Below are 171,553 nucleotides of genomic sequence, written 5' to 3'. Positions count from 1 at the left end.
CCACCGCGGGTCTCGATACGCCGCTGAGCGGCTACTCGACCAGCATGCGGCGGGCGGCCGACGGAAGGGCGACGCAGCCTCCGGCTGCTCCCCCCTCATGCTGATCGAGTAGCCCGCGCAGCGGGCGTATCGAGATCCACGTGCACGAACATGAAGGGAACGCCGCCACACCCCTCACGCCAGCCCCGCGCCGCCGATCGCCAGCGACACGATCACCGCGAGCACCGTCGTCCACAGCGCGATCGCGATGCCCTGCCAGAGCAGGACGCGGCCCTTCGCGACGCCGGCGCCGGAGAGCATCACCGCGGTGAAGTGGGTGGGCAGCAGCAGCGGGCCGAGCAGGCTCACCCCGGGGACGCCGTAGCGGGTGAACGCGCGCTGGAACTTCGCGCGGCGGGCGGTGGCGCGCTTCCGCGGCTTCCCGCCGGTGATCGCCGAGCGGACGCCCGCGCCGAGCAGCACCAGCAGCGCCACGCAGAGGAAGTTGCCCGCGGCGGCCGACACGGCGGCGACCACCGGGTGGATCCCGCCGATGATGCCGATCGTCGCGGCGCCCTCGCCCTCGATGAACGGCACGGCTCCGGCGAGCGCCACCACGAGCGGCTGGACGAGGTCGGGGACGTCCTGGATGAGGCCCTGGAATCCGAGGATCGCGTCGCTGACGATGGTCGACATGGCGGTGTCTCCTTCTGGCTGAGCGGCTGAACCGCTGCCCCGTCGATCGGGACATGTCCATCCCAGCCCGCCGCAGGGGGTGCCCGGCAGTGCCCTCCCGTCACCGCCGGCCGGGAGGAACGGCCGCCCGGGTGGTGACAACTGTCATGGTCGTACCCTGGCCGCATGCCGACCGCACTGCTCCCTCCCGCCGAGACGACCGCCGCTCCGCCCTCGGGCAAGGGCGTCGCCGCGACCTGGTGGTACACGCTGCTCTCGGCCGGCTCGTTCGTGCTCGCGGTGCTGTTCGTCTGGCTGGTGCCGCTGCTGGTCGGCGACGCGTCGCCGTGGCGGGTGGTCGGCTACCTCCTCGGCGCCGCGGTCTGGGCCGCGGTCTTCACCGTCTCCGCGCAGCGCTACCGCCGGGCCGACCGGGACGCCCCGGCGCGCCTCGGCCCCGCCACCATCGGGCTCCAGGCACTCGGCCTCGTCGGCGCCGCGGCGACCGGACTGGCGGCGGGCAGCCCCACCCTCCCGCTCTCGCTCGCGTTCGTGCTCGTCGTGCTGCTGCCCTGGCCGCGCGGGATCCGCTGGCGGGTCACCACGTTCCTCACCGTGCTGCTCGCCGTCAGCGCCTGGCTCGAGCACGATCAGGCGATCGGCACCACACCGCTCTCGCTCGCACCGGGTGCCGCGCCGGTCCTGTTCGCGTTCGCGGCGGCGCTGCCCCTCGCGATCGTCAGCATGCTCTGGTGGTGGGACATCGTCCGCGAGCTCGACCGCGCGCGGGTGGCGGAGGGGCGCCTCGCGGCCGCGCAGGAGCGGCTGATCCTCGCCGGCGACGTGCACGACCTCCAGGGGCACCACCTGCAGGTGATCGCCCTGCAGCTCGAGCTCGCCGAGCGGCTGCTCCGCGACGATCCGGACGGCGCCCTGGAGCAGCTCCGCGCCGCGCAGCGCTCCGTCGACGGCGCGCGCACCGGCACCCGGGAGCTGGCGACCCGCTTCCGCAGCGTCTCGCTGGCCGACGAGCTCGCCAACGCCGCCGACCTGCTCCGCTCGGCGGGTCTGCGGGTCGAGCTGGCCGTCGATCCCGACGCGGACCGCGCCCCCGCCGACGTGCTCGGGCCGGTGGTCCGCGAGAGCACGACCAACATCCTCAAGCACGGCGGTGGCGAGTCGGCCCGGCTGCGGCTGGCGCGGGAGGCGGAGTCGTGGCGGTTCCAGGCGGTGAACGACCTGCCGGAGGGGGCCGAGGCGGGCGGCGGCTCCGGCGTCCACGGCTCCGGAGTCCAGGGCATGACCGAGCGGATCGAGCGGGCCGGCGGCACGCTGAGCACCCGCACCGCGCGCCGCTCCTTCGAGCTCGACGCGCGCCTGCCCGGCGGTGCCGCGTGATCCGGGTGCTCCTCGCCGACGACGAGGACATGATCCGCACCGCCCTCGCCGCGCTGCTCCGGCTGGAGCCGGACCTCGAGATCGTCGGCGAGTGCCGCGACGGCGCGGAGGCGGTCGCCGAGGCTGTGCGCCTCGAGCCCGACGTCTGCCTCTTCGACGTCGAGATGCCCGGCATGGACGGCATCGAGGCGGCGGAGCGACTGCGCCGCGTCTCGGCGACCCGGGTCGTCGTGGTCACCCGGCACGCGCGGCCCGGCGTGCTGCGCCGCGCGCTGGCCGTCGGCGTCAGCGGCTTCCTGCCCAAGTCGCGGCGGGTGGAGGACGTGGCGGAGGTGATCCGTCAGGTCGCCGCCGGCCGCCGCTACGTGGATCCCGAGATCGCCGCCGACGCCCTCGCGACCACGCGCAGCCCGCTCACCGACCGCGAGCTGGACGTGCTGAGCGCCGGCTCCCGCGGCGAGACCACCGGCGAGATCGGCAAGGCCCTGCACCTGTCCGCGGGCACGGTGCGCAACCACGTCTCGTCGATCCTGCGCAAGCTCGACGTCGACACCCGCCAGCGCGCCGTGATCGAGGCCCGCGAGAACGGCTGGATCTAGTGGGGAGTCCCTGGTGATCGAGCAGCCCGCGAAGCGGCCGGACTGAGACCCACCGGCGTCCAGAGCTGAATCGTCGGACCCGCCCTGCTGGTGACGGCGGTTCTCCGAGGACACCTGACCCTGCGACTGCGGGGAGTCAATGGTGATCGAGTAGCCCTCGCAGAGGGCGTATCGAGATCCCCCAGCGTCAGCAGAGCGAGTCTGCAGACCCGCCCCTCTGGTGGCACCGGGTCTCGATACGCCCCCGCGGGGCTACTCGACCAGCATGAAGGGGCGCGGCGCTACCTCACCCACTCCTCACGAGTTGTCGTACTCGAGCCCCCGCTACGACAACTCCTGCGCACTCGAGGCCGCTCAGAGCGCGACGACCACGCTCTTCAGCTCGCAGAACGAGCGCAGTGCCTCCTCGCCCAGGTCGCGCCCCATCCCGGACTCCCCCACGCCGCCGAACGACAGCGCCGGGTCGAACAGGTTGTACGTGTTGACCCACACCGTCCCCGCGCGCAGCCGCCGCCCCATCCGGTGCGCCCGCGCCAGGTCGTTCGTCCACACGCCCGCAGCCAGCCCGTAGGTCTGGTCGTTGGCGAGGGCCACCGCCTCGTCCTCGTCCTCGAACGGGATGATGCCGACGACCGGCCCGAAGATCTCCTCGCGCGCGATGGTCATCGTGTTCGTGACGCCGGTGAACAGCGTCGGTTCGACGTAGTAGCCCGGCCGGTCCGGCACGCCGCCGCCCACCGCGACGACCGCGCCCTCCGCCTCGCCCTGCGCGATGTAGCCGAGCACCTGCTGCCGCTGCTCCTCGGACACCAGCGGCCCCACGGTCACGCCGCCGGCCAGCCCGTCACCGAGCGCGACCCTCCGCACCGCCGCGGTCAGCCGCTCCGTCGTCTCCTCGAGGATCGAGCGCTGCACCAGCAGCCGGCTGCCCGCCGTGCACATCTGGCCGGAGTGGCCGAACGACGCGCGCATCGCGGTCAGCACCGCGGCGTCCAGGTCAGCGTCCTCGAACACGATGTTCGGGCTCTTGCCGCCGAGCTCCAGAGTCAAGCGGGTGAAGTCCTCGCTCGCGGCGCGCATCACCTTCCGGCCGACCTCGGTGCTGCCGGTGAAGGAGACCTTGCTGACCAGCGGGTGCTCGGTGAGCGCCGCGCCGACCCGGCCGTCGCCGGTGAGCACGTTGACGACTCCCGCGGGGACGCCCGCCTCCTCGCAGATCGCCGCGAGGCGCAGCATCGTCAGCGGAGTCTGCTCCGCCGGCTTCACGACCACGGTGCAGCCCGCGGCGAGCGCCGGCGCCAGCTTGAAGCTCGCCGTCATGATCGGGAAGTTCCACGGCAGGATCAGCGCCGCGACTCCGATCGGCTCGAGCGTCGTGTAGACGTGGTGCTGTGCGTCGACGGGCACGACAGTGCCGGTCAGCCGCGAGGGGGCACCGGCGTAGTAGCGGAAGACGCGGGCCGAGGTCGCCGTGTCGGCGCGGGAGCGCTCGATCGGCTTGCCGTTGTCGCGGGTCTCGAGCACCGCGAGCTCCTCGAGGCGGTCCTCGATCAGGTCGGCGACGCGGTTCAGGATGCGGCTGCGGTCGTGCGGGCTCATCCCGCTCCAGCGCGCGTCGTCGTGCGCGCGGCGGGCGGCGGTGACGGCCGCCTCGATCTCGGCGGGGCCGGCCTGCGGGACGCGGGTGAGCAGCTCCTCCGTGGCGGGATCGACGATGTCGAGCAGCTCCGCGCCCTCGGGCGCGAGCCACGCGCCGTCGACGAGGTAGGGCTCGATCGGCGCGAGCGGGGCGAGGGTGTCTCTCATGGGGTCTGCGTCTCTCTCATCGGGGGGCCGGGTCGGGGCCGGAGTCGTCGGGGCCGAGGGGGCGGGATGGTCGGTCAGAGCCGGTCGGTCAGGGCCGGTCGAGCAGCCGCGCCGGCTCCTCGACGCTCATCCGCCGCAGCACGTCGTCGGCGACGCCGAGCGCGCGGAGCCCCGGCAGGACGCGCGCGCCGAGGTGGTCGAAGCCGTGCCCGCCGAAGCGGCGCAGCTGGCCCTTCGTCCAGGTGCTGTGGCCGAGCACCCAGCGGATGCCGGGGTCGGTGCCGAGCAGCTCCAGCAGCGCGTCCAGGCGCTGCGGGTCGCTCGCGTTGCGGATGCGGCCGACGTGCGCACCCTCGTTGCCGAAGCAGAGCTCCAGCACGGCGCCGGCCCGCCCGAGGTCGCGGAGGTAGGGCAGGTCGAGGAACTCGTCGACCGTGCTGAACACGACGCGGGAGGGATCCACTCCCTCGGCGACGACGTGCGCGAGCACCTCGAGCCCGTTGCGGGCGTCGGCGGCGAGCCGGACGGTGATCGCGGAGCCGGTGGCGGCGGCCGAGCGGGCCGCGGCGGTGAGGCTGATCCGCTCCTGCTCCCCCTCGGGAGTCGCGAAGGCGCCGGTCGTGCCCATCAGGCCGAGCAGTCCCGCGCGGTAGGTCGTGCCGGGGATCGCCGCCGTCAGCGCGCGGGTGAAGAGCGCGGTACGGCCGTCGACGTCGAGGGCGAGGTACCACTCGGGCAGCAGGCGCGGGAGGTAGGCGCCGTAGCCGGCGACGATCGCGACGCCCGATCGCTCGGACAGCTCGGCCATGCAGGTCCGGTCGGGCCCGAAGCCGAGCGAGCTGAGGTCGACGGCGACGGTGAGCCCCGCGGAGGCTCCCACGCGCAGCTCGTCCGCGAGCAGCTCGACGTCGTCGAGGCGGAGGTTGTCGGCGAGCGCGAGCTGGCTCCAGCGCAGGGCGGCCGCGAGCTCGGCGGTGACCGGGGCGTCCGGATCGAGCGCCTCGACGCCGGGCCGCTGCAGCGCGCTCGCGTCGGTCAGCAGGTGCTCGTGCATCGACACCACGCCGAGCTCCGCCGCCTCGATCGGACCGAGGACCGTCTGGATGGCCATGCGCCGCCTCTCGCGCGGCACGCTGCCGCTGGATCCAATATAGAGCCGGATGGATCCAGAAGCGACGTGTCGGTACTCTCCCAGCCTCCGGCACTCGAACCCTGAGTAGAATCGCAGACAGCAAGGGGAGTACTCCCGACTGCGGTGAGCCCGTCACTACGGATGCGAATGAGCATCCCGGGCCATCGGCTCCGCCACCGCCTCCGAGAGGTCGCGGCCGGAGTGGAGGAGACCTTGGTCCCTCATCGACCGACCCTCTTGGAGCACCCCCGTGCAGATCACTCCCGTCATCTGGCTGATCACCATCGCCGTGACGATCGCCTTCTTCGTCTACGAGTTCTTCGCGCACGTGCGGAAGCCGCACGAGCCGACCATCGGCGAGTCCGCTCGCTGGTCGGCCTTCTACATCGGCCTCGCGCTGCTGTTCGGCGTCGGCATCGGCTTCGTCGCCGACTGGCGCTACGGCGGCGAGTACTTCGCCGGCTATCTCACCGAGAAGGCGCTGTCGCTCGACAACCTCTTCCTCTTCCTGATCATCATGACCGGGTTCGCGGTGCCGAAGATGTACCAGCAGAAGGTGCTGATGATCGGCATCGTCATCGCGCTGATCATGCGCGGCGGCTTCATCGCGGTCGGCGCGGCCCTGATCGAGAACTTCTCCTGGGTCTTCTACCTCTTCGGCGCCCTGCTCTTCGTGCTGGCCTACCAGCAGATCAAGGGCGACCACGGCGACCCCTCGAACAACGCCTTCATGCGCCTGGTGCGCCGCGTCCTCCCCGTCACCGACGAGTACCACGGCGACAAGCTGACGGTGAAGAAGGACGGCCGCCGCTTCGTCACCCCGATGCTGCTGACCATCGTCGCCATCGGCTTCATCGACCTCGTGTTCGCGCTCGACTCGATCCCCGCCATCTACGGACTGACCAACGAGGCCTACATCGTCTTCACCGCGAACGCCTTCGCGCTGATGGGCCTGCGCCAGCTGTTCTTCCTGATCGGCGGTCTGCTCGAGCGCCTCGTCTACCTCAGCCAGGGCCTGGCCGTCATCCTCGGCTTCATCGCCGTGAAGCTCGTCTTCCACGCCCTGCACGTCAACGAGGTCCCCTTCATCAACGGCGGCGAGCCGCTGCTCTGGGTCCCCGAGATCCCGATCTGGTTCTCGCTCACCTTCATCGGCGCCACGATCGCCGTCGCCACGATCGCCAGCCTCCTGAAGACCCGCGGCGACCGCTCCAAGTCCGACCGCGCCACCGTCCAGGACGCCCCCCTGGAAACCCCGGCCGACGTCCCCTCCCGCCGCGAGCACTGACCCCCTCCGCGAGATGCCACTTGTGCACACGACACGCCGCAAAAAGCGCGCACAAGTGGCATCTCGCAGCAGCGCGCCGCGCCGACCGAGCCGCCCGAGCAAGGACCTCCTTTGCTGATCGAGTAGCCCGCGGAGTAGGTCCTCTTTGCTGATCGAGCAGCCCGCAGAGCGGGCCCTCTTTGTTGATCGAGTAGCCCGCGCAGCGGGCGTATCGAGATCCCCCGCCGTCAGCAGACAGGCCTGCAGACCCGCCCTGCCGGGGACGCCGGGTCTCGATACGCCCCTCCGGGGCTACTCGACCAGCATGAATGCCCCTCTGGGGCCACTCGACCAGCATGGGTGTCCACGGACGACGTGAGTGCTCCGCGAGATGCCACTTGTGCACGCGACACGCCGTGAAAGGCGTGCACAAGTGGCATCTCGCGGCGGGCGCGTCAGAGGGTGGGCGTCCAGATCCGCATCGTGGAGGGGCCGCGGTTCGCCCAGCGGTAGTAGGGGTGGAACTCCGCGGTGAAGCGCTCGCCGAGCTCGGCCGGCACGGAGTAGGGCCACGGGGACGTCGGGGTGTCGCGGCGCACGAGCGCCACCCGGGCGCCGTCGCCGACAGCGACCGGCGAGACCTCAGCGTCCACCGCCACGTGCTCCGTGTCGAGGCCGTCCGGCAGCTCGAGCGACTCCAGCGCCAGCACGAACGGCCCGCGCTCCACCGCGACCTGGCCGCGCACCGCGTCGATCCGCGGGTGCGGCGTCACGAAGCGCGCCGGCATCGGCAGCGACAGCCGCACCACGTCGCCGGCCGCGAACGCCCGCCGCACCGTCACCGTCGAGAGACCCGCGTCCACCGCCTGCCCGTCGAGCAGCGCCGTCCCACGCGCGAACGGCGGGATCCGCAGCGTCAGCGCGAACTCCGCGTCCGCCAGGATCCGCACCGCGATCTCGCCGTCCTCCGGATACGCGGTCTCCACCTCGAGCGACACGTCGCCCGTCGTCACCCGGTACGCCCCGTACTGGTGCAGCTGCACCCCGTCGTCCGTCGCCGTCGCGAAGCTCAGCTCGACGCTCGCGAGGGTCCGCGCCGTGTTCGTCGGACAGCAGGACACCCAGAACCACGGCGCCCGCAGGCTCGACTGCGCCCGGTCGGTCTCGACGCTCTCGTCCGGCGCCACCCCGTCCACCCGCTGCTGCAGCGTGTTCGTGTAGAAGAAGGCGCGCCCGTCCTCGCGGGTCGCGGGCAGCACGGCGTTCAGCAGCGTCCGCTCCATCAGATCCGCGTAGGCCGCGTCGTCCGAGCGCAGCAGCAGCCGCCACGACAGCATGTTCGACGCGATCGCCGCGCAGGTCTCGGCGTAGGCGCGGTCCGGCGGCAGCTCGAAGTCGGCGCCGAACGCCTCGTCCTGGTGGTGCGAGCCCATCCCGCCGGTCAGATAGGTCCGGCGCGCGACCGTCGCCGCCCACTGCCGCCCCACCGCGGCTTCGAGCTCCGCGTCGCCCGTCTCCACGGCGACGTCGAGCGCCCCCGCCGAGAGGTACAGCGCCCGCACCGCGTGCCCGCGCAGCACCTCGGCCGAGCGCACCGGCACGTCGTCCTGGAAGTACTCGGGCCCGAAGGCGATCGCCCCGAGCGTCCCCGTGCCCCGCCGCTCGACGAACAGCCGCGCCTGCTCCAGGTAGCGCCCGTCGCCGGTGGCCCGCGCGAGCTCGGCGAGCGCCGGCTCGATCTCGGGGTGCCCGCAGACCGCGACGCGCCCCTCCGCCCCGAACACCTCGATCACGTGATCGGCGAGACGCCGCGCCACGGCCGGCAGCAGGTCGTCGTGCCCGGTCCGCAGCCGCGCCACGGCCGCCTGGATCAGGTGCCCGAAGCAGTACAGCTCGTGCCCCCACTCCAGATCGGAGTAGCGCGCCCGCTGCCCCGGCCGGCCGAAGCTCGTGTGCAGGTAGCCGTCCTCGTCCTGGGCCCCCGCGACCCGCAGCACCAGCGCCTCGTACTGCGCGGCGAGCTCCGGATCGTCGGAGCGGCCCAGCTCCCACGCCATCGCCTCGAGCAGCTTGTAGACCTCCGAGTCGACGAACTCGATGCCCGCGTGGAGGTCGCCGCCGGCCGCCGAGGAGATCGTGCCGTTCGCCGCGCGGTCGAAGTTGCCGGCCCAGCCGACCCGCTCGATCCAGCTCAGGCAGTGGCCGATCACGGCGTCCGCGCCGAGCCGCTGGTAGTGCTGCCAGAAGCCGCCGGTCAGCCGGATCTCGTCCTGGCGCAGCGGCCGGAGCGCGCCCGCGGTCGGGGCGACGGGGCCGCCGAGGGCGACGGTGGTGGTCAGGGTCACGAGGATCTCCTAGGAGGAAGAGGGTCAGTCCTTGACGGCACCGGCGGTGACACCCGCCGAGACGTACCGCTGGGCGACGACGAGGAGGAGGGCGGCCGGGAGCGAGGCGACCACGGCGGTCGCCATGATCGAGTTCCACTCCTGGTTGTTGTTGCCGATGTACTTGTAGATGCCGAGCGTGATCGGCTGGAGCTTCCCGCCGCTGTCGAGGGTCGACGCGAAGATGAAGTCCGACCAGGCCCAGAGGAACGCGAAGAGCGACACCGTGACGACGGAGTTGCGGCTGATCGGCATGATCACCGAGGTGAAGGTGCGCCAGGCGCTCGCGCCGTCCATCCGCGCGGCCTGGGTCAGCTCGTCGGGGATGCCGGACATGAACGCGGTGAAGATCAGCACGCCGAACGGCACCGCGATGGTCGAGTCGGCCACGATCAGCCCGGGGATCGAGTTCAAGAGACCCAGGTTGAGGTAGATGGCGTAGAAGCCCATCGCCATGATGATCGCGGGGATCATCTGCGCGATCAGGAGGACGAACGAGAGCCCCTGCCCGCCGCGCGGCCGCAGCTTCGCGAGCGAGTACGCGGCCGGAGCGGCGATCGCCACGGTCAGCAGCACCGTGCCGAGGCCGACGATCAGGCTGGTGCCGAGGTACGGCAGCTGCTCGCTCAGCACGGCCTGGTAGCCCGAGAAGGTGGGCGCGAACGGGAACCAGTCCGGCGGATCCTTCCGCATCGACCCGGTCTGCGTGAGCGAGACGTTGATCATCCAGTAGACCGGGAACAGCATGACCGCGGTGAGCAGGACGCCCACGAGGGTCAGCCACCAGGGGCGCCGGGCGCTCATGCGTCGGCCTGCTTCCGCTGGACGCGGATGTAGATCAGGCCGAAGACCAGCGCCAGGATGATCAGCAGGTTGCCGACCGCCGCAGCGGGGCCGAAGTCGGGCAGCATCGAGCCGAAGCCGAGCTGGTAGGTCCAGGTCGCCAGGGTCGTCGACGAGTCGGCCGGACCACCCTTGGTCATGATCCAGATGATGTCGAACACCTTCAGCGTGTAGACGAGGCCGAGCAGGATCGTGATCGCCGACACCGGGCGCAGCAGCGGCAGCGTGATCCGCCAGAACTGCTGGGCACCGGTCGCGCCGTCGAGCGAGGCCGCCTCGTAGAGGTCCTGCGAGATGTTCTGCAGCCCGGAGTAGAGGATCACCAGGTTGAACGGGATCCCGATCCAGATGTTGGCGATCAGCACCGCGATCAGCGAGGTGGACGGCGAGGTCAGCCAGTTGATCTGCCCGATCCCGAACGACTCGAGGAACGCGTTGACGATCCCGGAGTCGCTGTTCAGCATCCACGACCAGGTCGACGCCGAGACGATCAGCGGCAGCAGCCACGGCACCAGGAACAGCGCCCGGAGCGTGCTCGCGAGCGGGAAGCGCCGGTAGAAGAAGACCGCGAGCGCCAGCCCCAGCGTGAACTGGAAGATCAGCGAGACTCCCGTGAACACCGCGGTGTGCAGCAGCGCCGGGCCGAAGGTCGGGTCGCGGAAGACCTGCACGTAGTTGTCGAACCAGACGAACGGGGCGTTGCCCTGGACGAAGGAGCGGACCGTGTAGTCCTTCAGGCTCAGCTCGAGGTTGCGGTAGAGCGGGAAGGCGTAGAAGACGAGCAGGTAGACGACGAGCGGGGCGAGGAACGCCCACGCCGCCAGTTGCCCGCCCGGCCGCCGCCGCCGCCTCGGCGCCGCGGCCGCGGCAGGCGCGACCCCCGGCTCGGCCTCGCGGCGCAGCAGCCGCCCCGTCTCAGTGGCCGTCGTCATCGTTCCTCCCACATGCTGGTCGAGTAGCCCCGCAGCGTCGCGTCCCCGCGAGGGGCGCCCCACATGCTGGTCGAGTAGCCCCGCAGGGGCGTATCGAGACCCACCACCGCAAGAACCTCCGGCCCGCAGACCACCCCTCCGACGCCGGCAGATCCCGAGACGCCCGCCGAGCGGACTGCTCGATCAGCAACGGGCTCCACACCGCTCATCACTGCGTCGCGGACTCGGCCGCCGACTGCGCCGCCTTCAGCGCGTCGGCCGGCGACTGCGAGCCGCTCAGCGCGGTCTGCACCGCGGACCAGAGCTGCTCGGAGATCTTCGGGTACTTCGTCCCGAGGTCGTCCGAGGTGCGGCCCTTCGCGGCCTGGACGGCCTCGACCCAGGGCTCGAGGTCGGCGTTCCCGGCGACCTGCGCCTCCTGCGCCGCGGCCGTCGGGGCGATGTACGACAGCGTGTCGTCCGTCGTCACCAGGTTGTCCGTCGAGGTGAGGCACTCGGCGATCGCGGTCGACGTCTCGTAGCGCGCCTCGTCCTTCTGCACGGGCAGGGTGAGGAACTCGCCGCCGGTCGGCGCGGGGGCCGAGCCGCCGTCCTTCGCGGGGATGGTGAGGATGCCGTAGTCGATGCCGGAGGCCTTGGCGTTCGCGAGCTGCCAGGTGCCGTTCTCGCCGAAGGCGTACTCGCCGGTCTCGAACTCCTGCCAGCTGGTGGTCTGGGTGTTGCCGATCACGGAGTTGGGCGCGTAGCCCTTCTCCAGCCAGTCGGTCCAGAGCGAGACCGCGTCCACGGCGGCGTCCGAGTCGAGCTCGGTCAGCTCGGCGCCGGAGCCCCAGAACCAGGGCAGGAACTGGAAGGTGCCCTCCTCGGTGCCGATGCCCGAGAACGTGATGCCCTTGCCGCCCGAGGCGGTGACCTTCTCGAGCGCCGCGGTGAGGCTCGCCCAGTCGGTGATCGAGGAGACGTCGACGCCGGCCGTGGCCAGCACGGTCTTGTTGTAGTAGAGCGCCAGCGTGTTCGCGCCGATCGGGACGCCGAAGGTGTCGCCGCCGACCTCGCCCGCGGCCAGGATGTTGGCGTCGATGTCGCCGGTCTCGAGGCCGTTCTCGGTGGTGGTGGTCAGGATGCCCGACTCGGCGAGCGTGGAGACGACCGGGTTGTCGACGAGCAGGATGTCGGGCGAGCTGCCCTGCTGCCCGGCGAGGAGCGCCTTGTTGGTCAGGTCGGTGGTGTCGTAGCCGGTGCGCTCGACGGTGACGCCGGCCTCGGTGCCGCAGGAGTCGATGAGCTTCGCCCAGTCGGACGACTCGTCGAACTGGGGGTACGGGTCCCAGAACGTGTAGGTGCCGCCGGCGGCGGAGGAGTCGCCTCCCGAGCCTCCCGCGCAGCCGGTCAGTGCTGCGGCTGCGGTCCCGAGCAGGACGGCGGCGGCGAGGCCCCGAGTGTGCTTCCTCTTCATCGCGGATGTTCCCTTCGTCGTTGACGGGTGGTGCTGGCCGGTCTCGGCGAGCGCCGGACCGAAACTACTTTCTGCGGGTTCAAAGTAGACACGGCGGGAAGGTCGAGTCAAGAGTTGTCGCGTTTTCGGTGTTTTCGGTGCGCGGGATCCTGTGCGAGGATCGTCCAGGGCGCACCGGCGTCCCGTGGAAGGAGGACGTCATCGCGCCGCGCAAGCCCACGGGCACCATCACGCTGACCGACGTCGCCCGCGAGGCCGGCGTCTCGATCGCCACCGCCTCGAAGGCGCTGAACGGCCGCGACCAGGTCCGCGCCGAGACCCGCCAGAAGGTGCTCGACGCCGCCGCCGCGCTGTCCTTCACGCCGAACCCGTTCGCGCAGGCCCTCAACTCGCGCCGCACCGGCACCATCGGGATGCTCACCAACGACCTGGACAACCGCTTCGTGCTGCCCGTGCTGCTGGGCGCCGAGGACGCGTTCGGCGCCGGCTCCACCTCGGTGTTCCTCTGCGACGCCCGCGGCGACTCGATCCGCGAGCAGCACCACATCAAGAACCTGCTGGCCAAGCGCGTCGACGGGATCGTCGTGCTCGGCCGGACGACCAACCCGCGGCCGTCGATCACCGCGACGATCCCCGTCCCGGTCGTCTACGCCTACGCGCCCTCCGAGGACGAGCGCGACTCCTCCTTCACCCCCGACAACACGCTCGCCGGCGTGCTCGCCGCCCGCCACCTGATCGAGCGCGGGCGCACCCGGATCGCGCTGATCAACGGCGAGCCCAGCTACACCGCCGCGCACGACCGCGCCCGCGGCGTCGAGCGCGCGCTGACGGAGGCGGGCCTCCCGCTGGTCGGCGGCGACGTCCTCTACGGCCAGTGGTCGGAGAGCTGGGGCCGCCAGTGCGCCGAGTCGCTTCTCGCCGCGCACCCGGACCTCGACGCGATCATCTGCGCGAGCGACCAGATCGCCCGCGGCGCCCTCGACCACCTGCGCGAGAGCGGCCACCCGGTGCCGCGCGACGTCGCCGTCGTCGGCTTCGACAACTGGGACCTCCTCGTCGAGGCCGCCCGCCCCCCGCTCACCAGCATCGACATGCAGCTCGAGGCCCTCGGCCGCGCCGCCGCCGAGGAGCTCTCCCACGCCATCCACGGCCGCGCGACCGCAGGCGTCCGCTCCATGCCCGTGCGCCTCGTCCCCCGCGAGTCCTCCGGCTGACCGCGTGCGGGTCCGGCGGGGGAGCCCGGCGGGCGGGGTCTCGATACGCCGCGTCCCGCGGCTACTCGACCAGCATGCAGCAGCGCCCATCCGGTCCGGCAGGCCCGGTCCTGCAGATCGAGCGGGCCTGATCATGCTGGTCGAGCAGCCCCACAGGGGCGTATCGAGACCCACCCACCCCGACCGATCAGCAGCTAGGCAGGCAGTCAGAAACATGCTGGTCGAGTAGCCCCGAAGGGGCGTATCGAGACCCGCCGTCGTCAGCACGACAGGTCTGCAGACTCAGTTCTGAAGCCGGTGGATCTCGATACGCCCGCTTCGCGGGCTACTCGATCAGCACGGACGCCCCACCGCCGGCGACGCAGCCGTCACCCGGAGCCCGTCAGCGCTGCGACACCGGCGAGATCACGAGCTCGTCGATGCGGACGTGGGCCGGCGAGTCGAGGACGAACTCGACCGCGCGGGCCACGTCGACCGGCGAGAGCATCGCCGCGCGCGCGACGTCGTCCGGGACCTGCGGCCGGTGTCGGAGGAAGTCCGTCGCGACGTCGCCGGGGCAGAGGTGGCAGGCGCGGATTCCCGAGGTGGCCTCCTGTGCGTTCAGCGTGCGGGCGATCTCGGCCAGCGCCTTCTTGCTCGCGCTGTAGCCGACTCCCGCGATCGGGGCGAACGCCCAGGCCGAGTACGAGGAGACGAGCACGACCGCGCCGGCGTGCTCCCTCAGCTCGGGCAGCGCCGCGTCGATCACGCCCACCGGCCCGAGCAGGTTGGTGCGCACGATCTCCTCGAGTTCGCTCAGCCGCTGGTCCCCCCAGGTCCGCCGCGGGGAGTTGAGCCCGGCCGACAGGACCAGCGCGTCGATGCGGCCGGCCGCGGCCAGCACCGCGTCCCGGGCGGCGGGCAGCGCCTCCCGGTCGCTCACGTCGAGGGGCACGACGAGGGCGTCCCCGCCGGCACTGCCGATCCGCTCGGCGACGGCGTCGAGGCGCTCGCGGGACCTGCCGCTGAGCGCCACCGTCCAGCCCGACACCGCCAGGCGCTCGGCCGACGCGGCCCCGATCCCGGAGCCGGCTCCCGTGATCCAGGCGACTCTGCGAGCGACTTCGGTGTCCATGGGGCGTCCCTTCGATGCTACGGTGACGATCGATTAATCATACTAATAGGAGGCTGCCGTGCTCATCGATCTCACCGGTCTGGTCGTCGTGGTCACCGGCGGCGGGCGCGGCATCGGCCGCGCGATCGTCGACCGCTTCCTGGCCGAGGGCGCCCGGGTCACCGCCCTCGACCTGGCCTTCCCCTCCCCCTCGGACGACGCGCAGCAGCTGGTCTGCGACGTCACCGATCCGGCGTCGGTGCGGGCAGCGATCGACGCGGTGCTCGAGCGGTTCGGCCACGTCGACGTCCTGGTCAACAACGCCGGCATCAACGTCGAGGGCACGGTCGAGACCCTCGATCCGTCGCGCTGGGACGCCGCGTTCGACGTGAACGTCCGCGGCACCTTCCTCGTGTCGCAGGCCGTCGTCCCGGTGATGAAGGCGCGCGGTGGCGGCCGCATCATCAACGCCGCCTCGTTCGCGGCGATCGTCCCGAGCATCGGCGCCGCCGCCTACGGAGCCTCGAAGGCGGCCGTCGTGCAGCTCACCCGGGTCCTCGCCGGCGAGCTCGGACCGTGGGGCATCACCGTCAACGCCTACGCACCGGGGATGATCCCCACGGCGATGAACGGCTTCGCGGACATGCCGGAGGCGGCGAAGGCGCGGCTCCTCGACACGCTGACCCTGCGCCGCTGGGGCACGCCCGACGACATCGCCGACCTGCTCTGCTTCCTGTCCAGCGACGCCGCGAGCTACATCACCGGCACGCTCGTCGACGTCAGCGGCGGCAAGCTCGCCACGCAGATCCCCAGCCGCGCGTACGAGGGCCTCGCAGCCGCGGAGTGATCGACGCCGGACGATGGCGTCGCCGATCGTTCCGCCTCAGATCGATCCTCCGCTGACCGACGTCGCCCGGATCTCCGCAGCGGTGTCGCGGACGAGCGTGCGCGCCGCGCTCTCCGCGAGATCGGCGTCCCCCGCGGCGATCGCCGCCGCGAGCCGCCGATGCTGGTCGACCGCTCGATCGGTGGCGGCGGTGAAGGTCGGAACGCCGCTGCCGTACCTGCTGTCCAGCGCCGCGGCGATGGTGCCGAGCAGCTGAGCGAGCACCGCGTTGCCCGACCCCTCGACCAGGATCCGGTGGAAGCTCTGATCCGCGCTCGTGAACCGGGGCAGCGATCGCGCCTCGGCCGCGAGGGCGAGCTCCGCCGCCGCGGCCGACAGCTCCTCCCGCTGAGCCGTCCCGCCCCGCGTCGCGAAGAGCCGGGCCGCGGCCGGCTCGACCGCCTCGCGCAGCAGGAGGAGCTCCTGCAGCTGCGCCTCCCCGGCCGGTCCGGCCGCCCGCCACTGGATCACGTCGGGATCGAGGAGGTTCCACGAGCTCTCCGGCTGGACCTGCGTCCCCGCGCGCGGCCTGGCGCGGATCATCCCCCGCGCCTCCAGAGCACGGAAGGCCTCGCGCACCACGGTCCGCGACACGTCGTACCGGCGGCCGATCTCCTCGGGCACGATCTGCGAGTCCGCCGGTCGGACCCCCGAGGCGATCTCCCGCCCGAGCCCCTCGGCGACCCGGCGCTGCAGGCGGATCCCGGAGCCGGCGGCCTCGAGCGCGGAGTCGACGGGCATGATGTGGCTCACGATACCGGCGGCACGAGTCCTCGCGACGGCGGATCCACTGCGAGGAGCTCCACAGACCGGACCGGTCCCGCTATGAGCAGGTGATGACCGGCATCGTGACGCGGATGTCGTCGTCCGCCAGCCTTTCCGTGAGTCGTTTTCCGGGCACCGTGAAGTGCCAGCGGACGTTCACCGCTCCCGTGGTCGTCGCCACCCACTTGAAGGAGTAGTCGCCCCAGGAGAAGTCCTTGCTCAGCTGCACGCCGCCGACCTGGCTCGTATCGGTGCTGTACACGGGTGAGACGACAGCCCCCTCGATCTCGAACCGAACGTACTGCGCCCCGCGAACCAGGTTGGGGACGCCCCTCGCTTTGTTTCCACTGGCCCGGAACGCGAAGGTGTAGGTGGTACCCGTGGTGACCGGCATGTAGCCCCCCAGCGTGACGTCCAGGTCCCTGCCCAAGAACCACTTCTCATTGTCCAACCCCTGGCGGAAGAAGACGACGCCGTCCTCCTCCTCGAAGCCGGACGGCCCCTGATAGCCGTTGCCGTTGTCCAGGCGTCCCCACTGGTAGGCCTCGGCGATGCTCGGGCACACCGCAGGAGAAGGAGATGCCGCTGCGCCCGGAGCCGCCGTCGCCATGGCGACGACGGGCAGCGTCCAGACCCCGGTGGCGACGAGCGAGCGCCGTCTGACCGCGCGGTCGTCCGCCGAGGTCGTTGCGGGGGTTTCGTCGTGCGTCATGAAGGTGTCTCCCGAGGGTCGAGGTGCGTCCGCCGTCGCGGCTCATATCGGCGCCCGACCGGGTCGAGATCGGATCCGCATCGGCACGCCTCTCGACGAGCGTGGGGCCCTCGCGCCGCACCAGGCGAATTCCTGGCGGCCGAAGCACACCAATGGCGCATTCACGTCACTGTCCGTCCCGATGACCACCGATCGCGGCTTCGCTTCTGACAGCACCTCGCCTGCACCGGATCCGCCGCCCGCCTGCGGGAAGCCGAACGCGATCCGGTCGGACCGGCGCTCCTACGAGCAGGCGATCAGCGGCGACCATGCTGGTCGAGTAGCCCCGCCGCGGCGTATCGAGCGGCGAAGCCGCTTCGCGTCTCGGTGGTGAGGGAAAGGACGCGTCGGCGCCGCGTCCTGGTGGTCGAGTGGCCCTGCAGGGGCGTATCGAGACCCGTCATCACCAGCAGGGCGGGTCTGCAGACTCGCGTTCCGACGGTGGTGGATCTCGATACGCCCGCTCCGCGGGCTACTCGATCAGCATGCAGAGGCGCCCCACGGGCTGCTCGGCGTCCCTACGACGAGCAGGCGATCAACGGCAGCGTGATGCGGATATCGTCGTTCGCGTCGGTTCTCACTCCTTTTCGTCCGGGAACGATGAAGTGCCACATGAGCTGAACCGATCCCGTGGTGTTCGCCGTCCACCGGGTGGAGTAGTCGACGAACGAGAAGTCCTTCGTCAGCTGCACGTCGCCGTACTGACTCGTGTCGGTGCTGTAGTTCGGCGAGATGGGCACGTCGTCGATCTCGAGCCGAGCGTATTGCGGACCGCGAGTCCTGTCGTCGCCGGTCTGTGCGTACGAGCCGCCGGCCCGGTAGAGGAAGGTGTAGGTGGTCCCCGCTACGACCGGCAGCCTGGCCCCCCACCAGACCTCCAGGTTGAACCCCTCGGCGGAGCCCGAATCGTCCGCCTGCTGAAGGAAGAAGACGGCACCGTTCTTCTCCTCGATGCCGGACGCCCCGTGATAGCCGTAGCCGTTGTCGTAGCGCCGCCACTGGGCAGGATCGGTGACCGACGGACAGGGGGCAGGAGACGCCGATGCGGCCGGAGCCGCCACCGCCAGGGCGACGACGGGCACCGTCCAGACCCCTCCGGCGACGAGTGTCCGCCGTTCCACTGCGCTTCGACCGCCGGAGGTCCTTGCGCGATCGTCGTCGGCGTGCGCCATGAGTCCGTCTCCCGTGGTGTCGAGGTATGACCGCCGCCGCAGTCGGCATCGGCGTACCTGCACACCAGGGTGGGGCCCTCACACCGCACCAGGGAAATTCCGGGCCCTTCGAGCACAACGATGACGCGTTGACGTCACTGCTGACGGGATCCGTGCCCGTCGACGTCCCGAGCAGTCCACCCGCCGCAGCGCACGCCCCTGCTGGTCGAGCAGCCCCGCGGGCCCCCCTCCATGCTGGTCGAGCAGCCCCGCAAGGCCCCCTCCATGCTGGTCGAGCAGCCCCGCAACGCCCCCTTCATGCTGGTCGAGCAGCCCCGCAGGGGCCTCCTCCATGCTGGTCGAGTAGCCCCGCAGGGGCGTATCGAGACCCGACGTCCTCAGCAGGGCGGGTCTGCGGACCCGCCGTCTGACGCGGGTGGATCTCGATACGCCCGCTTCGCGGCCTACTCGATGAACATGCGACGGACCCGTCCACCCCGATCGAGCGGCCAGCGCAGCGGTCCGCTCCATGCTGGTCGAGTAGCCGCCTCCGGCGGCGTCTCGAGACCCGCCCGCTCCCTACTCCGGCATCGAGAAGTCCGCGAAGTCGAAGCCCGGCGACACCAGGCAGCTCACCACCGCGTCCTCCGCCGACGGCAGCGTCCGCTGCCAGACGTCGGCCGGCACCAGCGCCTGCACCGGCAGCCCCTCGAACGCCGAGCCGAGGACCACGGTCTCGCCGTCCTCCGGCTCCTCGCCGAGCCCGCCGTACTGCAGCGACACCTGCCCGGGCCCGTTCCAGATCCAGGTCTCGGCCGACGACACCCGATGCCAGGCCGACGCCTCACCCGCCGGCAGCAGGAAGACGATCAGCGTCGCCGCCGGCCGCTCCCGCACCGAGCCGTCCGCGCCGACGAGCGTCAGCCGCTCCGGCGACTCCCACGTCCGCCGGTACCAGCCGCCCTCGGGATGCGGCTCGAGCCCCATCGTCTCGGCGAGCGCCGGCCGCCGCACCCGCTCGAGCACCCGTCCGTCGACGCTCAGCCGGTCGACGAACCCGCTCACCTCCGCGCCTGCCATCGGACCTCCCCGGAGATGATCGTGGCGAGGGCGGTCCCCTCGCCGGCCTCGACGACGGCGGCGAGCACGTCGTCGGAAGAAGAGCCCGACACGCCCAGCACCGCGAGGTCGGCGAGCGCCCCCGGCACCAGCGTGCCGAACGACTCCGCCGCCCCCATCGCCACCGCGCCGCCGAGCGTCGCCGCCGCGAGCAGCCGCGCGTGCAGATCCCGCCCCGCGTACCCCTGCGCCCGCGCGATCCGGCACAGCTCGGCCACGTCTCCGAGCAGGTCGAGCGACGGCGTCGACGACAGCGAGTCCGTCCCGACCGCGATCGCGTTCCCCTCGCGCAGGTAGGCCGCGACCGGCGCCTCGTCGAGCCCGATCACCGCGTTCGAGCGCGGACACAGCGCGACGGAGGTGCCGGTGCGCCGCAGCGTCGCGCGATCGTCCGCGTCCACGTAGATCCCGTGCGCGATGTGCACGTCGTCGCCGAGCGCGCCGATCGTCTCCGCGTACGCCACCGGCCGCAGCGCGCTGCCGCCGTTGCGCAGCAGGTGGAAGCCGTCGTAGCCCCAGCGACGCCACTGCTCCGCCAGGTCGCCGCGGCCGTGCATCGTGTACTCCGCCTCCCAGGCCGACTCGGCCAGGTGCAGGTGCCGGCGCACGCCGAGCTCCTGCGAGAGCCCGGTCAGGTCGCTCAGCACCGGGGTGTCCAGGGAGTACGGGGCGTGCGGCGAGAGCCCGATGCGCGTGACCCCGGAGGTGCGCACCAGCTCCGCGGTGATCGCCCGCCCGCTGCCGCGCCAGTCGTCCTCGAGGAGGCTCATCAGCTCCCAGTAGGCGATGCCGTGCACGCGGCCGTCCTCGAGCACGCGCAGTGCGTCGAGGTCGGTGACGATGTCGGCGATCGCCGTCGTCCCGGTCGAGACCGCGATCTCCAGCCCGGCGGCCGCCGAGGCGCCCCAGTCGTGCGGCTGCTCGTAGACCTCCTGGAAGGCGCGCGACCAGTCCTCGAAGCCGGCGTACCGGCCCCGGCCGACCGCGGACATGCAGGTGTACTGCAGGTGCGAGTGCGCGTTGACGAGCCCCGGGACGATCGCGCCCGGCCACTCCCGCACCGCGGGCGACTCGTCGCGGAGCCCCTCCAGCACCTCGTCCCGCGTCCCGACGGCGACGATCCGCTCGCCGCGCACGGCGACCGCCCCATCGCGCACCGGCTCGCCCGCCACCGGCAGCACCCACGGCGCGCTGTGCACGGTGAGGATCGACGTCGAGCTCCCGGCGCTCTCGCGCCCGAGCGACACCGCGCCGCTCACGGGATCCACGCCGACGGCATCAGTCCGCTGAGACTCGCCGTGCTCGCCGCGACCGCCAGCAGCACAGCGCCGCCCGTCACCGCCCAGTCGACCGGCGTGTACCGGATCTCCCGCAGCCAGGTGCGCTTGCGCGTCCCGAAGCCGCGCAGATCGAGGGCGTCCACCGTGTCCTCCGCGTCCACGAACGACGTGATGGTGACCGGCACCATCAGCGGTGCGACCTCGCGCAGGCGCCGGATCGGATTGCGGGTCTGCGTCCGCTCGTAGCCGCGCAGCCGCTGGGCCGCGGCCGTCTCCTGCAGGTTCGAGGCCGCGCTGGGCAGGAACTTGAAGGTCAGGTCGATCCCGTAGGCGAAGCGCGCCGGCACCCCCAGCCGCGCGAACGCGACCGCGAGGTCTCCCGGGCGGATCGCGAACGCGAGCGGGAAGCCGACCGCGACCAGCGTGAGGAAGCGCAGCAGCAGGTTGACCGCGTACGACACCGCCCCCTCCGTGATCGCCAGCCCGACGACCGGCACCGTGAACAGCGTCGCGCCGGCCTCCGGCTCGCCGCTGCCGGTCGCGCCGACGATGAGCCCGTTGATCCCCGCGAAGACCAGCACGAACACGGCCACGACGGCCCAGTTCGAGCGCACCTCGCGGAACGGGATCCGCGCGCTGAGGTAGTACGCGAAGGCGACCACGGCGAGCGCCGCCATCCAGCGCAGATCGCGCACCTGGCTGGCCGTGACGACGAACATCACCGGCACCAGGATCAGCACGCGCGGATCCCGGCGGCCGAGGAAGGAGTCACCGCCGAGGTATCGAGGCGAGACCTCCATCCCGGGCGCCCGTCAGCGTCCGGCGAGGTTCTGCAGCGGCTTCCAGACCCGGTCGAGCACGGGCACCAGGATCACCGCGGTGATGCCGGTGGCGAGGATCGCCAGGAGGTAGGAGCCGAAGAACCAGTACTGGAAGGTCTGGCCGAGGAACAGGAAGTCGGTGGCGGTGAAGAGCAGTCCGACGACGACCGCGGCGACGGCGATCGCGGCGGCCCAGACGAGCTGGCGGCCGGTGGTGCGCGGCTCCTTCGCGTAGTAGCCGATCAGGCCGGCGAGCAGGCCGACGAGGCCGTTCGCAATGCTCCAGTTCCAGTAGGTGAGGAAGCCGTAGCCCATGATCTGGTCGACGATCGCGTTGCCGACGGCGCCGGTGAAGAAGCCGGCGACCGGTCCGAAGCGTAGGCCGACGAAGGGGATGATCGCGATCGCGGGGCGGATCGAGATCATCGTCCCGGGGATCACGAAGCTCAGGGCGCCGAGTGCGCCGTAGAGGGCGGCGCCGACGGCACCGAAGACGATCGTGCGGGAGGAGACGGCCCAGGGGCCGGTCTTCGCGGCGGTGGAGGTGGTGGCGGTCACGGGTGTGTCCTTTCGAGGGAGGGAGAGGAGCTGCGGGGATCGGCGGTGCGTCCGGCGTCGGGGGTGCTGCCGGGGCCTTGCTGCGCACGGCGGAGGCGCCGGGCGAGGTCGAGCGGGCGCGGGAGGCGGCCGCTCGCGGGTCCGTGGCGCCGGGCGGCGCGCACGAAGTCGGTCTCGCGCAGCACCGCGCGGGAGTGGCCGGGGTCGACGCCCGGCCCGTGCCAGAGCGCCGTGTCGTGCACGACCTCGGCGGGGCTGGCGTCGGCGACGATCCCGCCGCCGTCGACGACGACCACGCGGTCGGCGCGGGCGAGCGCCATGTCGACGTCGTGGGTGATGAAGTACACGCTGTCGATCCCGTCGATCGCCCAGACCGCGTCGAGGAAGTGGCGGGAGGAGCGCTCGTCCTGCCCCGCCGTCGGCTCGTCGAGGATCAGCGTCCGCGGCCGCAGCGTGAGGGCGAGCGCGACGGCGAGCCGGCGCTGCTGCCCGAAGGAGAGCGTCCGCGGCGGCCGCTGCAGGATCCCCGGCACGTCGTCGAGCGACACGGCGCGCAGCGCGGCGTCGGCGATCGCGGGGATCTCCTCCGCCGGCACGCCGAGGTTCCGCGGACCGAAGGCCAGCTCGGCCTCGACCGTCTCGCTGAAGAGCGCCTGGCCGGGGTTCTGGAAGAGGTAGCCGCAGGTCGAGACGAGCTCGGCCGCGGTCAGCTCGTGCACCGGCCGCTCGTCCAGCAGCACGCGGCCGCGGGTCGGCGCGACCAGCCCGACCGCCGCGCGCATCAGCGTCGACTTGCCGGCGCCGTTCCGGCCGAGGATCGCCACCCGCTCGCCCGCGTGGAAGCGGCGGTCCACGGCGGCCACGATCGTCCGCGCGCCGTAGCCGAGCTCGGCACCGTCGAAGTGCAGGCGAGCGGCACCGGCCGGAGCCGGCCGCGCCTCCTCCTCGGGCGACTCCTCCCCCGCGGCGCCGGCGAGCAGCGCCTCGAACGGCAGCTTCACCGACTCCGGCGACGCGACCTCGAGGAACCCGGCGACACCGCCCGAGTAGACGACCCGCCCCTCCTCCAGGTACACGACGCGATCCGGCTCGAGCGCGAGCACCTCGTCGACGCGGTGCTCCACGATCACGGCCGCCCCGCCGCCGTCGACGTAGGCGCGCACCGCCCGCAGCAGCACGTCGGCCGCGTCGGGGTCGAGGTTGGCCAGCGGCTCGTCGATGACGATGACCCGCGGATCGAGCACGAGGATCCCCGCGAAGGCGACGAGCTGCAGCTGCCCGCCGGAGAGCTCGTGCGGCGGCGTCGAGAGCAGCGCGGTCAGCCCGAGCCGCTCGGCGACCCGGTGCGCGCGCTCGCGGATCTCGGCGGGCGGCGTCCCGCGGTTCTCCAGCCCGAAGGCGATCTCGGCGAGCACGCTGTGCCCGACGACCTGCTTGCCCGGATCCTGCAGCAGCGTGCCGACGACCTCCGAGATGTCGCGCAGGGCGAGCGGAGTCGCGTCCCGCCCCTCGACCTCGATCCGCCCGGTCACCTCGGCGCGGTAGGAGCGCGGCACGAGGCCGTTCAGCACCCGCAGCAGCGTGCTCTTGCCGCAGCCGGACGGGCCCGCGACCAGCACGACCTCCCCGCTCGACACCGAGAAGCTCGCGTCCACCAGCGACGGCTGCTCCGCATTGCGGTAGGTCACTCCCACGCCCTCCAGGCGCAGCAGCTCGGTCACGAGCGCGCTCCGTCCCGCTGCGGCGCGGCCCGGCGGCCGGTCGAGGTCCAGCTGCCGAGGAAGTCGCGCTGGGCGCTGCTCGGCGCGTCGATCCGCAGCCCGAGCGCGTCGAGCTTGGCGCGCGCGACCCGGTCGTCGACCTCGGGCGGGAGCAGGTGCACGGCCGGCGCGAGGCTCCCCGCCTCCCGCGCGAGCAGGTCGACGGCGGCCACCTGGACGCCGAAGGACAGGTCCATGATCTCGATCGGGTTCCCCTCACCGGCGGTGCAGTTGATGCAGCCGCCGTCGTCGAGCACGACGATCGAGCGGCCGTTGGGCAGCGTGAAGGTCTCCAGCGCGTGGCCGATGCTCTGCCGGGTCGCGCCCGCGGCGAGCGCCGCGTCGATCGCGATCTCCTGCGCGACACCGCCCGAGACGGCCACGGCCGCCCCCTCCGGCAGGGCGAGCAGGTGCTCCACATCGATGGTGTGCGCGATGCCCGTCGCCGAGATCAGCAGGTCGGCGCTGCCGGCCGCCGACTCCAGCGCGTCGACGTCGTAGCCGGCGAAGACCGCCTCGAGTGCGCGGACCGGGTCGACCTCCGCGATCGTCACGCGGGCGCCGAGCGCGCGGGCGTGCTGGGCGACCCCGCGGCCGACCGGTCCGAAGCCCGCGACGACGACGTGAGCGCGGTCGAGCGGAGTCGCGAGCAGGTCGAGCATGGTCAGCAGCGTCGACTGCCCGGTGCCGTGCCGGTTGTCGAAGAGCGTCTTGCAGCGCGCGTCGTTGACGGCGAGCACCGGGATCCGCAGCGCGCCCTCGCGCTCCATCACCCGGAGCGGGCGCAGGCCGCTGGTGGTCTCCTCCGTCGCGCCGCGCAGGGTCTCGAAGACCGCGGGCCGGTCGGTGTGCGCGAGCCGCGTCACCGACGAGCCGTCGTCGACCAGGATGTCCGGGCGCCGGTCGAGCAGTCCGAGCGCGAACGCCCGGTCGTCGGCGGCGCTCGCGTCGGAGCGGGCGAAGACCGCGATCCCCGCGTGCTGCAGGGCGGCCGCGGTGTCGTCGTGGGTGTTGGAGGCGCCGCACATCACGCTGACGTCGGCGCCGGCCGCCGCCAGCTCGAGCGCCAGGGTCGCCGTCTTGGGCTCGAGCACGAGCACCAGCCCGATCCGCAGGCCCCGCACGGTGCCGCTCTCGCGCAGCTGCGCCGCGACTCCGCGGGTCACCGGCATGAAGCGCGCGGCCCAGTCGATCTTGTCCTGCCCCTGCCGCCAGAGCGAGGGATCCCGGATCGGCGCGGTCATCGGAGCAGCTCCAGCGCGAGGGCGCGGTCGGCGCGGTCGTGCAGATCGTCGGGGGACGGGTCCTGCTCCCGGGCGGCCTCGACCGCGGCCGCGAACCGCGCGGACAGCTGCTCGCGCGTGCGGCGGACCGAGCCGTCGGCGACGTCGCGCGCCACCAGGAGGAAGAGCTCGCGCTCGGCGTCCGCGATCCGGTCGATCCCGGGGCGGCCGGAGGAGGGGTCGGTGGCCGCGGTCACGGCCGGCCGCTCCTCCCCCGCGTCGACCAGGAGCAGCGGACCGCCGGTGCCGAGCAGCGCCGCGGTGACCGGCGACCGGAGCTCGCCCGTTGCGAACGCGATCGTCGCATCCCGCAGGTCCGCCGGGTCCGCTGTCTGCACCGTCAGCCCGCGCTGGGCGATCTCGACCAGCGCGACCGGGTCGTCGCCGACGACGATCACGCGAGCGCCCGTCGCGGCGGTCCCGGTCGCCAGCTCGACGGCGAGCGGCCCGGTCCCGAGCACGGCGACGCGGGTGTGCGCGAACGAGAGGTTGGACGCCGCGGCGACCGCGCGCAGCACGGCCTGCGCCCACGCGGTGCGGGTCAGCGCTCGGACGACCCGGGAGTCACCGGACGCGTCGGCCGCCGTCGCGGGCAGCGCGGCGCGGCGCAACGGGGTGAGGGTGGCGTGCATGACGCTCCAGGGGAGTCGGCGGTTCTAAGCGGTTAGCGTGACCATAGTCGCGCCCTGTTTCCCCCACCCGCCCGTTTATTACGCCCATGTGAAACATTCCGCGCCGCCCGCGCCCATCCGCCATCGAGCACCCGCGCCGCGGGCGCCCCCCCTCACCGATCGAGCACCCGCGCAGCGGGCGCCCCCCTCACCGATCGAGCACCCGCGCAGCGGGCGCCCTTACCCTCGCCGACCAAGCACCGACCAGCGGGCGCCCCTCCCCTGCCGATCCCGCTACCCGCCCAGCGGCCCCCTTCATGCTGATCGAGTAGCCCGCGCAGCGGGCGTATCGAGATCCCCCTGCTGCAGACCCCGGGTCTCGATACGCGCTCCGCGCTACTCGACCACCAAGGACGCTCCGCCCCGTCATCCCGACCGAGCAGCCCGCCCCGTCATCCGACCGAGCATCCCGCGCACATCATGCTCGAGCAGCCCGCCCAGTCGTCCCGACCGAGCATCACGCGCACATCATGCTGATCGAGTAGCCCGCGCAGCGGGCGTATCGAGATCCCCGTCCGCACCCCCCTCCCATAAGCTGACCGGATGTCAGCCCGCCCCCGGCGCCCCACCCTCGCCGATGTGGCCCGCTCGGCCGGCACCTCCGCCACCGTCGTCAGCTACGTCGTCAACAACGGCCCGCGCCCCGTCTCCCCCGAGCTCCGCGCCCGCGTCGAGACCGCCATCACCGAGCTCGGCTTCCGCCGCAACACCCTCGCCGAGGCGCTCAGCGTCGGCCGCTCCAACCTCGTCGGCCTGCTCGTGCCCGACTCCTCCAACGCCTTCTTCGGCGAGCTGGCGCGCGAGATCGAGCACGAGGCCCGCCGCCGCTCGCTGCTGACCCTCCTCGGCAACACCGAGTACGACCCGGAGGTGGAGCGCGGCTACGAGCGCACCTTCGCCGACCTCCGCACCGCCGGCATCCTCCTGATCACCATCGACCCCGCCAGCACCGCCGACACCGCCCCGCGCGTCTTCCTGCACTCCGCGGCCCCCACCGACACCGAGCCGAGCGTCGTCTTCGACGACGAGCAGGGCGTGCGAGCCGCGGTCGAGCACCTGCTCTCGCACGGCCACGAAGACGTGCACTGCGTCACCGGCCCCGACGACTTCGGCCCCTCGGGCCTCCGCGCCCGCTTCTGGGCGGAGGCCATGGGAGGCGCCGCCGGCCGGCTGCACCGCGTGCCGATGGACCGCGTCTCGGCCGAGGCCGCCCTCCGCACCATCCTGCGCACCGAGCGCCCGCGCGCCGTCTTCGCCACCACCGACGAGCACGCCCTCGCCCTCCTCCGCGCCGCCTCCCAGGAGGGGATCCGCGTCCCGGCCGAGCTCGCGATCGTCGGCTTCGACGGCATCCGCGAGGCACTGCTCGGCGGCGTCCGCGTCACCACCGTCGCCGTTCCCGTCCGCGAGATGGCCCGCATCGCCTTCGAGCTCCTCGACGAGTCCCTGGCCGACGCCCCCGTCCGCCACGTCCGCCTGCCGACCACCCTCGTCCTCGGCGAGACCTGCGGCTGCACCCCCACCCCCTGACGCCGTATCCACTGGGAGGAGTCGCCCGCAGAGCTGCTGGTCGAGTGGCCGCGCAGCGGCCCCCTCATGCTGGTCGAGCAGCCCTGCAGCGGCCCCTCCATGCTGGTCGAGTAGCCGCGCAGCGGCGTATCGAGACCCACCGTCCGATGAAGGCCAGGTCTGCAGACTCGTCCTTCGGGTGCTGGTGGATCTCGATACGCCCGCGTCGCGGGCTACTCGATCAGCAGGGGGCGCGCTCGACAGTTCGGATCTGCAGACGTGGCATCCGATCCGGACGCAGAACATCAGCCGGGAATCACTCTCAGCGCCCTTCGGCGACGACACACGTCCTCAGCTGACGTTCTGCCGCCACCGACGCGCACAACATCAGCTGAGACAGGGGTCCCTCCGCTGACAGCGGAGGCCGGGTGCTCTCAGCTGATGTTGTGCACGCAGCTCCCCTTCCGTGCCGGTCGACCGACCGCGCAGCTCCCCCTCCCTGCCGGTCGACCAATGCGCGCAGCGCCCCCTCCCTGCTGGTCGAGTAGCCGCGCCAGCGGCGTATCGAGACCCACCGCGCCCTCAGCCGATCGCCGCCAGCCGCCCCACGACGCCCTCGCCCAGCCGCGCCACGTACGCCTCCGGGTCCGGCCCCTGCGGCGCGAGCTCGACCAGCGAGATTCCCAGCGCCGCGTACTCCTCCATCGCCCGCACGAACCCGTCCGGGTCGCCGACCGGGTCGCCGCCGCCGATGATCGTCTTCGTGATCGCGTCGTAGTCGCGCCCCAGCTCGTCGCAGTGCCGGCGCAGCACGTCGAGCTTGTGGGCGATCCCCTCCGCCCCGATCGCGAACAGGTTGCAGGCGTCGCCGTACTCCGCGACCAGACGCAGCGTCTTCTTCTCGCCGCTGCCCCCGATCAGGATCGGCGGACCCGGCCGCTGGATCGGCTCCGGGTGGTTCAGCGTCTCGGCCAGCTGGAAGTGCTTCCCCGTGTACGGCCCGTCGTTCTCGCTCCACATCTGCTTGCAGATCTGCAGCGTCTCCGCGAGCCGCTCGAAGCGCTCCTTCAGCGCCGGGTACGGCACGCCGAGCCCGAGGTGCTCCCGCTCGTACCAGGCCGCACCGATGCCGAGCATCGCCCGCCCGCCCGACAGCACGTCGAGCGTCGTCACGATCTTCGCCAGCAGCCCCGGGTGCCGGTAGGTCACCCCGGTCACCAGCAGCCCCAGCCGCAGCCGCTCCGTCCGCCCCGCGACGAAGCCGAGCGAGGTGTACCCCTCGAGCATCGGATCCTCGCTCGTCGCGAACTGCTCCATCTGGAAGTAGTGGTCCATCAGCGTGAACCACTCGCAGCCGACGTCCTCCGCCGTCCGCGCGGTGGCCCCCAGGATCGGCGCGATCCCGGCACTGCCCCCCGGCAGCGTGAAGTTCATGAAGTGAATGCCGACCTGCATGCGCGCGCTCCTGACGTCAGTGTCCTCCGAGCCTGTCACGCAGCGCGGACCCGGTCACGCGCCCTGAGCGCTTTCGCTGCTCACTGCGCTGCGTGCCTCAGGATGAGGCGCGGACGCTCATGAGCTGAGGGCCTGGTGATGACGGAGGACTGCGGTTCGCGCAGTCCTTTCCGGAAGGGCCGGTGCGGGACGTCGAAGCAGTGGCAGGCCACAGCAATGGACCCGTCACCGCGGCGCGTACCGCGTCAGCACCGCGCCCTCCGGCAGCGGCTCGCTGCCGAGGAAGCGCAGCTCCGGTCGGAACCCGGCGGCGAAGTACGGCGTCCCGCCGCCGAGGACGAACGGCTGCGTGTGGAGCCGGTACTCGTCGATCAGCCCGGCCGCGCCGAGCGAGGCGGCCAGCGTCGGCCCGCTCACCTCGATCGCGCCGTCGGTCTCGGCCTTGATCCGGCGGAACGCGTCGACCGCATCGGAGGCGATCAGCGTCACGCCCTCGGGCACCTCGGTCATCGTCGACGAGAAGACGACCTTCGGAGTCGCGACCCACGCCTGCGCGAAGTCCTCGGCGACCTCGTCCCACTCCGGATCGGGCCGGCCCCAGTACGCCATCATCCGCCACATCCGGCTGCCGTAGACCGACAGTGCGGCGGCCCGCTGCCCCTCGTTGAAGACCCGGTGCAGCGCGGGCCCGGGCGCGGGGAACCCGGAGATGTCCCCGTCCGCCGCTGCGACGAACCCGTCGATCGACACGAGCATCCCGTAGCTGACGAACCCCATCGGAGCCTCCTGCCCGGCGCGACCCCGGCGTCGCACGCCCCGATGCTAGCCACGCACTCGCGGGCCGGGAAGAGGAGACGCCCGGAAGAGGAGACCTCTGAACGAGTCCTACGCCCCGACGCGGAACCGGCGCCCGCCGAACTCGACGACGTCGCCGACCCCCAGCTGCCGCCCGCGCCGCCGGTCCACCTCGCCGTTCACGCTGACGAAGCCGTCCGCGACGGCCTCCTTCACCTCGCCGCCGGAGTCGAGCATCCCCGCGAACTTCAGGAACTGCCCGAGCCGGATGCTCTCCCCGTCGAGCGCGACCTCCTCGACCGGATCCTGTGCAGCCACGAGCGTCAGACCGCCGGGATGTCCGCGAAGCGGGAGAAGTGGCCGTGGAAGCCCACGGTCACCGTGCGGGTCGGGCCGTTGCGGTGCTTGGCGACGATGAGGTCGGCCTCGCCGGCGCGCGGGTTGTCCTTCTCGTAGGCGCTCTCGCGGTGGAGCAGGATCACCATGTCGGCGTCCTGCTCGATCGAGCCGGACTCGCGGAGGTCGGAGATCGCGGGCAGCTTGTCGGCGCGCTGCTCCGGTCCACGGTTCAGCTGCGACAGCGCGATGACCGGCACCTGCAGCTCCTTCGCGAGCAGCTTCAGCGCACGGGAGAATTCGGAGACCTCCTGCTGGCGGCTCTCGACCTTCTTGCCCGAGGTCATCAGCTGGAGGTAGTCGATGACGACCATCTTCAGGCCGATGCGCTGCTTGAGCCGGCGGCACTTCGCGCGGATCTCGACGAGCGTGAGGTTCGGCGAGTCGTCGATGTAGAGCGGGGCGTCGTTGATGCGGCCGCGGGTGGACGCGATGGTCGTCCAGTCGCGCTGGTCGACCGTGCCCTTGCGCATGTGCTGAAGCGGCACTGACGCCTCGGCCGAGAGCAGGCGCATCGCGATCTCGCTGCGCCCCATCTCGAGCGAGAAGAAGATCGTCGCCATGTTGTGCTTGATCGCGGCGGCGCGGGCGAAGTCGAGCGCGAGCGTCGACTTTCCGAGCGCCGGTCGCGCCGCGACGATGATCATCTGGCCGGGGTGGAAGCCGTTGGTGAGATCGTCCAGGTCCGCGAAGCCGGTCGGCACACCGGTGAAGGCGCCGTCCTTGTGCGCGGCCGCCTCGATCTCGTCGATGGCGACGGTCACCGCGTCGGTCAGCGGGACGTAGTCCTCCGCCGTCTCGGACCCGGTGACGTTGTAGATCTCGGCCTGCGCCGTGTTGACGAGGTCGAGCACCTCGCCCTCGCCCTGGTAACCCATCTGCGCGATGCGCGTGCCCGCCTCGACCAGGCGGCGCAGCAGGGCTCGCTCGGCCACGATCGACGCGTAGTAGCCCGCGTTCGCCGCGGTCGGCACCATCGCGGTGAGCGAGTGCAGGTAGTCGGCGCCACCGGCGCGCTGCAGCTCGCCCTGCTTGGTCAGCTCGTCGGTGACGGCGATGACGTCGGTCGGCTCGCCGTGCGAGTAGAGCGCCAGGATCGCCTCGAAGACGATCTCGTGCTTGGGGATGTAGAAGTCGGTCGCCTTGACGCTCTCGACGACGTCCGCGACGGCGTCCTTCGAGAGCAGCATGCCGCCGAGTGCCGACTGCTCCGCGAGCAGGTCGTGCGGGGGCGTGCGCTCGTTGCTGCGCGGGGAGTCCCCTCGGGAGTCCCGCCCGTCTCGTCCGTCCGAGCCGGGAACCGCCAGGTGCGCGATCGTCATGCCTTCGCCTCCTCCTGTCGGGTGCCTCGCGGAACGGGTGGCGACACGGTCGAGCCGTCTGTCGCGAGTGCCGGACACAGGTCTACGCCCGACCTCCGACAGTGGACGCTCGGCGCCCGCCCCGCTCCCCTCGCGGGGCGCTGCGCCACACTACGGACCGCCCGCCGCCGGGGTCAAACCACCCTGTGGAGAGAACTGTGGAGAACGAGCGGGAAACGCCGCACCCGCTGTGGGCAACATGTGGACAACCCTGTGGGAACTCGACTGTCGGACAAGTTTTTTCAACCGCCTGACCAGGCCTTTCCCGCATTCCACAGGTGTGTGGGGAAAAGAGTCTCCAGACCACATTGAAGGTTGCCCTCCCGGGAAGGTGTATGTGGATGGAGCTGTGGACAACCGCAACGACGAAGGGCGGTGCGAGGGGACCGTGAAGTCCCGTCGCACCGCCCTCCGCGGCGTTCTCGCGGCCTTACTTGGCCGCGACCACCTGCAGCTTCACAGTGGCCTGGATGTCGTCGCGCAGACGCACCACGGCCTCGTGCTCGCCGACGTTCTTGATCGCGTTCGAGATCACGATCTTGCGCTTGTCGAGCTCGCCGTAGCCGGCCGCCGCCACCGCGGTCGCGATGTCGGAGGTCTTGACGGAGCCGAAGAGGCGCCCGTCCTTGCCGGCCTTGACGGTCAGCTTCACGCGGTTGGCCTCGAGGACCTGCTTCGTGTGCTGAGCCTCCTCGATGGTCTTGTGCTCACGAGCGGCTCGCGCCGACTTGATCTGCTCGACCTGCTTCTCGCCACCGCGGGTCCACGCGACGCCGAAGCCCTGCGGGATGAGGTAGTTGCGGGCGAACCCGTTCTTCACGTCGACGACGTCGCCGGCGGAGCCGAGCCCGTCGACCTCGTGGGTCAGGATGACCTTGGACATCTTCTACCTACCTTCCGCTGCCGGCGTAGGGCAGGAGCGCCATCTCGCGGGCGTTCTTGACGGCGCGGGCGATGAGGCGCTGCTCCTGGACGGAGACGCCGGTGATGCGACGGGCGCGGATCTTGCCGCGCTCGGAGATGAACTTGCGAAGGGTCGGGACGTCCTTGTAGTCGACGACGCCCACGCGGACCGACTTCGCGGGGGCCGCGTTCTTCGCGCCCTTGCCGCGGATCGGCTTGCGGCGGTCGCCGCTGCTCTTTCCAGCCATAGTGGTTTCCTTAGATTCTGGTTCGCGTCCGTCGGCACCCCTCTCGGGGCGGGGACGCGTGATTCAGGTGAGGGCGCGCTCGAGCCGAGGGCTCAGAACGGCGTCTCGTCGTTGTAGCTGCCCGGCGTGCTCCACACGTCGCCACCGGCCGGAGCGCTGGGCGCCCACGGCTCCTCGGCCTGGCCGCCACCGCGGTTGCCGCCGCCGTTTCCGCCGGAGCCCCCCTGGTTGCCGCCGTTGCCGCCGCCGAAGCCGCCCTGGCTCGCGCCCTGGTTGCCACCGCCGCCGCCGCCGACCTGACCGCGTCCACCGCCGCCACCGGCCGCGCGCGTGACCTGAGCGGTCGCGTAGCGCAGCGAGGGGCCGATCTCGTCGATCTCGAGCTCGATGCTGGTGCGCTTCTCGCCTTCCTTCGTCTCGTACGAGCGCTGCTTCAGGCGGCCGGTCGCGACGACACGGCTTCCCTTGGTCAGCGTCCCCGCGACGTTCTCGGCGAACTCGCGCCAGACGGAGGCCCGGAGGAACAGCGCTTCGCCGTCCTTCCAGTCGTTCGCCTGACGGTCGAAGGTGCGCGGCGTGGAGGCGATGGTGAAGTTCGCGACCGCGAGCCCGCCCTGCGTGTAGCGCAGCTCGGGGTCGGCGGTGAGGTTCCCCACCACGGTGATGATCGTCTCGCCGGCCATCAGCGTTACGCCTTGGGAGCGGCCGGAGCCTTGGCAGCCTTGCGGGCGGCCTTCTCGTCGGCGAGCTTCTTGGCGGCGGCGACCTGGGCGATGCCCTCTTCGGCGCGGAGCACCTTGGTGCGCATGACGGCCTCCGACAGCTTCAGCTGACGGTCGAGCTCGTTCGCGGCGGCCGAGGTCGACGTGAAGTCGACGATGGCGTAGATGCCCTCGGACTTCTTGTTGATCTCGTACGCCAGACGACGGCGGCCCCAGACGTCGACCTTGTCGATGGATCCACCATCGGTGCGGATGACGTTGAGGAACTTGTCGAGACTCGGAGCGACGGTGCGCTCATCGATCTCGGGATCCAGGATGACCATGAGTTCGTACTGATGCGTCACTAACCCACCTCCTTCGGACTGAACGGCCACGGTATTTCCGTGACAGGAGGGTATGTAGCATCTGCCCACTCCCGCGGACGCGAGTGCGTCTGGTCATGGACAACCTGACGACCCTACCATCCGCGGGGCTCCGAGCCCAGGGCCGATCCGGCGGGATCCGCGGTCGCCCGCCGGATCCCGCCGTCACCGGGACGCGCTACCGCTGGATGAACGCCAGCAGGTCCGGGTTGATCACGTCCGCGTGGGTCGTCAGCATGCCGTGCGGGTAGCCCTCGTAGATCTTCAGCGTCGAGTCCTGCAGCAGCTCGTGCTGCTTCAGCGCCGCGTCCTGGTACGGCACGACCTGGTCGTCGTCGCCCTGCAGCACGAGCACCGGGACGGTGATCGCCTTCAGGTCCTCCGTCTGGTCCGTCTCCGAGAACGCCTTGATGCCCTCGTAGTGCGCAAGCGCACTGCCCGTCATCCCCTGGCGCCACCAGTTGTCGATCACCGGCTGCGAGACCTCCCCGCCGTCGCGGTCGAAGCCGTAGAACGGACCCGACGCGACGGCCTGGAAGAACTCGGCGCGGTTCGCGGCGAGCGCCTCGCGGAACCCGTCGAAGACGCTCATCGGCGTGCCCTCGGGGTTCGCCTCCGTCTGCACCATCAGCGGCGGCACGGAGGAGACGAGGACCGCCTTCGCCACGCGGCCCTGCGGCTGGCCGTACTGCGCGACGTAGCGCGCGACCTGGCCGCCGCCGGTGGAGTGGCCGATGTGGACCGCGTCGTGCAGGTCGAGGTGCCGCACCACGGCGTCGACGTCGCTGGCGTAGTGGTCCATGTCGTGCCCGGTGCCGACCTGCTCCGACCGTCCGTGACCGCGGCGGTCGGTCGCGATCACGCGGTAGCCGTGCGCGTGGAAGAAGAGGAGCTGGGCGTCCCAGTCGTCCGAGGACAGCGGCCAGCCGTGGTGGAACACGATCGGCTGCGCGTCCGCGGGTCCCCAGTCCTTGTAGTAGATCTCGACGTCGTCGTCCGTGGTCGCATACGGCATTCTCGAACCTCCGTGCTCGGGTCGGCCCGGGGCCGGCCCGAGTCGACGTCAGGATGCGCTCTCCCGCGGAAGAAGGGGAGGAGCGGCTCCACGCTAGGCGCGACAGGTCGCGGTGCGGAGGGATCGCTCCGATGTTCCGACGATCGTCCAGACCTTCCCCCGCGCCGCTTGTCCGGGCCCGTGATCGCCCGTACAGTCCTCGCGATCGCACCGTCCGGCGCGTCGCGGCAGGGGGCCGCGCGGGGACCGGATCGCGGCGGCGACGGCGCGGATCGGCGGTGACGATGACGGCTTCGGACGGCGAGGAGCCGGACGTCTCCCCCGCGGACGAGCGAGCACGGGAGTCGCTGCTGCCGTGGGCCGGGCAGCCCGCCGTCCTGCTGGACCGGCACCTCCGCGTGCTGGCCGCGACCCGGCTCGCCCGCGCCCTCTCGCCCGGCTTCCGCCCCGGGGTGAACCTCGTCCGCTTCACCTTCCTCGACGCGGCCGGCCGGCAGGACTCGCCCTCCTGGCGGGCCGCGGCCGACCACATCGCCGCTCTGCTGCGGGAGTCGCTCGATCGGCACGAGGGGGATCGCGGCTTCCCGGCCGTGGTGGGCGAGCTGTCCGCCACGAGCGCCGCGTTCGCTCGCTCCTGGGCGGGCGGTGCACCGTCGGCCTCGAGCGGCTCCGTCGACCTCCCGGACACGGCCGTCGGCCGGCTCTCCCTGGGCTACCGCCTCACCCGGCTCCCGGACGACGACAGCACGCTGGTCCTGTTCGAGCCCCTCGACGCGACGGCGCGCGAGGCCCTCCGCCGGCTGGCCGTCAGAGCTCGGAGACCACCTGCGTCCGATCGTCCCGGTCGGCCGGGTGCGGACCCCGCGGGGCGGGACGGAGCGACGTGAAGTGCTCGATCGCGGCGGCGGCCGGCGACCCCTCCTCCGCGAGGTACGTCACCACGTAGTGGCCCGGCGCCGTCGACAGCTCGAGCGTCTGCATGTCGAAGTCGAGCCAGCCGAAGGGAGCGACGGCGAGCCGGAGCGAGCGCCGCGTGAACGGCCGCACCTCGTACTCGGCCCAGATCGCGCGGAACGGGCGGTGCCGCACCGAGCACTCCCCGACGATCTCCTGCAGGCGCGGGTCGTCCGGATCGCCATAGAACCGCAGCGCCGCGATCATCTCCCGGTAGACCGCGTCCCACGCCCGCAGCACCTCCGGGGCCTCCCCCTCCTCGAAGACGCGGGCGTGACCCTCCGCCGCGGAGAGCAGCATGTTCGTCCCGGGCAGGCCCTTCTCCGGAGCGAGGCGGAGCATCAGGTCGTTCGCGGCCAGGACGTCGAGGTTGCGGTCGAAGGCGAACGCCGGGGTCATCGGCCAGTGGTTCAGCAGCGACGCCACCTGCGGTCGGTCCGCCGGCGACGCCGAATCGTGCGGCCGGGGGATCGGCCGGGCCAGCCGGAAGAGGTGCGCGCGCTCGAACGGCCCGAGGTCCAGCGCCGCGGCGAGGGCGCTCAGCACCTGGTCCGAGGGCCGGATGTCGCGGCCCTGCTCGACGCGGAGGTAGTAGTCCCGGCTGATCCTGGCGCGGTCGGCGACCTCCTCGCGCCGCAGGCCCGGCACCCTGCGCCGGCCGCCGACCGGAGTCAGCCCGACCTGCTCGGGTTGCAGCGCCGCCCGTCGCGCTCGGAGGAAGTCCGCGAGAGGACTGGGTGCGCTCATGGTCGGCTCCAGAGCAGGGTCTGCCGGGTCGAGCGGCAGGCGGGGGGAGGTGATCCGGTGCAGTCGGGACGGCCCGACGAGCACGAGGCTATCGTCCGGACCACGGACCTGTCGTGCGCGGATGCGCGCGGATCCGGCGGCATCCGCTCTGGTGCCCGGCGGTCCCGAGGGACAGGCTGGGCGCATGACGACGCAGCAGAGGATCGACCCCTCCGTCCCGCCCAGCGGCCCCGGCTGCGTCGAGTGCGAGCGGACCGCCTCCTGGTGGCTGCATCTGCGCCGCTGCGCGCTCTGCGGGCACATCGGCTGCTGCGACGACTCGCTGAACCGGCACGCGACGGCCCACTTCCACGAGACGGGCCATTCCGTCATCCAGAGCTTCGAGCCCGGCGAGGACTGGTTCTGGGACTACCGCTCCGACGACTACGCCGACGGCCCGCGCCTGGCCGATCCGCAGAGCCACCCCGAGGACCAGTCCACGCCCGGTCCGGCGGATCGGGTGCCGCGCGACTGGCAGGCCGTCCTCACCGAGCGGAGCTGATCCCACCGCGGTGCCGCCCGAGCCGCGGGCTGCGGAGCCCGGCCGCCGCCCTCAGTCCGGCGAGACTCCGTCCAGCGCCTCCGCCTCCGCGATGCGCAGCCGCATCTGCCGGTAGCGGTGCATCTGGTAGACCCCGTGCAGCACGGCGAGCACGATCGCGGCGAGGATCCCCGCGGGGATCGCCGCGATCTCGTCGGCGCCGCCCTGTATGAGCACCAGAGCGACCCCCGCGCCGGCGACGAGCGAGTTCACCACGGCGATCGCCGACGACATCGTGAAGAAGATCCCCCGCCAGCTGCGTCGACGGCCGATCTCGAGCAGCTCGTTGGGGGCGTGGCTGCCGCGCGGCATCGTGAAGTAGGCGCCCGCGCCGGGGAGCAGCGTGCCGTAGTAGCGGCGGATGCGCTGGATCGCGGTCAGGGCGGCGATGTCCTCCATCGAGGTCTGCACCAGCCGCTCGTAGGTCGAGACGCCCAGCAGGACGATGACGGGGATGATCACCGCCAGGAACCCCATCGCGTACTTCGTCGGCGCGAGGAAGCCGAAGGCGACGAGCGAGCTCGAGAGCATCGTCAGGTAGAGGGACGCCCGGCTGCTCGACTCCGTCACGGTGATGCCCCGCGCCGACTCCAGGACGAAGTGCTCGGTGAGCAGGGCGCTGAGGAACGCCGCCGGCCGGTCGGGCAGCGACACGGCCGACACCGCGGCGTCCGGCAGTGCGGGCGAGTCGGCCGGCCGCTCCTCGTCGTCCCCCGGCACGCTCACGACGTCTCCTGCAGGTGGCGGTGGGCGAAGGTGACGGCCATCGCGCCCTCGCCGACCGCGGAGGCGACCCGCTTCACCGAGCCGCGCCGCACGTCGCCCGCCGCGAAGGAGCCGGGGACGCTGGTCTCGAGGTGGCACGGGGCGCGCCGCAGCGGCCAGTCGGGCGCCGCGTGCTCGCCGACGAGATCGGGGCCGGTGACGAGGTAGTCCGCGGAGTCGCGGACGATCGCCGTGCCGGCCGCCCACGACGTGTCCGGCTCGCCGCCGATGCAGACGAAGAGGTGCGAGGTCTCCAGCGCTCCGCGCACGCCGGTCGCCGCGCTCTCGACCTCGATCGACTCGAGGGCGTCGGCGCCGTGCAGAGCGGTCACGCGGGAGTCGAGCAGGACCGTCACGTTCGCCTGCCGCAGCACGCGGTCCGCGAGGAAGGAGGAGAGGGTGTCGGACAGCGCGGGTCCGCGCACGAGCATGGTCACCCGCCGCGCCTTCGCCGCCAGGTTCATCACCGCCTGCCCGGCCGAGTTCCCGCCCCCGACGACGACGACGTCCCGGCCCTCGCACAGCGGAGCCTCGCTCGTGCCGGCACCGTAGTAGACGCCGGCGCCGAGCAGGTCGTCCTCCCGCGCGAGGCCGAGCCGGCGCCACTGGATGCCGGTCGCGCAGATGTTGGTCCGCGCGACGACCGTCGTGCCGTCGGCGAGCAGCGCGTGGAGGCGGCCGTCGGCGAAGCGGCCGCGGATCCCCTCCCGCATCCTCAGCAGCTCGGCGCCGAAGGCCACGGCCTGCTGCCGGGCGCGCTCGGCGAGGTCGGCCCCGGCGATGCCGTGCGGGAAGCCGAGGTAGTTCTCGATCAGGCTGCTGGAGCCGGCCTGCCCGCCGATCGCCGAGCGCTCGAGGACGACCACCCGCAGGCCCTCCGACGCGGCGTAGACCGCGGCGGACAGCCCCGCCGGCCCCGCGCCGTAGATCGAGAGGTCGTACTCGGCGAACCGGGGTGCGGCGACCCAGCCGAGCCGGGCGGCGACCTCGGCGACCGTCGGATCGAACGCGCGGCTGCCGTCCGGGAAGACGACGAGGGGCAGCCGCGCGGCGCTGAGCGGCCGCCCGGCGACCGCCACGCACTGCTCGTCGGTGTCCAGCGCGGTCCAGGAGAAGGCGACGACGCTGCGCGAGAGGAAGTCGCGCAGCTCCCAGGCGTCGCGGCTCTCGCGCCGTCCGTACAGCCGCACCAGCGGGGTGCCGCCCTCCCCCGGCGAGCGCTCCTCGCCTGCGGATCCGGTCACGACGCCCGCCGCCCCTCGAGTCCGCCGCGGAAGCGGACCAGCTTCAGGCAGAGGTGCAGGGTGCTGCGGGCGAGCCCGTCGTCCAGCGCGTCCCGGACCGCCTCGGGGAGGTTCTCGAGCCGATAGTAGAGCGTGGTGCGGTGGATGTGCAGGATCTCGCAGGCCTCCCGCACGCTGCCGCGCACGTCGAGGTAGGCCTCCACGGTCCGCCACTGCACCTCGTCGCCCCGCTCGAGCAGCGTCGCCGCCGCGGGTGACAGCGTGCCGAGCTGCGAGGTGTCCGCGCCGACCGAGGCCAGGAGCACCCACGTGCCGAGGTCCGCGATGTCGCCGCCGCCGGCGCCGTCCGGCAGCGAGTGCACGATGCTCGCGGCGAGCACGGCGCGCCGGGCGGTCGGCAGGAGGTCGTCGTCGCGGCGGTCGTGCCGCGCCGTGCCGACGGCCTGCACGCTCAGGCCGCGGCTCCGGGCCTCGGTGCGCAGCAGCGCGTCCGTCTCGGCGCCGAGCGACGACCCCGGCGCCTCGGTGCTCGCGAAGAGCAGCGCGCCCTCCCGATCGCCGAGGAACACCAGCCCGGAGCGGGGGCTCACGTCGAGCCCGCGAGCGAGCGCCCGGTGCCGGAGGGATTCCGCGGCGGGGTCGAGCCGCACCGCGCGGACGACGGTGTGCGGGTCGCGGCGCAGCCAGCCGTGCGCGACCGCCGCGGCGAGCGCTGCGCGGCGCCTCGGGGCGTCCTCCGCCAGCAGCCCCGCGAGGACGTCCGCGCGCCGCACGGCGACGTCCTCGACGACGTCCGGCGCGGTCATCGGCGGGTGCTCGGGTCGGAGGCCATGCCGCGATCCTCGTGCAGCGGTGCCCTCCTCAGCGTGACCCTCGCAGGCCCCCCTTCCGCCGCCGGTCCCGGGAACCCGAGGACCCGCGGCGCCGGCCGCCCGTCAGCGCGCCGCCCACCACTCCTTCAGCCGCCGGGCGGCCTCCTCCTCGCCGAGCGGTCCCTCCTCGAGTCGCAGCTCGAGCAGGAACTTGTAGGCCAGCCCGACCTCGCGCCCCGGCGGGAGATCCAGGATCGCCATGATCTGCGTGCCGTCGAGGTCGGGCCGCTTCGAGGCGAGCTCCTCCTTCTCGGCGAGCTCCGCGATCCGCTGCTCCAGGTCGTCGTAGGCGTGCGCCAGCCGGTCGGCCTTGCGGGTGTTGCGGGTGGTCACGTCGGCGCGGGTGAGGATGTGCAGCCGCTCGAGCAGCGGGCCCGCGTCGGTGACGTAGCGGCGGACGGCCGAGTCGGTCCAGGCGCCCTCGGTGTAGCCGAAGAAGCGCAGGTGCAGCTCGATCAGCCGTGCGACGTCCGCGATGGTCTGCTTGTCGAACTTCAGCGAGCGCAGCCGCTTGATCGCCAGCTTCGATCCGACGAGGTCGTGGTGGTAGAAGCTGACCGCTCCGCCCGGCTCCAGCCGCCGCGTCGCCGGCTTGCCGATGTCGTGCAGCAGCGCCGCGATGCGGAGGGTGACGTCCGGCGCCGCCCCGGGGTTCCGCTGTCCCTCCAGCGCGATCGCCTGCTCCAGCACCGTGAGGCTGTGCACGTAGACGTCCTTGTGGTGGTGGTGCTCGTCCTGCTCCAGGCGGAGGGCCGGCAGCTCGGGGAGGAAGTAACCGGCCAGACCGGTGTCGACGAGCAGCTCGAGTCCGGCCCGCGGCGAGGCGGTCGCGAGGAGCTTCCGCAGCTCCTCCTGGATCCGCTCCGCGGAGACGTCGTCGATGCGCGGGGCCAGCTCGGCCATCGCCCACTCGACCTCGTCGGTCGTCCGGAAGCCGAGCTGCGAGGTGAACCGCGCACCGCGCAGCATCCGCAGCGGGTCGTCGCCGAAGGAGAGGTCGGCGGCGGCCGGCGTGCGCAGCCGGCCGGCGAGCAGGTCCTCCACTCCCCCGGCCGGGTCGACGAGCACGATCTCGGGCAGCCGCAGCGCCATCGCGTTGACAGTGAAGTCGCGGCGCACGAGGTCGCCCTCGAGGCTGTCGCCGAACTCGACCTCGGGCTTGCGGCTCACCCCGTCGTAGCTGTCGCTGCGGTACGTGGTGATCTCCACGGTCTCGCCCGCGACCCGCGCGCCGATCGTGCCGAACGCGCGGCCGATGTCCCAGTGCGCCTCGGCGATCGGAGCGACGATCCGCACGATGTCGTCCGGCCGCGCCGAGGTGGTGAAGTCGAGGTCGTGCACGCCGTGGCCGAGGAAGGCGTCGCGGACGGGGCCGCCGACCAGCGCGAGCTCGTGGCCCTGCGCGGCGAACGCCTCCGCGAGCCGGGCCACCGTCGGCGTCGCCGCGAGAGCTCGGAGGGTCTCGAGGGCGGTCTGGACGCTGTGCATCCGGCAGATCCTACCGGGGAGGCATGACCGGGCCGCAGTGCGCGCGGGCCCGCAACCGGCTCGACCGGTTACGGCTGCTGAGCGACTCCGCAGCGCATCCCGCGATCGATCAGCCGACCGCCGGGGGGCCTGCCCGTAGAATCACCCGCATGGAGGCCGAGTGAGTTCGATGCGTCGGCACGACCTCACCCCCTCCGATCGTCCCCGCCCCCGGCGAGCGGTCCCGCAGCTGCTCCGCTCCGCCGGTGCCGCTGCGCTGTCGATCGCGCTCCTCGGCGGCGCCCTCCCCGCGGCGGCCGCCGCCGCTGAGCGCACGGCCCTCGAGTCCGGGCAGGCCACCGTCACCGCGACGGTCGGCGCCGCGAACGACGGCGTCCTCCTCCCCGGCCAGGACCTCCAGCTCGCGATCTCGGTGCGCAACGGCACCACCGAGTCGATCGACGGCGCGCGGGTCGAGGTCGCGATCGACGAGGACACCCTCGACTCCCGAACCGAGCTGGCGGAGTGGCTCGACGGCGAGGCGGAGGACGAGGGGACGAGCACCGGCGACGGGGCCGACGTGCGACTGCTCCCCTCCAGCTCGGCACAGGTCGGCGTCACCGTGCCGGCCGCCTCGCTCCCCTTCTCCATGGACTTCGGCCGCGACCCCGAGGCCTTCGGCAGCCACGCGATCTCGGTGACCGTCACCAGCCCCGGCGGCACCGTCGCGACCGCCCGAGGCGTCGTCGAGCTGACGACCGGCTTCCCGAGCGAGCAGGAGACCGGCGTCAGCGTCCTCGTGCCGCTCACGGTGCCCGACACCGCCGACGGCCTGCTCTCGGCCGAGACGCTGCAGGACTACACCCAGACCACCGGCACGCTCTCCCGCCAGCTCGACAGCGTCGACGGCCGTGCCGTCACCCTCGGCGTCGACCCGCGCATCCTGGCGTCGATCCGCGTCCTCGGCGACACGGCACCCGAGTCGGCGACCGCCTGGCTGGAGCGGCTCCAGTCGGTGCCGAACGAGGTCTTCGCCCTGCCCTACGCCGATGCGGACGTCGCCGCCCAGGCCCAGGCCGGCCTCTCCACGCTCCTCGCGCCGACCTCGTTCGAGTACGCGCTCGATCCCGCGCTCTTCGCGCCGACGAGCACGGGCACGCCGACCCCCACGGCCGTGCCCGACGACTCGACCACGCAGGACCTCCCCGACCGCCCGACGACGGAGTCGCTCCTCGCCTTCGACTGGTCGCCCACGGTCGGCAGCATCGCCTGGCCGGACGACGGCACGGTCCGTGCGGCGGATCTGGGCGTGTATGCCACGGGCGGCATGACCCGCACGGTCGTCTCCTCCGCAGGCCTCGTCCTGCCCGACGGCGTCTCGACCAGCACCCGCGCCACGGTCGACGACCACGACGTGATCGTCGCCGACAGCGCCCTCTCCTCCGCCTTCGACGCCGCCGTCAGCGCGAGCACCGACTCGGAGTGGCGCGCGAGCATGGCCGACCTGACCGCCGACCTCGCGCAGGTGCAGCGGGAGGACGAGTCGCCCGACGTGGTCCTCGCACTCGATCGCGGCGCGGCGATCGACGGCGTCCGCCTCGCCCAGACCCTCGACGCCGTCGACGCCCTGCCCTGGGCCGAGGGCTCGTCCCTCGCCGCCGCCCTCACCTCGCCGGCCACGGAGGACGCGACGGTCGTCGACTCCCCCGAGTCGGAGCAGCGCCTCGAGGGCGTCTCGGACCTGCTGACCGCGGCCGCCCGCGTGGAGTCGTTCTCGGCCGTGCTCACCGAGCCGCAGCTGCTCAGCGGCAAGCGCCGCAACGACCTCCTGGCCCTGCTCGCCGTGACCTGGCGCGAGGACGCGACCGGCTGGCAGGAGGCGGTGACCGCGAGCCGCGAGCAGGCCGACACGACGCTCTCCTCGGTCGCCATCGAGAGCTCCGACAGCGTCACCCAGCTCTCGCGCGACTCGAGCATCCCCGTCTACGTCCGCAACGACCTGCCCTGGCCCGTGACGGTCCGCATCCAGGCCTCGACCTCGAACGCGGTCCTCGACATCGACGAGTCCTCGGTCGAGCCGACCGCGATCGACGCCCGCTCCCAGGGCCGCGTCCTCATCCCGGTGAAGGCCCGCGTCGGCAACGGCGAGACCGAGCTGCGCATGCAGCTCACCGCGCAGGACGGCACGCCCATCGGCACGCCCACCGGCATCGTGACCAACGTCCGCGCCGACTGGGAGACCGTCGGCACCCTGGGCATCGGCATCCTCCTCGTCCTCGTCTTCGGCGCGGGCATCCTCCGCAACATCCGCCGGCGCCGCCGCGGCGACACCCCCGGGGAGGACGAGGAGGACCCGAACGCCCCCCTCGCCGTCCAGCCGGGCCTCGACGACGATCGAACGGATCCCCGTGGCTAGCTTCTCCCTCGGTCGCGCGAGCGCCGTCCTCGCCTCCGGCACGATGGTCTCGCGGGTCCTCGGCTTCGTGATGTCGCTGGTCTTCACCCAGACCATCGGCCTCGTCGGCCAGGGCGCCGACGCCTTCACCGTCGCCAACGGCCTCCCGAACACGATCTACGCGATCATCGCGGGCGGTGCGCTCAACGCGGTCCTCGTGCCGCAGATCGTGCGCGCCGGTCTCCAGGCCGACGGCGGTCAGCGCTACATCAACAAGCTGCTGACCCTCGCGCTCCTCGTCCTCCTCGGTGCCGCCGTGATCGCGACGCTCGCCGCACCCCTGCTGATCCAGCTGAACGCCTCGCAGTACGGACCGGAGCAGACCCGCCTCGCCGTCACCTTCGCCTACTGGTGCCTGCCGCAGGTCTTCTTCTACGGGCTGTACACGATCCTCGGCGAGGTGCTCAACGCGCGCGGTTCCTTCGGTCCGTTCACCTGGACCCCGGTCGTGAACAACGTCGTCGCCATCGGCGGGCTCCTGGCCTTCCAGCAGCTCTTCGGCTCCGACGGCAAGGGTCTCCGCACGGCGACGGAGTGGTCGCCCGAGATGATCGCTGTGCTGGCGGGCTCGGCGACCCTCGGAGTGGCGCTGCAGGCGATGCTGCTCGTCTTCTTCTGGAAGCGGGTCGGTCTGCGCTACCGACCCGATTTCAGCGTCCGCGGGGTCGGCCTCGGCCGCGCCGGGAGGATCGCCGTCTGGACCTTCGCGACCCTGCTGCTGACGGTCGCTGCAGGCTTCATCGAGAACAACACGGTGAGCGCCTCCTCGGGCGAGGACGCCTCCGCCACGGCGCTGCAGAAGGCCTGGCTCGTCTTCATGCTCCCGCACTCGGTGATCGCCGTCTCGATCGCCACCGCGTACTACACGAAGATGAGCGGCCACGCCTCGCGCAACGAGATGAAGGACTTCCGGAGCGACATCTCCACCTCGATCCGGGTGGTCGGGCTCTTCCTGTTCTTCGCCACCGCGGCCCTCGTGGTCTGCGCCCGCTCCTTCGCGACGATCTTCGCGCCGACCGATCCCGTCGCCGCCGGGCAGATGGCCATGATCATCACCGCCTACGTCATCGTGCTGCCGCTGTTCTCGACGCTCGCGATCGTGCAGCGCGGGTTCTACGCCCTCAACGACGGCCGCTCGCCGTTCCTCTACACGCTGGTGCAGACCGCGATCATCGTCGTCGGCTGCGGGATCGCCTTCCTCCTCCCCGACGACTCGACCGCGTTCTTCGTCGCGCTCTCGATCTCGGCGGGCGTCGCCGTCCAGGCGCTGATGGCGTGCCTGATGCTCCGGAGGAAGCTCGGCGGCTGGGGAGGGACGCGCATCGTGTTCCGCTTCGCCACCTACGCCGCCGCGACCCTCCCCTCGATCGGCGCCGGCGTCCTGGTGATGTTCGTCCTCGCCCAGGCGGACGACTACCCGGCCGCCGGCTGGCCGCAGGCCCTCATCTCGATGGTGCTCACCGGCGTCGTCATGGCCCTCGTCTACTTCGGCCTGCTCTGGGTCCTCCGCGTCCCGGAGCTGCGCGCGATGGCAGCGCCGCTGCTCCGCCGCCTCGGCCGCTGACGCGGCACGGGGCGCCCGAGCGTTCCTGAGAGCCCCCGTCGCGACACTGGGACGTCGCCGGACCGGTGGTGCGCCCCCGGGCGCGACGTGGAAGGGTGGGGGCGTCCTCCGGCAGAGCCGCCTCCCCCTCCCCACTCCCGCCGATCCGGAAGGCGCGATGCGCTCCACCTTCGTCCTCCTCCGCGTGCTCGTCGCGGCCGCCGTCCTCACCGCGACCACGGTGAGCTTCCTCGACTCGCACGCCTTCTGGGTCGAGGCCCGCTTCCGCGACCGCGCGACGCTCGCCGCCAACTTCTTCAGCTACATCACCGTCGAGGTCTGCCTGCTCGCGGTGGTCGTCCTGCTGATCGGCGCCGTCGTCATCGCCCGCGGCGCGCTCCCGGAACCGCGCTGGTTCGCCTGGCTGCGGGCCGGAGTCGTCACCTACATGGTCGTGATCGGAGTGGTCTACAACCTGCTCCTGCGCGGCACGGTGGTCACCGGCGCCGGGGCCGGCCAGGACTGGACCAACGAGGTCATGCACGTCGTGGCGCCGCTCGCCCTGATCCTCGACTGGCTCTTCGCGCCCGGCCGGCGCCGCCTCTCCTGGGCCGTCGTCCCCGCGCTGCTCGCCTTCCCGGTCGCCTGGTTCGTCTACACGATCATCCGGGCGCCCCTCGTCTACGACCAGATGAAGCACGAGCAGGTCTGGTACCCGTACCCGTTCCTCGATCCGCGCCTGGCCGATCCGCCGATCGTCCCCGGCGGCATGATCGCGGTGGTGTTCTACGTCGTCGCGATGACGGCGGTCTTCGCCTCGGCCGGCTGGCTGACGGTCCTGATCTCGCGGCGGTCGATCGGGCAGCGCGGCACTCCCGCGGGCTCGGCGGAGAAAGAGCCGGTCAACGCTGCTTTCTGAGCCGTCTCGCGGAGAGCCGTCCGGCGACCCTGACCGCGGGCCGAGTGCCCCGGACGCCACGGAATAGCCCCCGCCTAGGATGTGTTGTAGCCCCTGGAGCCCGGGAACGACAGAGCGAGCGGGACCGGCTCCACGGATCCGCTCCCAGCACCGGATCCGGGCAGACCACCCCCTCCGGCGGACCGCCGGTACAGCCCCGCTCAGCACAGACCTCGAGGAGTTGCCGTGCGCGACATCGTCATCATCGGATCCGGCCCCGCAGGCTGGACGGCCGCCATCTACGCGGCGCGCGCCGATCTGCACCCGGTGGTCGTCGCCTCGTCCGTCGAGATCGGCGGCGACCTGATGAACACCACCGACGTCGAGAACTTCCCCGGCTTCCCGGACGGCGTCCTCGGCCCGGAGCTGATGACGGCCATGCAGAAGCAGGCCGAGAAGTTCGGCGCGGACACCTTCTACGACGACGTCGTCTCCCTCGACCTCGAGGGCGAGACCAAGACGATCCACCTCGGCTCCGGCGAGAGCATCGAGGCGAAGACCGTCGTCGTCGCCACCGGCTCCGCCTACCGCAAGCTCGGCCTGCACGATGAGGACCGCCTGTCGGGACACGGTGTCTCATGGTGCGCCACGTGCGACGGCTTCTTCTTCAAGGGCAAGACCATCGCCGTCGTCGGCGGCGGCGACTCCGCGATGGAGGAGGCGACCTTCCTCACCAAGTTCGCCGAGAAGGTCTACGTCATCCACCGCAAGGACTCGCTCCGTGCCTCCAAGGTCATGCAGAAGCGCGCCCGCGACAACGAGAAGATCGAGTTCGTCTGGAACACCGAGGTCACCGGCATCACCGGTGAGAACCACGTGAACGGCGTCAAGCTGCGTGACACGGTCGACGGCACCGAGTCGAAGCTCGAGCTCGACGGCCTCTTCATTGCGATCGGCAACGACCCGCGCACCCACATCGTCCACGGCAAGCTCGACCTGACGACCGACGGCACCATCGCCGTCACCGGCCGCTCGTCGCAGACCTCCGTGGCGGGCGTCTTCGCCGCCGGCGACGTGATCGACCCGACCTACCGTCAGGCCGTCACCGCCGCCGCGTCGGGCACCGTCGCCGCCCTCGACGCCGAGCACTACCTCGCCGCCCTCACCGATGGCATCGCCAGCACCGAGGGAACCCCGGCCGCCGAGCTCCTCACCCTCTAGTCCTCCCACCACCCCAGCACTCGAGTCGGCGCCGCCGACTCACGAAGGAGAAAATCGTCATGTCCACCGCGAAGAGCGTCACCGACGCATCGTTCCAGGCCGATGTCCTCGACTCCGAGAAGACCGTCCTGGTCGACTTCTGGGCCGAGTGGTGCGGTCCCTGCCGCATGGTCGCCCCGATCCTCGACCAGATCTCGGCCGAGCACGGCGACAAGATCGAGATCGTCAAGCTGAACGTCGACGAGAACCCGCAGATCGCCGCGAAGTACCAGATCACCTCGATCCCGGCGATGAAGGTCTACCAGAAGGGCGAGGTCGTCAAGACCGTCATCGGCGCCAAGCCGAAGCCCGCTCTCGAGGCCGACCTCGCCGCGTTCCTCTGAGTTCGACTCCCGACGGTTCGACCGTCCGACGAAGCCCCTGCGCCCCTCTGGCGCGGGGGCTTCGTCGTTGCCGACCGCTCCTCATGTTTCACGTGAAACGGCCGCAGAAGGCAGGCCACGGGCCGCGCAGTGGCGTCCCGCTCCCTCGGTCCGCCCGGACCCCGCCGAGTAGTCTGGATCGATCCGGCTGACGGTCGGAGACCCTGTCCATCGAGCGGAGCGACAACACCGTGATCAACGCCGGCACCAACCTCGACCCCTGGTACGACTCCTACGCGGAGCGCACGGCCGGCCTCGCGGCCAGCGAGGTCCGAGCACTGTTCGCCGTCGCCTCCCGCCCCGAGGTGGTCTCGCTCGCCGGCGGCATGCCGTTCGTCTCCGCCCTCCCCCAGGACCTCGTCACCGATGCCATGGCGACCGTCATGCGCGAGCAGGGACCCGTCGCGCTGCAGTACGGCTCCGGTCAGGGCGTCCCGGTGCTGCGCGAGCAGATCCTCGAGGTGATGGCGCTCGAGGGCATCTCGGCGAGCGCGGACGACGTCGTGGTGACCACCGGCTCGCAGCACGCTCTCGAGCTCGTCTCGAAGCTGTTCCTCGATCCGGGCGACGTCGTCCTCTCCGAGGGCCCGAGCTACGTCACCGCGATGGTGATCTTCCGCTCCTACCAGGCCGAGATCGAGCACGTGGCGATGGACGAGCACGGCCTGATCCCCGAGGCGCTGCGCGAGCACATCGCCCGCGTGCGCGCCGCGGGCAAGCGGATCAAGTTCCTGTACACGATCCCGACCTTCCACAACCCCGCGGGCGTCACGCTGAGCTGGGACCGGCGCGTCGAGATCCTCGAGATCTGCAAGAGCGAGGGCATCCTCGTGCTCGAGGACAACCCGTACGGCCTGCTCTACTTCGAGGACGTGCCGCCGAAGGCGATGCGCTCCCTCGAGGAGGACGGCGTGATCTACCTCGGCACCTTCTCGAAGACCCTGGCGCCCGGCTTCCGCATCGGCTGGGCGCTGGCACCGCACGCCATCCGTGAACGGCTGATCCTCGCGAACGAGGCGGCGGTGCTCAGCCCCTCGTCCTTCAGCCAGCTCGTGATCTCGCAGTACCTCTCGACGGCGGACTGGCGCGCGCAGATCGACACCTTCCGCGGGGTCTACCGCGAGCGCAAGGAGGCGATGATCCGCGGGCTCGAGACGCACCTCCCCGGGCTCTCCTGGACGAATCCGAACGGCGGCTTCTACGTCTGGGTCACCCTCCCCGAGGAGCTCGACTCCAAGGCGATGCTGCCGCGCGCGGTGAAGGAGCTGGTCGCCTACACGCCCGGCACGGCCTTCTTCGGCAACGGCGACGGCCGGCAGAACATCCGGCTGTCCTTCTGCTACCCGACCCCTGAGCGCATCGGCGACGGCATCCGCCGCCTCGCGACGGTGATCAACGGCGAGCTCGACCTTCTGTCCACCTTCGCCGACGCCCGCGTGCGGAGAAGCGCCGACGTCGATCAACGCGACGCCGTCCTCCCGCCCCAGATCTCCTGACTCCGTGATCCGCGAACGACAGAAGGCCCGGTCATGACCGATTTCTCCACCCTGGACCGCACCCTCGACATCGTCGTGATCAGCGGCGGCATCAGCCACGAGCGCGATGTCTCGCTGCGCTCCGGCCGCCGGGTCGCCGACCGGCTCTCCGCGATGGGGCACCGCATCACCCACCGCGAGCCCGACGCCGGTCTGCTGGCCGCGCTGCTCGACCAGCGTCCCGACGTGATCTGGCCCGCGGTCCACGGAGCGAGCGGCGAGGACGGTGCGCTGCTCGGCCTGCTCGAGGCGGCCGGCTTCCCCTACGTGGGCTCTCGTACGGACCCCGCCCGCCTCGCCTGGTTCAAGCCGACCGCGAAGACGCTCGTCGCGCGGGCCGGCATCGCCACTCCTCGCTCGATCACCCTCCCCCGCGAGACGTTCCGCGAGCTCGGCGCCGCAGGCATCCTCGACCGGGTCCGCGCCCACCTCCCCGGCCCGCTCGTCGTCAAGCCGGCGCAGGGCGGCTCCGCCCAGGGCGTGAGCATCGTGACGGAGACCGACGAGCTTCCGCGTGCGATGGTCGACGCCTACACCTACGGCGAGGTCGCGCTCATCGAGCAGCAGGTCATCGGCACGGAGGTCTCCGTCGGTGTCCTCGACCTCGGCGACGGCCCCTTCGCCCTCCCCCCGGTCGAGATCGCCCCGGTGGCGGGCCGGTACACCTTCGAGGCCCGCTACAACGCGGGCGAGACCCGCTTCTACACCCCGGCCCGCCTCTCGGACGAGGTCCTCGCCGAGGTCTCCCGCGTCGCGGTCGCCGTCCACGAGCTGCTCGGCCTCCGCCACCTCTCCCGCATCGACTTCATCGTCGACCCCGACGGCCTCCCCTGGTTCTTCGACGCCAACGTCCTCCCCGGCATGACCGAGACCTCCCTCGTCCCCCAGGCCATCGAGGCCTCCGGCCGCTACCTCGGCGACGTCTACTCCACCCTGGCCCGCCTGGCCCTCACCCCCTGATCTCCGTTTCACGTGAAACACTCGGGCCCGCCGCCGCGGTCGTCCGGAGCGTCAGCCATACCGCCGTTTCACGTGAAACGCTCCCCGCACATGCTGGTCGAGTAGCCGCCTGTGGCGGCGTATCGAGACCCACCCGCCTCCCTCCAGAACGCCAGCAGTAGGGGGGCCCGGTCTCGATACGGCGCTCTGCGCCTACTCGACCAGCATGCTGCCGCCTGCGGAGTACCGCACGAGTCCAGGCTCTTCCTCAGACCTCGGTCCTGCTGAACATGCTGGTCGAGTAGCCGCCCACGGCGGCGTATCGAGACCAACCTCCTGACAACAGTGGCCACCAGCGTCAGCGGACCGGTCTCGATACGGCGCTACACACCTACTCGACCAACATGTCGCTGACCGCAGTGAGCCGCCGACTGACAGGCTCCTGCCCGGACTTCCGCCGACCGAACGTCCTGATCACCGAGCAGTGGCGGCAACAACATACTGGTCGAGTAGCCCCCACCGGCGGGGTATCGAGCGGAGGGGGCGCCTTCGGCGCCAGCGCAGGGCGGGGAAGAGACCGACGTCCTTGGGGCGGGAGGGTCTCGATACGCCCCTGCGGGGCTACTCGACCAGCATGCCTGCGGGTGTCTCTTCCAAGTAGACCCGCCCGCCGCGCTGCAGCATCCGCTGCAACTGATAGCTCGGTCTCGATACGTCGCTACGCGCCTACTCGACCAGCATGTGCATGCTCTCGGGCCGCCAACCGGGGGAGACATCAGCCCTCCTCGCACGTGCGCCCCACCACCATGCTGGTCGAGTAGCCGCGCCAGCGGCGTATCGAGACCCGACCGCGCACTCACACCGTTTCACGTGAAACGGCCACGCACCCTATGGCGCCAGCGACACCTCGGTCGGCTCGCCGATCTCCGCCAGGATGCGGTTCAGATCGTGGATCGTGGCGAAGTCGATGACCACCTGCCCCTTGCGGGCTCCCAGCGTCACCTTGACCCGCGTGTTCAACCGATCGCCGAGGTGGTCCGCCACCGTGCTGAGGTGCCCGGCGTGACCGCCCTGCTCCTCCTCCGGCTCGCGCGCGCTGGCCTTCGGAGCCTTCAGCTGCGCAGCAGCAGCCTCGGCGGCACGCACCGACAGGTCCTCGTTGACGATCTTGTCCGCGAGCCGGCGCATGAGCTCCGGCGTCTCCACGGACAGCACCGCACGCGCATGTCCCGCGCTGAGCACGCCGGCCGCCACCCGAGCCTGCACATCGGCGGGGAGCCGCAGCAGTCGCAGCGTGTTCGAGATCTGCGGCCGCGATCGCCCGAGGCGCGTCGCCAGCGCCTCCTGCGTGATGCCGAAGTCGCTCAGCAGCTGCTGGTAGGCCGACGCCTCCTCCAGCGGGTTGAGCTCGGCCCGGTGCAGGTTCTCCAAAAGCGCGTCCCGGAGCATGTTCTCATCGGCGGTGTCCTTGACCACCGCAGGGATCGTCTTGAGCCCGGCCGCCTTCGAGGCGCGGAACCGCCGCTCCCCCATCACGAGCTCGTACTTCGCGCCCTTGCGCCCGGTGACCGGCCGCACGACGATCGGCTGCAGCACCCCGAACTCGCGGATGCTGTGCACCAGCTCCGCCAGCTCGTCCTGATCGAAGACCGACCGGGGCTGCGCCGCGTTCGGAACGATCTCCGACAGCGACAGCTGCGCGAGTCGCGCGCCGGGAACCTGCAGCAGCTCGTCCTCGGCGTTCGCCGCACCGACCTGATCAGGGAAGAAGACGTCGACAGGCCGCGAACGGGTGTCGTCGCTGACCGGGATCAGGGCGCCGATGCCCCGGCCGAGTCCTGTGCGCTTGGTCGCCATCAGCGATCCTCTCCATCGTTCGTCGCCGCCGGGGTCTTCGGTACGCCGCGGCGCGCGATCTCCGCCGCCGCCTCGAGATACGCGAGCGAGCCCGACGACTGCGGGTCGTAGCTGATCACGCTCTGCCCGTAGGACGGCGCCTCCGAGATCCGCACGTTCCGAGGGATCACGGCGCGCAGCACCTCCTTCGGGAAGTGCTCGCGCACATCCGCCGCGACCTGGTTGGACAGGTTCGTCCGCCCGTCGAACATCGTCAGCAGGATCGTCGAGACCGCCAGGTTCGGATTGAGGTGCCGCTCGATCAGGTCGATGTTCTTCAGCAGCTGGCTGAGACCCTCGAGCGCGTAGTACTCGCACTGGATCGGGATCAGCACCTCGCGCGCCGCGACGAAGGCATTGATCGTCAGCAGCCCGAGCGACGGCGGGCAGTCGATGAAGACGTAGTCGAACGGCTCGTCCATCCCCTTGAGCATCCGGTCCAGCGCCCGGCGGAGCCGCTGCTCGCGCGCGACGAGGGAGACCAGCTCGATCTCGGCGCCGGCCAGGTGGATCGTCGCCGGAACTCCGTAGAGCGAGGCGAACTCCGGGCTCTTCTGCACGACGTCGGCCAGGGGCGTGTCGTTCACGATCACGTCGTAGACGCTCGCCGTCTCGGCCCGGTGCTCGATCCCGAGCGCCGTCGATGCATTGCCCTGCGGGTCCAGGTCGATGACCAGGACCTTCGCGTCGCCTCGAGCGAGCCCCGCGGCCAGATTGACGGTGGTCGTGGTCTTGCCGACGCCGCCCTTCTGGTTGGAGATCGTGATGACGCGGGTCGTCTCCGGCTTCGGCAGCGGCTGCGCGTTGAGCAGCGCGCGCCGACGCGTCATGTCCGCGATCTCGCGAGCGAGCGGAGTCGAGGCGTCGAAACCTCCGGTCAGTCCGGCGGGGTCGGATCGTTTCACGTGAAACCTTCGCTCAGCGGGTGGAAGTGGGGCAGCACCGAGGAACCGACAGTCGAGGATTCAGGGGATCGCGTGCGACGTCGTGGCGATCATCCCACTGTAGCTCGGACGACCCTCGTCACCTCGGAGAGCACGCCGTCGCCGAGCACCACGACCTCGGGCGGGGAGAGCCTGAAGCGGCGGATCTGCTTCGCCGCGGCCTCGATCTCCTTCTCGGCGTTGATGCCCTTCAGCAGGACGAGCTCGCCGCCCGGCCGCAGCAGCGGCGCCGTCAGCGGAATCAGCTTCGAGAGAGCGCTGACCGCTCGCGCCGTGACCTGATCCAGCGGCTCCGCCAGCCGGACCTCCTCGGCGCGGGCCCGCAGAACCGAGACATTCTCGAGTTCGAGCGCGTCGACCTGCTCCTGCAGCCACAGCACCCGGCGCTCCATCGGCTCGATCAGCACGAACCGGACGTCCGGCCGCACGATGCCCAGCACGACGCCGGGAAGGCCGGCACCACTCCCGACATCACCCACGAGCCCCGGACGCAGGAGAGGGGCCACCAGGGCGCTGTTGAGCACGTGCCGCGTCCACAGGCGCGGGAGCTCCAGCGGTCCGATGAGGCCGCGCTCCTCCCCCTCGCGGGCGAGCGCCTCCGTGAAGCGCCGCAGGACGGGCAGTCGCTCACCGGCGATCGCGGCGGCGGCAGCGGGCTCCGGCTCGAGGGTCGGCTCCACGGCGCTCAGCCGCGGGTGATGACGGTGTGGCGCTCGCGGGCCTCGCCGCGCGACTCCGACACGAAACCGCGCTCGCCGACCATGTCGTGGACCAGCTTGCGCTCGTAGGACGACATCGGGGGCAACGACGCCGACGTCGCGCCCTCCTCGATGCGCTCGATCGCGCGGTCGACCAGCTGGGCCAGCTCGGCCTCACGAGCGTCACGCGAGCCGCCGATGTCGAGGATGAGCCGCGAGAAGCCGCCCGTCTTCGTCTGCACCGCGAGGCGCGTGAGCTCCTGCAGCGCCTGGACCGCATCCGGGCGGGAGAGCACGCGCAGGTTGGTGTCGCCGGAGGCCGTGACCGACAGGTAGGCCCGGCCGTTGCGGACCTCGATGTCGATGTCGCCGTCGAGGTCGCAGATGTCGAGGAACTCCTCGATGTAGTCCGCGGCGACATCGCCCTCCTCCTCGAGCTGCGACAGCGTCGGAGCGGCACCGCCGTCGGCGGAGGAGGCCCGCGGAGCGAGCTCCTCGTCGGCCGGAGCCTGCGCGTCCGGGGCCGCCGGAGCACCGGTGAACATCTGCGTCGAATCGGTCATTCTGGGGGCCTACTTCTTTCCGGCTTGCTTCTTGGAGCGGTTCTTGCTGACGGGCTGCGCGCGCTGCACGACCTTCTTCTCGACGAGCGTGACGGTGCCGGCGTCGGTCGTCTCCTCGACGAGCTTGCCCTTGCGGCGCAGGCGCTCCTCGCGGGCCTTCGCGGCCTCGCTGCCGGGGGTCGGCATGTTCCGGATGACGATGAACTGCTGGACCATCGTCCAGATGTTCGAGGTCAGCCAGTAGAACATGACGCCGAGGGGGAAGGCGAAGCCCGAGAAGGCGAAGACGAGCGGGAGGATGTAGAGCAGGATCCGCTGCTGCTTGAACGTCGGCGAGGCCTTGGCCTCGGGCGACATGTTCTTCGAGACGATCTGCAGCTGGGTGATGAACTGCGAGGCGGTCATCAGGACCACCATGACGACGGCGATGACGACGACGAGCTCCTGGCCGCCCTCCGCGAGCGCACCCTGGATCGACTGGTGCAGCGGGGCGATGCCGAAGAGGTTGGCCTCACCGAACTGGCGGGCGAGGACGTCGTCCAGCGGGCCGACGCCGCGCTGGCTGTGCTGCGCCGAGTTCAGCACCGAGAACAGGCTGAAGAAGATCGGCATCTGGATCAGCAGCGGGAGGCACGAGGCGAGCGGGTTGGTGCCCGTCTTCTTGTAGAGCTCCATCGTCTCGCGGGACATCGCCTCGCGGGACAGCTGGTCGCGCTTGCCCTTGTACTTGTCCTGGATCTTCTTGAGCTGCGGCGCCACCTCCATCATGCGGCGCTGGCTCTTGATCTGCTTGACGAAGATCGGGATGAGCGCGGCGCGGATGACGAGGACCAGCCCCACGATCGACAGCACCCAGGTGATGCCGGCCGCCGCATCGAGGCCGGTGAAGGTCAGCAGCTGGTGGAAGGCGACGAGGAGCAGCTCGACCACCCACTTGAGGGGCCAGAGAATCGTGCCGAGGAGGTCCATGGGAGGGGGTCAGTCCTTTCGAGGGCCCGCGACGAACCCGAATCGCGTCACGGCGAAGCGGGTCCGGCCGGGAGCCGGTCGGTGCAGGGGGATAGAGGTCGGCACGTCGTCGACCCCGCCGGCCGCCCACGGGTGGCAGCGGAGGAGTCGGCGGGCACCGAGGACGGACCCGAGGACGAGCCCGTGGAGCTGGACCGCCTGGAGTGCGTAGGAGGAGCACGACGGGTAGTAGCGGCAGACGTCGCCGTACAGCGGCGAGATCACCGCCCGGTACACGACGAGCAGCAGGATGCCGATGTTGCGCGGCAGCAGGAGGAGGAACCAGCCCAGACGGGCGGTCCAGGAGGCCGCGGGCGACGATCCCGGAGCGGTGACGACCGGCGCGGTCGTCGACGGAGCGGCCGTCACCGGAGCGCCTCGCCCGTGCGGACGGCGCGCGCACGGGTGACGGCGGCGACCACGTCCTGCCGCAGCGCGGACCACGGAGCGTCGGCGCTGCCGGGCAGTGCCCGGACGACCACGTCGGTCCCGGACTCCAGCTGCGGCACGAGCTCGAAGGCGACGGCCTTGAGCCGGCGCCGCACGGTGTTCCGCTTCACGGCCGTCCCGACCGTCTTGGCCACGATGAAGCCGAACCGCACCGGTGCGTCGCCGGAGGACCTCCGGACATACGTGACGGTGTGCGGTCCCGTGGACCGCACACCGCGACGGACGACTGCCCGGTACTCGCCACCGAGGACGATGCGATGGGCTCTGGCCAGCACCGCTGGACGGAATCGCTAGGCGCTACGCCGAGAGCTCGGTGCGGCCCTTGGCGCGGCGAGCGCTCAGGATGCCACGACCGGCACGCGTGCGCATGCGCAGACGGAAGCCGTGCACCTTGGCGCGACGACGGTTGTTCGGCTGGAAGGTTCGCTTGCTCATAGTCAGATCTCCACGTACGGGTTCCGCGGTGCGAGCGGGGCTCCACGCCGATGGCGGGGGCTCCGGTTCGTCCGGGAAGAGGGGGTGCCCGGGTGCCGATCGGCCCGATCCGCGAGGACCGTGCTCCCGACGCCGGGCAGGCGTCAACTGACTTAAACTACGTCCTCCGCCGCCACCGGTCAAATGTGCGCCGGGCGAAACCTCGATTCTGCACACGGGACGCGGTGTTCCGCGCATTGACACGCGGGTGTCGCTGTGGTGGATTTGTCTCCCGTCGGCTCCGTTGGTTACGGTGTTGAGCCGCAGTTATCCACAGGCGCGAACCGCCCCCCTCCCGCGTGATCGCGGGGATCCGGCGAGGCCTGTGGAAGCGCCTGTGCAGGGATCGGGCCCCGGATCTCCGCTGGAACCGAGGGCCCGCCGTGACGGACGACAGCCCGAGGCGGCGGCCAGGATTTCGAGAGCGACCGAGGACCGGAGACAGATGCCTGACGACACGTCGATGATCGACGCGTGGAACGTGATCCGCGGCGAGCTGTCGCGGGACGAGCGCATCACCGCGCCGATGTACGGCTTCGTCTCGCTGGTGGAGCCCAAGGGCATCATGGCGGGCACCTTCTACCTCGAGGTCCCGAACGAGTTCACCCGCGGGATGCTCGAGCACCGGGTCCGCGTGCCGCTGCTCAGCGCGATCGGCGCCCTCGACGACTCCTTCGGCGTCTCGACCTTCGCCTTCGTGGTGAACCCCGACATCGAGCACGAGCCGATGAGCTCCCCGTCGTCCGACTCGCTGAACCCCTTCGAGCCGGTGACCGGCTCCTCCGCCACGGTCGCCCCGCCGGTGCGCGTCGTCGAGGAGCTGCGCACCGTGCCGGCGACCGACACCCGGCTGAACCCGAAGTACAGCTTCGACAACTTCGTCATCGGCGGCTCCAACCGCTTCGCGCACGCCGCCGCGGTCGCCGTGGCCGAGGCGCCGGCCAAGGCGTACAACCCGCTCTTCGTCTACGGCGACTCGGGCCTCGGCAAGACCCACCTCCTGCACGCCATCGGCCACTACGCGATGAGCCTCTACCCGGGCATCCGCGTGCGGTACGTGTCGAGCGAGGAGTTCACCAACGACTTCATCAACTCGATCGCGAACAACCGCGGCAACGCGTTCCACGGCCGGTACCGCAACGTCGACATCCTCCTGATCGACGACATCCAGTTCCTGCAGGGGAAGGCGGAGACGCAGGAGGCGTTCTTCCACACCTTCAACCAGCTGCACGACCACAACAAGCAGGTCGTGATCACGTCCGACCTGCCGCCGAAGGCGCTGACCGGCTTCGAGGACCGCATGCGCTCGCGGTTCGAGTGGGGCCTGATCACCGACGTGCAGGCGCCCGACCTCGAGACCCGCATCGCGATCCTCCGCAAGAAGGCCGTCAGCGAGAAGCTGCTCGTCCCGGACGACATCCTCGAGTTCATGGCGTCGAAGGTGTCCAGCAACATCCGCGAGCTGGAGGGGACGCTGATCCGCGTCACCGCGTTCGCGAGCCTCAACCGCACCCCGGTGGACATGGCGCTGGTGCAGACGGTGCTGAAGGACCTGATCACGCTCGACGAGGACAACGTCATCTCGCCGGTCGACATCATCAATCACACCGCGGACTACTTCAAGCTCACGGTCGACGACCTCTACGGCTCGTCGCGCTCCCAGGCCGTCGCCACCGCCCGTCAGATCGCGATGTACCTCTGCCGCGAGCTGACCAACCTCTCGCTGCCCAAGATCGGCCAGCTGTTCGGCAACCGCGACCACACCACCGTCATGTACGCGAACAAGAAGATCTCGGAGCTCATGAAGGAGCGCCGCAGCATCTACAACCAGGTCACCGAGCTGACCACCCGCATCAAGACCAACCGCTGACGGCCCGCCGCCGGCTGCTCCCTCTCTCTCTCTGGTCGAGCAGCCGCGCAGCGGCCCCCACACGGCGGCGGAGCAGCCGCACACATGCTGGTCGAGTAGCCGCACAGCGGCGTATCGAGACCCACCCTCCCGGTGACGCCGGATCTCGATACGCGACCTCCGGCCGCTACTCGATCAGCATGAGGCGCCCACCGCTCCCCTCTCTCCGCCGCCCTTGCATGCTGGTCGAGTAGCCGCGCAGCGGCGTATCGAGACCCACCCCTCCCGGTGACGCCGTCTCCCACTACGCCCCCTCACCACCCCGCCACGCCCGCCCTCGTTCGCCACATCGAACGATTCCGGTCGATTTCCACACGTGTGAGCAACCTGTGGATAACTGTGGACAACCGCCCTCGATCTGTGTGCTCCGAGCACCCGCCTGTGCACTCCGGACGACTCGGTCGAATCCCTCCACAGCCCGTCCACGACCGCGCTCACACTCCGTCCACAGCTCGACCCCCTCCGCATCGCAGTCGTGAGTAGGGCTCCCGGACGTTTTCCACAGTTTCCACACGTGTTAACACTGTTAACGCAGTTCTCTCTTTAATCAGGGGCGGACCGGCAACCTCTCCACAGGGCTCGGCTGCGCCGGGAGGGCGCCGTGCTTCCGGGCACGTCGAAGCTGACGAGTACGATGGGCGTCGGTCTTCGTCCACGACTCGTCAGGGGTGTTCTCGTGAGGTTCCAAGCCAACCGCGATGTCTTCAGCGAGGCGGTGTCGTTCGCGGTCAAGCTGCTGCCGCAGCGCACGACCCTGCCGATCCTCTCGGGCATCCTCATCGAGGCGACCGCCGAGGGCCTCACGCTCTCCTCGTTCGACTACGAGGTCTCCGCGCAGACGCAGATCGCCGCCGACGTCGAGGAGACCGGCACGGTCCTCGTCTCCGGCCGGCTGCTCGCCGACATCGCCAACCGCCTCCCCAACGCCCCGGTGCGCGTCGCGACGGAGGAGTCGCGCGTCTCGGTCTCGGCCGGCTCCGCGCACTTCACGCTCCTGCAGATGCCCGTGGAGGAGTACCCGAGCATCCCCGAGATCGACGCCTCCACCGGCCTCGTCCCCGCGGACGCCTTCTCCGCCGCGATCTCGCAGGTCGCCGTCGCCGCCTCCCGCGACGACGTCACCCCCGTGATCACCGGCGTGCAGCTCGAGATCACCGAGAACACCATCGGCCTCGTCGCGACCGACCGCTACCGCGTCGCCGTCCGCGAGATCGACTGGGACAACGGCGACAACGCCGCTCCCAGCCAGCCGCTGACCGCGCTGGTCCCCGCGCGCACCCTGCAGGAGGTCGGCAAGACCTTCAGCCACTCCGGCACCGTCTCGGTCGCGATCACCCAGCGCGACGAGCGCGAGCTGATCGCCTTCACCGCCGATCGCAAGACCGTCACGTCGCTCCTGATCAAGGGCAACTTCCCGCCCGTGAAGCGCCTCTTCCCCGCCTCCGTCGAGAACTACGCCGTGATGGCGACGAGCGACCTCATCGAGGCCACCCGCCGCGTCTCGCTCGTCCTCGAGCGCGAGGCCGCCCTTCGCTTCAGCTTCAGCAGCGACGGGCTCACCCTCGAGGCCATCGGCTCCGAGCAGGCGCAGGCGTCCGAGAGCATCGACGCCATCGTCACCGGCGTCGACGTCGTCGTGTCGCTGAAGCCGCAGTTCCTGCTCGACGGCCTCGCCGCCGTGCACTCGGAGTTCGTGCGCATCGCGTTCACGAAGACCGAGAACCCCAACAAGCCCGGACCGGTCCTGATCACGGCGCAGACCTCGCGCGAGCAGCCCGGGAGCGACAGCTACCGCTACCTGCTCCAGCCGAACCTGCTCCTGCGCTGACCGCTCCTCCCCGATCGCAGCGCCGCGACCGCCCTGCTCCCGACGAGCACCCGCCCGCCGGACATCGAATCCCAGGAAGGTTCACCATGCACATCGGACTCGTCGGACTCGGCAAGATGGGCGACAACATGCGCTCCCGCCTGCGGGAGAAGGGCGTCGAGGTCACCGGCTACGACCGCAACCCGGACGTCTCGGACGCCGCCTCGCTCGACGAGATGATCGCCGCCCTCCCCGCGCCGCGCGTCGTCTGGGTCATGGTCCCGGCCGGCGCCATCACGGACGCCGTCGTCACCGACCTGTCCGAGAAGCTCAGCGAGGGCGACCTGGTCATCGACGGCGGCAACTCCCGCTTCACCGAGGACTTCAAGCACGACGCGCTGCTCAAGCCCAAGGGCATCCACTACATCGACGCCGGCGTCTCCGGCGGGGTCTGGGGCCTCGAGAACGGCTACGGCCTGATGGTCGGCGGCCCGAAGGAGCTCGTCGAGTACGCGATGCCCGTCTTCGACGCGCTGCGCCCCGAGGGCCCCCGCGAGGAGGGCTTCGTCCACGTCGGCGAGGTCGGCGCCGGCCACTACGCGAAGATGGTGCACAACGGCATCGAGTACGCGCTGATGCAGGCGTTCGCCGAGGGCTACGAGCTCCTCGACACCCGCAAGGACATCATCAAGGACGTCACCGGCACCTTCAAGGCGTGGCAGCGCGGCACGGTCGTCCGCTCCTGGCTCCTCGAGCTGCTCGTCCGAGCGCTCGAGCAGGACCCGGAGTTCGAGCACATCGAGGGCTACGTCCAGGACTCCGGTGAGGGCCGCTGGACGATCGAGGAGGCCATCAACAACGCCGTCCCCGTCCCCACGATCAGCGCCTCGATCTTCGCGCGGTTCGTCTCCCGCCAGGAGGACTCCCCCGCCATGAAGGCGGTCGCGGCGCTCCGCAACCAGTTCGGCGGGCACTCCGTCAAGGCGGTCGACTGAGTCGACCGGTTGAGGACCGCCGAGGCGGTCCTCAACGGCGGTCGGCTTCTCGAAGCCGTGGCGTCATGCAGAGCCGGTCGCGGACGGCGACCTGCGGCCCGCCGCGACCATGACGCAGGGATGCTGTCATGGCCGCGGCGGGCCTCCGGCCGCCTTCACCTTGCGCGGGGAGCGCTCCATGCTGGTCGAGTAGCCGCGGAGCCGCGTATCGAGACCCGCTGTCGTCAGCACGGCCGGCTCATGCTGGTCGAGTAGCCGCGCAGGGGCGTATCGAGACCACCGTCGTCAGCACGGTGGGTCTGCAGACTCGTCGTCCGACGCGGGTGGATCTCGATACGCCCGCTCCACGGGCTACTCGATCAGCAAGGCTCCGTCGCGGTGCACGGCCGCCGCATGCTGGTCGAGTAGCCGCGGAGCGGCGTATCGAGACCCCGCGTCGGCAGGTGCCGCATCGGGCAGAGTGGACACGGAGGAGGTGAGCGCGTGCAGGTGACGCAGCTGGCGTTGAGCGACTTCCGCAACTACGCCTCCGTGGACGTCGCGCTCGCACCCGGCCCCAACCTCTTCGTGGGGCGCAACGGCCAGGGCAAGACGAACCTGGTCGAGTCGCTCGGCTACCTCTCCACCCTCGGTTCGCACCGGGTGTCGACCGATCAGGCGCTGATCCGCGCGGGGCGGGACAGCGCGGTGATCCGCGCACGCCTCCGCAACGGCGACCGCGACCTGCTCGCCGAGGTGCAGATCAACCGCTCCTCGGCCAACCGCGCGCAGATCAACCGCGGCGGCATCAAGCCGCGCGAGCTGCCCCGCTTCTTCTCGAGCGTCCTCTTCGCGCCGGAGGACCTCCTCCTCATCCGCGGCGACCCGTCCGCGCGGCGCCGCTTCCTCGATCAGCTGGTCGTCCTCCGCTCCCCGCGCATGAGCGCCGTGCAGGCGGACTACGAGCGGGTGCTCCGCCAGCGCAACTCCCTCCTCAAGTCCGCGCGGGCGAGCGGCGTCCGCGATCCCGCGAAGCTCGGGACGCTCGACATCTGGGACGAGCGCCTCGTCGCCCTCGGCACCGAGATCATCCAGTCGCGGCTGACCCTGGTCGACGAGCTGAGCGGCCCGGTCCGAGCCGCGTACGAGGCGGTCGCCGGAGCGGACCAGCGCCCGGTGCTCCGCTCGCGCCTGAGCATCGAGGGAGCGGTCGACGACGACGACGAGCCCGTCGCGACGGCCGAGGCGTCCGCGGCGCCGGCGGAGCTGGCCGCGACCTTCTCCGCGGCCCTGCTCTCCGTGCGCCGCCGCGAGCTCGACCGCGGGATCTCGCTGGTCGGGCCGCACCGCGACGACGTCCAGTTCGAGCTCAACGACCTCCCGGCGAAGGGCTACGCCAGCCACGGCGAGAGCTGGTCGTTCGCTCTGGCGCTCAAGCTCGGCGCGGCCGAGCTGCTCCGGCGCGACTCCCCCATGGGCGACCCCGTGCTGATGCTCGACGACGTCTTCGCCGAGCTCGACGCCCGCCGGCGCGAGCGGCTCGCCGCCGTGGTCGCCGACTACGAGCAGGTGCTGATCACGGCCGCCGTCTTCGACGACGTGCCCGCGGCGCTGGCGGCGCACACGGTCCGGATCGAGGCGGGCCGCATCGTCGAGTCCGACGCGGTCGTGGTCCCGGAGACGCCCCTGACGGCTCCGGCCGAGACCGCGTCCGCTCCGGCGGAGCCCGTCGACACGGACGCGTCCCCCGCGCCGGACGACAGCGCGGACGACGCCCCGGAGCCCGACCGTGGCTGACTCCCCCCGCCGCGGCGCTCCCTCCCCCGCTCCCGACTCCGAGGCGGCGCGCGTCTACCAGCACCTCAAGGAGGTCTTCGGCGGTGACGCCCCCCGCCGGGTGCGCAAGACCGTCGACCGCGCCGAGCCCAAGGGCGACGCGGCCCCGTTCGGCGGGGGCCGCGATCCGCACGACCTCGGCGACGTGCTCTCCTCCCTCACGGTGAAGCTCGGCTGGACCGCTCCCCTCGCCCAGGGCGATCTGATGTCGTCCTGGACGGCCATCGCCGGCGAGGAGACGGCGAAGCACTCCACTCCGGTCGGCGTGGTGGACGGCGTGCTCACGGTGGCGTGCGAGTCGACGGCCTGGTCGACGCAGCTGCGTCTGATGCGGATCGAGATCATGAACCACATCGCGGTGAACCACCCGGACGCGGGGATCACCGCGATCCGTTTCCAGGGGCCCGACGTCCCGAACTGGAAAAAGGGCCCCAGGTCGATTCCAGGGCGTGGTCCGCGCGATACCTACGGCTGAGGACGCATTTTCGGTCGACCCCGGAGAAATCGTTCGTCAGATCGCCACTGAGCGCCGCGCGACCGGCCGCCGCGCGGTAGAATGGAGGGCCGCCGAACCGCAGCGTCGACCCCGTGCGCGAGATCTCCAGATCCGCCTGCGCGCCGCGACGGACCGTCAGAGGAGAACTCCACAGCTATGACACCCGAGCCGACCGACTCCACGTCAGCCCCCGCAGCGAACGACCTGGACGCGAACGGCTCCACCGGCCCCTCCGCTGCTCCCGAGACCGCCGGGACGGAGGCGTCGCACTCCTCGGGGATGTCGACGAAGTCCTCCGGCGACTACGGCGCGAACCAGATCCAGGTCCTCGAGGGCCTCGAGGCGGTCCGCAAGCGCCCCGGCATGTACATCGGCTCGACGGGCCCGCGCGGTCTGCACCACCTGGTCTACGAGATCGTCGACAACGCCGTCGACGAGGCGCTCGCGGGCTACTGCGACAACATCGAGGTCGTCGTGCGCGCCGACGGCGGCCTGACCGTCGTCGACAACGGCCGCGGCATCCCGGTCGACATGCACCCCACCGAGGGCATCTCCACCGTCGAGCTCGTCCTCACCGTGCTGCACGCCGGCGGCAAGTTCGGCGGCGGCGGCTACGCCGTCTCCGGTGGTCTGCACGGCGTCGGCTCGTCCGTCGTCAACGCGCTCTCCACCCGCCTCGAGGTCGAGGTGAAGCGTCAGGGCGCCTCCTACAGCATGACCTTCGCGGACGGAGTCCCGGAGGCGCCGCTCGCGAAGGGCGAGCCCAGCGACGAGACCGGCACCACCATCACCTTCTGGCCGAACGCCGAGATCTTCGAGACCGTCGAGTTCGACTACGAGACCCTCCGCGCCCGGTTCCAGCAGATGGCGTTCCTCAACAAGGGGCTCCGGATCGCGCTGACCGACGAGAAGGAGATCGAGTTCGATGGCGAGGGCGAGAACGAGACCTCCGGTGCCCGCAGCGACGTCTTCCTTTACGAGAAGGGCCTCGTCGACTACGTCGAGTACATCAACTCGCTGAAGAAGTCCGATCTCGTGCACTCCGAGATCATCGACTTCGAGTCCGAGGACACCGAGCGCCGCATCTCGCTCGAGGTCGCGATGCAGTGGACGACGGCGTACACCGAGAGCGTGCACACCTACGCGAACACGATCAACACCCACGAGGGCGGCACGCACGAGGAGGGGTTCCGCGCGGCGCTGACGACGCTCGTCAACAAGTACGCGCGCGCGAACAACCTGCTCAAGGACAAGGACGAGAACCTCTCGGGGGACGACATCCGCGAGGGCCTCACCGCCGTCGTGTCGATCAAGCTCGGCGAGCCGCAGTTCGAGGGCCAGACCAAGACCAAGCTCGGCAACACCGAGGCCAAGGCGTTCGTGCAGCGAGTCGCCGGCGAGCAGCTCGCCGACTGGTTCGACCGCAACCCCAACCAGGCCAAGGACATCATCCGGAAGGCGATCCAGGCGGCCTCCGCGCGGATGGCCGCCCGCAAGGCCCGCGAGACCGCCCGCCGCAAGGGCCTGCTCGAGGGCGGCGGCATGCCGGGCAAGCTCAAGGACTGCCAGTCGAAGGACCCGTCGATCTCCGAGATCTTCATCGTCGAGGGCGACTCGGCAGGCGGCTCCGCCGTCCAGGGCCGGAACCCCGAGACCCAGGCGATCCTCCCCCTCCGCGGCAAGATCCTCAACGTCGAGAAGGCGCGCCTCGACCGCGCCCTCGGCAACAACGAGGTCCAGGCGATGATCACGGCCTTCGGAGCCGGCATCGGCGAGGACTTCAACCCCGACAAGGCGCGGTACCACAAGATCATCCTGATGGCCGACGCCGACGTCGACGGCCAGCACATCACGACGCTGCTGCTGACGCTGCTGTTCCGCTACATGCGCCCGCTGATCGACCTCGGCTACGTCTACCTCGCGCAGCCGCCGCTCTACCGCCTCAAGTGGTCGAACTCGCCGCACGAGTACGTCTACAGCGACCGCGAGCGCGACGCGCTGCTCGCGCACGGCGCCGCGTCGAACAAGCGCATGCCCAAGGAGAACGGGATCCAGCGCTACAAGGGTCTCGGCGAGATGGACTACAAGGAGCTGTGGGAGACCACGATGGACCCCGCCACGCGGACCCTCCTCCAGGTCACCCTCGACGACGCGGCCGCCGCCGACGAGATCTTCTCGACCCTGATGGGCGAGGACGTCGAGTCCCGCCGCTCCTTCATTCAAAAAAACGCCAAGGACGTGCGTTTTCTCGACATCTGATCGGTTATCGCGCCGCGATAACCGACAGATGTCGAGGTCGAGTAGGCCGCAGGCCGTATCGAGACCCGCGCGCCACCAAGCGCTACCTCGCACCACCTCGCACCACCGCATCATAAGAACTGAACTGACACCCAGCGCGACCCGCCCCCGTCACGACCCGGCGCCCGGACCCACCTGAGAAGACAGAGATCATGGCAGACGAATCAGACACCCCCACCGGACCGGACGACGGCGAGGACATCGTCACCGAGACCGGTGTCGTGATCCACGGGCACGACAAGATCGAGCCGGTCGACCTGCAGCTCGAGATGCAGCGCTCCTATCTCGACTACGCGATGAGCGTCATCGTCGGCCGCGCGCTGCCCGAGGTGCGCGACGGCCTGAAGCCCGTGCACCGCCGCGTGATCTACGCGATGTACGACGGCGGCTACCGCCCTGACAAGGCGTTCTCGAAGTGCTCCCGCGTCGTCGGCGACGTGATGGGCCAGTTCCACCCGCACGGCGACTCCGCCATCTACGACGCCCTCGTGCGCCTCGTCCAGCCGTGGAGCCTCCGCTACCCGCTGGCGCTCGGCCAGGGCAACTTCGGCTCCCCCGGCAACGACGGCGCCGCGGCCCCCCGCTACACCGAGACCAAGATGGCCCCGCTGGCCCTCGAGATGGTCCGCGACATCGACAAGAACACCGTCGACTTCCAGGACAACTACGACGGCCGCACCCGCGAGCCGGCGATCCTGCCCGCGCGCTTCCCCAACCTGCTGGTCAACGGCTCGGTCGGCATCGCGGTGGGCATGGCCACCAACATCCCGCCGCACAACCTCCGCGAGGTCGCCGCCGGCGCGAAGTGGGCGCTGGAGAACCCGGAGGCGTCGCGCGAGGAGCTGCTCGAGGCGCTGCTGCAGCGCATCAAGGGCCCTGACTTCCCCACCGGGGCGCAGATCCTCGGCGTCCGCGGCATCCAGGACGCGTACCGCACGGGCCGCGGCTCGATCACGATGCGCGCCGTCGTCTCCATCGAGGAGATCCAGGGCCGCACCTGCCTCGTCGTCACCGAGCTGCCGTACCAGGTGAACCCGGACAACCTCGCGATCAAGATCGCCGAGCTGGTCAAGGACGGTCGCGTCTCCGGCATCGCCGACATCCGCGACGAGACCTCGGGCCGCACCGGTCAGCGCCTCGTCGTCGTGCTCAAGCGCGACGCGGTCGCGAAGGTCGTGCTGAACAACCTCTACAAGCACACCCCGCTGCAGGAGAACTTCGGCGCGAACATGCTCGCGATCGTCGACGGCATCCCGCGCACGCTCTCGCTCGACGGCTTCATCCGCGCGTGGGTCGACCACCAGGTCGAGGTCGTCGTCCGCCGCACCCAGTACCTGCTCGACGAGGCCGAGGCGCGGATCCACATCCTGCGCGGCTACCTCAAGGCGCTCGACGCGCTCGACGAGGTCATCGCCCTGATCCGCCGCTCCCCCACCGTGGAGGAGGCCCGCGACGGCCTGATGGAGCTCCTCGACATCGACGAGGTGCAGTCGCGCGCCATCCTCGACATGCAGCTGCGCCGGCTCGCCGCCCTCGAGCGCCAGAAGATCATCGACGAGCACGACCGGATCCAGGCCGAGATCGAGGACTACAAGTCGATCCTCGCGAGCCCGGAGCGCCAGCGGACGATCATCTCGGACGAGCTCGACGAGATCGTCGACCGCTTCGGTGACGACCGCCGCACCGAGATCCTCTTCGGCTTCGACGGCGACATGAGCGTCGAGGACCTGATCCCCGAGGAGGAGATGGTCGTCACCGTCACCCGCGGCGGCTACCTCAAGCGCACCCGGAGCGACTCGTACCGCGCCCAGCACCGCGGTGGCCGCGGCGTGCGCGGCGCCCAGCTCAAGGCCGACGACATCGTCGAGCACTTCTTCGTCACCACGACGCACCACTGGCTGCTGTTCTTCACGAACACCGGCCGCGTGTACCGCGCCAAGACGTACGAGCTGCAGGAGGTGAGCCGCGACGCGAAGGGCCAGCACATCGCGAACCTCCTCGCGCTGGAGCCCGGCGAGCAGATCGCGCAGATCCTCGACATCCGCGACTACGAGGCGGCCCGCTACCTCGTCCTCGCCACCCGCGACGGCCTCGTCAAGAAGACGGCGCTGATGGAGTACGACACCAACCGCTCCGGCGGGATCATCGCGATCAAGCTCCGCGAGGGCGACGAGCTCGTCTCCGCGCTCCTGGTGGACGAGGACAGCGACGTGCTGCTCGTCTCCCGCAAGGGCATGTCGATCCGCTTCACCGCCTCGGACCAGGCGCTGCGCCCGATGGGCCGCTCCACCTCCGGAGTGATGGGCATGTCGTTCCGCGGCGACGACCGACTGCTGGACGCCAACGTCGTCAGCGACGAGGGCTACGTCTTCGTCGTGACCGAGGGCGGCTACGCGAAGCGCACCGCGGTCGACCAGTACCGGCTCCAGGGCCGCGGCGGTCTGGGCATCAAGGTGGCCAAGCTCGAGGAGAAGCGCGGCGACCTGGTGGGCGCCATCATCACCGGGGAGGACGACGAGGTGCTCGTCGTCCTCGCCAGTGGCAAGGTGGTACGCTCTGCCGTGGCCGAGGTACCGGCCAAGGGTCGCGACACCATGGGAGTCGTCTTCGCACGATTCGCAGACGATGACCGCATCATCGCACTCGCCAAGAACACCGAACGCAATCTCGACGCCCAGGACGAGGATCCCGACGCCGCGGCGTCGGCCGAGTCCGAAGCGGTGTCGGAGGAGGATGAGTCCGTCGATGAGTAGCACGGTCGCCGAGAAGCTCGCCAAGAAGTCCGCGAAGAGCCCGGCGGCGAAGCAGGTCAGACTCAAGCTGGTGTACGTCGACTTCTGGTCGGCCGTCAAGCTGTCGTTCCTGCTCGGTCTGACGCTGGCGATCATCACGATCGTCGTCGTCTACCTCGTCTACACGGTGCTCGCGCAGACCGGCGTCTTCGACGAGGTCAACGGCCTCGTCCAGGACATCGCCGGAGCGGAGGCGTTCGACCTCAACACGATCATCTCGCTGCCCCAGATCATGGGCTTCGCGGTCGTCGTCGCGGTGCTGAACACCATCGTCACCACCGCCCTCGGGGCGATCGTGGCGCTGCTGTACAACCTCAGCGTCAAGATCACCGGCGGTCTGCTGGTCGGCTTCACCAACCAGTAGGGTCCGCGGGCGGAGCGGCCGATTGGGATTCTGACCCGGCGTCGGGTAGAGTCTCATCTGGCCAATTCGGGGGTATAGCTCAGGCGGTTAGAGCGCTTCACTGATAATGAAGAGGTCCCAGGTTCAAGTCCTGGTACCCCCACGTGCCGAACGGCCCGACATCGCGAGGTGTCGGGCCGTTCCACTCTCGCCGGCGTTCCGCCGCCGGTCCGGGGCCTTAGCTCAGTTGGTAGAGCGCCTGCTTTGCAAGCAGGATGTCAGGAGTTCGAATCTCCTAGGCTCCACACTCGAACCGGTCCACCGGTCCTCCTCACCCGCTGTGCGTGCCGTACCGCGGTCGGCGTGCTCTGGCGGCGAAGTCGTCGAGGGCCGCCAGGACCTCCACGGCCTCGAACGATCGGTTCCTGCGTCCCGCTCGCGACTGGGTGAGGACTCCGGCGTCGACGAGCTTCTGCACGGAGAGCGCGCCGACCTGACCATCGGGTCGCCTCAGCTCCAGGCACGCGTGCTCGCTGGCAGCGAGACGTCGAGGGTCGGCGGTCAGCGGGCGATGACGCGATCAAGGGATACCGGGTAGCCCTTGATAAGGGCTCTCCGGACTGCGAGCACCTCGTCCTCTGGCGGGCGACGGCGGGGTCAGCGGGGCTGGCAGGCCAGGCCGAGGAAGTTCTCGACGGAGAGGGTCTCGGAGGTGCCGTCGCGGATGTCGCCGACGATGATCTCGCCGACGGACAGGGTGTCGAACTGCTCGGCGGTGAAGACCACGGGGCGGCCGATGACTGGCCCGCCGACCGCGTAGGCGCCGAGGGTGAGGTCGACGCCCAGGGGGAAGCGCTCGATCTCCCGGTCGGCGGGCCAGACGGTGCGGCCGGCGAGGTCGGTCGCGCCGATGTCGTCGACGGGCTCCGGGGCGACCCAGCGGGTGATCCGCCGCGCGCGATCGCCGATCAGCAGGGGAGCGGTGTCCTCGATGGCGAGGTCGAGGCCGTCGACGGCTCCGGAGCAGACGACGACGACGCCCAGCACCTCGGCGCGCTGTCCGCCGCGGCCGATGCCGACGGTCGCCTCGGAGACGGGCTCCGTCGCGCAGCCGGACAGCGCCAGGGAGGCCGTGGCCGCCAGCACGACGGCGACGCTGGCGACTCGACGACGATGCGGCACGAGGTCACCCTACGGCGAGGGCGAGCGCGGAGAGCGCCTGGGGGAGCGACGGCGCCCCCTCCGCACGGAACACCGCGCGGCCGTCGGCGTCGCGGACCACGACCGTGGGGGTGGAGCGGATGTCCGCGGCTTCCGCTGCCTCGGGCGCGAAGGCGACGTCGAACTCGCGGATCTCCGCAGCGGGGACCAGCTCCGCCGCGCGCTCGAGCACGCTGCGGGCCGCGTTGCAGGCGCCGCAGAACGCGGACGTGTAGAGCTCGACGATCACAGGAACGACAACGCCGGGCGGCACCGCACGATTCCCGGGATGGATCTCGATACGCCCGCTGCGCGGGCTACTCGATCAGCATGGAGGTCGATCCACATCGGATGTGACGCCGTGAGGCGCTCTGCGTGCTGGTCGAGTAGCCGCCGGAGGCGGCGTATCGAGACCCGCCGGGGTCAGCGCAGCGTCCAGGCCTCGTTCATCGTGAGGGCGACGTCGATCAGCTCGACCCGCTCGAGTCCCTCGACCTCGGCCAGCGGGAACCAGGCGGCGGCGTCGGTCGAGCCGTCGACCTCGTGGGTCAGCTCGCCGCCGGTCACGCGGGCGCGGTAGACGACGCGGATCGCGTGCAACGGGCCGGCGTCGGGGTCGCTGCGGCGATGCGCGGGGATCACGTGTGAGTCGACGCCGATCAGCCCCTCGAGCTCGGCGTGGTAGCCGGTCTCCTCGAAGATCTCCCTGACGGCAGCGTCCGCGGGCGACTCGCCCTCGTCGATGCCACCGCCGGGAAGCGTCCACGCCTCCCAGGGCCCCTGGCTCCAGTGCGCGAGGAGCATGCGCTCGCCGTCGATGATCACGCCGTACGCGGCGACCCGGATGTCCACCTCAGCAGCCTAACCGCGGACCGCGCACCACCGGACACGCGTGAGGCCCGGACCCGCAGTGCGGTGTCCGGGCCTCACGCGGCGACTCAGGAAGCGGTCGACGCCGGCGACTGCGCGGCGCTGGCCGGCTCGTCCTCGGCGACCCACAGCTCGTCGTCGGCGCGGAACGTCTGCCAGACGGCGTAGCCGATGCCGCCGACGGCGACGAGGGCGGCGCCGATCGCGAAGACCGTGCCGACCTTGTTCTTCTTCTTCGGGGGAGTGGTGAGCTCCTCCCAGCGCGCCTTCGAGATCTCGGCGAGCTTCGCGCGGTTCTTCGAGTCCTTGGCGGCCTCCAACGCGGCCGCGGCGGTGCCGCCGACAGCGGCGAAGGTCGGGAGGACCTTGTGCTTGTAGGCGTCGCGTGCGGAGGAGTACGTGCCCTCGACGGCGGAGACCCCGTTGTCGTAGACGGGCTTCACCCGGCTCGAGTAGGCGTCCTTGACGGCCGGCACGACCTCCTTCTTCGCGTACGTGGTCGCGTGGCGGCGGCTCTTCTCGAGAACGGAGGCGGCGTGCGCCAGCACCTCCTGCTGCTCACTCCAGACCGCCTCGGCGTTCTTGCGGAGGCGCTTGAGATCCTTCTTGTGCTTACGTGACAGACCCACTTGGTCCTCCATCGGCTACGAGCGGCGAACAACGGCTCAATACTGCCACTCATCCCGCGGCCCGCGCATCGCGCACCCAGCGCATTGACACCCGGCGTTGCGGAGCCCTACAGAGCCGCTGTGCGAGAATCCACCCATGCCTTTGCACACCGCAGTCGCGACGTTCCACACGACCAAGGGCGACATCGTCGTCAACCTCTACGGCAACCACGCGCCGAAGACGGTCCGCAACTTCGTCGGTCTCGCGACCGGCGACATCGAATGGACCCACCCGGCGACGGGCGCGAAGACGAAGGAGCCGCTCTACAACGGCACCGTCTTCCACCGCATCATCCCCGACTTCATGCTCCAGGGCGGCGACCCGCTCGGCCAGGGCATCGGCGGCCCGGGCTACCAGTTCGACGACGAGATCAACTCGGAGCTCGACTTCACCCAGCCCTACATCCTCGCGATGGCGAACGCCGGCAAGCAGGCGGGGCGCGGCACCAACGGCTCGCAGTTCTTCATCACCGTCGCGCCGACCACCTGGCTCCAGGGCAAGCACACCATCTTCGGCGCCGTCGCCGACGACGAGTCCAAGAAGGTCGTCGACGCACTGTCGGCCGTGGCGACCGACGGTCGCGACAAGCCCCTCGAGGACGTCGTCATCGAGAGCGTCGAGATCACCGAGGTCTGACCGCCTCTCCACCACTCATCGAGGGTCGGGTCCGTCTGGGCCCGGCCCTCGTTCTCTCTCCCGGAGGAACGTCCGTGACCCAGGTCCCGCCGAGCAGCAGCACCTACACCTGCTACCGCCACCCCGATCGCCAGAGCTTCGTGCGCTGCCAGCGGTGCGGTCGCACGATCTGCGGCGAGTGCCAGACCCCGGCCCCGGTCGGCGTCATCTGCCCGGACGACATGGCGCAGCAGCGCAGCGAGGCCCCGCGCGTCCGCGGACCGCTCGTGTCGCGGGTCCGGGCGATGACACGGGCGGACCAGCCGACCGTCACCTACGCGATCATCGCGCTCTGCGTCCTGGTCTGGATCCTCGAGGTGCTCCCCTTCATCGGGAACACCGTGCTCAACGCGATCGCCTACTTCCCGGCGTACACGCTGCCCGGCTTCGGCGCGGGCTTCGAGCCGTGGCGGATGATCACGTCGATCTTCGCGCACAGCACGTCCCTCTTCTTCGTGGTGCCCTTCCACCTGCTGCTGAACATGTACACGCTGTGGGTCTTCGGCATGGCCCTCGAGCGGATGCTCGGCCGCGGGCGCTACCTGACGCTGTTCCTCCTCAGCGGCTTCGCCGGCTCGGTCGGCGTCCTGCTCCTCTCCAGCCCGCTCACGCCGGTGATCGGCGCCTCGGGCGCCATCTTCGGGCTGATGGGCGCGTACCTCGTGATCCTGCGCCACCTCGGCGGGCAGGCCTCGCAGCTGCTGGTGCTGGTCGGGCTGAACCTCGTGATCGGCTTCCTGCCGGGGATGAACGTCGCCTGGCAGGCGCACGTCGGCGGCCTGGTGGCCGGTGCTCTCATCGGGCTGGTCTTCACGCGGACGCGGCAGCGCTCGCAGCGACGCACCCAGAACCTTCTCGTCGGGCTGATCGGCGTCGGCCTCGTGGCGATCACCGTCGGGGCGTACGTCCTGGCCTGAGGCCCCGTGGCACGTTCAGGGAGCCCGTCCACAGGGCGTTCTCCACTGTCCACAGCAGCTGTCCACAGCTGGGGACGAAGTTATCCACAGAGTTGTTAACACTGGGGAGAACTACGCCGTTGTCATTCGGAGCAGCCGGCGGGACGGCGTCCTGATCGGCGATCCCGCCCCGTCCCGCCGCCGATGCGCGTCCGATCACGCTGCGCATCCGCGAGCTGCCGCGGGGTCCGGAGTTCTCCACAGGAGTTTCAACACCTGGGGATAATTACACGCGTGTAGTTCGCCGTCGAGGGGCGGAGACGACCGTGGCGTCGAGGTCGTCGTCGAGGAGGATCGACGGATCGAATCCCGCGCCCGCGAAGAGCGCCGCCGTCCGCTCCGCCTGCTCCCGGCTGGTCTCGATCGCGACCGCGCCGTCCTCACTCAGCCAGGGCAGGACCTCCGCCGCGATCCGGCGGTGCAGCGCGAGGCCGTCGCCCCCGCCGTCGAGGGTGGACGCCGGCTCGTGCAGGCGCGCCTCCGGCGGCATCAGGGCGATCGCGGCGGTCGGCACGTAGGGCGCATTGACCACGACGAGGTCGATCCGGCCTCGGAGATCCTTTGGAAGGGCGGCGAACAGGTCGCCGCGGTGGACCGTCGCGAGTCCCGCCAGGGTCCGCCGGGCGCAGGCGACCGCGGCGGGGGAGAGGTCGGCCGCGTGGAGGGTGAGGCCGTCGCGCTCCTCGAGAAGGGCCCGCCCGATCGCTCCGACACCGCAGCAGAGGTCGAGGACGGTCGCCGGCCCGCGCCCGTCCAGCAGCGCGAGCGCCGCGTCGACGACGACCTCGGTGCGCCGCCGGGGGACGAAGACGCCGGGGGAGACCGGGACGCGCAGCCCGCGGAAGGCGACCCAGCCGAGGATCTGCTCGAGCGGCTCCCCGGCCTCACGGCGCCGCAGGAGCGCGTCGAGGCGGTCGGAGCCGGCCGCCGCCTCGTGCAGGAGCTCCGCCTCCTCCTCCGCGAAGACGCAGCCCGCCGCACGCAGGCGCGCGACCGACGATGCGAGGACCGGCGGGAGACCCGACCCCGGGGACGACGAACGCCCCGTCGGCGGACCGGACGGGGCGTCGTTCATGCTGGCGTGATCAGCGCCAGCGCGTCGTCATGAGGAAGCCGATGAAGGCGATTCCGAAGCCGATGAGGATGTTGGCGTTGCCGAGATCCGGCACGGGGAGCGTGCCCTGGCTCACGTAGAAGACGATGATCCACGCGAGGCCCAGCAGCATGAACCCGAACATGACGGGCTTGAACCACACCGGATTGGGTGCGTCCTCACCGGTCCGGGCCTCGTCGCGCTCGGGCTTCGGGCTCTTCGTCGCTCGTGCCATGCCTTCCACTGTACCGGGAGACGGCCGCCGACCGGGAGCGCGAGGCCGGGGGGATGCCGTGCAGGCGCGCAGGAGCGGCTGTGCGGAACGCGCCAGGGGCCGCGGAGCCCGTCGGACGGGCGCGCCCCGCGCCTAGACTCGTCGCATGAGTGCCCCGTCGCCCGCCGCCGCCCCGCTGCGACCGCGCGACCGACGAGAGCGCACACGGCGACCGCGCCGCCGCCTGACGTTCTTCGGCGTCCTCGGCGAGCTGCTCATGACGGCCGGAGCGCTCGTCCTGCTCTATCTGGGCTGGCAGCTCTGGTGGAACGACGCGGTGATCGCCGGCCAGCAGACCTCCGAGGCCGCGGAGCTCCGGCAGAGCTGGGGCGACGCCGCCCCCGCGCCGGAGCCCTCGACGGCGCCGAGCGAGACCCCCGCCGGCTTCGGCGATCCGGTGATCGCTCCCGTGGCGGCACTCGACACCTCCTTCGGCAACCTCTACATCCCGCGCTACGGCGAGGGCTGGGTCCGCACCATCGCGGAGGGCGTGGACGCCGAGAACGTCCTCGACGAGGGCAGCATCGGTCACTACCCCGGCACGCAGATGCCGGGCGAGGCGGGGAACTTCGCCCTCGCGGCGCACCGGAGCGCCTACGGCGGCGGCATGCACCTGATCGACCAGCTCCAGCTCGGCGATGCGATCTACATCGAGACGGCGGACGGCTGGTACACCTATCGGTTCCGGAACCTCGAGTACGTGCAGCCCTCGGAGATCCAGGTCATCGACCCCGTCCCATGGACGACGGGCGCTGTCGCGACCGACCGGCTGATCACCCTGACGAGCTGCAACCCGCTCTACTCCACCGCTGAGCGGATCATCGCCTACGGCGTCTTCGAGTCCTGGCAGCCGCGCTCCGCGGGTGCGCCGGCTGAGATCGCCGCGTCTCTCGCGCAGGAGGGCTGACCGTGTACGCGGCACTCTGGCGGGTCCTGCCCGGACCCTGGTGGCTCCGGCTGCTCCTCGTGATCGTCCTGGTGGTGGCGGTGCTCGCCGCACTCGCCGAGTGGGTCTTCCCCTGGGTGCAGTCGCTCGTGCTCGATCAGAACGTCACCGTCGGGACGTGAGCCGGCCCCCGAGGCGGTCGCCGCGATGACGCGGGTCCTGGTCGTCGACAACTACGACAGCTTCGTCTTCACGCTCGTCGCCTACCTGCGCGAGGCGGGGGCGGAGGTCGACGTCGTCGAGGGAGCGGAGCTGTCTCCGCGCGACGCGATCGAGCGCGCGGCGGGGAGCGACGGGATCGTGCTGTCGCCCGGGCCGGGCCGACCGGAGGACGTCCCCACGTCGGTGGCGCTCGCGCGGCACGCCCTGGCCGAGGCGCAGCCGCTCCTCGGGGTCTGCCTCGGGCACCAGGTGCTCGCGCACGCCCTCGGTGCGCGGGTCCGCGAGGCTCCGGAGCTGATGCACGGCCGGACCTCGGCGGTCGTGCACGACGGCGATCCGCTGTTCTCCGGGATCCCGTCGGGGTTCACGGCGATGCGCTACCACTCGCTCGCCGTCCAGCGCTCGACACTGCCTGCGGAGCTCGCCGTCATCGCGGGGACCGCCGAGGGGGTCGTGATGGCGCTGCGCCATCGGACCGCCCCCGCGGTCGGCGTCCAGTTCCACCCCGAGTCCGTTCTCACCGAGGGCGGTCGTCGGCTGATCTCGAACTGGCTCGTCGAGACGGATCTGCCCTGTCCGACCCGATAGGCGCGGAGCGGAATGCGGAGCCCGGTCGTCGCGAGCGCTCGGAGCACCGCTTATCGGACCGGCTGAGCAGGCCCATTCACCGCTTATCGACGCCCCATTCACCTCTCCCGGTCCGAGAGATCACCCTTGCGTGTCACCCCCTGATGGGGGGCCGAGGTGAGCGTCAGAAGGGGTGCGATCCGCGCCATCGACGCGCTATGAGAGCGCGCACTCTTTTCGAGATCGGCGCCACGACAGGGAAGTGCCGCTCGTGGCTCTTCGCGATCCCCCCGAGCGGGTGGCGTGATTTGACGGAGTACTGGCGGATGATGCGAGGGGCTCGACGGGCATAATCGGAGGGCGCCGGTTAGGGGACCGGTGCCGTCGAGAAGAGAATTCCGAGGCATCACATGGTGGAATCGATTTCTTGGGCTTATTCCGGAATTCGCGAACTCGAGACACTGGGCCCACGCATCGTCGTCAAGCCGGGCACTGTTCCGCGCATGGCGGGCTCCGGTTTCACCGCGGCCGGCATCAGCGTCGTGCTCCTGACGACCTCGCCTCTGCGGGTCCTCCGCGGGACCTGGGGCGCCGACGACACGTCGTTCCTGAGCTTCAGCTTCCTGATCGAGGGCGCGGTCCGGCTCGTCGGGCCGGACCGGACGGTGCTCCTGCGGCCCGGCTCGATCGCCTATCAGCCGGGGACGACCACCTTCACCACCGAGTCGACGATGCCCGTCACCTCCCTCCAGATCACGATCCGCGCGGACGAGATGCGCCGCTACGGCTTCGATCTCGGCTCGAACGTGTACGCGCTCGATCCGGACGCCCGGTCCACCCGTGCGGCCTTCGCCTTCACGACGGCGTTCGCGCTCGCGGCGGAGTCGGGCACGGGACTCCCGTCCGACCACGAGGTCGACGGCTTCGGGCACGTGGTCAAGCAGCTGCTTGTGAGCGCCTTCCTCGCCTCGGCCGGTTCTCAGCCCGGGACGACGAGTGTGCGCGCGGCGACCCTCGGCCGAGCGCGGACCGTGATCGACCGGACCCATCGGACCCCGCGGTGCACCCCGGAGGCGGTCGCGGACGCGGTCAACGTGTCCACGCGCTCGCTGCAGCGGCTCTTCGAGGACGCGGGGACGACGGTGGCGAGCGAGATCGAGCGCGCCCGGGTCGCCAGCGCCGTCGAGCTGCTCCGGCGCCGCCCGCGGGAGGTGCCGCTCGAGGCCATCGCTGCGGCGTCGGGCTTCTCGTCCGCCGATCACCTCCGCCGGGCCCTGAAGCGCCGCGAGGGTCTCACCCCGAGCGACATCCGCGGGCGGGTGGGGACGTCGATGGACGCCGGCTCGCCGGACGACGGTGTGCTGCGGCTCGCGCCGCCGCTCGCGGACGCCGCCCGGCGCGCGTAGGGCGTCCGAGTCCGGCGGCCGCCCCCCGGGCCGCCCATGCTGATCGAGTAGCCCGCGGAGCGGGCGTATCGAGATCCACCAGCGCCAAGAGGACGAGTCTGCAGACCCCTTCTACTGACGACGACGGGTCTCGATACGCCCCTGCGGGGCTACTCGACCAGCATGATTGCGGGCATCTCTTCCACGGTGGGTCTCCCGCGGAAGATCACCTTGTCGGCGCGGGGATCCTCATGCTGATCGAGTAGCCCTCGCAGAGGGCGTATCGAGATCCGCCAGCGCCAGGAGGACGAGTCTGCAGGCCCGTTCTGCTGGCGACGGCGGGTCTCGATACGCCCCTGCGGGGCTACTCGACCAACATGAAGACGAGCGTCTCTTCCACGATGGCTCTCCCGCGAGAGATCACCTTGTCGGCGCGGGGATCCTCATGCTGGTCGAGTAGCCCGCGCAGCGGGCGTATCGAGATCCGCCAGCGCCAGGAGGACGAGTCAGCAGACCTGTCCTGCCGGCGGCGGAGCGTCTCGATGAGCGCCTCCGGGAGCGAGGGTCAGCCGGCGCAGAAGCCGAGCTCGACGGTGGAGCCCTGGGGGACGTCGCCCGGGGCGATCGACTGGGTGGTGATCGGCGGGTTGGCCCGGACGGACTCGCAGGTCTCGTCGGGAGCCTCCTCGCCGATCAGCTGGAGCTGCTCGGACGCCAGGGTGGCGAGGGCGGTGCTCAGCGTCTGGCCGACGAGGTCGGGCAGGGTCACCTGGCCCGAGGAGACGACGAGGTCGACCGGCGTCCCCGGGGCGAGCTGCTGGCCGCCGGCAGGAGTGCTGGAGAGCACCACGTCGCCCGGCACGGTGGGCGAGTTCTGGCGGGTCTGCGATCCCTCCGAGAAGCCGGCCCCGGTGAGGGCGGCGATCGCCTCCTCGAGGGTCGACCCCGCCGTCTCGGGGACGGCCACCGGCTGGGCGCCCTGAGAGACGTAGACCCGGATGACCGTCTCGGGCGCGACGATCGTGCCGGAGCCGGGATCGGTGCGGATCACCTCGCCGGCCGGGACCGTGTCGCTGAACTCGGCGAGCTGACTCGCCACCAGGTCGAGCTCGGTGAGCGTCGACTGCGCGCTGTCGTAGCTGGTGCCCGTCAGCACGGGGACCTCGCGCGACTGCGAGGGCAGGGTGGTCGTCGGCTGGAGCGTGAGCACCCAGATCACCAGCGCCGCCACGATGACGGCGAGCACGACGATCGACGACCAGATCCAGAGCACCGGCGGGCGGCGCTGGGTGCGGACGATCGAGTTGTCCTCCGCGAGCTGGCGCAGCGCGAGCTCGGAGTCGTTCATGCCGCCGCCGCTGCGTGCGGCGAAGAGAGACGTGGTCAGCTCGTCGATCGGGCGGTGGTCGGGGAGACGGCCGGCCGCGGCGTCGCGCAGGTCGTCCCGGAACTCGGCCGCTCCCTGGAAGCGCTCGTAGCGGTCCTTCGACAGCGCTCGGGCGACGACGCCGTCGAGGGCGGGCGAGACGGCGGGATTGATCGAGCTGGGCGCCGGGGGCGTCTCGCTGACGTGCTGGTAGGCGACGGCCACCGGGGTGTCCCCGCGGAAGGGAGCGCGGCCGGTGAGCAGCTCGAAGAGGACGATGCCGGCGGAGTAGAGGTCGCTGCGGGCGTCGACCTGCTCGCCCTTCGCCTGCTCCGGCGAGAAGTAGGCGGCGGTGCCGAGAATGGCGGTGGTCTGCGCCACGGTCGCGGCGGAGTCGGAGACGGCGCGGGCGATCCCGAAGTCCATCACCTTCACCTGGCCGGAGGGGGTCAGCATGATGTTGCCGGGCTTGATGTCGCGGTGGACGACCCCCGCGCGGTGCGAGTACTCGAGCGCGGTGAGGATGCCCTCGGTGATGCGGACGGCCTCGTCGACCTCGACCGGTCCCTCCGCGATGACGTCCTTCAGCAGGCGCCCCTCGATGTGCTCCATCACGATGAACGGACGGCGCGACTCCGCGCCGGTGTCGTCGAGCGAGACCTCCTCGCCGGCGTCGAAGACGCGGACGATGGTCGGGTGCGACATGCGGGACGCGGACTGCGCCTCCTGCCGGAAGCGCAGGCGGAACGCGGAGTCGGAGGACAGCGAGAGCTTGAGCTCCTTGATCGCGACCGTGCGCCCCAGGCGGGTGTCGGTGCCGAGGTAGACCTCGGACATCCCACCGCGACCGAGCCGGGGCCCGACCTGGTACCGTCCTGCGATCAGGCGTCCCTCATCCGTCACGCGCACGCTCCCGCCCTGTACTTCCGTGTGGCACGGCCCCCGGGGAGCCACGGCAAGTGTACCCGGGCGCCTCCCGGCAGCCCGGCGCGCGGCGCCGGGCACTCATCGCGCCGCCGGGTGAGGCCCGCGCGGATCCTTCGGAGACCGACGTCGTGCGACACCGCCCCGCGCCACATCCGCTATTCCGTTGACGAGGAGTCGCGGGTATCGGATGGTGATTTCACCTCATTATGCGACGGGCTCATCGAGCGGCTCGTCGTTCGCAAGACCGACATCGATCGAAGGAGTCCCGTGTCCTCGTCCTCTCGTATCTCCGCGGATCGCCTCGCGGGCGTCGTGCTACTGCTCGTGGTCCTCACCGTCGCAGTGGTGCTCGCCGTAGGAACGGAGCTGCCCGCTCCGGCGCGGATCAGCATCGCTGCTGTCTCGGGGGTGATCGCTGCCGTGGTCACTCGGTCCCTGATTCGCCGTCAGGACAGTCGCGGCCGCTGAAAGCGAGGAGCCCGCCCTCCGGTGCCGCGGTCGCGGTCGGAGGGCGGGCTCGTTCGAGCGGGGAGGGTCAGCGCTCGTCGGGGGCGTTCGAGGCCGGCGCCGACGAGGTCGGGGTGGCCGTCGCCGTCGGGGTCTGCGTCGGGGCAGGAGCCACGACGGGGACCGAGAGGGTCGGCGAGGCGGGGGACTCGGGCTCGCCGCAGAGCACCGTGTAGGTGATGTCGATCGTGCCTGCGGACTCGCCGGCCTGGATCGTCGCGGTGGTCGACGTCGACGGGTTGGTGCTCGTCACGGTCGCGCCCTCGCCGGCGACGGTCACCCGGTAACCGGTCACGGAGGTTCCGCTCGGGCACTGGTTGTAGTTGCTCCACGTCACGTTGAACGTCTCGCCCGGCTCGACGCTCGACGCGGCGGGGGTGACCGTCGGGACGGCGGTCGGAGCACCGGGGACGGCGACCTCGGTGTAGGTCGTGACGACGATCGTGGTGCCCTTGATCACGTTGGCGGTCGGGTTGACCTCCTCGACGGTGCCGACCTGGTCGGAGCTCGGGGCGCTGGAGCCCTCCTCGCGCTGGACGCCCATCCCGAGCTCGGTGAGCTCGGCCTCGACCTCGTCGAAGGGGCGGCCGACGTAGTCGGAGGAGTTGATCACCACGATGTTCGAGCTCGGCGTCGCCGACGGCGTCTGCGAGGGGGACGGCGCCTGCGACGGGGTCTGGCTCACCGTCGGGCTCGGCGTCGGCTCGGCCTCGGTGCCGCCGTTGCTGGTCAGCGCGAAGATCGTGCCGCCGATCACCACGGCGAGGATCACGATCAGGGCCACGAGCGGCCAGGTCCAGGGGCTGCGCTTGCGCGGCTCCTCCGCCTCGATCGGCTCGTCCAGAGCGCCCGTCGGCGGGTTCGCCGCGAAGGCCGTGGTCGCTCCTGCGCCCAGGATCGTCGTCGCCTGGGTCGCGTTGCCCGCTGCGGAGGGCAGGACGGTCGTGGCCTGCGTGTTGGGCAGGTCGGCGGCGACCGCGGGCACCGCGAGGGCGGCGCCGCGGACGTCGCCCGAGCGCAGGGCCTGCGCGGCGCGGGCGAGGTGCGCGGCGGTCGCCGGCCGGTCGACCGGCTTCTTCGCGATGCAGGAGTAGACCAGGTTGCGCACGGGCTCGGCGACCGTGACCGGCAGCTCCGGCGGGGTGTCGTTGATCTGGGCCATCGCGATGGCGACCTGCGACTCGCCGGTGAACGGCCGGCGGCCCGCCAGGCACTCGTACGCGACGATGCCCAGCGAGTAGATGTCCGTCGCGGGGGAGGCGGGCTGGCCGCTCGCCTGCTCCGGGGAGAGGTACTGAACGGTGCCCATGACCTGGCCGGTCGCGGTGAGCGGGACCTGGTCGGCGATGCGGGCGATGCCGAAGTCGGTGATCTTCACGCGGCCGTCGGGCGTGATCAGGAGATTCCCGGGCTTCACGTCGCGGTGCACCAGGCCCGCGGCGTGCGCTGCGTGCAGGGCCAGCGCGGTCTGCGCCACGATGTCGAGGACCTTGTCGGTCGACAGCACGCGCTCGCGCTCGAGGACCGTGGAGAGCGCCTCGCCGGGCACCAGCTCCATCACGAGGTAGGCGGAGCCGTCCTCCTCGCCGTAGTCGTAGACGTTGGCGATGCCCTCGTGGTTGACGAGCGCGGCGTGCCGGGCCTCGGCGCGGAAGCGCTCGAGGAACCCGGGGTCGCCGAGGTACTCGTCCTTGAGGATCTTGATCGCGATCGTGCGGCCGATGACGAGATCCGTCGCCTGCCACACCTCTCCCATGCCGCCGATGGCGATCCGGGACTGCAGTTCGTAGCGTCCCCCGAAGGTGAGGCCTGATGTGGGTCTCATTTGTTCAGCACCGCCTCTAGTACCTGTTGTGCGATGGGTGCGGCGATCAGGTTGCCGTACCCGGTCTGGCCGAGCCCCCCGCCGTCCTCCACGAGGACGGTGATGGCGTACTGCGGATCATCCGCAGGAGCGAATCCGGTGAACCAGAGGGTGTACGGGTCGTCCCCGCCGTTCTCAGCGGTGCCGGTCTTACCGGCCACCGTGACGCCACCTATTGTTGCATTCGTCGCCGCGCCGCCCTGGACGCTGGCGACCATCATGGCCTTCACGGCGTCCGCCGTCTCGGTGCTCACGGCCCGCCCGAGCGACTTCTCCTCGAAGCGCTGCAGCACGCTGAGGTCCTGCGAGCGGATGACGTCGACCAGGTTCGGCTGCATCACCTCGCCGCCGTTCGCGATCGCCGCGGAGACCATCGCGATCTGCAGCGGGGTCGCCCGCACCTCGAACTGGCCGAAGGCGGTCAGCGCCGTCTGCGCGTCGTCCGTGGTCTGCGGGTAGGTGCTCGCCTCGACCGACATCGGGATCTCGAGCTCGGTGTCGAAGCCGAACTTCTCCGCCTGGGCGCGGATCGCGGCGGCACCCAGCTCGACCCCCATCTCGGCCATCGGCACGTTGCAGGAGAGCGAGACCGCGGTCGCGAGGGTCACCGTGTCTCCCGAGCCGCAGAGGCCGCCGCCGGAGTTGGTGACCTGCGAGCTCGAGCCCGGCAGGGTGTACGCCTGGACGTTCGGGAAGCTGGAGTCGGGCGTGAAGCGGCCCGATTCGAGGGCGGCCGAGGCGACGACGAGCTTGAAGACCGAGCCGGGCGGGTTGAGCGAGCCGCCGATGGCGCGATTGATGAGCGGGTCGGTCGGGTCGTCGTTCAGCGCGCGGTACGCCGCGAGGACGTCGTCCGTGTCGTGCGACGCCAGGGCGGTCGGATCGAAGGTCGGCTTGGAGACCATCGCGAGGATGCGGCCGGTGGCCGGCTCGGTGACCACGACCGCTCCGGTGTAGTCGCCGAGGGCGTCGAACGCGGCCTGCTGCGCGACCGGGTCGATCGAGAGCTCGACCGAGGCGCCCTTGGGGTCCTGGCCGGTGACCAGGTTGTTGATCTCGTCGAAGAACTGCGAGTTCGAGGTGCCGGAGAGGTAGTCGTTCAGCGAGCGCTCGATGCCGGTGGTGCCCTGGTTCAGGGTGAAGTAGCCGGTCACCGCCGAGTAGAGCGGTCCGTTCGCGTACTGGCGCTGGAACTTGTAGATGTCGTCCGACGGCGTCGAGGAGGCGATGGGCTCCCCGCCGGCGAGGATGACGCCGCGCTCCGTCGAGAAGCTCTCGTACAGCGTCCGGGTGTTCCGGGAGTCCTCGGACAGGGTGTCGGCCTGGAGGACCTGGATGGTGGAGGTGGACACGAAGAGGGCCACGAACATCGCCAGGACGACGAAGCTCACGCGCTTGAGTTCTCGGTTCATCGGGGAGTCACACCACCAGACGCGGCTGATTGCGCACTGTGTCGGACAGGCGGAGCAGGACGGCGACGATCATCCAGTTCGCGACGAGCGACGAGCCGCCGGCGGCGAGGAAGGGCGTCGTGAGGCCGGTGAGCGGGATGACGCGGGTGACGCCGCCGATGACGATGAAGCACTGCAGGGCGATCACGAACGAGAGCCCGACGCCGAGGAGCCGACCGAAGTCGTCCTGGCCGGCGAAGCCGATCCGGAAGCCGCGCGAGACCAGCAGCAGGTAGAGGCCGAAGATCGCGAAGAGTCCGGCGAGGCCGAGCTCCTCGCCCAGGCTCGCGATGATGTAGTCCGACTGCGGGACCGGGGTGATGTCGGGCATGCCCTGGCCGAGGCCGGTGCCGAGCAGGCCGCCGTGTGCGAGGCCGAACAGTCCCTGCACGAGCTGGTAGCTGCCGCCGGGATCGGCGCCGTAGCGGTCGGAGCTGAAGGCGTCGAGCCAGTTCGCGAAGCGATTGCCGACGTAGCCGAGGGTCTGGCTGGCGAGGATCGCGCCGCCGAGGAAGAGCCCGACGCCGATGAGCACCCAGCTGGTGCGGCCGGTCGCCACGTAGAGCATCACGAGGAAGAGGCCGAAGTAGAGCAGCGCGGTGCCGAGGTCGCGCTGAAAGACGATGACGCCCATCGTCACCGCCCAGACCACGAGGATCGGGCCGAGGTCGCGCAGCCGCGGGAAGCGCATCCTCAGGAAGGTCTTCCCGACCATCGAGAGCGAGTCGCGGTTGCGGACGAGGTAGCCGGCGAAGAAGACCGCGAGCGCGATCTTGGCGATCTCGCCGGGCTGGAAGCTGAAGAAGTCGCCGATGCCGATCCAGACGCGGGCGCCGCTGACCTCCTTGCCGATGAACGGCAGGAGGGGGAGCAGGAGCAGCACGATCGCCGCGAATCCGGCCACGTAGGTGTAGCGGAAGAGGACGCGGTGGTTGCGGATCACCAGCAGGACGACGATCGCGGCGACGATCGCCAGGCCGCTCCAGATGATCTGCCGGACGGCGACCGACTCCCAGCCCGTCGCGCCGTCGGCGATGTCGATCCGGTAGATCTCGGCGACGCCGAGCCCGTTGAGGACGGTGGCGATCGGCAGGAGGAAGGGATCGGCCTCGGGCGCCGCGAAGCGCAGCACGACGTGGACGACCAGCACGAGACCGGAGAGGCCGGCGCCGAGCGAGACGAGGGTGGTGTCGACCGCGCCGAGGGCGCCGAGCTGGACCAGGACGATCGCCGACGCGTCGATCAAGCACGCGCCGATCAGCAGCAGCAGCTCGAGATTGCGCAGGCGCTGGCGGAGGAAGCGCGGGCGCTCCCGGGTGGCGGGGGGAGTGGCGGTGGCGGTCACGGTGCTCCGTTCGCGTCCGTCAGGCGCTCGACGATGTCGACGGCGCCGGCGTAGGAGTCGGCGCTGATCGTCTGCTCGAGCTGCTCGACGTCGTAGTCGCGGAGGGAGTCGAGGGGGATCCCCGTGTCCTCCTTCACTCCGGAGAGCGAGAGCGGCCCGACCGACTGCTGGATGCCCTGGTAGATGATGACGTTCTGGCCGTCGGTGCCGACGTAGAAGCGCGACTGCGTCCAGTCGTAGGCGAGCAGGACGCCGAGGAAGCCGGCGATCAGCACGAGCGAGAGGCCGACGAGCCAGGTGATCCGGCGGCGCAGGTGCCGGCGGCGGTCCTCCTCGATCAGCTCGTCGAGGTAGTCCTCGGACGCGGGCTCGAAGTGGGTCGGGCCCTGGGCGGCCGGGGCGCGGGTGTGCAGGCGGAGGCCGGGGATGCGGATCCGGTTCTGCGAGTCGTCGGTGCTGAGCGGCGTCGGCGCGGCGGCGGAGCCGACGATCACGGGCTCGGCCGTCGGCGCGAGGATCTGCGCGGTGTCGCCGGCGCCCGGGACGTCGAGGATGACGACCGTCACGTTGTCCGGTGCGCCGTGCGAGAGGCTGTCGCGGATCAGGCGGTCGGCGACCTGCTGCGCCGTCTCGTCCCGGGAGAGCTCCTTCTGGATCTCGTCGTGCGGGACGACGCCGGAGAGGCCGTCGGAGCAGATCAGCCAGCGGTCGTTCGGCTCGGTCTCGAGGGTGAGGGTGTCGATCTCGGGATTCGTGTGCACGTCGCCGAGGACCCGCATCAGGACGGAGCGGCGCGGGTGCGTCATCGCCTCCTCCTCGGTGATGCGGCCGGAGTCGACGAGGCGCTGGACGAAGGTGTGGTCGGTGGTGACCTGCTCGAGCTTGCCGTCGCGGAGCACGTAGATCCGGGAGTCGCCGATGTGCGCGATGGCGACCGACTCGCCCACGCGGACGATGGCGCTGACGGTGGTGCCCATGCCGGTGAGCTCGGGGTGGTCGACGACGGCGTCGGCCAGCATCGTGTTCGCGGCGAGCAGCGTGCGCTTGAGCTCGTCCTCGGCCTCGTAGGTGGAGGCGTACGTGCGGTCGGCCTGCGCGATGCGCTTGATCGCGATGGAGGAGGCGACGTCGCCGCCCGCGTGCCCGCCCATGCCGTCGGCCACGACGAAGAGCTGCCGGCCCGCGTAGCCGGAGTCCTGGTTGTTGGAGCGGATGCGGCCGACGTGCGAGACGGCGGCGCTCTCGCGCGTGACGCCCGTCTCCGCGGCGCTGTCGGGTGTGGCTGCCACGCGCTACGACCGCCGCAGCTCGAAGGTCGTCGTGCCGACCTTGACCGGGGTGTTCAGCGGCACCTTGGTGGGGGCGCCGACGCGACGGCCGTCGAGGAACGTGCCGTTGGTGGAGTCGAGGTCCTGGATCATCCACTCGTCGTTCCAGATCAGCAGGCGCGCGTGGTGCGTCGAGGTGTAGTCGTCGCGGATCACCAGCGCCGACTCCGAGGAGCGGCCGATCGTGAGCGGCTCGCCGTTGAGCTCGAGCTCGGTGCCGCGCTTGGGGCCCGAGGTGATGACGAGGCGCTGCGCGGTGTGCACGGTGGCGACGCCACCGGAGTCGGTGCGCTCCTCGCGGGGGCGCCGCGCGGAGGGGGCCGACGGCTGAGGCGCGGGGGCGGGGGCCGCCGCGGCGGCCACGACGGGCTGCGCGGCGGTGACGAACGGAGCGGCGTCCTGCCCGGCGGCCGGCTGCTGGCCGGCGGGCAGCTTGCGCACCCGCTGGCCGAACAGGTCGGAGCGCAGCGCGTAGACGATGCCGAACACGAAGAACCACAGCAGCGCGAGGAACGCGATGCGCAGGAGGAAGAGAGTGAGCTCGCTCATAGCCGGTCGTCCCAGAATCCCTCGGAGGAGCGCCCGGACGGACCGGACGGCGAGCGGTCGGCGCGCGCGGGTGCGGCGCCCTGGACGACGCGGAAGACGATCCGCGTGCGTCCGATCGAGATGGTCTGCCCGGGCGAGAGCGGCGCCTGGGTGACGGGCTTGCCGTCGAGCTTGGATCCGTTGGTGGAGCCGAGGTCGTGGACCTGGGCGCGGACGCCGTCCCAGAGGATCTCGACGTGCTTGCGGGAGGTGCCGGAGTCGTCGACCGTGATGTCGGCGTCGCTGCCGCGCCCGATGACCGTCCTGGACTTCGTGATCGGGTAGCGCTTGCCGTCGATCTCGAGCGCGGGCGTGGAGGCGACGACGCCCTTGACGCTGCGGGAGTCGACCTCGACCATCCCGGCGCTGAGCGACTCGTCGGCCGCGAGCGAGATGTCGATCGGGCCGGAGAACCGGAAGCCCTGCTTCTTGGCGTGCTCGGTGGCGACCGTGGTGAGCTCGTCGATGAGCGTCGGGCCCATCCGCTCCATCCGGTCGAGGTCGGCGGCGGACATGCGCAGGGTCAGCTGATTGGGCACGAGGATGCGGTCGCGGGTGACCACGGCCGCCGTGGTGTCGAGCTCGCGGCGGAGAGCGGAGGCGAGCTCGACCGGCTGCAGACCCGACTTGAAGGTCCGAGCGAAAGCGCCGTTGACGACGCGCTCGAGTCCCTTCTCGAAGTTGTCCAGAATGCCCACAGTCTTCCGATCTTCCGTTTCTTCGCCTCTCGGCGGTCGCGTTGGGATCGAGGTGTCTGCGCGCCCGGTCCGCTTCCGATCTCGTGTCTGCGCCGCGCACGGCTACGGGCATGTTACTGGGATGCTCTGGATACGGCCTCCCCGAGCGGGATTCGGGGTGCGGACCGCGCCCGTCCGGACGCGGGGCTCCGGCTCGCGGGACGTCGTCCGGCACGCTCGAATGCGCCGATCTCGCGAGCCGAGGACCGTTCCGCGAGCCCGAGGCGGCAGGCGACGCCCGTGCTCGCGCGGCCCGGTTTCCGGTGTCGGCCGCGGGGATGCTAGTCTTTCTCGTCGGTGCTTCGGTGCCGTTGGTGAGCGCGAGTGGCGGAATAGGCAGACGCGCACGGTTCAGGTCCGTGTGCCCGAAAGGGCGTGGGGGTTCAACTCCCCCCTCGCGCACCAGAGACACAGCCCCCGATCGGAATCCGGTCGGGGGCTTCGTCGTTCCAACGCGCTGCGTCGTTCCGGAGCCCGGTTCTCTCCGGCCTGCTGAAGCTCACTCGATCGGGAACTGCAGCTGTTCGCCGGGGCCCGGATCCTGCGGCGCTCGGTGGTGGCGTGTCTTGACAGGGAACGCCGGTCCCGGCCCGTACGACACCGCCGGTCCGCGCTCGGGTCCTGGAGACTTCGCGAGCAGATCGCGTTTGATGAGGTCTGCGATGAGGCGCGATGTCGATTGGGAGTCGAGGTCGAGGAGAACGCGCACCATCCGTGCGTTGACGACCCCGGTCTCTCGGAGCAGATCGATGATCTTGCGGTCCAGCTGATCGGTCGTTCGCCGACGGTAGGTGACGGCAGCTCCCAGGGCGGCTAGGGGGCCCTCCCGAAGGCGATACCGCGGCAGGGTCTTCCTCGAGGTCTCCCGGGTCGGTTCGAGCAGCGGCACGCGCTCCGAGTCCAGTCGCTCCAGAACCGACTGCGCTTCCGAGACCCCTGACTTCTGCAGTACGGGCACGAGCTGCTCAGCGGTGACCGTGCGCTGAGTGAGGAGCGTGAGCAGGATCGTCATGGTGTCAGCGTCCTCGGTCTCCTCAGGCGGAAGTGTCGCCACGAAACGAGTGAGAGCGGAGTTCGGGGCACCTCCGATCAGAGTCACGCGCACGTGATCGCCTTCGGAGAGGAACGACGGTGGCTGGTGCCCGAGTCGTGCCATCTCGGCGTACATCTTGTCGACACCCGATCCAGCCGTCTCGGCGTAGCCGAGTGTCCGGAGCGCGCCGGCAAGTTGGCCGTTCCTCGGACGCGATGACGTCGTCAGGACGTTGTCCGCCCGCACTCCGCTGACGAAGGCGCCTGGAGAGGTGACGACGAGCTGTGTCTGCGTGTGCTCGACCGTGACTCGACCACGACCCCGATAGTCGCGGTGCATCGCCGCATTGACCACCACTTCGCGGATGGCGGCTTCGGGCAGGTCGGCGACGTGAAGCTGCTGACCTTTTCCGATCGACAGAGGCGTCGTATCGATCCGGGCACTGATCAGCTGGAAGAGCTGCTCGAGCAGGAGCACGAGGGGGCCGGAGAGCTGCTCGTTCGCCGTCAGGGTTCCGGCGGGAGTCCTTCGGTGGACATAGGAGAAGGTCGCCGCCAGGGCGTACTCGTCCGTGACGAGCAGCGCGCCGGCGTTGGTGAGCCGACCGTCATCGGTCACCACGCCGAGGCCGCGGAGGACGTCGATCTCGTGCGACTGCTGTGCCAGCCTCCGGCTCGTCGGTGACGCCGCCCGCTCCAGCAGTCGTCGCACAGCCGCCATCGCGAGCGGATCAGAGGCGGACGCCTTCGTCCCGGACGCGTCCGCCGACCAGTCCTGACCGCGTCGCTCGGCGATGACGGAAGCGATGCGATCCGTGGACATCGGAGTGCACGCATCTCCGATGCGCTCGGTGGGGATGCGGCTCTTCACACTGTGCACTGTGACGCTCGCCGGCACGTCGACCACGACGACCGGAGCACCGTCGAACATCCGAGTGGACACGTCGACGAGCAGGCTCGGCTCCGTCAGTTCGAAGATGCGGGATCGAGTCCGCTCGGGATCGAGGCGAGACCCCACGACGGCGTCCGGTCCTGCGACGCGGTCCTGCACGCCGACGATGACCAGGCCCCCCGACGCGTTCGCGAAACACGCCGCTGCCTCAGTGATGTTGAGGACGTCGTCGTCGGCGGATCGGCCGTCGGCTTTGAAGTCGAGGTTCTGGTTCTCGAGTGAGTGCGCGGTCGACCCCGCGATCAGCCGCCGCATCGCCTCCTCGAAGACCACGATCGAAGTTTCTCGCAAGTTTTCACTGATCCTGACTGTGTAGGGCTTGATAAAACTACTGCGAAAGCCGGTCGGGAAGAGCTGTAGGCGCGAGAGCCGTGATCGCGGTGGCGAGCAGGGTCCGCGTGACACCCTGGAGAGGGCACTCGACCTGAGTCGGAGCGACCCGGATGCACGCAGCGCCCTCTTCATGACGGGCAGAGTGGACACCGGGGGAGGGGCGCGTGTTCACCGGGCGGACGTCGCGGGCGGGCACTGTCGGCGCATGATCGCTCTCCGCGCCGACGTCGGCGGCCTCGACTCGCGGGCGCTGCCCGAGCTGCTCCGCCGACTCCGCAGGCACCGGCACGTGCAGGTGGGCGGGCGTCAGTGGATCGCGGTGCTGCCCGAGGTCGGCTCGGTGCTCCTCACGGACGGCGCCGAGCTCGTGCTCGACGTGCTGGTGGAGCGGCGCGCGCTGCTGCCGATCGTCATCGACACCCTCGAGGTGGAGCTGCGGCGCGACGGCTTCCGCGAGCGGCTCGCCCTCCGCTGGTCGACCCCCGACGCGGTCCCCGTCCCCTTCCGCTGACGCCCGGCGCCTCCCGCGAGATGCCACTTGTGCACGCCTTTCACGGCGTGTCGCGTGCACAAGTGGCATCTCGCGAGGGGGGGGAAGGACGGGGTCAGCGGCGGGTGAGTTCGACGACGGGGATGGTGCGGGTGGTCTTGGCCTCGTAGCCCTTGAAGCCGTCGGAGGCGTCGGTGAAGCGCTTCCAGCCCGCGTCGCGCTCGGCGCCCTCGAGGGTGCGGGCGCGGACGGGGACGGTGCCGTCGTCGGGGGTCTCGATCACGGTGTCGGGGTTCGCCTCCAGGTTGTGGAACCAGGCGGGGTGCTTCGGGGCGCCGGCGGCGGAGGCGGCGATCAGCCAGACGTCGTCGGAGGGGTGCAGGCCCATCAGCGGGGCGATGCGCTCCTCGCCGGATCGCGCGCCGGCGTGGTGCACGAGGACGAGGCTGCGGCCGAAGCCCGCGGTCGTCACCGTCCCGCCGTTCGCGCGGAACTCCGCGATGATCTGCTCGTTGAAGTCGGCCATGCTCGTGCTCCTCGACGTCGGTGTCAGGCGCGGGCGCCGAGGGCGTCCGTCCGCGAGCCGGGGCCGGACGCGGGAGGCGGCTCCGAGCCGCCGACCGCCGCCGCGGGATCCGCGAGCGCGCGACGCCAGGGTAGCTCCGCGGCCCCCACCAGCTCCAGCCTCGAGCGCAGGGCCGCGCGCTCGATCCGGACGCCGCGGGCGAGGTCGCTGAGGGCGCGCGCCGAGACGCGGGCCGCCAGGCGCTCGCGGTCGACGGTGAGCAGCGAGCCGAGGAAGCCGCCCAGGACGACCGCGGTCGGGTTGAAGAGGTTGATGTAGGTCGAGAGGCCCTCGGCGAGCAGGTCGACCTGGCGGGCCACCTCGCCGAGGACGGCGGGGTCGCGGGAGGTGCCGAGCGCGATGTCGAGCTCGTCCTGGTCGAGCACTCGCGCGCCGAGCACGTCGAGGAGGGAGCGCATCCGGACCTCGGCCTCGAGGCAGCCGTGCCGACCGCAGCCGCAGAGGCGGCCGTTCGCGGCGACGAGGGTGTGGCCGAGCTCGGCGGCGAACCCCGAGGAGCCCTGCAGCGGGACTCCGCCGATGATCACGCCGCCGCCGATGCCGCTGGCGCCGCCGGTCACGTAGACGACGTCGGCGACGCCCCGTGCGGCTCCGAACAGCGACTCGCCGATCGCGCCGAGCGTGGCGTCGTTGCCGACCGAGACGGGGAGGTCGAGCGCGCGGCTGAGCTGCGACGCGAGGTCGACGTCGCGCCAGCCCAGGTGCGGCGCGCGGTGCACGAAGCCCGAGTCGGCCTGCACGAGGCCCGGCACGGCGACGCCGGCGCCGAGGAGGACGCGATGGGTCTCCCGCTCGGCGCGGAAGCCGGCCACGATGCCGCTGACCACGCGGACGACGGTCGACGGGCTCGCCGGCTTCGGGGTGTCGAAGCGGACGCGGCGGAGGAGGTCCCCGTGCAGGCCGACCAGGCCGACGATGATCGCGTCGGTGTCGAGGTGGACGCCGACCATCGCGAAGGTGAGGCCGGGGACGACGGTCGCGCTCGGGCGGCCGATGCGGCCGTCGGAGGCGGTGGTCTCCTCCTCCACCCAGCCGAGCTCGCTCAGCTCGCCGACGAGGTTGGCGACCGCCGAGCGGTTCAGGCCGGTCAGGCGGCCCAGCTCGGCGCGGCTGATCGGTCCGGAGCGGTGCACCAGGGTCGCGATGGCGGCGAGGTTGTGCCGACGGAGCAGAGCGTTGCTCGATGCTCCGACTGCTCCTGCCATGCTGCTCAGCCTCTCGTCGGTGCGATGGGGCACCGGTCCGGGGATGCGCTCGGGCGCGGGCCCTCCGTGGAGAGAGCACGCGCCCGAGCACGGTGCAGGGAGGAGAGAAGGCTAGCGCCCGCCCGCCCTCCTCTTGTTGAAGATGTCGAACGCGACGGCCAGCAGGAGCACGAAGCCCTTGATCGCCATCTGCCACGCGGCGTCGACGGAGAGGATCGACAGGCCCATGTTGAGCACGCCCATCACCAGACCGCCGATGACCGCGCCGACCACCGTGCCGACGCCGCCCTGGACGGCCGCGCCGCCGATGAAGACCGCGGCGATCGCGTCGAGCTCGTAGTTCTGACCGGCGGAGGCGACGGCGCCGCCCGCGCGGGCCGTGCTGACGATGCCGGCGACACCGGCCAGCGCGCCCATGTTCACGAAGATGAAGAAGTTGACCCACTTCGTCTTCACGCCCGACATCATCGCGGCGAACAGGTTGCCGCCCATCGCGTAGATGTGGCGGCCGAAGACCGTCCGCCCGAGCACGAAGCTGTAGGCGAGGATCAGCACGGCGAGCACGATCAGGATGATCGGCGTGCCGCTGTACCCCGCGAGCAGCCAGGCGAGGGCCATGATGGCGACGACCGCGACGACCGCCTTCACATAGAAGGACGCGATCGGCTCACGCGGGAGCTCGAGACGGCGCAGCGTGGCGCGGGTGCGCACCTGCTGCACGACGAGGGCGACGCAGACGAGCAGCCCCAGCACCAGGGTGAGCGCGTCGCGGCCGGCGATGCCGCCGAGCACGCCCGGCAGCCAGCCCGCGCCGATCGCGGTGAACTCGGTCGGCAGGCCGTTGATCGTGCCGCCGGTGAGCAGGACCAGGGTGAAGCCGCGGAAGATCAGCATGCCCGCGAGGGTCACGATGAACGCCGGTATGCCGACGAAGGCGACCCAGAAGCCCTGCCAGGCGCCGACGGCGGCACCGGTGACCAGGGCGACGATCACGGCGGCCCACCAGGGCAGGCCCCAGTTGTTCATCGCGATCGCGGAGATGGCGCCGACCATCGCGACGACCGAGCCGACCGAGAGGTCGATGTGGCCGGCGATGATCACCATCACCATGCCGATCGCGAGGATCAGCACGTAGGCGTTCTGCTGGATCAGGTTGTTGACGTTGCCCGGCAGCAGCAGCCGGCCGTTCGTCAGGACCTGGAAGAGCAGGATGATGATCGCGAGGGCGGCGAGGATGCCGTACTGGCGGAGGTTGATGTTCAGACGGCGCGCCCGCTTGGGCGGCGTCGACGGCGTACTCGCCGGCGTTCCGCTCGGGGCTGTCGTGGTCGTGGCGCTCATCGGGCCTGTTCCTTTCCGGCGGTCATGTAGTGCATGAGGTGCTCCTGGGTGGCGTCGGCACGGTCGATCTCGCCCGTGATGCGCCCCTCGGAGATGGTGTAGATCCGGTCGGCCAGCCCGATCAGCTCGGGCAGCTCGGACGAGATGACGACGACCGCCTTGCCCTGGGCCGCGAGCTCGTTGATGATGCCGTAGATCTCGTACTTGGCTCCCACGTCGATGCCGCGGGTGGGCTCGTCGAGGATCAGCACGTCCGGGCCCGAGAAGATCCACTTCGAGAGGACGACCTTCTGCTGGTTGCCGCCCGAGAGCTTGCCGGTGACGGCGGAGACGCTCGGGGCCTTGATGTTCATCTTCGAGCGGTACGAGTCGGCGACCTTGTACTCGCGGTGCTTGTCGATCACGCCGAGGCGGGCGAGCCGCGAGAGCGCGGCGGCCGACACGTTGACGGTGATGTCGCCGATGAGGTTGAGGCCGTAGCGCTTGCGGTCCTCGGTCGCGTAGGCGAGGCCGTTGCGGATCGCCTCCTCGACGGTGCGCGTCTGGATCTCCTTGCCGTCCTTGAAGACGCGGCCGGAGATGCCGGTGCCGTAGCTGCGGCCGAAGATGCTCATCGCGAGCTCGGTGCGCCCGGCGCCCATCAGCCCCGCGAAGCCGACGATCTCGCCGGCCCGCACGGTGAAGGAGGCGTCCTCGACGACGACGCGGTTGATGTCGACCGGGTGGTGCACGGTCCAGTTCTCGACGCGCAGCTTCTCCTCGCCGATCTGCGGATCGCGCGGCGGGAACATGCTGTTGAGGTCGCGGCCGACCATCGCGCGGATGATCCGGCTCTCCGAGGCGTCCTCGCCGGCCATCGCGAAGCTCTCGATGGTGCGGCCGTCGCGGATGATCGTCACCGTGTCCGCGATGGCGCGGATCTCCTTCAGCTTGTGGCTGATGATGATGCAGGTGATGCCCTGGCGGCGCAGCTGGTCGATCAGGCCGAGCAGGTGGTCGCTGTCCTCGTCGTTGAGCGCGGCGGTGGGCTCATCGAGGATGAGGAGCTTCACCTCCTTCGCGAGCGCCTTGGCGATCTCGACGAGCTGCTGCTTGCCGACGCCCAGCTCGAGGATCTTCGTCGCCGGGCTCTCGGCGAGGCCCACGCGGGCGAGCAGCTTGGCCGCCTCCGCGTTGGTGGCGTTCCAATTGATGACGCCGCGGGTGGACTTCTCGTTGCCGAGGAAGATGTTCTCGGCGATCGAGAGGTAGGGGCTCAGAGCGAGCTCCTGGTGGATGATGACGACGCCGTCGGCCTCGCTGTCGTTGATCGAGCGGTACTGCGCCTGGCGGCCCTCGAACTCGATCGAGCCCTCGAAGCTGCCGACGGGATAGACGCCCGAGAGGACCTTCATGAGCGTCGACTTGCCGGCGCCGTTCTCGCCGCAGATGGCGTGGACCTCGCCCGGCTGGACCGAGAGCGAGACGCCGTCGAGGGCGCGGACGCCGCCGCCGAACTCCTTGACGATGTCGCGCATGATGAGGATGGGACTGGCCAACAGGGCCTCACTTCGTTGTGCAGAGGATGGGCTTCGAGGGAAAGAACTGGGAGAAGGGCGGGGTGGGGGAGGATCACTCCTCCCCTGCCCCGCCCGACCGATCAGAGTCCGACGTCGCCGGCCTTGAGGAAGCCGGAGTCGACGAGGACCGACTGCACGTCGTCCTTGACGACGACCTGCGGCTCGAGGAGGAAGGACGGGACGACCTTCTCGCCGTTGTCGTAGGTCTTCGTGTCGTTCACCTCGGGCTCGTCGCCCGCGACGATCGACTGCACCATCTGGAAGACGCGGTCGCCGAGGGTGCGGGTGTCCTTCCAGACCGTCATCGACTGCTCGTCGGCCAGGATCGCCTTGACGTTGGCCTTGTCGGCGTCCTGCCCGGTGATGATCGGGTAGTCGGCGCCGGGCGCGTAGCCGGCCGACTTCAGCGAGGCCTCGATGCCGATCGCCAGGCTGTCGTTGGGGGAGAGCACCACGTCGACCTTCTGGTCACCGGTGTAGAAGGAGGAGAGGCGGTTGTCCATCTCGGACTGCGCCTTGTCCGAGGCCCAGCCCTGGATGCCGATCGAGGCCCAGTCGTCGTCCGAGGCGGGCGACTTGCCGGACGGCACGACGAGCTTGCCGCTCTCGATGTAGGGCTGCAGGACGTCCCACGCGCCGGAGAAGAAGAACTTGGCGTTGTTATCGTCGGGGCTGCCGGCGAAGGGCTCGAGGGTGAAGGGACCCGCGGCGTTGGCGAGGTCGAGGGTCGACTCGATGTACTGGCCCTGGAGCTGGCCGACCTTGTAGTTGTCGAACGTCGCGTAGTAGTCGACGTCGGCGGTGCCGTTGATCAGGCGGTCGTAGGCGATGACGGTCGCGTTCTGCTTCTTCGCCTCGGCGAGCACGGGGGCGAGCGCCTCGCCGTCGATGGCCGCGACGACGAGGATCTTCGAGCCGCCGGCGATCTGGTTCTGGATCTGCGAGATCTGCTGGTCGGTCTTGTTGTCGGCGTACTGCAGGTCGACGGTGCAGCCGTCGCCCTCGAGCTGGGACTGGAGGCCCTCGCCGTCGTTGATCCAGCGCTCGAGGCTGCGGGTGGGCATCGAGATGCCGACGGTGCAGTCGCCTTCGGCACCCGCGCCGGCAGCGGCGCCGCCCGAGTTGGCGGGGCTGGCGGAACAGGCGGCGAGGCCGAGGGAGATGATGCCGGCGGCGGCCAGCGTGGTGATGCTGCGGGAGAACTTCATGGAGTGCATTCCTCTCTGAAAGCAGTGTCCGAGGATGAGGACGGCGCGAGAGCGTGCAGGTGGGAGCACGTCGTCGTGTCGTCGCCCGGGAGGGGCGGGGAGCCCCGAGGGGCTTTGTCCACGGAGACAACATATTGCGCGTGCACCGGTCTGTAAAGCGCGACGGGAGATCGATCCGTGGCGTTGCCCAACCGTGACCTTCCCCCGGTGCCTCCGCGCCAGTGCTGGGTGAGACCGCTCTCAGGAGGAGACATGAAAGAGGGGACCCCGGGCACGAGCCGAGCTCGTTCCGGGGTCCCCGTGTTCTGCAGCGCCGTCGTCAGAGCCAGCGGCGCAGGCCCGGCCGCTCCAGGACGCCGGCCAGGGTGCGGTTCCGGGTCCGCATGATGCGGACGAGGAGACCGGTCGCGGAGATCCGCGAGCAGGTCGCCGCGAAGGCGAGGACGAGGCCCGAGAGCAGCGCCATCACCGGGTACTCGTCGATGAGCTGATCGGCCGACCAGTACATCAGCAGCGTCGCGAGCGAGGCGAGCGCGGCCGGCGCGGTGAGGATCCCCGCGATCAGCGCGACGCCCAGCCCGATCTCGACGAGCGGCGTGACGAAGCCGAAGAGACCGGCCTGATCGTGCAGGATCGTCGACGCGAAGAGCTGGAAGTAGTCGGGCACCCGCCCGTTCTCCGCGGCGCCGTCGGCGACGAGGAGGATGTCGGAGGCCCCGAATCCGGATCGCAGCTTGATCGCGCCCTCGTTGATCCAGAGCAGGCCCAGAGCGACGCGGACGGCGGTGCCCAGGGCCGCGGCCGCCCAGCGCCACCCGGGCCGCGTCACGAGAGCTTCGCCGCGCCGAAGACGGCCTTCGCCTTGTCGCAGTGCACGACGACGTAGGTGTAGTCGGCGGCGTCGCCCACATCGAAGCTCTGGGTCTTCGTGTCGTAGGAGACCGGGCCCAGCTCGACACCGGCGCTCACGGCCTTCTCGTCGGTCCCGTTCGTCAGGTAGAGGTGCAGGTCCGGGCCCTCGTCGGAGGAGAAGCCGCTGAGGTCGACCGTCTTTCCCGACACGGTCGCGGTGCCGGCGACCTTCTTGCCGTTGAGGCCCTCGAACGCGCCTTCGCGGCTCTCGCCGGCCGGCGCGACCGTCGACGGCGCCGTGGTCTTCGCGGCGGCGGAGCTGGAGCTCGTGGACGACTGCGAGGCGGTTCCGGTGGCCGGTGCGCAGCCGGTCAGGACGCCGGCGACGAGGACGACTCCGGCGATCGCCTTGGGGAGCAGGTGACGGGACATGGGGGTGTTCCTCTCATTCGTGGTCCTCCGGGTCGAGACGACGCGGAGGACGGGAAGGCGACCGGAAGGGGTCCGGTCGCGACCTCGGGCGGGCCGCAGCGGAGTGTGGGAACGGCGCGGCCCGCCCGAGGAGTGCGGGAAGGGTCAGTTGACCTTCGAGATGGCGCAGGACTTGAAGCCCGAGTTCGCGTTGACCTGCACGTTGTAGGAGTGCCCGGCCTCGAACGTGTAGCCCGATCCGACCGGGCAGGCGTACTGCTCACCCGGTGAGGCGACGTCGCTCTGCGCGGAGTAGCCGTTGATCAGCACCTGCGAGGTGGTGAAGGACTTCTTCCCGCCGCTGAAGATCGAGTCGAGGCTGCTGCTGTTGATCACGTACGGGGTCGCGGGGTTCTTGGCGGACGCCGAGGTGCCGAACGACTCGTTGGTGCCCGGGCTCAGTGCCGAGCCCCACTTGTTGCCGAAGATCCAGTACTGACCGTCGACGACGAGCGTGGCCGAGGCGTAGGCGCCCGAGTCGGGGCTGTCCGGGCCGGTGTTGCTCACCTGGAGGATGAAGTACGGAGCCGGTGCCGGCGGGGTCGCCCCGAAGAGCGCGACGCTGAAGGCGCCGGGGACGGCCGAGGTGTCGCCCCAGGCCCCGGGCGCGTAGTCGTTGTTGAGCGACCACTGCATGACGCCGGTCACGTGACCGTAGAGCTCGGGCTTCGCCTTCATCGCCTTCCACTGCGCGGCGAGGTCGGCGAGCACCGCGGCCTGGTCGTAGGCGGCGGCGCCGGATCCGCCGAAGACGTTGTTCGCGGTGCCGCTGGCGCCGGCGTTGCTGACCTGGCCGATCACGATCCTCGTGCCCTCGCCGATGCACAGCGAGGTGGCGGCGGAGCAGTCGGACCGCACCGCGCTGTTCAGCGCGCGGGCGATCGTGCTGAAGAAGCCGGGGTCCTTCTCGGCGGCGCCGCCGACCGTCCAGCCGCCGGTGTTGTAGGTCTGGGCGAGCAGGTAGTCGACCGTGCCGCTCTTCAGGAGCGGACCGAACTGGTCGTTCGCGCCGTCGTGGACACCGGAGGTGAGGGTCAGGTTCGTGGGCGCGGCCGGGTCCACCTCGGTCCCGCTGCTCAGGTAGACCTGCGGCGCGACGGCGAGGGAGAGGCCCGCGCCCTTCACGGTCGCGCCGAGGGCGCTGATCGTCGGGGCGTCGATGCCGTTCTCGAGGTCGAGGTCGACGCCCGTGATGCTCCCGCCGGAGAGCTTCGCGTTGTAGTCCTCGATCTGCGCGAGCAGCCGGGAGCCGACGGCGCTCGCCGTGCCGGTGTTCACGGTGTCCCGGGTGACGGTCTGCCCGCCGAGGCTGAGCAGGTTCACCGTGCCCTTCGCCTCCTGGTCGATGACCTTCTGCATCGCCGCGAGGGTCGCGGGATCGGCCGTGCTGCTCGCCGGGTCGGCGAAGGCGAACACGATCACGTTCGAGGCGGCGATGCCGGCCGGATCGATCTGCGCCAGCGAGCCGGTCGCTCCGAGCTGGAGGTAGGAGACGCGGAGGTCGGGGACGGCGCTCGCGGTGTCGGCGACGGCGGCCGGTGCGGCACCGCCCACGGCGACGGCGCTCGGAACGGCGACCGCGGCGGCGAGGGCGGCGGCGGCCAGGAGGCGGCGGCGGAGTCGTGGTCTCATTCTCGGGTGTCCCTTTCGTGGGTGGGGAGGGCGAGCGATGGTCGCGGCGGACGACGATCTGAACCGGCCTCGTGGGCGGCAGAGCGGTTTTCGCGGGGTCGACATCGATGGTGAGCCGATCGCGCGGCGTCCCGAAATCTCTGGCACGGATCATCGGAGATGGCGGGAACGGCTGATGAGGCTCAGTGATCCATGTCCGGAACCTGAAAGTGCTCTTCGTTCATGAGGACGTATATAAAGGTCGATGCTTGCGTATAGAAAGACATCCATCCGCGGAAAGACGGGGAATCGAAGATGGCGGAGATCAGCTGATTCGGCGGGGAATCACTCAATTGGCGCCGGACTTGAATTCGGCGCCCTTTCTCCTGTTACACTCACCGCTCGGTCACCCCGCAGCAGTCCCCGTTCACCGTGCGGATGAGCAGGTGGTGGCTTTGAGAATTCACATGTCCTGCCGTCGCGGACGTGTGGCGAGCGGATCCCGTTCCGGGGCGCTCGTAGCCGATCCTCGAGATGGAACAGCAGTGATGAAAGAGACCCTCCCGTCCACGGACTCCCCCCTCAGGCCGAGCTCGCCCTGCCGCATCGATCGGCAGCGCTTCAGCGGTCCGGGCGCCGAGAAGGCGATCAGCGAGTGGATGGGAGTCGGTGAATTCCATCCGCGCAGTCGAGAGGCGTTCGAGGCGGAGTCGGAGCGCGTGATCATCGATCAGGTGAGTGCTCAGCGGCTGACTGCCCGCGCCAATTACTTCACCTCTCCGGATTCGAGCTCCCTCGGATTCCCGAGAAGCAATCGCATCGAGATCGTGGCCCTCATCGAGGGCGAGTGCTTCATCTCCGTCGGCACTCAGCGCTATCGCCTCACCAGGGGCTCCATCGCCATCGCGGGCGGCGGCGAGCCGGTGTCCTCGGAGACCTACGACGTGACCGAGTGCGTCTTCATCAGCATTCCGGTCGATCAGCTGAGCGAGCGCTTCCGGGCCTCGGTCCCGCTCTACGGAGTGGAGGTGATCTCGCCGCCGCGACTGATGCGCCTGTTCCAGACGCTCTCGCACGAGCTCGCCTCGCAGGACTCGATCTCGCCGGACGCGTTCCGCACGCAGCTCGCGCAGCTGACCGGGCTGATCGAGGCGTCGCTGGCGAACCGGTCGCACCTCGCCGTCGGCGACCTCGATCGCATCAAGCTCTCCCGGGAGCACGTCGAGGGCTACGTGCGCGACCACCTCGCCCAGCGCGATCTCACCGTCGGCACCCTGGCCGAGGTCTTCCACACCAGTCCTCGCACGATCCACCGGCTCTTCGCGAGCGACGGACCGACCCTCTCCGAGTACATCCGGACCAGTCGACTGACGGCACTCGCCGCGGAGATCAGCGCGGCCGACAACCCCGACGGCTTCGAGGTGCTCGCCGCCCGGTGCGGACTGCACGAGTACGTGACCGCCGCCCGGCTGTTCCGCAAGGAGTACGGCCTGACCATGCGCCAGTTCTGGAAGGCGTACCGCCTGCGCTGAGGCTCGCGGCGCACCTCGGGCTCGTAGAATCACCCTCGGCTCGCCGGAACGCCGCGATCACGCGAGCCGGAGCCGATCTCGCGAGCCGAGGGTGGGGGCCGGAGCATGACGAAGGGCCGCCTGCGCGTGCTGCTGGGAGCGGCGCCCGGCGTCGGCACGACGTCCACGATGCTCGAGGAGGGCGGCCGGCTCGCCGCCGAGGGCCGCGACGTCGTGATCGCGGTCGTCGAGACGCACGGCCGCGCCGAGACCGCCGCGAGGATCGCGGGCCTCGAGGTCGTCCCGCGGCGCACGGTGCTGCACCGCGGTGCGCGACTCGAGGAGATGGACCCGGCGGCGGTGCTCGCCCGCCGACCCGACATCGCGCTGGTCGACGAGCTCGCGCACACCAACGCTCCCGGCACGCGGCACCGGAAGCGCTGGGAGGACGTGGCGGAGCTCCTCGACGCCGGCATCACCGTGCTCACGACCGTCGACATCCAGCACATCGCCTCGCTGAGCGACGTCGTCGAGGCGATCACCGGGGCGCGGCCGCACGAGACGATCCCCGACGCCGTGCTCCGCGCCGCCGACCGGATCGAGCTCGTCGACCTCGCTCCGCAGGCGCTGCGCGACCGGCTCGCCGCGGGCCGCGTCTTCCCGCCCGAGCGGATCGACGCCGAGCTCTCGCACCGCTTCCGCCTCGGCACGCTCACCGCGCTGCGCGAGCTGGCACTGCTCTGGCTCGCGGACGAGGTCGACAGCGCGCTCCGCGACTACCGCGGCGAGCACGGCATCGACAGCACCTGGGCCGCCCGCGAGCGCGTGGTCGTGACGCTGACCGGCGGCTCGGAGGGCGAGACTCTGCTGCGGCGCGGTGCGCGGATCGCGGCGCGCGCCTCCGGCGGCGACCTGCTCGCCGTGCACGTGCTGACGCCGGACGGACTGCGGACGCCGCGGCCCGAGGTGCTCGCGGCGCAGCGCGCGCTCGTCGAGTCGCTCGGCGGCAGCTACCACCAGGTGGTCGGCGAGGACGTGCCGCGCACGCTCGTCGCGTTCGCCCGCTCGGTGGACGCCACGCAGCTGGTGCTCGGTGTGAGCCGGCGCAGCCGCCTCGCCGCGGCGCTCACTCCGGGGATCGGCGCGACCGTGATCCGCGAGTCGGGCGACATCGACGTCCACATCGTCAGCCATTCGGCCGCCGGTCGCGCGGCGGTGCTGCCGCGCCTCGGCGGAGCGCTGACGCTGCGGCGCCGGCTCCTCGGCACGGCCCTCGCGCTGGTCGGCGGGCCGCTGGTCACCTGGCTGATGGCGAGCCTGCGGAGCGACGAGTCGATCACCAGCGACGTGCTCTCGTACCAGCTGCTCGTCGTGCTCGTCGCGCTGGTCGGCGGGCTCTGGCCCGCGCTGTTCGCGGCCGTCCTCTCGGGGCTGACCCTCGACTACTTCTTCGTCGATCCGCTCTACACGGTCTCCGTCGACGAGCCGCTCCACGAGCTCGCGCTCGCGCTCTACGTCCTGAACGCGGTGCTGGTCAGCGCCGTGGTGGACAGGGCGGCCCGGCGCTCGCGCGCGGCGAAGCGGTCCGGCGCCGAGGCGGAGCTGCTCGCGACGATCGCGGGCGGGGTGATCCGCGGCCAGGGTGCGCTGCAGGCGATCCTCGAGCGCGCGCGCGAGGCGTTCGGCCTCACCGGCGTCCGGCTGGTGCGGGACGGCACGGTGGTCGCCGCGGACGGCGAGCCGACGGCCGCGGGCGAGCCCGCGCGGATCCCGGTGGGCGCGCAGGCGGAGCTCGAGCTGCACGGCCGCGAGCTGGAGGGCAGCGAGCGGCGGCTGCTGCAGGTGGTCGCCGCGCAGCTCGACTCCGCGCTCGAGCGGGAGGCGCTGAGCGAGACGGCGAGCTCGCTGGCTCCGCTGGCCGAGACCGATCGGATGCGCAGCGCCCTGCTCTCCGCGGTCAGCCACGACCTGCGCCGGCCGCTGGCGGCCGCCACCGCCGCCGTCTCGGGACTGCGCTCCCGCGACGTGGAGTGGAGCGAGGGCGACCGGGCGGAGCTGCTCGCGACCGCGGACGAGAGCCTCACCACCCTGGGCGCGCTGGTCACCGATCTGCTCGACGTGACCCGGCTCGAGGCGGGAGTGCTCGCGGTGTCGCTCGCGCCGCTGGACGCGGCCGATGTCGTGCTGCCCGCTCTCGACGAGCTGGGGCTCGGCCCGGGGGAGGTCGACCTCGACCTGGATCCGGACGGGCCGGAGCTGCTCGCCGACGGCGTCCTGCTGCAGCGGGTCGTGGTGAACCTCCTGGCGAACGCGGTGCGCTACGCGCCGGAGGGGACCCGGGTGCGCGTGTCGACCAGTGTCTTCGGCGGCACGGCGCAGATCCGGATCGTCGACCACGGCCCCGGGATCGCGCCCGAGCGCCGGGAGGAGGTCTTCGTGCCGTTCCAGCGCCTGGGCGACGACGACAACACGACCGGGCTGGGTCTGGGGCTCGCGCTGTCGAAGGGGTTCACCGAGGGGATGGGCGGGACGCTCGAGGCCGAGGACACCCCGGGCGGCGGGCTGACGATGGTGGTGACGCTGCCGGTGGTGGCGGACGACGCGGCCGCCCGGACCGATGCCGCCGAGACCGATGCCGCCCAGACCGATGCCGCCGAGCCGCGGGCCGCGGGAGCCGATGCTTCGGGAGGAGCCGCATGAAGATCCTGATCGCCGACGACGACCCGCAGATCCTGCGCGCGCTGCGGATCACCCTGACCGCCCGCGGCTACGACGTGGTCACCGCGGGCGACGGGACCGAGGCGATCAATCGCGCCATCGACGAGCGGCCGGACCTCTACATGATCGACCTCGGCATGCCGCGGCTCGACGGGGTCGAGGTGATCCAGGCGCTGCGCGGCTGGACGAGCGCGCCGGTGCTGGTGGTCTCGGGGCGCACCGGGTCGGCCGACAAGGTCGGCGCCCTCGACGCGGGGGCCGACGACTACGTGACCAAGCCGTTCTCGATGGACGAGGTGCTCGCGCGCATCCGGGCCCTGTCGCGGCGCGTGCAGCCGGCCGAGGGCGAGCCGACGGTGCGGATCGGCGACGTGACCGTCGACCTCGCGGCGAAGAGCGCGATGCGCGACGGCGCCGCGGTGCGGCTCACGCCGACGGAGTGGCAGGTGCTGGAGATCCTCGTGCGGAACGCGGGCAAGCTGGTCACCCGGCGCTCGCTGCTCGACGAGATCTGGGGGCCGACCCACGTGACCGACACCGGCTACCTCCGGCTGTACCTCGCGCAACTGCGCAAGAAGCTCGAGCCCGATCCCGCGCACCCGCGGTTCCTGCTGACGGAGGCGGGGATGGGCTACCGCTTCGTGCCGGGCGAGGACGCGGCGGCGCGGTAGCGGTGTCGGCGACGCCGGATCAGGACGCCTCGACGTAGGCGGCGGCGGCCTCGCGGAGGATCTGCGACTTGCTGACGCCGCGGCTCTTCGCGAGCCGGCTCACCTTCTGGTCCAGCCCTCTGGTCGAGCGGACCTTCCACACCGGGCCGGCGGGCTCCGCCGCGTCGAGCCGCGGACGACCGCGGGCGATGGTCACGGCGTCCTCGAGCGTTGCGGCCCCGGTCGCCGCGAGCAGCGCCGCGCGAGCGCCGTCCGCTGCGTCCGACCCCGTCAGGCGTGTGCCGGGGATCGCGGCGAGGTCGCCGTGCTCGGCCCGCTCGGCGAGTCCGTCGTAGTCGGTCATGTCCTTCTCCTCCGTCGATCAGGTGTCGGTGCAGGTCACTGAGCGGCATCACGTGGAAGATCGTCAGGGTGCGGGGTGGGCGTTACCGGATAATACGGGCCACAGAATGTCTGACGCGGTCGATGGCGCGGCGCGCAGCACCCATCGCGACTCCCTGGTCGGGTACTCCGGTCCGCTGATCGACCGCGTCCGTGCTCGACCCGGCGCGTCCGCCGTCGGTCTCGGGGGGGTGAGGCGGCGGGGAGTGGAACGGGGGACGCCGACGAGACAGACTCCTCAACAGGGCCCGGAACCAGAATCTCTCCTCCGATCGGCGTCCCGGAATCGTCCTCGCCCGAAGAACGGCGGCACGCTTGCGGGAGTCCACTTCGCGGAAGGAGCCGCCCATGGTCGTCCCCGACAGCGCCATCGGCGTGGCGATCCTGCTCGCGCTGGTCGTGCCGGGCGTGCCCTACGCAGCGGTGCGGCTCTGGCTCAGGGGCTTCAGGTGGACTGACCAGAACGTGAGCACTCGCGTCTTCGATGCGGTCCTCGTGAGCGTCGTCCTCGATGCGGTGTACCTCGTCGTCCTCGGCGACGATCTGGTGGCCTTCGCGAGCGACCCACGCGCCTCCTTCGAGCGGGAGCCCCGGCTCGTCGGCGGCTACCTGCTGTGGCTCGGGGTGCTGATCCCGTCCGCGGCGGCGTTCGTCCTGCACTTCAGGCCGCGGTGGTGGCGCCCCGACTGGCGATGGCTCGCGCGCCCGCAGTTCCGCTGGATCCGCTTGCCGGTCGGACGGGCTACGGCGTACGAGAGCATCCCGACGGCATGGGACAAGGTCGCGCAGACCATGGTCGATACCTGGGTGAAGGTGCAGCTTCCCGACGGTCGCCGAGTCGGCGGATGGATGTCGGTGAAGAGCTTCGTCTCGACCTATCCGCAGTCTCGCGACATCTTCGTCGAAGTGCAGTTCGAGGTCCTGGCCGACGGGACCTTCGGTGGAAGGATCGAAGGGAGTCGCGGCGTCTGGGTATCGGTCCCGGAGGGGGCCGTCGTCGAATGGCTCGACGCCGCTCGTCCTCAGCAGAAGGAGGGATCGCATGTCGGATCGGACCACGACCACTGAAGGGGCGCTCGCCAGGGGTCAAGCACCTGTGCAGGGCCACCCCGCACCCGCGGTGGCACCGAAGACGCCGTCGGGGATCTACACGCCGCCGGCGCTGCTCGGCATCCCTTCGCCGCCGATGGCGACAGGCGCTTCCTCACCTCGATAGCAGTGGATCGGCGCGCGGGCTGCTGTCGGAGGCGCGGGGGACAATGGAGGGACCCCAGGAGAAGGAGACCACCGTGGATCAGCCGCGCATGAACGTCGAGTCGTTCAACCTCGATCACCGCACCGTCGCCGCGCCCTACGTGCGCCTGGCCGACGCGAAGACGCTTCCGGCCGGGGACCACCTCGTCAAGTACGACGTGCGCTTCACCCAGCCCAACCACGGCCACCTCGAGATGCCGACCGTGCACTCGCTCGAGCACCTGTTCGCGGAGAAGTCGCGCAACCACTCCGACCGCGTCGTCGACTTCTCGCCGATGGGCTGCCAGACCGGCTTCTACCTGATCCTGCAGGGCGAGCCCGAGCTCGCCGAGGTGCTGGACCTGGTCGAGTCGACCCTCCGCGACATCACCGAGGCCACCGAGGTCCCCGCCGCCAACGAGACGCAGTGCGGCTGGGGCGCGAACCACTCGCTCGAGGGCGCCCAGGACGCGGCGCGCACGTTCCTCGCGCAGCGCGACCAGTGGGAGCAGGTCACCGCGTGAGCGCGGTCGAGGCGATCGTCCTCGTCGCGATGGACGAGGAGGCCGAGCCGTTCCTCGCGGCGGCGGGCGGCGCCCCGGAGCCCGTCGCCGTGGGCAACGCCCTGCAGTGGTCGATCGAGGTCGGCGGCCACCCGGTGCTGCTCGTGCGCACCGGCGTGGGGCTCGTGAACGCGGCCGGCGGGCTGACGGCGGCGGTCCTCCGGGTGGGGGGCGCGCCGCTGGTGATCAGCGCCGGGTCGGCGGGCGGGCTCGGTGCCGAGGTTCGCGTCGGCGACGTGGTCGTCGGCGACGAGTACGTGCAGACCGATGCGGACGCGCAGGCGTTCGGCTACGCGATGGGGCAGGTGCCGGGGATGCCGGCGCGCTACTCCGGGCACGCGCCGGCGCTCGCCGCGGACCTCGACGCGACGATGCCGGACGGTGCAGCGATCACGGTGCGGCGCGGGCTGATCGTCTCGGGCGACGTCTTCGTCTCGGGCGACCACGTCGCGCGGGTGCGCGGACTGTACGACGGGGCGCTGGCGACGGACATGGAGTCCGTGTCGCTCGCGCAGACCGCCTTCGTGCACGGGCTGCCGTTCGTGTCGGTGCGCGGCATCTCGGACCTCTGCGAGCCCGGGTCGTTCGAGGCGCACGTGGACGACGCGGCGGACCGCTCGGCCGCCGTGGTGCGGGTGCTGCTGGACGCTGTGGGCTGATCCGCGGCGCGGGGCGGGGCGGTATGCGGAGCCGGGGTGCCGGGTCTCGATACGCCCCTTCGGGGCTACTCGACCAGCATGTCTTCGATCCGTCGAGCTGCTCGACCGGCATGTCTTCGGTCCGTCGGGCTGCTCGACCGGCATGAACGGGATGCCGCCCGTCTTCTCCCTCATCGATGAGAGGCCGACCGGCATGATCTCGGCGGTTCATGCTGATCGAGTAGCCCGCGGAGCGGGCGTATCGAGATCCACCTGCGTCAGAGGACGGGTCTGCTGACCCGCCCTGCTGGTGAGGGCGGGTCTCGATACGCCCCATCGGGGCTACTCGACCAGCATGCTGCCGGCACGTCGGACCATCCGACCGAGAAGTTTCGGCGGGGGTGTCGATATCGGCGGGCGCCGTTCGACGGGATAGTAGGAGGGCGCAGAGGGCGCCCGCGAATCCCGAGGAGACCACCGTGAAGTACATGCTGATCATGCGCGCGACCGATGCCGCCAAGGCCGCCTACGAGGCGATCCCGTTCGACGAGATCATCACCCGGATGGGGCAGTACAACGAGGCGATGATCACCGCCGGCGTCCTGCTCGCGGGCGAGGGGCTCGCCGACGACGTCGCGACCTCCGGGTTCGTCGTCGACTTCTCCTCCGAGCCCGCCGCGATCACCGACGGCCCCTACGGCGAGACGCACGAGCTGTTCAACGGCTTCTGGATCATCCAGGTCTCCTCGAAGGAGGAGGCGAAGGAGTGGGCGCTGCGCTGCCCGCTCGTCCCCGGCAACAAGCTGGAGGTGCGCCGCGTCACCGACGAGAGCGACTTCGCGGACTTCGCCGACAACGAGTACCTCCAGAAGGAGGCCGGCTGGCGCGAGGACGAGAAGGCCCGCGCCGAGAACGGCTGACATGACGCCGGCGCCGCCCGGGGAGGAGATCCGGGCGCGGGTCGACGCCGTCTGGCGGATCGAGAGCGCGCGCATCGTCGGGACGCTCGCGCGGGTGACGGGCGACGTCGGCCTGGCCGAGGATCTGGCGCAGGAGGCGCTCGTCGAGGCGCTCGAGCAGTGGCCCACGACCGGCGTCCCACGCAACGCCGGGGCCTGGCTGACGGCCGTGGCGAAGCGCCGGGCGATCGACGGCTGGCGGCGGCGGACGGCGCTCGACGAGCGCTACCGACTCCTCGCCCGCACCCTCGAGGAGAGCGTCGACGACGAGTGGCGGCCGATCGAGGACGACGTTCTCCGGCTGGTCTTCACCGCCTGCCACCCCGTCCTCTCTCGGGAGGCGAGCATCGCGCTCACGCTGCGGCTCGTCGGCGGGCTCGGCACGGAGGCGATCGCCCGGCTCTTCCTGGTGCCGGTCGCGACCGTCCAGCAGCGCATCGTCCGGGCGAAGAAGTCGCTCGCGGCGTCGGGCGTGCCGTTCGAGGTGCCGGACCCGGCGGAGTGGCGGGCGCGGCTCGACGCGGTGCTCGGGGTCGTCTACCTGATCTTCACGGAGGGCTACGCCGCGACCTCGGGCGATCGCTGGCTCCGCACGGAGGTGGCGGGGGAGGCGCTGCGGCTCGGGCGCGTGCTCGCCGCGCTGCTCCCGCGCGAGCCCGAGGTGCTGGGGCTGCTCGCCCTGATGGAGCTGCAGGCCTCGCGGTTCGCGGCGTGGACGGCGCCCGACGGCTCGCCGGTGCTGCTCGAGGACCAGGACCGCACCCGCTGGGACCGCGGGCAGATCGAGCGCGGCCGGGAGGCGCTGCGCCGCGCCGACCGCGTGGGCAGGGGCCGCGGGTCCTACGGGCTGCAGGCGGCGATCGCCGAGTGCCACGCGATCGCGCCGAGCGTCGCCGCGACCGACTGGGAGCGCATCGTGCTGCTGTACGAGATCCTCGGGCGGGTGTCGCCGAGCCCGGTCGTCGAGCTCAACCGCGCCGTCGCGGTGTCGATGGCGACCGGTCCCGCCTCCGCGCTGCTGATCGTCGACCGGCTCGCGTCCGACGGGGTCCTCCGCGGGTCGCACCTGCTGCCGAGCGTGCGGGGCGAGCTGCTCGCGCGCCTGGGGCGGCGGGAGGAGGCGCGCGCCGAGCTCGCCGTCGCCGCCGCGCTGGCCGGCAACGAGCGCACCCGCGCCCTGCTGCTGGCCCGCGCGGCGTCGCTCTGACTCCGGCGCCCCGACTCCTCAGAAGTTGTCGTAGCGGGTGGTCGAGTACGACGACTTCTGGAGAGTGGAGGGAGTGAGGGAGCGGAGGGGCGTCCCGCGGCGCGCGGGTCAGCGCTCGGTGACGACGCCCGCCTCGACGTGCCAGTGGCGGGTCAGCTGCACGGTCTCGAGCATGCGGCGGTCGTGGGTGACCAGCAGCAGCGTGCCCTCGTAGGCCTCGAGCGCCTGCTCCAGCTGCTCGATCGCGGCGAGGTCGAGGTGGTTGGTCGGCTCGTCCAGCACGAGGAGGTTCGTGCCGCGCGCCTGCAGCAGCGCCAGGGCGGCGCGGGTGCGCTCGCCGGGCGAGAGCTCGCCGACGCGGCGCGAGACGTGGTCGGCTTTGAGGCCGAACTTCGCCAGCAGGGTGCGCACCTCGGCGGTCGGCCACTCCGGCACCAGCGCCTCGAAGGCGTCGGCGAGCGGGACGTCGGCGGCGAGCATCCCGCGCGCCTGGTCGATCTCGCCGATGGCGACGCTCGCTCCGAGTGAGGCGCCGCCCTCCTCGGGAGCGGAGCGGCCCAGCAGCAGTGACAGGAGCGTCGACTTGCCGGCGCCGTTGGGGCCGGTGATGCCGATGCGGTCGCCCGCGTCGACCTGCAGCGAGACCGGGCCGAGGGTGAAGGTGCCGCGGCGGGCGACGGCGCCGTTCAGCGTCGAGACGACCGAGCTCGAGCGCGGGGCGCTGCCGATGGTGAAGGCGAGCAGCCACTCCTTGCGCGGCTCCTCCACCTCCTCGAGCCGGGCGATGCGGCTCTCCATCTGCCGGACCTTCTGGGCCTGCTTCTCGCTCGACTCGGCCGAGGCCTTGCGGCGGATCTTGTCGTTGTCGGGCGCCTTCTTCATCGCGTTGCGGACGCCCTGGCTCGACCACTCCCGCTGGGTGCGGGCGCGCGAGACGAGGTCCTCCTTCTTGTCCGCGAAGTCCTCGTACTTCTCGCGGCGCTGGCGGCGGGCGGTCTCGCGCTCCTCCAGGAAGGCGTCGTAGCCGCCGCCGTAGACGGTGGTGGTGCCCTGGGCGAGGTCGAGCTCGAGCACGCGGGTGACGCTGCGGGCGAGGAACTCGCGGTCGTGGCTGACGAGCACCACTCCGCCGCGCAGACCGCGGACGAAGGCCTCGAGCCGCTCGAGGCCGTCGAGGTCGAGGTCGTTGGTGGGCTCGTCGAGCAGCACGACGTCGAAGCGGGAGAGCAGGAGGGCGGCGAGGCCGACGCGGGCGGCCTGGCCGCCGGAGAGCGAGGTCATCAGGGAGTCGGCGGCCACACCGCTCGTGCGCCCGGTCGCGTCGAGCGCGAGGCCGAGGTCGGCGAGGACGACGGGGGTCCGCTCGTCGAGGTCGGCGGCACCGCTCGCCAGCCAGCGGTCGAGGGCGAGCGCGTAGCGGTCGGCGATGCGGCCGTCGGGGTCGGGCTCCGCCAGCGCGGAGGCGGCCTCGTCGAGCTCGGCCGAGGCCTCCGCGGCGCCGGTGCGGCGGGCGATGTAGGCGGCGACGGTCTCGCCCTCGCGGCGCTCGTGCTCCTGGGGCAGCCAGCCGACGAAGGCGTCGCCGGGCGCGAGCACGACGCCGCCCTCGAGCGGCGCGGTCTCGCCGGCGAGGATGCGGAGGAGGGTGGACTTGCCCGCTCCGTTCGCGCCGACGACGCCGACCACGTCGCCCGGGGCGACCGTGAGGTCGAGGCGGTCGAACAGGGTGCGGTGCGCGTAGCCTCCGGAGAGGCCCTTGGCGACGAGGGTGGCGGTCACCGGTCCAGCGTAGGCGGGCGGGCCGCCGGCACCGGTCCCCGGTCGCTAGACGGTCTGATTGCACGCGAGTCTAGGATGGCCGGATGAGCGAGACGACGGTCCGGGGCGGCGCCGGCTACTGGTACCCGGACGAGTCCTCGACGCGACGTGCCGTCGAGGTGCTCAGCGCGATGCGCGGGTACCGGGTCTCCGAGGTGGCGATGCGCCGCCGCACCCGCGAGAAGATGGCGATGGGCGAGACCGACCTGATCGCGATCCAGTTCCTGCTGCGGCGCCAGCGGGAGGGCGACCTCGTCAGCGCCAAGGACCTCGCCGCGCACCTCTCGATCTCCTCCGCGTCGACCACCGTGCTGATCGACCGGCTCGTCCGCAGCGGGCACCTGGTGCGGAAGCCGCACCCGAGCGACCGCCGCGGCATCGTCGTCGAGGCGACGGTCGACAGTGATCAGGAGGTCCGCGAGACGCTGCAGGAGATGCACCGCCGGATGCTCGAGATCGCGGAGGACCTCGACGCCGGCGAGGCCGAGGTCGTCGTCAACTTCCTCCGCCGGATGGGTGCCGCGGTCGACGAGATCGACGCCGACGCCGCTGATCACGGCGAACCCGAGAAGTAGCTAGACCTTCTAGTAAAGAGGCGGACTAGGGATAGGCTGGCGGCATGGGTCAATTCCTCTACGGCACACCGCCGGCTGTGATCGAGATCGAGGACCGGACCCTCGCGCACCTGCAGATCGTCGTCTACGCGAAGTTCCGGCGCGACGAGCGCTTCAGCCTCACCCTCGACTCCATGCCCGAGGGGGCTCGCGGCCGCCACTCGTTCTGGATGAACCCGAACATCGCGCTGCAGTTCCACTTCGCCGGCAGCCGCCAGCCCACGATCAACCCGTCCTGGGTCGAGGTGCTGATGGACGCGGCGAACGGCGGCGGCGGGCTGCGCCTGCTGCCCGAGCCGCACGCCTGATCCGCGCCGCGGATCCGCTCCCGGCGGAGTCCGGCGACCTCCCGCCCCGCGCGTCTCCTAGGGTGGATCCGTGCGCCCGGGGGTGGGCGCGACGAGGGGGAGCACATGCGCGCACGAGTTCTGGGAGGCGCACTGCTCGCGCTGGTGGCCGCGGGGGTGCTCACCGGCTGCTCCGCGCCGGCTCCGGCGCCCACGGTGACGGTCTTCGCCACGGCGACGCCGACACCCGATCCGACCGTCACGGCCGCGCTCCCGCAGTCGACCGCCACGGTCTTCGTGCCGGTGCCGGAGGCGACCGTCACCTTCACTCCGAACGACGTCCCGGTGATCCCGGAGACGGCCTTCGCCGTCGACAACGGCGCGGTCCCCGGAGCGACCGGCGAGCCGGCCACGAACGGCGCAGGGGAGATCATCACCTACACCGTGGTCGCGGGCGACTCGTTCTTCGACATCGCCCAGCGCTTCGGGATCCCCGTGCAGCAGCTGCTGCGGATGAACCCGGGGGTCGCCGGCGCGGGCGAGGCGGTCTACATCGGCAACGTCATCAACCTCGACGCGAACTCCCTGGGCTGACCGCCGGCGCCGGACCGGTCGTCGGCCGGTCGCCCGGGGCCGCTCCGGCTGCCGGCGAGGCGCCGGGCGCTACTCCGACTTCGGCAGCAGGTGGAAGGCGAGCGCGAGCGACGCCGAGATCATCAGGATCCCGCCGAAGAAGAGGAACCCGGCCAGGTCGGGCAGCAGGAACGAGTTGCCGAGCACCAGGATCCCGCCGAGGAAGAGCACGAAAGAGAGGACGACGCCCAGACCAGTCATGCCCTCATCGTACGGGGCGCAGGACGGGAAGGGCGCCCGGCCTCAGGGCAGCAGGAGCGCTCGCAGCTCGTCCGCGCCCGAGGCCACCGCGATGGTGCCGACCGCCTCGAGCGGGGAGCCGTAGCCCCACTCGACCATGATCGTCGGCACCCCGTGCGCGGCGGCGCCGTGCACGTCGTGCTCGCGATCGCCGACCATGACCGGCGTGGAGAGGTCGACGCCGATCTCGCGGAGGCGGCGCAGCGCCTCCTCGACGACGTCCGCCTTCGCGCTGCGGACCTCGTCCTCGGAGGCTCCGCAGATGATCGTGAAGTGCTGCGCGAGGCCGTAGTGCTCGAGGACCCGGCGCGCGGCGGACTCCGGCTTCGAGGTGGCGAGCGAGAGCGGGATGCCGGCGGCGGCGATGCCCGCCAGCAGCCCCGGCAGACCGGGGTAGACGCTGGAGTCGAAGAGGCCGCCGGCGTTGTAGCGGCGGCGGTAGACGACGAGGGCGGCCTGCGCCTCGTCGACGCTCATCCCGCCGAGCTCGCGGAAGGCGTCGAGCAGCGGCGGCCCGACGTAGGCGAGCAGCTCGACGGGGGTGGGCACCGGGCGGCCGAGCTCGACGAAGGTGTCGACGAGGGTGCCGGTGATGCCGGGCGCCGAGTCGGTGATCGTGCCGTCGAGGTCGAAGAGGATGCAGCTCCAGGTCGCCTCGATGCCGGGCTGCGCGTCGGGCGCGAGAGTGGTGTCGGACATGGCGGGCTCCTGCCCTCGGAGGGACGTCGTGATCCCGGCGGTGTGCCCCGTCGGGGGGAACACTCTACGGTGCCGGGGCGTCGAGGGACTGCTCTCCGGAGTGCGCGCCGTCAGCGGACGGGGACCGGGAGCCAGTGCGAACGCCAGTAGCCGGCAGCCTGCTCGCCGACGTGGACACTCCCGGAGCCGCCCTCGGTGTGCAGATACCGCCCGGTCAGCCTGTTCCGGAAGCGGAGGTAGTGCACATCCGCCTTCTCCTCGATCCACTGGCTGCTCGCAGCCGTGACCGCCGCCGTGGTGTGCGCGAGGCCGTTTTCTCCAGCGTCATCGAGGTATTCGTTCGTCCATCTATTGCGATAGCGAACGTGTCCGTCGGGGGTGGGCTCGCTCCACCAGTGCGCGCTCCAGTAGGTGCTCGGCGCGCTGCCGACCTGCACGGTCTCGTTCCGGTTCGCCACGTGCATGACCTGCGAGGGGTCGTCGCGGTTCTCGAACCGCTTGTAGGTGTCGTAGCCCCGGTCGTCCTTCCACACCCGGAGGTGCTCGATCTGCCACTGCTTCGGCCAGACGTCGTTCGGCTCGCCCGAGCCGGCCCCTACGTAGATACTGAGAATGATCCCCATCCGCGAGTTCGGGGCGTCGTTCACGGTGTGCTTCAGCTCTCCGTCGAAGTAGAACTTGAGCTGTGTCGGCGTCCACTCCATGCCGTAGTCGTGGAACTCGCTGGAGACCGTGCTCGCAGGCAGGTGGGACGAGAAGGCTGCCGCCGCGCTGAAGTCGGGGGCGTCCCAGCGCAGGGCGCCGAGATACCACTCGTCCGTGTGGCTGAAGAAGGTCTCGAGCATGTCGATCTCGGCGTTGTTCGACGACTCCGCAGTGTCCTCCACGCCGACGAGCCACAGCGCCTGATGTCCTCCGCCTCCGGTCGAGTTCAGCTTTGCGCGGAGCTCGACGTAGCCGTACTTGAACGTGTAGCCGTGGAACGTCGGCTCCGGGCGGAGCACCACGTTCGAGTTGAAGCGATGCCAGTTGTTCGCGTTGTAAGTCTGGATCGAGGAGCAGACCGTGCGCGACTGCTGGCGGTCGCCTCCCCACTTCGGCTGGTCCCAGTCGATCCGCTGGGTGAGGACGCCGTTCGCCATGCCGTAGCGGCACTTGGCGTGCTCGCGGACGGGTGCCCAGTGCGGGAGGTAGTAGTCCAGCCACACCGCGGGGTCGAGGGTCGTCCCGTCGAACTCCTCGGCGAAGTCGAGCGTGTAGCCAGGTCTGACCGGCCGCGGTGCGGGCGGGGTGTCGGACGCGGCTGCCGGGGGCGCCGTCACGGCGACGGCGGCTGCCACGAGGCCTCCGACGAGAACGGTTCTGCGTTCCATTGTCATCCTTGCTTCAGGGTGCGGTCCGAGCGACCCGCGTGGCCGGCCGGCGCTCGACGGAGGTGATGAGCCACATGCCGTCCGAACGGGAGAGGGTGAGGCGGCGGGGCTCGACGAGACCGTCGCCGAGATGGAGACCGGAGGACCCGCGGAACGGCGGAGCGGCGGCGACCAGGGTCGTGCGGCCCGGGAGGGAGACCACGGCCGTCGCGCGGTCGCCGGTGAGAGCGGAGGTACACCAGACGGGAAGCTGGGGCTGCGTGTCGATCCGGTTCCGGACGTCGTAGTCCCGGACCGCAGCGCGGTAGGCGTCACCCGGCGACTCGCCGAACGCCGCCGAGCAGTGGGTCCACTCGCGGTCGAGGCCGAACGGCCCGTCAGCAGCGGGACCGACTGCGCGGTCGAAGTCGGAACTCCGGAAGCACTGCGCATGTCGCTGCGACTCCCCTGGTCAGCGGAGCTCGTTCGTCCGTCCTCGTGATGGTCGGGACGGACGGTTCCCCCGGGTGCTCGCAGCGAGGCTCTGGTACCGCACGCCGCAGCGGACATCCTGCCGGTCGTACGCCGATCGACCCCTGCCGAGGACGGGAGTGGCGCGGGGCGTCGGGTGCTCGCGGACCTCGGTGGTGACTCGGAGGGGTTCTAGGGCGCGGGGGCGTCGAGGGACTGCTCGATGAACGACCGGGCGACGACCTGGGCGATCGAGCCGGCGTCGAGCTGGACGGCGACGAAGTCGGCGGTGCGGATCAGCGCGAACGCCTCGCGGCCGGGCAGGACCAGCATCTGCACGCGCGGGTGCTGCTGCCGGGGGACGGCGGCGCGCAGCTCGTCGGTCGAGGTGAACAGCGGGAGGACCTGCTCGCCGGTGGTCGTCGCGACCACGCGCACGTGCGGCACGCCACCGGGCTGCGAGCCGGTCACGTCGACGACGAGCGAGCCCTCGAGGCAGGCGGCGAGGAGGCGCTCGACCCCCTCCGCGGTCGCGTCGGCGACCAGTGCCTCGAGCGCTTCGCGAGCCGCCGTGTTGCGGTACGGGCCGGGTCGCGACGGGCGGGCAGGGGGTCCGTTCCTCCGTGGCATGTCTTCACGGTATCCGGGTTCGCGCCATCTCTCGAATCTGTCGCGACAATCGCGCGCATTCGATGTCCGAGTGCGCTATACGACGGATGCCGGAGAGATGAGCCGATTCTCAGGCGGATTGCGACGCTTATCCTGAGTATCGGCGCAGATGACGACGGAGAATCGGGCGAATGGCGCCGATAAGTGCTCGGCCGCCGACAAGAAGGGGTAATGTCTCCTCCTGTCAGTGACATCCAGGAGGAAAAGTGGCCCAGAAGATCACGCTTGTCGACGATATCGACGGAACCCCTATCGACTCCGGGGACGGCGGCACCGTCCGCTTCAGCATCGACGGAGCCAACTACGAGATCGACCTCGGTCCGGACAACATCGCCGAGCTGCACTCCGTGCTCGAGAAGTTCGTCTCGAACGGCCGTCGCGTCGGCTCGCGCCCCGCTGCCGCCACGTCGGTCGCCTCGGCGTCGAAGAGCGACCCCAAGCAGCTGAAGGCCGTCCGCGAGTGGGCGAACGCCAACGGACACCAGGTGTCCGACCGCGGTCGCATCCCCGCTGAGGTCCAGGCGGCCTACGCCGCCGCTCACAAGTAGAGCCGCGCCGGGCGCACCGAGAGGTCGCGCCGCCCCGTCGAAAGGCCCCGTCGATCCGTCGACGGGGCCTTTCGCGTGCTGATCTCCGCGACCGCTCGTGGATTCTCGCAGAGCCCCTGGAAAGGGGGACGCGAGCGCTAGAAGAGGCGCGTGTGCGAATCGTCGACGCCGCGCATCGACTCGTAATCGAGCACGACGCAGCGGATTCCGCGGTCCTGCGCGAGGGTCCTCGCCTGCGGCTTGATCTCCTGCGCCGCGAAGACTCCGGTGACCGGAGAGAGGTGCGGATCGCGATTCATCAGCTCGAGATAGCGGGTCAGCTGCTCGACGCCGTCGATCTCTCCGCGGCGCTTGATCTCGACCGCCACGGAGGCGCCGCTCGAATCACGGGCGAGGATGTCGACCGGTCCGATCGCCGTCATGTACTCGCGCCGGACGAGGGTGTGGCCCTCGCCGAGCAGATCGATCTGCTCGGCGAGGAGGCGCTGCAGGTGCGCCTCGACGCCGTCCTTGATCAGGCCGGGATCGACGCCGAGCTCGTGCACGGAATCGTGCAGGACCTCGTGGATCGAGACGACCAGGGCGTCGCCGGTCTTGCGGTGGGTGACCGTCCACTGCTCGTGGACGCCGGCCGCGCGGGCGTCCTCGTCGGGCTCGCCGATGCTGAGGACGCACGGGGGGCTCATCCAGTTCAGCGGCTTGTAGGAGCCGCCGTCCGAGTGCACGAGGACGCTGCCGTCGGCTTTGACCAGCAGCAGTCGGGTGGCGAGGGGGAGGTGGGCGCTGAGACGGCCGGTGTAGTCGACGGAGCAGCGCGCGATGACGAGACGCACCCGTCGAGGATAGACGGGGGCGGTCGGACGGGTGGGTCTCGATACGCCCCTTCGGGGCTCCTCGACCAGCATGAAGGGGGGGGCGGCGGACTCCCCATGACGGGTGAGGCCGCGGCCTTTGCTGATCGAGTAGCCCTCGCAGAGGGCGTATCGAGATCCGGCGGCGTCAGCAGGGCGGATTGCAGACTCGTCGTGCTGGGAAAGGTGGGTCTCGATACGCCCCTGCGGGGCTACTCGACCAGCATGCAGTGGGCCCTGCGGGGCTGCTCGACCAGCATGCAGTGGGCCCTGCGGGGCTGTTCGACCAGCATGCAGTGGGCCCCTGCGGGGTCGGCGCGCGTCAGGCCATGCGGAGGACGTTGCCGGTGACGCGGCGACCGGCGGGGGAGACGAGGTAGGAGACGAGGTCGGCGACCTCGTCGGGGCGGGCGACGTCGAAGAAGGCGTCGTTCGCGGCGACGGCGGCGTGGACGTCGTCGGTGACCCAGCCGGTGTCGGTGACGGGCGGGTGGACCGCGTTGGCGGTGACGCCGAGCGGGCTGAGCTCGAGCGAGGCGGAGATCGTGTAGTTCACCAGGGCGGCCTTGGCGGCGCCGTAGGAGACCTCGCCGGGGAAGCCGCGCTCGCCGCCCGAGGTGAGCGTGACGATCCGGCCGCCGTGGCCGCCGCGGCGCTCCAGCCGCTCGGCGAGCTCGGCGATGAGCAGTGCGCCGGCGCGGGCGTCGATGTCGAGCACCCGGTCGATGCTCGCGGCGTCGACCCGGCGCTGGGGGCGGCCCATCCAGTCGTTCGGGCGGGTGCGGAAGGTGTCGATGACCGAGCCGGTGGCGTTGTGCACGAGGACGTCGACCGGGCCGAGCGACTCCTCAGCGGCGTCGAGGAGCAGGGCGGCGGAGGCGGCGTCGCGCAGGTCGGCGGAGACGGCGCGGGCGCGGCCACCCGCGGCGCGGATCCGCTCGGCGACCTGCTCGCCGTCGGTGCGGTGGGCGAGACGCTGGCGCTCCGGCTCGTACTCCGGCAGCTCCTCGGCGAGGAAGGCGACCAGCACGGCCAGACCGTCGGCGGCGAGGCGCTCGGCGATCGCGGCGCCGATGCCGTGGTTCGCCCCCGTGACGACGGCGACGCGGCAGGGCTCGAGGCCGGGGGTGCTCATGCTCGCGCGCCGTCCTGCACGCGCTCCGCGGGCTCCTTCTGCGGGCGGGCGGCGGGTGAGGCGAGACCGGCGAGGACGACGAGGGCGAGCACCAGGAACAGTGCGTTGAGGAGGCCGAAGTGCTCGCCGAGGAAGCCGATCGCGGGCGGGCCGACGAGGAAGGCGACGTAGCCGAGCATCGCCACGGCGCTGACCCGGGCCGCCGAGTGCGGGCCCTCGGCCGCGGCGGACATGCCGACCGGGAAGCCGAGTGAGCAGCCCAGGCCCCAGGCGACCGCGCCGGCGATCACGAGGCCGTCGACCGGCGCGAGGATGAAGAGCAGGATGCCGATGATGGCCAGCCCGGCGGACGCGCGGAGCACCGGCACGCGGCCGAAGCGGTCGAGCACGGGGCCGCCGAGCACCCGGCCGACGGTCATCGCCGCGACGAAGACGCCGAAGACGACGGCGGCGGTGGTCTTGTCGGTGCCGTGGCCGTCCACCATGGCGAGGGTCAGCCAGTCGTTGGCCGATCCCTCCGCGAAGGCCATTCCCAGCATGATCAGGCCGATCAGCACCAGGCGGCGGTCGCGCCAGACGCCGAGCGAGGCGGCGACGCGCTCGCGGACCGGCGCCTTCGCGACGACGGTGACCCCGGAGGTGTCGAGCTCGTCGCGGACGGGGACGAAGCGGATCGCGACGGAGACGGTGATCACCACGACGACGGCGACGCCCGAGAGGTGCGCGGCCACCGGCACGGCGAGCGCGGAGGCGGCGGCGCCGAGGATCGCGCCGAGGACGGTGCCGAGGCTGAAGAAGGCGTGGAAGAGCGGGAGCAGGGTCTTGCCGAACGCCTTCTCGTTCGCGGAGCCCTCGACGTTCATCATCACGTCGACCGCGCCGTTGCCGAAGCCCAGCAGGACCATGCCCGCGAAGGCGAGGGGGAGCGCGCCGAACGCGTCCGCCGCGAGGCCCAGGAGCGCGAGACCGGAGGAGCAGACGACCAGCCCTGCGACCATGCCGCGGCGGGCGCCGAGGGCCGACATGATCGCGGTGGAGAGGCTGAGGCCGACGATCGCGCCGATCGACATCGACAGGATCAGGAGGCCCACGCCGGAGGTGGGGAGCTGCAGCTCGTCGCGGATGGCGGGAGTGCGCGAGACCCAGGTCGCGATCGAGAGGCCGCTCAGCACGAAGATCGTGAAGACGGCGTTGCGCCACGCGACGAGCTGAGGGCGGCTGAGGGCGGTGGTCGAGGGCATGCGGGGTCCTGGCTGATCGCGGGGCGGTCGTGGGGCCTGATCGAAGGGAATCGAATCGATTCGATGCGGGCCGGTCTAAGCTATCCGGAACGCCGAGACCGGTCAAGGACGGGTCGCCGGGCGCCGGCCCTCCGGGTCGGGGACGAGGAGCACCGTGGAGTCGAGCAAGGCCGTGGAGTCGAAGAGCGGCGGAGCGCCGACGTCGCGCCCGACCCTGGCGCGGGTCGCGAGCCGGGCCGGGGTGTCGCCGTCGACGGCGTCGCTCGTGTTCAGCGGCTCCGGACCGGTCGCGGCGTCGACCCGCGAGCGGGTGCTGCAGGCCGCCGCGGAGCTCGACTACGCGGGACCGGATCCGCGGGCGCAGTCGCTCCGGCGCGGGCGCTCGGGGATCGTCGGGGTCGTCGTCGACGAGCGCGTGCTGCACGCCTTCCGCGACCCGATCAAGATCGCGATGCTCGACGGCATCGCGGACGTGCTCGGCGGGGCCGACGCGGGCATCCTGCTGCTCACCGAGACCGAGGGCGGCTCGGGGCTGCTGGCGACGGCGCCGGTGGACGCGATGATCCTGGTCGGCTGCAGTCCCTCCGTCGACGACTCCGTGGCGGTGCTGCGGCGCCGCGGCGTGCCGGTCGTGGTGGTCGAGGGTGTCTCTGATCTGGGGACCGCCGTCGTCTCGCTCGACAACCGCGAGGCGACGCGCACGCTGGCCGAGCATCTGCGGGAGCTCGGGCACGAGCGCGTCGCCGTCGTCTCGCTGCCGTTCGCGAAGGACCGCCGGCGCGGGCCGATCCCGGCCGACTGGCGCGCGAGCCCGAGCATCACGGCGGTCGAGCGGCTGCTGGGGGCGCAGGACGTGTTCGGCGACCTGGCGGTCGTCGCAGCGGGGGCGAGCACGGTCGACGAGGGCGTCGCGGCCGGGCAGGCGCTGCTCGATGCCGCCCGGCCGCCGACGGCCGTGATCGCGCAGAGCGACCTGCTGGCGGCCGGGGTGATCCTCGCGGCCGAGCGGCTCGGGCTGCGCGTGCCGGCCGACGTGTCGGTGGTCGGCTTCGACGGGGTGCAGGTGCCGGGGCTCGCGGCCGAGTACGACCTGACGACGATGGCGCAGCCCGCGGTGGAGAAGGGACGGGCCGCGGCGCGCGCCGTGCTCGCGCTGATCGCCGGCGACGAGGCCGAGCCGGTGCGCTTCACCTCCGTCTTCCACCGCGGCACCACGAGCGCGCCCCCCGCTGACTCGCCCCGTCGCGAGCGCTGATCCCCGCCGCGAGATGCCACTTGTGACCGCGTTTCACGGCGTGTCGCGTACGCAAGTGGCATCTCGCGGGAGGGGGCGGACGCGGCGGTCGCCCGGAGTTGTGCACAGGGTTGTCCACAGGGTGTTCGAAACTTCGTTCGAGGGTCAGCGGAGCCAGACGTCGCCGCGGAAGCGGAGGCCGAGGGTGAGCGCGCGGGCGCCGAGGAAGCCCGCGGCGTAGGCGATCCAGAGGGCCAGGAGGCGCCAGTCCTCGGGCGCGAGGGGTGCGAGGAGGGCAAGCGGGGCGAGGACGGCGAGGTTCACGAGGCCGCTCAGGGCGAGGTAGCGGCCGTCGCCGGCGCCGATCAGCACGCCGTCCAGGACGAACACGAAGCCGCCGAGCGGGGCCGTGAGGCCGACCACGACGAGGGCCGCGGGGAGCAGGCGGAGCACCGCGGGGTCGCTCGAGAAGACGAACGGGAGCACTCCGCTGGTCGCGACGATCACCGCTCCGAGGGCGACTCCGGCGCCGATTCCCCAGGTCACACAGCGTTTCGCCACCGCTCTGGCGCGCGCCGGGTCGCCCTCGCCGAGGAGGCGGCCGAGCAGCGCCTGCGCCGCGATCGCGACGGCGTCGAGGGCGAAGGCGACCGTGGAGAACAGCGTCATCGCGACCTGGAACGCGCCGAGCTCCTCGGCGCCGAGTGAGCCGGCGACCGCGACCGCGAGCAGGATGGCGGCGCGCAGCGAGGCGGTGCGCAGCAGCAGCCAGCCGCCCGAGCCGGCGGAGGCGCGCAGCCCGGCCGGGTGCGGGCGCAGCGCCGCTCCGACGCGGCGGGCGAGCCGCAGGGCGATCACCGCGTAGGCGCCGAACATGCCCCACTGGGCGATGACCGTCCCCAGGGCGGACCCGGTTATCCCCAGGCCGGCGGGGTAGATCAGCACGGCGTTCAGGGCCGCGTTCACCGCGAATCCGCCGCCCGCGATGATCAGCGGAGTGCGGGTGTCCTGGAAGCCGCGGAGCAGGCCGGTGAGGGCGAAGACGCCGAGCATCGCGGGGATGCCGGCCATGCTCACCGAGAGGTAGCGGACGCCCGCGTCGGCGACCGCGGGCTCGGCGCCGAAGAGCCCGATGAGGGCGGGGGCGGCGACGGCGCCGGCGACCGCGATGACCGCGCCGAGGGCGAGCGCGAGCCAGCCGCCGTCGATGCCGGCCGCGACCGCGCGGCGCTCGTCGCCCTCGCCGAGCGCGCGGCCGACCCGGGGGGTGGTGCTGTAGGCGAGGAAGACCATCAGGCCGACGATCGTCTGCAGCACCGCTCCGCCGAGGGCGAGGCCGGCGAGCGGCACGGCGCCGAGGTGGCCGACGAGGGCGGAGTCGGTGAGCAGGAACAGCGGCTCGGCGATCAGCGCCCCGAGCGCGGGCACGGCGAGCCGCAGGATGCTGCGGTCGAGGGTGCGGCGGTCGGTGGTGGTCACCGCTCGACGGTAGCGGGGCGGGCGGGGTGCGCGGGCGGTGGCTACGGTGGAGGCACCCCCGGACGGAACGAGCACCATGGCATCCCGCACTCCCCGCCTCGGCCTCGGCCTGGCCGCCGTCGGGCGACCGGCCTACATCACCGCCGGGCGCGACGGCGATCTCGGGCCGCCGGAGGGGCGCAGCGTCGACGCCCTCCGCGCACGGTCGCACGAGCTGCTCGACACCGCGTGGGACCTCGGCGTCCGCTTCTTCGACGTGGCCCGCTCGTACGGGCGCGCGGAGGAGTTCCTCGGCGGGTGGCTGGCGGAGCATCCGGAGCGGCGCGGCGAGCTGACGGTCGAGTCGAAGTGGGGCTACGAGTACGTCGGCGACTGGGCGATGGACGCTGAGGTGCACGAGCGCAAGGAGCACTCGGTCGCGATGCTCGAGCGCCAGTGGTCGGCGACCCTCGCGGCGCTGGGGAGCGCGCCCGACCGCTACCTCGTGCACTCGATCACGCCGGAGAGCCCGGCGCTCGTGGACCGGGCGCTGCTCGACCGGCTGCGCGGGCTCGCCGGGTCGGGAGTCGCGGTCGGGCTGTCGACGAGCGGACCGGAGCAGGCGCGGACGATCCGGCTCGCCCTGGCGATCCCGGACTCGCCGTTCAGCACGGTGCAGACGACGTGGAACCTGCTCGAGCGCTCGGCCGGCGCGGCGCTCGCCGAGGCGCGCGACGCGGGGTGGACCGTGGTGGTCAAGGAGGCGCTCGCGAACGGGCGGCTGGTCGGCGACCGGGCGCCGGAGGTGCTGCAGGGGCTGCCGGGGGTTCCCGAGGAGCTCGCGCTCGGTGCGGCGCTCGGGCAGCCGTGGGCGGACGTCGTGCTGAGCGGGGCGGCGACTCCGGCGCAGCTGAGGGAGAACGTGCGCGCGCGGGCCGGCCGGGTGCCGGAGGGGCTGCCGGCGCAGGACCCGGGGGAGTACTGGGCCGAGCGGTCGGGGCTGGCCTGGCGCTGACGCGCGGGGCGGGTGCGCGGCTCGGGAGGACCTCGGGCTCGCGGGATCGGGTTCGGCTCGTGGGATCGGGGGGGTCCGGCGTGCCGGAGGTGGTTCCGCGTGCCGGAGGTCGGGCGGCGTCGGTTCGGCTCGCGGAGTGGGGTTCGGCTCGCGGAATCGTGCTGATCTGGCGTGCCGGAGGTGGATTCGCGTGCCGGAGGTCGACCGGGGGTCGGGTTCGGCTCGTGGAACGGGGTCGGGCTCGTGGGATCGGGCGGTTCCGGCGTGCCGGAGGTGGTTCTGCGTGCCGGAGGTCGGGTGAGGGGCGAGCGGGTCAGTGCGGGGCGACGGCCGCCAGCCACTGTGCGACGAGGGGGGTGAGCCAGGACGGGTCCTCGCCGGGAGCGAGTGCCAGGACGGCGCGGTCGGGGGCGCGCCAGTCGAGGCGGTGGCCGGGGTCGGAGACGGCGTCGGTGAGGGGCGGGCCGGCGAGGGGCGCGGCGCCGCGGTGCAGGATCAGCTCGACGCGGTCGCCGGGGCGGAGGCGGAGGGTCACCAGGTGGGCGCCGATCGCGTAGCTCGGGGCGTTCCACTTCACCGACTCGACCAGGCGCTCGTCGGCGGCGAGGACCGCCTCGCGGGTGCGCTCGATCTGCTCGCGGCGCGGGTGGTGCATGGCGTCGACGTGCGCGGTGGTGGAGGCGTCGAGTCGGGGCATGGGGACACGGTGGCACGGGTCGGGGGTGGGTGGGTCTCGATACGCCCCTTCGGGGCTACTCGACCAGCATGAAAGGGGGCCGCTCGACCAGCACGGGGGCGGGGCGCTTCATGCTGATCGAGTAGGCCGCGGAGCGGGCGTATCGAGATCCGGCGTTGTGGGGACGGGGGTCTCGATACGCCCCTGCGGGGCTGCTCGACCAGCATGTGCTCGATACGCCCCTGCGGGGCTACTCGACCAGCATGTGCTCGATACGCCCCTGCGGGGCTACTCGACCGGCATGCAATGGAGCCGCTCGATCGGCGGCTACGTGGTCTTCACTGCGTTGTCGCCGTGGTTGCCGATGACCTCGTAGGCGGTGCTGCCGACGGCGCGGACGGGCTTGGCGTTGACGTGGCCGGTCGCCCACTGGTTGCCGAGGACGGAGACGGCGCGGGCGTTGAGGGCCTCGACGCAGTGGGTCCAGCCGGAGCCGGCGTCCTCGCAGGCGAAGATGTTGCCGGTGATGCTGAAGCCGACGGTGCGGGCGGTCGGCGAGACGCCGAGGATCGCGATGGCGGGGTAGGTGTTCGCGGCGGCCTTGCCCCCGTTGCTGATCGCGTTGCCGACGATCTGGATCTGCGCGAGGTCCTCGGTCAGCCACGGCGGCATCGTGTAGACGAGGGACTGCCGGCGCGCCCCCTCCATGATGTTGTTCGCGATGGTGATGCGGCGGTTGCCGCGGAGCTCGATGTTGATCTGCGGCGAGCCGTCGAGATGGTTGCCGAGGATCCGGATCGGGCCGCCCTCGATCGAGAGGTCGGCGTAGCTCGCGCCGATGTTGTTCTCCACGATCCAGGAGTCGATCATCCGGTAGCCGGTCCAGATGCCGGTGCCGGTGCACTGGTCGATGCTGCAGCGCTGGATGCGGTTGAGCAGGCCGAGGTCGCCGAAGGTGCCGTCGTTCAGGCGCATGCCGTAGTCGGTCCAGCCGTAGAGCTGCAGCGAGTCGAGCACCGTCTTGTCCAGGTGCGCGGAGACGCAGGGCGAGCCGAGGCCGTTGGCGTCGAGGATCAGGTTGTCGAAGCGGCAGGCGGAGAAGGCGCCGGTGACGACGGGGGCGTTCGTCAGCGAGCGGATCCGGGTGGACAGCTCGCCCGCGCCGCGGAAGGCGATGCTCGCCAGGCCCTCGGCGCGGCCGATCGATCCGGCGATGCGGTAGATGCCGCGCGGGAAGTAGACCGTTCCGCCGTAGCTGGCGACGGCCGCGTCGATCGCCGCGTCGATGGCGGGCAGGTCGTCGGTGCTGCCGTCGCCGGTCGCGCCGTAGTCCTGGACGTTGTAGACGAGCTCGCCCTTCGCGACGGGGCGCTCGCCGGAGACGGTGCGCACCGCCTCGGGCAGCTGGGCGACCGGGACGGTGGCGGTGGAGTCGAGGCCGGCGACTCCGCCCGGGGAGGCGATCTCGGAGTGCAGGACGGGGTCGGAGGGGGCGGTGCCGGCCGCGGCGGCGCCCAGGGGGGAGGCGAGGAGACTGCGACGGGTGAGGTCGGCGGTCAGTGCGGTGAGAGGGGGCATCCGCTCACAGTCGACGGGTCGAGGAGGCGGCGCCGACCTCCGAAGTGGGGCGTTGGGGCCGCAGGGATCGTCGACAGTCCGGCGGAGGCGGCGCGGAACGACCCACGGCCTAGCATGCCACCATGCCCCGTACGCGCGAGCTGAGCCTCCTCGATCTGGCGATCGCGGGCGTGCTGAGCCTCTTCGCGCTCGTGCTCATCGCCCGCGCGACGGCCCTGCTGATCATCACGCCGCCGGTCAGCTGGGCGTTCGTCGCCGCGTTCGGCGTGGCCGTCGCCCTCACCGCGGCGTTCCGGATCGCCCTCGGCCGCCGCTCGGGCATGCCGGTCGCCGGCCTGACGGTCACGCTCCTCGTGATCATGCAGCCGGAGGCCGACCCGTTCCGCCTGCTCGGCGTCTGGACGGCGGCGAGCCTGGTCACCCAGCTGCTGCAGACCCGGAACCTCGCGGTCGCGGGCTACGTCACGGGACTGGGGTCCCTCGCCGCGCTCCTCTACGTCACCGTCTTCCAGGCGGGGAGGGCCGTGCTGACGCCGCCGATCGCGCTGCTCGCGGCGAGCGCGCTCTTCCTCGCCGTCATCCTGCTCGTCGACCTCCTCCGCCAGCGCGGCCGCTGGGGGATGCAGTGGGAGCGGGGCTTCGGCGCCCTGTCGCCCAAGCGGGTCGGCTTCTACCTCCTCCTGGTCTGGCTGCTGAGCACGGCCGTCTGGTTCCTCGACGCCGTGGTCGTGCCGGCGATGGCCGGGGACCCCGCCATCGAGCAGAGCCCGATGGTCGTCCTGGTGGTCGGCGCGCTGGTCTTCGGCGTGGCGAAGCGGATCGAGGTGCGCGGCGTGCGGCGCCGGCTGGCCGGCGTTCTCGACGCGGCACTCGCGCTGCCCTGGGGGACCGTGGAGCAGGCGGAGCGGAAGATCGTCCGCCACGCGCTGACCTCGATCGAGGCGGACGCGATCGAGGTGCGCGACGAGCCCGCCTCCGGGCGGGAGATCGCCTCCGCCATGCTCCTGCCCGACGGCCGGACCCGGTACGTCGTCGCGTCGAAGCGGGTGAGCGCGATCCCCTTCAACGACGACGACGAGCAGATCCTCGACGCCCTCGCGCACATGGGCGCGGACACGCTGAGCACCCGCTACGACGTCGAGTCGCTGCGGCGCTCCGTGGACCACGACGCGCTGACCGGGCTGCCGAACCAGCGGGTGTTCCAGTCCGCGCTCGCCGCCGCCAACCGCGACCGGCGGCCGTTCGAGGGCATCGCGGTGCTCTTCCTCGACCTGGACGACTTCAAGGACCTCAACGACGGCCGCGGGCACCACGTCGGCGACAAGATGCTGCGCCTGGTCGGGGAGCGGCTCGCGGAGGTGGCCGACGAGGGCGGAGTCGCCGCGCGGGTCGGCGGCGACGAGTTCGCGCTGGTCCTGCGCGGGCTCGACTCGGCCGAGGACGCGCGGCGGCGGGTGCAGGCCCTGGTCGAGCGGGTGAGCGAGCCGGCGACCGTCGACGGCGACACCCTCGCCCCGGTGGTGACCGTCGGCGTCGCGTTCTCGGCGCACGAGGAGACGGACCCGACGACCATCGTGATCGAGGCCGACCGCAGCATGCTCGCGCTCAAGCGCGGGCGGGGCCGCAGCGGCCGGGGGCGCTCGAGCAGCCTCGACGTCACCTCGGTGCTGACCGACCCGGTGCGCGAGGTCGCGTCGCGCGCCCTCCGCGACCGCACCCTCGACCTCGCCTTCCAGCCCGTCGTCGATCTCGGCACCGACCGGATCTGGGCCTACGAGGCGCTCGTGCGGCTGGAGGACCCGGTGCTCGGGCGGATCGACCCGTCCCTGCTGATCCGGACGGTGCGGCACGCCGGCCTGCTCGACGAGCTGACCGTGCAGGTGGTGGAGAAGGCGATGTCCGCCGCCGCCTGCTTCCGCGACTCCGGCGCCGGGGTGGAGTGCATGAGCGTCAACGCGGACCTGGAGCAGCTCGCCGCCGAGCGGCTCGGCCCGTACTTCGCCGCCGTGCCCGAGCGGTTCCCGGGCCTGCGGTTCTGCCTCGAGCTCAGCGAGGGGTCGCTCGCGGCGGCGACGGACGAGCTGCGCGCGCAGGCCCAGCTCCTGCGCGACGCGGGCGTGCTGCTGGCGCTGGACGACTTCGGGACGGAGGGCTCCTCGGCGCTCGCCGTGGCGACGTTCCCTCTCGACGTCGTGAAGCTCGACCGCGCCCTGATCGCCGATCTGACGACCGAGCTGCGCCAGCGCGAGATCGTCCGGGCGATGCAGTCGTTCGCGGTCGCCGTCGGGGTGCGGATGATCGTCGAGGGGGCGGAGGACGAGGAGACGGTCGCGGTGCTGCGCGAGCTCGGAGTGACCGATGTGCAGGGGTTCGTCTACGGCCGGCCTGACACTCGGACGGGGGCGGAGCAGCGGTTGCTCACCACCGGATCGGCTGTCGGCGACTGCCTAGACTGACGCCAGAACGGGGCGTCCTCTCCCGCACTTCCGCGGTCTCCCGCCGCTCCTCGTGCACGACCGTTCCACTCTCCATCCTCGAGCGCCGGACCTCCCGGGCTCCCGTATGCCGATCGGAACCCCGCCCCATGGCTCCTTCGCTCCTGCCTCGACGCGCCCTCGTCCCGGTCCTCGTCCCGGTCCTCTGCCTCGGTCTCGTCCTCGGCGCCGCGACCTCCGCGTCCGCCGCCGACCTCGTCGATCCGGCCACCGGCGGCGTCGTCCAGGGGCTCGAGAGCGACGCCGTCGTCTCGGTCGCGGCCGGCTCCGAGCCGCAGTTCGTCACCGTCCCGGTCGCCGACGGGGTCGTGCCGACCCGCGTGATCGCGTCGCTCGCTCCGCTCGAGCCGCTCACCGGCACGCTCTCGGTCGTCGTGTCGGGCCGGGTCGTGCAGACGCTCGACGCCGCCAGCGCGACCGCGATCGACGCGCCGGTCCAGGCCTCCGACGTCGTGGACGGCGTGCTCGCCGTCGGCTTCCAGCTCGGGGGCTCCGGCGACTCGGCCGGTGCGCTCTGCGAGGTCGGGAGCGAGGTGCTGAGCGTCTCCGGCCTGGGCGTCGTCGTCGACGGCACCCCGACCGCGCCGACCACCGTCGGCGACTTCTTCCCGGACGCGGTCACCGGCGTCTCGATCGTCGTGCCCGACGGCGCCGACGACGCCCTGCGCGCCGCGGGCCTCTCGGCCGCTGCCTCGCTGGCCTCGCGCTACTCCTCCGGCACCGCGATCACCGTGTCGGAGGAGAGCGCGACCGAGGGCCGTCCGGCGCTGGACGCCGCGCAGGGCCGCATCGTCCGCTTCGCGGCGGGGGACGGCGACGTCGTCAGCGCGATCGGCGACGCCGGCGGCGTGCCCGAGCTGACCCTCACCGGCGCGGAGGCGGACCTCGCCGCGGCCGGTGCGGCGCTCGGCAGCGAGTACGCCGGCCTCGCCTCGAGCGCGACCACCACCGGTCTCGCGCAGAAGGTCGTCCCCTCGAGCTCGCTCGAGCACACGCTGGCCGACTTCGGCACCGAGCGCATCGCCCTCGGCAGCACCGGGGCGTCGACGAGCTACACGACCATCACGCAGTCCGCGTTCGGCGGGCCGGTCTCGAGCGTCGAGGTGGACCTCGTCGGCACCCACTCCGCCGTCCCCGAGGGGATCACCGCGACCGCGAACGTCTACTGGAACGACTTCCTGATCGGCTCGACGGTGCTGGGCCAGGACACCGACGTCGCGATGACGCTGCCGGTGCCGACCGGGCAGCTCAGCGCGTCCAACGGCCTGTCGGTGACGCTCTCGGCCGTGCGCGAGAGCGACGGCGCCTGCATCGGCTCGGCCGACTCCGTGCCGATCGAGTTCTTCGTCGACGGCGCGGGCTCGAGTGTCACCGGCGTCCGGGGCGAGTCCGCGGCCCCCGGCTTCGGCCGCTTCCCGCAGGCGTTCGGCGGTGAGCTCGCCGTCGCGTTCGGCGGCTCCGCGAGCGGCGCCGACGCGCTGCGCAGCGCCGGCGACCTGGTCACCGCGCTGCAGCGGGTCGACGCCGACCCCCTCGCCGTCTCTGTCGTCGGCGTCGACGACTTCCTCGAGTCGGACCGCTCCGGGGTCGTCGTCGGCGCGGGGACCGACGAGGCCGAGGCGCTGAGGACGCCGCTGCGCCTCGCCTCCTTCACCGCGATCGACGCCTCGCGCCTCAGCTACGGCGTCGGCACCGAGGCGCCCTATGCGGCCCTCGAGGCCTTCACGACGGACGGCCGCGAGATCGTGCTGCTGGGCGGCTGGAGCGCCGACGGCGACGCGACGGCGTCCTCCGGACTGCAGTCGTCGATCGCCGGCTGGGCCGCGGAGGAGGGCTGGACCTCGCTGTCCGGGAACCTCGCGGTCTCCGGCTCGGCCGAGGCCGATCCGGTCCTGATCGACAGCAACGAGATCACCCCGCAGGACGAGGTGAAGGACGACTACTCCTCCTACGCGATCTGGTTCGTGATCGCGGTCGTGGTGATCGGCCTGCTGATCCTCCTCGGCTGGCTGGCGCGCCGCCGCCGGTCGCGGAAGGTCGCCGCCTACGTCGACGCGCAGGAGCGCGCGGCCGGCGAGCCCGCGGCCGTCGACCCCGACTCCGCCGTCGACTCCGCACCCGCACCTGCCTCCGCGTCGGCCGTGGAGGGCGACCACCCCGCCGCGCGCCACTCCTCGACCGACTGACGAGCGGATGACCAGCACGATCGCCGCCCCGCCGCCGGTGGCCGGCGCGCCCGCCCGCCTCCCCTGGTGGCGCGAGGCGTGGGAGCGCCTCGGCCGGCCGGTCACCGGGCGGCAGGTGCCCGGCACGGTCGTGATCCTGGTGGTCTCGCTGCTGGTCGGCTTCGCGGCCTGCCTGGTGACCACCTCCTCCGGGATCAACCTCGCCTACGCGGACACCCAGAGCCACCTCTCGATCTCGCGGCGCATCTTCGACTCGAAGGCGCCCGGCTTCACCCAGCTCGGCACGGTCTGGCTGCCGGTGCCGAGCCTGATCCTGATCCCGTTCGTGCAGTCGCTCTGGCTCTGGCACACGGGCTGGGCCGCCGGGCTGCTCGGGATGATCTGCCTGGCCGGCACGGCCTGCGGCGTCTACCGGATCTCGGCGCGGGTGGGCCACCTGCGCGCCGGCCGGCTCACCGCGGTGCTGCTGGTGCTGGCCAACCCCGGCGTGCTCTACGCCTTCTCGACGGCGATGACGGAGCCGGTGCTGATCGTCACGATGGTCGGCTGCTTCTCCGGGCTGGCGCACTGGGTCACCAGCCGGCGCAACCTCAGCGCCGGCGAGATGATGGTCTTCTCCGGCCTGCCCGCCGCGGCCGCGACGCTCTCGCGCTACGAGGGCTGGGTGCTCGTGTTCGGCGGCACCTTCGTGGTGCTGATCGTCGCCTGGCGGAAGAAGCGCTCCTTCTTCTACGCGATCAAGATGGCGAGCGCGTTCGGGATCCTGCCGCTGATCGCGATCGTCTGGTGGCTGGTCTACAACTTCGCGGTCTACAGCAACCCGCTCGAGTTCATGAACGGCCAGTACTCGGCCGCGAACCTGCAGAAGGCGGTCGCCGACGCGGGGCTGCTCGCCTACCAGGGCAACGCGGGACTCGCGCTCTGGTCGTACAACTGGGCGGTCCTCGAGACCTCGGGTCTGCTGACGGTCGCGCTCGGCCTGGCCGGTGCGCTGGTGCTGGCCTGGCGGCGCGGGATCTCGGACGACGCCCTCGTGATCTGGCTGATGATCGTCTCCTACGCCTTCTCGCTGCTGAGCCTCTACCTCGGCCAGACGCACATGAACAACGACCAGACCCTGCCGACGAACTGGTGGAACAACCGCTACGCGCTGTCGGTGCTGCCGTTCCTCGCGGTGCTCGGTGCCGTGCTGGTCGACGCGCTGCGGCGGGTGCCCCGGATCGGCGCGGGCGCGCTCGGCCTCGTGCTGGTGCTGCTCGGCGCGCAGACGGCCTGGTGGGTGCAGGACCTGGACCGCAACGCGGTCATCGCGGAGGCGACCGGCTACGTCTCGATCAAGGAGGCGTCCGGTGCGACCGCGGCGGCCCGGTTCCTGAGCGAGAACTACGACGGCGGCGGCATCCTGATCGACGAGAGCGCGGCCGGCAACGCGCTGCTGCCCGAGATCGGCGTGCCGCTCGCCGAGTACTACAACCGCTCGGCCGGCGAGCTGTTCGACGAGGCGCTCGCCGCCCCGTACACGCACGCGAAGTGGGTCTTCGTGACCACTGCGGACGCCCCCGAGCTGAGCGAGACCGGCGTCGCCGACCTCGTCTACGACGCGATCACCCGCGACTCCTCCTTCGACACCCGCTACCGGCCGGTGTTCGCGCAGGGGATCTACGTCATCTACGAGCGGCTCGGAGGCTGACCATGGCGACGACGACGCCCCGGGTGGGCGAGATCCTGCTCTCGCGCGGACTGATCACGGCCGAGCAGCTCGACGAGGCGCTGCGCCGTCAGGAGCGCGAGGGCGGCCTGCTCGGCCGGCACCTCGTCATCGACGGCGCCGTGACCCGGCGCGAGATGTACGGCGCGCTCGCCGAGCAGTGGGACGCGCCGATGCTCGACCTGGTCGAGGAGCCGCCGGGAGCCGCGCTGCTGGCCCGCATCGGCGCCTCCACCCTGGTCGGCGCGGGCTGGGTGCCCTGGCGGGTGCTGCCCGACGGGACCGGCGTGATCGCGACCTCCGTGCCGCCGACCGAGGCGATGCTCGCCGAGGCGCGGGAGATGCTCGAGGTCGACGTGGTCACCGTGCGCACCACGACCGACTGGGACATCTTCCAGGCCGTCGAGAGCGCCTGCCGTGCCGCGCTGCTCTTCGGCGCGGCCGACTCGCTCGCGGTGCAGAGCGGCGACGAGTCGGCCAAGTCGGGGCTGCGCCGCTGGCAGGTGATCACTCCGCTCGTCGTCGCTGCGATCGTGATCGTCGGCGCGGTGCTGGCGCCGAGCCTCACCTTCGTGATCGTGCTCGCCTCGGCGAACCTGCTCTTCCTGATGAACATCGCCTTCAAGGCGCTGGCCGGCCTGCGCGCGCCGCTCAACCAGAGCTCGGTGCGCGCGTGGGAGGAGGAGGTGGCGCTCGAGCGCGGCCGCCGCGGGCTGGACGTCTCGCCGCCGCGGATGACGGACGACGAGCTGCCGATCTACACGATCCTCATCCCCGCCTACAAAGAGGCCAACATCATCAGCAAGCTGCTGGTGAACATCGGCGCCCTCGACTACCCGAAGGCCAAGCTCGAGGTGCTCGTGCTGCTCGAGGCCGACGACGACGAGACGATCTCGGCGGTGCGCCGGATGAGCCCGCCGGAGTACGTGCGGATGGTGATCGTGCCCCCGGGCGGCCCGCAGACCAAGCCGCGCGCCTGCAACTACGGGCTCAGCTTCGCCCGGGGCGAGTTCGTGGTGATCTACGACGCCGAGGACCGGCCCGACCCCGACCAGCTGCGCAAGTGCGTGCGGCTGTTCCGCGAGGACGCGTTCGAGCGCGAGCACGTGGATCCGGAGCAGAAGCAGCTCGTCTGCCTGCAGGGGGCGCTGAGCTACTTCAACGCCGACTACAACGTGCTCACCCGGATGTTCGCGGTCGAGTACGCGCACTGGTTCGGCGCGATGCTGCCGGGCCTGGACCAGTCGCACCTGCCGATCCCGCTCGGCGGCACCTCGAACCACTTCGAGACGCGCGTGCTGCGCGAGCTCGGCGCCTGGGACCCGTACAACGTGACGGAGGACGCGGACCTCGGCCTGCGCGTGGCCGCGCACGGCTACCGGGTGGGCGTCGTCGACTCCAACACCTGGGAGGAGGCGTGCGCCGAGGTCCCCGCGTGGATCAAGCAGCGCACCCGCTGGATCAAGGGCTACATGATGACCGCGGGCGTGAACACTCGGCACCCGATCCGCTGGTTCAAGGTGAACGGGGTGCTGGGCTCGCTGAGCCTGGTGGCGCTGATCATGGGGACGCCGGTCGCGTTCCTGCTCTACCCGCTGGTGCTCGGCTTCACCGTGATCACCTACATCGGCGTGCAGTTCCTGGGGCTGGATCTGCCGGAGTGGCTGATCGTCGCGGGGACGACGAACATGCTCTTCTCGAACACGCTGATGATCGTCGTCTCGGGGATCGCGGCCTGGAAGCGCTACAACTGGCGGGTCGCGGCGTTCGCGATCCTGAACCCCGTCTACTGGGTGCTGCACTCCATCTCGGCCTGGCGCGCGGCCTGGCAGATCGTCTTCAGCCCGCACAAGTGGGAGAAGACGCCCCACGGCCTCACGGAGGACTACGAGGACTCGACGATCGGCGCGCCGGCGTAGGGGCGCTCGCCGAGGCGTCCCGTTCCGGTCGAGGCGTCCCGTTCCACCTGGACGTCTCGACCGTTCGAGGACGCCTCGGCGGCGTCAGAGCGGCGGGGCCGACAGCAGCACGGCGCCGGCGGCGGCGCTGAGGGCGGCGACGAGGCACCAGCGGTCGGCGCGGACACGGCAGCCGCCCGCCCGCGCGAGCGCGGCGAGGCCGGCGGCGAGCACCGCGGCGCCGATCTGCACCGTCGCCGAGGTCCGCATCAGCGACCACGCCTCGAACGGAGGCACGCGGCCCCCACCGGGCAGGAACGGCAGCCCCGCGACGCTCGCCGACGCCAGCAGCAGCAGCGCCGACCCGACCGCCAGGGCGACCACGACGTGCCCGAGCACCTCGGCCGCGGCCCGCTGTCGAGCGCGAGGCGCGGCGATCTGCGGAAGGACGGCGGGGGCACTCGCAGCACTGCGGAGGGGCATGCGCCGAGCGTAGAACGCGGCCGTCTGCGGCGGACCCCCTTGCAGATCCCCCTTCCGGAGGTGATTCCGCGGGGAGACGCCGCTCCGGCTCCCGTTGCGCGCTCGATGTTACACATCGGGCCGATGTATAACGTTGCGGCGGCTTCTCGGTCGACCGGACTGCTGACGCTGGTGGATCTCGATACGCCCGCTCCGCGGGCTACTCGATCAGCATGAAGGAGGCATGCCCGGGAATGCATGGACGGCGCGGGTCGGCATGCCCGGCGCTGCATGCTGGTCGAGTAGCCCCGAAGGGGCGTATCGAGACCCCGCGTCAGATGTTCAGGCGGTTGAAGATCGGGGACGGCAGCAGGCGGATCACCGTCATGATGACGCGCCACTTGGCCGGGGCGTAGGCGACGGCGCGGCCGGAGGCCATGGCGGCGGCGACGTCCTTCGCGACGGAGTCGACCGGGGCCAGCGAGGCTCCGCTCTGCTTGAGCGAGGCGGTCATCGGGGTGTCGGTCGGGCCGGGCTTGATCAGCACGACGGACAGGCGCGAGCCGGCCAGGCGGTGCTGCAGGCCCTGGGCGAAGCGCTCGACGAGGCCCTTGGCGGAGCCGTAGACGTAGTTGGTCTTGCGGCCCCGGTCACCGGCGACGGAGCCGATCACACCGATGCTGCCGGAGGTCAGCGCGTTGGCGTACGCCTCCATCCAGAGGACCACCGAGACCCCGGTGACGACGAGCACGTCGCGGGCGACGGCGAGGTCGGCGGACGCCTCGTCCTGGGTCGTCATCGCGCCGTGGGCGATCAGCACGGTGTCGGGGGCGCCGCCCTCGAGCGAGGTCGCGACGACGGAGGAGATCGCGGCGGGGTCGGTCAGGTCGACAGCGGCCACCGACAGCGCGGCCGCGGGGAAGCGCACGCGCAGGTCCGTCGCCAGCGCCTCCAGCCGGCCGGCGTCGCGGCCGACCAGCAGAGCCGAGCGCGCGCCCGTGCCCAGCCACAGCCGCAGCGTGTGCTCGGCGATGGCGGAGGTCGCTCCGACCACGACGATCTTGGAGGGGGTACCAGTGCTCACGTCAGCTCCCGAGGACTCGGCGCGAGAAGCCGGAGGAGATCCCCGGGTCGCGCTGGAGGGCGAATTCGGCGAGGCGCGGGAAGCCGGCCTCGAACATCTCGCGCGACATGCGCGCGTCCTTCGCCGGGTACAGCCGGCCGCCCGTGGCGAGCACCAGCGCGTCGAGGCGCTCGAACAGCGGCAGCGCGACGGGCGTGTTCGGGAAGTCGAGCGCGAAGCAGACCCCGGGCGCCGGGAAGCTCAGCAGGCCCGGCGACTCCAGCGCCCCGAAGGTCTTCAGCACGCCGAGGAAGGAGCCGGTGCCCGAGGCCGCGATCAGCGCGAGCATCTCGCGGGTCGTCTCGAGCGCCCCCTCCCACGGCACGGTGCTCTGGTACTGGTAGAAGCCGCGCGGGCCGTACATCGTGTTCCAGCCCTCGATCGCGTCGAGCGGGTAGCTGAACTGCTCGTAGTGCTGCACCGAGCGGCGGGCGCGGGTCGCCTTCAGGCGGTAGTAGGCGCGGTTGAGCAGCGGCAGCGTGGCGCGGTTGACGACCGACAGCGGGAAGGCGAACGGCACCTTCAGCGAGCCCGGCCGGGTCTCCGGCAGCTCCGGGGCGGCCGTGCTGTCCGCGCGCGAGTAGACCCCGCGTCGCCCACCGCCCGTGGTCACGTCGATCCAGGCGACGGTGTGCTCGAAGACGTCCATCGACTCGTGCACGAGATCGAGGTACCCCTCGAGGGTCTGGAAGGGCACGTCCTCGCTGACGAGCCACGGCCCGGGGACGCGCGCGAGCCCGAGCTCGACCTCGACGATCAGCCCGGTCAGCCCGAGGCCGCCGATCGTCGCCTGGAACAGCTCGACGTTCTCGGTGGGCGTGCAGCGCGAGGACGACCCGTCGCTGCGCAGGAGTGTGAAGGAGCGCACGTGCCGGCCGATCGTGCCGGCGGAGGCGTGGTTCTTGCCGTGCACGTCGTTCGCGATCGCGCCGGCGAGGGTGACGTTCTTGGTGCCGGGGGTGACCGGCAGCATCCAGCCGCGCGGCGCGAAGACGGCCTGCACGTCGCGCAGCAGCACGCCCGGCTCTGCCCGCAGCACGCCGGTCTCGTCGTCGAAGGCCAGCAGGCGGTCGAAGCCGCTGAAGTCCCAGATCCGGCCGCCGCCGTTGAGCGCGACGTCGCCGTAGCTGCGGCCGAGCCCGTAGGCGATGCCGCTGTCGCCCGCGGCCAGCGCGGCCTGCGCCTGCTCGACGCTCGTGATCCGGGTGACGCGGTGCTCGTCGCGCGAGAGCAGGCCCCAGGAGGAGACGGGTGTGGTCATGCGGGCTCCTCTCGCGGGCCGGAGAACGTGACGTTCTTGTCGAGGTGGTACTTGGCGACGTAGCCGATGGCCAGGCCGATGACGGCGCCGGTGTAGCGGGCGAAGTCGGTGCCGAAGAGGTAGTCGAAGCCGAACTCGAAGCCCCAGAAGATCAGGGTCGTCACGCCGCTCATCACGCCGTAGAGGAGGAACGTCCTCAGCCCGTGCGCCGCATTCATCGTCTCGTGCTTGAAGATGAAGCGCTTGTCGAGCACGTACTTGGCGATCACCCCCGTCAGGGTGCCCGCGAGCACGGCGGCGATCGTGGCCCACTCCGCGTCGACGGCGAGCTCGACGAGCATCTGAGTGCCCAGATTCACCGCCGTTGCAAGGATCGCGAAGACGACGTACAGCGCGGCCGTCCGCATGCGCTTCCCTCCGTGGTGCTCCGGTCGTGAGCGCTGCGGATCCGGGCGGATGGGAGCGCGTTCACCCCCGATTGTAGGTTGGGCCCGCGTCACCCCGATCCCGCCCGATCCGGCCGTTCCTGGCCCCGTTCCCCCGAGAGGGAGACGTCGTGAACACCGCCCGCGCACTCGTCGCCGCCATGCGTCCGCGCCAATGGCTGAAGAACGTCCTGGTGCTGGCCGCTCCGGTCGCCGCCGCGCGCATCCTCGAGCCCGAGATCCTCGTCGCGACCGTCATCGGCGTGATCGCGTTCAGCCTCGCCTCCTCCGGCGGCTACCTGCTCAACGACCTCCTCGACGTCGAGTCGGACCGCGTGCACCCGAAGAAGCGCTTCCGCGCGATCGCGTCCGGCGCGCTGCCGCTGAAGGTCGCCTGGCCGGCCGCGTTCGTGCTGATGATCGTGCCGGTGCTGGTCACCTTCCTGCTCGGCTTCACCTGGTTCGCGGCGACGCTCGCCGCCTACCTGGTGATGCAGATCTCGTACTGCCTCTGGCTCAAGCACGAGCCCGTCATCGACATCCTGATCGTGGCGGGCGGCTTCGTGCTCCGCGCGATCTCGGGCGCGGCCATCGCGGACATCCCGCTGACGCAGTGGTTCCTGCTCGCGGTGTCCTCGGGCTCGCTGTTCATGGTCGCGGGCAAGCGCTACTCCGAGAAGCTGCAGAGCGAGGGCAAGGAGGAGAGCCACACCCGCTCGACCCTCAAGGTCTACACGCCGGGCTACCTGCGCTTCATCTGGTCGGTCGCCGCGTCGCTGACGATGATCTCCTACGCGCTGTGGGCGCTGTTCATCAACGGCGAGAACTCGCTCTGGTCGATGGCGTCGGTGGTGCCGTTCGGTGCGGCGCTGTTCCTCTACGCCCTCGACATCGAGCGCGGGCGGGCGTCGGCGCCGGAGGACATCGTGCTGGGCAACCTGCGGCTGCTCGTCTGCGGCGCGCTCTGGGCGGGGCTGTTCGTCGTCGCGATCATGACGCGGACGACCACGGGCTGAGGTCGCGACCCGGGCGTCGGGCCGGGTCCGCCGCGGGATCGACGTCGTCGACGCCCTCGACCACCTCGCCGGGCTTCTCGAGGACCGCGAGCGCCTGCTCGGTGATCTCGTCGAGCAGGCCCGCGAGCTCGCGCTGGTCCTCCGGCACGTCGACCCCGCGGATCCCGGTGGCGCGGATGAGCAGCGGCAGGGTGCTGCCCTGGATCAGCAGCGTCCCAGCGATCTTCTCGCCTCGTTGAACGTCCGCGACTGCTGTGTCGTGTCCTCGGTGGGACCACCTCGGCCCCCGCACTACAGGAGGCATCATGCTCAAGCGAATCGCGACCACTGTGACGACTGCGGCGTTCGCCGCCGTCCTTCTCGCCGGATGTTCGACGGCCGCCGGCTCGGCCGCCTCGTCGGAAGCGCCGGCCGACAGCCCCTCCGCCACCGCGACGGCCTCCGCCACCGCGACCGCCTCCGCTGAGACGGCGGCTCTCACGACGGCGTCCTCGCCGCTGGGCGAGATCATCACGGACGAGGCCGGCTCCACCGTCTACACGTTCACGAAGGACACGCAGAACTCGGGCAGCAGCAGCTGCTACGACGAGTGCGCCACGACCTGGCCGGCCGTGTCGGCGTCCAGCACGACCGCCGCGGACGGGATCACCGGAGAGGTCGGCTCGATCACGCGCACCGACGGGACGACCCAGCTGACCGTCGACGGATGGCCGGTCTACCGGTTCGCGAAGGACACCGCACCGGGCCAGGTCAACGGGCAGGGTGTGAAGGACGCCTGGTACGTCCTCCTCCCCGACGGCACGATGAACAAGGAAGCCGCGGCCATGAGCACCGCCACCCCGGCGTCCTGATGCGACGGCGACCCGTCCCCGCGCGCAGCGATGCGCATCGCCCGGACGGGTCGCCGGTTCTCGACTGGCAAGGACGGAAAGGGATGACCGGCAGTGATCGCAGCGACCGAGATGAGGGAGCGCGCCGTGGCGCTTCGAGGCGGTGAGCACTGTGCCCCGCCCCGTCGATGAGCTCCTGGCCGCGCTGTACGAGAGTCACGGCCCGGCGTTGCGACGCTTCGTGCAGAACCTCACTCGGAACGCGGCGCTGACGGAGGACGTCGTACAGGAGACGATGGTCCGGGCCTGGCAGCGCCCGCAGGTCCTCGAACGCGACGCCGACGCCGCGCGCGCGTGGCTGTTCACCGTCGCCCGCAACCTCGTCATCGACGACGCCCGCTCCGCTCGGAGCCGACGCGAAGTGCCGGCGAAGGACGAGGACGGCGGCGGCGCCGTCCCCGATCGCACCGACGCGGTCCTGGACAGCATCCTCGTCGCCGACGCTCTCGCCTCGCTGTCGGTGGAGCATCGTCGGATCGTGGTGGACGCGTACTTCCTCGGACACACCGTCCCCGAGATCGCCCGCCGGCACTCCATCCCCGAGGGAACAGCGAAATCCCGATTGCACTACGGACTGCGCGGACTGCGACTGGCTCTGCAGGAAAGGGGCGTCACCCGATGAACGACCACCACGGAAGCTCTGCGACGGAGGACGAGTACCGCGACTGGGACGCGTCCTACGTCCTCGGCGCTCTCCCCGCGGATCAGCGACTCGAGTACGAGCAGCACCTCAGCGGCTGCGCGGCCTGCCGCGCGGCCGTGGCAGAGCTGGCAGGACTGCCCGGCATCGTCGGTCGCCTCTCCGTCGAGGACGCTCTCGCCATCAGCGCATCGGACGACGGCGAGGAGGCGCCGCCGTCGATGGTGACGCTGCCCGCCATCGCCCACCGTGTCCGGACGCGCCGACGTCGGCGCCGGCTGGTGACGTCCCTCGCCGTCGCGGCCGCCGTCACCGCCTCTGTCTTCGGAGGGGTCGCTCTGGGCACCGGCATCGCGGGCGCTCCCGTGGCGAGCGAGGCGACCCTCGAACCGATGGACCCGATAGCGGCCGATCCCGCTCTCGCTGCGGACATCCAGGTCGAGGGGAAGCCGTGGGGCACCCGGCTGGAGTGGAGCTGCACCTACAGTGGTGATGCGCCCGCCGACGCGGAGTACGAACTCGTGATCACCCGCACGGACGGCAGCACGATCACCGTCGCCACCTGGACGGCGGCCGGGCAGCGCGCCGTCGACCTGGCGGCGTCCACGGGCATCGCCCGGTCGGAGATCACCGGTGTCGACATCAGGGTCCGCGGTACGAACACCCCTCTCGTCCGCACCGACACCTGAGACACCATCCACCCGCAGGAGACACCGACACTGCCCGCGGTGCCGCGGACACCGGACAGGAGCAGACCATGAGCACCGAGACCACGCCGCTGCACATCACCCGCGAGGGCCCGAGAAGCTTCATCGGCCGCAACGCGCGAGGAGCCGAGGTCCGCATCGGCGGGTCGGACGCCGACGGCGTGTTCTCGCCCGGCGAGCTGCTGCACCTCGCCCTCGCCGCCTGCGGCATGCTCTCCTCGGACCACCTCCTCGCCAGCCGGCTCGGAGCCGACTTCGAAGCGACCACCGACATCACCGCGACCAAGCCCGAGAACGAGGACCGCTACGACTCGATCACCGCCGTGATCCGCGCCGACCTGTCGGCGCTCGATCCCGAGCGGATCGCCTCACTGTCCGAGCGCACCCGCCGGGCGGTCGACCGTCAGTGCACCGTCGGCCACACGCTCGAGCACGGCGCGGCGTACACCGTCGACATCGTGGACGACCAGGCCGGTCCCGTCAGCGGTCCGCGGACCGGGACCGTCTGAGATCAGCGCCTCATCGGTCACGACGACCGGTGCCGACCGAGCCGCGGACGTCTGCCTTCAATGCCGTCAGTCTGCGACTCGCCGACCGGATCCCAGACGATTCGCGAGGCGGAGCGCGTTCACGGAGCGGAGGTGCTGGTCGGCGCGGTGACGTCCGTTGGCCGGTGAGGGGTGCGGTGCCGCGAGGACGGGGACGACACGGGGATCATCGTGCAGGGTCAGGTAGCGCATGACCCCGTCGAGCGCCACGGTCCCGTAGGTGACGACGGCGTCGAGCGCGGGCAGCAGCTCCAGCAGCTCACCGAGCGCGAGCCGGCCCTGCTCGATGTCCGCGGGGCCGACGCGGCCAGGGATCTCCCACGGGATGAGGTTCCATCGGAGGTAGTGGTCGCGGGGGAGTCCGGACTCGATGCGGGCCGCCCGGAACGCGGCGGCGGTGGGCCCGAGGTTGTCTTCGCTGCAGACGGCAGCGGATCCCGCGGCGATCGTCCGAGGGCCGGGTGACTGCATCAGCACCAGGACGCGACTGGCGGTGCCGCCGGAGCGGGGATCGAAGCCCGGAACGAAGCGTCCGGTCCCGTCCGCGGTACTCCGCCAGGTCTCGGCGAGGGCGTTCAGGGTTCCGACATCCACGATGGTCCTCGATCCCGGTCAGGCCGGTCGCGGGGGTGCGAGCAGGGTGCCGCGGATCACGGAACCGTGGAAGGTGCGGGCGGCGACGAAGATCCACGCGGCGACCAGGCCGACGTAGTAGAGCACGGCGAGGCCGGCGACGACCGTGAGACCGGAGTGCAGGGCGAGGCCGTTCAGTCCGGTGACGCAGGTGCCGACGGGGAACGTGAACGACCACCACGTCAGACTGAACGGCAGGTGCTCCTTCGCGGTGCGGAGAGTGATCGCGAGAGCGATGACGGTCCAGAGCAGTGCGAAGCCGAGCATCGCGAAGCCGTACACCAGAGCCACGACCAGCAGCGCACGCGCCGTGCCGGCGTCGACGACGGTGGGCGCGTTCGAGGCGAGCAGATTCACAGCGGTGATCGACTGTCCGACCGGACCGAGGACGATCCACAGCGTCGGCACCATCCCCGCTGCTCCGACCTTGTGCTGCGCGAGCCGGTTCCAGATCAGGGTGATCACCACCAGCGACGCGACCAGGCTGAGGCCGAAGAAGCCGTAGCAGGACCACAGGAGCGTCTCCCGCGCCTGCCCGGCGGGCGCGTACGGCAGCAGCAGTGCGCCGGTGGAAGCGGACACCATCGGCGGAACGATCGGCATCAGCCAGCCGCCGAACGCCGAATCGGGCTTGTTCTCGTGCCGGGTGAACGCGAGGTAGGGCACCAGGACCGCCGTCACCAGCCCGCCGAGAGTCCCCGCACCCCAGAGCACCCAGTCGATGGTGACAGCGGCGGGCAGGCCGATCCAGTCCTTGCCGAGGAGGAGGGTTCCCGCGCCGACGGTGAGGAACGCCATGGGCGGCGCGCCGTAGAAGTGCGAGAGGACCGGATTCAGGTGGTGCCTCATCGCTGTACCGCGGTAGCGGACCCAGTGCAGCCCGGTCGCGACCGTCAGCGCGACGAGCAGCAGTGCGGCGATCGCCCAGACGACGGTGGCTGCGGTACGCAGTCCGGGGAACTGGAGTGGCAGGGACGCGGCGGCGACCGCGACGATGCCGGTGCCCATGATCGACGCGAACCAGTTCGGCGTCAGGTTCGACACGATCAGTCCCGGATGCTCCAGCTCCCGGAACAAGCGCCTCGACCGCGGAGGATGCCCGATCGAGGAAGATGCGCGGGCGGGGGCGAGAGTTGTCATGACTCCAGCCTGAGCATCGCCGTCCCCAGCCGATACAGCGATCGTGTTGGCGGGGCACAATGAGTGCTTGTGGCGACGCGGCGACTGACGGACCGGATCCTGGATCTCGACACGCTGGAGGTGCTCGAACGCATCGCCGAGGCGGGCTCGCTCTCCCGCGCCGCCGAAGACCTCGGCGTCACCCAGCAGGCCGTCTCGGCGCGTCTGCGGGTCGCGGAGCGCGCCATCGGGCAGCCGCTCGTGCGCCGCTCTCCGACCGGGTCCCTGATGACCGACGCGGGTCGGCTCGTGCTCGAGCTGGCCGGCCCGGTCCTCGAGGCGTCCCGCCGCCTCGAGGCGGGCGCGGCGGCACTGCGACAACCGACCGGCTCACTGGTCCTCGCGGCGTCGCAGACGATCGCCGAACTGCTGCTCCCACGCTGGCTCCTCGAATTCCGACAGCGCACACCCGAGGTGAGTGTGCAGCTGATCGCCGGCAATTCAGCCACGGTCACCGAGCTCGTGCGATCCGGTGCGGCGCAGCTCGGATTCGTCGAGACACCGGCGTCCACGGCCACGCTCTCCTCTCACGTGGTCACGGAGGACGAACTCGCTGTCGTCGTCGCACCGGACCACCCCTGGGCACGCGCGGCGAGTATCGGCGCCGAGGATGTGGCCGGGACTGCACTGCTGACACGAGAGGAAGGCTCCGGCACCCGGACGACCCTCGAAGCATGGCTCCACGACGCCGGGCTCGCACCCACGACTCCCGCCGCGATCCTGGAGACGACGGCGATCATCCGAGCGAACGCCCGCGCCGGCATCGCGCCCGCAGTCATGAGCATCCTCACCGTCGAAGCAGATCTCGCCGCGCGCTCACTGATACGAGTGCCCCTCCGCGGACCAGCACTCGTGCGACCCCTCCGCGCCATCTGGTCCGATCGCATCGGGTCGTCCGCGGCGGCGTTCCTGGAGATCGCGCACGAGATGCGCTGACCGGTGCACGGCCGGGCCGGGCCGAACCGGAGTGGTCGCCTCTGCACACGGCGGCACGGACGTCACTTCGCGGTGATGGCGAAGAGCCCGGCGATGCCGACGGTGTAGAGCGCGAGCACGATCAACGAGTCGACTCCCATGCCGGCGATGCGCCGGGTGGGTCGGAAGATCAGTCCGACGACGTAGACGAGGGTGAGCAGGGCGGCGAGAGCGGTGAGGTAGATGTCGGACGAGTTCGCCTGCGGGAGGACTGCGGTGCCGGAGAGGACGGTGGCGACGAGGAACAGCACGGGGAGGAAGGCGTTGCCGCCGAAGATGTCGCTGATGGCGAGGTTGTCGTCGCCCTGCTTGACGGCTTGCAGCCCGGTCGAGATCTCGGGGAGGGAGGTGGCGAGAGCGAGCACGGTGGCTCCGAACAGCACCCCTGAGAGACCGAGCTGCGAGGATGCCGCGTCACCGGCGCGCTCGAGCACGACACCGGCGAGGAGGGTCGCCGCGGCGGAGATCGTGAACACGATGGTCGCCTTGCGTGTGCTCATCGGGTGCGTCTTCTTCTTCGCGGGGGATGCTGTCGCGTCGGGGGCCCGCCCGTCCTCGTGCCAGGGGAGGTGCTTGCCGGAGCGCTGCACGAGCAGCAGCCCCACGACCCAGAGGCCGGCGATGAGGACGACGTCCGGGGTCAGGCGCAGCACTTCCAGCCCGGAGGGCAGCTGACTGCCGGCGATGACGACGGCGAGCACCGCGACGACCACGAGCCCCTCGAGCACGAGTGTGAGGGACGCGGCACGGTAGGTGAGCGGCTTCGCACCTTTCCCGCGCTTGCCGAACAGGTCGAGGACGACGAGGACCACGGTCTGCAGTGCGATGCCGCCGAGGATGTTGCCGACCGCGACGTCCAGGTTCCCGGAGAGCGCGGCGGACACGGTGATCGCGATCTCCGGCAGGTTCGTCGCGACGGCGAGGACGATCAGACCGCCCAGCGCACTCCCCAGGTGCAGACGCGCGTCCAGAACGTCCGTCGCCTTCGACAACTGGATGCCGGCGATCCACACCACTGCGGCGGCGGCGAGGAAGACGACGACGAGAACAACGAGAGGCAGACCATCCATGCACTGAGTGAACCGCGCCGACGACGATTCCAGACCCCCTTGCGCCGGGGCTGCTTCTCACCGTCAGCACCGGCCGGTCCTCATGATCCCCCTCTCCCCGGTCGATGATTCGGAGCCGCTGCCCTGGTCCTGACCGAGGTGCGGGCGTAAGCTGACGGCAGTGGCGATGGATCCCGCCCGGGCGTGAGCCCGAACTGCCGCCGAGGCTGATGGTTCCTACCTTCTCGATCAGAGACCAGGTAGGTGACCCGTGCCCGCGCATCCCCCGCTCGTCCTCGTGCGCCACGGTGAGAGCACCGGCAACGCCGACGGTCTCTTCTGCGGCGTCCTCGACGTCCCCCTCACCGACCTCGGACGTGACGAAGCGCGACAGGCCGCGACGCTGCTGAGGGACGCATCGATCGACCCCGATCTGATCCTCACGTCGACCCTGCAACGCTCCACCGAATCGGCCCGGATCATCGTCGGCGCCCTTCCAGGGCGGCCGCGGATCGTCGCGGCCCAGTGGCGGCTGAACGAGCGCGACTACGGAGCGCTCACCGGCCTGTCGAAGAGCGTCGTCAGAGCCCGGTACGGGGCCAACGCCTTCCTGGAGTGGCGCCGGTCGATGGACGTCCGCCCGCCTGCTCTGTCCCCCGCCGCCTTCGCGCAGCTGCACACGTCTGCGGCGTTCCGTGGGCAGCCGGCCGAGGCGATGACGGAGACGGAGTCGTTGCGCGACGTCGTCCACCGACTGCAGCCGCTCCTCGAGGAGCGCATCCTGCCCGCCCTCGAGGAGGGCGAGACGGTGCTCATCGTCGGGCACGGCAACTCCCTGCGCGCGCTGCGCGCCCTTCTCGAGGACCTCGGCGATGCCGCGGTCCGCGATCTGAACATCCCGACGGGTCAGCCGTACCTGTACGACACCGGGCCCTCCGGGACACCGATCTCGAGGAGCGGACGCTACCTCGACCCCGCAAGAGCCGACCGGGCGGCGATCACGCTCGCCCACGAAGGAGGAACCTGATGAACGCCTACATCAGCCACACCCGCACCAGCATCCACGGATCGGGCGAGTACGTCACCCACCCCGCCGGACACCCGCTGGTCATCGCCGACGTCGCCGCACGGCAGATCCTCGACTCCCGCGGCTTCCCGACCGTCGCTGTCACCCTGCGCCTGGACGACGACACCGTCCTGGACGCCTCCGCCCCCGCGGGCGCCTCGACCGGCGCGTTCGAAGCGGTCGAGCTGCGCGACGGCGGCCCCGCGTTCGGCGGACGCGGAGTCCGCTCCGCTGTCGCGGCCGTCGACGGCGAGATCCGCGCCCTCCTGCTCGAGCACTCCTGGACCTCGCTTCGCGAGATCGACGAAGCGCTGCGAGCACTGGATGGAACCGCGAACCTCGCCCGCCTCGGAGCGAACTCCGTCGTCGCCGTCTCCATCGCGGCCGCCCGCGCCTTCGCAGCGCGCACCGGCCTGCCCCTGCACCGGTGGATCGCCGACCACACCGGGGCGACCGCCTCCCTGCCCGTCCCGCACTTCAACGTCATCAACGGCGGCGCGCACGCCGCGAACGGCCTCGACTTCCAAGAGTTCATGATCGCCCCCGTCTCCGCCGGCACCGAGGAGGAGGCCGTGCAGGTCGGCGCCGAGATCTATCACGCCCTCGCCGCCCGCGTCCGCACCGCCTACGGCACCTCCGGGCTCGGCGACGAGGGCGGCTTCGCGCCCCCCATCGACCGGCCCGAAGACGCCCTGGACCTCCTCGTCGCAGCGATCACCGACGCCGGATACCAGCCCGGCACCGGTGACATCGCGATCGCGATGGATCCCGCCGCGAACGGCTTCTTCCACGGCGACGGCCACTACACCGTCGCCGGCACCGACCTCGACCGCGACGCACTCGCCCGCTACTACGAGAAGCTGATCGCCGACTACCCGATCCGCAGCATCGAGGACGGCTTCGCCGAGGACGACCACGAGGGCTGGGCCCTCCTCGCCCACACCATCAGCGACCGGGTGCAGCTCGTGGGAGACGACCTCTACGTCACCGACGCCGACCGCATCCGCGACGGAGCCCGCAACGGCTACTCCAATGCCGCACTCATCAAGCCCAATCAGATCGGCACCATCACCGGCACCCTCGACGCGATCGCGGCCGCGCACGACGCCGGCATGCGCTGCATGGTCTCCCACCGCTCCGGTGAGACCCTCGACACCTTCATCGCCGATCTCTCGGTGGGAACCGGAGTCGGGCAGATCAAATCTGGCGCCCCCGCGCGCGGCGAGAGGGTCGCGAAGTACAACCGCCTCGTCGACATCGAGCACCTCGACCCCGCGCTGCACTACGGCCTCACCCACTGACCCGCCCCCTCCCGAAAGGCCCCACTCCTCGTGACCGATGACCTCCACCGTCACCGCCCCCCGGACCCCGACCCCGAGCTGCCGGTCGACAGCGACCTCGACGTCGACGACGCCCCCGACGGGACGCCACGTCCCGTGCACCTGCGCCTGCGGTACCTCCTCCTCGTCGCCGCCGGCGGCACGGTCGGGACCGGGGCGCGGGAGGGCCTGACCCTCGCGTTCCCCGCCGGTCCCGCCTTCGACACCGTCGTCTTCGCCATCAACATCGTCGGCGCGCTCCTGCTCGGCGTGCTCCTGGAGAGCCTCGCCAGAGCCGGCAGCGACGAGGGCCGACGCCGCACCGCACGACTGCTGCTCGGTACCGGAGCGCTCGGAGGCTTCACCACCTACAGCACCCTCGCCACCGACACCGCCCACCTGCTCACCACAGGACACCCCGCACCCGCCGCCCTCTACGCGCTCGGCACCGTCCTCCTCGGTGCCCTCGCGTCCTGGACAGGGATCGCTCTCGCCGCAGCACTCCACCGGCGACGCACGCAGAGGAAGGTGCCGGCATGACTCCCGCACTGTTCCTCGCGCTCTCCCTCGCCGGCGGAATCGGGGCTGCGACACGGCTCCTCCTCGACGGGCTCATCAAAGCCCGCACCGGCGGCGCCTACCCCTGGGGCACCACCGTCATCAACGTCACCGGATCACTCCTCCTCGGACTGATCACCGGGCTCGCCCTCGCAGGCATCGCCCCCGAATCGTGGCGACTCGTCCTCGGCACCGGCTTCCTCGGCGGCTACACCACCTTCTCCACCGCCAGCCTCGAAACCGTGCGCCTCCTCGCCGAAGGACGCCGCCTCGCCTCCGTCACCAACGCCCTCGGCATGCTCCTCCTCAGCGTCATCGCCGCAGCAGCAGGACTCTGGCTCGGAGGCGCGCGATGAGCATCTTCGATGGCCGCGAGAGCGGGAGCGGTTCTCTTCCTCGACGCTGATGACGGCGGCGATGCCGAGCTCCATCAGAGCGTCCTGCGGGCGGCGTCGCGCATCGGCGGTCTCGATTCGGGGAGGGGGAAGCGCCTGTCCGTGCGCGGGCGCTCGCGCGCGCGGTCGAGGCCGGACGGAGAGTCTGCGCTCGTGTCCGGCCTCGGCCCAGAGGGTTGCGGGTGGCGGGTGCGTGGCTCCGCGACCCGGCATCTCCTGGGAAGAGACGCCCTCCTGCATGCCGGTCGAGCAGCCCCGCAGGGGCGTCTCTGCATGCTGGTCGAGCAGCCCCGCAGGGGCGTATCGAGACCCGATTCCCACGGACGTCGGTCGCCTCCCTGCCCTGCTGCCGCTCGTCAGCGCCGGTCGAGGACCCGGACGAGGCCGATCAGGAGGGCGATCGTCCCCAGCGCGGCGATCGCGATAGCGGCGGCTCCGGCCGGGCCGAGCGAGAGCGCCCAGTCGACGACGGCGGTCCGCAGCCCGGCGTCGGCGGCGAGGAGGAGCAGGAGGACCGCGACGGCGGCCTGGACCAGCCCCCAGACGATCGCGCCGGCGCGGATCCTGGGCCGCTTCGCGGTCTCGGTGGCGGTGCTGGTCTGCGTGGCGGTGGTGCTCTGCGCGGTCATCGTCCTGCCTCCGTCGGGGTCGTGCTGTCGGTTCCGGGCGGGGTGCCGGGGTCTGTCGGGGTGGTGGGGTCCGTCGTGGTGGGATCCGTCGTGGTGCCGGTGTCCGTCGGGGTCGGGAGGTCGGTCGCGGCAGCGGTCGCCCCCGAGGTCGGCTCCGCGGTCGCCGTGCCGTCCTGGTCGAGTGCGGCGCCGCTGGTCGAGTCCTCGGCGGTCCGGTCGTAGACGGTGACCCCGCCGCGGCCCTGCGCGATCCGGACGACGACCGGCTCGGCGTCCGGGTCGCCGAAGGTCTGCGTCCAGGTGGCTCCGTCGCGGCTGTACTCGACGTTCTCCGGCTCGGAGCCCACGTCGCCGTCGGCGAAAGCGGTCGTCAGCCAGTAGTAGCCGTTGGCCGTGGACGCCTCGAGGCGGACCGCCGCCCCCGCCATCGGCATGACGGTGATGTTCCCGGCGCCCTGCCAGACGTCGATCACCTCACCCGGAGCACCCAGCGACGGGTCGATCGAGATCTGCAGGTCGCCCGCCACCATCGCGTAGCTGCCGGGAACCGCGTTCGAGAGGCCGTACGAGCTGAGCATCGGCAGCAGCTGGCGCTCCGGCGGCACGAGCGACGCCGTCGAGGCCGTCAGCACCGTGATCACCGAGACCGCGATCAGGAGGATCGCGCGCCGGCGCAGCAGTCCCGCGGCGACGATCGCCAGGGCGAGCACCAGGGTCGCGACGCTGAAGCCGACGACGGTCGCGGTCGAGCCGGAGACGGTGAGCGACGTGATCGCGCCGACGACGGCGGCCAGGCCGAGCACGAGCAGGGTGACGCTCCTCCGCAGCCGCGGGTTCGCCTCGCGGTGCAGCCGACGCCGCTCGAGGCGCGCCGCGGTGATCGCGGCGGCACGGAGGCGCGACTCCTCGGCACGGGCCCGGGCCGTCTCGCGGGCGGTCGCGCTCTCCTGGGCGCGGAACGCCTCCCGCTCGGCCTTCCACTCCTCCTGGCGCTCGCGCCACAGCGCGAGGTCCTCCGGGGTGCTGGGCCGCGCCTCGGTCGGGCGCTGCGGGGGGAGGAGAGGAGCGGCGCTCGCCGGGTCGCCGGTGGGAGCGGGGTAGCCGGCGGTCGAGGCGCCGGGTCCCTCGGGGCTTCCGTACGGCGGGGGCGCCGGGTCGGTGCGGCCCGAGCGGCGGGCGATCCAGACCACGAAGAGCACGATGAGGACCAGGACGACGACCGTCCAGAGGGCACGGCCGGTGGCGGGCGCCCAGGGGACCGCCCCGGTGTACGCGCCGCCGAGCGACCAGAAGCCCTGCGCGACCGGGAGCATCGAGGCGAGCACCAGGGCGCCGATCCCGGCGTGGACCCGGGTCAGGCGGCCGCGGAGCAGCTCCTCGACCGGCAGCACGCCGTCCTCGTCGGGCAGCAGCAGCCAGGCCGCCGCGTAGAAGAGGAAGGCCGGGCCGCCGAGGACGGCGACCACGACGAAGATCCCGCGCACGATCAGCGGGTCGATGCCGAGGCGATCGGCGATGCCGGAGCAGACGCCGCCGACCCAGCCGGGCCGGCGGGCGAGATCGAGGGAGCGCAGCCAGAGGAGGAAGCGGTTCTCGGAGGAGGGGCCGGGTGCGGAGGCGCCGGGGCCGGGGGTGCCGTTCCCGGGATCGCCCGCTCCGGCGGTCGGGTCCGGCGTCGGCGGATTGCCCGCCGTCTCCTGCGCCGGGTCCGGCGGGGTCGTGCTCGCTGCTGTCATGGCTCGAGTGTGACCCTCCTCCACAGCCGCCGACCATCGGGGGAACCCCTGATCCGACCCCGACTCCCGCCCCGGCGACCCCGACGACCTGTTTGGATGCAGGGGTGAGCACACCCACCCTCCCGAGCACCGCGGCGCACCCGCCGCGGCGTCGGCCGTCCCCGGGCCGATCGTCCGCGGGTCGGCCCGCCTCGGCCCGGCCTCCGCTGCGCCGCCCGCGCCGGATGGTCCTCGGCGGCGTGTGCGCGGCGCTCGCCGAGCACCTGGGCCTGCGCCCGGGGACGGTGCGCTTCCTCGTGATCGTCGCGACGCTGCTGGGCGGCGGCGGCGCGCTGCTCTACCTGTGGCTGTGGGCGCTCGTGCCCCTGCGCGACGCCGGCCCCGAGTCGGGCGAGCAGGCGGGCGGTGTGCGGCGGGCCGTCCCGGTCGCCGTGCTGCTCGTCGGCGTCGCCGGAGCCGCGACGCTCTCGGTCGTGGTCGCACTGCGCGGGGGCGACGACGCCGACGTCACCCGGGCGCTCGCCGCCGTCGCGGTGCTCTCCGGCGGCGCCGTCGCCTGGAGTCTCGGACTCGACCGCGGCGATCCGTCCCGCTCGGCGCGCTCCTCCGTCCTGGTCCGCCTCGCCGCCTGCGCTGTGCTCGTCGTCGCCGGGGCCGCCGTGCTCACGGCCCGCCCGAGCGCAGTCAACGCGGTCCTCGCCGTCGGTGTCCTGCTCGTCGCCGCCGGCGTGCTGGCCGCGCCCCGGGTGGTCCTGCTGTGGACCGAGCTGATGGGCGAGCGGGCGGCCCGGGTGCGCGAGGAGCAGCGCGCCGAGATCGCCGCGCACCTGCACGACTCGGTGCTGCAGACCCTCGCGCTGATCCAGAACCGGGCGGGCGCCTCCAGCGAGGTCGCCCGCATCGCCCGCGCGCAGGAGCGGGAGCTGCGCGACTGGCTCTTCGAGCGCGACGTCCCGGTCGCGAACGACCTGGCGGCCGAGATCCGCGCCATCGCCGCCGCGATCGAGCTCGACTGGCCGGCGACGCTCGAGGTCGTCGCGGTGGGGGCCTCGGTGCCGGGCGCCGCCCCCGTGCTCGCCGCGACCCGCGAGGCGATGCTCAACGCGGCTCGGCACGCGGGCGGTGAGGTCTCGGTCTACGTGGAGTCGTCGGCCACCGGGGTGGACGTGTTCGTGCGCGACCGCGGCCCCGGAGTCGACCTCGGCGCGCTCCCCGGCGACCGCCTCGGCATCCGCGAGTCGATCGTCGGCCGGATGGCGCGCGCCGGCGGCAGTGCGACCGTGCGGCCCGGAGCGGGCGGCTCGGGCACCGAGGTCCACCTGCGCCTGCCGGCGGGGGCCGAGCGGTGACCCGCGTCGTGCTGGTCGACGACCACTCCATCTTCCGCTCCGGTCTGCGCGCCGATCTCGCCCCCGAGCTCGACGTCGTGGGTGAGGCGGCCGACGTCGACTCCGCCGTCGCGCTGGTCGCGGCCGAGCGTCCGGACGTCGTGCTGCTCGACGTGCACCTGCCCGGCGGCGCGGGTGGCGGCGGGGCCGAGGTCCTGCGCCGCAGCGCCGCGCACCTCGACGCGGTGCGCTTCCTGGCGCTGAGCGTCTCTGACGCGGCGGAGGACGTGGTCGGCGTCATCCGCGCCGGCGCCCGCGGCTACATCACCAAGGCGAGCTCCGGCGCCGAGGTCAGCCGGGCGGTCCTCGCGGTGGCGGGCGGCGACGCCGTCTTCTCGCCGCGCCTGGCCGGCTTCGTCCTCGACGCGTTCGGCGCCCTCAGCGGCGAGCAGGCGGAGTCCGTCGACGAGCTCGACCGCCTCTCGGCCCGCGAGCGCGAGGTGATGCGCCTCATCGCCCGCGGCTACGCCTACAAGGAGGCCGCCGCCGAGCTCTTCATCTCGGTGAAGACCGTCGAGTCCCACGTCTCCGCGGTGCTCCGCAAGCTCCAGCTCTCCTCCCGCTACGAGCTGACCGCCTGGGCCTCGGCCCGCCGCCTCCTCTGAGGAAGGCTCCCGTCTGATCTGCAGGCGATCCGATGCGGAAGGCGCCTTCCACCGCGAGGCGCGGAAGACAGACGCGCGGATCGCCTGCAGATCGGACAACGGAGGGCAGACGCCCCCGCGCCCGGGAAGCTAGAACGAGAGCAGTGGGAGGAACGGCAGCGCGGCCAGCGCCGCGAGCGTGCCGAGCGCCGCGCCCGCGAGCACGTCGGTCGGGAAGTGCATCCCGAGCACGATGCGCGACAGCAGCATCACCAGCACCACGAGGACGGCGAGCGGCCACAGCGCGGGCAGCATCACGGCGAACACGATCGCCGCCGCGGTGGTCGAGGACGCGTGCGAGCTCGGGAAGCTGAGCTTGCTCGGCGCCGTCCCCCGCACCTCGACGCCCTCGCCGAGGGGCCGCGGCCGCCGGACGACGCGCTTGATCACGATCGACAGCCCGTGCGCCACGACGATCGCGACGTCGCAGAGCGCCCACGCCCAGAAGCGCGACGGATCGGCGAACGCACCGACCACGCCCAGCAGCAGCCAGCCCGCGGCGTGCTCGCCGAAGAAGCTGAGCCAGCGGGCGATCGGGCGCAGAGGCGGTGCCAGCGGCGAGCGCTGCACGGCGACGATGACCGCGGATTCGCGGCTCCGGAGGGTCGACATCGCGCTCAACCTAGCGCACCGGCGAGCCCACGACGGGCCACCGCACCGCCCCCTTCGACGCCGCTGGTCAGTGATGTCAGCGAGCAGGCGCGCGGTACGCCTCATTGATGCGCTTGGCAGCGGCGGCGAGTTGCTGGGGGGTGGCGCGGGTCTGCTGGGAGGCGCGGGCCTCGCTCGTCGTGATGCGCCCGATCGACACCCGGCGCTTGCTGTTCTTGTCGGCCATCATCGCTCCCGTCGTTGTCGTGCTGCGACCCTTACAGAGTCACGCCATCACTGTCTAGCGTCAACCTGCGACATTGGAGCAGCCCGAGTGAGGTGACCGCGCACAATCCGGACGCGAAGACCGTGGCCACCCACCACACGGTCGACCCGATGCGAGCGTCCGCCCCCATGGCCGACGCAGCCGCGAGCGCGAAGTAGAGCATCGCCAGGGTCGCGATCGAGAGTCGCAAGGGTCGCAGGACTCTCCCGGCGACGGGGTTCTCCTGTTCTCGGCTCAGGAACCCGAGGAGCACTGCGATCGCAGCGAGGAAGAGCGGTGTGGCGGATGTCATCCCGGGCAGGAAGGCGCGGTCGGCGTATCCGCTCAGACGACCGGCCCAGAAGATCACGGCCGAAGCTCCCGACGCGACAGCGACCCACGGAAGGAGTCCGTAGGGGCTGGTCCTCAGGCGCACGACCGCGACGTCCGGGGAGACGTCCGTTCCATGGCGGAACGCGATGTGGGCGACGACGCCGGGGCGGGAGTCGCTCTCGACCGGCACTCCGTCCCGATGCGCGCTGAGGTTCTGGCTGATGATGCCTCGGGGGGTGTGCACCTCGAGATGACTCGACCCGGCTCCGATGATTCCGGTGTTCAAGGGGATGTCGAGTGGTGCGCTGCTGAGACCGACGGCTGAGGAGAACCACCGCCACCACGGGTACTTCTGGTCTCGCGCCGCTCCGACCAGTTCCCAGTGCGTGGAGTACTTGACGACGTGACGAGCGCCGGCGGTCTCCGGAGGGAACAGACCCGCGAGGATGAAGTTCTTCGACAGGTTCTCGAGGAGGACGACCGTCTGGGGAGCGGCTCGCGCATCCACGCGGACCCGCGTGCCCTCCCACTGCTCTCCGTCGAGGAACGCGGCGACCCTCCGGTCCGTCTCCGCATCGGCCTTCCCGAAGACGATCTCGGAGACGACCGCTCGCTCGTCGAGCGTGGGCGGCCTCCCGTACTCGAGTCGCCAGGCCGCGACGACGGCCTCCACTGAGGCTCGCCCGTTCATCTCAGCACCGGCGATCGGGAGGGGCTTCGACCCGTCGTAGGACGAGTCGAAGTCCTGAAGACGCGCTTTCTGGATCAGGGCGAGAGGTATGAACAGGATCTTCTCCGCCCCCGGTGCCCCCGAGACCACTTCCAAGCGCTCATCATCGGGGATCGTGATGTCCAGCGAGACACGACGGCGGCTGGTCGGTCCGTCGTTGAGGTGAAGGCTCTCGACGCGGCGATGCTGCCAGAGAGTCGAGTTCGTGATCATCCAGAGAACGGCCTCACCGAAGTCACTCGGTCGCGCTCGTCTCTTCACCTGTCCCCCGAGCCGTCGTGCGAACCACGATTCCCCTCGTGGATAGCGCGATCACCGTACAGCTCCTGGTCTTCTGCGAGTGCGCGTGGCGGCAGAAGCACGGTGATCCGCGGCGCCGAGGCCGGACGACGGCTGGGGCGGTCGAAGAGTCCTCTCCTCGCCGCCCCAGCCGGATAAGGCCCCGCTCAGGCCGTCGGATCAGGCCTCCCGATCAGGCTTCCGGCTCGGCCTCGGTGCCGGCTGCGCGGCGGCGCGCACCGAGGCCTAGCGCGGCCGCACCTGCGGTGAGCAGCGCCGCGGCGCCGGCGACGAGGCCGACGCTCTCGACACCGGTCGAGGCGAGTCCGCCGCCGCCGCCCACGGGCAGGGGGACGGGCGTGCCGGTCGGCGCGACGGTCGGAACCGCGGTCGGCCCGGCGGTCGGCGCCGCGGTGGGCGCCGCGGTGGGCGCAGCGGTCGGTCCGGCCGTCGGCCCCGCGGTCGGTCCGGCCGTCGGAGTCGCCGTCGGCGCCGTGGTCGGTCCCGCGGTCGGCGTGGGCGTCGGCGTCACGAGCTGCGACGCCGGCAGGATCTGCACGATCGTCGGTCGCGGCGCCGCGACGGCACCCGCGGCGACGACTCCCCCAGCAGCGAAGTCCGGGAAGTACGAGCTGGGCGCCTCGAAGGTGCCCTCCTCGCCCGGGTGCTGGACGGCCACGAACACGTGCTGGTCCTGGTCGTGCACGATCGGGCCGCAGGTCTCGGCGTCGCGCGGGACCGAGAGGAACTGCTCCACCCGGCCGCGCTCGGCGCCCTCGAGCGCCACCTTGAACAGGCCGTCGTTGTAGCCGATGCCGCTGGGCGCGCCGTCGGTCGAGATCCAGAGGTTCCCGACGGAGTCGAAGGCGAGGTTGTCCGGGCAGGAGATCGGCGAGACCTGGTCGACCGGGAAGCCGGAGAAGTACACCGTGTCGCCCTGCGCGACGTCGCCGCACAGCATCAGCAGGTTCCAGGTGAAGGTGCGGCCGGTCTGGTCGCCGCCGTCCTCGATGATCTCGACGATGTGGCCGTCGCGGTTCTCCGAGCGCGGGTTGACCTCGGTCGGCCCCTCCTTGCCCTCGGTGCCGCGGTTGGAGTTGTTGGTGCAGGCCACGTAGATCCGGCCGCTGACCAGGCTCGGCTGGACGTCCTCGCAGCGGTCCATCTTGGTCGCGCCGGCGATGTCGGCGGCCATGCGGGTGTGCACCAGCACCTCCTCGACGCTCATGCCGGCGATCATCGACGCGCCGTCGAGGACCAGGGGCAGCCAGGCGCCGATGCCGTCGAAGCCGCCGTCCGAGGGGACCGCGCCGGTGCCGGTGATCTCGGCGACGGGGGAGTCGCCGGTGAAGCTCGCGACGAAGAGGTCGCCCTCCTCCAGCAGCGTCTTGTTGTGCGCGCGGTCGCCCTCGATGTAGCGCTTCGTCGAGACGAACTTGTAGAGGTAGTCGAAGCGCTCGTCGTCGCCCTGGTAGGCGACCACGCGGCCGTCGGGGGCGACGATGACGTTCGCGCCCTCGTGCTTGAGGCGGCCGAGCGCGGTGTGCTTCTTCGGGGTGGACTCGGGCTCGAACGGGTCGAACTCGACGATCCAGCCGAAGCGGTTGGGCTCGTTCTCGTAGCCGGGCGTGCGGGCGTCGAAGCGCGGGTCGTCGAGCTCCCAGAGTCGCGCGGTCTCGGCGTCGGTCAGGCCGTAGCGCTTCTCGGCGTCGCTGGTCGCGGTGGCGCGGAAGTAGCCGTTGAAGTTCTCCTCGCCGGAGAGGATCGTGCCCCACGGCGTGGTGCCGCCGGAGCAGTTGCCCAGCGTGCCGAGGACGGAGCGTCCCGTCGGGTCGGCGGCGGTCTTCAGCAGCGCCGAGCCGGCCGCGGCGCCGGTGACCTCGTAGGGGGTGTCCAGCAGGTAGCGGCGGTTGTGCTCGCCGCCCTGGACGTAGGACCAGGGGCGGTCGACGGCGGCGCGGACCAGCTCGACGAGGCTGAGGCCGTGGGCGGCGCGGCCGACGGCGCGCACGCGCTCGGGCTCCGCCTCGAGCTGCGCGGCCGGGAACATGATCGACTCGTTCGTGTACTCGTGATTCACGACCAGCAGGGCGCGCAGGCGCTTCGAGCCGGGGATCTCGACGATGTCGGTGTAGTCGTTGTTGTAGCCGAACTGCGCGGCCTGGGCCGCCTCCGTCTGGTTCCGGATGTCGAACGCGGGGCTGTCGGCGAAGAGCGGGTCGCCCCAGCGGATGATCGGCTGCCAGGCGAAGCCCTCGGGGACGGTGAACTCGTCGACCGTGTACGGCACCGGGGCGATCGGGGTGAAGGCGAGCGGGGAGCCGCCGACCGCGGCACCGGCGACGGCGGCCTCCGCGGTGGGGGCGCCGCCGGCCGAGGCGACGGCGACGGTGACCGCGCCGGCCAGGCCCAGGCCGAGGGCGCTGCGGCGCGAGATCTGGCGGGCGACGATGTCGCGGAACGAGCTGTTGTGCGAGGTGTTGCAGGCGGCGGTCGAGCACGCATTGGCGCACTTGAGGGCGCAGGTGACGGGGCTGCGCTTGCCGCGCACGTGCCCCGCCATGGGGAGGAGGAGCGGGCGGCGGGCGGTGTCGGTCATGCGAGGTCCTTCGATCGGCAGGCAGTGCGATCGAGTGGACCAGTGCGAGGGGACGCGCATCCCGCTCAGCGGCGGCCTCTCCCTGAACGGAATATGAACGTTCTCACAAGAAGGTGAGGCTATCCTTCGTCGCTCCGGCGGGCGTCCCGGGCGGCCAGCACTGCGCCGACGTTGTCCGCGATCCACTCGACCACCGGCAGCAGCCGCTCGGCGAGCTCGGCCCCGAGCGGGGTCAGCGCGTAGTCGACCCGCGGCGGGATGACGGCGTGCGCCTCGCGGTGCACGAAGCCGTCCTCCTCGAGGGTGCGGAGGGTCTGCGCCAGCATCTTCTCGCTGATGCCGCCGATCCGCCGCCGCAGCTCGCCCCAGCGCAGGCCGCGCTCGGCCAGGGCGGCGAGGACGAGCACGCCCCACTTGCTCGTGACGTGGCCGAAGACCTCGCGGCTCGGGCAGTCGGCGGAGTAGACGTCGCCGGTGAGGAGGGGACTCTGGATGATGGTCACAGGAGTACTAACAAAATAGTGGGTACTGCATTCCGGGAAGTTCTGACGGTGCGGCCCGGTTCCCCTCTCCGACGGCGCCCCACCCGCCGTCTCCCGAACGGAAGGACCACCCTCATGACCCTCGTCGTCACCGGAGCCACCGGCCACCTCGGCCGTCTCGCCGTCGAGCACCTGCTCGCCCGCGGCACCGCCGCCTCCGACATCGTCGCCACCGGCCGCGACGCCGCCAAGCTGGAGGCGCTCGCCGCCGACCTCGGTGTCCGCACCGCCGTCGCCGACTTCGAGGACCCGGCCTCGCTCGACGCCGCCTTCTCCGGCGCCGAGGCCGTGCTGCTCGTCTCCGGCTCCGAGGTGGGCAAGCGCGTCGCGCAGCACACCGCCGCGATCGAGGCCGCCGCCCGTGCCGGCGCGCGCCTGGTCTACACGAGCGCCCCGAAGGCGACCACCAGCCCGCTGATCCTGGCCCCCGAGCACAAGGCGACGGAGGAGGCGATCGTCGCCGCCGGCCTCCCCGCCGTGATCCTCCGCAACGGCTGGTACAACGAGAACTACGCGCAGACCGTCGCCGAGCTCGCCTCGACCGGCACCACCCTCTCCAGCGCCGGCGACGGCCGCGTCTCCAGCGCCGCCCGCACCGACTACGCCGAGGCGGCCGCCGTCGCCCTGCTTGACGCCTCCCTGGTCGGCTCGGTGCACGAGCTCTCCGGCGACACAGCCTGGAGCTTCGACGAACTCGCCGCCCTCGTCGGCGAGGTCGCCGGCCGCGACGCCGCGATCACGCACGTCGACTCCGCCGAGCACGCCCGCATCCTCACCGAGGCCGGCGTCCCCGAGGGCGGCGTCGGCTTCGTCGTCGGCCTCGACGCGAACATCGCCGACGGCCTGCTCGGCGAGACCGACGGCTCGCTCGCCCGCCTCATCGGCCGCCCGACCACCCCGATCCGCGCCTACGTCGAGGAGCAGCTCGCCGGCTGACCCGCGGCCGGCCGGCCGCTGCCTGCGTCGCCCCTCCGGCTGACCTCCGGCTCGCGGAACCGGCTCCGGCTCGCCGGATCGGCCGGTTTCCGCGTGCCGGAGGTGCTTTCGCGTGCCGGACCTGGGACCGGTGCACCTCCGGCACGCAGAATCGGCTCGGGCTCGATGAATCGGCCGGTTTCCGCGTGCCGGAGGCGGTTCCGCGAGCCGGACTCGCGCCCGCGGGCCGCGGTGTCCGACCCCCGACGTAGGCTTGACGCCATGACCTCGACGACGCCTCGCTCCGGTATCGACCTCTCCGAACTCGACCCGGCGACGCGTCCGCAGGACGACCTCTACCGCCACGTCAACGGCCTGTGGATCGACCGCACCGAGATCCCGAGCGACAAGGCGCGCTACGGTTCCTTCCATGTGCTCCAGGAGGAGGCGGAGAAGGCGGTCCGCGACATCATCGTCGAGGCGCAGTCCGCTCCGCAGGGCACGGAGGCGCGGATGTTCGGCGACCTCTACACCTCCTTCCTCGACGAGGAGCGCGCCGAGGAGCTCGGCGCCGCTCCGCTCGCCGACGACCTCGCGGCCGTGCAGCGCGTCGACTCGATCGCCGGGCTGCTGCAGGCCGTCGGCGCCTTCGAGCGCGCGGGCGTCCCCGGCCTCTTCGGCCTCTTCGTCGACAACGACCCGGGCGACCCCGAGCGCTACCTCGTCTTCGTCAACCAGGGCGGCCTCGGCCTGCCCGACGAGAGCTACTACCGCGAGGAGGAGTTCGCCTCCGTCCGCGAGGCGTACCTGCCCTTCGTCGCCCGCATGCTCGGGTTCGCCGGCATCGACTCGCCGGAGTCGCGCGCCGAGCGCATCGTCGCGCTCGAGACCGACCTCGCCGCCGTGCACTGGGACAAGGTGCGCAGCCGCGACAGCCAGGCCACCTACAACCTCCGCTCCTGGACCGAGGTCACCGAACTCGCCGCCGGCATCGACCTCGACGTCTGGCTGACCGCGATGGGCGCGCCGGAGGGGGCGCTCGCCGAGGTCGTCGTGCGCCAGCCGAGCTTCCTCGAGGGGCTCGCCGGCCTGCTGACCGACGACCGCCTCCCCGCCTGGCGCGACTGGCTGTCGTGGCAGGTGATCCGCGGCGCCGCGGCCTACCTCTCCAGCGACTTCGTCGACGCCAACTTCGACTTCTACGGCCGCACCCTCACCGGCACGCCGCAGAAGCGCGAGCGCTGGAAGCGCGCCGTCTCGCTCGTCGAGGGCTCGCTCGGCGAGGCCGTCGGCCGGATCTACGTCGAGCGCCACTTCCCCGAGACGGCGAAGGCCGCGATGGACGTCCTCGTCGCGAACCTGATCGAGGCCTACCGCCGCTCGATCGTGGACCTCGAGTGGATGGGCGCCGACACCCGCGAGCGCGCGCTGGAGAAGCTCGCGAAGTTCACGCCGAAGATCGGCTACCCGGTCCGCTGGCGCGACTACTCCGCCCTCTCGATCGACCCGGCGGACCTGGTCGGCAACGCCCGCCGCGTCGCCGCCTTCGAGTTCGACCGCGAGCTCGGCAAGATCGGCAAGCCGCTCGACCGCGACGAGTGGTTCATGACGCCGCAGACCATCAACGCGTACTACAACCCCGGCTTCAACGAGATCGTCTTCCCCGCCGCGATCCTGCAGTTCCCCTTCTTCGACGAGACGCGTGACGCCGCGGCCAACTACGGTGCGATCGGCGCGGTGATCGGTCACGAGATCGGCCACGGCTTCGACGACCAGGGCTCGCGCTTCGACGGCGACGGCCGCCTCACCGACTGGTGGACCGAGGACGACCGGGCCGCGTTCGAGGAGCGCACGAAGGCGCTCATCGCGCAGTACGACGCCCTCGCCCCCGCGACGACGCCCGGCCACCACGTCAACGGCGCGCTCACCATCGGCGAGAACATCGGCGACCTCGGCGGTCTCGGCATCGCGTGGAAGGCCTACCTGCTCTCGCTCGACGGCGAGGAGTCGCCCGTGATCGACGGCCTGACCGGCGCGCAGCGCTTCTTCCTCTCCTGGGCGCAGGCCTGGCAGCAGAAGGCGCGCGACGAGGAGACGATCCGCCTGCTCGCCATCGACCCGCACTCGCCGTCGGAGTTCCGCTGCAACCAGATCGTCCGGAACCTGGACGAGTTCTACGCTACTTTTGACGTCACCGAAGGCGACTCCCTCTGGCTCCCGCCGAGCGAGCGCGTCGCCATCTGGTAGTCGGCGCCGACTGCCGTCCCGCACCACGGGCGAGCGGCGGGCATCGAGAGCCGACCGATGCCTTCCGCGCCGTCCGTCCACCGACGCGTCGTCGCGGTGGATCCCGCTCCTCCCCTCCGCACCGACCGTTCCACCGACCCGGAGAGAGGCCGCAGCCGTGGTGATCCCCGCCCACGAGACCCGTCGCGAGAGTCGTCGCGCCCGCCGCGGCCGGCACAAGGGCGACTACGACCACGACGACTTCCAGCGCGGCTTCGACGCGCTCGGCCGGCTCGCCCTGGACGGCGTCGTGGTGTCGGCGCGCGCGGTCGACCTCGGCACCGGCCGCGCCCTCTTCGCGGTCGACGACTCCGTCTCCATGCCGACGGCGTCCGTCGGCACGATCGTGCTCCTGGTCGAGGTCGCGGCGCGGCTCGCCACCGACCCGCAGGAGAACCTGCGCCTCGTCGATCGCACCGCCGCCGACGCCGTCACCGGCACGGGGATCTGGCAGCACCTGCAGATCCCGTCGATGCCGATCGCCGATCTCGCCGCCCTCGTCGGCGCGACCAGCGACAACCTGGCCACCAACGTCCTCCTGCGCCGGGTCGGACTCGACGCCGTCCGCGAGCGGGCCGAGGCGCTCGGCCTCTCGCGCACCGCCCTGCTCGACGTCGTCCGCGACGAGCGCGGTCCGGACGACGCCCCGCAGCTCTCCATCGGCTCGGCCAGCGAGCTGACCTGGCTGCTCGCGACCCTCGCGAACGGCGAGGTCGTCGACCCCGCGGTCAGCTCGCGCGTCATCGGCTGGCTCTCGCTGAACAGCGACCTGTCGATGGTCGCCTCGGCCTTCGGACTCGACGCGCTCTCGCACCGGCAGCCCGATCACGGGGTCCTGCTGGTCAACCGGACCGGCACCGACGTCGGTGTCCGCGCCGAGGTCGGCGTGCTCCGCGGCCCGCGGGCCGGCGTCGCCTACGCCGTCATCACGCAGTTCGACGACTCGAGCCTGCGCTACCGCCTCGCGGTGCTCGACGGCATGCGCACGCTGGGCGTCGACCTGCTGGAGTACGTGCACTGAGCACCGCGGCGGGCGCCCGCTGCCGCTCGTTCGCTCGAGGCGCGAGCTCGCCGACCTCCGGCTCGTGGAACGTCGTCCGGCTCGCCGGAATCGCGCGGTCCGGCGTGCCGGAGTCCGTCGTGCGTGCCGGAGGGGTCCGCTCGCCTCCCGGCGGGATGTTCGGCACGCCGAATCACGTCCGGCTCGCACGAAGCGCACGATTCCGCGTGCCCAGGTCGGTTCCGCGTGCCGGAGGTCCTCGCCGGGGGCGGCGCCGTCAAGCAGGTGACCGGGCCCGGAGGCGCGACCTAGGCTGCCCGCAGCGGCGCCGCCTCCCGGTGCGTCGCGGAGAGGACACCATGAGCAGCTTCGGCTTCGACGCCCCCGAGGACGTCACCGACACCACCCGTCCCGCCGCCGACTCCCTGCCGGTCCCCCCGGAGGACCCGGCCGAGGTCGACGACACGGAGGCGACCGGAGAGGCGACCGACGAGGGAGCCGACTCCCGCCTCGACGACGACCAGGACCCGCCGGAGCACCCCTTCGTCCCCTCGCCGAGCTGAGCGTCGGACCGGGCTCCGGCCCGGCGGGTGCACAACTAAGGTCGGAAGGGCCGGATCGGTCCGAAAACGCCCGATCCGCGGCTTCCAGCCTTAGTTGTGCACGCCCTCAGCGGCTGACGTCGATGCGAGCGGCGGGTGACGAGGCGGCCGACCCTCGTCAGCCGCGGAAGGCCCCGCGGTAGCGCGCCGCCGGGTGCCGCGGATTCAGCCGCGCGGACCCGGTCAGCCGCTCGCGCAGCCCGCCGGGCGCGTACTCCGAGCGGGCCAGGCCGCGGGAGCGCAGCACGGGCATCACCTCGTCGACGAACTCGACGTAGCTGTCGGGCAGCGACCAGTGGTTGAGGTTGATGCCGTCGACGCCCGCATCGCGCAGCTCCGACAGCCGGTCGGCGATCTGCTCGGGCGTCCCGACGACGCGCTGGTGCCGGCCGACGGTGAGTCGCGCCAGGTCCGCGACGGTCGCGTCCCGGTCGGGCAGCAGCCGGATCATCGACTCGAGTGTGCTGCGATTGCCGTTGGTGACGATGTCGCGCAGCCTCGTCTCGGGCGGGAAGGGCTTCCCGTCGGCCTGGTCGACGCTCAGCCCCGCGTGCAGCAGGTGGGCGTCGACGCTGCTGTACTCGCCGAGCTCGGCCTCGCGCTCGCGGGCCTCGCGCTCGGTGCTGCCGACGATCACCGACAGGGGTGAGAAGAACAGCACGTCGTCGCCGCGGCGCCCCGCCGCCTCCGTGAGCGCCCGCGTCGAGGCGATCAGCTCGCGGGTCTGCTCCGTCGTCGAGCCGCCGACGAACTGCGCCTCCGCGTGCCGGGCCGCGAAGGCCCGACCGGCGGGGGAGGAGCCGGCCTGGAAGAGGAACGGCGTGCGCTGCGGCGACGGCGCCGAGAGGTGCGGGCCCTCGACCCGGTAGCTCGCGCCTGTGTGATCGATGCGGTGCACCGACTCCGGACGGGAGTACGCGCCGGCCTGGTCGCGGACCGAGGCGTCGTCGTCCCACGACCCCTCCCACAGCTTGTAGACCACGTCGAGGTACTCCTCGGCCTGTGCGTAGCGGTCGTCGTGCTCGGTCAGGCGGTCGAGGCCGAAGTTGCGGGCTGCGTTCTCCTGGTAGCTGGTGACGATGTTCCAGGCGACCCGGCCCTTCGAGAGGTGGTCGAGCGTCGACATCCGCCGCGCGAACTCGAACGGGTGCGCCTGCAGGATCGAGCTGGTCATCGCCAGACCCAGGTGCTCGGTCGAGCCGATCAGGGCGGCGAGGAGGATCGACGGGTCGTTGTTCGGCAGCTGCAGGCCCTCGCGCGCGTTCACCTCGAGCGAGGCGCCGACCGCCCCGTAGGTGCCCACGACGTCCGCGAAGAAGATCGCGTCGAACACCCCGCGCTCGAGCGTCCTCGCCACCTCGATCCAGTGCCCGAGGTCCTCGAACGCGCCGGGCCTCGCCCCGGGCCGCCGCCACTGGCCGTGGTGGATGTGCGAGGGCGTGTTCATCACGAACGCGTTGAAGAGCAGCGGGCGGGGAACGGTCATGCGGGTGCTCCTGAGGACGCGCGTGCGGACGTCGGTCTCGTGCGAGGCGATCGTACGGTGAGCGCGCCGGACACGACGCGAGTGGCGTCGCCGGGTCTCGATACGCCGCCTGCGGCGGCTACTCGACCAGCATGCTCGGCCGGGATGATCCGATGGCCCGCCGACCAGCATGCTCCGGCGGATGCGGTTGCATGCTGATCGAGTAGCCCGCGAAGCGGGCGTATCGAGATCCACCACCGCCGGAAGTGGAGTCGGCAGTTCGGCTCTGCTGGTGACCGTGGGTCTCGATACGCCGCCTGCGGCGGCTCCTCGACCAGCATGATCGTCCGCCTACTCCCGCGGGGTCGACCCCGGCTTGATGCGCTGGGCCAGGCGCTTCAGCGGGTGCGCCGGCTCGCGCTCGAGCGGCTCCTCCACCTCGAGGCCGTAGAACGAGCCGATGTCGCCGACGAAGGCGGCCCGGCGGGCCTTGTCGTAGGCGCGGATCTCCCTCCGGAAGGCGATCACTGTCGCCACGCACATCAGGATCATCACCACGCTGAACGGCAGCGCCGAGAGGATCGCGGCCGTCTGCAGCGCGTCGAGGCCGCCCGCGATCAGCAGCGAGAGCGCGAGCAGCGCCGTCGCGAGCGCGAAGAAGATGCGGATGCGGTTGCGCGGCTCCGCGTCGCCGCCGGTTGCGATCATCGACATCACCAGGGCGCCGGAGTCGGCGGAGGTGACGAAGAAGACACCGATCAGGATGATCGCGCCGACCGTGAGCACCGAGCCCGCGGGCAGACCCTGGAGCATCTCGAAGAGCGCCGCGTCGGTGCTGACCGAGCCGTCGGCGCCGACGAGCCCGCCGTCGCCGTAGAGCTCGCGGTAGAGCGCGGTGCCGCCGAGCACGCTGAACCAGAGGAAGGTCATGATGGTCGGCACCAGCAGCACGCCCGCGACGAACTCGCGGACGGTCCGGCCCTTCGAGACCCGGGCGATGAAGATGCCGACGAACGGCGCCCACGACATCCACCAGCCCCAGTAGAACGTCGTCCAGGTCGCCTGCCAGGCCTCGCCCTCCTGGCCGGCGTAGGCGCTGACCGTGAAGGTGAGGCCGATGAAGTTCTGCAGGTAGTTGCCGAGCGACTGCACGAACTCGCGCAGCAGGAACTGGGTCGGGCCGGCGACCAGCACGAACACGAGCAGCGCGGCGGCGAGCAGCAGGTTGCCGGTCGAGAGCCACTTCATGCCCTTGCCGACACCGGAGACCAGCGAGAACACGGTGAGGGCGGTCACGACCGCGATCACGATGATCTGCACGGTGAGCGAGGAGTCGACGATGCCGCTCGCCTCCAGTCCCGCGGAGATCTGGGTGACGCCCAGGCCGAGCGAGGTGGCGACGCCGAACATCGTGCCGACGAGGGCGACCACGTCGATGGCGTTGCCCCAGCCGCCGCGGACGCGACGGCCCAGCAGCGGCTCGAGCGCCCAGCGGATCGACACCGGGCGCTTGCGGCGGTGGATCGCGTAGGCGAGGGCGAGGCCGACGACGACGTAGATCGACCAGGCGTGCACGCCCCAGTGCAGATAGGTCTGCGAGATGGCGCTCTGCGCGAGCTCCGTCTCGGTGCCGGTGACGCCGGGGCGAGGGGTGGCGAAGTGGGTGAGCGGCTCCGCGACGCCGTAGAAGACGAGGCCGATGCCCATCCCGGCGGCGAAGAGCAGCGAGATCCAGGAGAGCAGCGAGAACTCGGGCTCGTCGTCGTCGGCGCCGAGCTTGATGTCGCCGAAGCGGCTGACGCCCATCCAGATCGCGAAGGCGACGAAGACGGCGGCGATCAGCACGTAGTACCAGCTGAAGGTGTTCACCACCGTGGTCTGCAGGGAGGCGAAGACGCTGGTGGCGGCGTCCGGCGCGATGATCGCGAAGGCGGCGATGGAGAGCGTGATCACCGCCGCGGGCCAGAACACCCAGCGGGCGAGGCGCTGCGGCGGCCTCGCGGTGGTGTCGGCGGCGGGCGGGACGGCGATGTCCGGGGCGGAAGGCTTGTCGGACATGGGGTCCTCTCGTCGGCGGCAACCTGCCACGGTACACGGGCGGTCGTGACCGCGTCCGGCGGCCCGGTGGCGCAAGGTCCCCGATCGAGGGTCCCGGGGGCCCTGCGGGCGGGTCGGTCCCGGCCGCGGCGACCGGGGTGCGGGAGGCTGGACCCGTGCAGTTCAGAGTCTTCACCGAACCCCAGCAGGGCGCGAGCTACGAGGATCTCCTCGCGGTCGCGCAGGCGACCGAAGCCCTCGGCTACGACGGCTTCTTCCGCTCCGACCACTATCTCCGGATGGGCGACGGCGATCCCGGTCCCGGCCCGACCGACGCCTGGACGACCCTCGCGGGCCTCGCGCGCGAGACCGAGCGGATCGCGCTCGGCACGCTCGTCTCCTCCGTCACCTACCGGCCGCCGGGGATCCTCGCGATCCAGGTCGCCCAGGTCGACGCGATGTCGGGCGGCCGCGTCGAGCTCGGGCTCGGCACCGGATGGTTCGAGGAGGAGCACGCCGCGTACGGCATCGACTTCCCGCCGCGTCGCTTCGACCTGCTCGAGGAGCAGCTCGAGATCGTCACCGGCCTCTGGTCGACGCCGGTCGGCGAGCGCTACTCGTTCGCGGGCGAGCACTACACGCTGACCGACTCGCCCGCGCTGCCCAAGCCCGCGCGCCTGCCGCTGCCGGTGATCGTCGGCGGCGGCGGACCGAAGCGCACCCCGCGGCTCGCGGCCCGCTTCGCCAGCGAGTTCAACCTGCCCTTCCCCGAGTTCGACGCGATCCCCGGCGCGTTCGAGCGCGTCGACGAGGCCTGCGTCGCGATCGGGCGCGAGCCGTCCTCGCTCGTGCACTCGGTCGCGCTGATCGCGGTCGGCGGAGCGGACGAGGCGGAGTTCGTCCGGCGCGCCGCGGCGATCGGCCGCGAGCCCGCCGAGCTTCGCGAGCACGGCGTCGCCGGCGGCGTCGACGAGACCGTCGACCGCCTCGAGTCCCTGCGCGCGGCCGGCGCCGAGCGGGTCTACCTCCAGTTCATGGACCTCCAGGACCTCGACCACCTCGACTTCTTCGCCCGCGAGGTCCTGCCGCGGCTGTCGGCTTGAGACCGGCCGAAGAGGAGCGCGCATGCTGCCGATCGAGGAGCGCGCTTCGCGCGCACCATGCTGATCGAGTAGCCCGCGGAGCGGGCGTATCGAGATCCACCCACCGTACGACGGCGGGTCTCGATACGCCGCTGCGCGGCTACTCGACCAGCATGGGGGCGCCGCTGCCCGGCAGCGCGGTCGGCAGGGGAAGCCGTTGCGCGGCTCCTCGGCCAGCAGGCGTCCGCCGCGCCGCCGCGACCTAGGCTGGAGGGATGGTGGACACGATCGAGCGCGCCGACGAGCGGCTGGCGACCCGCTCGGCCGCCGAGGTGCCGTGGGTCGTGCTCGTCTGGGACGACCCGGTCAATCTGATGTCGTACGTGTCCTACGTGTTCCGCAGCTACTTCGGCTTCGGTCGCGCCGAGGCCGAGCGGCTCATGCTCCAGGTGCACATGGAGGGGCGCGCGGTGGTCGCGACCGGCAACCGCGAGGAGATGGAGCGGCACGTGGAGGCGATGCACGGCTACGGCCTGTGGGCGACGCTGCAGAAGGCCGACGCATGACCGGCCGACTCACGGCGGGCAGGCCCTGATGCGCTCCTTCCGCCGCGACTCCTCCGGTGCCGCCGTCGCCCGCTTCGACCGCGAGGAGGCCGGGATCCTCCGCCACCTCGCCGGCGAGATGCTCGAGCTGCTCGATCGCGGCACGAGCGAGGACGCGCGCAACGACCCGGCGCTGGCGCGGCTGCTGCCCGACGCCTACCGCGACGACGACGAGGCCGCCGCCGAGTTCCGCCGCTTCACCGCCCCGGATCTGGCCGGCCGCAAGATGGACGACGCTCGCGCGATCACCGCCGCGCTCGACGCCGGCGAGGGCTCCGGCCACGCCCGCGTCTTCGCCGGTCTGGGCGAGGTCGCCGTCCGGCTCGAACCGCCGCAGGCGCTGTCCTGGCTCCGCGGGCTCACCGACATGCGCCTCGCCCTCGCCGCCCGCCTCGGCATCGTCGACACCGACGACGTCGAGCCGGAGGACGAGACCGGCCAGGCGATCCGCGCGGTCTACGACTGGCTCGGCAGCGTCCAGGACGGCCTGGTCCGCGCGATCGACGTGTGATCCTGCCGCCGGCGCGTCACTCCCAGCCGCTGACGACGACCTTGCCCGGGCGTCCGCCGGCCTCGACCAGGCGGTGCGCCTCCGCGACCGTCGCCGCGTTCAGCGGGGACAGCTCGCGGGTGAGCGTCGTGCGCAGCACCCCCTCGTCCAGCAGCCCGGACACCTCCTGCAGGAGGTCGTGCTGGGCGGAGAGGTCCGCCGTCGCGAACATCGGGCGCGTGAACATCAGCTCCCAGTGCACCGACACCGACTTCCGCTTGAGCGGCACGACGTCCAGGACCGCCGGATCGTCGATCACGGCGATCGCGCCCTGCGGGGCGATCGCGTCCACGAACGCCGGGAGGTTGACCGACGTCCCGGTCAGGGAGGCGATGAGGTCGACGGGTCCCAGGCGCTTCAGCTCCCGCGCGAGGTCGCGGTGGTCGATCACCCGGTGGGCGCCGAGATCGCGCACCCACTGCTGCGACTCGGGGGTGGAGGCGGTCGCGATCACCTCGAGATCGGTGAGGCGCGCGGCGAGCTGGACCAGGATCGAGCCGACACCGCCGGACGCGCCCGCGATCAGCAGGCGACGGCCGCCGCCGCTGCCGCGCTCGACGCCGAGCCGGTGGAAGAGCAGCTCCCAGGCCGTGATCGCGGTGAGCGGCAGCGCGGCGGCCTCGGCGTCGGAGAGCCGGGCGGGCTTCCGGCCGACGATCCGCTCGTCCACCAGGTGCAGCTCCGCGTTCGTGCCGGGCCGGGTGATCGAGCCCGCGTAGAAGACCTCGTCGCCCGGGGCGAACAGCGTGACATCCGCGCCGACCGCCTCGACCGAGCCGACGGCGTCGTAGCCGAGGACCTTCGGCGACGCCTCGGGCCGGCCGGAGGCGCGGATCTTCGTGTCGACCGGATTGATCGACACGGCGCGGACCCGCACGAGCAGATCGTGGCCGGTGGCAGACGGCTCCGGGAGCTCGATATCGGTGAGCACCTCGGGTGCTCCGTGCCGGGTGATCGCGACGGCGCGCATCAGAGTGCTCCGCCCGGGGTCGCGGCGCTCTCGAGCGGTCGGTCCGCGGAGGGGAAGTCCGAGTAGCCCCGCGCGTCCCCGCCGTAGAGCAGGTCCGGATCGAGAGCCGCGAGGGGCGCGCCGGTGGCGATCCGGGCGGGGAGGTCCGGATTCGCGACGAACGGCCGGCCGAACGCGACCAGGTCGGCGTGGCCGGCGGTGAGGATCCGCTCCGCGCGCTCCGGGGTGTAGCCGCCCGCGACGACGATCCGGCCGGAGAAGGCGTCGCGCAGCCGGGTGCGGAAGGCGTCGGGGATCGCGGGCGCGTCGTCCCAGTCGGCCTCGGCGAGGTGCAGGTAGACCAGGCCGATCCGGTCGACGCGGCGGGCCAGCTCGAGGACCGTCTCCTCGATCGCGGGGCAGTCCATCCCCCGGGCGGTGATCTGCGGCGACAGGCGCAGGCCCACCCGGTCGGCGCCGATCTCCCCGGCGACCGCGGTCGCGACCTCGACGGCGAAGCGGAGGCGCCCGTCGAGGGAGCCGCCGTACTCGTCGGTGCGGTGGTTCGACGTCGTGCGCAGGAACTGGTCGATCAGGTAGCCGTTGGCGCCGTGCAGCTCGACGCCGTCGAAGCCGGCCTCGACGGCGGCGGCCGCCGCGCGGCGGTAGTCCTCGACGACGCCGCGGACCTCCTCGGTCGTCAGCGCCCGCGGCGTGCTGGTCGGGACCATCGTGCCGACGCCGTCGACGCTGACCCAGACCCGCGCGCCGGAGTCGAGGGCGCTCGGAGCGACGGGCGCCGCGCCGTCGTGGAAGGAGCGGTGCGACATCCGCCCGACGTGCCAGAGCTGCGCGAAGATCCGCCCGCCCGCCGCGTGGACGGCCTCCGTGACGAGACGCCAGCCCGCGATCTGCTCGGCGCTGTGCAGGCCCGGCGTGAAGCTGTAGCCCTGCCCGGACGGCGAGATCTGGGTCGCCTCCGAGACGATCAGCGCTGCCGACGCGCGCTGCGCGTAGTACTCGGCGTTGAGGCGCCGGGGGATGTTCCCGGGCTGGGCGGAGCGCGACCGGGTCATCGGCGCCATCACGACACGATGGGGCAGGGGCAGGGATCCGAGAGCGATCGGTTCGAGGAGAGAGGTCATGCGGAGAGCGTGCCGCGGAGGTGAGGAGAAGTCAAAGTACTCTTCGCTCCTCTCTTGATAACCTCGGCTTATGGTGACCGTCCGGCAGTGGGAGTACCTCCTCCGAGTGGTCGACACCGGCTCCTTCACCGGCGCCGCGGACGAGCTGGGGGTCACCCAGCCCGGGCTCTCGCAGCAGATCCGCGCCCTCGAGCGCGAGCTCGGCGGACGCCTGCTCGACCGGCTCCCGCGCGCGGTCGCCCTCACCCCGCTCGGCCGCGCCGTGCTCGCGCCGGCCCGGGCCGTCGTCGCGGACGCGCAGCGCGCCCTGGCGGCCGCGGCGGACGTCGTGGCCGCGCGGACGGGGACGATCGACGTCGTGACGGTCACGTCGATCGGGCTCGGCGTGCTCCCCGGCGTCCTCGAGATCTGGCTGCAGGAGCATCCGGGGGCGAGCGTCACCGTCCTCGAGCACCAGTCGGTCGACGCGGTGGTCTCGGCCATGAGCGCAGGGGCCGGCGACGTCGCGATCGCTCCCATGCCGCGGGCGTGGACCGGCCCGTCCCGCCTGATCGGGCGGGAGGAGTTCGTCGTCGTCGGCCGCGCCGGCCATCCGCTCGCCGACGGAGGGCCGGTGGACCTCGCCGCCCTGGCCGACGAGCCGTGGGTGCACTTCACGCCCGAGCACGGCCTCGCGGGAGTGCTGGACCGCTACGCCGCCGAGGCGGGCTTCACGCCGCGCGTCGCGCTGCGCACCCCGCAGACCGCGGCCGTCCCCCGGTTCGCCGCGGCGGGCGTCGGGCTCGGACTGGTCCCGCGGAACATCCTCGACGGCGGCTTCCGCGGGGTCGTCCTGCCGCTGGATCCCGACCGCACGCGGGCCGTCCGCGCCTTCACGCGGGCGGACCCCGATCCGCTCGTCGCCGCCTTCATCGAGACGGTCGCCGCCCACGCTGATCTCGCCGGTCCGGCACCGGGGGCGGCCTGATTCCCTCGAGGA

The 171,553-nt window shown here is 71.6% G+C and carries 161 protein-coding genes, 3 tRNA genes, 1 pseudogene and 1 riboswitch; of the genes and pseudogenes, 71 read left to right on the top strand and 94 right to left on the bottom strand.

Going from position 1 to position 171,553, the window contains the following annotated elements; all coding sequences use genetic code 11:
- Positions 1 to 174: 174 nt before the first annotated feature.
- Complete coding sequence (locus EDF17_RS14435) at positions 175 to 675, bottom strand: small multidrug efflux protein (RefSeq protein ID WP_123447309.1); 501 nt, start codon at positions 673 to 675, stop codon at positions 175 to 177.
- Between the two features lie 165 nt (positions 676 to 840).
- On the opposite strand from EDF17_RS14435, the gene EDF17_RS14430 reads away from it, so the two are divergent.
- Positions 841 to 2,052, top strand: a complete 1,212-nt coding sequence (locus EDF17_RS14430) for a histidine kinase (protein WP_123447308.1) — start codon at positions 841 to 843, stop codon at positions 2,050 to 2,052.
- The gene (locus EDF17_RS14425; protein WP_123447307.1) at positions 2,049 to 2,651 is read left to right on the top strand and encodes a response regulator transcription factor; all 603 of its coding nucleotides are present in this window, start codon (positions 2,049 to 2,051) and stop codon (positions 2,649 to 2,651) included. The genes EDF17_RS14430 and EDF17_RS14425 overlap by 4 nt, the downstream gene beginning before the upstream one ends.
- 354 nt (positions 2,652 to 3,005) lie before the next feature.
- Here EDF17_RS14425 and EDF17_RS14420 read toward each other — a convergent pair whose 3' ends face one another.
- Together EDF17_RS14420 and EDF17_RS14415 are read right to left on the bottom strand one after the other, a co-directional pair.
- Positions 3,006 to 4,457: an aldehyde dehydrogenase family protein gene (locus tag EDF17_RS14420; RefSeq protein WP_123447306.1), complete on the bottom strand. Its 1,452-nt coding sequence runs from the start codon at positions 4,455 to 4,457 to the stop codon at positions 3,006 to 3,008.
- 88 nt (positions 4,458 to 4,545) lie between these two features.
- On the bottom strand, positions 4,546 to 5,568 hold the full coding sequence (locus EDF17_RS14415) for a phosphotriesterase (protein ID WP_123447305.1): 1,023 nt from the start codon (positions 5,566 to 5,568) through the stop codon (positions 4,546 to 4,548).
- A gap of 271 nt (positions 5,569 to 5,839) precedes the next feature.
- Between EDF17_RS14415 and EDF17_RS14410 the strand changes: the two genes are divergently transcribed.
- On the top strand, positions 5,840 to 6,877 hold the full coding sequence (locus tag EDF17_RS14410; protein WP_123447304.1) for a TerC family protein: 1,038 nt from the start codon (positions 5,840 to 5,842) through the stop codon (positions 6,875 to 6,877).
- A gap of 434 nt (positions 6,878 to 7,311) precedes the next feature.
- Here EDF17_RS14410 and EDF17_RS14405 read toward each other — a convergent pair whose 3' ends face one another.
- The 4 genes from EDF17_RS14405 to EDF17_RS14390 all read right to left on the bottom strand — a co-directional run bounded on the left by EDF17_RS14405 (position 7,312) and on the right by EDF17_RS14390 (position 12,471).
- Complete coding sequence (locus EDF17_RS14405) at positions 7,312 to 9,201, bottom strand: beta-L-arabinofuranosidase domain-containing protein (protein WP_123447303.1); 1,890 nt, start codon at positions 9,199 to 9,201, stop codon at positions 7,312 to 7,314.
- A 24-nt stretch (positions 9,202 to 9,225) separates the two neighbouring features.
- Entirely contained in the window at positions 9,226 to 10,044 is an 819-nt protein-coding gene (locus EDF17_RS14400) for a carbohydrate ABC transporter permease (protein WP_123447302.1), read from the bottom strand.
- Entirely contained in the window at positions 10,041 to 11,015 is a 975-nt protein-coding gene (locus EDF17_RS14395) for a sugar ABC transporter permease (protein ID WP_123447301.1), read from the bottom strand. Before EDF17_RS14395 ends, EDF17_RS14400 begins: the two co-directional genes overlap by 4 nt.
- A 208-nt stretch (positions 11,016 to 11,223) precedes the next feature.
- Positions 11,224 to 12,471 (bottom strand): extracellular solute-binding protein, encoded by a 1,248-nt coding sequence (locus EDF17_RS14390; protein WP_123447300.1) that lies wholly within the window; start codon positions 12,469 to 12,471, stop codon positions 11,224 to 11,226.
- Positions 12,472 to 12,608: 137 nt separating this feature from the next.
- Between EDF17_RS14390 and EDF17_RS14385 the strand changes: the two genes are divergently transcribed.
- On the top strand, positions 12,609 to 13,685 hold the full coding sequence (locus EDF17_RS14385) for a LacI family DNA-binding transcriptional regulator (RefSeq protein WP_311316443.1): 1,077 nt from the start codon (positions 12,609 to 12,611) through the stop codon (positions 13,683 to 13,685).
- A gap of 382 nt (positions 13,686 to 14,067) precedes the next feature.
- On the opposite strand, the gene EDF17_RS14380 is transcribed toward EDF17_RS14385, so the two are convergent.
- On the bottom strand, positions 14,068 to 14,799 hold the full coding sequence (locus EDF17_RS14380; protein ID WP_123447298.1) for an SDR family NAD(P)-dependent oxidoreductase: 732 nt from the start codon (positions 14,797 to 14,799) through the stop codon (positions 14,068 to 14,070).
- A gap of 58 nt (positions 14,800 to 14,857) precedes the next feature.
- Between EDF17_RS14380 and EDF17_RS14375 the strand changes: the two genes are divergently transcribed.
- Positions 14,858 to 15,625: an SDR family NAD(P)-dependent oxidoreductase gene (locus EDF17_RS14375; protein ID WP_123447297.1), complete on the top strand. Its 768-nt coding sequence runs from the start codon at positions 14,858 to 14,860 to the stop codon at positions 15,623 to 15,625.
- 36 nt (positions 15,626 to 15,661) lie between these two features.
- On the opposite strand, the gene EDF17_RS14370 is transcribed toward EDF17_RS14375, so the two are convergent.
- The 10 genes from EDF17_RS14370 to EDF17_RS14325 all read right to left on the bottom strand — a co-directional run bounded on the left by EDF17_RS14370 (position 15,662) and on the right by EDF17_RS14325 (position 25,784).
- Positions 15,662 to 16,405, bottom strand: coding sequence for an FCD domain-containing protein (locus tag EDF17_RS14370; protein WP_133672086.1), 744 nt, complete (start codon positions 16,403 to 16,405; stop codon positions 15,662 to 15,664).
- Positions 16,406 to 16,487: 82 nt separating this feature from the next.
- The gene (locus tag EDF17_RS14365; RefSeq protein ID WP_123447295.1) at positions 16,488 to 17,141 is read right to left on the bottom strand and encodes a hypothetical protein; all 654 of its coding nucleotides are present in this window, start codon (positions 17,139 to 17,141) and stop codon (positions 16,488 to 16,490) included.
- A gap of 557 nt (positions 17,142 to 17,698) precedes the next feature.
- Entirely contained in the window at positions 17,699 to 18,352 is a 654-nt protein-coding gene (locus EDF17_RS14360) for a hypothetical protein (RefSeq protein ID WP_133672084.1), read from the bottom strand.
- Positions 18,353 to 18,910: 558 nt separating this feature from the next.
- The gene (locus tag EDF17_RS14355; RefSeq protein ID WP_243732906.1) at positions 18,911 to 19,396 is read right to left on the bottom strand and encodes a cupin domain-containing protein; all 486 of its coding nucleotides are present in this window, start codon (positions 19,394 to 19,396) and stop codon (positions 18,911 to 18,913) included.
- Positions 19,393 to 20,718, bottom strand: a complete 1,326-nt coding sequence (locus EDF17_RS14350) for an amidohydrolase family protein (protein WP_311316442.1) — start codon at positions 20,716 to 20,718, stop codon at positions 19,393 to 19,395. Before EDF17_RS14350 ends, EDF17_RS14355 begins: the two co-directional genes overlap by 4 nt.
- Positions 20,706 to 21,530 carry an energy-coupling factor transporter transmembrane component T gene (locus tag EDF17_RS14345; protein ID WP_123447292.1) on the bottom strand — a complete coding sequence of 275 codons (825 nt, stop codon included), beginning with the start codon at positions 21,528 to 21,530 and terminating at the stop codon, positions 20,706 to 20,708. Before EDF17_RS14345 ends, EDF17_RS14350 begins: the two co-directional genes overlap by 13 nt.
- A 12-nt stretch (positions 21,531 to 21,542) precedes the next feature.
- A complete protein-coding gene (locus EDF17_RS14340; protein ID WP_123447291.1) occupies positions 21,543 to 22,109 on the bottom strand; it encodes an ECF transporter S component in 567 nt (188 codons plus the stop codon).
- Complete coding sequence (locus EDF17_RS14335) at positions 22,106 to 23,830, bottom strand: ABC transporter ATP-binding protein (RefSeq protein ID WP_123447290.1); 1,725 nt, start codon at positions 23,828 to 23,830, stop codon at positions 22,106 to 22,108. Before EDF17_RS14335 ends, EDF17_RS14340 begins: the two co-directional genes overlap by 4 nt.
- Positions 23,827 to 25,113, bottom strand: a complete 1,287-nt coding sequence (locus EDF17_RS14330) for an adenosylhomocysteinase (RefSeq protein WP_123447289.1) — start codon at positions 25,111 to 25,113, stop codon at positions 23,827 to 23,829. Before EDF17_RS14330 ends, EDF17_RS14335 begins: the two co-directional genes overlap by 4 nt.
- On the bottom strand, positions 25,110 to 25,784 hold the full coding sequence (locus EDF17_RS14325; protein ID WP_123447288.1) for a hypothetical protein: 675 nt from the start codon (positions 25,782 to 25,784) through the stop codon (positions 25,110 to 25,112). Before EDF17_RS14325 ends, EDF17_RS14330 begins: the two co-directional genes overlap by 4 nt.
- Positions 25,785 to 26,366: 582 nt before the next feature.
- Between EDF17_RS14325 and EDF17_RS14320 the strand changes: the two genes are divergently transcribed.
- Complete coding sequence (locus EDF17_RS14320) at positions 26,367 to 27,353, top strand: LacI family DNA-binding transcriptional regulator (RefSeq protein ID WP_123447287.1); 987 nt, start codon at positions 26,367 to 26,369, stop codon at positions 27,351 to 27,353.
- Between the two features lie 561 nt (positions 27,354 to 27,914).
- Here the strand turns inward: EDF17_RS14320 and EDF17_RS14315 are convergent.
- From EDF17_RS14315 to EDF17_RS14275, 9 genes are all read right to left on the bottom strand, one after another.
- On the bottom strand, positions 27,915 to 28,787 hold the full coding sequence (locus EDF17_RS14315; RefSeq protein ID WP_123447286.1) for an LLM class F420-dependent oxidoreductase: 873 nt from the start codon (positions 28,785 to 28,787) through the stop codon (positions 27,915 to 27,917).
- Between the two features lie 225 nt (positions 28,788 to 29,012).
- A complete protein-coding gene (locus EDF17_RS14310; protein ID WP_123447285.1) occupies positions 29,013 to 29,564 on the bottom strand; it encodes a dihydrofolate reductase family protein in 552 nt (183 codons plus the stop codon).
- A 108-nt stretch (positions 29,565 to 29,672) separates the two neighbouring features.
- A complete protein-coding gene (locus EDF17_RS14305) occupies positions 29,673 to 29,900 on the bottom strand; it encodes an RNA-binding S4 domain-containing protein (RefSeq protein WP_123447284.1) in 228 nt (75 codons plus the stop codon).
- Positions 29,901 to 29,905: 5 nt separating this feature from the next.
- A complete protein-coding gene (gene dnaB / locus EDF17_RS14300; RefSeq protein ID WP_123447283.1) occupies positions 29,906 to 31,300 on the bottom strand; it encodes a replicative DNA helicase in 1,395 nt (464 codons plus the stop codon).
- A gap of 469 nt (positions 31,301 to 31,769) precedes the next feature.
- Complete coding sequence (gene rplI / locus EDF17_RS14295) at positions 31,770 to 32,222, bottom strand: 50S ribosomal protein L9 (protein ID WP_123447282.1); 453 nt, start codon at positions 32,220 to 32,222, stop codon at positions 31,770 to 31,772.
- Between the two features lie 7 nt (positions 32,223 to 32,229).
- A complete protein-coding gene (gene rpsR / locus EDF17_RS14290) occupies positions 32,230 to 32,490 on the bottom strand; it encodes a 30S ribosomal protein S18 (RefSeq protein WP_123447281.1) in 261 nt (86 codons plus the stop codon).
- A 92-nt stretch (positions 32,491 to 32,582) separates the two neighbouring features.
- Positions 32,583 to 33,173: a single-stranded DNA-binding protein gene (locus EDF17_RS14285; RefSeq protein WP_123447280.1), complete on the bottom strand. Its 591-nt coding sequence runs from the start codon at positions 33,171 to 33,173 to the stop codon at positions 32,583 to 32,585.
- Positions 33,174 to 33,178: 5 nt separating this feature from the next.
- On the bottom strand, positions 33,179 to 33,556 hold the full coding sequence (gene rpsF, locus EDF17_RS14280; RefSeq protein ID WP_123447279.1) for a 30S ribosomal protein S6: 378 nt from the start codon (positions 33,554 to 33,556) through the stop codon (positions 33,179 to 33,181).
- 196 nt (positions 33,557 to 33,752) lie between these two features.
- Positions 33,753 to 34,589, bottom strand: a complete 837-nt coding sequence (locus EDF17_RS14275; RefSeq protein WP_123447278.1) for an alpha/beta hydrolase — start codon at positions 34,587 to 34,589, stop codon at positions 33,753 to 33,755.
- Positions 34,590 to 34,873: 284 nt separating this feature from the next.
- Between EDF17_RS14275 and EDF17_RS14270 the strand changes: the two genes are divergently transcribed.
- A complete protein-coding gene (locus EDF17_RS14270; RefSeq protein WP_133672082.1) occupies positions 34,874 to 35,476 on the top strand; it encodes a hypothetical protein in 603 nt (200 codons plus the stop codon).
- Here EDF17_RS14270 and EDF17_RS14265 read toward each other — a convergent pair.
- Positions 35,397 to 36,290: a helix-turn-helix transcriptional regulator gene (locus tag EDF17_RS14265; protein WP_166649693.1), complete on the bottom strand. Its 894-nt coding sequence runs from the start codon at positions 36,288 to 36,290 to the stop codon at positions 35,397 to 35,399. The two genes, EDF17_RS14270 and EDF17_RS14265, sit on opposite strands and share 80 nt — an antisense overlap.
- A 184-nt stretch (positions 36,291 to 36,474) precedes the next feature.
- On the opposite strand from EDF17_RS14265, the gene EDF17_RS14260 reads away from it, so the two are divergent.
- Positions 36,475 to 36,831: a UBP-type zinc finger domain-containing protein gene (locus EDF17_RS14260; RefSeq protein WP_123447275.1), complete on the top strand. Its 357-nt coding sequence runs from the start codon at positions 36,475 to 36,477 to the stop codon at positions 36,829 to 36,831.
- 51 nt (positions 36,832 to 36,882) lie between these two features.
- Here EDF17_RS14260 and EDF17_RS14255 read toward each other — a convergent pair whose 3' ends face one another.
- The 4 genes from EDF17_RS14255 to EDF17_RS14240 all read right to left on the bottom strand — a co-directional run bounded on the left by EDF17_RS14255 (position 36,883) and on the right by EDF17_RS14240 (position 41,239).
- Positions 36,883 to 37,596: a hypothetical protein gene (locus EDF17_RS14255; protein ID WP_123447274.1), complete on the bottom strand. Its 714-nt coding sequence runs from the start codon at positions 37,594 to 37,596 to the stop codon at positions 36,883 to 36,885.
- Positions 37,593 to 38,879 carry an FAD-dependent oxidoreductase gene (locus EDF17_RS14250; protein WP_123447273.1) on the bottom strand — a complete coding sequence of 429 codons (1,287 nt, stop codon included), beginning with the start codon at positions 38,877 to 38,879 and terminating at the stop codon, positions 37,593 to 37,595. Before EDF17_RS14250 ends, EDF17_RS14255 begins: the two co-directional genes overlap by 4 nt.
- The gene (locus EDF17_RS14245) at positions 38,876 to 39,685 is read right to left on the bottom strand and encodes a helix-turn-helix domain-containing protein (RefSeq protein ID WP_123447272.1); all 810 of its coding nucleotides are present in this window, start codon (positions 39,683 to 39,685) and stop codon (positions 38,876 to 38,878) included. Before EDF17_RS14245 ends, EDF17_RS14250 begins: the two co-directional genes overlap by 4 nt.
- 129 nt (positions 39,686 to 39,814) lie before the next feature.
- On the bottom strand, positions 39,815 to 41,239 hold the full coding sequence (locus EDF17_RS14240) for a CCA tRNA nucleotidyltransferase (RefSeq protein ID WP_123447271.1): 1,425 nt from the start codon (positions 41,237 to 41,239) through the stop codon (positions 39,815 to 39,817).
- Between the two features lie 169 nt (positions 41,240 to 41,408).
- On the opposite strand from EDF17_RS14240, the gene EDF17_RS14235 reads away from it, so the two are divergent.
- From EDF17_RS14235 to EDF17_RS14205, 7 genes are all read left to right on the top strand, one after another.
- On the top strand, positions 41,409 to 43,634 hold the full coding sequence (locus EDF17_RS14235) for a DUF6049 family protein (protein ID WP_123447270.1): 2,226 nt from the start codon (positions 41,409 to 41,411) through the stop codon (positions 43,632 to 43,634).
- Complete coding sequence (gene murJ / locus EDF17_RS14230) at positions 43,627 to 45,237, top strand: murein biosynthesis integral membrane protein MurJ (protein WP_243732905.1); 1,611 nt, start codon at positions 43,627 to 43,629, stop codon at positions 45,235 to 45,237. The genes EDF17_RS14235 and murJ overlap by 8 nt, the downstream gene beginning before the upstream one ends.
- A gap of 157 nt (positions 45,238 to 45,394) precedes the next feature.
- Complete coding sequence (locus tag EDF17_RS14225) at positions 45,395 to 46,135, top strand: Pr6Pr family membrane protein (protein WP_123447269.1); 741 nt, start codon at positions 45,395 to 45,397, stop codon at positions 46,133 to 46,135.
- Between the two features lie 225 nt (positions 46,136 to 46,360).
- Positions 46,361 to 47,335, top strand: a complete 975-nt coding sequence (trxB, locus tag EDF17_RS14220; RefSeq protein WP_123447268.1) for a thioredoxin-disulfide reductase — start codon at positions 46,361 to 46,363, stop codon at positions 47,333 to 47,335.
- Between the two features lie 59 nt (positions 47,336 to 47,394).
- Positions 47,395 to 47,718 carry a thioredoxin gene (gene trxA / locus EDF17_RS14215; protein WP_123447267.1) on the top strand — a complete coding sequence of 108 codons (324 nt, stop codon included), beginning with the start codon at positions 47,395 to 47,397 and terminating at the stop codon, positions 47,716 to 47,718.
- Between the two features lie 233 nt (positions 47,719 to 47,951).
- Entirely contained in the window at positions 47,952 to 49,253 is a 1,302-nt protein-coding gene (locus tag EDF17_RS14210) for a PLP-dependent aminotransferase family protein (RefSeq protein WP_123447538.1), read from the top strand.
- Between the two features lie 33 nt (positions 49,254 to 49,286).
- Positions 49,287 to 50,252, top strand: coding sequence for a D-alanine--D-alanine ligase (locus EDF17_RS14205; RefSeq protein WP_123447266.1), 966 nt, complete (start codon positions 49,287 to 49,289; stop codon positions 50,250 to 50,252).
- A gap of 867 nt (positions 50,253 to 51,119) precedes the next feature.
- On the opposite strand, the gene EDF17_RS14200 is transcribed toward EDF17_RS14205, so the two are convergent.
- From EDF17_RS14200 to rpmH, 8 genes are all read right to left on the bottom strand, one after another.
- Positions 51,120 to 52,088 carry a ParB/RepB/Spo0J family partition protein gene (locus tag EDF17_RS14200; protein ID WP_123447265.1) on the bottom strand — a complete coding sequence of 323 codons (969 nt, stop codon included), beginning with the start codon at positions 52,086 to 52,088 and terminating at the stop codon, positions 51,120 to 51,122.
- Positions 52,088 to 52,957, bottom strand: coding sequence for a ParA family protein (locus EDF17_RS14195; RefSeq protein WP_123447537.1), 870 nt, complete (start codon positions 52,955 to 52,957; stop codon positions 52,088 to 52,090). Before EDF17_RS14195 ends, EDF17_RS14200 begins: the two co-directional genes overlap by 1 nt.
- 164 nt (positions 52,958 to 53,121) lie before the next feature.
- Complete coding sequence (rsmG, locus tag EDF17_RS14190) at positions 53,122 to 53,751, bottom strand: 16S rRNA (guanine(527)-N(7))-methyltransferase RsmG (RefSeq protein WP_123447264.1); 630 nt, start codon at positions 53,749 to 53,751, stop codon at positions 53,122 to 53,124.
- A 5-nt stretch (positions 53,752 to 53,756) separates the two neighbouring features.
- On the bottom strand, positions 53,757 to 54,332 hold the full coding sequence (locus tag EDF17_RS14185) for a R3H domain-containing nucleic acid-binding protein (protein ID WP_243732904.1): 576 nt from the start codon (positions 54,330 to 54,332) through the stop codon (positions 53,757 to 53,759).
- A gap of 9 nt (positions 54,333 to 54,341) precedes the next feature.
- Positions 54,342 to 55,301 (bottom strand): membrane protein insertase YidC, encoded by a 960-nt coding sequence (yidC, locus tag EDF17_RS14180; protein ID WP_123447263.1) that lies wholly within the window; start codon positions 55,299 to 55,301, stop codon positions 54,342 to 54,344.
- A gap of 9 nt (positions 55,302 to 55,310) precedes the next feature.
- Positions 55,311 to 55,631: a membrane protein insertion efficiency factor YidD gene (gene yidD, locus EDF17_RS14175; RefSeq protein ID WP_123447535.1), complete on the bottom strand. Its 321-nt coding sequence runs from the start codon at positions 55,629 to 55,631 to the stop codon at positions 55,311 to 55,313.
- Positions 55,632 to 55,705: 74 nt separating this feature from the next.
- The gene (gene rnpA / locus EDF17_RS14170; RefSeq protein ID WP_123447262.1) at positions 55,706 to 56,065 is read right to left on the bottom strand and encodes a ribonuclease P protein component; all 360 of its coding nucleotides are present in this window, start codon (positions 56,063 to 56,065) and stop codon (positions 55,706 to 55,708) included.
- Positions 56,066 to 56,087: 22 nt separating this feature from the next.
- On the bottom strand, positions 56,088 to 56,225 hold the full coding sequence (rpmH, locus tag EDF17_RS14165; protein ID WP_055784512.1) for a 50S ribosomal protein L34: 138 nt from the start codon (positions 56,223 to 56,225) through the stop codon (positions 56,088 to 56,090).
- Positions 56,226 to 56,709: 484 nt separating this feature from the next.
- On the opposite strand from rpmH, the gene dnaA reads away from it, so the two are divergent.
- The 10 genes from dnaA (at position 56,710) to EDF17_RS14115 (ending at position 69,024) form a co-directional block, all read left to right on the top strand.
- Positions 56,710 to 58,134, top strand: a complete 1,425-nt coding sequence (dnaA, locus tag EDF17_RS14160) for a chromosomal replication initiator protein DnaA (RefSeq protein ID WP_123447261.1) — start codon at positions 56,710 to 56,712, stop codon at positions 58,132 to 58,134.
- A 715-nt stretch (positions 58,135 to 58,849) separates the two neighbouring features.
- Complete coding sequence (gene dnaN / locus EDF17_RS14155; RefSeq protein ID WP_123447260.1) at positions 58,850 to 60,001, top strand: DNA polymerase III subunit beta; 1,152 nt, start codon at positions 58,850 to 58,852, stop codon at positions 59,999 to 60,001.
- A gap of 86 nt (positions 60,002 to 60,087) precedes the next feature.
- Positions 60,088 to 60,975 carry a phosphogluconate dehydrogenase (NAD(+)-dependent, decarboxylating) gene (gene gnd, locus EDF17_RS14150; protein WP_123447259.1) on the top strand — a complete coding sequence of 296 codons (888 nt, stop codon included), beginning with the start codon at positions 60,088 to 60,090 and terminating at the stop codon, positions 60,973 to 60,975.
- Positions 60,976 to 61,458: 483 nt separating this feature from the next.
- Positions 61,459 to 62,751, top strand: a complete 1,293-nt coding sequence (gene recF, locus EDF17_RS14145; RefSeq protein ID WP_123447258.1) for a DNA replication/repair protein RecF — start codon at positions 61,459 to 61,461, stop codon at positions 62,749 to 62,751.
- A complete protein-coding gene (locus EDF17_RS14140) occupies positions 62,744 to 63,265 on the top strand; it encodes a DciA family protein (RefSeq protein ID WP_123447257.1) in 522 nt (173 codons plus the stop codon). Before recF ends, EDF17_RS14140 begins: the two co-directional genes overlap by 8 nt.
- A gap of 300 nt (positions 63,266 to 63,565) precedes the next feature.
- Positions 63,566 to 65,545 carry a DNA topoisomerase (ATP-hydrolyzing) subunit B gene (gene gyrB, locus EDF17_RS14135; protein ID WP_123447534.1) on the top strand — a complete coding sequence of 660 codons (1,980 nt, stop codon included), beginning with the start codon at positions 63,566 to 63,568 and terminating at the stop codon, positions 65,543 to 65,545.
- 191 nt (positions 65,546 to 65,736) lie between these two features.
- Positions 65,737 to 68,337: a DNA gyrase subunit A gene (gene gyrA / locus EDF17_RS14130; protein ID WP_123447256.1), complete on the top strand. Its 2,601-nt coding sequence runs from the start codon at positions 65,737 to 65,739 to the stop codon at positions 68,335 to 68,337.
- The gene (locus EDF17_RS14125; protein WP_123447255.1) at positions 68,330 to 68,740 is read left to right on the top strand and encodes a DUF3566 domain-containing protein; all 411 of its coding nucleotides are present in this window, start codon (positions 68,330 to 68,332) and stop codon (positions 68,738 to 68,740) included. Before gyrA ends, EDF17_RS14125 begins: the two co-directional genes overlap by 8 nt.
- 68 nt (positions 68,741 to 68,808) lie before the next feature.
- Positions 68,809 to 68,882 (top strand) — tRNA-Ile (locus EDF17_RS14120).
- Positions 68,883 to 68,951: 69 nt separating this feature from the next.
- Positions 68,952 to 69,024: transfer RNA gene (locus EDF17_RS14115), tRNA-Ala, on the top strand.
- A gap of 352 nt (positions 69,025 to 69,376) precedes the next feature.
- Here the strand turns inward: EDF17_RS14115 and EDF17_RS14110 are convergent.
- The 4 genes from EDF17_RS14110 to EDF17_RS14095 form a co-directional block, all read right to left on the bottom strand.
- The gene (locus EDF17_RS14110; RefSeq protein ID WP_127887910.1) at positions 69,377 to 69,901 is read right to left on the bottom strand and encodes a hypothetical protein; all 525 of its coding nucleotides are present in this window, start codon (positions 69,899 to 69,901) and stop codon (positions 69,377 to 69,379) included.
- Between the two features lie 4 nt (positions 69,902 to 69,905).
- Entirely contained in the window at positions 69,906 to 70,193 is a 288-nt protein-coding gene (locus EDF17_RS14105; RefSeq protein WP_243585697.1) for a thioredoxin domain-containing protein, read from the bottom strand.
- Positions 70,194 to 70,342: 149 nt separating this feature from the next.
- Positions 70,343 to 70,771: an NUDIX hydrolase gene (locus EDF17_RS14100; RefSeq protein WP_123447252.1), complete on the bottom strand. Its 429-nt coding sequence runs from the start codon at positions 70,769 to 70,771 to the stop codon at positions 70,343 to 70,345.
- A gap of 86 nt (positions 70,772 to 70,857) precedes the next feature.
- A complete protein-coding gene (locus tag EDF17_RS14095; RefSeq protein ID WP_123447251.1) occupies positions 70,858 to 71,418 on the bottom strand; it encodes a hypothetical protein in 561 nt (186 codons plus the stop codon).
- 136 nt (positions 71,419 to 71,554) lie between these two features.
- Here EDF17_RS14095 and EDF17_RS14090 point away from each other — a divergent pair, with 136 nt between their 5' ends.
- Positions 71,555 to 72,094, top strand: coding sequence for a peptidylprolyl isomerase (locus EDF17_RS14090; RefSeq protein WP_123447250.1), 540 nt, complete (start codon positions 71,555 to 71,557; stop codon positions 72,092 to 72,094).
- A 74-nt stretch (positions 72,095 to 72,168) separates the two neighbouring features.
- Positions 72,169 to 73,050: a rhomboid family intramembrane serine protease gene (locus EDF17_RS14085; protein ID WP_123447249.1), complete on the top strand. Its 882-nt coding sequence runs from the start codon at positions 72,169 to 72,171 to the stop codon at positions 73,048 to 73,050.
- A 265-nt stretch (positions 73,051 to 73,315) separates the two neighbouring features.
- On the opposite strand, the gene EDF17_RS14080 is transcribed toward EDF17_RS14085, so the two are convergent.
- Complete coding sequence (locus tag EDF17_RS14080; protein ID WP_123447248.1) at positions 73,316 to 74,164, bottom strand: putative protein N(5)-glutamine methyltransferase; 849 nt, start codon at positions 74,162 to 74,164, stop codon at positions 73,316 to 73,318.
- Positions 74,165 to 74,174: 10 nt separating this feature from the next.
- Positions 74,175 to 74,417, bottom strand: a complete 243-nt coding sequence (locus tag EDF17_RS14075) for a cell division protein CrgA (protein WP_123447247.1) — start codon at positions 74,415 to 74,417, stop codon at positions 74,175 to 74,177.
- A gap of 145 nt (positions 74,418 to 74,562) precedes the next feature.
- Here EDF17_RS14075 and EDF17_RS14070 point away from each other — a divergent pair, with 145 nt between their 5' ends.
- The 4 genes from EDF17_RS14070 to EDF17_RS14060 all read left to right on the top strand — a co-directional run bounded on the left by EDF17_RS14070 (position 74,563) and on the right by EDF17_RS14060 (position 77,537).
- Positions 74,563 to 75,363 carry a class E sortase gene (locus EDF17_RS14070; RefSeq protein ID WP_123447246.1) on the top strand — a complete coding sequence of 267 codons (801 nt, stop codon included), beginning with the start codon at positions 74,563 to 74,565 and terminating at the stop codon, positions 75,361 to 75,363.
- A 2-nt stretch (positions 75,364 to 75,365) separates the two neighbouring features.
- Positions 75,366 to 75,524: a hypothetical protein gene (locus tag EDF17_RS19940; RefSeq protein WP_164874570.1), complete on the top strand. Its 159-nt coding sequence runs from the start codon at positions 75,366 to 75,368 to the stop codon at positions 75,522 to 75,524.
- Between the two features lie 25 nt (positions 75,525 to 75,549).
- Positions 75,550 to 76,152, top strand: coding sequence for an aminodeoxychorismate/anthranilate synthase component II (locus EDF17_RS14065; RefSeq protein ID WP_123447245.1), 603 nt, complete (start codon positions 75,550 to 75,552; stop codon positions 76,150 to 76,152).
- A 482-nt stretch (positions 76,153 to 76,634) separates the two neighbouring features.
- Complete coding sequence (locus EDF17_RS14060; RefSeq protein WP_164874569.1) at positions 76,635 to 77,537, top strand: helix-turn-helix domain-containing protein; 903 nt, start codon at positions 76,635 to 76,637, stop codon at positions 77,535 to 77,537.
- 544 nt (positions 77,538 to 78,081) lie between these two features.
- On the opposite strand, the gene pknB is transcribed toward EDF17_RS14060, so the two are convergent.
- The 7 genes from pknB to EDF17_RS14025 form a co-directional block, all read right to left on the bottom strand.
- A complete protein-coding gene (gene pknB, locus EDF17_RS14055) occupies positions 78,082 to 79,785 on the bottom strand; it encodes a Stk1 family PASTA domain-containing Ser/Thr kinase (protein ID WP_123447243.1) in 1,704 nt (567 codons plus the stop codon).
- A gap of 559 nt (positions 79,786 to 80,344) precedes the next feature.
- Positions 80,345 to 82,141: a protein kinase gene (locus tag EDF17_RS14050; RefSeq protein WP_123447241.1), complete on the bottom strand. Its 1,797-nt coding sequence runs from the start codon at positions 82,139 to 82,141 to the stop codon at positions 80,345 to 80,347.
- A complete protein-coding gene (locus EDF17_RS14045) occupies positions 82,138 to 83,592 on the bottom strand; it encodes a penicillin-binding protein 2 (protein ID WP_123447240.1) in 1,455 nt (484 codons plus the stop codon). The genes EDF17_RS14050 and EDF17_RS14045 overlap by 4 nt, the downstream gene beginning before the upstream one ends.
- A gap of 7 nt (positions 83,593 to 83,599) precedes the next feature.
- Entirely contained in the window at positions 83,600 to 84,976 is a 1,377-nt protein-coding gene (locus EDF17_RS14040; RefSeq protein WP_123447239.1) for an FtsW/RodA/SpoVE family cell cycle protein, read from the bottom strand.
- Positions 84,973 to 86,265: a Stp1/IreP family PP2C-type Ser/Thr phosphatase gene (locus tag EDF17_RS14035; RefSeq protein ID WP_123447238.1), complete on the bottom strand. Its 1,293-nt coding sequence runs from the start codon at positions 86,263 to 86,265 to the stop codon at positions 84,973 to 84,975. Before EDF17_RS14035 ends, EDF17_RS14040 begins: the two co-directional genes overlap by 4 nt.
- 3 nt (positions 86,266 to 86,268) lie before the next feature.
- Positions 86,269 to 86,853 (bottom strand): FHA domain-containing protein, encoded by a 585-nt coding sequence (locus EDF17_RS14030; RefSeq protein ID WP_123447237.1) that lies wholly within the window; start codon positions 86,851 to 86,853, stop codon positions 86,269 to 86,271.
- Positions 86,850 to 87,590, bottom strand: coding sequence for a DUF3662 and FHA domain-containing protein (locus EDF17_RS14025; protein WP_123447236.1), 741 nt, complete (start codon positions 87,588 to 87,590; stop codon positions 86,850 to 86,852). The genes EDF17_RS14030 and EDF17_RS14025 overlap by 4 nt, the downstream gene beginning before the upstream one ends.
- 357 nt (positions 87,591 to 87,947) lie before the next feature.
- On the opposite strand from EDF17_RS14025, the gene EDF17_RS14020 reads away from it, so the two are divergent.
- Positions 87,948 to 88,034 (top strand) — tRNA-Leu (locus EDF17_RS14020).
- A gap of 94 nt (positions 88,035 to 88,128) precedes the next feature.
- Here EDF17_RS14020 and EDF17_RS14015 read toward each other — a convergent pair.
- Entirely contained in the window at positions 88,129 to 89,886 is a 1,758-nt protein-coding gene (locus EDF17_RS14015) for an ATP-binding protein (protein WP_166649692.1), read from the bottom strand.
- A gap of 265 nt (positions 89,887 to 90,151) precedes the next feature.
- Between EDF17_RS14015 and EDF17_RS14010 the strand changes: the two genes are divergently transcribed.
- On the top strand, positions 90,152 to 90,457 hold the full coding sequence (locus tag EDF17_RS14010; protein WP_123447234.1) for a hypothetical protein: 306 nt from the start codon (positions 90,152 to 90,154) through the stop codon (positions 90,455 to 90,457).
- A gap of 94 nt (positions 90,458 to 90,551) precedes the next feature.
- Here EDF17_RS14010 and EDF17_RS14005 read toward each other — a convergent pair whose 3' ends face one another.
- The 8 genes from EDF17_RS14005 to EDF17_RS13970 all read right to left on the bottom strand — a co-directional run bounded on the left by EDF17_RS14005 (position 90,552) and on the right by EDF17_RS13970 (position 99,290).
- Positions 90,552 to 90,962 carry a nitroreductase/quinone reductase family protein gene (locus EDF17_RS14005; RefSeq protein WP_123447233.1) on the bottom strand — a complete coding sequence of 137 codons (411 nt, stop codon included), beginning with the start codon at positions 90,960 to 90,962 and terminating at the stop codon, positions 90,552 to 90,554.
- A 23-nt stretch (positions 90,963 to 90,985) separates the two neighbouring features.
- Entirely contained in the window at positions 90,986 to 92,227 is a 1,242-nt protein-coding gene (locus tag EDF17_RS14000) for an ROK family transcriptional regulator (protein ID WP_123447232.1), read from the bottom strand.
- 111 nt (positions 92,228 to 92,338) lie between these two features.
- Positions 92,339 to 93,568, bottom strand: coding sequence for a multiple monosaccharide ABC transporter permease (gene mmsB, locus EDF17_RS13995; protein ID WP_123447231.1), 1,230 nt, complete (start codon positions 93,566 to 93,568; stop codon positions 92,339 to 92,341).
- A complete protein-coding gene (gene mmsA / locus EDF17_RS13990) occupies positions 93,565 to 95,085 on the bottom strand; it encodes a multiple monosaccharide ABC transporter ATP-binding protein (RefSeq protein WP_123447230.1) in 1,521 nt (506 codons plus the stop codon). Before mmsA ends, mmsB begins: the two co-directional genes overlap by 4 nt.
- Before the next feature lie 122 nt (positions 95,086 to 95,207).
- The gene (chvE, locus tag EDF17_RS13985) at positions 95,208 to 96,344 is read right to left on the bottom strand and encodes a multiple monosaccharide ABC transporter substrate-binding protein (RefSeq protein WP_123447229.1); all 1,137 of its coding nucleotides are present in this window, start codon (positions 96,342 to 96,344) and stop codon (positions 95,208 to 95,210) included.
- Between the two features lie 310 nt (positions 96,345 to 96,654).
- Positions 96,655 to 97,164 (bottom strand): DoxX family membrane protein, encoded by a 510-nt coding sequence (locus EDF17_RS13980; RefSeq protein ID WP_185019996.1) that lies wholly within the window; start codon positions 97,162 to 97,164, stop codon positions 96,655 to 96,657.
- Positions 97,161 to 97,619, bottom strand: a complete 459-nt coding sequence (locus EDF17_RS13975; protein ID WP_123447228.1) for a DM13 domain-containing protein — start codon at positions 97,617 to 97,619, stop codon at positions 97,161 to 97,163. Before EDF17_RS13975 ends, EDF17_RS13980 begins: the two co-directional genes overlap by 4 nt.
- A 144-nt stretch (positions 97,620 to 97,763) precedes the next feature.
- A complete protein-coding gene (locus tag EDF17_RS13970; protein WP_123447227.1) occupies positions 97,764 to 99,290 on the bottom strand; it encodes a hypothetical protein in 1,527 nt (508 codons plus the stop codon).
- 446 nt (positions 99,291 to 99,736) lie between these two features.
- Between EDF17_RS13970 and EDF17_RS19935 the strand changes: the two genes are divergently transcribed.
- The 3 genes from EDF17_RS19935 to EDF17_RS13955 all read left to right on the top strand — a co-directional run bounded on the left by EDF17_RS19935 (position 99,737) and on the right by EDF17_RS13955 (position 104,169).
- Positions 99,737 to 100,801, top strand: coding sequence for a helix-turn-helix domain-containing protein (locus EDF17_RS19935; RefSeq protein WP_123447226.1), 1,065 nt, complete (start codon positions 99,737 to 99,739; stop codon positions 100,799 to 100,801).
- Between the two features lie 105 nt (positions 100,802 to 100,906).
- A complete protein-coding gene (locus tag EDF17_RS13960) occupies positions 100,907 to 103,480 on the top strand; it encodes an ATP-binding protein (protein WP_123447225.1) in 2,574 nt (857 codons plus the stop codon).
- A complete protein-coding gene (locus EDF17_RS13955; protein ID WP_123447224.1) occupies positions 103,477 to 104,169 on the top strand; it encodes a response regulator in 693 nt (230 codons plus the stop codon). The genes EDF17_RS13960 and EDF17_RS13955 overlap by 4 nt, the downstream gene beginning before the upstream one ends.
- A 19-nt stretch (positions 104,170 to 104,188) precedes the next feature.
- Here EDF17_RS13955 and EDF17_RS13950 read toward each other — a convergent pair whose 3' ends face one another.
- Positions 104,189 to 104,512, bottom strand: a complete 324-nt coding sequence (locus tag EDF17_RS13950) for a ribbon-helix-helix protein, CopG family (protein WP_123447223.1) — start codon at positions 104,510 to 104,512, stop codon at positions 104,189 to 104,191.
- A gap of 386 nt (positions 104,513 to 104,898) precedes the next feature.
- On the opposite strand from EDF17_RS13950, the gene EDF17_RS13945 reads away from it, so the two are divergent.
- The 5 genes from EDF17_RS13945 (at position 104,899) to EDF17_RS13925 (ending at position 109,150) form a co-directional block, all read left to right on the top strand.
- Complete coding sequence (locus tag EDF17_RS13945) at positions 104,899 to 105,618, top strand: DUF6338 family protein (protein WP_123447222.1); 720 nt, start codon at positions 104,899 to 104,901, stop codon at positions 105,616 to 105,618.
- Positions 105,619 to 105,854: 236 nt separating this feature from the next.
- Positions 105,855 to 106,307, top strand: a complete 453-nt coding sequence (locus EDF17_RS13940) for an S-ribosylhomocysteine lyase (protein ID WP_123447532.1) — start codon at positions 105,855 to 105,857, stop codon at positions 106,305 to 106,307.
- Entirely contained in the window at positions 106,304 to 107,005 is a 702-nt protein-coding gene (gene mtnN, locus EDF17_RS13935; RefSeq protein ID WP_123447221.1) for a 5'-methylthioadenosine/S-adenosylhomocysteine nucleosidase, read from the top strand. The genes EDF17_RS13940 and mtnN overlap by 4 nt, the downstream gene beginning before the upstream one ends.
- 458 nt (positions 107,006 to 107,463) lie before the next feature.
- Positions 107,464 to 107,904 (top strand): YciI family protein, encoded by a 441-nt coding sequence (locus EDF17_RS13930; protein WP_123447220.1) that lies wholly within the window; start codon positions 107,464 to 107,466, stop codon positions 107,902 to 107,904.
- A gap of 1 nt (position 107,905) precedes the next feature.
- Positions 107,906 to 109,150, top strand: coding sequence for an RNA polymerase sigma factor (locus tag EDF17_RS13925; protein ID WP_123447219.1), 1,245 nt, complete (start codon positions 107,906 to 107,908; stop codon positions 109,148 to 109,150).
- A gap of 108 nt (positions 109,151 to 109,258) precedes the next feature.
- Here the strand turns inward: EDF17_RS13925 and EDF17_RS13920 are convergent, their stop codons facing one another.
- Positions 109,259 to 110,929 carry an ABC-F family ATP-binding cassette domain-containing protein gene (locus EDF17_RS13920; RefSeq protein WP_123447218.1) on the bottom strand — a complete coding sequence of 557 codons (1,671 nt, stop codon included), beginning with the start codon at positions 110,927 to 110,929 and terminating at the stop codon, positions 109,259 to 109,261.
- Positions 110,930 to 111,012: 83 nt separating this feature from the next.
- Here EDF17_RS13920 and EDF17_RS13915 point away from each other — a divergent pair, with 83 nt between their 5' ends.
- The 3 genes from EDF17_RS13915 to EDF17_RS13905 all read left to right on the top strand — a co-directional run bounded on the left by EDF17_RS13915 (position 111,013) and on the right by EDF17_RS13905 (position 112,463).
- Positions 111,013 to 111,543, top strand: a complete 531-nt coding sequence (locus EDF17_RS13915) for a MarR family transcriptional regulator (protein WP_123447217.1) — start codon at positions 111,013 to 111,015, stop codon at positions 111,541 to 111,543.
- 44 nt (positions 111,544 to 111,587) lie between these two features.
- Positions 111,588 to 111,890 carry an ATP-dependent DNA ligase gene (locus EDF17_RS13910; protein ID WP_123447216.1) on the top strand — a complete coding sequence of 101 codons (303 nt, stop codon included), beginning with the start codon at positions 111,588 to 111,590 and terminating at the stop codon, positions 111,888 to 111,890.
- A 105-nt stretch (positions 111,891 to 111,995) separates the two neighbouring features.
- Entirely contained in the window at positions 111,996 to 112,463 is a 468-nt protein-coding gene (locus EDF17_RS13905; protein ID WP_123447215.1) for a LysM domain-containing protein, read from the top strand.
- 69 nt (positions 112,464 to 112,532) lie between these two features.
- Here EDF17_RS13905 and EDF17_RS19930 read toward each other — a convergent pair whose 3' ends face one another.
- The 5 genes from EDF17_RS19930 to EDF17_RS13890 all read right to left on the bottom strand — a co-directional run bounded on the left by EDF17_RS19930 (position 112,533) and on the right by EDF17_RS13890 (position 115,894).
- A complete protein-coding gene (locus EDF17_RS19930; RefSeq protein ID WP_164874567.1) occupies positions 112,533 to 112,703 on the bottom strand; it encodes a hypothetical protein in 171 nt (56 codons plus the stop codon).
- Positions 112,704 to 112,745: 42 nt separating this feature from the next.
- Complete coding sequence (locus EDF17_RS13900) at positions 112,746 to 113,441, bottom strand: HAD hydrolase-like protein (protein WP_123447214.1); 696 nt, start codon at positions 113,439 to 113,441, stop codon at positions 112,746 to 112,748.
- 110 nt (positions 113,442 to 113,551) lie between these two features.
- The gene (locus EDF17_RS13895) at positions 113,552 to 114,814 is read right to left on the bottom strand and encodes a glycoside hydrolase family 16 protein (RefSeq protein ID WP_166649690.1); all 1,263 of its coding nucleotides are present in this window, start codon (positions 114,812 to 114,814) and stop codon (positions 113,552 to 113,554) included.
- Positions 114,815 to 114,827: 13 nt separating this feature from the next.
- On the bottom strand, positions 114,828 to 115,016 hold the full coding sequence (locus tag EDF17_RS19925) for a hypothetical protein (protein ID WP_166649689.1): 189 nt from the start codon (positions 115,014 to 115,016) through the stop codon (positions 114,828 to 114,830).
- A 440-nt stretch (positions 115,017 to 115,456) separates the two neighbouring features.
- A complete protein-coding gene (locus EDF17_RS13890) occupies positions 115,457 to 115,894 on the bottom strand; it encodes an SseB family protein (protein ID WP_123447212.1) in 438 nt (145 codons plus the stop codon).
- 245 nt (positions 115,895 to 116,139) lie between these two features.
- Here EDF17_RS13890 and EDF17_RS13885 point away from each other — a divergent pair, with 245 nt between their 5' ends.
- A complete protein-coding gene (locus EDF17_RS13885) occupies positions 116,140 to 116,481 on the top strand; it encodes an Lsr2 family protein (RefSeq protein WP_123447211.1) in 342 nt (113 codons plus the stop codon).
- A 137-nt stretch (positions 116,482 to 116,618) separates the two neighbouring features.
- Here the strand turns inward: EDF17_RS13885 and nucS are convergent, their stop codons facing one another.
- The 3 genes from nucS to EDF17_RS13870 form a co-directional block, all read right to left on the bottom strand.
- Positions 116,619 to 117,314, bottom strand: a complete 696-nt coding sequence (gene nucS / locus EDF17_RS13880) for an endonuclease NucS (RefSeq protein ID WP_123447210.1) — start codon at positions 117,312 to 117,314, stop codon at positions 116,619 to 116,621.
- 340 nt (positions 117,315 to 117,654) lie between these two features.
- Complete coding sequence (locus tag EDF17_RS13875) at positions 117,655 to 118,467, bottom strand: SDR family NAD(P)-dependent oxidoreductase (protein ID WP_123447209.1); 813 nt, start codon at positions 118,465 to 118,467, stop codon at positions 117,655 to 117,657.
- On the bottom strand, positions 118,464 to 119,708 hold the full coding sequence (locus tag EDF17_RS13870) for an MFS transporter (protein WP_123447208.1): 1,245 nt from the start codon (positions 119,706 to 119,708) through the stop codon (positions 118,464 to 118,466). The genes EDF17_RS13875 and EDF17_RS13870 overlap by 4 nt, the downstream gene beginning before the upstream one ends.
- 154 nt (positions 119,709 to 119,862) lie before the next feature.
- On the opposite strand from EDF17_RS13870, the gene EDF17_RS13865 reads away from it, so the two are divergent.
- Complete coding sequence (locus EDF17_RS13865) at positions 119,863 to 120,963, top strand: substrate-binding domain-containing protein (RefSeq protein ID WP_243732902.1); 1,101 nt, start codon at positions 119,863 to 119,865, stop codon at positions 120,961 to 120,963.
- A 144-nt stretch (positions 120,964 to 121,107) separates the two neighbouring features.
- On the opposite strand, the gene EDF17_RS13860 is transcribed toward EDF17_RS13865, so the two are convergent.
- Positions 121,108 to 122,421, bottom strand: coding sequence for an MATE family efflux transporter (locus EDF17_RS13860; RefSeq protein ID WP_243732901.1), 1,314 nt, complete (start codon positions 122,419 to 122,421; stop codon positions 121,108 to 121,110).
- A 76-nt stretch (positions 122,422 to 122,497) separates the two neighbouring features.
- Between EDF17_RS13860 and EDF17_RS13855 the strand changes: the two genes are divergently transcribed.
- Complete coding sequence (locus EDF17_RS13855) at positions 122,498 to 123,415, top strand: aldo/keto reductase (protein ID WP_123447206.1); 918 nt, start codon at positions 122,498 to 122,500, stop codon at positions 123,413 to 123,415.
- A 313-nt stretch (positions 123,416 to 123,728) separates the two neighbouring features.
- Here the strand turns inward: EDF17_RS13855 and EDF17_RS13850 are convergent, their stop codons facing one another.
- Both EDF17_RS13850 and EDF17_RS13845 read right to left on the bottom strand, forming a co-directional pair.
- On the bottom strand, positions 123,729 to 124,112 hold the full coding sequence (locus tag EDF17_RS13850; protein ID WP_123447205.1) for a DUF1801 domain-containing protein: 384 nt from the start codon (positions 124,110 to 124,112) through the stop codon (positions 123,729 to 123,731).
- A gap of 306 nt (positions 124,113 to 124,418) precedes the next feature.
- On the bottom strand, positions 124,419 to 125,669 hold the full coding sequence (locus tag EDF17_RS13845) for a glycosyl hydrolase family 28-related protein (RefSeq protein ID WP_123447204.1): 1,251 nt from the start codon (positions 125,667 to 125,669) through the stop codon (positions 124,419 to 124,421).
- A gap of 122 nt (positions 125,670 to 125,791) precedes the next feature.
- On the opposite strand from EDF17_RS13845, the gene EDF17_RS13840 reads away from it, so the two are divergent.
- From EDF17_RS13840 to EDF17_RS13825, 4 genes are all read left to right on the top strand, one after another.
- Complete coding sequence (locus tag EDF17_RS13840) at positions 125,792 to 128,125, top strand: bifunctional diguanylate cyclase/phosphodiesterase (RefSeq protein ID WP_123447203.1); 2,334 nt, start codon at positions 125,792 to 125,794, stop codon at positions 128,123 to 128,125.
- A 128-nt stretch (positions 128,126 to 128,253) separates the two neighbouring features.
- A complete protein-coding gene (locus tag EDF17_RS13835) occupies positions 128,254 to 130,350 on the top strand; it encodes a hypothetical protein (RefSeq protein WP_123447202.1) in 2,097 nt (698 codons plus the stop codon).
- A gap of 7 nt (positions 130,351 to 130,357) precedes the next feature.
- Positions 130,358 to 132,040 (top strand): hypothetical protein, encoded by a 1,683-nt coding sequence (locus EDF17_RS13830; RefSeq protein WP_123447201.1) that lies wholly within the window; start codon positions 130,358 to 130,360, stop codon positions 132,038 to 132,040.
- Between the two features lie 2 nt (positions 132,041 to 132,042).
- Positions 132,043 to 133,977 carry a glycosyltransferase gene (locus tag EDF17_RS13825; RefSeq protein WP_123447200.1) on the top strand — a complete coding sequence of 645 codons (1,935 nt, stop codon included), beginning with the start codon at positions 132,043 to 132,045 and terminating at the stop codon, positions 133,975 to 133,977.
- Positions 133,978 to 134,061: 84 nt separating this feature from the next.
- On the opposite strand, the gene EDF17_RS13820 is transcribed toward EDF17_RS13825, so the two are convergent.
- From EDF17_RS13820 to EDF17_RS13805, 4 genes are all read right to left on the bottom strand, one after another.
- On the bottom strand, positions 134,062 to 134,439 hold the full coding sequence (locus EDF17_RS13820; protein WP_133672074.1) for a hypothetical protein: 378 nt from the start codon (positions 134,437 to 134,439) through the stop codon (positions 134,062 to 134,064).
- Between the two features lie 313 nt (positions 134,440 to 134,752).
- Positions 134,753 to 135,502: an SDR family NAD(P)-dependent oxidoreductase gene (locus EDF17_RS13815; RefSeq protein WP_123447198.1), complete on the bottom strand. Its 750-nt coding sequence runs from the start codon at positions 135,500 to 135,502 to the stop codon at positions 134,753 to 134,755.
- A gap of 1 nt (position 135,503) precedes the next feature.
- A complete protein-coding gene (locus tag EDF17_RS13810) occupies positions 135,504 to 136,802 on the bottom strand; it encodes an FAD-binding oxidoreductase (protein WP_123447197.1) in 1,299 nt (432 codons plus the stop codon).
- Positions 136,799 to 137,209, bottom strand: coding sequence for a GtrA family protein (locus tag EDF17_RS13805; protein WP_123447196.1), 411 nt, complete (start codon positions 137,207 to 137,209; stop codon positions 136,799 to 136,801). Before EDF17_RS13805 ends, EDF17_RS13810 begins: the two co-directional genes overlap by 4 nt.
- A gap of 149 nt (positions 137,210 to 137,358) precedes the next feature.
- On the opposite strand from EDF17_RS13805, the gene EDF17_RS13800 reads away from it, so the two are divergent.
- Positions 137,359 to 138,243 (top strand): decaprenyl-phosphate phosphoribosyltransferase, encoded by an 885-nt coding sequence (locus EDF17_RS13800; protein WP_123447195.1) that lies wholly within the window; start codon positions 137,359 to 137,361, stop codon positions 138,241 to 138,243.
- On the opposite strand, the gene EDF17_RS13795 is transcribed toward EDF17_RS13800, so the two are convergent.
- Entirely contained in the window at positions 138,218 to 138,550 is a 333-nt protein-coding gene (locus EDF17_RS13795; RefSeq protein ID WP_133672072.1) for a hypothetical protein, read from the bottom strand. The two genes, EDF17_RS13800 and EDF17_RS13795, sit on opposite strands and share 26 nt — an antisense overlap.
- Here EDF17_RS13795 and EDF17_RS13790 point away from each other — a divergent pair.
- The 4 genes from EDF17_RS13790 (at position 138,549) to EDF17_RS13775 (ending at position 140,989) form a co-directional block, all read left to right on the top strand.
- A complete protein-coding gene (locus tag EDF17_RS13790; RefSeq protein ID WP_123447194.1) occupies positions 138,549 to 139,094 on the top strand; it encodes a hypothetical protein in 546 nt (181 codons plus the stop codon). The genes EDF17_RS13795 and EDF17_RS13790 overlap by 2 nt on opposite strands.
- 151 nt (positions 139,095 to 139,245) lie before the next feature.
- Positions 139,246 to 139,755 (top strand): sigma-70 family RNA polymerase sigma factor, encoded by a 510-nt coding sequence (locus EDF17_RS13785; protein ID WP_056045897.1) that lies wholly within the window; start codon positions 139,246 to 139,248, stop codon positions 139,753 to 139,755.
- Positions 139,752 to 140,462, top strand: coding sequence for a zf-HC2 domain-containing protein (locus EDF17_RS13780; protein WP_123447193.1), 711 nt, complete (start codon positions 139,752 to 139,754; stop codon positions 140,460 to 140,462). Before EDF17_RS13785 ends, EDF17_RS13780 begins: the two co-directional genes overlap by 4 nt.
- 68 nt (positions 140,463 to 140,530) lie before the next feature.
- The gene (locus EDF17_RS13775; RefSeq protein ID WP_123447192.1) at positions 140,531 to 140,989 is read left to right on the top strand and encodes an OsmC family protein; all 459 of its coding nucleotides are present in this window, start codon (positions 140,531 to 140,533) and stop codon (positions 140,987 to 140,989) included.
- A 66-nt stretch (positions 140,990 to 141,055) separates the two neighbouring features.
- On the opposite strand, the gene EDF17_RS13770 is transcribed toward EDF17_RS13775, so the two are convergent.
- On the bottom strand, positions 141,056 to 141,622 hold the full coding sequence (locus EDF17_RS13770; protein ID WP_243732900.1) for a uracil-DNA glycosylase family protein: 567 nt from the start codon (positions 141,620 to 141,622) through the stop codon (positions 141,056 to 141,058).
- Positions 141,623 to 141,640: 18 nt separating this feature from the next.
- Positions 141,641 to 142,705: a TDT family transporter gene (locus EDF17_RS13765; protein WP_243732899.1), complete on the bottom strand. Its 1,065-nt coding sequence runs from the start codon at positions 142,703 to 142,705 to the stop codon at positions 141,641 to 141,643.
- Between the two features lie 165 nt (positions 142,706 to 142,870).
- Between EDF17_RS13765 and EDF17_RS13760 the strand changes: the two genes are divergently transcribed.
- Positions 142,871 to 143,776, top strand: coding sequence for a LysR family transcriptional regulator (locus EDF17_RS13760; RefSeq protein ID WP_123447189.1), 906 nt, complete (start codon positions 142,871 to 142,873; stop codon positions 143,774 to 143,776).
- Between the two features lie 62 nt (positions 143,777 to 143,838).
- Here EDF17_RS13760 and EDF17_RS13755 read toward each other — a convergent pair whose 3' ends face one another.
- Positions 143,839 to 144,885 (bottom strand): sodium:calcium antiporter, encoded by a 1,047-nt coding sequence (locus EDF17_RS13755; RefSeq protein WP_123447188.1) that lies wholly within the window; start codon positions 144,883 to 144,885, stop codon positions 143,839 to 143,841.
- Positions 144,886 to 145,038: 153 nt separating this feature from the next.
- Positions 145,039 to 145,111: riboswitch (Fluoride riboswitch) on the top strand.
- Positions 145,112 to 145,135: 24 nt separating this feature from the next.
- Here EDF17_RS13755 and EDF17_RS13750 point away from each other — a divergent pair.
- The 4 genes from EDF17_RS13750 to crcB are packed head-to-tail and all read left to right on the top strand — an operon-like array spanning position 145,136 to position 148,163.
- On the top strand, positions 145,136 to 145,891 hold the full coding sequence (locus tag EDF17_RS13750) for a 2,3-diphosphoglycerate-dependent phosphoglycerate mutase (RefSeq protein ID WP_123447187.1): 756 nt from the start codon (positions 145,136 to 145,138) through the stop codon (positions 145,889 to 145,891).
- Positions 145,891 to 147,231, top strand: coding sequence for a phosphopyruvate hydratase (gene eno, locus EDF17_RS13745; RefSeq protein WP_123447186.1), 1,341 nt, complete (start codon positions 145,891 to 145,893; stop codon positions 147,229 to 147,231). Before EDF17_RS13750 ends, eno begins: the two co-directional genes overlap by 1 nt.
- Positions 147,232 to 147,261: 30 nt before the next feature.
- On the top strand, positions 147,262 to 147,789 hold the full coding sequence (locus EDF17_RS13740; RefSeq protein ID WP_243581419.1) for a CrcB family protein: 528 nt from the start codon (positions 147,262 to 147,264) through the stop codon (positions 147,787 to 147,789).
- Positions 147,786 to 148,163, top strand: a complete 378-nt coding sequence (gene crcB / locus EDF17_RS13735; RefSeq protein ID WP_123447185.1) for a fluoride efflux transporter CrcB — start codon at positions 147,786 to 147,788, stop codon at positions 148,161 to 148,163. The genes EDF17_RS13740 and crcB overlap by 4 nt, the downstream gene beginning before the upstream one ends.
- Before the next feature lie 395 nt (positions 148,164 to 148,558).
- Here crcB and EDF17_RS13730 read toward each other — a convergent pair whose 3' ends face one another.
- Both EDF17_RS13730 and EDF17_RS13725 read right to left on the bottom strand, forming a co-directional pair.
- Positions 148,559 to 148,831: a hypothetical protein gene (locus EDF17_RS13730; RefSeq protein ID WP_123447184.1), complete on the bottom strand. Its 273-nt coding sequence runs from the start codon at positions 148,829 to 148,831 to the stop codon at positions 148,559 to 148,561.
- Positions 148,828 to 150,567, bottom strand: coding sequence for a PspC domain-containing protein (locus EDF17_RS13725; protein ID WP_123447183.1), 1,740 nt, complete (start codon positions 150,565 to 150,567; stop codon positions 148,828 to 148,830). Before EDF17_RS13725 ends, EDF17_RS13730 begins: the two co-directional genes overlap by 4 nt.
- Positions 150,568 to 150,671: 104 nt before the next feature.
- Between EDF17_RS13725 and EDF17_RS13720 the strand changes: the two genes are divergently transcribed.
- On the top strand, positions 150,672 to 151,916 hold the full coding sequence (locus EDF17_RS13720; RefSeq protein ID WP_243732898.1) for an ATP-binding protein: 1,245 nt from the start codon (positions 150,672 to 150,674) through the stop codon (positions 151,914 to 151,916).
- The gene (locus EDF17_RS13715) at positions 151,913 to 152,560 is read left to right on the top strand and encodes a response regulator transcription factor (RefSeq protein ID WP_123447181.1); all 648 of its coding nucleotides are present in this window, start codon (positions 151,913 to 151,915) and stop codon (positions 152,558 to 152,560) included. Before EDF17_RS13720 ends, EDF17_RS13715 begins: the two co-directional genes overlap by 4 nt.
- Before the next feature lie 129 nt (positions 152,561 to 152,689).
- Here EDF17_RS13715 and EDF17_RS13710 read toward each other — a convergent pair whose 3' ends face one another.
- The 5 genes and pseudogenes from EDF17_RS13710 to EDF17_RS13695 all read right to left on the bottom strand — a co-directional run bounded on the left by EDF17_RS13710 (position 152,690) and on the right by EDF17_RS13695 (position 157,899).
- Complete coding sequence (locus EDF17_RS13710; RefSeq protein WP_123447180.1) at positions 152,690 to 153,211, bottom strand: phosphatase PAP2 family protein; 522 nt, start codon at positions 153,209 to 153,211, stop codon at positions 152,690 to 152,692.
- Between the two features lie 76 nt (positions 153,212 to 153,287).
- Positions 153,288 to 153,437: a hypothetical protein gene (locus tag EDF17_RS19920; protein WP_166649688.1), complete on the bottom strand. Its 150-nt coding sequence runs from the start codon at positions 153,435 to 153,437 to the stop codon at positions 153,288 to 153,290.
- A gap of 31 nt (positions 153,438 to 153,468) precedes the next feature.
- Positions 153,469 to 154,731 (bottom strand): hypothetical protein, encoded by a 1,263-nt coding sequence (locus tag EDF17_RS13705; RefSeq protein WP_123447179.1) that lies wholly within the window; start codon positions 154,729 to 154,731, stop codon positions 153,469 to 153,471.
- Positions 154,732 to 155,347: 616 nt separating this feature from the next.
- Positions 155,348 to 157,396: pseudogene (locus EDF17_RS13700) on the bottom strand (PhoX family phosphatase); the annotation flags it as partial.
- A gap of 119 nt (positions 157,397 to 157,515) precedes the next feature.
- Positions 157,516 to 157,899 carry a helix-turn-helix domain-containing protein gene (locus EDF17_RS13695; RefSeq protein ID WP_123447177.1) on the bottom strand — a complete coding sequence of 128 codons (384 nt, stop codon included), beginning with the start codon at positions 157,897 to 157,899 and terminating at the stop codon, positions 157,516 to 157,518.
- 114 nt (positions 157,900 to 158,013) lie between these two features.
- On the opposite strand from EDF17_RS13695, the gene EDF17_RS13690 reads away from it, so the two are divergent.
- The 4 genes from EDF17_RS13690 (at position 158,014) to EDF17_RS13675 (ending at position 162,702) form a co-directional block, all read left to right on the top strand.
- Positions 158,014 to 158,874, top strand: coding sequence for an NmrA family NAD(P)-binding protein (locus EDF17_RS13690; protein WP_123447176.1), 861 nt, complete (start codon positions 158,014 to 158,016; stop codon positions 158,872 to 158,874).
- A gap of 261 nt (positions 158,875 to 159,135) precedes the next feature.
- A complete protein-coding gene (locus EDF17_RS13685; RefSeq protein WP_123447175.1) occupies positions 159,136 to 161,100 on the top strand; it encodes a M13-type metalloendopeptidase in 1,965 nt (654 codons plus the stop codon).
- A 157-nt stretch (positions 161,101 to 161,257) separates the two neighbouring features.
- Positions 161,258 to 162,160 (top strand): serine hydrolase, encoded by a 903-nt coding sequence (locus EDF17_RS13680; RefSeq protein ID WP_123447174.1) that lies wholly within the window; start codon positions 161,258 to 161,260, stop codon positions 162,158 to 162,160.
- 338 nt (positions 162,161 to 162,498) lie between these two features.
- Complete coding sequence (locus EDF17_RS13675) at positions 162,499 to 162,702, top strand: hypothetical protein (protein WP_123447173.1); 204 nt, start codon at positions 162,499 to 162,501, stop codon at positions 162,700 to 162,702.
- Positions 162,703 to 162,859: 157 nt separating this feature from the next.
- Here the strand turns inward: EDF17_RS13675 and EDF17_RS13670 are convergent, their stop codons facing one another.
- Both EDF17_RS13670 and EDF17_RS13665 read right to left on the bottom strand, forming a co-directional pair.
- The gene (locus tag EDF17_RS13670; protein WP_123447172.1) at positions 162,860 to 164,227 is read right to left on the bottom strand and encodes an NtaA/DmoA family FMN-dependent monooxygenase; all 1,368 of its coding nucleotides are present in this window, start codon (positions 164,225 to 164,227) and stop codon (positions 162,860 to 162,862) included.
- Positions 164,228 to 164,557: 330 nt separating this feature from the next.
- Positions 164,558 to 166,264: a BCCT family transporter gene (locus tag EDF17_RS13665; RefSeq protein WP_123447171.1), complete on the bottom strand. Its 1,707-nt coding sequence runs from the start codon at positions 166,262 to 166,264 to the stop codon at positions 164,558 to 164,560.
- A 155-nt stretch (positions 166,265 to 166,419) separates the two neighbouring features.
- Between EDF17_RS13665 and EDF17_RS13660 the strand changes: the two genes are divergently transcribed.
- The 3 genes from EDF17_RS13660 to EDF17_RS13650 all read left to right on the top strand — a co-directional run bounded on the left by EDF17_RS13660 (position 166,420) and on the right by EDF17_RS13650 (position 168,441).
- A complete protein-coding gene (locus EDF17_RS13660; protein WP_123447170.1) occupies positions 166,420 to 167,346 on the top strand; it encodes an LLM class F420-dependent oxidoreductase in 927 nt (308 codons plus the stop codon).
- A 254-nt stretch (positions 167,347 to 167,600) separates the two neighbouring features.
- Positions 167,601 to 167,891, top strand: a complete 291-nt coding sequence (clpS, locus tag EDF17_RS13655) for an ATP-dependent Clp protease adapter ClpS (protein ID WP_123447169.1) — start codon at positions 167,601 to 167,603, stop codon at positions 167,889 to 167,891.
- Positions 167,892 to 167,919: 28 nt separating this feature from the next.
- On the top strand, positions 167,920 to 168,441 hold the full coding sequence (locus EDF17_RS13650; RefSeq protein ID WP_123447168.1) for a DUF2017 domain-containing protein: 522 nt from the start codon (positions 167,920 to 167,922) through the stop codon (positions 168,439 to 168,441).
- A gap of 16 nt (positions 168,442 to 168,457) precedes the next feature.
- Here the strand turns inward: EDF17_RS13650 and EDF17_RS13645 are convergent, their stop codons facing one another.
- Complete coding sequence (locus tag EDF17_RS13645) at positions 168,458 to 169,450, bottom strand: zinc-binding alcohol dehydrogenase family protein (RefSeq protein ID WP_123447167.1); 993 nt, start codon at positions 169,448 to 169,450, stop codon at positions 168,458 to 168,460.
- Positions 169,450 to 170,574 carry an alkene reductase gene (locus EDF17_RS13640; RefSeq protein ID WP_123447166.1) on the bottom strand — a complete coding sequence of 375 codons (1,125 nt, stop codon included), beginning with the start codon at positions 170,572 to 170,574 and terminating at the stop codon, positions 169,450 to 169,452. The genes EDF17_RS13645 and EDF17_RS13640 overlap by 1 nt, the downstream gene beginning before the upstream one ends.
- Positions 170,575 to 170,644: 70 nt before the next feature.
- Here EDF17_RS13640 and EDF17_RS13635 point away from each other — a divergent pair, with 70 nt between their 5' ends.
- Entirely contained in the window at positions 170,645 to 171,541 is an 897-nt protein-coding gene (locus tag EDF17_RS13635) for a LysR family transcriptional regulator (protein ID WP_123447165.1), read from the top strand.
- Positions 171,542 to 171,553 lie beyond the last annotated feature (12 nt).

The sequence above is a fragment of the Rathayibacter sp. PhB1 genome, assembly GCF_004362935.1.
Classification (GTDB): domain Bacteria; phylum Actinomycetota; class Actinomycetes; order Actinomycetales; family Microbacteriaceae; genus Rathayibacter; species Rathayibacter festucae.
This window is presented reverse-complemented; position numbering and strand designations above follow the sequence as displayed.

Coding starts and splice junctions, on each gene's coding strand:
- EDF17_RS14435 (WP_123447309.1), bottom strand. CDS start 675: ATGTCGACCATCGTCAGCGACGCGATCCTCGGATTCCAGGGCCTCATC.
- EDF17_RS14430 (WP_123447308.1), top strand. CDS start 841: ATGCCGACCGCACTGCTCCCTCCCGCCGAGACGACCGCCGCTCCGCCC.
- EDF17_RS14420 (WP_123447306.1), bottom strand. CDS start 4,457: ATGAGAGACACCCTCGCCCCGCTCGCGCCGATCGAGCCCTACCTCGTC.
- EDF17_RS14415 (WP_123447305.1), bottom strand. CDS start 5,568: ATGGCCATCCAGACGGTCCTCGGTCCGATCGAGGCGGCGGAGCTCGGC.
- EDF17_RS14400 (WP_123447302.1), bottom strand. CDS start 10,044: ATGAGCGCCCGGCGCCCCTGGTGGCTGACCCTCGTGGGCGTCCTGCTC.
- EDF17_RS14395 (WP_123447301.1), bottom strand. CDS start 11,015: ATGACGACGGCCACTGAGACGGGGCGGCTGCTGCGCCGCGAGGCCGAG.
- EDF17_RS14390 (WP_123447300.1), bottom strand. CDS start 12,471: ATGAAGAGGAAGCACACTCGGGGCCTCGCCGCCGCCGTCCTGCTCGGG.
- EDF17_RS14380 (WP_123447298.1), bottom strand. CDS start 14,799: ATGGACACCGAAGTCGCTCGCAGAGTCGCCTGGATCACGGGAGCCGGC.
- EDF17_RS14370 (WP_133672086.1), bottom strand. CDS start 16,405: ATGCCCGTCGACTCCGCGCTCGAGGCCGCCGGCTCCGGGATCCGCCTG.
- EDF17_RS14365 (WP_123447295.1), bottom strand. CDS start 17,141: ATGACGCACGACGAAACCCCCGCAACGACCTCGGCGGACGACCGCGCG.
- EDF17_RS14360 (WP_133672084.1), bottom strand. CDS start 18,352: ATGGCGCACGCCGACGACGATCGCGCAAGGACCTCCGGCGGTCGAAGC.
- EDF17_RS14345 (WP_123447292.1), bottom strand. CDS start 21,530: ATGGAGGTCTCGCCTCGATACCTCGGCGGTGACTCCTTCCTCGGCCGC.
- EDF17_RS14330 (WP_123447289.1), bottom strand. CDS start 25,113: ATGACCGCGCCGATCCGGGATCCCTCGCTCTGGCGGCAGGGGCAGGAC.
- EDF17_RS14325 (WP_123447288.1), bottom strand. CDS start 25,784: ATGCACGCCACCCTCACCCCGTTGCGCCGCGCCGCGCTGCCCGCGACG.
- EDF17_RS14320 (WP_123447287.1), top strand. CDS start 26,367: ATGTCAGCCCGCCCCCGGCGCCCCACCCTCGCCGATGTGGCCCGCTCG.
- EDF17_RS14315 (WP_123447286.1), bottom strand. CDS start 28,787: ATGCAGGTCGGCATTCACTTCATGAACTTCACGCTGCCGGGGGGCAGT.
- EDF17_RS14310 (WP_123447285.1), bottom strand. CDS start 29,564: ATGGGGTTCGTCAGCTACGGGATGCTCGTGTCGATCGACGGGTTCGTC.
- dnaB (WP_123447283.1), bottom strand. CDS start 31,300: ATGACGATCGCGCACCTGGCGGTTCCCGGCTCGGACGGACGAGACGGG.
- rplI (WP_123447282.1), bottom strand. CDS start 32,222: ATGTCCAAGGTCATCCTGACCCACGAGGTCGACGGGCTCGGCTCCGCC.
- rpsR (WP_123447281.1), bottom strand. CDS start 32,490: ATGGCTGGAAAGAGCAGCGGCGACCGCCGCAAGCCGATCCGCGGCAAG.
- EDF17_RS14285 (WP_123447280.1), bottom strand. CDS start 33,173: ATGGCCGGCGAGACGATCATCACCGTGGTGGGGAACCTCACCGCCGAC.
- EDF17_RS14275 (WP_123447278.1), bottom strand. CDS start 34,589: ATGCCGTATGCGACCACGGACGACGACGTCGAGATCTACTACAAGGAC.
- EDF17_RS14270 (WP_133672082.1), top strand. CDS start 34,874: ATGACGGCTTCGGACGGCGAGGAGCCGGACGTCTCCCCCGCGGACGAG.
- EDF17_RS14265 (WP_166649693.1), bottom strand. CDS start 36,290: ATGAGCGCACCCAGTCCTCTCGCGGACTTCCTCCGAGCGCGACGGGCG.
- EDF17_RS14260 (WP_123447275.1), top strand. CDS start 36,475: ATGACGACGCAGCAGAGGATCGACCCCTCCGTCCCGCCCAGCGGCCCC.
- EDF17_RS14245 (WP_123447272.1), bottom strand. CDS start 39,685: ATGACCGCGCCGGACGTCGTCGAGGACGTCGCCGTGCGGCGCGCGGAC.
- EDF17_RS14240 (WP_123447271.1), bottom strand. CDS start 41,239: ATGCACAGCGTCCAGACCGCCCTCGAGACCCTCCGAGCTCTCGCGGCG.
- EDF17_RS14235 (WP_123447270.1), top strand. CDS start 41,409: ATGCGTCGGCACGACCTCACCCCCTCCGATCGTCCCCGCCCCCGGCGA.
- EDF17_RS14225 (WP_123447269.1), top strand. CDS start 45,395: ATGCGCTCCACCTTCGTCCTCCTCCGCGTGCTCGTCGCGGCCGCCGTC.
- trxA (WP_123447267.1), top strand. CDS start 47,395: ATGTCCACCGCGAAGAGCGTCACCGACGCATCGTTCCAGGCCGATGTC.
- EDF17_RS14205 (WP_123447266.1), top strand. CDS start 49,287: ATGACCGATTTCTCCACCCTGGACCGCACCCTCGACATCGTCGTGATC.
- EDF17_RS14200 (WP_123447265.1), bottom strand. CDS start 52,088: ATGGCGACCAAGCGCACAGGACTCGGCCGGGGCATCGGCGCCCTGATC.
- EDF17_RS14195 (WP_123447537.1), bottom strand. CDS start 52,957: ATGACGCGTCGGCGCGCGCTGCTCAACGCGCAGCCGCTGCCGAAGCCG.
- EDF17_RS14185 (WP_243732904.1), bottom strand. CDS start 54,332: ATGACCGATTCGACGCAGATGTTCACCGGTGCTCCGGCGGCCCCGGAC.
- yidC (WP_123447263.1), bottom strand. CDS start 55,301: ATGGACCTCCTCGGCACGATTCTCTGGCCCCTCAAGTGGGTGGTCGAG.
- rpmH (WP_055784512.1), bottom strand. CDS start 56,225: ATGAGCAAGCGAACCTTCCAGCCGAACAACCGTCGTCGCGCCAAGGTG.
- dnaA (WP_123447261.1), top strand. CDS start 56,710: ATGCCTGACGACACGTCGATGATCGACGCGTGGAACGTGATCCGCGGC.
- gnd (WP_123447259.1), top strand. CDS start 60,088: ATGCACATCGGACTCGTCGGACTCGGCAAGATGGGCGACAACATGCGC.
- gyrB (WP_123447534.1), top strand. CDS start 63,566: ATGTCGACGAAGTCCTCCGGCGACTACGGCGCGAACCAGATCCAGGTC.
- gyrA (WP_123447256.1), top strand. CDS start 65,737: ATGGCAGACGAATCAGACACCCCCACCGGACCGGACGACGGCGAGGAC.
- EDF17_RS14125 (WP_123447255.1), top strand. CDS start 68,330: ATGAGTAGCACGGTCGCCGAGAAGCTCGCCAAGAAGTCCGCGAAGAGC.
- EDF17_RS14090 (WP_123447250.1), top strand. CDS start 71,555: ATGCCTTTGCACACCGCAGTCGCGACGTTCCACACGACCAAGGGCGAC.
- EDF17_RS14080 (WP_123447248.1), bottom strand. CDS start 74,164: ATGAACGACGCCCCGTCCGGTCCGCCGACGGGGCGTTCGTCGTCCCCG.
- EDF17_RS14075 (WP_123447247.1), bottom strand. CDS start 74,417: ATGGCACGAGCGACGAAGAGCCCGAAGCCCGAGCGCGACGAGGCCCGG.
- EDF17_RS14070 (WP_123447246.1), top strand. CDS start 74,563: ATGAGTGCCCCGTCGCCCGCCGCCGCCCCGCTGCGACCGCGCGACCGA.
- EDF17_RS14065 (WP_123447245.1), top strand. CDS start 75,550: ATGACGCGGGTCCTGGTCGTCGACAACTACGACAGCTTCGTCTTCACG.
- EDF17_RS14060 (WP_164874569.1), top strand. CDS start 76,635: ATGGCGGGCTCCGGTTTCACCGCGGCCGGCATCAGCGTCGTGCTCCTG.
- EDF17_RS14050 (WP_123447241.1), bottom strand. CDS start 82,141: ATGAGACCCACATCAGGCCTCACCTTCGGGGGACGCTACGAACTGCAG.
- EDF17_RS14045 (WP_123447240.1), bottom strand. CDS start 83,592: ATGAACCGAGAACTCAAGCGCGTGAGCTTCGTCGTCCTGGCGATGTTC.
- EDF17_RS14030 (WP_123447237.1), bottom strand. CDS start 86,853: ATGAGCGAGCTCACTCTCTTCCTCCTGCGCATCGCGTTCCTCGCGCTG.
- EDF17_RS14010 (WP_123447234.1), top strand. CDS start 90,152: ATGATCGCTCTCCGCGCCGACGTCGGCGGCCTCGACTCGCGGGCGCTG.
- EDF17_RS14005 (WP_123447233.1), bottom strand. CDS start 90,962: ATGGCCGACTTCAACGAGCAGATCATCGCGGAGTTCCGCGCGAACGGC.
- EDF17_RS14000 (WP_123447232.1), bottom strand. CDS start 92,227: ATGGCAGGAGCAGTCGGAGCATCGAGCAACGCTCTGCTCCGTCGGCAC.
- mmsB (WP_123447231.1), bottom strand. CDS start 93,568: ATGAGCGCCACGACCACGACAGCCCCGAGCGGAACGCCGGCGAGTACG.
- mmsA (WP_123447230.1), bottom strand. CDS start 95,085: ATGCGCGACATCGTCAAGGAGTTCGGCGGCGGCGTCCGCGCCCTCGAC.
- chvE (WP_123447229.1), bottom strand. CDS start 96,344: ATGCACTCCATGAAGTTCTCCCGCAGCATCACCACGCTGGCCGCCGCC.
- EDF17_RS13975 (WP_123447228.1), bottom strand. CDS start 97,619: ATGTCCCGTCACCTGCTCCCCAAGGCGATCGCCGGAGTCGTCCTCGTC.
- EDF17_RS13970 (WP_123447227.1), bottom strand. CDS start 99,290: ATGAGACCACGACTCCGCCGCCGCCTCCTGGCCGCCGCCGCCCTCGCC.
- EDF17_RS19935 (WP_123447226.1), top strand. CDS start 99,737: ATGTCCTGCCGTCGCGGACGTGTGGCGAGCGGATCCCGTTCCGGGGCG.
- EDF17_RS13960 (WP_123447225.1), top strand. CDS start 100,907: ATGACGAAGGGCCGCCTGCGCGTGCTGCTGGGAGCGGCGCCCGGCGTC.
- EDF17_RS13955 (WP_123447224.1), top strand. CDS start 103,477: ATGAAGATCCTGATCGCCGACGACGACCCGCAGATCCTGCGCGCGCTG.
- EDF17_RS13950 (WP_123447223.1), bottom strand. CDS start 104,512: ATGACCGACTACGACGGACTCGCCGAGCGGGCCGAGCACGGCGACCTC.
- EDF17_RS13945 (WP_123447222.1), top strand. CDS start 104,899: ATGGTCGTCCCCGACAGCGCCATCGGCGTGGCGATCCTGCTCGCGCTG.
- EDF17_RS13940 (WP_123447532.1), top strand. CDS start 105,855: ATGAACGTCGAGTCGTTCAACCTCGATCACCGCACCGTCGCCGCGCCC.
- EDF17_RS13925 (WP_123447219.1), top strand. CDS start 107,906: ATGACGCCGGCGCCGCCCGGGGAGGAGATCCGGGCGCGGGTCGACGCC.
- EDF17_RS13915 (WP_123447217.1), top strand. CDS start 111,013: ATGAGCGAGACGACGGTCCGGGGCGGCGCCGGCTACTGGTACCCGGAC.
- EDF17_RS13910 (WP_123447216.1), top strand. CDS start 111,588: ATGGGTCAATTCCTCTACGGCACACCGCCGGCTGTGATCGAGATCGAG.
- EDF17_RS13905 (WP_123447215.1), top strand. CDS start 111,996: ATGCGCGCACGAGTTCTGGGAGGCGCACTGCTCGCGCTGGTGGCCGCG.
- EDF17_RS19930 (WP_164874567.1), bottom strand. CDS start 112,703: ATGACTGGTCTGGGCGTCGTCCTCTCTTTCGTGCTCTTCCTCGGCGGG.
- EDF17_RS13900 (WP_123447214.1), bottom strand. CDS start 113,441: ATGTCCGACACCACTCTCGCGCCCGACGCGCAGCCCGGCATCGAGGCG.
- EDF17_RS13895 (WP_166649690.1), bottom strand. CDS start 114,814: ATGGAACGCAGAACCGTTCTCGTCGGAGGCCTCGTGGCAGCCGCCGTC.
- EDF17_RS13890 (WP_123447212.1), bottom strand. CDS start 115,894: ATGCCACGGAGGAACGGACCCCCTGCCCGCCCGTCGCGACCCGGCCCG.
- EDF17_RS13875 (WP_123447209.1), bottom strand. CDS start 118,467: ATGAGCACCCCCGGCCTCGAGCCCTGCCGCGTCGCCGTCGTCACGGGG.
- EDF17_RS13870 (WP_123447208.1), bottom strand. CDS start 119,708: ATGCCCTCGACCACCGCCCTCAGCCGCCCTCAGCTCGTCGCGTGGCGC.
- EDF17_RS13855 (WP_123447206.1), top strand. CDS start 122,498: ATGGCATCCCGCACTCCCCGCCTCGGCCTCGGCCTGGCCGCCGTCGGG.
- EDF17_RS13850 (WP_123447205.1), bottom strand. CDS start 124,112: ATGCCCCGACTCGACGCCTCCACCACCGCGCACGTCGACGCCATGCAC.
- EDF17_RS13845 (WP_123447204.1), bottom strand. CDS start 125,669: ATGCCCCCTCTCACCGCACTGACCGCCGACCTCACCCGTCGCAGTCTC.
- EDF17_RS13840 (WP_123447203.1), top strand. CDS start 125,792: ATGCCCCGTACGCGCGAGCTGAGCCTCCTCGATCTGGCGATCGCGGGC.
- EDF17_RS13835 (WP_123447202.1), top strand. CDS start 128,254: ATGGCTCCTTCGCTCCTGCCTCGACGCGCCCTCGTCCCGGTCCTCGTC.
- EDF17_RS13830 (WP_123447201.1), top strand. CDS start 130,358: ATGACCAGCACGATCGCCGCCCCGCCGCCGGTGGCCGGCGCGCCCGCC.
- EDF17_RS13825 (WP_123447200.1), top strand. CDS start 132,043: ATGGCGACGACGACGCCCCGGGTGGGCGAGATCCTGCTCTCGCGCGGA.
- EDF17_RS13820 (WP_133672074.1), bottom strand. CDS start 134,439: ATGCCCCTCCGCAGTGCTGCGAGTGCCCCCGCCGTCCTTCCGCAGATC.
- EDF17_RS13810 (WP_123447197.1), bottom strand. CDS start 136,802: ATGACCACACCCGTCTCCTCCTGGGGCCTGCTCTCGCGCGACGAGCAC.
- EDF17_RS13805 (WP_123447196.1), bottom strand. CDS start 137,209: ATGCGGACGGCCGCGCTGTACGTCGTCTTCGCGATCCTTGCAACGGCG.
- EDF17_RS13790 (WP_123447194.1), top strand. CDS start 138,549: ATGCTCAAGCGAATCGCGACCACTGTGACGACTGCGGCGTTCGCCGCC.
- EDF17_RS13795 (WP_133672072.1), bottom strand. CDS start 138,550: ATGATGCCTCCTGTAGTGCGGGGGCCGAGGTGGTCCCACCGAGGACAC.
- EDF17_RS13780 (WP_123447193.1), top strand. CDS start 139,752: ATGAACGACCACCACGGAAGCTCTGCGACGGAGGACGAGTACCGCGAC.
- EDF17_RS13775 (WP_123447192.1), top strand. CDS start 140,531: ATGAGCACCGAGACCACGCCGCTGCACATCACCCGCGAGGGCCCGAGA.
- EDF17_RS13755 (WP_123447188.1), bottom strand. CDS start 144,885: ATGGATGGTCTGCCTCTCGTTGTTCTCGTCGTCGTCTTCCTCGCCGCC.
- eno (WP_123447186.1), top strand. CDS start 145,891: ATGAACGCCTACATCAGCCACACCCGCACCAGCATCCACGGATCGGGC.
- crcB (WP_123447185.1), top strand. CDS start 147,786: ATGACTCCCGCACTGTTCCTCGCGCTCTCCCTCGCCGGCGGAATCGGG.
- EDF17_RS13730 (WP_123447184.1), bottom strand. CDS start 148,831: ATGACCGCGCAGAGCACCACCGCCACGCAGACCAGCACCGCCACCGAG.
- EDF17_RS13725 (WP_123447183.1), bottom strand. CDS start 150,567: ATGACAGCAGCGAGCACGACCCCGCCGGACCCGGCGCAGGAGACGGCG.
- EDF17_RS13710 (WP_123447180.1), bottom strand. CDS start 153,211: ATGTCGACCCTCCGGAGCCGCGAATCCGCGGTCATCGTCGCCGTGCAG.
- EDF17_RS19920 (WP_166649688.1), bottom strand. CDS start 153,437: ATGGCCGACAAGAACAGCAAGCGCCGGGTGTCGATCGGGCGCATCACG.
- EDF17_RS13705 (WP_123447179.1), bottom strand. CDS start 154,731: ATGATCACGAACTCGACTCTCTGGCAGCATCGCCGCGTCGAGAGCCTT.
- EDF17_RS13690 (WP_123447176.1), top strand. CDS start 158,014: ATGACCCTCGTCGTCACCGGAGCCACCGGCCACCTCGGCCGTCTCGCC.
- EDF17_RS13685 (WP_123447175.1), top strand. CDS start 159,136: ATGACCTCGACGACGCCTCGCTCCGGTATCGACCTCTCCGAACTCGAC.
- EDF17_RS13675 (WP_123447173.1), top strand. CDS start 162,499: ATGAGCAGCTTCGGCTTCGACGCCCCCGAGGACGTCACCGACACCACC.
- EDF17_RS13670 (WP_123447172.1), bottom strand. CDS start 164,227: ATGACCGTTCCCCGCCCGCTGCTCTTCAACGCGTTCGTGATGAACACG.
- EDF17_RS13665 (WP_123447171.1), bottom strand. CDS start 166,264: ATGTCCGACAAGCCTTCCGCCCCGGACATCGCCGTCCCGCCCGCCGCC.
- clpS (WP_123447169.1), top strand. CDS start 167,601: ATGGTGGACACGATCGAGCGCGCCGACGAGCGGCTGGCGACCCGCTCG.
- EDF17_RS13650 (WP_123447168.1), top strand. CDS start 167,920: ATGCGCTCCTTCCGCCGCGACTCCTCCGGTGCCGCCGTCGCCCGCTTC.
- EDF17_RS13645 (WP_123447167.1), bottom strand. CDS start 169,450: ATGCGCGCCGTCGCGATCACCCGGCACGGAGCACCCGAGGTGCTCACC.
- EDF17_RS13640 (WP_123447166.1), bottom strand. CDS start 170,574: ATGACCTCTCTCCTCGAACCGATCGCTCTCGGATCCCTGCCCCTGCCC.
- EDF17_RS13635 (WP_123447165.1), top strand. CDS start 170,645: ATGGTGACCGTCCGGCAGTGGGAGTACCTCCTCCGAGTGGTCGACACC.